At 67.8% G+C, this 170,623-nt stretch carries 148 protein-coding genes; 55 read left to right on the plus strand and 93 right to left on the minus strand.

Going from position 1 to position 170,623, the window contains the following annotated elements:
- Positions 1-199: 199 nt before the first annotated feature.
- Together VSR71_RS23420 and VSR71_RS23425 are read left to right on the plus strand one after the other, a co-directional pair.
- Positions 200-1,795, plus strand: coding sequence for a 3'-5' exonuclease family protein (locus VSR71_RS23420; protein ID WP_342916190.1), 1,596 nt, complete (start codon positions 200-202; stop codon positions 1,793-1,795).
- A gap of 120 nt (positions 1,796-1,915) precedes the next feature.
- A complete protein-coding gene (locus tag VSR71_RS23425; protein WP_342916191.1) occupies positions 1,916-2,356 on the plus strand; it encodes a hypothetical protein in 441 nt (146 codons plus the stop codon).
- A gap of 95 nt (positions 2,357-2,451) precedes the next feature.
- Here the strand turns inward: VSR71_RS23425 and VSR71_RS23430 are convergent, their stop codons facing one another.
- Positions 2,452-3,423, minus strand: coding sequence for a pyridoxamine 5'-phosphate oxidase family protein (locus tag VSR71_RS23430; protein WP_342916192.1), 972 nt, complete (start codon positions 3,421-3,423; stop codon positions 2,452-2,454).
- Positions 3,424-3,480: 57 nt separating this feature from the next.
- Entirely contained in the window at positions 3,481-4,140 is a 660-nt protein-coding gene (locus VSR71_RS23435) for a glutathione S-transferase (RefSeq protein WP_342916193.1), read from the minus strand.
- Positions 4,141-4,250: 110 nt separating this feature from the next.
- Here VSR71_RS23435 and VSR71_RS23440 point away from each other — a divergent pair, with 110 nt between their 5' ends.
- The 3 genes from VSR71_RS23440 to VSR71_RS23450 all read left to right on the plus strand — a co-directional run bounded on the left by VSR71_RS23440 (position 4,251) and on the right by VSR71_RS23450 (position 6,879).
- Positions 4,251-5,141, plus strand: coding sequence for a LysR family transcriptional regulator (locus VSR71_RS23440; protein ID WP_342916194.1), 891 nt, complete (start codon positions 4,251-4,253; stop codon positions 5,139-5,141).
- Positions 5,142-5,394: 253 nt separating this feature from the next.
- On the plus strand, positions 5,395-6,081 hold the full coding sequence (locus VSR71_RS23445) for a helix-turn-helix domain-containing protein (RefSeq protein ID WP_342916195.1): 687 nt from the start codon (positions 5,395-5,397) through the stop codon (positions 6,079-6,081).
- 123 nt (positions 6,082-6,204) lie between these two features.
- Positions 6,205-6,879, plus strand: coding sequence for a histidine phosphatase family protein (locus tag VSR71_RS23450; protein ID WP_342916196.1), 675 nt, complete (start codon positions 6,205-6,207; stop codon positions 6,877-6,879).
- Between the two features lie 166 nt (positions 6,880-7,045).
- Here VSR71_RS23450 and VSR71_RS23455 read toward each other — a convergent pair whose 3' ends face one another.
- From VSR71_RS23455 to VSR71_RS23465, 3 genes are all read right to left on the minus strand, one after another.
- Positions 7,046-8,221, minus strand: coding sequence for an acetyl-CoA C-acetyltransferase (locus VSR71_RS23455; protein ID WP_342916197.1), 1,176 nt, complete (start codon positions 8,219-8,221; stop codon positions 7,046-7,048).
- A gap of 156 nt (positions 8,222-8,377) precedes the next feature.
- The gene (locus VSR71_RS23460; protein ID WP_342916198.1) at positions 8,378-8,839 is read right to left on the minus strand and encodes a PaaI family thioesterase; all 462 of its coding nucleotides are present in this window, start codon (positions 8,837-8,839) and stop codon (positions 8,378-8,380) included.
- A 4-nt stretch (positions 8,840-8,843) separates the two neighbouring features.
- Positions 8,844-9,815 carry a nitronate monooxygenase family protein gene (locus tag VSR71_RS23465; RefSeq protein ID WP_342916199.1) on the minus strand — a complete coding sequence of 324 codons (972 nt, stop codon included), beginning with the start codon at positions 9,813-9,815 and terminating at the stop codon, positions 8,844-8,846.
- Positions 9,816-10,007: 192 nt separating this feature from the next.
- On the opposite strand from VSR71_RS23465, the gene VSR71_RS23470 reads away from it, so the two are divergent.
- Entirely contained in the window at positions 10,008-10,883 is an 876-nt protein-coding gene (locus tag VSR71_RS23470; protein ID WP_342916200.1) for a crotonase/enoyl-CoA hydratase family protein, read from the plus strand.
- A gap of 42 nt (positions 10,884-10,925) precedes the next feature.
- A complete protein-coding gene (locus VSR71_RS23475; protein ID WP_342916201.1) occupies positions 10,926-11,597 on the plus strand; it encodes a nitroreductase in 672 nt (223 codons plus the stop codon).
- A 63-nt stretch (positions 11,598-11,660) separates the two neighbouring features.
- On the opposite strand, the gene VSR71_RS23480 is transcribed toward VSR71_RS23475, so the two are convergent.
- Together VSR71_RS23480 and VSR71_RS23485 are read right to left on the minus strand one after the other, a co-directional pair.
- The gene (locus VSR71_RS23480) at positions 11,661-14,441 is read right to left on the minus strand and encodes a LuxR C-terminal-related transcriptional regulator (RefSeq protein ID WP_342916202.1); all 2,781 of its coding nucleotides are present in this window, start codon (positions 14,439-14,441) and stop codon (positions 11,661-11,663) included.
- A 249-nt stretch (positions 14,442-14,690) separates the two neighbouring features.
- On the minus strand, positions 14,691-16,238 hold the full coding sequence (locus tag VSR71_RS23485) for an AMP-binding protein (RefSeq protein ID WP_342916203.1): 1,548 nt from the start codon (positions 16,236-16,238) through the stop codon (positions 14,691-14,693).
- A 267-nt stretch (positions 16,239-16,505) separates the two neighbouring features.
- On the opposite strand from VSR71_RS23485, the gene VSR71_RS23490 reads away from it, so the two are divergent.
- Both VSR71_RS23490 and VSR71_RS23495 read left to right on the plus strand, forming a co-directional pair.
- On the plus strand, positions 16,506-17,651 hold the full coding sequence (locus tag VSR71_RS23490; protein ID WP_342916204.1) for an acyl-CoA dehydrogenase family protein: 1,146 nt from the start codon (positions 16,506-16,508) through the stop codon (positions 17,649-17,651).
- A gap of 38 nt (positions 17,652-17,689) precedes the next feature.
- On the plus strand, positions 17,690-18,925 hold the full coding sequence (locus tag VSR71_RS23495) for an acyl-CoA dehydrogenase family protein (protein ID WP_342916205.1): 1,236 nt from the start codon (positions 17,690-17,692) through the stop codon (positions 18,923-18,925).
- A gap of 413 nt (positions 18,926-19,338) precedes the next feature.
- On the opposite strand, the gene VSR71_RS23500 is transcribed toward VSR71_RS23495, so the two are convergent.
- From VSR71_RS23500 to VSR71_RS23520, 5 genes are all read right to left on the minus strand, one after another.
- Positions 19,339-19,632 (minus strand): hypothetical protein, encoded by a 294-nt coding sequence (locus tag VSR71_RS23500; RefSeq protein WP_342916206.1) that lies wholly within the window; start codon positions 19,630-19,632, stop codon positions 19,339-19,341.
- A gap of 35 nt (positions 19,633-19,667) precedes the next feature.
- A complete protein-coding gene (locus VSR71_RS23505; RefSeq protein WP_342916207.1) occupies positions 19,668-20,633 on the minus strand; it encodes a tripartite tricarboxylate transporter substrate-binding protein in 966 nt (321 codons plus the stop codon).
- A gap of 64 nt (positions 20,634-20,697) precedes the next feature.
- Positions 20,698-22,038: a glutathione-disulfide reductase gene (gorA, locus tag VSR71_RS23510; protein ID WP_342916208.1), complete on the minus strand. Its 1,341-nt coding sequence runs from the start codon at positions 22,036-22,038 to the stop codon at positions 20,698-20,700.
- Positions 22,039-22,055: 17 nt separating this feature from the next.
- Entirely contained in the window at positions 22,056-23,321 is a 1,266-nt protein-coding gene (locus VSR71_RS23515) for a CoA transferase (RefSeq protein ID WP_342916209.1), read from the minus strand.
- A gap of 31 nt (positions 23,322-23,352) precedes the next feature.
- Positions 23,353-24,054: a glutathione S-transferase N-terminal domain-containing protein gene (locus tag VSR71_RS23520; RefSeq protein ID WP_342916210.1), complete on the minus strand. Its 702-nt coding sequence runs from the start codon at positions 24,052-24,054 to the stop codon at positions 23,353-23,355.
- A 134-nt stretch (positions 24,055-24,188) separates the two neighbouring features.
- On the opposite strand from VSR71_RS23520, the gene VSR71_RS23525 reads away from it, so the two are divergent.
- The gene (locus VSR71_RS23525; RefSeq protein ID WP_342916211.1) at positions 24,189-25,139 is read left to right on the plus strand and encodes a LysR substrate-binding domain-containing protein; all 951 of its coding nucleotides are present in this window, start codon (positions 24,189-24,191) and stop codon (positions 25,137-25,139) included.
- 100 nt (positions 25,140-25,239) lie between these two features.
- A complete protein-coding gene (locus VSR71_RS23530; protein WP_342916212.1) occupies positions 25,240-26,475 on the plus strand; it encodes a CoA transferase in 1,236 nt (411 codons plus the stop codon).
- Between the two features lie 330 nt (positions 26,476-26,805).
- Here VSR71_RS23530 and VSR71_RS23535 read toward each other — a convergent pair whose 3' ends face one another.
- Both VSR71_RS23535 and VSR71_RS23540 read right to left on the minus strand, forming a co-directional pair.
- Positions 26,806-27,405, minus strand: a complete 600-nt coding sequence (locus VSR71_RS23535; protein WP_209759580.1) for a 2-hydroxychromene-2-carboxylate isomerase — start codon at positions 27,403-27,405, stop codon at positions 26,806-26,808.
- Between the two features lie 115 nt (positions 27,406-27,520).
- Positions 27,521-28,084 (minus strand): nuclear transport factor 2 family protein, encoded by a 564-nt coding sequence (locus tag VSR71_RS23540; protein WP_342916213.1) that lies wholly within the window; start codon positions 28,082-28,084, stop codon positions 27,521-27,523.
- Between the two features lie 113 nt (positions 28,085-28,197).
- Here VSR71_RS23540 and VSR71_RS23545 point away from each other — a divergent pair, with 113 nt between their 5' ends.
- Positions 28,198-28,740: a MarR family winged helix-turn-helix transcriptional regulator gene (locus VSR71_RS23545; RefSeq protein ID WP_029047235.1), complete on the plus strand. Its 543-nt coding sequence runs from the start codon at positions 28,198-28,200 to the stop codon at positions 28,738-28,740.
- A 24-nt stretch (positions 28,741-28,764) separates the two neighbouring features.
- Here VSR71_RS23545 and VSR71_RS23550 read toward each other — a convergent pair whose 3' ends face one another.
- Positions 28,765-29,988 (minus strand): IscS subfamily cysteine desulfurase, encoded by a 1,224-nt coding sequence (locus VSR71_RS23550; RefSeq protein WP_342916214.1) that lies wholly within the window; start codon positions 29,986-29,988, stop codon positions 28,765-28,767.
- Positions 29,989-30,374: 386 nt separating this feature from the next.
- On the opposite strand from VSR71_RS23550, the gene VSR71_RS23555 reads away from it, so the two are divergent.
- The 12 genes from VSR71_RS23555 to VSR71_RS23610 all read left to right on the plus strand — a co-directional run bounded on the left by VSR71_RS23555 (position 30,375) and on the right by VSR71_RS23610 (position 42,141).
- Entirely contained in the window at positions 30,375-30,914 is a 540-nt protein-coding gene (locus VSR71_RS23555; protein ID WP_342916215.1) for a flavin reductase family protein, read from the plus strand.
- A gap of 36 nt (positions 30,915-30,950) precedes the next feature.
- Complete coding sequence (locus VSR71_RS23560; protein ID WP_342916216.1) at positions 30,951-32,435, plus strand: 4-hydroxyphenylacetate 3-hydroxylase family protein; 1,485 nt, start codon at positions 30,951-30,953, stop codon at positions 32,433-32,435.
- Positions 32,436-32,482: 47 nt separating this feature from the next.
- Positions 32,483-32,863: a cupin gene (locus tag VSR71_RS23565; RefSeq protein ID WP_342916217.1), complete on the plus strand. Its 381-nt coding sequence runs from the start codon at positions 32,483-32,485 to the stop codon at positions 32,861-32,863.
- Between the two features lie 2 nt (positions 32,864-32,865).
- A complete protein-coding gene (locus tag VSR71_RS23570) occupies positions 32,866-34,209 on the plus strand; it encodes an amidase (RefSeq protein WP_342916218.1) in 1,344 nt (447 codons plus the stop codon).
- Positions 34,210-34,259: 50 nt separating this feature from the next.
- Positions 34,260-35,486: an ABC transporter substrate-binding protein gene (locus tag VSR71_RS23575; RefSeq protein ID WP_342916219.1), complete on the plus strand. Its 1,227-nt coding sequence runs from the start codon at positions 34,260-34,262 to the stop codon at positions 35,484-35,486.
- A 69-nt stretch (positions 35,487-35,555) separates the two neighbouring features.
- Positions 35,556-36,245, plus strand: a complete 690-nt coding sequence (locus VSR71_RS23580; RefSeq protein WP_342916220.1) for a DUF2848 domain-containing protein — start codon at positions 35,556-35,558, stop codon at positions 36,243-36,245.
- A 67-nt stretch (positions 36,246-36,312) separates the two neighbouring features.
- Positions 36,313-37,089 (plus strand): ABC transporter ATP-binding protein, encoded by a 777-nt coding sequence (locus tag VSR71_RS23585; protein ID WP_342916221.1) that lies wholly within the window; start codon positions 36,313-36,315, stop codon positions 37,087-37,089.
- A 16-nt stretch (positions 37,090-37,105) separates the two neighbouring features.
- On the plus strand, positions 37,106-37,825 hold the full coding sequence (locus VSR71_RS23590; RefSeq protein ID WP_342913476.1) for an ABC transporter ATP-binding protein: 720 nt from the start codon (positions 37,106-37,108) through the stop codon (positions 37,823-37,825).
- Between the two features lie 18 nt (positions 37,826-37,843).
- Positions 37,844-38,728 (plus strand): branched-chain amino acid ABC transporter permease, encoded by an 885-nt coding sequence (locus tag VSR71_RS23595; RefSeq protein ID WP_342916222.1) that lies wholly within the window; start codon positions 37,844-37,846, stop codon positions 38,726-38,728.
- Complete coding sequence (locus VSR71_RS23600) at positions 38,728-39,744, plus strand: branched-chain amino acid ABC transporter permease (RefSeq protein WP_342916223.1); 1,017 nt, start codon at positions 38,728-38,730, stop codon at positions 39,742-39,744. The genes VSR71_RS23595 and VSR71_RS23600 overlap by 1 nt, the downstream gene beginning before the upstream one ends.
- 151 nt (positions 39,745-39,895) lie before the next feature.
- Positions 39,896-41,032 carry an FAD-dependent monooxygenase gene (locus tag VSR71_RS23605; RefSeq protein ID WP_342916224.1) on the plus strand — a complete coding sequence of 379 codons (1,137 nt, stop codon included), beginning with the start codon at positions 39,896-39,898 and terminating at the stop codon, positions 41,030-41,032.
- A gap of 266 nt (positions 41,033-41,298) precedes the next feature.
- Positions 41,299-42,141 (plus strand): IclR family transcriptional regulator, encoded by an 843-nt coding sequence (locus VSR71_RS23610; RefSeq protein WP_342916225.1) that lies wholly within the window; start codon positions 41,299-41,301, stop codon positions 42,139-42,141.
- A gap of 84 nt (positions 42,142-42,225) precedes the next feature.
- Here the strand turns inward: VSR71_RS23610 and VSR71_RS23615 are convergent, their stop codons facing one another.
- The 7 genes from VSR71_RS23615 to VSR71_RS23645 form a co-directional block, all read right to left on the minus strand.
- Positions 42,226-43,233 (minus strand): tripartite tricarboxylate transporter substrate binding protein, encoded by a 1,008-nt coding sequence (locus tag VSR71_RS23615; protein ID WP_342916226.1) that lies wholly within the window; start codon positions 43,231-43,233, stop codon positions 42,226-42,228.
- Positions 43,234-43,241: 8 nt separating this feature from the next.
- Positions 43,242-44,069, minus strand: coding sequence for an IclR family transcriptional regulator (locus tag VSR71_RS23620; protein ID WP_342916227.1), 828 nt, complete (start codon positions 44,067-44,069; stop codon positions 43,242-43,244).
- A gap of 608 nt (positions 44,070-44,677) precedes the next feature.
- Positions 44,678-45,412, minus strand: coding sequence for a CoxG family protein (locus tag VSR71_RS23625; protein ID WP_342916228.1), 735 nt, complete (start codon positions 45,410-45,412; stop codon positions 44,678-44,680).
- The gene (locus tag VSR71_RS23630) at positions 45,402-45,878 is read right to left on the minus strand and encodes a (2Fe-2S)-binding protein (protein WP_342916229.1); all 477 of its coding nucleotides are present in this window, start codon (positions 45,876-45,878) and stop codon (positions 45,402-45,404) included. Before VSR71_RS23630 ends, VSR71_RS23625 begins: the two co-directional genes overlap by 11 nt.
- Before the next feature lie 9 nt (positions 45,879-45,887).
- Positions 45,888-46,754 (minus strand): xanthine dehydrogenase family protein subunit M, encoded by an 867-nt coding sequence (locus VSR71_RS23635; RefSeq protein WP_342916230.1) that lies wholly within the window; start codon positions 46,752-46,754, stop codon positions 45,888-45,890.
- Positions 46,747-49,068 carry a xanthine dehydrogenase family protein molybdopterin-binding subunit gene (locus tag VSR71_RS23640; protein WP_342916231.1) on the minus strand — a complete coding sequence of 774 codons (2,322 nt, stop codon included), beginning with the start codon at positions 49,066-49,068 and terminating at the stop codon, positions 46,747-46,749. Before VSR71_RS23640 ends, VSR71_RS23635 begins: the two co-directional genes overlap by 8 nt.
- Positions 49,069-49,131: 63 nt before the next feature.
- Complete coding sequence (locus VSR71_RS23645; RefSeq protein ID WP_342916325.1) at positions 49,132-50,076, minus strand: tripartite tricarboxylate transporter substrate binding protein; 945 nt, start codon at positions 50,074-50,076, stop codon at positions 49,132-49,134.
- 369 nt (positions 50,077-50,445) lie between these two features.
- Between VSR71_RS23645 and VSR71_RS23650 the strand changes: the two genes are divergently transcribed.
- Positions 50,446-50,961, plus strand: a complete 516-nt coding sequence (locus VSR71_RS23650) for a MarR family winged helix-turn-helix transcriptional regulator (RefSeq protein WP_342916232.1) — start codon at positions 50,446-50,448, stop codon at positions 50,959-50,961.
- A 43-nt stretch (positions 50,962-51,004) separates the two neighbouring features.
- On the opposite strand, the gene VSR71_RS23655 is transcribed toward VSR71_RS23650, so the two are convergent.
- Positions 51,005-51,904, minus strand: a complete 900-nt coding sequence (locus tag VSR71_RS23655) for a LysR family transcriptional regulator (RefSeq protein ID WP_342916233.1) — start codon at positions 51,902-51,904, stop codon at positions 51,005-51,007.
- Positions 51,905-52,008: 104 nt separating this feature from the next.
- Here VSR71_RS23655 and VSR71_RS23660 point away from each other — a divergent pair, with 104 nt between their 5' ends.
- A complete protein-coding gene (locus VSR71_RS23660) occupies positions 52,009-53,181 on the plus strand; it encodes a TauD/TfdA family dioxygenase (protein WP_342916234.1) in 1,173 nt (390 codons plus the stop codon).
- 60 nt (positions 53,182-53,241) lie between these two features.
- A complete protein-coding gene (locus VSR71_RS23665; protein ID WP_342916235.1) occupies positions 53,242-54,195 on the plus strand; it encodes a tripartite tricarboxylate transporter substrate binding protein in 954 nt (317 codons plus the stop codon).
- 69 nt (positions 54,196-54,264) lie between these two features.
- On the opposite strand, the gene VSR71_RS23670 is transcribed toward VSR71_RS23665, so the two are convergent.
- The 13 genes from VSR71_RS23670 to VSR71_RS23730 form a co-directional block, all read right to left on the minus strand.
- Positions 54,265-55,686 (minus strand): MFS transporter, encoded by a 1,422-nt coding sequence (locus VSR71_RS23670; protein WP_428979456.1) that lies wholly within the window; start codon positions 55,684-55,686, stop codon positions 54,265-54,267.
- A gap of 237 nt (positions 55,687-55,923) precedes the next feature.
- Positions 55,924-56,880 (minus strand): PDR/VanB family oxidoreductase, encoded by a 957-nt coding sequence (locus VSR71_RS23675; protein ID WP_342916236.1) that lies wholly within the window; start codon positions 56,878-56,880, stop codon positions 55,924-55,926.
- 29 nt (positions 56,881-56,909) lie between these two features.
- Entirely contained in the window at positions 56,910-57,884 is a 975-nt protein-coding gene (locus VSR71_RS23680; protein ID WP_342916237.1) for a VOC family protein, read from the minus strand.
- A gap of 23 nt (positions 57,885-57,907) precedes the next feature.
- Complete coding sequence (locus VSR71_RS23685; RefSeq protein WP_342916238.1) at positions 57,908-59,386, minus strand: aldehyde dehydrogenase; 1,479 nt, start codon at positions 59,384-59,386, stop codon at positions 57,908-57,910.
- A 237-nt stretch (positions 59,387-59,623) separates the two neighbouring features.
- Positions 59,624-60,424, minus strand: a complete 801-nt coding sequence (locus VSR71_RS23690) for an aspartate dehydrogenase (protein ID WP_135703655.1) — start codon at positions 60,422-60,424, stop codon at positions 59,624-59,626.
- Positions 60,425-60,436: 12 nt separating this feature from the next.
- A complete protein-coding gene (locus tag VSR71_RS23695; RefSeq protein ID WP_342916239.1) occupies positions 60,437-62,146 on the minus strand; it encodes a thiamine pyrophosphate-binding protein in 1,710 nt (569 codons plus the stop codon).
- On the minus strand, positions 62,139-62,942 hold the full coding sequence (locus VSR71_RS23700) for an SDR family oxidoreductase (protein ID WP_342916240.1): 804 nt from the start codon (positions 62,940-62,942) through the stop codon (positions 62,139-62,141). The genes VSR71_RS23695 and VSR71_RS23700 overlap by 8 nt, the downstream gene beginning before the upstream one ends.
- A gap of 5 nt (positions 62,943-62,947) precedes the next feature.
- Complete coding sequence (locus VSR71_RS23705; protein WP_342916241.1) at positions 62,948-63,799, minus strand: IclR family transcriptional regulator; 852 nt, start codon at positions 63,797-63,799, stop codon at positions 62,948-62,950.
- A 31-nt stretch (positions 63,800-63,830) separates the two neighbouring features.
- Positions 63,831-64,367 carry a cupin domain-containing protein gene (locus VSR71_RS23710; protein ID WP_342916242.1) on the minus strand — a complete coding sequence of 179 codons (537 nt, stop codon included), beginning with the start codon at positions 64,365-64,367 and terminating at the stop codon, positions 63,831-63,833.
- Between the two features lie 44 nt (positions 64,368-64,411).
- The gene (locus tag VSR71_RS23715) at positions 64,412-65,185 is read right to left on the minus strand and encodes an SDR family oxidoreductase (protein WP_342916243.1); all 774 of its coding nucleotides are present in this window, start codon (positions 65,183-65,185) and stop codon (positions 64,412-64,414) included.
- A complete protein-coding gene (locus VSR71_RS23720) occupies positions 65,178-66,248 on the minus strand; it encodes an aromatic ring-hydroxylating dioxygenase subunit alpha (protein WP_342916244.1) in 1,071 nt (356 codons plus the stop codon). The genes VSR71_RS23715 and VSR71_RS23720 overlap by 8 nt, the downstream gene beginning before the upstream one ends.
- Positions 66,249-66,304: 56 nt before the next feature.
- Positions 66,305-66,610: a recombinase-like helix-turn-helix domain-containing protein gene (locus VSR71_RS23725; RefSeq protein WP_428979454.1), complete on the minus strand. Its 306-nt coding sequence runs from the start codon at positions 66,608-66,610 to the stop codon at positions 66,305-66,307.
- Between the two features lie 242 nt (positions 66,611-66,852).
- Positions 66,853-67,746, minus strand: coding sequence for an alpha/beta hydrolase (locus tag VSR71_RS23730; RefSeq protein WP_342916246.1), 894 nt, complete (start codon positions 67,744-67,746; stop codon positions 66,853-66,855).
- Positions 67,747-68,326: 580 nt separating this feature from the next.
- On the opposite strand from VSR71_RS23730, the gene VSR71_RS23735 reads away from it, so the two are divergent.
- Both VSR71_RS23735 and VSR71_RS23740 read left to right on the plus strand, forming a co-directional pair.
- A complete protein-coding gene (locus VSR71_RS23735; protein ID WP_342916247.1) occupies positions 68,327-69,421 on the plus strand; it encodes a porin in 1,095 nt (364 codons plus the stop codon).
- A 116-nt stretch (positions 69,422-69,537) separates the two neighbouring features.
- Positions 69,538-70,524, plus strand: coding sequence for a tripartite tricarboxylate transporter substrate binding protein (locus VSR71_RS23740; RefSeq protein WP_342916248.1), 987 nt, complete (start codon positions 69,538-69,540; stop codon positions 70,522-70,524).
- Between the two features lie 64 nt (positions 70,525-70,588).
- On the opposite strand, the gene VSR71_RS23745 is transcribed toward VSR71_RS23740, so the two are convergent.
- A complete protein-coding gene (locus tag VSR71_RS23745) occupies positions 70,589-72,172 on the minus strand; it encodes a fatty acid--CoA ligase (RefSeq protein ID WP_342916249.1) in 1,584 nt (527 codons plus the stop codon).
- Between the two features lie 38 nt (positions 72,173-72,210).
- Positions 72,211-72,993: an SDR family NAD(P)-dependent oxidoreductase gene (locus tag VSR71_RS23750; RefSeq protein WP_342916250.1), complete on the minus strand. Its 783-nt coding sequence runs from the start codon at positions 72,991-72,993 to the stop codon at positions 72,211-72,213.
- A 334-nt stretch (positions 72,994-73,327) separates the two neighbouring features.
- Here VSR71_RS23750 and VSR71_RS23755 point away from each other — a divergent pair, with 334 nt between their 5' ends.
- The 4 genes from VSR71_RS23755 (at position 73,328) to VSR71_RS23770 (ending at position 79,713) form a co-directional block, all read left to right on the plus strand.
- Positions 73,328-75,667, plus strand: a complete 2,340-nt coding sequence (locus tag VSR71_RS23755) for a mechanosensitive ion channel family protein (protein WP_342916251.1) — start codon at positions 73,328-73,330, stop codon at positions 75,665-75,667.
- Between the two features lie 460 nt (positions 75,668-76,127).
- Entirely contained in the window at positions 76,128-77,315 is a 1,188-nt protein-coding gene (locus VSR71_RS23760; protein ID WP_342916252.1) for a helix-turn-helix transcriptional regulator, read from the plus strand.
- Between the two features lie 203 nt (positions 77,316-77,518).
- On the plus strand, positions 77,519-78,679 hold the full coding sequence (locus VSR71_RS23765) for an acyl-CoA dehydrogenase family protein (RefSeq protein WP_342916327.1): 1,161 nt from the start codon (positions 77,519-77,521) through the stop codon (positions 78,677-78,679).
- A 47-nt stretch (positions 78,680-78,726) separates the two neighbouring features.
- Positions 78,727-79,713, plus strand: a complete 987-nt coding sequence (locus VSR71_RS23770; RefSeq protein WP_342916253.1) for an acyl-CoA dehydrogenase — start codon at positions 78,727-78,729, stop codon at positions 79,711-79,713.
- A gap of 92 nt (positions 79,714-79,805) precedes the next feature.
- Here the strand turns inward: VSR71_RS23770 and VSR71_RS23775 are convergent, their stop codons facing one another.
- The 8 genes from VSR71_RS23775 to VSR71_RS23810 form a co-directional block, all read right to left on the minus strand.
- Positions 79,806-81,350 (minus strand): SpoVR family protein, encoded by a 1,545-nt coding sequence (locus tag VSR71_RS23775; RefSeq protein ID WP_209759503.1) that lies wholly within the window; start codon positions 81,348-81,350, stop codon positions 79,806-79,808.
- Between the two features lie 130 nt (positions 81,351-81,480).
- Positions 81,481-82,743: a YeaH/YhbH family protein gene (locus VSR71_RS23780; RefSeq protein WP_209759502.1), complete on the minus strand. Its 1,263-nt coding sequence runs from the start codon at positions 82,741-82,743 to the stop codon at positions 81,481-81,483.
- Positions 82,744-82,780: 37 nt separating this feature from the next.
- Positions 82,781-84,703 (minus strand): PrkA family serine protein kinase, encoded by a 1,923-nt coding sequence (locus VSR71_RS23785; RefSeq protein WP_342916254.1) that lies wholly within the window; start codon positions 84,701-84,703, stop codon positions 82,781-82,783.
- A gap of 455 nt (positions 84,704-85,158) precedes the next feature.
- Entirely contained in the window at positions 85,159-86,346 is a 1,188-nt protein-coding gene (locus VSR71_RS23790) for an acyl-CoA dehydrogenase family protein (RefSeq protein WP_342916255.1), read from the minus strand.
- A 128-nt stretch (positions 86,347-86,474) separates the two neighbouring features.
- Complete coding sequence (locus VSR71_RS23795) at positions 86,475-87,254, minus strand: enoyl-CoA hydratase/isomerase family protein (RefSeq protein ID WP_342916256.1); 780 nt, start codon at positions 87,252-87,254, stop codon at positions 86,475-86,477.
- Positions 87,255-87,322: 68 nt separating this feature from the next.
- The gene (locus VSR71_RS23800) at positions 87,323-88,306 is read right to left on the minus strand and encodes a tripartite tricarboxylate transporter substrate binding protein (protein ID WP_342916257.1); all 984 of its coding nucleotides are present in this window, start codon (positions 88,304-88,306) and stop codon (positions 87,323-87,325) included.
- Positions 88,307-88,342: 36 nt separating this feature from the next.
- Positions 88,343-90,055 carry a long-chain fatty acid--CoA ligase gene (locus VSR71_RS23805; RefSeq protein ID WP_342916258.1) on the minus strand — a complete coding sequence of 571 codons (1,713 nt, stop codon included), beginning with the start codon at positions 90,053-90,055 and terminating at the stop codon, positions 88,343-88,345.
- A gap of 38 nt (positions 90,056-90,093) precedes the next feature.
- The gene (locus VSR71_RS23810) at positions 90,094-91,107 is read right to left on the minus strand and encodes a tripartite tricarboxylate transporter substrate binding protein (RefSeq protein ID WP_342916259.1); all 1,014 of its coding nucleotides are present in this window, start codon (positions 91,105-91,107) and stop codon (positions 90,094-90,096) included.
- Positions 91,108-91,386: 279 nt separating this feature from the next.
- On the opposite strand from VSR71_RS23810, the gene VSR71_RS23815 reads away from it, so the two are divergent.
- The gene (locus VSR71_RS23815) at positions 91,387-92,574 is read left to right on the plus strand and encodes an AraC family transcriptional regulator (RefSeq protein ID WP_342916260.1); all 1,188 of its coding nucleotides are present in this window, start codon (positions 91,387-91,389) and stop codon (positions 92,572-92,574) included.
- Between the two features lie 6 nt (positions 92,575-92,580).
- On the opposite strand, the gene VSR71_RS23820 is transcribed toward VSR71_RS23815, so the two are convergent.
- The 3 genes from VSR71_RS23820 to VSR71_RS23830 all read right to left on the minus strand — a co-directional run bounded on the left by VSR71_RS23820 (position 92,581) and on the right by VSR71_RS23830 (position 95,044).
- Positions 92,581-92,787: a DUF6494 family protein gene (locus VSR71_RS23820; RefSeq protein WP_342916261.1), complete on the minus strand. Its 207-nt coding sequence runs from the start codon at positions 92,785-92,787 to the stop codon at positions 92,581-92,583.
- Between the two features lie 90 nt (positions 92,788-92,877).
- Positions 92,878-94,128 carry a CaiB/BaiF CoA-transferase family protein gene (locus tag VSR71_RS23825; protein ID WP_342916262.1) on the minus strand — a complete coding sequence of 417 codons (1,251 nt, stop codon included), beginning with the start codon at positions 94,126-94,128 and terminating at the stop codon, positions 92,878-92,880.
- Between the two features lies 1 nt (position 94,129).
- On the minus strand, positions 94,130-95,044 hold the full coding sequence (locus VSR71_RS23830; protein WP_063241982.1) for an SDR family NAD(P)-dependent oxidoreductase: 915 nt from the start codon (positions 95,042-95,044) through the stop codon (positions 94,130-94,132).
- A 294-nt stretch (positions 95,045-95,338) separates the two neighbouring features.
- Here VSR71_RS23830 and VSR71_RS23835 point away from each other — a divergent pair, with 294 nt between their 5' ends.
- Positions 95,339-96,241 carry a LysR substrate-binding domain-containing protein gene (locus VSR71_RS23835; protein ID WP_342916263.1) on the plus strand — a complete coding sequence of 301 codons (903 nt, stop codon included), beginning with the start codon at positions 95,339-95,341 and terminating at the stop codon, positions 96,239-96,241.
- 22 nt (positions 96,242-96,263) lie between these two features.
- On the opposite strand, the gene VSR71_RS23840 is transcribed toward VSR71_RS23835, so the two are convergent.
- Both VSR71_RS23840 and VSR71_RS23845 read right to left on the minus strand, forming a co-directional pair.
- Positions 96,264-96,773, minus strand: a complete 510-nt coding sequence (locus VSR71_RS23840) for a DUF2628 domain-containing protein (protein WP_342916264.1) — start codon at positions 96,771-96,773, stop codon at positions 96,264-96,266.
- Between the two features lie 154 nt (positions 96,774-96,927).
- Positions 96,928-97,395, minus strand: coding sequence for an MgtC/SapB family protein (locus VSR71_RS23845; protein ID WP_342916265.1), 468 nt, complete (start codon positions 97,393-97,395; stop codon positions 96,928-96,930).
- Between the two features lie 499 nt (positions 97,396-97,894).
- On the opposite strand from VSR71_RS23845, the gene VSR71_RS23850 reads away from it, so the two are divergent.
- The 5 genes from VSR71_RS23850 to VSR71_RS23870 all read left to right on the plus strand — a co-directional run bounded on the left by VSR71_RS23850 (position 97,895) and on the right by VSR71_RS23870 (position 103,490).
- Positions 97,895-99,064 (plus strand): acyl-CoA dehydrogenase family protein, encoded by a 1,170-nt coding sequence (locus VSR71_RS23850; protein WP_342916266.1) that lies wholly within the window; start codon positions 97,895-97,897, stop codon positions 99,062-99,064.
- A gap of 10 nt (positions 99,065-99,074) precedes the next feature.
- The gene (locus VSR71_RS23855) at positions 99,075-100,274 is read left to right on the plus strand and encodes a CaiB/BaiF CoA-transferase family protein (RefSeq protein WP_342916267.1); all 1,200 of its coding nucleotides are present in this window, start codon (positions 99,075-99,077) and stop codon (positions 100,272-100,274) included.
- A gap of 81 nt (positions 100,275-100,355) precedes the next feature.
- A complete protein-coding gene (locus tag VSR71_RS23860; protein ID WP_342916268.1) occupies positions 100,356-101,750 on the plus strand; it encodes an MmgE/PrpD family protein in 1,395 nt (464 codons plus the stop codon).
- Between the two features lie 10 nt (positions 101,751-101,760).
- A complete protein-coding gene (locus VSR71_RS23865) occupies positions 101,761-102,585 on the plus strand; it encodes a CoA ester lyase (protein WP_342916269.1) in 825 nt (274 codons plus the stop codon).
- 38 nt (positions 102,586-102,623) lie between these two features.
- Complete coding sequence (locus VSR71_RS23870; RefSeq protein ID WP_342916270.1) at positions 102,624-103,490, plus strand: FAS1-like dehydratase domain-containing protein; 867 nt, start codon at positions 102,624-102,626, stop codon at positions 103,488-103,490.
- A gap of 151 nt (positions 103,491-103,641) precedes the next feature.
- On the opposite strand, the gene VSR71_RS23875 is transcribed toward VSR71_RS23870, so the two are convergent.
- From VSR71_RS23875 to VSR71_RS23885, 3 genes are all read right to left on the minus strand, one after another.
- Positions 103,642-103,992: a hypothetical protein gene (locus VSR71_RS23875; RefSeq protein WP_342916271.1), complete on the minus strand. Its 351-nt coding sequence runs from the start codon at positions 103,990-103,992 to the stop codon at positions 103,642-103,644.
- A gap of 1,145 nt (positions 103,993-105,137) precedes the next feature.
- The gene (locus VSR71_RS23880; protein WP_342916272.1) at positions 105,138-106,109 is read right to left on the minus strand and encodes a tripartite tricarboxylate transporter substrate binding protein; all 972 of its coding nucleotides are present in this window, start codon (positions 106,107-106,109) and stop codon (positions 105,138-105,140) included.
- An 81-nt stretch (positions 106,110-106,190) separates the two neighbouring features.
- Positions 106,191-107,711: a class I adenylate-forming enzyme family protein gene (locus VSR71_RS23885; protein ID WP_342916273.1), complete on the minus strand. Its 1,521-nt coding sequence runs from the start codon at positions 107,709-107,711 to the stop codon at positions 106,191-106,193.
- Between the two features lie 316 nt (positions 107,712-108,027).
- Between VSR71_RS23885 and VSR71_RS23890 the strand changes: the two genes are divergently transcribed.
- The 5 genes from VSR71_RS23890 (at position 108,028) to VSR71_RS23910 (ending at position 115,029) form a co-directional block, all read left to right on the plus strand.
- Positions 108,028-109,221 (plus strand): acyl-CoA dehydrogenase family protein, encoded by a 1,194-nt coding sequence (locus VSR71_RS23890; RefSeq protein ID WP_342916274.1) that lies wholly within the window; start codon positions 108,028-108,030, stop codon positions 109,219-109,221.
- Between the two features lie 13 nt (positions 109,222-109,234).
- On the plus strand, positions 109,235-110,362 hold the full coding sequence (locus VSR71_RS23895) for an acyl-CoA dehydrogenase (protein WP_342916275.1): 1,128 nt from the start codon (positions 109,235-109,237) through the stop codon (positions 110,360-110,362).
- A gap of 556 nt (positions 110,363-110,918) precedes the next feature.
- Positions 110,919-111,092, plus strand: a complete 174-nt coding sequence (locus VSR71_RS23900) for a hypothetical protein (protein ID WP_342916276.1) — start codon at positions 110,919-110,921, stop codon at positions 111,090-111,092.
- A 49-nt stretch (positions 111,093-111,141) separates the two neighbouring features.
- Positions 111,142-113,376: a phosphocholine-specific phospholipase C gene (locus VSR71_RS23905; RefSeq protein WP_342916277.1), complete on the plus strand. Its 2,235-nt coding sequence runs from the start codon at positions 111,142-111,144 to the stop codon at positions 113,374-113,376.
- A 273-nt stretch (positions 113,377-113,649) separates the two neighbouring features.
- Positions 113,650-115,029 (plus strand): DUF1329 domain-containing protein, encoded by a 1,380-nt coding sequence (locus VSR71_RS23910; protein WP_342916278.1) that lies wholly within the window; start codon positions 113,650-113,652, stop codon positions 115,027-115,029.
- 412 nt (positions 115,030-115,441) lie between these two features.
- Here the strand turns inward: VSR71_RS23910 and VSR71_RS23915 are convergent, their stop codons facing one another.
- The 22 genes from VSR71_RS23915 to VSR71_RS24020 form a co-directional block, all read right to left on the minus strand.
- Positions 115,442-116,233 (minus strand): SDR family oxidoreductase, encoded by a 792-nt coding sequence (locus tag VSR71_RS23915; protein WP_342916279.1) that lies wholly within the window; start codon positions 116,231-116,233, stop codon positions 115,442-115,444.
- A gap of 2 nt (positions 116,234-116,235) precedes the next feature.
- Positions 116,236-117,330: a Rieske 2Fe-2S domain-containing protein gene (locus VSR71_RS23920; protein WP_342916280.1), complete on the minus strand. Its 1,095-nt coding sequence runs from the start codon at positions 117,328-117,330 to the stop codon at positions 116,236-116,238.
- A 71-nt stretch (positions 117,331-117,401) separates the two neighbouring features.
- The gene (locus VSR71_RS23925; RefSeq protein WP_342916281.1) at positions 117,402-118,643 is read right to left on the minus strand and encodes an NADH:flavin oxidoreductase; all 1,242 of its coding nucleotides are present in this window, start codon (positions 118,641-118,643) and stop codon (positions 117,402-117,404) included.
- A 28-nt stretch (positions 118,644-118,671) separates the two neighbouring features.
- A complete protein-coding gene (locus VSR71_RS23930) occupies positions 118,672-121,104 on the minus strand; it encodes an efflux RND transporter permease subunit (protein WP_342916282.1) in 2,433 nt (810 codons plus the stop codon).
- Between the two features lie 63 nt (positions 121,105-121,167).
- Positions 121,168-122,130, minus strand: coding sequence for a WD40/YVTN/BNR-like repeat-containing protein (locus VSR71_RS23935; RefSeq protein ID WP_342916283.1), 963 nt, complete (start codon positions 122,128-122,130; stop codon positions 121,168-121,170).
- Between the two features lie 234 nt (positions 122,131-122,364).
- Positions 122,365-123,570 (minus strand): acetyl-CoA C-acyltransferase, encoded by a 1,206-nt coding sequence (locus VSR71_RS23940; protein ID WP_342916284.1) that lies wholly within the window; start codon positions 123,568-123,570, stop codon positions 122,365-122,367.
- 16 nt (positions 123,571-123,586) lie between these two features.
- The gene (locus VSR71_RS23945; protein ID WP_342916285.1) at positions 123,587-124,042 is read right to left on the minus strand and encodes a MaoC family dehydratase; all 456 of its coding nucleotides are present in this window, start codon (positions 124,040-124,042) and stop codon (positions 123,587-123,589) included.
- A gap of 283 nt (positions 124,043-124,325) precedes the next feature.
- Positions 124,326-125,138 carry an SDR family oxidoreductase gene (locus VSR71_RS23950; protein WP_342916286.1) on the minus strand — a complete coding sequence of 271 codons (813 nt, stop codon included), beginning with the start codon at positions 125,136-125,138 and terminating at the stop codon, positions 124,326-124,328.
- Positions 125,135-126,355, minus strand: a complete 1,221-nt coding sequence (locus VSR71_RS23955) for an acyl-CoA dehydrogenase family protein (protein ID WP_342916287.1) — start codon at positions 126,353-126,355, stop codon at positions 125,135-125,137. The genes VSR71_RS23950 and VSR71_RS23955 overlap by 4 nt, the downstream gene beginning before the upstream one ends.
- A complete protein-coding gene (locus VSR71_RS23960) occupies positions 126,352-127,539 on the minus strand; it encodes an acyl-CoA dehydrogenase family protein (RefSeq protein WP_342916288.1) in 1,188 nt (395 codons plus the stop codon). The genes VSR71_RS23955 and VSR71_RS23960 overlap by 4 nt, the downstream gene beginning before the upstream one ends.
- Positions 127,540-127,550: 11 nt before the next feature.
- A complete protein-coding gene (locus VSR71_RS23965; protein ID WP_342916289.1) occupies positions 127,551-128,426 on the minus strand; it encodes an SDR family oxidoreductase in 876 nt (291 codons plus the stop codon).
- A 10-nt stretch (positions 128,427-128,436) separates the two neighbouring features.
- The gene (locus VSR71_RS23970) at positions 128,437-129,588 is read right to left on the minus strand and encodes an acetyl-CoA C-acetyltransferase (RefSeq protein ID WP_342916290.1); all 1,152 of its coding nucleotides are present in this window, start codon (positions 129,586-129,588) and stop codon (positions 128,437-128,439) included.
- 20 nt (positions 129,589-129,608) lie between these two features.
- Positions 129,609-130,682: an acyl-CoA dehydrogenase family protein gene (locus VSR71_RS23975; protein ID WP_342916291.1), complete on the minus strand. Its 1,074-nt coding sequence runs from the start codon at positions 130,680-130,682 to the stop codon at positions 129,609-129,611.
- Positions 130,683-130,702: 20 nt separating this feature from the next.
- Positions 130,703-131,869, minus strand: a complete 1,167-nt coding sequence (locus VSR71_RS23980; RefSeq protein WP_342916292.1) for an acyl-CoA dehydrogenase family protein — start codon at positions 131,867-131,869, stop codon at positions 130,703-130,705.
- Entirely contained in the window at positions 131,859-132,662 is an 804-nt protein-coding gene (locus VSR71_RS23985) for an enoyl-CoA hydratase family protein (protein ID WP_342916293.1), read from the minus strand. The genes VSR71_RS23980 and VSR71_RS23985 overlap by 11 nt, the downstream gene beginning before the upstream one ends.
- A 192-nt stretch (positions 132,663-132,854) precedes the next feature.
- Positions 132,855-133,934, minus strand: coding sequence for a nitronate monooxygenase (locus VSR71_RS23990; protein ID WP_342916294.1), 1,080 nt, complete (start codon positions 133,932-133,934; stop codon positions 132,855-132,857).
- Complete coding sequence (locus tag VSR71_RS23995) at positions 133,931-134,821, minus strand: enoyl-CoA hydratase (protein WP_342916295.1); 891 nt, start codon at positions 134,819-134,821, stop codon at positions 133,931-133,933. Before VSR71_RS23995 ends, VSR71_RS23990 begins: the two co-directional genes overlap by 4 nt.
- Before the next feature lie 17 nt (positions 134,822-134,838).
- Positions 134,839-135,639 (minus strand): ketoacid CoA transferase, encoded by an 801-nt coding sequence (locus tag VSR71_RS24000; RefSeq protein WP_342916296.1) that lies wholly within the window; start codon positions 135,637-135,639, stop codon positions 134,839-134,841.
- 47 nt (positions 135,640-135,686) lie between these two features.
- The gene (locus VSR71_RS24005; RefSeq protein WP_342916297.1) at positions 135,687-136,577 is read right to left on the minus strand and encodes a CoA transferase subunit A; all 891 of its coding nucleotides are present in this window, start codon (positions 136,575-136,577) and stop codon (positions 135,687-135,689) included.
- Between the two features lie 5 nt (positions 136,578-136,582).
- Positions 136,583-137,479: a VOC family protein gene (locus tag VSR71_RS24010; RefSeq protein ID WP_342916298.1), complete on the minus strand. Its 897-nt coding sequence runs from the start codon at positions 137,477-137,479 to the stop codon at positions 136,583-136,585.
- A 105-nt stretch (positions 137,480-137,584) separates the two neighbouring features.
- The gene (locus VSR71_RS24015; protein ID WP_342916299.1) at positions 137,585-138,301 is read right to left on the minus strand and encodes an EthD domain-containing protein; all 717 of its coding nucleotides are present in this window, start codon (positions 138,299-138,301) and stop codon (positions 137,585-137,587) included.
- 173 nt (positions 138,302-138,474) lie between these two features.
- Positions 138,475-139,662, minus strand: a complete 1,188-nt coding sequence (locus tag VSR71_RS24020; RefSeq protein ID WP_342916300.1) for a helix-turn-helix transcriptional regulator — start codon at positions 139,660-139,662, stop codon at positions 138,475-138,477.
- Between the two features lie 211 nt (positions 139,663-139,873).
- Here VSR71_RS24020 and VSR71_RS24025 point away from each other — a divergent pair, with 211 nt between their 5' ends.
- Together VSR71_RS24025 and VSR71_RS24030 are read left to right on the plus strand one after the other, a co-directional pair.
- Positions 139,874-140,704, plus strand: a complete 831-nt coding sequence (locus tag VSR71_RS24025; RefSeq protein WP_342916301.1) for an SDR family NAD(P)-dependent oxidoreductase — start codon at positions 139,874-139,876, stop codon at positions 140,702-140,704.
- Between the two features lie 43 nt (positions 140,705-140,747).
- Complete coding sequence (locus VSR71_RS24030; protein ID WP_342916302.1) at positions 140,748-141,647, plus strand: NAD-dependent epimerase/dehydratase family protein; 900 nt, start codon at positions 140,748-140,750, stop codon at positions 141,645-141,647.
- A 52-nt stretch (positions 141,648-141,699) separates the two neighbouring features.
- On the opposite strand, the gene VSR71_RS24035 is transcribed toward VSR71_RS24030, so the two are convergent.
- The 3 genes from VSR71_RS24035 to VSR71_RS24045 are packed head-to-tail and all read right to left on the minus strand — an operon-like array spanning position 141,700 to position 143,757.
- On the minus strand, positions 141,700-142,458 hold the full coding sequence (locus tag VSR71_RS24035; RefSeq protein ID WP_342916303.1) for an SDR family oxidoreductase: 759 nt from the start codon (positions 142,456-142,458) through the stop codon (positions 141,700-141,702).
- Positions 142,459-142,483: 25 nt separating this feature from the next.
- Positions 142,484-143,341 carry an SDR family NAD(P)-dependent oxidoreductase gene (locus VSR71_RS24040; protein ID WP_342916304.1) on the minus strand — a complete coding sequence of 286 codons (858 nt, stop codon included), beginning with the start codon at positions 143,339-143,341 and terminating at the stop codon, positions 142,484-142,486.
- Entirely contained in the window at positions 143,338-143,757 is a 420-nt protein-coding gene (locus VSR71_RS24045; protein ID WP_342916305.1) for a nuclear transport factor 2 family protein, read from the minus strand. The genes VSR71_RS24040 and VSR71_RS24045 overlap by 4 nt, the downstream gene beginning before the upstream one ends.
- 235 nt (positions 143,758-143,992) lie before the next feature.
- On the opposite strand from VSR71_RS24045, the gene VSR71_RS24050 reads away from it, so the two are divergent.
- Positions 143,993-144,859, plus strand: coding sequence for an SDR family NAD(P)-dependent oxidoreductase (locus VSR71_RS24050; RefSeq protein ID WP_342916306.1), 867 nt, complete (start codon positions 143,993-143,995; stop codon positions 144,857-144,859).
- A gap of 599 nt (positions 144,860-145,458) precedes the next feature.
- On the opposite strand, the gene VSR71_RS24055 is transcribed toward VSR71_RS24050, so the two are convergent.
- The 9 genes from VSR71_RS24055 to VSR71_RS24095 form a co-directional block, all read right to left on the minus strand.
- A complete protein-coding gene (locus VSR71_RS24055; protein ID WP_342916307.1) occupies positions 145,459-145,905 on the minus strand; it encodes a nuclear transport factor 2 family protein in 447 nt (148 codons plus the stop codon).
- 16 nt (positions 145,906-145,921) lie between these two features.
- Positions 145,922-147,571: a FadD3 family acyl-CoA ligase gene (locus tag VSR71_RS24060; protein WP_342916308.1), complete on the minus strand. Its 1,650-nt coding sequence runs from the start codon at positions 147,569-147,571 to the stop codon at positions 145,922-145,924.
- Position 147,572: 1 nt separating this feature from the next.
- Positions 147,573-148,625 (minus strand): ferredoxin--NADP reductase, encoded by a 1,053-nt coding sequence (locus VSR71_RS24065; RefSeq protein WP_342916309.1) that lies wholly within the window; start codon positions 148,623-148,625, stop codon positions 147,573-147,575.
- Positions 148,626-148,652: 27 nt separating this feature from the next.
- Positions 148,653-149,417 carry an SDR family oxidoreductase gene (locus VSR71_RS24070; RefSeq protein WP_342916310.1) on the minus strand — a complete coding sequence of 255 codons (765 nt, stop codon included), beginning with the start codon at positions 149,415-149,417 and terminating at the stop codon, positions 148,653-148,655.
- On the minus strand, positions 149,401-151,101 hold the full coding sequence (locus VSR71_RS24075; protein WP_342916311.1) for an FAD-binding protein: 1,701 nt from the start codon (positions 151,099-151,101) through the stop codon (positions 149,401-149,403). The genes VSR71_RS24070 and VSR71_RS24075 overlap by 17 nt, the downstream gene beginning before the upstream one ends.
- Positions 151,102-151,129: 28 nt before the next feature.
- A complete protein-coding gene (locus VSR71_RS24080; protein WP_342916312.1) occupies positions 151,130-151,654 on the minus strand; it encodes a flavin reductase family protein in 525 nt (174 codons plus the stop codon).
- The gene (locus VSR71_RS24085) at positions 151,651-153,411 is read right to left on the minus strand and encodes an FAD-dependent oxidoreductase (RefSeq protein WP_342916313.1); all 1,761 of its coding nucleotides are present in this window, start codon (positions 153,409-153,411) and stop codon (positions 151,651-151,653) included. The genes VSR71_RS24080 and VSR71_RS24085 overlap by 4 nt, the downstream gene beginning before the upstream one ends.
- Before the next feature lie 27 nt (positions 153,412-153,438).
- Positions 153,439-154,632, minus strand: coding sequence for a flavin-dependent monooxygenase (locus VSR71_RS24090; RefSeq protein ID WP_342916314.1), 1,194 nt, complete (start codon positions 154,630-154,632; stop codon positions 153,439-153,441).
- A gap of 377 nt (positions 154,633-155,009) precedes the next feature.
- Positions 155,010-156,161, minus strand: coding sequence for an LLM class flavin-dependent oxidoreductase (locus VSR71_RS24095; protein ID WP_342916315.1), 1,152 nt, complete (start codon positions 156,159-156,161; stop codon positions 155,010-155,012).
- A gap of 216 nt (positions 156,162-156,377) precedes the next feature.
- Between VSR71_RS24095 and VSR71_RS24100 the strand changes: the two genes are divergently transcribed.
- A complete protein-coding gene (locus tag VSR71_RS24100; RefSeq protein WP_209775380.1) occupies positions 156,378-156,722 on the plus strand; it encodes a VOC family protein in 345 nt (114 codons plus the stop codon).
- Between the two features lie 9 nt (positions 156,723-156,731).
- Here VSR71_RS24100 and VSR71_RS24105 read toward each other — a convergent pair whose 3' ends face one another.
- Complete coding sequence (locus VSR71_RS24105) at positions 156,732-157,919, minus strand: helix-turn-helix transcriptional regulator (RefSeq protein ID WP_342916316.1); 1,188 nt, start codon at positions 157,917-157,919, stop codon at positions 156,732-156,734.
- Between the two features lie 440 nt (positions 157,920-158,359).
- On the opposite strand from VSR71_RS24105, the gene VSR71_RS24110 reads away from it, so the two are divergent.
- From VSR71_RS24110 to VSR71_RS24120, 3 genes are all read left to right on the plus strand, one after another.
- Entirely contained in the window at positions 158,360-159,169 is an 810-nt protein-coding gene (locus tag VSR71_RS24110; protein WP_342916317.1) for an SDR family NAD(P)-dependent oxidoreductase, read from the plus strand.
- Positions 159,170-159,231: 62 nt separating this feature from the next.
- Positions 159,232-160,188 (plus strand): alpha/beta hydrolase, encoded by a 957-nt coding sequence (locus VSR71_RS24115; protein ID WP_342916318.1) that lies wholly within the window; start codon positions 159,232-159,234, stop codon positions 160,186-160,188.
- Positions 160,185-161,297, plus strand: coding sequence for a 3,4-dihydroxy-2-butanone-4-phosphate synthase (locus VSR71_RS24120; protein WP_342916319.1), 1,113 nt, complete (start codon positions 160,185-160,187; stop codon positions 161,295-161,297). Before VSR71_RS24115 ends, VSR71_RS24120 begins: the two co-directional genes overlap by 4 nt.
- Here VSR71_RS24120 and VSR71_RS24125 read toward each other — a convergent pair.
- From VSR71_RS24125 to VSR71_RS24140, 4 genes are read right to left on the minus strand one after another with little or no spacing between them, the layout of a single operon-like run.
- A complete protein-coding gene (locus tag VSR71_RS24125) occupies positions 161,272-162,258 on the minus strand; it encodes an acetyltransferase (RefSeq protein ID WP_342916320.1) in 987 nt (328 codons plus the stop codon). The two genes, VSR71_RS24120 and VSR71_RS24125, sit on opposite strands and share 26 nt — an antisense overlap.
- 39 nt (positions 162,259-162,297) lie before the next feature.
- The gene (locus tag VSR71_RS24130; protein ID WP_342916321.1) at positions 162,298-163,089 is read right to left on the minus strand and encodes an SDR family oxidoreductase; all 792 of its coding nucleotides are present in this window, start codon (positions 163,087-163,089) and stop codon (positions 162,298-162,300) included.
- Positions 163,090-163,143: 54 nt separating this feature from the next.
- A complete protein-coding gene (locus tag VSR71_RS24135) occupies positions 163,144-164,322 on the minus strand; it encodes a sulfotransferase (protein WP_342916322.1) in 1,179 nt (392 codons plus the stop codon).
- Positions 164,319-165,452 carry a DUF1214 domain-containing protein gene (locus tag VSR71_RS24140; RefSeq protein ID WP_342916323.1) on the minus strand — a complete coding sequence of 378 codons (1,134 nt, stop codon included), beginning with the start codon at positions 165,450-165,452 and terminating at the stop codon, positions 164,319-164,321. The genes VSR71_RS24135 and VSR71_RS24140 overlap by 4 nt, the downstream gene beginning before the upstream one ends.
- A gap of 167 nt (positions 165,453-165,619) precedes the next feature.
- Here VSR71_RS24140 and cysD point away from each other — a divergent pair, with 167 nt between their 5' ends.
- The 3 genes from cysD (at position 165,620) to VSR71_RS24155 (ending at position 169,917) form a co-directional block, all read left to right on the plus strand.
- Complete coding sequence (gene cysD / locus VSR71_RS24145) at positions 165,620-166,570, plus strand: sulfate adenylyltransferase subunit CysD (protein ID WP_342916328.1); 951 nt, start codon at positions 165,620-165,622, stop codon at positions 166,568-166,570.
- Complete coding sequence (gene cysN / locus VSR71_RS24150) at positions 166,570-168,525, plus strand: sulfate adenylyltransferase subunit CysN (RefSeq protein ID WP_342916324.1); 1,956 nt, start codon at positions 166,570-166,572, stop codon at positions 168,523-168,525. The genes cysD and cysN overlap by 1 nt, the downstream gene beginning before the upstream one ends.
- A gap of 252 nt (positions 168,526-168,777) precedes the next feature.
- Positions 168,778-169,917: a helix-turn-helix transcriptional regulator gene (locus VSR71_RS24155; protein ID WP_428979455.1), complete on the plus strand. Its 1,140-nt coding sequence runs from the start codon at positions 168,778-168,780 to the stop codon at positions 169,915-169,917.
- Positions 169,918-170,623 lie beyond the last annotated feature (706 nt).

Here is a 170,623-nt window from a genome sequence, read left to right on the forward strand (position 1 = left end):
GCAATCTTTTTTTGCTGCGGTCAGCGCTGCAAACCTCGCCGCGCCAACCTCCCGGTCGACCCCGCAACCCTTGCTGCGTCTGCCTTGCAGCGCCGCGTTGTGTTGCGAGGGGGCGAATATTAAGGGACGCCGAGGTGCTTGGCAAGGGGTTTCTGAAAACTTCTTCGTGCCGCCATCGCCGGGCACTTAAAATCGGCTGATGCCGGATATGCCCACTTACCTGCCGTCGCGCATGCCCGCGGACGGCAAGCACTTTGCAGACGCCCTCGCGCTCGCCGAGGCGCTGTCGCGCCCGATCGTCTTTGTCGACCTCGAAACCACCGGGGCCGATGCCCAGCGTGACCGGATCACCGAGATCGGCGTCGTCGAGGTCGGCCCGGACGGGATTACCGAATGGGACACGCTGCTGGACCCCGGCCTGGGGATCCCGCCGTTTATCCAGCGCATGACCGGCATCTCTGACGAGATGGTGCGCGGCCAGCCGACGTTCGAGTCACTCGCCGAAACGCTTGCCGAGCGCCTGCAGGGCCGTCTTTTCGTGGCCCATAACGCACGCTTCGATTATGGCTTCCTGAAGAACGCGTTCCGGCGCGCCGGCGTCACCTTCCGTGCGGATGTGCTGTGCACGGTACGCCTGTCGCGCTCACTCTACCCGTCGGTGGAACGCCATGGCCTCGACGCGCTGATCGCGCGCTTTGGCCTGACGCCCAAGGGCCGGCACCGCGCCCTGGCCGATGCCGAACTGCTATGGCAGTTCTGGCAGAAGATCCACGACACCTATTCGGTCGAGCTGGTCGAGGCTGCGGTGCGCTCCCTGGTGCGCCGCGCCAGCCTGCCTGCCGGACTGGACGAAACCGCGCTGGAAGACGTGCCTGCCGCCCCCGGTGTCTATATCTTCTATGGCGACGACGACGTCCCGCTGTACGTAGGCAAGAGCGTGCATCTGCGCCAGCGCATCGGCGCCCATTTCTCGGGCGACTACCGCTATGGCAAGGATATGCGGCTGGCGCGGCTGGTGCGCCGGGTCGAGTGGCGCGAGACCGGCGGCGAGACCGGCGCGCTGCTGCTCGAGGCCAGGCTGGTCAAGACGATGCAGCCGGTCCACAACCAGCTGCTGCGCAGCAACGCCCGGCTCTACGCATGGGAGCTGCCGCCGCAATTGCCGGTGCCGCTCCTGCGCACCAGCCGCGACACTGATTTCTGCCGGCATCGCGATCTGTTCGGCGCCTTTGGCAGCCGCGGTGCGGCCGAGGCGCGCTTGCGCGGGCTGGCCGAGGAACACGGGCTGTGCATGGCCACGCTGTCGCTGGAAAAGACCACGCGGCGGGGCAACCCCTGCTTCGCGCGGCAGGTCCACCGCTGCGCCGGCGCCTGTGTCGGCGCCGAGCCATCCGCCGCGCACCGCGCCCGCCTGGCCACCGCACTGGCGCCGCTGGCGCTGGTGCCATGGCCGTTTGACGGTCCGGTGGCATGGCGCGAGGAGCATGCCGGACGCACGTGGTGGCATGTCGCCAACGACTGGTGCTATCTGGGCTGCTCGCCCACGCTGGACGAGGCGCGCGCGCTGGCCGTGGCCCCGGCGCACTTCGACCTGGACACCTACCATATCCTGGCCCCGCGCATGGCGCAGTGGATGCCGGAAACGGTCCCGCTGCCGGTGGCGAGCCTGTTCAAACTGACCCCGCCGGCGATACCGCAGGATGTGGTACGGCCGCTGCGTGCCGCAGCGGGGACCGCCCCACGCAGGCCAACCCGCGTGGCCGGTCAGCAAGCCCTGGATCTGTTCGGCGACTGAACCGCGCCGCCGGCTGCGGGCTGTGTGTGGTGGCGCGCAGACCGTGCTTGTGGCCGGGCGCGCCATTCCGTTAGTCTCGACGGACCGCCCTTGCCGCCGGGCGAGCGATGCGGAGTCTCCATGCCTGCCAAACTGTCCCGTCCTGCCGAAACGGCCCGCGGCGCCGCGCGGGTGCGCGCGTGCCTGGCCATCCTCTGGGCCGGGGCCTTCACCGGCGCGTGTGCCGGCCTGGGCGGCAGCGCCATGCAGGACATCTTCGACTCCTGGAAGAACGTCCCTGTCGAGGAGGCCAAGCGCCAGTGGGGACCGCCGCAGGCGGTTCAGGCGATGCCATCCGGCACCGCCTATGTTTGGAACGAGACCATCCCGGCAGCGCGCGCGCCAGGCAGCGGCCCCCGCGATGCCGGCATGGAGCGCACGCCGATGCCGGGCCATTGCCAGCGCAAGCTGATCGCGGGCCCGGACGGCATCGTCATCGGCGGCGAATGGAGCGGCGATGCCTGCTGCATCAGCACGCTGGTCGGCCACTGTGCGGCATTGAAGTACCGGGGACGCGGCTGACCGGCGGCACGGCGCCTTGAGGTACCGCATGACGAGCGGAACCGAGTCCGCCATCACCTGCGCCTGCCCACCCGTCGCAGAATGGAACGCACTGCTCAGGCCGCCGGCCAGGCGCCGGTGGCAGCCAGCACCGGCGAGTATTCGCGCAACTGCCAGCGCATCGGCAGCACCGACGGGCGCCGCACCACCCGCTCGACATGCAGCCGCACCAGCCGCTCCGCCCCGGCGAACGCTGCCAGCTCGGCGCCGTCCCAGATCACTTCGGCATGCCCACCGACATGGAGCAGCGCCCCTTCGGCGAAATCGGGCACCACCAGCCCCGCGCGCGGGTTCTCCAGCAAGTTGCCGACGGTATTGAAGAAGTTATTGCCGTTGAAATCCGGGAAGGTGAGCGCGCCATCGCCGTCCACACGGATAAAGCCCGGCTTGCCGCCGCGGTGCGACACATCGACGCCGCCGGTGTGCTCGCCCTCCTCCGGCGAGGCCGCATGGCTGGTTGCGATGAACAGCGTGTCGGCCGCGCGCAGCGATGCTGCCGCATCGTCATCCAGCGCCGTGCCATGCCATGCCGGCATGAAAGTCCCCGGTTGCGCCGCGGTGCCTTCGCGCAGCTGGATATAGCGCGGGCAGTTGCCGAAGCTCTGCTCGACTTCGACCGTGAACCCGCGCTGGTCGCGCGCGACGATGAGGCCGTTCATCCGGTTACGACGGCGCGTGGCGAGTTCGATGCCAAGCAACCCGACGCGCGCACCGTGCTCCAGGGACTGTTCAAGCGGATCGCCAGGCAGCGGCAAGGCGTCGATGCGCAAGTGCGTGGCATCGGGGCTGTATGCAAACCCGGGCGCGCCGGCAAGCACCGATGCCCACGGAAAACCACCGGCGTCGACCGCGCCAACCAGCAGGAATGGCAGCTGCGCAAAGAACTGCCGATGCTGTTCTGGCATTTCGCCGCGGATCACGCGCGCGCCGGCCGCAGCCATGCGCTCGCGCTTGCCGGCGCGCTCCTGCGCGGCCAGTTCCCCGGCGTGGAAAGGCAGGCCGGCATGCGGCCAGACGGGCAGTTCCATGATGGACTCCTTGGCAGATGCAGCGGGCGCTCGCGCGGCGGCGCTGGGTTATCCGGCTCAGGCAGCCCGGCCGGGCCGGGATACGATCATCGGCACGAAGCCCGGCAGCGCCTCGATGCGTCGCAGCCAAGCGTTCAGTGCGGGATACGGCGCCAAGGGCACGTTGCCTTCTTCGGCGCGGGCAATATAGCTGTAGGCGGCGACGTCGGCGAGCGTGGCATGGCTGGCTGCCAGGAACGGCTGCTCGGCCAGCAGGGATTCCATCAGCACGAACAGCCGCTGCGCGCGGGCGATGGCGTCGTCCAGCGGCACCGGCCGCCCGAACAGCACGCCCAGGCGCGCCGCGGCGGGACCGAAGGCGATTTCGCCGGCGGCCACCGACAGCCAGCGCTGCACGCGCGCGGCTCCGACCGGGTCGCGCGGCAGCCAGCGGCCATCGTCGTAGCGCGTGGCCAGGTAGACCAGGATCGCGTTGGAATCGCCAATCACCACGCCGTTGTCGTCCAGCACCGGCACTTGTCCGAAGGGATTGAGCCGCAGGAACGGCTCGCGGTGCTGCTCGCCACCGCGCAGGTCGACGTCGACCAGCCGGTACGGCAGCGCCAGCAGCGACAGGAACAGCTCGGCGCGATGGGCATGGCCCGACAGTGGCGACCGGTAAAGGACGAGCGGGACGAGCGGAACGCGGGGCTCGGCGGGATGGCTGGCGGCTTGCATGACACACTCCTCGGTGGTTGGGATAGAGGGATTCTGGACGCGGAAGGCGGTGCAATAAATGGGGCGCCTGGTATTTGACTACTCCGAAAATCGGAGTAGTGTGTGGCGCCATGGACAAGCTTCGAGCCATGCAGACTTTCGTACGGATCGTGGACGCGGGCAGCCTGACGGCCGCCGCGGCGACGCTGCACACCTCGCTGCCCGCGGTGGTGCGCACGCTGGCCGCGCTCGAGTCCGAGCTGCAGGTGCGGCTGCTCAACCGCACCACGCGGCGCTTGTCGCTCACCGGCGAGGGGCGCAGCTACCTCGACAGTTGCCGGCGCATTCTCGCCACCATCGATGAAGTCGAAGCCGGCCTGACCGCCAGCCATGTCGAGCCCAGCGGCCAGCTCACGCTGACCGCGCCGGTGCTGTTCGGGCAGATGTATATCGCGCCGGCGGTCACGCGCTTCGTGCAGCGCTATCCGCGCGTGCGCTGCCGCATGGAATTCACCGACCGCGTTGTAAACCTGCTGGAAGAAGAACTCGACGTGGGCGTACGCATCGGCCCGCTGGCGGATTCGACGCTGGTGGCGCAGCCGGTCGGCCATATCCGGCGCGTGGTGGTGGCCACCCCGGCCTACCTGCGCAAGCATGGCACGCCGCGCCACCCCGACGACCTGGCGCGCGCCAACTGCGTGCGTTTCACCGGCAACGCCGCGCACTGGTGGACGTTCCAGGAAAACGGCAAGCCGTTCCAGGTGCAGGTGACGGGCAACCTCGAGTTCAACCAGACCGCGCCAGCCGTTGCCGCTTGCGCGGAAGGCGCCGGCTTCGGCAATTTCCTCTCGTACCAGGTGGCGCAACTGGTGCAGGCGCGCACGCTGCGCATTGTGCTGGAGCCGTTCGAGCAGCCTGCCTGGCCGCTGTCGCTGATCTATCCGCATGCGCGCCTGCTGCCGGCGCGCACGCGCGCCTTTATCGACTGGATGCGGGACGACCTTGGCCCGCGTTTCCGCTGAGACAGCGCTCGCGAGAGCCAGAACCGAAACGCCGCCGCTTCGTTCACATACAGTCTCGGCATGGTATTCGGCTCGCTCTGATACTGCCTGCAAGGGCATCCACCACGCGGAGCAACGAGCATGCGTAGCTTGCGCGCAAGTGTGGCCACCCACCCGTTCGCAGCGACCGGCCACCCGACAAAAGCCTTGACGCCGCGCGGCGCGCACCGGTATTTTTCAAAAGCGAATCCGAATTCGAATACGGAAAATCCCTATGCCAGCGACATCATCCGGCCTTTCGGCCACCTCTTCCTTCCCCCGTATCGATACGCCTTCGATCCTGCAGCCGCCGCGCCAGCGGCGCGCGCGCGAAACCGAGCAGGCCCTGCTCGGCGCAGGCCGCGAACTGCTGGCGAAGCGCGATTTCGCCGCGGTTTCGGTGGCCCAGATAGCCGCTGCGTGCCAGGTGTCGGTAGGCGCCTTCTACGGCCGCTTCCGCGACAAGATGGCTTTTTTCGAGGCGTTGCGCGCGCTGGTGATGGAAGAAACCTCGGCATCGATCGAACGCTACCTCGCGCAGGAGCGCTGGGAAGACGTGCCGACCTCCGTGCTGCTCGACAAGGCCGCGCGCTTCATGGTGCTGGGCACGCAGGCCAATCGCGGCGTGATGCGCGCATCGCTGCGGCATGCCTCGACGAAGCCGGAAGAGTGGGCGCCCCACCGCCAGAATGGGGAAGCGATCGTCGAGCGGATGGTGCAGTTGCTGGTGCCGCGCCTGTCGCTGCCCGCGGAGATCGCCGAGCTGCGTGTGCGCTTTGCCATGCAAGCGGTCTTCAGCGTGCTGGTCAATGCGCTGCTGAACGATTCCGGGCCGCTGCATCTCGACGATGAACGGATGATTGCCGAACTGAGCCGCATGATGGCGGGGTACCTCGGCGTCACCGACACCAGCCAGGCCTGAATTCACGCGGTAATGCAGCGCGCCCATGGCCGCTATGAATTCGGCGGTGCTTGCTTGGCGGCGGCGCACGCCCTCTTTAGAATGCGTCCACGCTGACTGCATCTAAGCCCACTGATACCGCACATGGCCACGCTTTTCCTCGTCCGTCACGGACAAGCCTCGTTTGGCGCCGCCAACTACGATTGCCTGTCGGAGACAGGCCGCCAGCAGGCGCGCTGGCTGGGCGAATACTTCAGCGAGCGCGGCTTGCGCTTCGCGCGCGTGGCAGCTGGCAACCTGGTGCGGCAGCAGGACACCGCGCGCGAGATCCTGGCCGCGATGGGCCAGCCGCAAGCGGAAATTGCCACGCATCCTGGCCTGAACGAATATGACGGCGAGGCGCTGTACCGTTGCCACACCGGCGGCGCCGACCATCGCGCGCACCAGAACGGCGACTACAACGACTACTGGCGCACTTTCCGTGCCGCGTACCATGCCTGGACCCAGGATGGCCTGGCCGACATGACGGAAAGCTGGGCCGATTTCGGCGCGCGCATTGCCGGCGCGCTGACGCAAGCCTGCGAAGGCACCACGCGTGAAGACGCCATCCTTGTAGTCAGTTCGGGCGGCGCCATCGGCCGCGCCACGGCGGACCTGCTCGGCGCTCCCGCGGCAACTGCCATCGAAATGAACCTGCAGTTCCGCAATACCGCGTTCTGCGAGATCATCGTCGGACGTGGCGTGCAGCGTTTGCTGAGCTTCAACAATATCCCGCACCTGGATCGGCCGGAACGCCGCGACGCCCTGACCTTTGCCTGACGGCCGATACACAGGCGCGCCAGGCCCAGCAACGACAAACCCGCCTGACGGCGGGTTTTTTCGTTGGCGCGGAACGCGGCAGCAATCGATCCGGCAACCGGCACGGGCACTTTGACATGCCCGCGCCGCCGGTCCTTCTCCCTTTACTACCTTTTACTACCCTTTACTACAGACGTTCGACGATGGTGACGTTGGCGAGCCCGCCGCCTTCGCACATGGTCTGCAGACCGTAGCGCTTGCCGTGCGAATGCAGCGCATGCACCAGCGTCGTCATCAGCTTGGCGCCCGATCCGCCCAGCGGGTGGCCCAGCGCGATCGCGCCGCCATGCACGTTGAGGCGCTCCGGATCGGCGCCGGTTGCCTGCAGCCAGGCCAGCGGCACCGGCGCAAAGGCTTCATTGACTTCGAACAGGTCGATGTCGTTGATGCTCAGGCCGGCCTTCTTCAGCGCGTGCATGGTGGCCGGCAGCGGCGCTTCGAGCATCACCACCGGGTCGTGGCCGATCACGGTCATATGGTGCACGCGCGCCAGCGGCTTGACGCCGAGCTTCTTCAGGCCGGCCTCGTTGACCACCAGCAGGCCGGCGGCGCCGTCGCAGATCTGGCTCGACGAGGCCGCGGTCACGCGCCCGCGTTCGGCGATCAGCTTGACCGCGCCGATGCTCTCCAGCGTGGCGTCATAGCGGATGCCTTCGTCGGAGGTATGCATTTCGCCGTTGGCACCCTCCGCGGTGCGCACTTCGACCGGCACGATCTCGGCGTTGAAGCGGCCCGCCTTGGTCGCTGCCGCCGCGCGCTGGTGGCTGAGCAGCGCATAGGCATCGAGCTGTTCGCGCGACAGGTTGTACTTGCGCGCGATCATCTCGGCGCCGGTGAACTGGCTGAACTGCACGCCGGGATAACGTGCCTCGACGCCCGGGCTCTTGGGCACGCCGAAGCCGTTCTTGGCCGGCAACTGCGACGACAGGCCCATCGGCACGCGCGTCATGCTTTCCACGCCGGCCGCGATCACGATATCCATCGCGCCCGACATCACTGCCTGCGCGGCGAAGTGCAGCGCCTGCTGCGACGAACCGCACTGGCGGTCGACCGAGGTGCCCGGCACGCTTTCAGGCAGCCGCGAAGCGAGGATGGCGTTGCGTGCCACGTTGCCGGCCTGCTCGCCGACCTGGCTGACGCAGCCCATGATGACGTCTTCGACCAGCGCGGGATCGGCGCCGGTGCGCTCGACCAGCGCATCGAGCACCTGCGCGGCGAGGTCGGCCGGATGCCAGCCCGACAGCTTGCCGCCCTTGCGCCCGCCGGCGGTCCGTGCCGCGGCGACGATGTATGCCTCTGCCATGTGATCTCCTTGTTCGGTGCCAGCCGCCCCGCGGCCGGCCAGTGCTTGATGCGGGGTGCCGGCGACTGCCGGCAGGGTTGGACCGTATTGTTGTCCCGGGCCAGCCGGCCAGCGTCGTCGGAAGCGACGAAGTTAGCCGGCCGCCTCAGTGCGGTGTCAGATGCGCGGGCCGAGCACCGCGAAGATCGCGGTGGCGCGCAGCAGGCAGCGCTCGCCGCTGACCAGCCGGCAGGTGCCGTAGCGCAGCCGCGAGCCGAGCTTGTCGAACTCCACGCGTGCCTCGACCCAGTCGCCCAGGCGCGCGGAATCCAGGTAGTCCAGGCTCAGGTTGACGGTGACCGCGCTCTTTTCGCGCCCGGTCTCCAGCGACATCATCATGCCGATGGCGGTATCGGCCAGCGTCGCCAGCATGCCGCCGTGCGGGATGCCGAGGTTGTTGAGATGGCTCTCGTCGATGCGCACCGCCAGCGTGCGGCGTGCCCGGTCCAGGTAGAGCTGGCCGAAGTTGGCCATGTAGCCGCCCAGCTGCCGCAGCGGCACGAAGCCTTCCGGCACGGCCGCGCCATCGGTGCCGTCGGCCGCCTGCGGCATCGCCGTCTCGATCCCTGCTTCGGCCATGGCGTCAGCCGAAGTAGCGCGAGGCCGAGCCAACGTGCTCGCGGCATTCGCGGACCATGCGCGCCAGCAGTTCCTCGCAGCTCGGCACGTCGTCGATCAGGCCCACGCACTGGCCGGCGCTGATGATGCCGCCATCGGTCTCGCCCGCCTTCAGCGCGGCCTTGCCGCGCACGCCGGCAACCAGGTGCTTGACGTCCTCGAACTGTGCGCCGCCGGGGCGGCGTTCGATGCTCACGACTTCATCCGACACGGCGTTCTTCAGCACCCGTGCGGTGTTGTGCAGCGTGCGGAAGATCAGGTTGGTGTCGCGCTCGCTGGCCTGCACCAGCGCCTGCTTGACGTTGTCGTGGATCGGCGCTTCCTGGGTGGCGCAGAAGCGCGTGCCCATGTTCACGCCCTCGGCGCCCAGCACCAGCGCCGCGGCCATGCCGCGGCCGTCGGCGATGCCGCCCGAGGCGATCACCGGCACCGACAGCTTGCGCGCAGCCAGCGGGATCAGCACCATGCCCGGGACATCGTCCTCGCCCGGGTGGCCTGCGCACTCGAAGCCGTCGATCGACACCGCGTCGACGCCCAGGCGCTCGGCCGACAGCGCATGGCGGATCGCCACGCATTTGTGGATCACCTTCATGCCGGCAGCCTTGGCGCGGGCGATGTGTTCCTTCGGGTTGTTGCCGGCAGTCTCCAGCACCTTGACGCCGTTCTCGATGATGACGTCGAGGTAGCGTGCGTACGGCGGCGGGTTGATCGAAGGCAGCAGCGTCAGGTTCACGCCGAATGGCTTGTCGGTCATATCGCGGCAGCGGCGGATTTCCTCGCCCAGCGCCTCGGGGGTCGGCTGCGTCAGCGCGGTAAGGATGCCCAGCCCGCCGGCATTGGAGACGGCCGCGGCCATTTCCGCGTAGCCGACCCATTGCATGCCGCCCTGGATGATGGGGTAGCGGATGCCAAGCAGTTCGGTGATTCGAGTCTTCATAATTGTCCTTGGTGCTGTCAGCTAGCGGGCCTCGGCGGCGTTCGGGCCAGTCTACGGCGCGGGCCCGCGCCATGCTTCGTCGGAAGCGACGATTGCGGGCGGCGCATTCTGCACTAGTGTTGGCTGTCCCCGCGCCGTTCCGGCCCTTTGCCGCCCGGCCCGCAGCACCCCCTTCCCTCTGCAGGAGTCGCCATGACGCAAGCCACGCCTTCGTTCGAAACCCTGCGCTACGCCGTTGAAGACGGTGTCGCCACCATCACGCTGCATCGACCGGACCAGCTCAACGCGTTCACCGCGCAGATGATGCAGGACCTGATCGCCGCCTTCGACGTCACCGATGCCGACGACAACGTCCGCGCGGTGATCGTCACCGGCGCGGGCCGCGCCTTCTGCGCCGGCGCCGACCTGTCCGGCGGCAGCTCGACCTTCGATTTCGAGAAGCGCTACGGCGCCAGCCCCGACACCGCGCACCGCGATGGCGGCGGCCGCGTATCGCTGCGCATTTTCCGCAGCCTCAAGCCGGTGATTGGCGCGGTCAACGGCGCCGCCGTCGGCGTGGGCGTGACCATGCAGCTGCCGATGGATATCCGGCTGGCGTCGACCGACGCCAGGTTCGGCTTCGTGTTCGCGCGCCGCGGCATTACGCCCGAGGCTGCATCGTCGTGGTTCCTGTCGCGCGTGGTCGGCGTTTCCACGGCGCTGGAATGGTGCTATACCGGCCGTGTATTCTCGGCGCAGGAGGCGCATGAGCGCGGACTGGTGCGCTCGCTGCACGCGCCCGAGGACCTGCTGCCGGCGGCGCGGGCGATCGCATGCGAAATCGCCGACAACGCCGCCCCGGTCTCGGTCGCGATCTCGCGCCAGCTGATCTGGCGCATGGCCGGCGCCAGCCACCCGATGGAGGCGCACAAGCTCGACAGCCGGGCGATCCAGTCGCGCGGGCGCTCCGCCGACGTCAAGGAAGGCGTCAGCGCATTCCTGGAAAAGCGCCCGGCCGCATTCCCCGACACCGTCTCGCACGACCTGCCGGATTTCTTCGACTGGCGCGGCGAGCCGCCGTTCGCCTGACGCGCCTGAACCCGGCGCCCCACCGTACCTTCCGGAGTCAGCATGAAAGTCAGCCAAGCCGTCGCCAGCCGCAAGTCCGTCCGCGGCTTCCTGGACAAGCCCGTGCCGGCCGACACGATCCGCCGCGTGCTCGATGCCGCGGCGCGCGCGCCGTCGGGCGGCAACCTGCAGCCATGGCATATCCACGTGATCGGCGGCGAGGCGCTGGAGCGCCTGCGCGGCATCATGCGCGAGCGCATCGCGCACACGCCCAAGGGCGAAGAGCGCGAGTACAACGTCTACCCACCCGAGCTGGTTGCGCCCTACCGCGACCGCCGCTTCGAGGTGGGTGAGGCGCTCTACCACTACCTTGGCATCCCGCGCGAGGACAAGGCGCGGCGGCTGGCGCAGTTCGCCAGCAACTTCACCTTCTTCGGCGCGCCGCTGGCGCTGTTCTGCACCGTGGACCGGCGCATGGGCCCGCCGCAGTGGTCGGACCTGGGCATGTACCTGCAGACCGTGATGCTGCTGCTGCGCGAGGAAGGACTCGACAGCTGCGCGCAGGAATGCTGGGCGATGTATCCGGAGACCATCGGCAGCTTCCTGCAGCTGCCGGCCGAGCGCATGCTGTTCACTGGCATGGCGATCGGCTACGAGGATCCCGAGGCGCCGGCCAACCGGTTGCGCGCAGCGCGCGCGCCGCTGACGGAGTTCGCCGAATTCATCGGCATCTGAGCCGGCACCTGAGCCGGCATCCGGGTCCAGCCGCCGCGCGCAGCTACGCTGGCGGCGGCCGGCTCAGAGCAGGCCCAGCTGCCGTGCGATCGCCACCGCCTGGGTGCGGTTGCTGGCGTGCAGCTTGGCGCTGATATTGCGCAGGTGCGTGCGCACCGTGGTCTCGGACACGAACAGGCGCTCGGCCATGGCGACATTGGAAAAGCCTTCGGCCAGCAATTGCAGCACCTTCTGCTCCTTGGGCGTCAGCGGCTCCACCAGTGCCGGCGGCGCGGGACGGCCGGCCGCGCCGCCAGGCGCTGCGCCGGCCTGCTGGCCACATGCCTGCAGCAGCTTTTCCACGTAGGCGGATGGCAGGCTGGCGCCCTGGCGGGCGCAGGCGTCGGCCACCAGCCGGCGCACGTCGTCGCCTTCGTCGGCAAAGATCCGCACGAAGCCCTCGGCCGCCCCGAAGCGCAACGCCTCGCCCATCACCACCAGCGCATGCGCGCCGTCGCCGCTACGCTGGCACGCCTGAGCCAGCAGGATGCGCAGCTTGAGCGCGCGGCGCATCAGCTGGTTGCTGGTGGCGGCCACAAGTTCGCGCTCGATCGCGTCGCGCACCTGCGCACCGGGGCGGGCATGCACGTCCAGCCGCAGCCTTCCGACAAAAATGTCCTCGACGTCGCTGGCAAACGAGCTGACGCCCGGACGGGTGCGCCACAGCGCGGGGTCGGCGGCGCGCTCGATGGCTTCCTGCGCGGCGTGCGCATTGCCCTGGCGCAGCGCCAGCCGCGCGCGCTCGAGCATCGCCGCCATCACCAGCCGGGTCAGGCCGCGGTGGTGGCCGAGCGCCTCCAGCTGCGCCAGCCATTCATGGGCCTGGTCAGTCTCGCCACGCTCGAAGGCGATGCGGGCCAGCACGGTATGGCCGGTAATGATCTGGTCCGGCAGGCCGAGGTCGCGCGACAGCGGCAGATACACGTTGAGCAGCCGGCTGGCGCGTTCGGTATCGCCACTCTCGTACAGGCCTTCGGCCAGCAGGATGCCGGCCATGGCATTGCCGTTGGTCGGGCCGAAGCGGTTCGGCAGCATGGTGCGCGCGGCGATGCGAAAGCGCGCCAACGCCTGCTGCAGCCGTCCCTGGCGCAGGTCGATCAGGCCTTCGACCGATTCGGAGAAGATCTTGTTGAAGTTGCTGTCCGAGCCGCGCACCGCCTGGCGCGCAATCTGCAGCAGCCGGCGCGCCTCGGGATAGTCGCCCATGACGGCGGCCAGCCGCGCCATCGACGTGCCCAGGATCGCGTCCGGGAAGGCGTAGCCCATCGGCAGCGGCGGCACCTCGTTGCGGGCAAAGGCGCGCGCGTCGTCGAAGCGGTCCATCATGTTGAGCAGAACGTGACGCAGCGCGCGGATATGCGCGAGCAGGTCGCCGGCCGCGCCCTCGGTCGGGATCGCCTGCAGCAGCGCGATCGCGTCGGCCGGGCCGCGCGTGAACGACACCGCCCACGCGTGCGCGATCTGCAGCTTGGGCCAGCGGGCCAGCTCTTCCGCCGGTATCGCCTCCAGCCAGCGCGTCAGCAGCCGCATGCGGCCCTGCCCCAGCAGGTCATCGACGGCGCTGTCCAGCAATTCCAGCGCATGGCCCAGCGCGCCGGCCGCGAGGGCGTGCTCGATGGCGGGCACCGGGCGTCCCTGCGATTCATACCAGCGCGAGGCAGCCAGGTGCAATGACGGCACGGCCTCGGGCATCGACTGCGCCAGCTGGCCGCGCAGGAAGCCGGAAAACAGGCTGTGATAGCGATACCACTGCCCCGCTGCCGCGCCGGTGCCACGTTCGCCGTAGCGCTCGCTTTCCAGCGGCAGCAGGAACAGGTTGGCGCGCTCCAGCCAGGCCAGGATCTCGTCGCTGCTGCCGGCGCCGCCCGCGGATGGCAGGGTGGCCTGGCAGACCGCGTCGCACAGCGGGCCGCAGAGCTGGTCCAGGATCGAGGTCCGCAACAGGAAGTCCCGCACCGCGTCGGGCAGGTGCAGGAAGACGTCTTCGACCAGGTAGTCGGCAATCGCCGCGTTGGAGCCGGAAAAGCCGGCGATGAAGCCCTCGGGCTGGCTGCGCCGCTCCATTGCCACCGAGGCCAGCCACAGTGCCGTGGCCCAGCCTTCGGTGCGCCGGTGCAGCGCGCTGATCGCGGACGGCTGCAGCTTTAGCCCGCGCGCCTGGCGCAGGAAGGATTCGGTCTCGCTGGCGCTGAAGCGCAGTTGCGCCGGCTCGATTTCGAGCAGTTCGCCGCGCGCGCGCAGCCGGCCCAGGCCGCTCTCCGGCACCCAGCGCGTGCCGATCACGACACGGCAGCCCGGTGGCAGGCTTTCGACCATCTGCCACACCAGGCCGCTGACGACGGCATTCTGGATCGATTCGAAATCGTCGAGGAACAGCGTGAAGGCGCCGCTGTGGCTGGCCAGCCGGTCGATCAGCGCGAGCGCCTGCTCGCCGGGATCCTGCATCAGCCCCGAGCGGGGCGGCTGTGCCGAGGCGCCGAGCGCCAGCGCGATGGCGGCCTCGACCGAGGCCAGGAAGCGGGTGGCATCGTTGTCGGAGCGGTCAAGGGTGAGCCAGGCGGTGCGCCCGCCGGCGGCTTCCAGGCGCGCTCGGCACTGGAGCATGGCGGTGGTCTTGCCAAAGCCCGCGGGCGCGCGCACCAGCACGAGCTTGACGAAGTCCGCGGCGCACACGGCGTCGCAGATCGACGCGCGCTCGACCTGGAACGGCGTCAGCAGCGGCGGACGCAGCTTGGCGGCGAGCGCCGCGGTCCCGGCGCCGGTGGCAGACGGCATGCGCCGCCCAGTCTCCTCGATACTTGCCATTGGCGTTTTGTCGTCTTCCGCGCCGCACCGCCCTTGCGGCATGCGAAGGGCAATGCGAAGCGATGCGCCCGCCAGCGCAGCAGCGCGGACGGGCGTGACTGTGATGGAACTTGGAATTATGGCGTAAACACGCGCGGCCGCGCGCCGCCGAGGGTTCCGGGTCTCTTCAGGCGGCCTTCCGGCTGGATTAAGGGCCCCGGACCGTGCCGCCGCTGCGCGCGCCGGGCGCCAGCCAGATGCCGGTGCCGCTCACACCAGCTTGTTGCCGTGTCCGGTCCAATAGCGGTCGCGCAGCAGCCGCTTGAGCAGCTTGCCGGTCGGCAGGCGCGGCAGTTCGGATTCGAAATCGACCGAGCGCGGGCACTTGATGGTGGACAGGTTGGCGCGGCAGAACGCGATCAGCTCCGCCGCCAGTTCCGGCCCGGCCTGCGCCATGTCGGCCGGCTGCACCACGGCCTTGACCTCTTCGCCGAAATCCTCGTTGGGTACGCCGATCACCGCCACGTCAAGCACCTTGGGGTGCGTCATCAGCAGGTTCTCCGCCTCCTGCGGATAGATGTTGACCCCGCCGGAGATGATCATGTTGGCCTTGCGGTCGGTCAGGAACAGGTAGCCGTCGGCATCGGCATAGCCGACATCGCCGATGGTGCTCCAGTCCGGATGCCGGGGATGGCGCGATTCCGCGGTCTTGGCCGGGTCGTTGTGGTATTCGAAGGCGCGGCCTTCGGCGAAATAGATCGTGCCGGGTTCGCCCGGCGGCTGCAGTTCGCCGTCGGGGCCGCAGATGCGCAGCATGCCGACCATGGCCCGGCCCACGGTGCCCTTGCGCTGCAGCCATTCCTGCGTGCTGACGACGGTCACGCCGTTGCCTTCGGTGCCGGCGTAGTACTCCCAGATCACCGGCCCCCACCACGCGATCATCGCCTCCTTGACCTGCACGGGGCACGGCGCCGCGGCATGGATCGCCACGCGCAACGACGACATGTCATAGGCCAGGCGCTGCGCCTCTGGCAGCTTGAGCATGCGCGAGAACATCGTCGGCACCAGCTGCGTATGCGTGATGCGGTGCTGCTGCACCAGCTGGAGGTATTGCTCGGCGTCGAAATGCTCCATCACCACCGCGGTGCCGCCCAGCGCCTGCACCGACATGTTGTAGCGCAGCGGCGCGGCATGGTACAGCGGCGCCGGCGACAGGTAGCGGGTGTCGGCATCGAAGCCATAGAGCCGCTGGCACAGGCTGGTCAGCGTGGTGGGATCCTCGATCCGCGGGCTGCCCGGCGGCGCGTACACGCCCTTGGGCCGGCCCGTGGTGCCGGACGAGTAAAGCATGTCGCCGCCGGTCACTTCATCCGCAATGCGCGTCGTGGGGCAGCTTGCCAACGCCGGCTCATAAGTGTCGTAGCCGGGCACCGTGCCGTCGAGCATCAGGCGGCGCTTCAGCGCCGGCGTCTGCGCCACCAGCGTGGCCGCGATCTCCGCCTGGGCGTGCGTGGTCACCAGCACCTGCGCGGCGCTGTCGTTGACGATATAGGCGGCGTCGGCCGCGTTCAGCCGGGTGCTCAGGCAGATATAGACGATGCCGCTGCGTTGCGCGCCCCAGCACAGCTCGAACATGCGCGGATGGTTTTCCAGCATGAAGGCCACGCGGTCGCCCGGGCGCAGGCCCAGCGCGCGGAACAGGTGTGCTACCTGGTTCGAGCGCTCGTCCAGCTCGCGGTACGTGACGACTGCGCCGCTGCTGCCCATGATGACGGCCGGCTTCTCTGGCGTGCGCTGCGCGTGGATGGACGGATGCATGACGTTGAGCTCCTCGACAGGGGTTCGCTGGATTGCGACGGGTGATCCCGCATTCTGTGAACGACCCGCCGGTTCAACCATCGTCGGAAGCGACGAAGCGCCGCGTCGGCATTTTGATGCGGCGCCGCATGAAACGGAGAAGCGCGGGCCCCTGTGGCCCCCGCTCACCTTCGTCCGATGCGACGATGCGCCGTCCTGCGGCGTGCCCGGATCATGCTCGCGCAGGCTATCGCAGCCACGCCATCCCCCATTCCCGAAGGAGCCGAGGTGGATTTCAAGTTCAGCGAAGAACAATCGATGCTGCGCGACACGCTCGCGCGTTACCTGGCCGACCACTACGATTTTGAAGCACGCCGCGCCGCGGTCCAGTCCGCAGCGGGCTGGCGGCCAGATTGCTGGCGTGCGTTCGCGCGCGACCTCGGCATCCTGGGCGCGGGCTTCAGCGAGGCGCACGGCGGGCTGGGCGGCGGCGCTGCCGAGCACATGATCGTGATGGAGCAGTTCGGCCGCCACCTGGTGCTCGAGCCATATCTTGGCACCGTGGTGCTGGCCGGCGGCGCGCTGGCGCAAGGCAGCCCGGAGCTGGCGGCGCAGTGGCTGCCCGCCATCATCGGCGGCGAGGCCACCGCCGCGTGGGCGCATGCCGAGCCCGCCAGCCGTTATTGCCGGCATGACGTGCAGGCCAGCGCCACGCGCGCGGGCAACGGCTACAAGCTGAGCGGCCACAAGCACGCAGTGGTGGGTGCGCCGTTCGCCTCGCACCTGGTGGTCAGCGCCCGCACCGCAGGAGCGCGCCGCGACCGCGACGGCATCAGCCTGTTCTGGATCGCCCGCGACACGCCCGGCGTGACCCTGCGCGAATATCCCACCTTCGACGGCCAGCGCGCGGCCGAGGTGCTGCTCGACAACGTACAGGTAGCGGCCAGCCAGCGCATCGGCGCCGAAGGCGATGCCTTCGCGCTGATCGAGCAGCTGTGCGACCACGCCATGGTCGCGCTGGCCGCGGAAGCCAACGGCGCGATGGCGCGCATGCTGGCCGACACCATCGACTACGCGCGCCAGCGCAAGCAGTTCGGCGTGCCGATCGGCACGTTCCAGGTGCTGCAGCACCGCATGGCCGATATGTATATGCAGCTGGAGCAATCCGTGGCACTGACGCAGGTCGCGGCGAAGCAGGCCGCCGGCGCACCGGCGGCTTTCGCGCAGGCGGCGTGCGCGGCCAAGGTCCAGGCCGGCCAGGCCGGGGCCTTCGTCGGCCAGGGCGCAGTGCAGATCCACGGCGGCATGGGCGTCACGGAGGAACTGGCGGTGGGCCACTACTTCAAGCGGGTCACGGCGATCGACCTGCAGTTCGGCTCGGCCGAGCACCACCTGCGCCGCTACGCCGACCTGCTCTATCCCGCCGCGGCCTGAACCGCCAATCCCTGAGACCACGCCAGCGAGGCCCGTCGATGAATCTCGATTTCTCCCCGCAAGACCTGCAGTTCCGTGAAGACGTGCGCGCCTGGATCGCCCAGGCATATGACGACGAATTGCGCGCGATGATGGCGCAGTCCAAGAACGGCTATCTTGACAAGGCCGGCCAGGTGCGCTGGCAGAAGGCGCTGCATGCGCGCGGCTGGGCCGCGCCCAACTGGCCGCAGGAATACGGCGGCCCGGGCTGGACGCCGGCGCAGCGCTTTATCTTCCAGTCCGAGCTGGCCGCGGCCGGCTGCCCGCCCGTGTCGCCGATGGGACTGAAGATGGTGGCGCCGGTGATCATGAAATACGGCACGCCCGCGCAGAAGGCGCGCTTCCTGCCGCCGATCCTGGCCTCGGACGTGTGGTGGTGCCAGGGCTACTCCGAGCCCAATTCCGGCTCCGACCTCGCGTCATTGCAGCTACGCGCCGATCCCGGTACCGACAGCGACGGCGAGCACTACATCCTGAACGGCTCCAAGATCTGGACCACGCATGCGCAGTGGGCCGACTGGATGTTCTGCCTGGTTCGCACCAGCCGCGAGTCGAAGCGGCAGGAAGGCATCTCGTTCCTGCTGCTCGACATGCATACGCCCGGCATCACGGTGTCGCCGCTGCCGACGCTGGACGGCCCGGCGGCCGGACAGCAGGAAGTGAACCAGGTCTTCTTCGAGAACGTGCGCGTGCCGGCGGAGAACCGCATCGGCGACGAAGGCAAGGGCTGGACCTACGCCAAGTACCTGCTGGAGTTCGAGCGTGGCGGCACCTACAGCCCGATGCTGCGCAAGCAGCTGGCCAAGGTGGCACAGATCGCCGCGGAGCAGAGCGCCGACGATGGCGGGCGGCTGCTCGACGACCCCGCTTTCCGGCGCAAGCTCGCCGCGCTGCACGTGCGCACCGCCGCGCTGGAGGCGGTGGAGCTGCGCGTGTTCTCGGGCGTGGAATCGGGCACGTCGATCGGGGCGGCGTCCAGCATGCTGAAGCTCACCGGCACGGAGACGTTGCAGGCGGTCAGCGAGCTGGCGGTCGAGGCCGCCGGTCCCGCGGCACTGCCGTTCGTGCAGGACACCTGGGCCGGGATCCAGGGCCGCGAGGCCGCGCCGCGCGTGGGGCCCGACTATGCGGCCGTGCTGGCCCCGCGCTATTTCAACTACCGCAAGGCGTCGATCTACGGCGGATCGAACGAGATCCAGCGCAATATCATCGCCAAGCTGGTGCTGGGGCTTTGAGGTCGATGGTTGCTAGAGGGAGAATCGCCTGACAGCCTCTCCCCCTCGCGCGCAGCGATGCCGCACCGCCCAGATCGCACCCACTAGTGTGCATTGCCCCGCCGTCCGTACGGTTGTCGTGCACCGCTCGAGCACGGCATCGTCGGGAAACATTGAGAGTTCGGCACCGCAACCTAAAGTCACAGTAATTTCCAGGGCTGAACCCACTGCAATGGCCTGCCTCAGCCGCGCCGCGAGGCGACGCTCGATGCCGGATTCCTCCGTCTTCGAAGCGTTGCCCTCATCAACACCAAGTTGCCTCAGCATGGCCCGAATTCGGTGAAGCAGTTCGGCCGACGTGCATATCATGACAGTACGTCTCGACTTGAGGTCTGCGTCAGTCCTGCCATCCCCTGGCAAGCGCGCTGCCCAGATCATTCCCGCGATGCTTCACGAAGGCGCTTTTCGACGTCCGCCAGAATCCCGGTGGACACCTCGCGCACCTCCTGCTCTCTGCCTGGCGGGATCCAGGTCGACTCGACTTCAGCAAAAGTTCCCCGGCACTCGCGCCCTCCCTGACCATCTGAAACATGCTGCGCGACGGCAGCCGAGATCGCCTTCGCCGCCGTCGCGCCTTTGAACATCATAAGCGCCGCTGCCTCCATGGCGATCCGCCGGATAACGTCACTGTGCATGGCCGGTTCCATATGCCAGGTATCGTTGCCCATGATCGTTCTCAAGTCACCATGATGGCTGACGGCGTCTAGTCGATAAACGCGTTGGCCTGCCTGATGACCGGCATCCACCTTCCTATCTCGCTTCGCAACTGCAGTGACAGTGCTTCAGGCGTAGCGCGGTCAGGTGTTACAGGGATAGCACCAAGCTTCAGCATCCCTTCCCGGAAGGCCGGATCACTGACGGCATCCTGCAACGCCTTCACCAGCTTCGCGGCTACTGGCTTGGGCGTGCCCCTGGGCGCGTAGACGCCATGCCACACTGTCACTTCAAACTCCCCCAACCCTTGTTCGCGCAGGGTCGGCAGCTTTGGCAGTGCAGCCAGCCTCGACGACGTCGTGCTTCCGTAGGCTTTGACACGGCCGCTGTTGATCGGTTGGAGCGTGGTCGTCACCTGATCACACAACAGGTCGACCTGTCCTCCCTGAACATCGACCATGGCCGGCGCAGCCCCCTTATACGGAACGCTCGTCATTGCCGAATGGAGTTGGCTCATGAGCATCAGCCCGCAGAGGTGTGACGCTGTGCCGATTCCCGCGTTGGCGAGATTGATCTTCTTCTGATTGGCCGAGATGTAAGCCCGCAACTCTCGGAACCCGGAAGGTGCGAGAGTCGGACGCGCAACCAGGGTCATCGGGACATCAGCAACGAGCCCGATGTATTCGAAATCCTTCGTCGGATCAAACCGAAGCGTTTTTGTCAGCGCCGGCAGGGTGGCCATGCCGATGTTATGAATCAAGAGCGTATACCCATTGGGTTCGGCCCTCAGAACGGCCTCCGACCCCACAATCCCGCCCGTACTCGCACGGTTCTCCACGACAACGGATTGCCCCAGCGATCGCCCCATCGCGGCACTCAGGTGACGAGCCACAACGTCTGTCGGACCACCCGGTGAGAACGGCACCACCAATGTCAGTGGCCGGGAAGGGAATGATTCCCCGAACGAAGAACTGCATACCAGCCAACCGATGACAAATGCTGCAACGAACCTCATACCCTGTCTCCTTGCGTCATGCTCTTTGTGTGATGACTACTCTTTCTTCTCCGCTCCATGATCTTCAGTCATGGTTTCTCATGGTGACGAACTCCTCGGCGACGCTGGGATGAAGTGCGACGGTCCGGTCGAACTCACGCTTCGTGATCCCCCGCTGTAGCGAGATCGCGCCCATCTGAATGATTTCCGCTGCATCACGCCCCAGCATTTGCAGCCCCACGACACGGTCACTCCGCTTGTCAACGACGAGCTTCATCATGACGCGCTCACGACTCCTTGCCAGCGAAGCCCGCATCGGCCGGAAGTTCGTGCGGTAGACCGTGATGTCGGGAAGCGTCGCGCGTGCCTGGTGCTCGGTCATCCCGACACTGGCAATCTCTGGTGTGGAGAACACTGCCGTCGGCGTCAACCCGAAGTCGGGCGGACAAGACTGAGACGCCCCGAAGAGCGACTCGGCGAGCCACTGTCCTTGCCGTATCGCCACCGGGGTCAGGTTCAATTGCCCGATCGCATCGCCGATGGCATAGACACCCTCCATCGACGTTGCATATCGACCATTCACAACGATGGCGCCAGTCTGGTCCAGCGCAAGCGCCCCACCTGCTGCCATCGAATTCGGCGAGCGGCCTGTCGCATTCAGGACAAGCTCACAATCGAAGCCGTTCCCGGCGTGGTCCGCCACGCGATAGCCCCTGGGCAAGGCTTCGATGGAACGAACCGAGGTATTCAATCGAAGCTGGATGCCTTGCTCGAGGTATGCGGCGGCGACGCCGTGCTGCAGATCCGCATCGAATCCGCGCAGAACCGCCGGGCCCCGGTGCAGTAGCGTGACATCGGTCCCCAGCCCCTTGAAAATGCCGGCAAATTCGAGCGCGATATAGCCACCGCCAACGATCACGACGCGAGCCGGCAGATGCGGCAGTCCGAAGACCTCGTCGGAGGTGATGCAATGCTCCGCACCGGGAATGCCAAGAGGCGAAGGCATCGCGCCGGTGGCCACGACGATGTTGTCAGCCCACACCGTTCGGCCAGATGCGAGCCGCACCCGACCACTGCCCTCCACCGAGGCGCTCTCGTCAAAAATCGTGACCTGGGCGCTGTCCAGGCCCGTCCGATACAGATGCTCGAGCCGGCCAACTTCCTCGGCGATACCATCACGAAGCACACTCCAGTCATGGCCTTTGGCCTCAAGGTTCCATCCAAAGCCGACCGCATCGGATGCCTCCGCGCGGTAGCGGCTCGCGGTGACCAGGAGCTTCTTCGGCACACAACCGCGAATCACGCAGGTGCCGCCTACTCGCGACTGTTCCGCGACCGCAACCCGCGCGCCGAGTGCGGCAGCCGTACGTGCCGCCCTCACACCGCCAGAGCCTGCGCCAATGACAAACAGATCGAAGGTTTCCATGCTGTTGTCCACGGCGCTCATCGCGCGACACCCGCTTTTTCCGGCGCCGCCGCCTCCGGCTCGAGCAGCCTGTCTCGCACCAGCACGCCTTCGGCATACAACGCGTCGATCTCGCCATCGTCAAGCCCGGCGAATGTCTTCAGGACTTGCTCGTTGTGTTCGCCCAGCAGGTCAGCTCTCAAAGAGGATGGATACTTCCATGCGGAGAATCTCGCTGGCGGCCCCGGGATCTGGAATTCGCCGACGTAGGGGTCGCGCACCGTACGTACGGCGCCGCGTTCCTGCAGATGGGGATGGTTCATGGCCTCCCGCAGGGTGAGAACCGGCGCGCACGGAATCCGCTGCCGCTCAAGTGCATCGATGGCGGCGTCTCTGGACGGGAATGTACAAAGCCACGACTCCAGGATCTCCTTGAGCTGCGCGTTGTTGGCACGGCGCAGCGCCGCGGTGGCAAAGCGCGGGTCGGTCAACAGGTCATCGCGTCCCAGGGCCGACACAACCTGCTCCCATTGGTGCGGAAGTGTAGCCAGCGTGAGGTAGGTACCGTCCCCGCAACGGAAGATGCCAGTCGGTCCACCGTCGGGGTGCTGCGAGCCGGTGCGCGCTGGTTCATAGCCCTTGCGAAGGCTGACGCGCGGAATGGCTACCTCATGCATGTTGAAGTAGGTATCCAGCAGCGAAGTCTCGATGTACTGCCCTTCCCCTGTGCGCTCCCGATGCAACAGCGCGAAGCCAACCGCCATGGCGGCAGCGACCCCGGTTGATGCGTCCCCGATTGCCATGGTGATCAGGGCAGGACTGCCATCAGCCTCGCCGATAAGGTCCGTCACGCCGGCGTACGCTTGTGCGACGTAGTCGTATCCCGGCTTGTTCGCCAGAACGCCTTTCTGCCCCGCAAGCGAAATGGAGCACATGACCAGCCGCGGATTGATCTTCCTCAGCACGTCGTAGCCAAGACCGAAACGATCCATCACGCCAGGCGAGAAGTTCTCGACGAGCACGTCAAACCGCGTGATCATCTTGAGAACAAGCTCGCGCGCCTTGCTGGCCTTAAGATTCAGCGCGAGGCTCTTCTTTGAATGGTTGTGCTGAACAAAGTAGGTGCTTTGGGAGCAACGCTTATGCTCCGGCTTCTGGCTGCGCAAGCCGCCAACGCGGGTGCGGTCGCCGAATGGAGCGAGCTCGAGCTTGATGACCTCCGCACCCATTTCCGCAAGAATGCGTGTGCAGGTCGGCCCGGCAACGATCTGGGTGATGTCCAGCACGCGGAAGCCGGTGAGCATTGGGGTCCTGGTTTGCGACACTGTGCTTCTCCTATCGCGTGGCGAACTGATTCCTGCCAAAGAGGTTTTCCCACCGGTCGCCGCTCGGACTGGCACCTGTCTTGTCGACCTTCTCGGCGAGCACGGCGATACCGCGTTGCACGGCGGGACGTGCGCGTACCGCTGAGTACCAGCGCTGAAGGTGGGGGAAGTCCGCAAGGTCCTGGCCTTGCCATTTGTGGGCACGCAGCCACGGATAGGTGGCCATGTCGGCAATCGAGTAATCGCCCGCCAAGTATTCGGAATCAGCGAGGCGACGGTCGATCACCGTGTACAGACGACGTGCTTCGCCTGTATAGCGATCGATCGCGTAGTCGATCTTCTCCGGCGCGTACTTGCGGAAATGATGGGCCTGCCCAAGCATCGGTCCCACGCCCCCCATCTGGAACATCAGCCACTGCAGGACCTCGTACCGACTGCGGGTGTCCTGCGGCATGAACTGGTGGCCGCTTTTCTCCGCCAGGTACATCATGATGGCACCCGACTCGAACATCGCAATGGGCTGTCCGTCTGGGCCCTCATGATCGACAATGGCGGGTATCTTGTTGTTTGGGCTGATCGCCAGGAACTCCGGCGCGAACTGCTGCCCCTTGCCGATGTGCACCGGTATGACGTTGTAGGGCATCCCCAGCTCTTCGAGGAGAATGGAGGCCTTGTAGCCGTTTGGCGTACTCCAGAAGTAGAGATCGATCATCTCGGTGAAGTGGCTCGTTATTGATGGAGCCATCTTAGAAATGCCACGATCGTTGCGCCAATACTGTGTCCCGCTTGGGGCATGTCAAAAACTTATGGCTACCGCAGGCCGGCCGACGCGCCATACAATGAACCATGGAATTCCGACAACTCAAGTACTTCGTACGAATCGTTGAGCTGGGAAGCGTGTCGCGCGCGGCCGCCGATCTGTACACCGCTCAGCCGGCGCTCAGCCAGCAAATCGCCAAGCTCGAGGACGAGCTCAAGGTGAAGTTGCTGGCCAGAAGCGCACGAGGCGTGGTAGCGACAGAGGCGGGAGAAGTGTTCTATCGCCACGCGCGAGCCATGCTGCGGCAGGCGGAGTTGATGAAGAACGATGTCCAGCATGCTGGCGAGCATCCACAGGGAACCGTATCAGTCGGGCTGCCGACCAGCGCAGCGACGATACTTGCGCCCAGGCTTCTCGCTGCAGCAGCCAGGCAATACCCGGATATCCAGCTCCAGATCACGGAGAGCCTCAGTGGGCACCTCCAGGAACTGGTGGTGAACGGACGGATCGAGATGAGCCTGTTGTTTGAGCGTGTGGATGGAGCCGGTGCGGTACGCGAGAGCAGGCTCGGGGCTCATCTTGAGGTCAGTCCCCTGTTGACCGAGCGCCTGTTTCTTCTTTCGTCCCGACAAGCGGATGGAGCGGCACCTGAAGAGATCTCCATTGCGGAAGCGGCAAAGCGGCCACTGATCCTTCCCGGGCGATCCAACATCACGCGACAAATTATCGACGAGGCGTTCGAAGCCGCCGGGCAAAGGCCGGTCGTACTGGCAGAGCTCGATTCCCTCGCGACGATTCGCGCTGTCGTCGCAAGCGGCGTCGGCTCGACGATACTGTCGCCTTCGATCCCGGGAGGCACCGAGGGTTTCGCCGTCCAGCGAATCGCGGGGGCTGCGCTGCAGCGGCGCCTTTCGCTTTGCACCTTCGACATCATGCCGCTGAGCTCCGCCGCGCGCCGGATCATGGAACTGATTCGCGAAACCGCTCTGGCGCTGGTCGCCGAAGGCGCATGGCCCGGCGCCTCGAAGATCGGTTAGTCATACGGAATCGCAATACCGTCACCTCAAAGTCCTATTGGCCGGTTGTACTGTCGCGTGTCTAGACTTCGCATACGTCTAAACAGGCAAACGGCAACCCATGACAAAACGGATTCTTGACGGCGTCAAGATACTTGACCTCACCCGGTTCTTCTCCGGCCCTCAATGCACGCTGTTCCTCGCCGGGCTGGGTGCCGAAGTCATCAAGATCGACGATCCGGACGGAGGCGATCCGACCGCATTCTCACCGCCGTTTGCCGGCCCGCAGGGCGTCTCGTTCGAAAGGCGCTCCCAGCAGGACATGGGCATCGCGTACCTGAAGCGGGCGCGCGCGAAGAAGTCCACCACCCTTAACCTGAAGAGCGCGGACGGCAAGGAACTCTTCCTGCGAATGGTCAGGCACGCCGATGTCGTGGTGGAGAATTTCAGCGCGGGCGTCGCCGATCGACTTGGCATTGGCTATGACGTGCTGCGCGAAGCTAATCCATCCATTGTCTACTGCTCCCTGACCGGATACGGCTCCACGGGCCCCGCACGGAACCTCAAGGCCTATGATCTGATGGTCCAGGCGGCCGCCGGCTTGATGAGCATCACGGGTCAACCAGGCGCCGCACCCACGAAGGCGGGCTCGCCCCTTTCGGATGCGATTGCCGGCCTGTTCGCCGCGTTCGGGATCGTCGCGGCATTGAGCTATCGCCAGCGTACCGGTCATGGACAGTCGGTGGATGTTTCCATGACCGACTGCCTGCTGTCCTTGATCCTCGACGAGCCGCTGGATTGCTATCGCGAACTGGGCCTCTCCTTCCAGCAGGGCAACCGGATCATGCGCTTTTCTCCCTTCAACGCGTACAAGAGCGCGGATGGCTGGGTGACGATCGGCACCGCCAGCAATGATGACTGGTGCACGCTGCTGGACGTCATGGGACGCTCCGATCTCAAGCATGACCCCGACATCATGTCCGTCGCATGGCGCTTGTCGAACAACGCGACCGTTGACGAGATCGTTTCGAAATGGACGTCGGCGCTGCCCACTTCGGAAATCGAGCGGCACATGCGGTCCGCCAGGATTCCGTGCAGTCCGGTACGAACGATTGATGACGTCCTGGCCTGGGATCAGATCGTTTCGCGGAACATGGCTGTATCGCTGTGGAACCCCCTCGCGAACGCGACGATGAATGTCAAGGCTGCGTCATTCCCCTTGCGATTTGGCGGCGCTGACGCCGGTTATGACACGCCAGCGCCCGTACCGGGGGCACACACCGAAGAGATCCTGCGGGAATTGGCCGGCGTGGATGCCGCCGAGTTCCGACGGCTGCGGGAACGCAGAATCATATGAGTTCCACCAGGGCGGCGCTTCAGCTTGCTGCCCTTATCCCCCACGCCTGCTACGAGGCGCGGCGCGCGCCGATCGCATGTCAGTGGCGACTCGGCATGAAGACTCGGCAATGAAGCATTGGAAAATGCATGGCCGAAGCGTGGCCGGAGATTAAAACGATGGTTTGCCTGCGCACGGTACCTTTGCGATGCGTCGCAACCGGTGCGCGGAGGTAACATTCAGCCCCACCGGAGCCTTAAGCGGCGGCTCAGGGGCAAGACAAGGGTGCTCGCGAGAACGGCCTGCACAGCGGTGGCAGCCAAACCGATGCGCAGGCCGTCGTGCAGTCGTCTACGCGGCGCGCGCAAGTTCCTCTTCCATGAAATCGAGACGATCCTTCCCCCAGAACATCTCGTCGCCCACATACATCATGGGTACCCCAAAGACCCCCCGCTCTACCGCCGCGTCCGTGCTTTGCGCGAGCTCGGCACCGATTTCATCGCTCGCGGCGACCTCTTCGAACCAGGCAAAGTCGACGCCAAGCGCCTCGACGATCGGTCGCAAGCCCGCATAGTCGACGATGCTGGCATCGCCGCGCTCCCAGTATGCTTCCATCACCCGCTCGACAAATTCCAACTCCAGGCCTTTGCGTCGCATCGCAAGCGAGCCGCGCAGAACCCGGCTGGACTTGATCGGGAACTGCCGGGGAATCTGGAAAGGAACATTGTATTTCTCGGCCCAGCGCATCAGATCCCGCTTGCGGTACCGGAGCTTGGACTTCGGTTCCTTCATCAGTTCGTATTCGTTGTTCCGGAAGACATAGCCCAGATTGTAGGGATGCAGAACGAGTTCTGCATTGTGGCGCTCAAGGATCGGCTTGATCAGCTTGATGGCGAAGTAGGTGTTAGTGCTGCCGACATCCCAGTACAGGTCCACGCGCTTCTTTTCCATTTCGGCTCCAGTTGAATGAAACTGTGTTGAGTCTATGGAGGCGAGAATGGTCTGGCTAATATGGAATGGCGATTCGGGTATATCGGAAAACGATCGACCTTGGCCAAGCCTCGCTTTAGACAAATTCCTCCATGAACGCCAGCCTGGCATCAGCCGATGCCTGCGCTTGAACCGCCACCTGCAGCGTCTGCGACGGCAGCCATGGATACGGCAGCGCAGCCTGCAGGGCAGCCAGCATGGCCGCGCCGGCATCCGGCACCACGTCCATCCGCGCGATATGGATGTGCAGGCTGCCGATGCGGTACGTCCCATCCGGCTGCCGGGCAAAGCCCCAGCGGTAAACGCCCTTCCCCGCGCGCAAGGTGTGCGCCGCGGTCTCGCGCATCAGCACCAGCCACGGGACCGTCAGCGTGGTGCCATCCGCCGCGGGCGACAGGTCGCCGACGTAGTAGGTCCGGCAGCGATCGAAAGTCTTGGCGAAGTCAGTCACCAGCGTCGCCGCGATCGCCGCGGCGCCTTCCGTCTGTGCCGGAAAGCTGATGGTGTCGGTGTCGATCGAGAAGGTCAGCATGGCATCCGGCGCGAATGCCTCGTGGATCAGAGCGGGCCGGTTATTGTCCTTGGCCTCGACATAGCGGGCCAGCAGCGCTTGGGCTTCGGGTAGGGGAATCGCATTCATACGGGCAACGCGTTGGCGTAAAAAGTTGGGCCGGACAGCACCTGAGGCCGCGCGGCGAGTTTGGTAGAATTTGGCACAAAGCTTGCATTACAAGCTAATCAAACAATCCGCCGATGGCTACGACTCCTGCAAACAAGACCCTGACAATCACGCATCCGGCTTGCCTGATCGATGGCTCGGACCGCGAGTTCCGGCACCTCGTCAACGGCCTGCTGCCGTTCGCCGCGCGGCTGCTGTCGGTGCGCGACGGCTTTGGCAACCTGGTCGGGCTGACCGGCGTGCAATATTCGCTGATCCGCTCGATCGCCCACCTGTCACAGCAAGGCGAGGTGACGGTGAACCAGCTTGCCGACCACCTGCACCTGAGCGGGCCGTTCATCACCATCGAGACCGGCAAGCTGAAGAAGCTCGGCCTGATCGACAAGAAGGCGCATCCCGACGACAAGCGCAAGATGCGTCTGACCATCACCACGGCGGGCAGCAAGCTGCTCAATGAACTGCTGCCGGTGCAGCAGCAGATCAACGACGTGCTGTTCGACGGCGTCACCCGCACCGAATTCAAGGTGCTGTGCTCGGTGGTCGACCGCCTCGTCGCCAACGGCGACCGTGCCGCGCTCGACCTGGAGCACCTGCAGGCGCGCCGCCTGAAAGGCTAGCGGCACGCCGCCGTCAAGGCACAGTCAATGCGAGGCCCATTGCACGGTGCCGACATCGATGCCCTCCTGGTGCATCTCCCATAGCGGGCTGAGCTCGCGCAGCCGCGATACCGTGGCGCTGACCTGCCGGATGACTTCGTCCACTTCGGCCTCGGTGGTGTAGCGGCCCAGCGTAAAGCGGATCGAGCTGTGCGCCAGCTCGTCGCTGCGGCCCAGCGCGCGCAATACGAACGACGGTTCCAGCGACGCCGAAGTACAGGCCGATCCCGAAGACACCGCCACGTCCTTGATGCCCATGATCAGCGACTCGCCCTCGACGTAGTTGAAGCTGATGTTCAGGTTGTGCGGGATGCGGTGTTCGAGGCTGCCGTTGACGTAGACCTCGTCCAGCCGCGACAGGCCCGCCAGCAGCCGATCGCGCAGCGCGCCGACACGGCGTCCCTCCTCTTCCAGTTCCAGCCGCGCCAGCCGGAAGGCTTCACCCATGCCCACGATCTGGTGCGTCGGCAGCGTGCCGGAACGCATGCCGCGCTCGTGGCCGCCGCCATGGATCTGCGCCTCCAGCCGGATGCGCGGCTTGCGGCGTACGTACAGCGCGCCGATCCCCTTCGGCCCGTAGACCTTGTGCGCGGTCACGGTCAGCAGGTCGATCTTCAGCGCCACCAGGTCGATCGGGATCTTGCCCGCGGCCTGCACCGCGTCGCAGTGGAACACGATGCCCGCCGCGCGGCAGACCTCACCGATCTGCGCGACCGGCTGGATCACGCCGATCTCGTTGTTGACCATCATCACCGACACCAGGATGGTGTCCGGCCGCAGCGTCGCGCGCAGCACATCCAGATCGATCAGGCCGTCGGGTCCCACATCGAGATACGTCACGTCGAAGCCTTGCCGCTCCAGTTCGCGGCAGGTATCGAGCACGGCCTTGTGCTCGGTTTTTACCGTGATGATGTGATTGCCCTTGCCGCGATAGAAATGCGCCGCGCCCTTGATCGCGAGGTTGTTTCCTTCGGTCGCGCCGGAGGTCCAGACAATCTCGCGCGGGTCGGCATTGAGCAGCGCCGCAACGTGCGCGCGCGCCGTTTCCACGGCCGCTTCCGCCTGCCAGCCATAGCTGTGGCTGCGCGATGCCGGGTTGCCGAACTGCTGGTGCAGGAACGGCACCATCTTGTCGACGACGCGGAGATCCACCGGCGTCGTCGCACTGTAGTCCATGTAGATGGGGAGTTTCTCTTGCTCGAATTTCATGGGGCGCATTCCTGGCTGCGGAGAGTGTACGACCGGGGGTAACGCGAACCCGCTGGTCAGGGAAAGTGCGGCCGAGTCTAGCATCGGGCAGCGCACCGACGCGCAGGCGCCATGCTGGCGATAGGGTTGCTTCGCGCTGTCGCCAGCCTCTTCGCAATCTCCCGCCGCATTCCCTCCACCTCCCGCAAACCGTTGTGCCACAAGGCTTACCGGCATTCACGCGGCGGCGCCGCGAACGTGCAAAACCTGCCGCCTAGGGTTTCCACCAACTTGAATACCGCAGTTTGTTAGCATTCAATGAAACCTAATTTACAAAGCTAATTAAACAAACAAATCAACAGACTGCGGCGACCGGACCGGTTGCCCAAACATGCGTAGGAGTCGTGATGGCTGAGTCATCTGTCGATCGGGGCGTCGTACTGGACGCCGACGCGCAGCGCCGTTTCCGCAACGCGCTGGCCATGTTCGCAACCGGCGTCGCCGTGATCACCGCGCCGCGTGCCGGAGAGGTCCCGGTCGGCATCACGGTGGCGTCGTTCAACTCGGTATCGCTGGATCCGCCCCTGGTGCTGTTCTCGGTCGATCGCCGCTGCCTGAGCCTGGCCGACCTGCGCAGCGCGCCGCGCTATGCGGTCAACGTGCTGGCCGAGGCGCAGCAGGACATCTCGAACCGCTTCGCCCGCGCCAACTCGGGCAAGTGGGACGGCATCGACTTCGGCGCCACGGGTGAATGCGGAGGCAGCCATGTGCTGCTGCCGGACACGCTGGCGACCTTCGAATGCGAGCCCTACGCGATGCATGACGGCGGCGACCACGTGATTTTTATCGGCCGCGTGGTCCGTCACCAGGCCCGCCACGACGGCCGGCCGCTGATCTTCTTTGGCGGCAGATACCGGGCGCTGGAAGACAGCCCTGCCGCCGCCTGAATCCAACAACACAAGCAGTCAGTACAGGAGAACGACATGATCAAGACCGGCACCCAGCACATCGCCATGCTGCGCGATGGGCGCGAAGTGTACCTCGATGGCAAGCGCGTCACCGACGTCACGGTGCATCCCGCCTTCCGTAACTCGATCCGCAGCTACGCCAATCTCTACGACTTCCAGGCGCATCCCGAGAACGCCGACAGGATGACTTTCCAGCCTGACGGCAGCGACCGGCGCGTCAGCCGCATCTGGCAGCTTCCCACCAGCTACAACGAACTGGTCGAGCGCCGCGAGATGCTGGAGGCCTGGACCGCGCTGCACTACGGCTTCATGGGCCGCTCGCCCGACCATGTCGCGTCGTGCATCTCCGGCATGTACATGGGCATCGACGTGCTCGAGCAGGCCGACCCGGCACGCGCCGGCGCCTTGCGCGACTACTACCGCTACGCCCGCGACAACGACCTGTTCCTCACCTATGTGATCGTCAACCCGCAGGCCAACCAGGCCAAGGCGGCGCACGAGCAGGAAGACAAGTACCTGGCGGTGGGCATCGTCGACCAGGACGCTGAAGGCATTACCGTGCGCGGCGCCAAGATGCTCGCCACCAGCGGCATCATGGCCAACGAGGTCTTCTGCAGCTGCATCCAGCCGCTGCGCGAGGGCGACGAGATGTATGCGCTGTCCTTCGCGGTGCCGATGAACAGCAAGGGCCTGAAGGTGATGTCGCGCAAGTCGTACGAAGCCAGCGCCACCTCGGTCTTCGACAACCCGCTGGCAAGCCGCTTCGACGAGAACGATGCGGTGCTCTACTTCGACGACGTCAAGGTGCCCTGGGACCGGATCTTCGTCGCGGGCGACGTCGCCATGTGCGCGAAGCAGTTCCATGCCACGCCGGCGCACGTCTACCAGAACTACCAGTGCCAGGTGCGGCTGATGGTCAAGCTTCGCTTCCTGGTCGGCCTGGCGCATCGCATTACCGAGATCAACGGCACCGCCGGCTTCCCGCAGGTCAAGGAACTGCTGGGCCAGCTCGCCGCCGAGGCGGGCATGGTCGAGGCGTGGGTCTACGGCATGGAAGCCAAGGGCCAGGTCAACCAGAACGGCTACTTCATCCCCGACCGCGGCATGCTGTACGGCTCGCAGGTGGTGACGCAGCAGCTCTACGCCAAGGTCCTCAATACGCTGCGCGAGCTGGCCGGCGGCGGCATGATCATGCTGCCCTCCAGCATCGAGGATTTCGCCAACCCCACGCTGGCCGACATCATCGCCAAGACGCAGAAGTCGCCGGTCTGCAGCCCGGAAGAGCGCGTCAAGTTCTTCAAGCTTGCCTGGGACGCGGTCGGCTCCGAGTTCGCCTCGCGCCACAACCAGTACGAGATGTTCTACGCCGGCGCCACCTTCGTCACCAAGGGCCATGCCTACCGCACCTATGACTGGAAACGCGCGTCTGGCCTGGTCGACAACATGCTCGGCAGCTATTCCCTGCAGGACGAACTGGCCCGGCTGCCGCAGGCCGCCTGAGCGCGGCACGACCCGTCCCCATCCTTGCCTCGATAACGGAGATCAGCATGGCAATCAACAAACTTCACGACGAGTTCCATACCCTGGACCTCTCCTCCGGCTGGGAAGTGCCGGAAGGCTACCCCACCGGCATCCAGCAGAAGATCCTGTCCGGCGCGCTCGACGAAAGCGGCCGCCGCGGCAGCCGGACCCGCCTGCTGCGCTTCGATGCGGGCATCTTCACCAAGGCGCCGTTCGTCCACGAGTACTGGGAGGAGGTGTACCTGCTCAGCGGCGACCTGACCGTTGGCAACAATGCCAACGGCGACGGCGGCGAAGCCTTCGAGCCCAACACCTACGCCTGCCGCCCGCCCGGCGCCTTCCACGGCCCGTTCCGCTCCAACGGCGGCTGCATGCTGCTGGAAATCCACTACTACGACCCGGCCTGATCATGGAAGCCACCGTAGCCGCCGCCAAGCGCCAGCTCGCCGACGGCAGCGCCAATGCGCTGTCCCTGCTGGCCTCGTGTGTCGAACGCATCTGCAATCCCGGCGGCGAAGGCGCGCGCGTCTTCCCGCACGGCGTCAGCATGGCCGCGCGCAAGCAGGCGCAGGCCAGCGACATGCTGCGCGAACAGGGCGTGGCCGGTGCCCTGGCTGGGGTGCCGGTGTCGGTGAAGGACCTTTTCGACGTGCAGGGCGATGTCACCCGCGCCGGCGCGAAGGTGCTGCCCGAGCGCGCCGCCAGCGCCGATGCCCCTGCCATTGCCCGCCTGCGCGCCGCGGGCGCCGTCTTTGTCGGGCGGACCAACATGACCGAGTTTGCCTATTCCGGCGTTGGCATCAACCCGCACTACGGCACGCCGCGCAACCCGTTCGACCGGCAGGCCGGGCGCATCCCGGGCGGCTCGTCGTCGGGCGCGGCGGTCTCGGTAAGCGACGGCATGGCGCTCGCCGCGATCGGTTCGGACACCGGCGGCTCGTGCCGTATCCCGGCGGCGCTGTGCGGCATCGTCGGCTTCAAGCCCACCGCGAGCCGGGTGCCGCTGCAGGGCGCCGTGCCGCTGTCGCCCAGCTACGACTCGGTCGGCTGCCTCGCCAATACCGTCGCGTGCTGCGCCGCGGTCGACGCGGTGATGGCCGGCGAAGCGCCGCCCGCGGCGCCGGCCAGCCTCGCCGGCCTGCGCCTGGCCGTTCCCGGCGGGATGGTGCTGGACGGGATCGACTATGTGGTCGCGCAGGCGTTCAGCGACGCCTTGCGCCGGCTTTCCGCCGCCGGCGCGCTGCTGCACGACGTGGACTTCGACACCTGGGGCCAGCTTGGCGAACTCGGTCACGGCGGCGGGCTGGTGGCCGCCGAGGCCAGCGCCTGGCACGGCAAGCTGATGGCGGCACACGCCGACCGCTACGACCCGCGCGTACTGTCGCGCATCCGGCTGGCCGACGGGCAGCTCGCGGCCGACTACCTGCGCATGCGCGACCGCCGTGCCGCGCTGTGCCGGCAGGCGGATGCCGAACTGGCGGGCTTCGATGCCGTGGTGCTGCCGACCGTGCCCATACTGGCGCCGCGCATCACCGACCTCGACGACGACGACGCCTTCTTCACCACCAACCGGCTGCTGCTGCGCAATCCGGCCATCGCCAACATGCTCGACCTGTGCGCGCTGTCGGTCCCTTGCCATCGCCCGGGTGAAGCGCCGGTGGGCCTGATGCTGTTCGGCCGGCACGGCGCCGACCGCAGGCTGCTGGCGATCGGCATGGCCGTGGAAGCGGCGCTGCGGCAGCTCCACAGGTAAGCGCAGCCTGAGCAGTACCAACTATTCCTACAAAGACCCAAGGAGACAACATGCCTGATATCCGTATCGGCGCGGCCGCGCTCGCCTGCGCCAGCCTCATCTCGGGAGCCGCCGTGGCGGCCGACCCCGCCCCAATCAGCGATGGCGTCGTCAAGATCGGCGTGCTCACCGACATGTCGTCCATCTTCTCCGACATCGGCGGCAAGGGCTCGGTGATCGCCGCGCAGATGGCTGTCGACGACTTTGGCGGCAAGGTGCTCGGCGCGCCCGTGCAGGTGGTCAGCGCTGACCACCAGAACAAGACCGATGTGGCCGCCACGCTGGCGCGCGGCTGGTTCGACAACCAGAAGGTCGATGTCATCCAGGATGCGCTGCCGTCGTCGGTGGCGCTGGCCGTGTCCAACCTGGGCAAGCTCAAGCACAAGATCGTCATCGCCAGCGGCGCCGGCACCACGCGGCTCAGCAACGAGGACTGCTCGCCCTACACCATCCAGTACTCGTACGACACCTACGCCTTCGCCGCCAACACGGTCAAGGCGCTGACCCGCCGCGGCGACAACAGCTGGTACTTCCTGACCGTCGACTACGCCCTGGGCGCGTCGCTGGAGAAGGACGGCACCGAGGCGCTGTCGAGCGTCGGCGGCACGCTCAAGGGCAAGGCAAAGCACCCGATCAATTCCGCCGACCTGTCGTCGTACCTGCTGCAGGGGCAGGCGTCCGGCGCCCGCGTGATCGGGCTGGCCAATGCCGGCGCCGATACCGTCAACGCGATCAAGACCGCGGCCGACTTCGGCATCAACGGCAGCGGCAAGCAGCGGCTGGCGGGCCTGCACATGTTTATCAGCGACATCCACAGCCTCGGACTGCAGGCCGCGCAAGGCATGACGCTGACGACTTCGTTCTACTGGGACCGCGACGACGCCACGCGCGCGTGGTCGCAGCGCTTCTTCACCAAGACCGGCAAGATGCCGACACTGGTCCATGCTGGCGTGTATTCGTCGACCATGCACTACCTGAAGGCGATCCAGGCCGCGCGTACCGACGACAGCGACGCGGTGCTCGCCAAAATGCGCGCCACGCCGGTCAACGATTTCTTCGCGGCCAACGGCACCATCCGCGCCGACGGCCTGATGGTGCACGACATGTACCTGGTGGAGGTCAAGCGGCCGCAGGAATCGAAGCGCCCGTGGGACTACTACAAGATCAAGAGCGTGATCCCGGCCAGCGAAGCGTTCCGCCCGCTCAGCGCCAGCGCCTGCCCGCTGGTCAGGAAGTAAGCCAGCCCGTCAATGCGACCGGCGCGCTGCCGCCGGCCATCCCCTCCCCCGCACAGAGAGCCCCCGAACATGAAGACCCTTACCTTTGATATCGACAGCCGCCAGGGCAAGTCGCAACGCGCCGTCGCCATCCGCCAACTGGTGGTGGCGGGATGGACCGGCCGCGACGTCGAGGCCATGGAAACCCATATCCGCGAACTGGAAGAGCTCGGCGTGAAGCGGCCGCCCTACACGCCAGTGTTCTATCGCGTTGCCGCCGAACGGCTGGGCGCCGCACCGGAGATTCAGGTCAGCGGCGAGGCCAGCAGCGGCGAAGCCGAATTCCTGCTCGTCAACGACGGCGGCGAGATCCTGGTTGGCATCGCCTCGGACCACACCGACCGCGAGGCCGAGACCTATGGCATCACCGTATCCAAGCAGATGTGCGAGAAGCCCTGCGCGCCGACGCTGTGGAAGCTGGCTGAAGTGCAAGGCCATTGGGACCAGCTGGTGCTGCGCTCGTACGCCACCATCGATGGCGAGCGCGTGCTGTACCAGCAAGGCGCGGTGACGGCGATGCGCTCGCCAGCCGACCTGCTCGACCGCTTTGCCGGGCATGGCGGCAGCTTCGGCGAAGGCTCGGCGATGCTGTGCGGCACGCTGCCGGCCATTGGCGGCATCCGTCCGGCGCAGCGTTTCGAGATCGAGCTGGAAGACCCGGTGCTGGGCCGCACGCTGCGCCACGCGTATGCGATCGCGACGCTGCCGGTGGAGGGTTGAGCATGTCGCGCCATCCATCTCGCCGCCAGCAACGTGGCGTGGCGGCCAACGACAAGGAGGCACGGCCATGCCGCATGACGACCTGATCCTCGCGACCCGCAACCTCGGCAAGTCATTCCGCGGCTTTACCGCGGTCAACGGCGTCAACCTGCAAGTCCGGCGCGGCTCGATCCATGCATTGATCGGCCCCAACGGCGCAGGCAAGACCACTTGCTTCAACCTGCTCACCAAGTTCCTGGAGCCGACCACCGGCACCATCGTATTCAACGGCATCGACATCACCTGCGAAATGCCCGCGCAGATCGCGCGCCGCGGCGTGATCCGTTCGTTCCAGATCTCGGCGGTGTTCCCGCACCTGACGGTGATGGAGAACGTGCGCATCGGGCTGCAGCGACAGCTCGGCACCGCTTACCAGTTCTGGCGCAGCGAGCGCTCCCTGAATGTGCTCAACGACCGCGCCATGGAGCTGCTCGAGCAGGTGGGGCTGACCGAGTTCGCGCAGACGCTGACGGTGAACCTGCCGTACGGGCGCAAGCGCGCGCTGGAGATCGCCACCACGCTGGCGATGGAGCCTGAATTGATGCTGCTCGACGAGCCCACGCAGGGCATGGGCCACGAGGACGTGGACCGCGTCACGCAGCTGATCAAGAAGGTCTCCGCCGGCCGCACCATCCTGATGGTCGAGCACAACATGAGCGTGGTCTCGTCGATCGCCGACAAGATCACCGTGCTGCAGCGTGGCGCGATCCTGGCCGAGGGGCCTTACGCCGAAGTGTCGAAGGACCCGCGCGTGATGGAGGCCTACATGGGCACGGCCGAAGCCGAGCTGCAGGGCGCGCACTGAAGCGGGGGACGATACGATGAGCACGAACAACACTCCCGCACTCGAAATCAAGGGCCTGCAGGCCTGGTACGGCGAATCGCACATCCTGCACGGCGTCGACCTCACCGTGAACCGCGGCGAAGTGGTGACGCTGCTGGGCCGCAACGGCGCCGGGCGCACCACCACGCTGCGCGCGATCATGGGCCTGACCGGCGCGCGCAAGGGCTCGATCAAGGTCAACGGCAACGAGACCATCGGCCTGCCGACGCACAAGATCGCGCACTACGGCATCGGCTACTGCCCCGAAGAGCGCGCGATCTTCTCCAGCCTGTCATGCGAGGAAAACCTGCTGCTGCCGCCGCAGCTCAAGGGTACGGATTCCGGCATGAGCGAGGCCGAGATCTACGACATGTTCCCCAACCTGAAGGAGCGCCGCCAGAGCCAGGGCACGCGCCTGTCGGGCGGCGAGCAGCAGATGCTGGCGGTGGCGCGCATCCTGCGCACCGGCGCCAACCTGCTGCTGCTCGACGAAATCTCGGAAGGGCTGGCGCCGGTGATCGTGCAGGCGCTGGCGCGCATGATCCGGATGCTCAAGCAGAAGGGGTACACGGTGGTGATGGTGGAGCAGAACTTCCGCTTCGCCGCGCCGCTGGCCGACCGCTTCTACGTGATGGAGCACGGCAGCATTGTCGAACGCTTCGATGCCGGCGAACTGCAGGCAAAGATGCCGGTGCTGCATGAACTGCTGGGCGTATGAGTCTGACGAGGAGCACCCATGAACCTGTTTGAAATTTCCCTGCCCGCGCTGCTGTCGCAACTGCTGCTGGGGCTCGTCAATGGCGCCTTCTACGCCATGCTGAGCCTGGGCCTGGCCGTGATCTTCGGCCTGCTCAACGTCATCAACTTTGCCCACGGCGCGCTGTTCATGCTGGGCGCGGTGCTGGCCTGGGCCGGCATGTCGTACGCCGGCCTGAGCTACTGGGCGATGCTGGCACTGGCGCCGCTGGCGGTGGCCGGCGTCGGCGTGGCAATCGAGAAGACCATGCTGCGCTGGATCTACAAGCTCGACCATATCTACGGCCTGTTGCTGACGCTGGGCATCACGCTGGTGATCGAAGGCGTGTTCCGTTCGGTCTACGGCGTTTCCGGCCTGCCCTACGCCCCGCCCGAAGCGCTGCAAGGCGCGTCGGACCTTGGCTTCATGCGGTTGCCGAATTACCGCGTGTGGGTGGTGGCGGCGTCGCTGGTGGCCTGCCTGTCGACCTGGTACGTGATCGAGAAGACCAGGCTGGGCGCCTACCTCCGTGCCGGCACCGAGAACCCGAAGGTGGTCGAGGCATTCGGCGTCAACGTGCCGCGGATGGTGACGCTGACCTACGGCTTCGGCGTCGCGCTGGCGGGCTTCGCCGGCGTGCTGGCGGCGCCGGTGATGCAGGTGTCGCCGCTGATGGGGCAGAACCTGATCATCGTCGTGTTCGCGGTGGTGGTGATCGGCGGCATGGGTTCGATCCTCGGCGCGATCCTGACTGGCCTGGGGCTGGGCGTGATCGAGGGGCTGGCCAAGGTGGTCTACCCCGAGGCGTCGTCGACGGTGGTATTCGTGGTCATGGTGGTCGTGCTGCTGCTGCGCCCGGCCGGACTGTTTGGAAAGGAGAGGTGATGAACGGATCGACTATCGCTACCCTCGGGCTGCAGCCTGCACAGGCCGCGCGCCGCCTGCCGCGGCGCGCTCTCTACGGCGCGCTGCTGGCTTGCCTGCTGGCCGCGCCGCTGGCCGGCGCCTATCCGGTATTCGTGCTCAAGGTGCTGTGCTTCGCGCTGTTTGCCTGCGCGTTCAACCTGCTGATCGGCTATGCCGGCCTGCTGTCGTTCGGCCATGCGGCGTTCTTCGGCGGTGCCGGCTACGCGGCCGGCCATGCCATGAAGGTCTGGGGCGTGACGCCCGAGATCGGACTGATCCTGGGCACGGCCACCGGCGCGCTGATCGGCTACGTGGTCGGCTCGCTGGCGATCCGCCGCCAGGGCATCTACTTCTCGATGATCACGCTGGCGCTGGCGCAGATGCTGTTCTTCATCTGCCTGCAGGCGCCGTTCACCGGTGGCGAGGACGGGCTGCAGGGCATCCCGCGCGGCAAGCTGTTCGGCGTGCTGCCGCTGTCGGACGACCTGACGCTGTACTACGTGGCGCTGGCGATCGTGGTGGCGGCGTTCGCGCTGATCGTGCGCACGGTGCACTCGCCGTTTGGCCAGATCCTGAAGGCGATCAAGGAGAACGAGCCGCGCGCGATTTCGCTGGGCTATGACGTCGACCGCTTCAAGCTGGCGGCCTTCGTGCTGTCGGCGGCGCTGGCGGGGCTGGCGGGTTCGATCAAGGCGCTGGTGCTGGGCTTCGAGACCCTCAGCGACGTGCACTGGTCGATGTCGGGACTGGTGATCCTGATGACGCTGGTCGGCGGCCTGGGCACCTTGTCGGGCCCGATCGTCGGCGCCTTCGTGATCGTGGCGCTGGAGAACAAGCTCGGCGATATCGGCAGCGTGCTGGCCTCCGCCACCGGGATCCAGTGGTTCAACGGGCTGGGGGAATCGGTGTCGATGGTGACCGGCGTCATCTTTGTCGTCTGCGTACTGGCCTTCCGCAAAGGCATGGTCGGGAGCTTCGGCCGACAGCCGGATTAGGCACTTGTTACCAAGCGTTAACCCTTGGTTGACGCTCCAGCCCACGCGCGCATAGACTTTTTATGAACATATAGTTCATTTATGAACATAACAGGTCAGCGCGCGCCCCACCGGTTCCGGAACGCCTCGCTGGCGTTACCGGAACGGCAACATGACTTTGAAGATCGGCATCAACGGCGCCGGCATCGGCGGCCTGGCCGCGGCCATCGCGCTGCGCAAGCTCGGCCTCGACGCGGTGGTTTATGAGCAGGCGCCGCGCTTTGCCCGCGTCGGGGCGGACATCAACCTGACGCCCAACGCGGTGCGCGCGCTGGACGGCCTGGGCGTCGGCGGCGCCCTGCGCGAGACCGCGGCGCGGCCTTCGCACCGGATCAGCCGCACATGGGATACCGGCGCGGAAACCTCGCGCCTGCCGATGCAGGAAGACGCCGAGCGCCGCTACGGCGCCCCGCAGCTCACCATGCATCGCGCCGACCTGATGACCGCGCTCGAGGCCGCGGTGCCCGCTGCGAACGTGCGCCTGGACCACAAGGCCGTGGCAATCGCGCCGGACGCCGACGGCGCCACGCTGCGCTTTGCCAATGGCACGGAAGAACGCGTCGACGTGCTGGTCGGCGCCGACGGCATCCACTCCACGGTGCGCACCGCGCTGCTCGGCCAGGAAAGCCCGATCTTTACCGGCGTGGTCGCGTACCGCGCCGTGGTGCCCGCCGAAAAGCTGGCCGGCGTGCCAAACCTTGGCGCCTTCACCAAGTGGTGGGGTCCGGATGCCGCCACGCAGATCGTCACCTTCCCGCTCAATCGCGGCCGCGACATCTTTATCTTTGCCACCGTGGCGCAGGAAACATGGCGGCACGAGTCGTGGACCACGCCGGGCCGCGTGGAGGACTTGCGCAGCGCTTATGCCGGCTTCCATCCGGAGGCGCGCGCACTGCTCGATGCCTGCGACGAGGTGCTGATTTCCGCGCTGTACGTGCGCGACCCGCTGCCGCAGTGGTCGCGCGGCCCGGTCACGCTGCTGGGCGATGCCTGCCATCCGATGATGCCGTTCATGGCGCAGGGCGCCGGCATGGCGATCGAGGATGGCGTGGTGCTGGCGCGCTGCCTGGCCGATGCGGCGAAGGATGGCGCTGCCGCCGTGCCCGCGGCGCTGGCCCGCTACCAGGCCGCGCGCCACGAGCGCACCAGCCGCATCCAGATCGGCTCGCGCAGCAATGCGTGGCTCAAGGAAGGCGGCAATGCCGACTGGGTGTACGATTACGACGCCTGGAACGTGGCGCTGGGGTGAACGTACGCTGGCGGTTTGCTCCCCTCTCCCGCACGCGGGAGAGGGGCCGGGGGTGAGGGCAGGCGGTGGCATACCGACGCGGTTTACTTCGTGGACGCTCCGGCCCTCACCCCCACCCCTCTCCCACTGCGCGGGAGAGGGGAGCGTTTGCCAAGGATGATGGCAAATGGCAACGCCTTCGCAGACCGACGGCCCTCGCGATTGGATTATTGCCACCAGCCTGACGGCCGCGCGCGCGGCCGTCTTCCGCTAACAGTAAAACCTGAATGCCCAAGTCCCGCCCGCCGACCGACCTCGACCCAGACGACAGCGCCGAAACCGAAGACGCCCGCGAAGCCCAGCTGGTCTCGCCGGTGATCCGCGGCCTGCGCCTGCTGCGCTATATCGCCGAAGGCGGCTCCACCGCCAACCTGAGCGAGGTCGGACGCCGCATCGACGTGAACCGCGTCACCGTGATGCGGCTGCTGGACACGCTCGAGCACGAAGGCATGGTCGAACGGCTGCCGCATGGCGGCCACCAGGTCGGCTTCAATTTCCTCAAGCTCGCGTCGCGCGTGCTGGCATCGAACGACCTGACCAGCCTGGCCGCGCGCGTGCTGGCAAGGCTGAGCGGCTCGCTGCAGCTGTCCGCATACCTGGTGGTGCGCGACGGCGGCCATGCGCTCTACCTGCTGCGCCACATGCCGGCGGCCACGCTGGTCAGCAATATCCAGGTCGGCAGCCGCGTGCCGGCGCATCTGACCACGCCTGGCCGCATGCTGATTGCCGGCCTGCCGCCGGAAACACTGAGGGAGTTGCTGGGCCCGGACCCGCTGCCGACCGTGACCGGGCAGAGCCCGGCCACCCATGCCCGCCTGGCCGATATCCTTGCCGCCGACCGAGAGCGCGACTGCGCCTGGAGTTTTTCGGCCTACGAACTCGGGATCGATTCGTGCGCGGCACCGGTGCGCGGCGCCGATGGCGAAGTCGTCGCCGCGCTCAGCGTGGCGGGACCGCAGCAGTGTTTCGAGCAGGACGGCACGCTGCGCGAACGCGTGCAGAAGGAAGTCAAGGCGGCGGCGCGCGACCTGTCGGCGCTGCTGGGTTACCGTCCTGAGCGCCAGCGCTGAGTCCCAACGGCTCGCGCCGATCGCCACCGTTTGCTGCCATCTGCCCCCGCCATCTGCCCCCGCCGTCTGCCCCCGCCGTTGCCCCTATTCCGCGGTAATCCCGTACTCGCGGATCACCTTTGCCCACGACGCGGTTTCCTGCCGGATGCGCGCGTCGAGCACCTGCGGCGTGCTGCCGGCCGGTTCCATGCCCTGGCGCTGCAGTTCCGCGCGCACAGCCGGCGTAGCCAGCAAGGCGCGCACGTCGGCGCTCAGCGCATCCGCCGCCGCCGGCGGCGTGGCCTTGGGCACCAGCAGCGCATACCAGGAACTGACATCGATGCCGGGCACGCCCTGCTCCGCCAGCGACGGCACGCCCGGTGCCGCCGGCGAGCGTTTAGCCTGCGTCACGGCCAGCGCGCGCAGCTGGCCCGACTGGATGAAGGGCGCCAGCGTCGGCCAGGTGCCGAACAACATAGGTACTTGCCCGCCGACCACGTCGTTGAGCGCCTGCGTGGTGCCCTTGTACGGCACGTGCAGCAGCGCAATGCCGGCCTTGTGGCGGAACAGCTCGCCCGCCAGGTGCAGCCCGCTGCCGACGCCGGGACTGGCGTAGCCCAGCGGCTTGCCGCTCTTGTCGGCCTGCTGCGCCAGCTTGACCAGCTCCTGCACGCTGTTCGCCTTGACCGACGGATGCACCGCCAGCACGTTGGGCGAGCCCGCCAGCAGCGACACCGCGCGGAAATCGCGTTCGACGTTGTACGTCAGGGCCGGCATCAGCGTGGGATTGATGGTGAGGTTTCCGGCCGGCGCCACCAGCAGCGTGCAGCCGTCGCCAGGCGCGCGCCGCACGGTGTCGATGCCGATATTGCCGTTGGCGCCAGGCTTGTTGTCGACCACGAAGGGCGTGCCGCGCTTCTGCTGCAGGCCGTGCGCGAGCGTGCGCGCCAGCTGGTCGGCCGGGCCGCCGGCGGGAAACGGCACCACGATGCGCACGCTGGCGCAGCTGGCCGCCTGCGCTGCGGGCCACGGCATGGCCGCCGCCACGACGATTGCCGCGCGCAGCCATTGGCGCCGGCGCGCAGAATTCTTCGGTTGCCCGGATTGCTGCATGTTGCTGCCTATACAAACGGTTTCGGCATGACCGGACGGTAGTCGAGCAGGCGCGACAGCTCGGCCGCGGCCTGGCGGACTTTCTCGACCATGCCGTCCAGCTGGTCGGGTTCGATGCGCGCGGCGGGGATGGTTGCACCGAGCGCCGCCACCACCTTGCCGGTGCGGTCGCGCACCGGCGCCGCGATGGTAGAGATGCTGGCCTCGAAGAAGCCCTCATGCAGCACGTAGCCACGCTCGCGGTCGCGCTGGACCATTTCGTACAACTCCTTGACCGTGCGCGGGGTGCTCTCCGAATACACTTCGAGCCGCTCTTCCGGGTACAGCGCCCGCAGTTCTTCCAGCGTCAGGTCCTCCAGCAGCACCCGGCCCAGCACGGTTGCATGCGCCGGCAGCCGCGTGCCGACGTTGACCGTGCTGGCGAACGGCCGCGCCGCCACCGACTTGGCCACGTACACGATCGAGCGCCCGTCGCGCACCACCAGGTTGCACGGGTAGTGGATCTCGTCGCGCAGCCGGTCGAGCAGCGGACGGCCCAGCTCGGTCAGTTCCAGCGAGGCCCGGTAGTCAAACCCCAGCCGCAGCACCGCCATGCCCAGGCGGAATTCGCGCCCGCCATCGGTGCGCTCGACAAATCCCATCATTTCAAGCGTGGCCAGCAGCCGGAACACGGTCGAGCGCGGCACCTTCAGGCGGCGCGCCAGGTCGGCGGCGGACAGGGTGCGCTCGCGGCTGCTGAACTCGCCCAGCAGCCGCAGGCCGCGCTCCAGGCCGGGCACGATGTACTTGTCCTGGCCGCTGTCCTTGTCGTCCTCTTGCGGCGTATCGGTGGTCATGGTCTGTCTCTGCAGGTTTCGGTCTTGGCGTAACGCACTCATATATCACGCCTGAAGGCGATAGGGTAACCGTTCTGCGGACGAAGCCTTTCTTTGGGGGCCGGGCTTGTGGGCTTGACTAGCGACACTTCGTTGAGGCGCCGGCCCTCACCCCCGGCCCCTCTCCCGCAAGCGGGAGAGGGGAGCAAACAGGCGGGCCCGGACGGCTGTTGGGTTCACCAGCGATAGCGCCAAGCGAGCGCAGCGACGCGTTCCGTGCCCGAGCCCATGACCTGAGATGCTGCCGGCGCGCAGCGCAGCCGTAGGCGTTCCTGCCACGCCGCCAGCAGCAGGGGCCACCCACAGCTCTGGGCTAGTTCAAACATCACGTCAATCCCGAGCCACGGTAGCGCACCAAGGCGTCAGGCAGCCCCGCTCTGCAACGAAGCCAAGCCCCGTACGAAAACCCCGGCACACTACGATAAGAGTGGCCGCCCGCAGGGCAGTAAACGCGCTTTTTGGTGACTTTTTGTCACGGACAAAAAGTTACCCGCCCTTCAGGGCGGAACCGGGCGTCTCAAATATCTACCAGATGCCAAGCCGAAGCACCCAGCAACCCCAAAACAACCTCACCGCAAATACTCCCTCAACCAAGCCGCACACTGCTCCCCCTGCGCCGCAGGCCACCGCACCACGATCGTCTCGTCGCGACGCCGCAACTCCACGCAAATATCGCTCAGCGGCCCACGCGCCGCATCGCCACGCCCGAGCAGCCGCGCGAACAGGCCGGGCGCAGCCGGCGGCGGCAGCACCACATGGCCATTGACGGCAGGCGCGGCGCAGAGTGGCGGGTGCATAGGCGCGGACTGCTGCAGCTTGGCTACCGCATGCGGTTGTGATTGAGCTTGCCCTTGCCCCTGCGGCGACAACCGCCCCAACAGGTTGGCACCAAACTCATCCCACATCCGATCCGCCTTGGTCTTCATCACGCTCAGCCCGAACGTGCCGAGCCGCCCCAATACATCCACCTGCACTTTGATGCGAAGCTGCGTCGAGCCATCCTCCTGCCCGGTCAGGAAGATCTCGCTCGACTGGCGCAGCGAACTCGCCACCGATGCGTCCTCGCCGGTTCCCTCGGTGCGCAGGTAATGCGGCGCGCGGGTCTCCACGATCTTCGTATGCAGACGGAAGCGCGCGTTGATGAAGGCGATCTTCACCGCCATATGCGCGATGTACTCGACATCGCTGAGCACCTCGATCGATTCCATGCCGGGCACGCAGGCGCCCATCACGTTGGGGTCGAGCAGCAGCTCCCACACGCGCGCCGGCGGCGCCGCGGTCACAAGGGTCTTTTCAATTTCCACGCATTTTCTCCGCGGCGGACAGCACGGATTCGACGATGCCGACATAGCCGGTGCAGCGGCACAGGTTGCCGTTCAGGCCGTGGCGGACCTCGTCTTCCGTCAGGTTGGGATTGTTGGCAAGCAGCGCGCACGACGCCATCAGGATGCCGGGCGTGCAATAGCCGCACTGCAGCCCGCCGTTGTCCATGAAGCACTGCTGCAGCGGATGCAGCTGGCCATCGGCGGCCAGCCCTTCCACCGTCATCACATGGCGCCCGCGCGCCTGCACGGCAAGCATCAGGCAGGACTTGACCACCTCGCCGTCGACCAGCACGGAGCAGGCGCCGCAGATGCCGGTCTCGCAGCCGCGCTTGGTGCCGGTCAGGTTGAGGTCGTCGCGCAGCAGGTCGGAGAGCAGGCGCCGGGCCGGCACTTCCACCTGTTGTTCCTCACCGTTGACGGTGAGCTCGATACTGACTTTGTTCATGGCGATTCCTTACTCTGAAGCCACGCCGAACAGCCCGGCAATGGTGCGGCGCGCAACCACGCGCACCATCTCGCGGCGGTACGTGTCCGAGCCGCGCATGTCCGAGACCGCGTTGATGTCCGCGGCGACGATGGCGGCCGCCTCGGCGGCCAGCTCAGCCGTTACGGCCTTGCCCGCGAGCAAGGCTTCGGCGCGGCGCAGGCGCGCCGGGATCGGCGTCGACGCGCCCACTGCCAGCCGGGCCTCCACGCAGAATGCGCCTTCGCGGCGCACCGCCAGCGCCACGCTGGCCAGCGGCCGGTGCTCGGCGGCAGTGCGCAGGAAGCGCGCATAGCGGCCGTCGGCGCCCGCGCCCGGCGCGGGCAGGCGGATCTCCGTAAGCACCTCGTCGGGCGCCAGCGCGGTAACGTAGTAGTCGACCAGGAAGTCTTCGATGGCGATCACGCGCTCGCCGCCGCTGCCGCTGACCACAATCTGTGCTCCCAGCGCCATCAGGCAGCCGGGCGGATCGGTAGCCGGATCGGCGTAGCAGATGTTGCCGCCGATGGTGCCCTGGTTGCGCACCTGCGGGTTGGCCACGCGCGCGGCCATGCTGGCCAGCATCGGGTAGTGCGCCTGCACCAGCGGCGAACGGGCCACTTCGGCATGCAGCGTCAGCGCGCCGATGCGCAGGCCTTCGCGCGCATCGAAGCTGATACCGCGCAGCGTTTCCAGCCGCCCCAGCGATACCAGGTGACTGGGTGTCAGCATGCGCTGCCGCATGCCGAGCATCAGCGCGGTGCCGCCGGCAAGGACGCGGCAGCTGTCGCCAAGGTCGGCCAGCATGCGGCTGGCTTCGGCCACCGTCGCGGGCTCCAGGAATTCGAAATCACGCATGGGCGGCCTCCGCATTCTTGTGCTCGCTCTGCTGCTGCAATGCGCGCAAACCCGCCAGCACCTTCTCCGGCGTGATCGGCAGCGACTGGATGCGCACGCCCACGGCATCGAACACGGCATTGGCGATCGCGGCCGCGCCCGGCAGGATCGCCGTCTCGCTGGCACCCTTGGCGCCGTACGGCCCGTTGGGATCGTTCGATTCGACCACGTCGGTGCGCAGCATCGGCACGGCATCGGCGGTCGGCATGGTGTAGTCGGCGAAGTTGCCGTTCATCAGACGGCCTTCCTCGTAGTGCAGGTTTTCGTACAGCGTCCAGCCGATCGCCTGCACTGTGGCGCCGTGGGTCTGGCCATGCACCTCGAGCGGGTTGATGGCCTTGCCGCAGTCGTCGGCGACAAAGCTGTCGATCACGGTGACCTGGCCGGTGCAGGTGTCGACTTCCACCTCGACCGCCTGCGCCGCAAACGAGTGCGACGGCGCGACGTTGCCGTAGTAGTCGGCGTCGTGCATCACGGTGGGCGCGTCATAGGTGGCACGCACATGGATGCCTTCGCCGCCGTGGCGGAAGATGTGCAGGCGCGCGATCTCGGCCAGCGTGGCGGACTTGTCAGGCTGCCCGGATGCAACGATGCGGCCATCGGCAATCGTCAGGCGCTCGGCCGCGACGCCGAGCTTTTCCGCCGCCAGCGCCAGCAGCTTGTGCCGCGCCTCGCGCGCGGCGCGCAGCGCCGCGTTGCCGGCAATGATGGTCACGCGCGACGCCAGCGATCCCAGGCAGAACGGCGCGGTGTCGGTGTCGGGCACCATCACGGTTACATGCGACAGCGGGATGCCCAGCTCCTGCGCGCAGATCTGGCTGAGCATGGTGTTGGCGCCCTGCCCCATGTCGCATTCGCTCGTCTGCAGCATCACGCGGCCGTCTTCGTTGACCTTGAGCAGGATGGTCGAGCCGTCCCAGTTGCCCAGCGTGCGATTGCCGCTGACGTGCATCGCCGCGGCGATGCCAACGCCGCGCCGGCGCGTGCCGGTCCCGCGCGCAGCGGAGTCCCGGGTGAAGCGCTTCTGGTCCCAGCCGATCGCCTTGCGCGTCATTTCCAGGCACTCGAGCATGCCAGTGCTGCTGATCTTCCAGCCATGCACGCTGGTCGCACCGGCGGGAATCGCATTGCGCTTGTGGACTTCAATCGGGTCGATACCGAGCATCCCGGCGAGCACGGTCAGATGGCAGTTCAGCGGAAACTGCATCTGCTGCCCGCCGAAACCGCGGAACGCACCGCGCGGCGGATTGTTGGTATAGGCCATCACCGCGTGCGAGCGCACGTTCTGCACCTGGTGCATGTTGTCGCTGCGCATGGCGGTGACGTGCATCACGTCGCCGGCGAGGCCGGAATACGCGCCGCATTCGGCGGTGATGCGCACATCCTTGGCCACGATCATGCCGTCTGCGGACAGGCCCATACGCAACCACACCGTCATCGGCACGCTGGCGCGCGCGCCCTGGAAGTCCTCCAGCCGGTTGTTGACGAGCCGCACCGGCCGGTCCAGCTTGCTCGCCAGGAACGCACAGATCAGGCTGTTGTTCTCCTCGACGATCTTGGCGCCAAAGCCACCGCCGGTGGTGGCCTGCACCACGCGGATGGTCGACACCGGCCGCTCCAGCGCCTCGGCCAGCCGCATGCGCGCCAGGAACACCGACTGGGTCGAGGCCCACAGCGTCAGCCGGCCATTGCCGTCCTGCGCGGCGACCGAGGCCATCGGCTCGAGGTAGCCCGGGTACTGCGAATGCATTTCGTAGGTGGCCTCATACACGACGGCGGCTCCGGCGAAGCCCGCTTCCGCGTCGCCACGCTCGATCCGCATTTCGTGGCCGATATTGCGCGTGCCGGCGTGCAGTTCCGGCGCGCCCTCGCCCAGCGCAGCCGCCGGCGTCAGCAATGCCGGCAGCGCTTCGTACTCGACGCGGATCAGGTCCAGCGCATCGCGCGCCACCTCGTCGCTGACGGCCACCACGGCCGCCACTTCCTCGCCCACGTGGCGCACCACGCCGCAGGCCAGGATGCGCTGCTCCTTGCGGTGCGGTCCCCAGTTGCGGGCGGGCACGTCGTACCCGGTCACCACCAGCTTCACGCCGGGCAACGCGCGCGCCGCCGAGGTGTCGATGCCCACGATGCGCGCATGCGGGTGCGGGCTGCGCAGTACCTTGGCGTGCAGCATGCCGGGCAGCTTGATGTCGCCGGCATACTGCGCGCGCCCCATGACCTTTTCCCGCGCGGTCACTTGCGCCGTGGACGTTCCCACGATGGCCTTGCTCATGCCGGCCTCCTGCGTGTCGTGTTGCAAATAGCGTGTTGCATGAATGCGATGCGCTGGCCGCCCTCATTCAGCGGTGATGCCGAGGTCGCGGATCACCTTGCCCAGGCGCTCGTAGTCGCCCGCGTTGACCTTGTCGAGCGCCGCCGGCGCCCCGCCCACCGGGCTGGCGCCGAAGGTGGCCATCTTCTCGGCCACGTCCGGCAGGCGGATGACTTCATTGAGCTGCTGGTTCAGCACCTTGACCACTTCGGGCGGCGTGCCCCTGGGCGCCATCACGCCGTGCCAGGCGCCGACCACCACGTCCTTGTAGCCAAGCTCGGCCAGCGTCGGCACGTTGGGCAGCAGCGGCGAGCGCTTCGCGTCCGTGATCGCCAGCGGGATCAGCCGGCCGGTGTTGATGTACTGCGCCACCGGCCCCAGCGTGACGTAGGCGAAGTTCACATGCCCCGCCACCACGTCGTTGACCGCGGGTGCCACGCCCTTGTACGGCACGTGCTGGATCTTCACGCCGGCGGCGCGGTTCAGCATTTCGCCGGCGATATGCATCGGCGACCCGGCACCCGGGCTGCCGTAGGTAAAGGTCTTGCCCGCCCTGGCCGCCGCGATCATCTCCGGCACGGTCTTGACGCCCGCGGCCGGGTTGGCCACCAGCAGCACCGCCTGCACCGCGGTCTGGATCACCGGCGTGAATCCGTGCAGCGGGTCGTAGCTGGCGGCGGGCGCCAGTTTGAGCACCATCGGCGCAAGCGTGAACGGGTTCGGCGTGTAGAGCAGCGTGTAGCCGTCGGCCGGCGCGCGACTGACAAAGCTGGCGCCGACCACCCCGCCGGCGCCGGGGCGGTTCTCGACGATCACCGGCTGCTTGAGGCGCGCGGACAGCTTGTCGGCATACAGCCGCGCCATGGCGTCGGTATCGCCGCCGGGCGGATAGGCCACGACCATGGTCACGGTCTTTGCCGGATAGGCCGCGGCCACCGCGCTGCCCGCGACAAGCGCGAGCGCGGCCATGGCAGTGGCGGCAAGGAAGAGGCGGCGGGGGCGATCATGTCTCATCAACAGCTCCTGTGGGGTGCATTCGCGGCGTTGGAGTGGGCTGTTGTGCACACCGCGAAAAACAGGGTTGGCTTGGCGTTACAACGCTGGCGGTTGTTTTATTGGTAAAACGCGTGTTCGCATCAGGAACACACCTACTGTATGCGGCCGATATTGACAACTCAACTTACTGAAATTACCAATTGACTTTTGTTACCTTATTAGTGATTTTTCCTGGTGGCAATGACGAGACATTAGCGCCGGACACGCTACCGGCTGTGAGACAATCTGGCCCGCCCACCGGCACGGACCCAGTCCGGCCGGCACACCAGACAAGAGGACCGCATGCCCCGTGACGCCGCGCCCGCCCAGGGCCAGCCCGCGCCAGACCTGACCGCCAGCCCCTGGACCGACCTCGACGAGGCCGGCAGTGGCCTGACCGTCGACAATTTCCTGACCACCATGCTGAGCCAGCTGGTGACCGCGCTGCGCAGCACGGTCACCAAGCCCTACGCCGAGCAATTCGGCCTGACCGTGCCGGAGTGGCGCATCCTGGCACTGCTGGCGCATGCGAAAGAACTGCCCTTCTCCGAGCTGGTCACGCAATCGACGTCGGACAAGGCGCTGGTCAGCCGCACGCTGCGGCTGCTGGAAGACCGCGGGCTGGTCCGGCTGACTTCGGCCGGCAACACCCCGCGCAAGAAGCTGATCTGCGCTATCACCGAAGCCGGAGCGACGCTGCACGACCAGGTGATGCCGCTGGCACGCAAGGGCCAGGCGGAAGTCATCCGGATGCTGTCGCCGGCAGAACGTGAGGCGGTTTATCAGGGGCTGCGCAAGCTGCTGCGCGCGCAGGCCTGAGCGGAAAAGAACGGAAAGAAACGGAAAAGGAGACCGGCCCGCCTCAGTGCCGCCCGGCCACCTGCTGGCGCTGGTAGGCCGCCAGCGTCAGCCGCATCGCCTCTCGCACCGCCGCCACCGAGCGGTTATCGTCATCGCCCTTGCGCGTCACCATTGACATGGTCAGCACCGGCGCTCCGCGGCCCAGCCGCACCAGGCGCACGGGGTAGTTCTGCACCAGTGTCGGATCGGGGCCCTGCAGGATCGACACCCCCAGCCCCCCGCTGACCATCGCCACGATGGCCGGCGCACTGTCGAATTCCAGCGTGCCGCGGATTTCGGACACGTGCGCATGCACGTATTGCGCCGCCATGGCGCCTGACACGGTATTGCGGTCGTAGCGAATCCAGTCGTACAGGCGGAACAGCGAGGCCACGTTTGTCTCGGTCGCGCCAGGCGGCGCGATCAACACCAGTTCGCGCCGCAACATCGGCGCCCAGCGCAGCCGTGCCGAACCTCCCGTTGCAGGCTGCGCCACCAGCGCGGCATCGATATCCCCGGCCTTGACCGATGCGGTGAGCGTGCTGCTGCGCCCGCGCACCAGGCGCAGCTCGAGCCGGGGATGCCGTTCGCGCACATGGCGAACGATGCCGGGCAACACAATCGGCTGCAGCGACTCGATCACCCCGAGCCGCACCACCCCCTCTACCGTCAGGCCGCTCCCGGCCCGCAACGCCTCCAGGTTCTGCAGCGCCTGGCGCATGGTGTCCGCCACCTCATGCGCAAGCTGGTTCGGCCGCGCCTGCAGCCCGGAGCGGTCGAACAGCGGCTTGCCCAGGTATTGCTCGAGCTGCTTCATCTGCATGCTGACGGCGCTGGGCGTGATGTTGGCCTGGCGCGCCGCGCCGGCGAACGTGCCGGTTTCCAGCACGCCTTCAAGCGTATGGAAGGTCTCGATCTTCATCAAAAACCCTTATGAAGTAACTCAAATAAGTTCGCTTTTCTAATGATAGGGCACCTCGCTAGACTGGCTCGCCATGTCACGCACAACACGGAGGAGACCCCAGCATGCCAGCCATCGCCGCATCCCGACGCCCCCTGCCCTGGACCGCCCGGCAAGCCCGCGAGGACCGCTCGTGGGTCCTGCCCATGAACGAGACCGAGATCCAGGGCATGCGCGATGCACTCAATCACGCCAGGACGCTGGACAAGCCGCTGCTCGACATGGTCCAGGCCGACTTCCCGCTGAACGCGGCGGCGCGCGGCGTGCTCGATCGCGCCATCGCCATTACGCAGGGCGGCTGGGGCATGTGCCTGGTCAAGGGCTTTCCGGTGGACGTGTGGACCGAGGAAGAATCGCGGCTGGCCTACTGGGGCATGAGCCTGTACATGGGCGTGGGCCGCACGCAGAACCGCGCCAGCCAGTTCATGAACGATGTGCGCAACGAAGGCGGCGAATACAAGGTCAAGGGTGGCCGCGGCTACAACACCAACGCCGGGCTGGACTTCCACCAGGACTCATGCGACGTGGTCGGGCTGCTGTGCCGCCGCACCGCCAAGGCTGGCGGCAGCAGCAAGGTGATCAGCTCGCTCGCGCTGCATGATGAAGTGCAGCGCCGGCGCCCGGACCTGATCCCGGTGCTCAAGACGCCCTTCTTCCACAGCTACCAGGGTACGCAGGATCCTGTGCAGCCGCCGTTCTACCGCTGCCCGATCTTCGGCAGCCATCCGGAGTACTTCTCCGCGCGCGCCAACCGCAAGAACACCGATGCCGCGCAGCGCGACTTTGCCGAGGTGCCGCGCCTGACCCCGGCGCAGATCGAAGCGCTGGACCTGCTCGACGAACTGATGCCGAGCGACCAGCTGTGCTTCACCATGGAACTGGAACAAGGCGACATGCAGCTGCTGAACAACTACGTCACGCTGCATTCGCGCACGCCGTTCGAAGACTACGAAGATCCGGACCGCAAGCGCCACCTGTTCCGCCTGTGGCTGGCCGTGCCAGGCTCGCAGCCGTTGCCCGACGACTGGAAGGAGTACTTCGGCGACGTGCGCGCGGGTGCGGTGCGCGGCGGCGTGCGCGGCAGCGCCATCACGCAGGCCTTTCTCGACTACGAGGAACGCCAGGCGGCCGCTCTCGGCATGCTGTTCGAACCCTGGCGTCCGCTGGTGCGACAGGAAGACATGACCCGCATCCTGGCCGGACATACGGCCAGCCAGTCCGAGACGGCTGCCGCATAAGCGCCGCCGCCGGCGATCCCCCCATCGCCAGGACCATAACGAGAGAAACGGAGACAAACCATGCAACGACGCGAATTCCTCGCGCTGCTGGCAGCCGGCACGTTGCTGCCGGCCGGCCTGCGTGCCGCGCCTGCGGTCACCAGGGTGCTGGTCGGCGCGACGCCGGGCGGCGGCACCGACCTGGTGGCCCGCGCGCTGGCCGCCGAACTGGAGCAACGCCTCAGGCAATCCTTCATCGTCGAGAACCGCGGCGGTGCGGCTGGCAATATCGCCGCGACCGCCGTGGCCAAGGCCGATCCCGATGGCAGCACGCTGCTGCTCAGCTACACCAGCCACGCGATCAATCCCGCGCTGTTCGAGAAGAAGCCGTTCGATCCGCTCAAGGACTTCACGCCAGTGTCGCTGATCGCCAGCTCGCCGCTGCTGCTGGTGTCGCGGCCGGACCTGGGCGCGAACAACGTGCGCGAACTGATCGCGCTGGCCAAGTCCCGGCCCGGCAAGCTCAGCCTTGCCGTGGCCGGCATCGGCAGCGCCAACCACCTGGCCGGCGAAATGCTCAAGCATGAGGCCGGTATCGATCTTGTCAGCGTGCCTTACAAGGGCGCGGCACCGGCCGTGGCCGACGTGGTTGCCGGCCAGGCGGACCTGCTGCTGGGCAACGTCGCCACGGTGCAGCCGCTGTTGCTGGCCGGCAAGGTCAGGGGACTGGGTGTGAGCAGCCCGAAGCGGCTGGCCGCGTTTCCGGATGTAGCGCCGATCGCCGACGTGGTTGCCGGATTCGACTACAGCTCGTGGTACGGGCTGCTCGGCCCCGCCGGCATGCCGGCCGACGTGGTGGCGCACCTGGAGAAAGCGGTGCGGGCCGCGGTGGCATCGCCGGCGATGCGCAAGCGGCTGAGCGGCGAGGGCCTGGTGCCAGTGGGCAATGACGCCGCGCAGTTCAGGCAGTTCCTTCAGGGCGAGATCGCCCGCTGGGCGAAGGTCGTAGCCGTCACCGGCACGCGCATGAGCTGAAGCAAAGAAAAAAGGCCGCCCCGGATCCGGGCGCGGCCTTCAAAATGAACGGGACGAGCACGCGCCCGTTCAGACCTCCAGTTCCTCCAGCACCTGGCCCTTGGTCTCGATGCCGAAGAAGTGAACGGTGAGCGCCGCCAGTGCGGGGACCACGGCCAGCGCGAAGAACGCCACATTGAGCGTGCCGTTGCCGATGGTGCCGGCGATCAGCGTCGGCGCGAAGATCGCGGCCAGCTTCAGCCAGGCGCCACCGAGCCCGCAGCCCATGGCGCGCACGCTGGTCGGGTACAGCTCGGGCGTATAGACGTACGCGGTGATGAAGCCGCTGGCCAGGAAGCCCATCGCCAGCGCGCAGAAGGTCGCCACCACGTACACCGACGACGCGTGGAACACGCCGGCCAGCACCAGCGACAGCGCGCACAGCAGGAACGACACGTTGATCACCGGCTTGCGGCCGACCTTGTCGACGATCATCGCGCACACCAGCGAGCCGACCACGCCCAGCACCGAAGCGCCCGCGGCCAGGTTCAGCGCCAGTTGCAGCGGCGCGTGGTAGACGGTCTTGTAGACCGTGGGCAGCCACGTCGACAGGCCGTACTGGATAAAGCCGCAGGTCGCCCACAGCATCCACACCGCGATGGTGCGGCCCAGATAGGCCTTGCTGACGAGGTCGCGCACGCGGCGGCGCGGGTGCTGGGTCATGCGGTCGTAGGCGCTGGCGTTCTGCGGCGGCGGCAGCGGGCCCCTGGCGCGCGCCTCGAAGGCGCGCAGCGCGGCGTCGGCTTCTTCCAGGCGGCCCTTCTCGGCCAGCCAGCGCGGCGATTCGGGAATCACGCGCTTCAGGATGAAGAACAGCACCAGCGGCACGCCGCCGATGAAGTACATCACCTCCCAGCCGTAGTGCGGCACCAGCCAGGCACCGACGCCGTTGGACACCATCAGGCCGATCGGGAACACCACCTCGTACAGCAGCACGAAGCGCCCGCGACCGTGCGCGCGCGTGACTTCGTTGATATAGGTGGCGGCGACCGGCAGTTCGCCGCCGAGGCCCAGGCCCTGCACGATGCGCAGGAACAAGAAGATCTCGAACGACGGCGCCAGGCCGCAGGCAATGCTCATCAGGCCGATGATGCCCGCGCTCCAGCCGATCGAGCGCAACCGCCCGAAGCGCTCGGCCAGCCCCGGGAACAGCAGCGCCCCGACCAGCTGGCCGACCGACGGCGCCGCGATCAGGACGCCGATCTGCACCGGCGTCAGCGACCACTGCGCGATCAGCAGCGGCAGCGTGGCGGCAATAGCGATGACGTCGAAGCCGTCGAAGAAGGTGGCCAGGCCGATCAGCAGCCGGGCGCGGATATGCATGGCGTTGCCCGGCATCCGTTCGATGCGGGCGACGATGTTGCCGCGCGTGACCGCGCCGCCGCGGGCGGTGGCCGCGGCGCTCTGGCCGGCACTGTCGGCCGTGGTCACGATACCTGCGGTGGCGGCCACCGGTGCGCCGGGGGACGCTGCGTCTTGTCTCTGGGTGAACACGGTACTTCTCGGTTGATTCTGGGGACGGCCCGCTTGCGGGAGGTTTGCTCCCCTCTCCCGCTTGCGGGAGAGGGGCCGGGGGTGAGGGGCGGCGGCTCTAACGGCGTGGTGCCTTGCCAAACCACCCCTCACCCTGCCCTCTCCCCATGAGGGGAGAGGGGAACACCGTCGGTGTTCAGTGAGTGTGCGGCAGGATTACAAATCCAGCACCAGCTTGCTGCCCTTGCACCCCGACACGCACACCATCATGGTCTTGTTGCTGGCGCGCTCGCTGTTGCTCAGCACGCTGTCGCGGTGGTCGGGGCAGCCTTCCAGCACGGAGGTCTCGCACGAGCCGCACACGCCTTCGCGGCAGCTGTACTCGACTTCCACGCCGGAATCGAGCAGCGCATCGAGCAGCGACTTGCCCGACGGTACCTTGACCAGAGAGCCGGTGCGCGACAGCTGCACCACGTATTCGCCTTCCTGCACCGCCTCGGTCGACGGGTCGGCGGCAAAGCGCTCGATATGGACGTTGGGGTAGGCATGCGCCTCGCACGCGGCCTCGAACGCATTCAGCATCGGGCCGGGGCCGCAGCAGTAGAAGTGCGTCTGCACGTCCTGACCGCCCAGCATGGCCTTCAGGTCCGGCGGCGCGCCCGCTTCGTCGTCGAAATGGAAGCGCACCGCGTCGCCGTAGGCCGACAGCGTTTCGACGAACGCCGCCTCGGCGCGCGAACGCGCGCAGTAGACCAGCGTGAACGACTTCCCCAGCTCCGCCAGCCGGCGCGCCATGCAGACGATCGGCGTGACGCCGATGCCGCCGGCCACCAGCACGGTGTGCGCGGCGCTCTCGTCCAGCTCGAAGTTGTTGCGCGGCGCGCCCACCGTCAGCGTGGCACCCACGCGCAGCTGCTCGTGCACGTAGCGCGAGCCGCCGCGACTGCCGCGGTCCAGCAGCACGCCCACGGTGTAGCGGTTGCGCGCTTCCGGCGCGCCGCACAGCGAGTAGCTGCGCACCAGGCCGTTGCCCAGGTGCAGGTCGATATGGGCGCCCGGGCTGTACTCGGGCAGGGTCTTCCCTTCGGGATCTTGCAGTTCGATGCTGACCACGCCGCGCGCTTCGTAGCGCATGGCCTGGACGCGCAGGGTCAGGGACTGGTGGGCACTCATTGCTGCTTCCTTCTGTTGCGCTTCTCTGCTTACCGCTTCTCGGTCAGGAACTTGCCTGCCGGGCCGCCCGCGTTCTTCTGGCGGCGCGTATTGCCGTCGATGCCGCCCTCGATCGCCCATTCGGCGAACATGGTCGGGCCCGGCTCGAAGGCGCGCGGCTCCCAGTGTTCGTCGAGCTGGTCTTCATCGGCGTAGTACTCGATCAGGCCGCCGGCGGGGTTCTTGAAGTACCAGAAGTAAGCCGAAGAAATCGGATGCCGGCCCGGGCCAAGCTGCGTGTCCCAGCCCTTGCGCGAGACGTGCATGCCGCCGCCGAACACTTCATGGATATCGCGCACGGTGAAGGCGACATGGTTCAGGCCGCTCTTCGGTTCCGGCAGCTGCAGCAGGAACAGGTCGTGGTGGCCGCCGTCCGCCGTGCAGCGCAGGAACGCGCCGCGGTCCGGGTAGCGATCAGACGGCACGAAGCCGAACTTCTCCACATAGAACCGCTCGGTGGCCTTGACGTCCTTCACGAAGAACACCACGTGGCCGACTTCGATCGGCGTGGCGTGGTCGTAGATCGGGCTGCGCTGGTTCAGGCGCGGCTTGTCGTTCCACGTATTCATCAGCGCGCATTCGACCTGCACGTCATGCTTGCGCGTGACCTGGAAACGCACGGCCAGGCCGTTCGGATCGGTGCAGCCAATGCGCAGCGTGCCGCCTTCGCCTTGCCTGATGAAGCCCGGCGCATCGGCGATCGCGTCGGCCAGGTGATCGAGCGATGCCTGCGATTCGACACCCCACACCACTTCGCGCAGCGTCGGGCCAGCCTCGATCGCGGGCGGCAGCGAAGGATCGCCGATGCGGCGCACCAGCACGCGGCAGCCGTTCAGCGTTTCGAAGTCCAGGCCTTGCGCGTCGTCGCGCTTGATGGCCAGGCCCCAGTCCGAGAAAAAGCCACGGCAGGCGTCAAAGTCATCCGCGCCGTAGACGATCTCGTCGATTCCCAATACCTTGATCATTGCTTCTCTCCAGCCTGCCGGGTTCAGTGGTTGGCCCACGGCAGCGGTTGTTCGTTCAGGCCCCAGTACACGCTCTTCTGCTCCATGTACTGCAGGATGCCCAGCCGTCCCTTCTCGCGGCCCAGGCCGCTGTCGCGCCAGCCGCCGAACGGCGTCGCGATCGAGAACTGCTTGTAGGTGTTGATCCACACGTTGCCCGCCTGCACTGCACGTGCCACGCGCCACGCGCGCTTGTAGTCGCGCGTCCAGATGCCGGCAGCCAGCGCGTAGACGCTGTCGTTGGCCTGCTCGATCAGGTCGTCCTCGTCGTCGAACGGGATCGCCACCAGCACCGGGCCGAAGATCTCTTCCTGGCAGATGCGGGCGTTGTTGTCCAGGCCCTCGATGATGGTGGGCGTGTAGAAGTAGCCGTTGGGCAAACCGGCCACATCGGGGCGCACGCCGCCGGTGCGCAGTTGCCCGCCTTCATGCACGCCGGTCGCGACGTAGGATTCGATGCTGTCGCGGTGGCGATCGGTGATCAGCGGACCCATCTGGGTGCGTTCGTCGGCGGGATCGCCAACGCGCAGGTGCGCGGCACCGGCGGCGAGGCGGTCGATAAAGGCCTCGTACTGCGAACGCGCGACGAACAGGCGCGAGCCGGCGATGCACGACTCGCCCGACGAGCTGAAGATGCCGTACAGCACGCCGTTGACCGCGTGGTCGAGGTCGGCGTCGTCGAACACCATGGTCGGCGACTTGCCGCCCAGCTCCAGCGACACCGGCATCATCTTGTCGGCGGCGATATGCGCGATGTGCTTGCCGGTGGTGGTGCCGCCGGTGAACGACACGCGGCGCACCAGCGGATGCTTCGTGATGGCGTCACCGATCACCGAGCCCTTGCCGGGCAGCACGCTGATCAGGCCCTTGGGCACGCCGGCTTCTTCGCAGATGCGCGCCAGTTCCAGCGCCATCAGCGGCGTGACTTCGGCGGGCTTGACCACCACGGCGTTGCCGGCGGCCAGCGCGGGTGCCATCTTCTGCGCCTCGCTGGCGATCGGCGAGTTCCACGGCGTGATCGCCGCGACCACGCCCATCGGCTCGTAGACGCTCATGGTCAGGCAGTCGCCGCGCTGCGGCGTGATGGTTTCTTCCAGCGTTTCGCAAGCGGCGGCAAAGAACTGGAAGGTGCCGGCAGCGCTGGCCACCAGCGCGCGCGTCTCGCTGATGGGCTTGCCGTTGTCCAGGCGCTGGCGCTGGGCCAGCGGTTCGGCTTGCGCGCGGATCAGTTGGGCCACGCGGTACAGCACGGCGGCGCGCTCGTGCGGTTTGCGCTGAGCCCAGCCGCTGGTGAGAAAGGCGTGGTGGGCGCCCTGCACTGCCTCTTCCACGTCAGCCAGGCTCGCGGCGTTCAGTTCGGCGACGACTTCGCCGGTGGCCGGGTAGCGCGTGCCGTAGCGGTCGCCGGTGCCGAGGCGCCATTCGCCGGCGATGCAGATGGGGAGTACTTCTTGTGGGTTCATGTCGTTGCCTGCTATGTCTGTCGTTGCCTGGGCCCTGCTGCGGTCTCTTGCTGCGACGGCGTTGTCAAATGCTGCTGCGTAACTCCCCTCTCCCGCTTGCGGGAGAGGGGTGGGGGTGAGGGCTGGCGCTTCTCACGGAGTGCAGCGCCTCGTCCTTGGCACACACCGGCCCTCACCCCCGGCCCCTCTCCCGCTCGCGGGAGAGGGGAGCAAACCGGCAGCATGGATTGGCGCCTTTCAAATCGATACCGCGTGCGCCCGGTTCCCCAGCGCCCGCACCACACTGAACACCGTCAGCGCCGACGTCTTCGGATTCGCCGCCAGCGGCTTGCCGCGCATCGTCAGCTCAAACCCGCCGAACGCGCCACGCGCTTCCACGTGATGCACGTTTTCCACCGCATGCGGATCGGCCAGCAGCTTCACCGCGGTGCGGTCCAGCCCGAGGCCGGCCAGCGACACCGTAGCGGCGACGTTGGCGTTCTTCGGGTACAGGCGCGCGGCATCGCGCGCGGTGCCTTCGAAGATCACCGTCGCCTCGGTCAGCGCATCCAGGTCGAACAGCTTCTCGGCCGGGGTGCCAGCCCACGCACGCGCCGGCTTGCGGCCGGTGTAGATGACTTCGTCCAGTCCGCCGACGCGGGCCGCGGCCAGCGCGTCGATCGCGCCGATCGCGCCGGACAGCAGCTGCACCTGCGTGCCGCCGCGGCGCGCCGCCGCTTCCAGACGCTCGGCCATGCCGGGCTCGGACAGCGCGCCCACCGACACCACCATGCACGGGATGCCGCGTTCCAGCGCCGGCACGATGTGCTCTTCCAGCGCATGGTGGCCGGCGCACTCGACCAGCAGGTCGGGGCGCTGGTCGTCGAGGTGCGTGGCCACGCGGGCGCTCGGCGCCAGCGCGGAGAGCGCGCCGCGGGCCTCGTCCATCGCGCTCTCGGGCACGATCACCACGTCGAAGGCGACGTCGGGATCGCTCTTGAGCAGCTCAAGCACGCCACGGCCGATCGCACCGCACCCAATCATGGACACATGCAGCATTTCTGGTCTCCCTCAGGCGCTGACGGTGGCCTGTTCCGAAGCCGGGGTTTCCTTGTTCACCGGCGGGCCGGCAAACACGGTCTTGAAGCTGCCGATCGACAGCATGTCGATTTCCAGCAGGAACGGGCCGGGCTCGACCGTGGCCTGCTCCAGCGCGGCGCCGACATCGGCCAGACTGCTGACGCGGGTGTGGCGCAGCGACAGCGACTTGGCCAGCGCGGCGTAGTCGGGCGTATGCAGGTCCACATAGTGGCGGCGGCCGCCGTACTGCGCGTCCTGGATGTTCTTGATCACGCCGTAGCCCTTGTCGTTCATCAGCACGATGACCATGTCGGCACGTTCCTGCACCGCGGTGGCCAGTTCACCCAGGTTCAGGATGAAGCCACCGTCGCCGGCCAGCGTGAAGGTCTTCTTGCCCGACGCAGTGGCTGCCGCGCCGATCGCGGCGCCGATGCCCATCGCCAGGCCCTGGCCGATGCCGCCGCCCAGCGCATGCACGCCGGCGCGCGAGTCGAAGATGCGCAGTTCGCGGTTGCCCCAGGTGCTGTTCGACACGGTCACATCGCGCACCCAGTTGAAGTTGCGGCCCACCGCGCCTTGCAGTGCCTGCACCAGCGCCGAGTACGGGCCGAGGCCGTCGACCAGGCCGTTGACGGCGACATCGTGCGCGCGGCGCAGGTCGGCGGCGAAGGCCGGGTCGACCTTCAGGCGCCCTTCCAGGCGGTCCGCCAGCGCGTCCAGCGCCAGCGCAGCGTCGCCGCTGACAAAGTAGTCGCTCAGGTAGCAGCGGCCTTCGGCGGCGGGATCGGCGTCGATACGCAGCAGCGGGCGCGGCAGCTTCAGTTCGTACTTCAGCGTTTCGTTGCCGCGCAGGCGCGAACCCACCACCAGCATCGCGTCGCAGGTCTGGTAGAAGGCCTCGACCGGCTTGTGCAGGTTGTAGGCGCCCAGCGAGCGCGGATCGTCTTCCGCCACGATGCCGCGGCCTTGCGTGCTGGTGACCACGCCGAAGCCCAGGTCGAGCAGGCGCTGCACCTGCTTGCTGGCGTGGCGCGCACCGCCGCCCAGCCACAGCAGCGGGCGCCGGGCGTTGACCAGGCGCTCGGCCAGCGCGTCCAGCGCGTGCGCCGACGGCACGTGCTGCGGCACCGGCAACGGCTGCAGGTCCACCGGCAGGTCGATCAGCGCGGCCTGGATGTCGATGGGGATCTCCACGCTGACCGGGCCGGTCGGCGCCGTCAGCGCGGTCTGCACCGCCAGCTTGATGGTGCTGAGCGCGGTATCGGCGCTGCGGATGCGGAAGGCGGCCTTCGACACGGCCTTGAGCATGGTGAGCTGGTCCGGCGCTTCGTGGATGTAGGCCAGGCTCTGATCCAGGTAAGGCGTCTCGATCTGGCCGGTGATGTGGAGCATCGGCGTGCCGGCGGTCAGCGCTTCGACCATGGCGCCGGCGGCGTTGCCCGCGGCGGTGCCGGTGCTGGTCAGGCACACGCCCAGGCCGCCGGTGGTGCGGGCATAGGCGTCGGCCATGTTGGTGCCGCCCGCTTCGCCGCGTGCCGGCACGAAGCGGATCTTGCCGCGCTCGCCCATGGCGTCGAGGATCGGCATGTTGTGGATCGAGATCACGCCGAACGCGGCCTTGACCCCGCACTGCTCGAGAAACGCCGTGATGGCGCAGCCGACGGTAACCTGCTGTGGTTCGTACTGGTGTTGATTAGGCATGACGGGAGTGTCCTCCGGAGATATCGATATGGCTGCCCGTGGTGTACGAAGACAACGGCGAGGCAAGGAACAGGATGGCGCGGGCTGCCTCGACAGGCAGGCCCAGGCGTCCAAGGGGAATATGTTTCTGCTGGGCCAGGCGCGCGGTCCACGCGGCCCAGTCCAGGTGGCGGTCTTCTTCTGGGCGCGCCTCGAAGCGGCGGCGCCACTGGCCCGACTCGACCAGCCCGATCAGGATGCCGTTGACGCGGACACCCCTGGGCGCGAATTCGGTGGCCATCGAGCGCACCAGGTTGAGCACGCCGGCGCGCGCGGCCGAAGTCGCCACCATGTGCGGCTCGGGCTGCTGCGCCAGCAGTGAGTTGACGCAGACGATGGCGCCCTGGCCCGACTTCTCCAGCTGCGGCAGGAAAGCGCGCGTCGGGTGGATCACCGAGAAGAACTTGAGCTGCAGTTCGTCCATCCAGGCCGCGTCTTCGGTATTGGCGAAGGTGGACACGCGGCCCTGGCCGGCGTTGTTGACCAGCATGTCGACGTTGCCCAGCGTGGCCTGCACGGCGGCGGCGAAGGCAGCGACCTGTTCCGGCTTGAGCACGTCGCAGGTGGCGACATAAAGCCGGCATCCGGGGAATTTCTCGCGCAGCTGCGCTTCGGCGCTGCGCAGGCGGGCTTCGTCGCGGCCGCACATGGCGACGGCGGCGCCCGCTTCGAGCAGCAGCTCGACGGTCGCCAGCCCGATGCCGGAGGACCCGCCGGTAACGACGGCAACCTTGCCGCCGAGTTCAATCATGGACATTGTCCTCACTCCCGATACAGATTCACCACCTTGCCGGCGCTGTGCAGCGACGGCCGGTAGTCGAGCAGGCGCGACAGCTCGCCCGCGTTGTTCCTCACCTTCTCCACCATCGCGTCCAGCTGTTCCGGATCGATATGCGCGGCGGGGATGGTGGCGCCCAGCGCCGCCACCACCTTGCCGGTGCGGTCGCGCACCGGCGCGGCGATGGTCGAGATGCTCGATTCGAAGAAGCCTTCCTGCAGCACGTAGCCGCGCTCGCGATCGCGCTGCACGATGGCAAAGAGCGCATCGACCGTGCGCGGCGTGCTGTCGGAGAACACTTCCAGCTGCGCCTCCGGATACAGCGCGCGCAGTTCCGCCAGCGACAGGTCTTCCAGCAGCACCCGGCCCAGCACGGTGGCATGCGCCGGCAAACGCGTGCCGACGTTGACCGAACTGGCGAAGGGTCGCGGCGACACCGCCTTGGCCACATACACGATCGAACGCCCGTCGCGCACCACCAGGTTGGTCGGATAGCCGATCTCGTCGCGCAGCCGCTCCAGCAGCGGGCGGCCCAGCTCGGTCAGCTCCAGCGACGCCAGGTACTCGAACCCGAGCCGCAGCACCGCCATGCCCAGCCGGAAATCGCGGCCACCATCGGCACGCTCGACAAAGCCCAGCATTTCCAGCGTGGCCAGCAGGCGGAACACGGTGGAGCGCGGCACCTTCAGGCGGCGCGCCAGTTCCGCGGCCGACATGGTGCGGTCCTTGCTGCTGAATTCGCCGAGCAAGCGCAGCCCTCGCTCCAGGCCCGGGACGATGTACTTGTCCGGGGTCTCGTTGGCGGCCGGCGTGGTCGGGATGGCGTTGGTGTTCATGGTCAGTGCGTGCGGACGGGCCGATGGCGCATCAGCGCTTGATCTTCGTCAGCGGGTGCTCGGGCGGGTACGTCGGCGTGATCGGCTTCCTGGCGCCGAGCATTACGCACATCAGCGCGTCTTCCTCGCCGATGTTGATTTCCTCGCGATACACGCCCGGCGGCACCGAAACCAGGTCGCGGTCGGTCAGGATGGTCTCGAAGCGCTCGCCGTCCTTTTCCAGGATCAGCTTGATCTTGCCGCGCAGGATGAAGAACACCTCTTCCACGTCGGTGTGGATATGCGACGGGCCTTCATGGCCGGCCGGGATGATCATCGTCGAGAAGGTGAAGTGCTCCGAGGGCACGGTGTTGGTGTCCGCGGCCACGCCGGTGCCGCCGGTACCCAGGTAGCGCATCTGCGCGCGGCGGTACTTGGGGTCGTAGTCGGCCTGGAACTTCAGCGCGTCCCAGTCGTACTTGCGCGTGGAGAAGCGCGCCACGCGGCTTTCCATCCACTGGTCGAACGAGGCGCCGTCCGGCTGGTCCCAGGAACGCTTGATGTTTTGCTGTTGGGAAAGATCGCTCATTTGGATTCCTTCTGCTTGATGTGGCTTTCAGTGGATCGGATGGATCAGTGCATGACAAAGCCGCCGTTGACCGCCAGCGTCTGGCCGGTCACGAAACGGGCGAGGTCGGACAGTGCGAACAGCACCGCGCCGCAGACGTCATCGGGCAACTGCTCGCGCGAGATCGCGCGCTGCTCGCGGTAGAGGTCATGGCGATGCTGGGGCACGTATTCGGTGGCTTCCACCAGCGTCAGGCCCGGGGCCACCGCGTTGACGGTGATCTGGTCGCGGCCCAGCTCGCGGGCCAGCGAACGGGTCATGCCGATGATGGCGCTCTTGCTGGCCACGTAGGCGAGCAGGTTGGGCGCGCCCCACAGCGGCGTATCCGAGGCCAGGTTCACCACCGCGCCACGGCCGCTGGCGCGCAGCGCCGGCAGGCAGGCGGCGGTCATCAGCCAGGTGCCGCGCACGTTGACGTTCATCACGCGGTCCCAGGTGGCGATGTCGATGGCGCTGGCGTCGCGGCCGCCCGAATCGGTCACGGCGGCGTTGTTGACCAGGCCGTCGAGGCCGCCCAGGGCCTTCACCGCCGCGTCGGCACAGGCCTGTACCGACGCGGGGTCCGACAGGTCTAGCGTGACCGGCACCACGTTCAGTCCGGCGGCCCGCAGCGTGTCAGCTTCCTGCTGCAGGCGCTCGGCCAGGATGTCGGCCATCGCCACGCTGGCGCCGGCTTCGGCCAGCGACTTGACGAAGGCCAGGCCCAGGCCGCGCGCGGCGCCGGTGACCAGCACCTTGCGGCCGGCCAGCAGCGTGTCGTTCTTGATGGCCTCAGGCATGGCTGGCGGCTCCCGAGCTTTGCGCCGGCTTCAGCATGGCCACCGGCTCGTCGGCGACTTCCTGCTCGGCGCGGCGCTTCAGCAGGCGGCGCACGCGCGTGATGCCGGCATCGTGCTGGTACAGCATCTCGTGGTCGCGCGCGTTGGGCGCCATCATTTCCAGCACCACGCGGTCCTGCTCCAGCACGTCCCAGTGCAGTTGCTCCAGGCGGTTGCGATACAGGAAGCGCCACACGTCGCGCTCCCAGCCCTGCACGTGGCGGGTGCGCCAGAAGAACACCATGCAGTGGTCTTCATCCACCGGGGTGGCCATGCCGACGATGCCGAACGGGCCGCCGGGGCCGACCTTGGCGCGGTACGGGATCGCCAGGCGCAGCCACAGCGTGCCGGTCTCGCCAAACTCGACCCAGTCGAAGTTGACGCCGCGCTGGCCGGTCTTCTCGAACACCAGGCCGTGCTCGGTCTCGCGGATCTGCATCACTGCCGACTTTTCGCCCGCAGCCATCGAGTGCGATACCGCGTGCAGGTAGGCGCCGTGCATCGGGTCCATCACGTTGTCGATGGCGTAGCGGTAATTGCAGTCCCAGTGCGCCACGCACAGGAAGTTGCTGTGTTCTTCGCTGATCAGCTCTTCCGGCAGGCGCAGTTCGTCGGGGCTGCCTTCGCCTTGCGGCGCCTGGTCGCCGAACCACAGGAAGATCGCGCCGGCCTTTTCCTGCACCGGGTAGCTGCGCACGCAGGTGCGGCCTTCCAGCGGACAGCTTTCCACCGCCGGCACGCTCTTGACCTGGCCGTCGCCGCCCACTTCCACGCCGTGGTACCAGCAGGCGACGCGGTCGCCCAGGTTCCAGCCCATCGACAGGCGCGCGCCGCGGTGCGGGCAGCGGTCTTCCAGCGCGTGGACCTGGCCAGCGCCGTCGCGCCACAGCACGATGTTCTGGCTCAGGCGGGTGATGCCGATCGGGGCGTGGGACACCGCCCACGAGGCGGCGACCGGGTACCAGTAGTTGCGCAGGCCGGTGTTCAGGCGGGCTTCGGCGCGGGCTTGCTTGTTCGATTCCATGTTGTTCTCGCTATGCGTGCGATTCGGGCGCGGTTCAGACGCGGTGATGGCGCGGTTCAGGCGCCCAGGCGGCGCATTTCGGAGAGGAAGCGCTCTTCGGTCCAGGGCTGGCCATCGACGCCCAGGAAGCCGGCGGCGTTGAATGCGCGCACGATGTCCTGCGGGTTCTGCGCACCGCCTTCGAAGGCGGCTTCCAGCGCGTCGCCCAGCGCGTTCTCGTAGGCGGTCGCGACGGCAGCACGGGTCTGCCAGACGATGTTGGCGACCTTGCCGGGTTGCTCGATATGGCCCTTGCCTGCGACGTTGTTCGGCGCCGGACGCTCCCAGGGCACCAGGTTCGGGTTGTACGAGAGGCTTTCCATTGCGCTTTGCTCCATGTCTTGCAGCTTGGGGGACCGTGTTCCGACGCCGTCCGGAAGCGACCTGCTTTTGCGTCCGTCGTGTTTTACTAATGAAACACTGGTTTAGATATTGAACACAGGTACGACTATAGACAACACAACCGTAAAAATTGACTGGGGTAAACCCGCGAAGTCGGATCAGGCGGCGCAAGCGGCGCGCCCGCGGAGCGGCGCCGCGCGGCTGGCGGCGCCCGGAAGGAGGGTCAGGCGTCGCCGTGCGACAGTTGGGGCAGCGCCAAGCGGATCAGCCGCGCGGTCGCGGCGGCCTGCTCGATATAGCAGGCATGGCCGGCGTCAGGGATCAGCGCCAGCGGCAGGTTGAAGCGTTCGGCCAGCGTGCCGCAGGCCAGCGGCGTGGTCACCACGTCGTGGCTGCCGCAGGCGATGCGCGTGGGCAGCGACGACGGCCGGCGCGACAGGTAACGGTCGATGTCGTCGCCGCACAGCATCGCCACGGCCTGGCGGTAGCCGTCGGGATTGAGCCGCTGCATGTTCCAGCGCACCCACGACTGCGCGCCGGCATCGGCCTGTTCGCTCAGCAATCTGGCCGGTCCGCGTTGGGCCAGCCCTTCCACCCCAAGCGTGTCCAGTGCCGCCAGCCGCTGCTGCGCCACCTGCCGGGCCTGCGCCTCTTTGCCCGCCCCGCCGTAGCCCTGGGCCACGCTCAGCAGCAGCAGCCGGGCCGGCAGGTTGCGCGCGGCAGCGACATAGGCCGCGGCCATCAGCGCACCCAGCGAATGGCCAACGATCAGTGCCGGCTGGATTCCCAGCGCCTGCAGCAAGCCGTCGAGCCGCAGCGCGTAATCCGATGCCAGCGGACGTTCCTGCGCCAGCGGCGTCGAGTTGCCGTAGCCCGGCGCGTCCCAGGCGATCACGCGCGCCTGCGCGGCCAGCAGGCTGGCGCACGGCAGCCATGAGGCGGCGCCGGAACTGATGCCATGCAGCAGCACGATGGCCGGCCCGCTGGTCCCGCCGCTGCGATAGGCCACCTGCGCGCCGCGGTCGACCGTCACCGCGCGTTCCGCAAACCCGCTGCTCAGGGCCTCCAGTAGCTGCCGATCCGGCTGCGGGGAAATGGGGGGCTGATTTTGTTCCATATATAAAACTCAGGTTTACGAATAAAACTTTTAGAGCATAGGCGTGCGCATCAGGAAACGGGATGAGGGTAAACGATAGGCGCATTTGACCCCGAAAGCGCCGGCGCGCCGCACTGGTGCATGCGTCTGCGTGCGCCAGTGCCAGGCCCTGTCACATGAAATCGGGCGCAGCGCCTTTGCCGGCGCGGCAAGGCCCGTTGGACGGCCGGGCCTCCGTCAACGCGTTTCGCCCCATGCCGATGCACCGCCCGCGGGCACGCCACCTCCTTTACGGGTGCAGCCGGCGCCTGTCCGGCGCGTCGCCGCCCTGCCGCACTAGGGATAACCCTCCTCACAACTTTTGGAAACTCGCGGCTATATTTTGCTCAACGTTTCTTATGTTGTTTGCCGTTCCATATATAAAACATAAAAGCGGCTATGGCAGCATTTTTGCTAGACATCGCGGCCTGGACAGCCCAAGCGGGCCCACACGAGGAGAACAGCCTGCCAACCACGAGCCTGCCCTGAAACGCGGCCGCCATCGCAGCGGCCCGGACCACAAAGACGATTACAAGACGGAAAAACGGAAGGAAACCGGTAGATGAAACTTGCACGAACCGCCGCGGCACTGCTTGCGGCTTCCCCCCTGCTGGCCTCGGCCCAGTCGTCGGTGACGCTGTACGGCGTCATCGACAGCGGTGTCGAGTACGTGAGCAATGTCGGCGCCAACGGCGACAGCCTGGTGCGCATGCCCAACAACACCGCCACGGTGCCGTCGCGCTGGGGCATCCGCGGCACGGAAGACCTGGGCGGCGGGCTGAAGGGCCTGTTCGTGCTGGAATCGGGCTTTTCGCCGGACACGGGCAACGCCAACCAGGGCGGCCGCCTGTTCGGGCGCCAGGCGCTGGTCGGGCTGAGCAACCAGTATGGCCAGCTGTCGTTCGGCCGCCAGTACACGATGCTGTTCTGGGCCATCCTCGACAGCGATATCCTCGGGCCGAACGTGTACGGCTCGGGCTCGCTCGACAGCTACCTGCCCAACACGCGCGCCGACAACGCGGTCGCGTACAAGGCCAACTTCAATGGCTTGGTGGTTGGCGCCACCTACAGCTTCGGCCGCGACGCGGTCAACGCCGGCCCCAGCCCGGCCGGCACCAACTGCGCCGGCGAGAACCCCGCCGACAAGAAGGCCTGCCGCGAGTGGTCGGCCATGATCGGCTATGACAGCAAGACGTGGGGCCTGATCGCGGCCTACGATTCGCAGCGCGGCGGCCCCGGCGCCTTCGGCGGCCTGACCAACAGCAACCTGACCGACGATCGCCTGTCGCTGGGCGGCTACATGCTGCTGAAGAACACCAAGCTCGGCGCCGGCTGGATCCGCCGCGACAACGAAGGCAGCCCCACCCCGGTCAGCGACCTGTACTACGCGGGCGTGTCCTACGACATCACCCCGGCAATCAACCTCGCCGGGCAGGTCTACTTCCTGAACTACCACGGCAGCGACAACCAGGCGATGCTTTACGCGGCGCGCGCGACATACAGTTTCAGCAAGCGCACCTCGGTCTATGCCACCGCGGGCTATATCAATAACGACGGCCAGCTCGCCATGTCGGTGAGCGGTGGTTCGCCCGGCTCCAACCCCCGGCCTGGCGCGAACCAGTGGGGCTCGATGCTGGGCATCAAGCACATTTTCTGAGTCGGTCGAGTTGGCCACCACGCCCCGGCGCGGCTCGCCGGGCTCCGCCAGCCGCTTCACCGCCATGTTGGCCCCGGCCCCCGCCGGGCGCCGAGTTTTACCGAGGTCTGAACATCATGAAGTCTGCACGCCGCAAAGTCCTGGCCACGCTGGCCGCCGCCGCCTCCGTGCTCTGCACCGGCACCGCCCTGGCGCAGGGCGCGTACCCGAGCAAACCCATCACCATCGTCGTCGCCTATCCGGCCGGCGGCGATGTCGACGTCCTGGCCCGCATGTTCGCGGAAAAGCTGGCACCGCGGCTGAAGCAGTCGGTGGTGGTGGAAAACCGCACCGGCGCCGCCGGCACCATCGGCAGCGCCTATGTCGCGCGCGCCAACCCGGACGGCTACACGCTGCTGCTCGCGCCCAACACGGTCGCCATCGCTCCGCTGGTGCTGAAGGCCGGCACCGGCGCCACCTACGACGTGCAGCATGACTTCACGCCGATCTCGCAGATCGGCACGCAGTCTCTGTTCGTGGTGGTCAACAAGGGCACCGGCATCACCAAGGTCAGCGACCTGGTGGCACGCGCCAAGTCAGGCAAGGTGGAAACCTATGCCACGCCGGGCAACGGCTCGCCGATGCACATCATGGGCGAACTGTTCAACAAGTCCGCCGGCATCAAGATCAGCCAGGTGCCGTACCGCGGCCTGGCGCCCGCCATTGTCGACGTGATCGGCGGGCAGGTGCCGGTGACCTACGTCACCTACGGCGCAGTGGCGCAGTACGTGGGCAACGGCAGCCTGGTGCCGCTGGCGGTGGCGGACCTGAAGCGCTCGCCGTTCGCGCCCGGCGTGCCGACGCTGGCGGAGCTGGGCTACAAGGATGTCGAGATCGGTGCCTGGCAGGCGCTGCTCGGTCCGAAGAACATGCCCGCCGACGTGGTGCGCACGCTCAACTCGCACATCAATGAAATCCTGAAGATGCCCGACGTGGTGTCGCGCATGGCCACCATCGCGGTCACGCCGGCGGGCGGCGAGCCGGCCGCGCTGTCGAAGCTGATCGCCGCGGATACCACGCGCTATACGAAGATCGTGAAGGAGTTCGGCATCCAGGCCGACTGATAGCCCGGGAAAGAGGCGTCTGGATGCTCCCTCTCCCGCATGCGGGAGAGGGAGCAAACCGGACTCAGTTCACCTGCCGGTTCATCCCCTCCCAGAACGGCTCGCGCAGCTTGCGCCGCAGCAGCTTGCCCGACGGATTGCGCGGCAGCGCGTCGACGAACTCGATGCTCTTCGGCACCTTGAAGCCGGCCAGCCGCTGGCGCGTCCACGCAATGATGCCGTCGCGATCGGGCGACTGTCCCGGCTTCAGCACGACGATGGCCTTGACCGCCTCGCCCCACTTCTCGTCCGGCACGCCGATCACCGCCACGTCGGCCACTTGCGGGTGGCCGTAGATCGCGCTCTCGACCTCGGCCGGATAGACGTTCTCGCCGCCGCTGATGATCATGTCCTTGACGCGGTCGTGGATGTACAGGTAGCCCTGCGCATCCAGGTAGCCCGCGTCGCCGGTGCGCAGCCAGCCGTCCGCGTCGATGGTGCGCGCGGTCTCCTCGGGCTGCTTCCAGTAGCCGGCCATGTTGTGCTGCGAGCGCACCACGATCTCGCCGACCTCGTCCGGACCCAGCGCGCGCCCTTCATAGTCGACCACCTTGATTTCCACGCCCGGCAGCGGCTTGCCCGCGGCACGCATGCGCGGCACCTCTTCGGTGGTGTGGTCCTCCGGCGGCAGGGCGACGATGGTGCCGGTGGTCTCGGTCATGCCGTACTGCTGCACGAAGCCGCAGCCGAACACCTCGATGCCCTCGCGCAGCAGCGCCGCCGGAATCGGCGCGGCGCCGTACAGCAGGTACTTCAGCCGCGAGTAGTCCACATGGCGCGCGCGCGGGTCGCGCAGCACGATCTGCATGGCCGCCGGCACCATGAACAGCTTGCTGACGCGCTCGTGCTCGATGAAATCCAGCACCGCGCGCGGATCGAATTCGCGCGCGACCACGCCCTTGGCGCCAGAGAGGAGATTGCGCAGTCCCCAGCCCGAGCCGCCGATATGCGCCACGGGCATCGCCACCAGCGAGATATCATCGGCGGTCCAGTGCGACCAGGGGATGCCTTCGCGCTCGCTAACCTCGGTGCCGATGGTCAGGTTGCGGTGCGTCAGCATGGCGCCCTTGGGCCGCCCTGTGGTGCCCGACGTGTACAACTGCAGCACCACGTCATGCGGCGCCGGCCGGTGTGCCGGCGGCGTGGCCGGCTGCGCGTCGCGCCAGTCGGTGTAGCAAGGTGCATCGCCGCCGTCGGCGCACGGCTCCATCAGCACCACCTTGCGCACCATCGGCAGTGCCGGCAGCAGCGACCTTGCCATCGCCGCCGATTCCGGCCCGACGAACAGCACCACCGCGTCGCAATGGCCGACGATGAACTCGATCTCCGGCGGCGCCAGGCGCCAGCTGGCCGGCGTGGTGACGACGCCGGCCTTGGCCGCGCCGAGCAGCAGCTCGAAGTAGTGGTCGCTGTTCTTGCCGATATAGGCAATGCGGTCGCCGGCGTGGAGATCCTCGGCCAGCAGCGCCTGCGCGACCCGGTCGGTATTGCGCTCGAAGTCGGCGTAGGTGGTCTGGCGGCCCTCGAACGCATACGCCACCGCGTCGGGCCGCAGCCCGGCGAAATGGCGCACGGCATCGGGCAGCGTGCTCAGGTAGCTGAAATCCATGCGCGTCTCCGTGTTGATTGGATCCAGGCGGCTTCGCCTCAGCGCGGCGCCATCCGGATGGCGCCGTCCAGCCGCACGGATTCGCCGTTGAAATAGCCGTTGCGGCACATCTCGATGGCCAGCGAGGCGAACTCTTCCGGCTGGCCCAGGCGCTTGGGGAACGGCACCGAAGCGGCCAGCGCGGCCTTGACGTTCTCGGCCGCGCCCTGCAGCAGCGGCGTATTGAAGATGCCCGGCAGGATGGTATTGACGCGGATGCCCTCGCCCGCCAGGTCGCGCGCGATCGGCAGCGTCATGCCGACCACGCCGGCCTTGGACGCCGTGTACGCGGCCTGCCCCATCTGGCCGTCCTGCGCCGCCACCGATGCGGTGTTGATGATCACGCCGCGCTCGCCGCCCGCGGTGTCCAGCGTCAGCATGCCGGCCGCCGAGCGCGCGATGCAGCGGAAGGTGCCGATCAGGTTGATCTGGATGATGCGCTCGAAGGCGTCGGACGGAAAATGCTTGATCTGGTCCGGCGCTTCCTTGGAACGCGATGCGGTCTTGATGGCATTGCCCGTGCCGGCGCAGTTGACCAGGATGCGCTCCTGGCCGATGGCGGCGCGCGCCTTGGCGAAGCCGGCCTCGACCTCGGCCTCGGAAGTCACGTTGACCTGGCAGAACACACCGCCCAGCTCGCGCGCCAGCGCTTCGCCCTTCTCGGCGTTGAGGTCGAACAGCGCCACGCGCACGCCGTGCGCCGCCAGCGCGCGCGCAGTTGCCGCGCCCAGGCCCGAAGCGCCGCCCGTGACCACTGCCGATACCGATGCATTGAGTTCCATGCCGTCTTTCCTTTGTGTCTTGTGTCTGCCCGGACGGGCCACCGGCACCGGTGCGCGCGCCCGAGATCTGGGAGTGGCCGGCGGGTGCCGAAATGCCCACGCCGGAGTGGGTTCGAGATTCGTGGATCGGCGCAAGCCACGCATCGTCCGAAGCGACGAATGGCCCGGGCGTGGGTCCGGGCGTGGGTCCGGGCGCGGGTCCGGGGTGGGCCCGGCGTGCCGGATGCCGCTGTACGGCACCCGACACCGCCGATGCGCTACAGTGGCGCGATCGACGGTCATTCCCGCGCCCCCGCCGGCAGCGTCACGCCGGGCCGGGCGCGGACATCCAGCCATGCGCAAACCCGATCGCAACGTTCCTTCCCGATCGATGTGGCCACGCCGGCTCACGCCAGGTGCCAGCCTGGCCATGCATGCCGCGCTGCTGGCGCTCGCCCTGCTGTGGTGTGCGCTGCCGGCGCCGGCCACGGCAGCAGGATCGCTTGCCACGCTGCTGGCACCAGCCAAGCCCGCGCCCGCAAGCGCTCCGGCGGCCCCGGCCAGCGTGCCGCTGGCGCAGTCGCTCGACCAGGTGATCGCCACGCTGCAGGACGACCACGAACGGCGCGCGCTGGTCGGGCAGCTGCAGGCCTTGCGGCGCGGCCTGGACGCTTCCGGCGCGGTGCCGGCGCCGGCGTCCGCCGCCGCGGCCGGCGCTTCGGCACCCGGGCTGATCGGCGCCGTGGCCGAGGTGCTCGACGAAGTCGACACGCACCTGCGCAAGGACCGCGGGCCGTGGCAATACTGGGGCTGGCGCTCGCGCTTCGCCGGCGAGGAATGGCGCGCCGCGCTGACCCATCACGGCACCCGCTCGGGGCTGGACTCGCTGCGCGAATTCGCGCTGGTGCTGGCGGTGTGGGCGGCGAGCGGATGGGGCCTGTGGGAGATCGGCCACCGCATCCGGCGCCGGCGCGCGCCGCCGCGGCCGCGCACCGAGCGCGCCAGGCTGCCCGAGGTACCGTCCTGGGTGGATGTCGGCATCTTCATGCTGCGCCATATCGGGCCCTGGGTGATCGCCTTCGGCATCACGCTGCTGATGGCGACGCGCACCTTCGCGCATTCGCCGGCCGCCGTGGCCGCGGTGCTGGTCGCCTACGCCATCGTGGCGGGTGCCATCGCCGCCGCGGTGTGCCAGGTCATCTTCGTCCTGTTCCGTACCGCGCACCGACAGCTTGCGGTCCGGCAGCTGCTGGCGCGCTCGCCGTGGCTGCTGTTCGCCACCGGCGCACTGGCGGCCCTGGGCGACAGCGCCACCGACGGCCGCGTCGTCGCGGTGATCGGCGCCAACCTCGCCGCGCTGGTGTCGACCACGGCCAATATCGCCGCGGCAGTCGGCATCGGCGTGTTCGCCCTTTGCTTCCGGCGCCAGATCGGCCAGCTGATCAGCCAGCGGCCGCTGGCCTTCCGCCAGTCGCACCCGGCCCTGACCGACCTGCTGCGGCTGATCGGCCAGGCCTGGCACCTGCCGGTGCTGGCCGTGGTGGTCGCCTCGGTGATCGGCACGCTGCTCGCCGCCGGCCATGCCGATGTGCTCCTGCGCCGCGCCGTGGCCTCGGTCGCGCTGTTCGTCGCGGCACTGCTGCTGACGATGGTCGCCCGGCGCTCGCCCAAGGCAACGGCGCGGCCGCCACGCTTCCGCGACCGCCAGCGCTCGGCCTACGTGCAGCGCTTCGCACGCTTCGCCATGGCGCTGCTGCGGGTGCTGATCTGGGTGGCATTCCTTGCCATGGTGCTGCGCGTCTGGGGCACGTCGCTGATGCGGCTGGCGCAATCTTCCGCAGCGGGCCGCCATATCACCGAGACCGTGTTCAGCGTGACCAGCACCGTGCTGCTGGCCTGGCTGGTCTGGCTGCTGATCGACACCGCCATCACGCAGACGCTGTCGCCCGCCCATGGACGCGGCGCGCAGCCCAGCCTGCGCGCCAAGACCATCCTGCCGCTGGTGCGCAATGCCTCGTTCATCGGGCTGCTGCTGATCGCGGTGATTGCCGTGCTGGCCAACCTGGGCGTCAACGTGACACCGTTGCTGGCCGGCGCGGGGGTGGTAGGGCTTGCGATCGGCTTCGGGGCGCAGAGCCTGGTGCAGGACCTGATCACGGGACTGTTCATTGTGGTCGAGGACTCCATCGCCATCGGCGACTCGATCGAGCTGCCCGACCATTCCGGCGTGGTCGAAGGCATGACCATCCGCACGGTCAAGCTGCGCGACGGACGCGGCGCGCTGCATACGCTGCCGTACAGCCAGATCAAGGCGGTCAAGAACCTGTCGCGCGGCTATGGCTATGCCGTGTTCAGCATCGGCATCAGCTACGACAGCGACCTCGACCGCGCACTCGAGCTGATACGCACCACCGGCACGGAAATCGCGCGCGATTTCCGCTACTCGCGCAACCTGATGTCCGGGCTGGACATCCTCGGCCTGGACCGCTTCGACCCGAGCGGGCCGGTCGTGATGGCACAGTTCAAGACCCGGCCGCTGACGCAGGCGGAAATCACCCGCGCGTTCAATGCACGCCTGAAGCGCAACTTCGATGCCCACGGCATCCGCATGGCATCGCCCAGCCTGACGATCCAGGTCGATGGCAAAGGACTGCAAGTGGGGGGCGACGAGCAAGCGAAGCCGGCGGCGCCATAGCGCGTGGTTCGTCTGACCTGCCGTTCGCAGAAACGGGTACGGCAACCGATTTTCCGGGATGGCGCAAGGGTCTTTGTGTCCTAAACATTTTGGACACGTGTGGTGTGTGTGAAACGCCCGGCACTGAAAAATTTGACGTTCTCGTCACGCGCATTACCATCACGCCCGGCAAGCCGGCTAGTGCGAACACCACGCATGCGCTGCAAAGCAGCAATTGAGGCGACCGCAGCTCAGCGCTACGTCGGCAATCAGTGTTTTCCCTCCCGGCACGGAGGGATAAAACAAACAACATTGTTTGGCATGATTGTCTGACCGCAGCGCGCCGGACAAGCATGGCGGACAGCTGCGATAGCCGTATCGGCGCATGTACAGAACGCCAGAGCGGCACCGATAACACAAAAGAAGTGGCCACTTGCCGTGGCACAAGCAGGAGGCGTTTGCCGCCGGGGGGAATGTGAACATGGGCGAACACCCGACTACGGACGAGGATTTCCATCGTCTGGTCGACTCGATCTACGAGTCGGCGCTGGACGTGGCGGCAATGCCGGCGGCACTCGACCTTTTTTCCCGGTACACCTCCACCGGCAGTCCGCGTTACCTGATCTGGGACAAGCTCGCCGGCCATGCACGCCTGGGCGTCACGCCCCACGGCTGCTTCACCAGCGGCGCCAGCGTTGCCGACTGGCTGCCAAGTCCGCTCGACCTGCCCTACGTCGGCGCCTGCTGCGTGCCAGCCGACAGCAGCCCCGCCTGCGCGCCGCTGCATGCAGCCTCGCACGATGGCGCCGTGGCCGAGAGTCCAGTCGCCACGCTGGCGTGCAGCGGCCTCGAACATGGCATCCGCCTGGTCGAGAACGCCGAAGTCTGCGTGCTGATGAGCGGCACCAGCGCGGGCAGCATCAGCGCCGGCCAGCGCGAGCGGCGCCTGGCCCACGTCATGCCGCATTGGGTGCGCGCCGCGCGCATGCAGCAGCGCAACTTCGAACTGAGCGGGCTGGCCAGCCTTGGCCTGGCCGGGCTCGATACCCTGGATTTCGGCGTGATGGTGCTGCAGGCCGACCTGCGCGTGCGCTACGCCAACAGCTGGGCCGAGGCGCTGGTGCAGGCCGACAGCAACCTGACGCTGCAGGATGGCGTGCTGCGCGCCCACAGCGACACGCTGCAGGCAGTTCTGCGCAAGCTGCTCGACGGCGCGGTGCGCGGCCGCGGCGCCGAAGCCGCATCGGGCTCCTGGATGCACATCACCTCCGGCGGGCAGCCGGTGCCGATCATCGTGACGCCGCTGGTCTCGCGCCAGCCGGTGGAAGGCCCCTGGCAATTGCCGGCCGCGATGATGCTGTTCGGCAATTCGGAATCGCGCTCGGTGCTCGATGCGGGCGTGCTGACCTCGCTGTTCGGGCTGTCGCGCAAGGAAAGCATCATTGCCATCCGGCTCGCCGCCGGCGAGACGCTGAATGAAATCGCCGAACGCGAGTTCCTGTCGCCGCATACGGTGCGCGTGCATATCCGCGATACGCTGCGCAAGACCGGCACGCACCGCCAGTCCGAGCTGGTGCGCCTGCTGCACCTGCTGCCGGGCGTCAATCTCGACCGTGCCGGCGTGACCACGGCGGCCCGGCCGCGTGCGCCGCGAGCGGGAACGGCCTGAAGCCCTGCCAGCGGTGCCAGGGGCGACCCGGCCCGCGGCACCTCCCACCTCCATATCGAATCGGTATCGCTTTCCAATAAATCGATATTGGACTGGCGCTCGACGCGTGAACTACGCTGTGGCCCACCCTGAGCCATCCGGAATGCAAGGCAGCAGCCGCCGCGCTCCGCAGGGCTCGCGTGCCACAGCTACCGGACTTCACCGTGACCGCCTTGCTTTCCACCTTCGACCTGACGCCCCTGCCGCCGCACGCGCTCGCGTTCCGCGCCGAGGTACGCGCCTTTCTTGACGAGCACCTGCCCGCCCTGCCGCCGGAAATCCGCGCGCGCTCGTGGATGGGGTTCGATGCGGCGTTCAGCCGCGCGCTGGCGGGGCGCGGCTGGGTCGGCATCACGCTGCCGGCGCAATACGGCGGCGCCGGCCTCGATCCTTATTCGCGCTTCGTGCTGGTGGAGGAGTTGCTGGCCCGCGGCGCGCCGGTGTCGGCGCACTGGATCGCCGACCGCCAGAGCGGACCGCTGATCCTGCGCTACGGCAGCGACGCGCAGAAAGCGCGCTACCTGCCCGCGATCTGCCGCGGCGAAGCGTTCTTCTGCATCGGCATGAGCGAGCCCAACTCCGGCTCCGACCTCGCCAGCGTGACGACCCGTGCCGTGCGCCAGCCGGATGGCACGTGGCGCCTGAGCGGCCGCAAGATCTGGACGACCAACGCCGACCGCTGCCACTTCATGATCGCGCTGGTGCGCACCTCGGGCACGCCGCAGGACCGCCAGGCGGGCCTGTCGCAGTTCATCGTCGACCTGCATGCGCCCGGCGTCTCGGTGCGGCCGATCCACGACCTGGCCGGCGACGCGCACTTCTCCGAGGTCACGTTCGACGATGTCGCGCTGGCCCCGGATGCGCTGGTCGGGCAGGAAGGCAGCGGATGGGAGCAGGTCAATGCCGAACTCGCATTCGAACGCAGCGGCCCCGAGCGGCTGTACTCCAGCGTGGTGCTGCTCGACACCTGGCTCGATGCCATGCGCCGCCTGCCGGCGGCACGGCGCGACACGGTGACCGCGGGCCGCCTCGCCGGGCACCTGGCGGTGCTGCGCGCGATGTCGCTGGCGGTGACCGCGCGCCTGGCGGCAGGTGAAAGCCCGGTGGTCGAAGCCGCGCTGGTCAAGGACCTGGGCACGACCTTCGAACAATCGATCCCGGCGCTGGTGGAAGCGGCGCTGGGCGACGAACCGGCACTCGCCGCCGACGGCGCGCTGTACCGCACGCTGGCCTACGTCACGCAGATCGCCCCGTCGTATTCGCTGCGCGGCGGCACGCGCGAAATCCTGCGCGGCATGATCGCGCGCGGTCTGGGCCTGCGCTGAAGCGCTGCCGCACCGTCCCGACGCCCTGCACCCCGACGAGACCCCTCATGCATAACGCTTACTCCGACGCCCTCGACGCGCTGCTGCGCGATTGCTGCACGCCCGCCACGGTCCGCGCGCTGGAACGGCAGGCCGATCCCAGTCCTCTGTGGCAAACGCTGCGCGACAGCGGCTTTGCCGACTGCCTGCTGCCCGAGGCCGCCGGCGGCGCCGCGCTGCCCCTGCCTGAACTGGCGCCGGTGCTGTTCGTTACCGGCCGGCATGTTCTGCCGCTGCCGCTGGCGCAAACCATCTTCGCCCGCGCCTTGCTGCACGCGCATGGCATCGCCCTGCCCGACGGACCCATCGCGCTGGCGGGATTCGACGACGGCGCGCCCGCAGCGCTCGTCGCCGATGCGCTTCATGCCCGGTGGTTCCTGGTGCAGGACGGCGAGCGTTGCCTGCTGCTGCCGGCGGCCGACACTCGCGCCGAGCCCACCGGCGCGCACGCCGACCTGACCCTGCGGCTGCCGCGCCCGGATGCGGCCACGCCGGCCGCGTTCCGGCTGGCGCCCGGCACGCTGCGCTCCCTTGGCGCCTGCGTGCACGCGGTCCAGCTGGCCGGGGCGCTGTCGCGGGTGCTCGACCTGACGCTGCAGTACGCCAACGACCGCCAGCAGTTCGGCCGCGCCATCGGCAAGTTCCAGGCGATCCAGCACCAGGTCAGCGAGATGGCCGAGCACGTGGCGGCAGCGCGCGTGGCGGCGCAGCTGGCCTGCGACAGCACCACCGGGCAGCCCGACCGCCTGCGCGCCGCGATCGGCAAGCTGCGCGCCAGCGATGCCGTCACGCCGGTGGCGGCAATCGCCCATGCGGTGCACGGCGCAATCGGGATCACCGAGGAATACGACCTGCAGCTCTATACGCGCCGGCTGCATGCCTGGCGCGTGGCGGACGGGTCCGAGCGCTGGTGGAGCCGCGTGCTGGGCGAGGCGGTGTACGCCGACACGGACAGCCGTGCGGTCGAACTGGTGCGCGCATGGTGCGAAGGCTAGCGCGAATGCAAGCGCGCGCCGCCTGAGGCTTCAGGCAACGCGCGTCACAAGCAGGATCAGGCGGGGGATCAGGCGAACAGGCGAACAGGCGATCAGGCGGCCAGGCTCAGGCCGCCATGCGGCTTGCGATGCCGGCGCTCCGGCTTGCACTCGTACTTGAGTTCGGTGCGCCCGTCTTCATAGGCCACTTCCAGCCGCACGGTAAAGCCCCACAGCCGCGTTACGTGCCGCACCACTTCGTCGAAGTTGTGCGCCAGCGGCCGGCGGTCATTCTGCAGGTGGCGCAGCGTCAGCGAACGGTCGCCGCCGATATCGACATTGGTGACCTGGATATTGGGCTCCATGGTCGACAGGTCATACTGCGCCGCCATCAGCTGGCGGATCGCGCGATAGCCCTCGTCGTCGTGGATGGCGGTGACGCGCAGCTTGCCCTCGCGGTCGTCGTCGAGCACCGAGAACAGCTTCAGCTCGCGGATCACGCGCGGCGACAGGAACTGCAGCAGGAAGCTCTCGTCCTTGAAGTTGCGCATCGCAAAGTCCAGCGTCGTGCGCCAGTCGCTGCCCGCGATCTCCGGCGCCCAGCGGTAGTCCTCGTCGGTCGGGTTCTCGCACATGCGGCGCAGGTCCTGGAAGATCAGGAAGCCGACCGTGTATGGGTTCATCCCGCTGTAATACGGGCTGTGGTACGGCGGCTGGTAAATCACGTTGGTGTGGGCTTGCAGCAGCTCCATCATGAAGGCGTCGTTGACCAGCTTTTCTTCGTAGAGCTGGTGGATGATGGTGTAGTGCCAGAACGTTGCCCACCCTTCGTTCATCACCTTGGTCTGGCGCTGCGGATAGAAGTACTGCGCGATCTTGCGCACGATGCGCACGATCTCGCGCTGCCACGGCGCCAGCTTGGGCGCGTTCTTCTCGATGAAGTACAGCAAGTTCTCCTGCGGCTCCGGCGGGAACGTCATTTCCGGCGTCTCCTCGTCGGCCGTCAGCGCATGCGGGCGATGCTTGGGCAACGTGCGCCACAGGTCATTGACCTGCATCTGCAGGTAGTTCTCGCGATCGGCCTGGCGCGCCTTCTCCTCGGTGATGGAGAGCTTCTTGGGCCGCTTGTAGCGGTCCACGCCGTAGTTCTGCAAGGCATGGCAGGAGTCGAGCAGCAGTTCCACTTCCTGTTCGCCGTAGCGCTGCTCGCACTCGGCCACGTAGTTCTTGGCGAACAGCAGGTAATCGACGATCGCGTCCGCGTTGGTCCAGGTGCGGAACAGGTAGTTGCCCTTGAAGAAGGAGTTGTGGCCGTAGCAGGCATGCGCGATCGTCAGCGCCTGCATCGGCATGGTGTTCTCCTCCATCAGGTAGGCGATGCAGGGATTGGAGTTGATGACGATCTCGTAGGCCAGGCCCATGTGGCCACGCTGGTAACTGCGCTCCGACGCCAGGAAGTGCTTGCCGTAGGACCAGTGGTTGTAGCCCACCGGCAGGCCCGCCGACGCGTAGGCGTCCAGCATCTGCTCGGCCGTGATGATCTCGATCTGGTTGGGATAGGTATCCAGCCCGAATTCGCCGGCGATGCGGGCGATCTCGCGGTCATACCGGTTGACCAGCTCGAAGGTCCATTCCGAACCCGTGGACAGATAAGCCATCTTCGCCCCTTGTTGCGGGCAAGGCCTCCGGCCGCGCAGGCGCGCACTGGCGCGCCGCGTGTCCGCGTTCCCTTGCCACCAGACTTCACTGCGGCCTTGCACTGCCGGTTGCCCCGGCAGCAGGCCCCAACTAAGCCGCCCGCTTCTGGAACAGGTCGTGCAGCACCGGGTAGATCTCGTCCGCGCCGATGATGCGCTGCATCGCAAAGTGCTCGAACTGGTTCTTCACCGTCAGATACTCTTCCCAGAGGTTCTGCGGTTCCTCGGACGCCACTTCCACGTATGCGTAGTACTGCACCAGCGGCAGGATCGACTCGCGCAGCAGGCGTCCGCACAGCTCGGAATCGCCCGCCCAGTTGTCGCCGTCGGAGGCCTGCGCGCAGTAGATGTTCCACTGGCTTGGCGGATAACGGTCATGGACCACTTCCACCATCAGCTTCAGCGCACTCGATACCACGGTACCACCGGACTCGCGCGAGTGGAAGAAGTCTTCCTCTTCGACTTCCTTGGCCACCGTGTGATGCCGGATGAACACCACGTCGATACGCTCGTAGTTGCGCTTCAGGAACAGGTACAGCAGCATGAAGAAGCGCTTGGCCAGGTCCTTGCGGCTCTCGTCCATCGAGCCGGACACGTCCATCAGGCAGAACATCACCGCCTGGGCCTGCGGGCGCTTCTTGAGCACGCGGTTGTTGTAGCGCAGGTCGAGCTTCTCGATAAAGGGCACGCGGTCGATGCAGGCGCGCAGGTGCCGCATCTTCTCCATCAGTTCGAGCGTGCCTTCGGCGTAGGGGCCGTCCTTGTCCAGCGCTTCGGCATACTCCAGCTCTAGGTCGCGCAGGCGCTTCTGGTAAGGGCTGGACAAGGCGATGCGCCGCCCGATCGAGCTGCGCATGGTGCGCAGGATCGACAGGTTGGACGGTGTGCCGTCGATGGAATAGCCGGCGCGCACCTTGCGCACTTCGGCGATCTTGGCAAGGTGGCGCTTGGCCAGGTCCGGCAGCGCCATGTCCTCGAAGAAGAAATTCAGGAAATCCTCGCGCGACAGCGTGAAGACGAAATCGTCCTCGCCTTCGCCGCTGTCGCTGGCCCGCGAACCACTCCCGCCACCGCCCTGCTGCTGGCGGTCGAAGGAATCACCCTTGACGAACTTCTTGTTGCCAGGGTGAATCCACTCGCGCCGGCCGCCCGGGCCGTGGTGGAAGATCGGTTCGGTGATGTCCTTGACCGGAATGGACACCTGGCCGCTCTGCTCGATGTCCATGATCTTCCGGCCGGACACCGCCTTTGCCACCGCCTGCCGAATCTGTTCGCGGTAGCGCTTGATGAAGCGTTGCTGGTTGACGGCACTCTTGTTGCCGCCGTTCTCGCGCCGATCGATGACCGTAGCCATATGTTGCCCTCGTTGAGAGACTGTTTCCGCGGCGCCGTTACGATGATTTTCTTACGCGCAGATACCACTCCACCAGAAGTCTCACTTGCTTGGGCGTGTACCCCTTCTCGACCATGCGGTTGACGAAGTTCTCGTGCTTGTCCTGGTCTTCGCGAGAAGACTTGGCGTTGAACGAGATCACCGGCAGCAGGTCCTCCGTGGTGGAGAACATGCGCTTCTCGATCACCATCCGCAGCTTTTCATAGCTGGTCCAGACCGGGTTCTTGCCGCTGTTGTTGGCCCGCGCCCGCAGCACGAAGTTGACGATCTCGTTGCGGAAGTCCTTCGGGTTCGAGATACCCGCCGGCTTTTCCACTTTCTCCAGTTCGTCGTTCAGCGCGTTGCGGTCGAGGATTTCGCCGGTGTTGGGATCGCGGTACTCCTGGTCCTGGATCCACAGGTCGGCAAACACGACATAGCGGTCGAAGATGTTCTGGCCATATTCGGAGTACGACTCCAGGTACGCGGTCTGGATCTCCTTGCCGATAAACTCCACGAACGGCGTGGTCAGGTATTCCTTGATGTGCGCCAGCAGCTTGGCTTCCTGCTCCGGCGGAAACTGCTCGCGCTCGATCTGCTGCTCGAGCACATACAGCAGGTGCACCGGGTTGGCCGCCACTTCGGTATTGTCGAAGTTGAAGACCTTGGACAGGACCTTGAACGCAAAGCGCGTCGACAGCCCGTTCATGCCCTCGTCGATGCCGGCGTAATCGCGGTACTCCTGGTACGACTTCGCCTTCGGGTCCACGTCCTTCAGGCTTTCGCCGTCATAGACGCGCATCTTCGAGAAGACGTTTGAGTTCTCGGGCTCCTTGATGCGGGTGAGCACCGCGAACTGCGCCATCATCTTCAGCGTGTTCGGCGCGCACGGCGCAGCCGACAGCGAACTGCAGCGCAGCAGCTTGTCATAGATCTTGACCTCGTCGGACACACGCAGCACGTACGGCACCTTGACGATATAGATACGGTCCAGGAATGCCTCGTTGTTCTTGTCCGACTTGAAGGTCGTCCACTCCGCCTCGTTCGAGTGCGCCAGGATGATGCCGTCGAACGGGATCGCGCCGAAGCCTTCCGTGCCCTTGTAGTTGCCTTCCTGGGTCGCGGTCAGCAGCGGGTGCAGCACCTTGATCGGCGCCTTGAACATTTCGACGAACTCGAGCAGGCCGCGGTTGGCCAGGCACAGGCCGCCGGAATACGAGTACGCATCCGGATCGTCCTGCGGGAAGTCCTCGAGCTTGCGGATATCCACCTTGCCCACCAGCGACGAGATGTCCTGGTTGTTCTCGTCGCCCGGCTCGGTCTTCGAGATCGCGATCTGCGACAGCACCGACGGGCGCAGCTTCACCACCTTGAACCTGGTAATGTCGCCGTTGAACTCGTGCAGGCGCTTGACTGCCCATGGCGAGGCAATCGTGTTCAGGTAGCGGATCGGGATGCCGTAGTCCTCTTCCAGGATCTTGCCGTCTTCTTCCGGCGCGAACAGACCCAGGGGCGACTCGTGGATCGGCGAACCTTTCAGCGCGTAGATGGGAATCTGTTCCATCAACGCCTTGAGCTTCTCCGCGAGCGAGGACTTGCCGCCGCCGGGAGGCCCGAGCAGATACAGGATCTGCTTGCGTTCTTCCAGGCCCTGCGCGGCGTGCTTGAAGAACGAGACGATCTGCTCGATCGTGTCCTCCATGCCGTAGAAATCGCGGAAGGCCGGATAGATACGGATGACCTTGTTGAAGAACAGCCGGGACAGCCTCGGATCGTGGTGGGTATCCACCAGTTCAGGCTGGCCGATCGCGGCGAGCATGCGTTCGGCAGCGGTCGCGTAGGCAGTCGGATCCTTCTTGCAGATCTCCAGGTATTCCTGGATGCTGTATTCCTCTTCCTTGCGGGCTTCGAAGCGCGTAGCGTAATGGCCGAAAATGTCCATACCTCACTCCCGTCAGAGTTCACATCCGAGGCGAAGGTAGTTCTACCCTTCAAGACTTCGCAAGTTCCGCGGTTCGCCACCCCGGCTTGACGACCGGTGAATGTTGCGAAGACTTTACTTCATCATAGTCAAATAACGGCGATGGTGGAGTCCGAGTTGACGAATCTTGCATCGACGCAACGCTTGATTCCACGCTGCATATCGCCTGATTCCGATGGTGGCGCTGTCAGCTTTTGGCTGATATTTCCACTCGGTGCCGCACCCCGCGCGCGACGGGCCATTGACCATGCTTGTGACAAACCTTACACCTTTCCGCAGAACCGTGCACAGCCGGTTTTGTAACCGGAAACACAAAAGCCGGCACAGATGCCGGCCTTTGTGTTGGTTCCAGAATCAGCTCAGACGCGCATCAGCATACGCAGAGTGCTGATAGCAGTAGGCACTGCGCGCAGCCATCAGAGCGTGCGTGCCACCAGCTCTTTCATGATTTCGTTGGAGCCGCCGTAGATCTTGCCCACGCGTGCGTTGGCGTACATGCGCGCGATCGGATATTCCAGCATGTAGCCGTAGCCGCCGTGAAACTGCAGGCACTCGTCGATGATCTCGCAATTCTTTTGCGTGCACCACCACTTGGCCATCGCGGCGGTCGCGGCATCCAGCGTACCCGCCATCAGGCGCATCATGCAGTCGTCGACGAAGGTGGACGCGATGGTCGCCTCGGTCTTGCACTCGGCCAGGCGGAAGCGTGTGTTCTGCAGGTCGGCCAGCGCCTGCCCGAAGACCTTGCGCTCGCGCACGTATTCGGTGGTGAGCTCGATCGCGCGATGCATCGATGCGGTCGCGCCCAGCGCGATGATCATCCGCTCCTGCGGCAGCTGCTGCATCAGTTGGTAAAAACCCTGCCCTTCCTGCTCGCCGAGCAAGTTCTCGCACGGCACCAGCACGTCGTCGAAGAACAGCTCGGCGGTGTCCTGGCCCTTCTGTCCGATCTTCTCGAGGATGCGGCCGCGACGGAAGCCCTCGAGCTCGCGCGTCTCGATCATGATCAGCGAGACGCCGCGCGAGCCGGCTTCCGGATCGGTCTTGGCGACCAGGCAAACCAGGTCGGCGTGGTAACCGTTCGTAATAAAAGTCTTTGCACCGTTTATGCGATAGCAGTCTCCGTTTGCGGTCTTTTCGCGCACCGCGCGGGTGCGTACCGATTTGAGATCCGAACCGGCGCCGGGTTCCGACATGGCGATGGCCGCGACCATCTCGCCGCTGGCCATCTGCGGCAGCCATTTTTTCTTCTGCGCTTCGGTGCCGTAGTTGAGCAGGTAATGTGCCACGATGCCGCTGTGCACGTTGTTGCCCAGGCTGGTGAAGATGGCGCGCGCCATCTCGCGCGTGATCACGGCTTCATGCGCAAAGTTGCCGCCGCCGCCGCCGTACTCTTCCGGGATGCTGGCGCACAGGAGGCCGGCCTGGCCGGCGCGGCGCCACACGTCGCGGTCGATGTAGCCCTGCTCGGCCCAGCGCGCTTCGTTTGGTGCCAGCTCGCGCTCGATAAAGCGGCGTACGGTGTCCTGGAACATCTCCAGGTCTTCGGTCATCCAGGGAGTCTGGCGTGCGGCGGGCGCCGCATGTTGATGTTGGGTTGCCATGGTGTGCAGATACGAGGGTGAACGGGTGATAGACAGAGGCAAGCGACGTCCGGCGCGGCCTGCCTGTATACGTAAACGGGGGGTCAAACGGTGAGTCGCCATGCTGCATGGCAGCATGGCGACGGCGCTCAGTCAGGCCAGCGGTAGCGCAGCGGCTGCTTGGCCATAAAGCGGTCGGCGGCCTCGCGGCGGTAGCCGGTGGAAAAGGCAATGCCCTGTCCGTCCGCTTCCATCGCCAGCATGGTGTGCAGGTCCTGGTTGAGCGACGCGTTCAGCGCCTGCTTGGTCAGGCCCACCGCAACCGGCGAGGCCTCGGTGAAGGCGCGCGCCAGCGCCTGCGCGCGAACGGCCAGGCTTTCCTCCGGCACGATTTCCATGACGATGCCAAGGTCTTGCGCGGCCTCGGCATCGAGTTCGCGCATCGAGAACATCAGCGCCTTGGCACGTTGCAGGCCAATCATCCGCGGCAGGGTGTAGAAAACGCCACAGTCGGGGATCAGCCCCATGCGCAGGAACGGCAGCCCGAAGCGCGCCCGCGGCGTGGCCAGGATGATGTCGGCGGTCAGCGCCAGGCTGAAGCCGGCACCGTAGGCCGCCCCGTTGACCGCGGCAATGACCGGCACGTCGAGCTGGATCAGGTCTTCCAGCCAGCCGTGCGCCTGCTGCAGCCGGCGGCGGCCCTGCGGCGCGTCGATCTCTACCTGCATCGAGCTGATGTCGCCGCCCGAGCAGAAATCGGTGCCGGCGCCGGTCAGGATCATCGCGCGCACGCTCTCGTCGGCACGCACCTGGCGGATGGCTTCGCCGATTTCGCCGCGCATCGGGATCGACAGCGCGTTCTTGCGCTCGGGATAGTTCAGGGTCAGGGTGGCGATGCCGTCTTCGATGGCAAAGCGGATGGTTTCCATGGATGGGCTCCGGTATCGGTGGCGTGGCTGCGGTGGCGTGGCTGCGGTGCCGTGGCTGGCGATGGCGCTCAGTCGAGCTGGATGTTGGCGTCGCGCACGATCCGGGCCCACTTGGGCATGTCGTTGCTGACCACCTCGGCCAGTTCCTGCGGGGTCGAGCCGACCGGCTGCAGGCCCATGCCGGCCAGCTTCTGCGAGACCTCGGGCAGCTTCACGATACGCGCGGTCTCGGCCGCCAGCCTGGCGGTCACGTCCCTGGGCGCGCCGCCGGGAAGGAACAGCCCGAACCAGCCGTTGGGCTCGAAGCCCTTCAAGCCCAGCTCGCCGAAGGTCGGCACATTGGGCAGCGCCTTGTAGCGCTGGCTGCCGGTGATGCCGAGGATCCTGAACTTGTTGCTGCCCAGATAGGGATTGGCCGAAGTCACGTCGACGAAGGCCGAATCCACCTGCCCGCCGAGCACGTCGCTCATCAGCGGCGCGGCGCCCTTGTACGGGATATGGGCCAGGTCGATGCCGGCCTGCTGGCGCAGCAGCTCGCCATGCAGATGCGACGAGGTGCCGTTGCCGTAGGAGCCGTAGCTGAGCTTGCCGGCCTTGGCCAGCGCCAGGAACTCGCGCATGTTGCTGGCCGGCACGCGGTTGGGCACGACGAACAGGTCCGATGACTTGGCGATCAGCGACACGGGCGTGAAGTCTTTTGCCACGTCGTACGGCATGCGCTTGTACAGGCTGGGCGACTGGATCATCGCGGTGATCGCCAGCAGCAGCGTGTAGCCGTCGGCCGGCGCCTTGGCGACGGTGTCATTGCCGAGCATGCCGCTGGCACCGGGCTTGTTCTCCACCACCACCGGCTGGCCCAGGATCTCGGCCAGGCGCTGGCCGACCAGGCGGCCGACGGTATCGGTGCCGCCACCGGCCGGATACGGCACGATCAGGCGGATCGGCTTGCTCGGATACGGCTGCTGAGCGAAGGCCTGGCCGGTGGTGCCAAGGATGGCCGCGCCGGCCAGGGTGCCGGCCTGCGCCAGCCAGTTGCGTCTGCTTTGCTGCATGCTGTGTCTCTCTCTGTTCTGTGTTTCGCCGCGCGCTCAGGCGCGCGGGGCCTCGGCCTGCATCTCGCGCTCCTGCAGGGCGCGCCACTGGATCTTGCCGGTACCCGACTTGGGCAGCGCCTCGACGAACTCGACGATGCGCGGCACCTTGTAGGCCGCCAGCCGCTCACGGCACCAGGCCATGATGCGTTCGGGATCGGCCTCGACGGTGCCGCGCGCCTCTGGGCGCAGCGCGATCACGGCCTTGACGGTCTCGCCGCGGCGCTCGTCGCGCGCGGCGATCACGCAGGCCTCGTGGATGGCCGGATGGCCATACAGCAGGTTCTCCACCTCGGCCGGCCAGACCTTGAAGCCGGAGGCGTTGATCATGCGCTTGAGGCGGTCGCGCATGAAGAAGTAGCCCTCTTCGTCCATGAAGCCCAGGTCGCCGGTACGCAGGAAGCGCTTGCCGTCGAGCTCGACGAACGAGGCCTCGTTGGCTTCGGGGTTGCGCCAGTAGCCCTGCATCACCTGGCCGCCATGCGCGACGATCTCGCCGGTCTGGCCTTGCGGCAGCTCTGCCAGCGTCTGCGGATCGATCACGCGCGCATCGACGCCGAAGGTGGCGATGCCCAGGCATTCGCGCTTGGGCTTGTGGCGCGGGTTGGACAGCAGGAACGATGCGGTCTCGGTCATGCCGTAGGCTTCGACGTAAGGCAGGCCGAAGCGCTCCTGCAGCATGTTGGCGACCGCGTCGGGCATGGCGGCGCCGCCGCCGCCGAGGAAGGCCAGGCTCGACAGGTCGCGCTGCGCGATGCCGGGTTGCGAGAAAAAGTCCACCATCATCGCCGGCGGCGCGCCCCATACCGAGGCGCGGTAGCGCTCGATCAGGTCGGCGGCCAGCGCCCGGTCCCAGCGCGGCATCAGCACCACGGTGGCGCCGAGGTAGATCGGCGAATTCATGCAGTTCTGCATGCCCAGCAGGTGGAACATCGGCGCCACCGCCAGCACCACCGATTCGGGCGTGCTGCTGCGCCAGATCTGCGAGCCGACCGCGGCGGTCATCATCGTGCCGTGCGTATGCATGCAGCCCTTGGGATTGCCGGTGGTGCCCGAGGTGTAGGCCAGCATGCACAGCGTGTCGAAGCCGGCCTGGTGCGGCAGCGGGCGGTGCCCGGCCGCGCTGGCGGCATCCCACGCCACCGGCATCGCGCCGGATGGCGCCGCCTGCGGCGCCGGCGCGGGCTCGCGCAGCCATGCCGGCACCGGCAGGCCGCCGTCGTCGCGCAGCATGCCGGCGTAGTCGTGCACGATCACGTGGCGCAGGGCCGGGCCGTGCAGCGGCGACAGGCACTGGTACAGCTCGCTGCCGGCAAAGGCCGCGACCGCGCCGCTGTCGGAAACCACGTGCGCCAGCTCGGCCTCCAGCCACATCGGGTTGGCCGGCACCACCACGCCTTCGGCGCGCAGGATTGCGTAGTAGGCGATGATGAACTGCGGGCAGTTCTGGCTGAACAGCAGCACGCGGTCGCCGGGCTGGATGCCGCAGGCCTGCTGCAGGTAGCCGGCCATGCGCTCGATCTCGTCCTGCAGTTGCGCGTACGAGATCGCGGTGCCGAAGTACTGGATCGCGGCTTTGTCCGGATAGCGGCGCGCGGCGGCCTCGACGTTGTAATACAGGCTGGTGCGCGGCGTATGCAGCGTGGCGGGCAAGCCCGGCGGCCAGGCTTGGGAACGGAACGGCAGGTTGGTACTTGTAGCAGGCTTCATTTGCAGCACGTCAGCGGTTCAAATCAAAAAATGGGAAATCAGTCCAGCCGGATGTTGTTGACGCGGATCACCTTGCCCCAGCGGGCGTAGTCGGTCTGCACGGTCTGCGCAAAGGCGTCGGGCGTGCTGCCGGTCAGCACGATGCCCATTTCACCCATGCGCTTGCGCAGCTCGGGCTGGGCCAGCACGCGGTTGACCTCGGCGGCGTACTTGTCGACCACCGCGCGCGGCGTCGCCGCCGGCAGGAACAGGCCGAACCAGCCCTGGCCGTCCATGCCGGCCACGCCGGCTTCGCGGAAGGTCGGCACGTCCGGCAGCTGCGGCGAGCGCGCCGCGCCGGTCACGGCAAGCGCGCGCAGGCGGCCCGAGGCGTTGTGCGGCTTGGCGCCCATCACGGAAATGATGGCGGCCGGCACCTGGCCGCCGAGCAGGTCGTTCAGCTCAGGCGCCTCGCCCTTGTACGAGACGTGCACCATGTCGAGCTTGGCCGACTCCTTGAAGATTTCGCCGTACAGGTGGCCGCTCGAGCCGGTGCCATAGGAGCCGTAGGAAAACTGCTTCGGCTTGGCGCGGACCAGCTCGATGAATTCCTTGATGTTGTTGGCGGGCACGGCGCTGTGCACGGCAAAGACCAGGTTGGTGGTGCCAAGCTCCGACACCGGCACGAAATCCTTGACCGGGTCGAACGGCGGCTTGGCGTAGAGGCTGGGCGCCTGCACCAGCGTGGTAATCGTCAGCAGCGCGGTATGGCCGTCGGCCTCGGCGCGGGCCACCGCTTCGGAACCGATCATGCTGCTGGCGCCGGGGCGGTTCTCCACCACCACCGGGCGCTTCCAGGCCTTGCCCAGGCCATCCGCCACCGCGCGCCCCAGCACGTCGGTGGCGCCGCCGGCCGGATACGGCACCACCAGCCGCACAGTCTTGTTCGGGAAGGCTGCCTCGGCCCAGGCCGTGCCCGTGGTCAGCAATCCCGCGCTTGCCGCCGCCAGCAACCCTGCCCCGAAGCGCATCAATGCATTGCGAAGCTGCACATCACGACGATTTGCCTGCATCTGTTGGTCTCCTTTGGTTTTTTCCGGAGCGAGTGGGGCGCCTGGCCCCGGCTCACCCGGTCCTGGCCGCGCTGGCGGGCCGGTTCTCTTGTATTAGCCGGAGAGTGCGCGATGCTGCGGTGCGTGGACAATGACCAGACGGGCCAAAATGATTGGCCGAATCGTTCAGGCAAAAGGCAGGCTTTGGCAAATCCCGATTGTGCGGTGCGGCCGGCGCTTGCTAAGGTGGCGCAAAGACCGGAAATGTCCGCGCCGGCGCGCCACGTGACGAGGAGACCCATGCACACCGCTGTCCTGCCATCGCTGCGCCCGCCAGTACCGCGCAAGCTGCACATCGCCGGCGCCCGGACGCAGGGTCCGGCGCCCGGCAGTGCCACGCGCCTGCCCGGCGCGGCACAAGCCAGGGAAGCCATGGCAGCCTCGGCTGCCCAGGCCCCGGCACGCCACACGGTCGCGATCCAGCACGTGCACCGCATCCTTCAGGGTGCGCGCCGCCTCGGCCACGATGTCGACGCATTGCTGCGCCGCGCCGGCGTTTCGCCGGCGCTGCTGGCCTCGCCGAGCGCGCGCGTGACACAGGGTCAGTACGCGGCGCTGATCCGCACGCTGCGCCGCGTCATGCGCGACGAGCTGTGGGGGCTGCTGGACCGTCCGGTCCCGCCCGGCACGTTTGCTCAGGCGGCGCGCGCCATGATCCATTGCGCCACGCTGGAAGATGCGATCCACGCCGCAATGCGCCTGTACCGGCTGCATCTCGATGCCTTCACGCCGCGCCTGCATGTCAGCGCCGATGGCAGGATCGCCTCGATCCGGCTGCAACGGCGCGCACCGACCTCCGCATGCCGCAGCTTCGCGGAATCGACCTTTGTGTTCCAGGGCTATGCGCTGGTGAGCTGGCTGGTGGCGCAGCATATCCCGCTGCTGCGCGTCGACCTGGCCAACGAACGCCCGCAAGGCGGCAACGACACCGAACGCGTGTTCAAGACCGCCGTGCACTACGGCCAGCCGGTCACGGCGCTGCATTTCGATGCCGCCTGCCTGCGCCTGCCGGTGATGCAGGACGGCGACAGCCTGCCCGCCTTCCTGCAGGAAGCGCCGCGCAACCTGCTGATCCGCTACCGCGACAGCTGCTGCCTGGCCGAACGCATTCGCCAGCACCTGCGCTCGCACCTGAACGACGAACTGCCATCACTGGAGCAGATGGCGCAGATGCTGCGCCTGACGCCACAGACGCTGCGCCGCCGGCTGCGCGACGAGGGCCGCGGCTACCAGAGCATCAAGGACAACCTGCGCCGCGATGTCGCCATCGGCATGCTGGAGCACCCCGGCACGACGCTGCAGGAAGTGGCCCTGCGCCTGGGCTTCTCGGAGCCGAGCACCTTCCATCGCGCGTTCAAGAAGTGGACCGGCGTGGCCCCGGGCGAGTACCGGTTGCGGGGGCTGCGCGGCGAGCTGGAGCCGGCCTGAACCGCGCTATTCGAGCTGGATCTCGCCGTCGAATTTCGCCTTGAGCTTTGCCGCCGGCAGTTCCAGGGTCATCGTCACCGGAAAGCGTCCGGTGGCGGCGATGGTGCCGTCGGCAATGGCCTGGGCAATCGCCTGCTCGATCTCGCGCTGGGAACTGACGCCGACGACCTTGAGGAACTTGCGGATGCTGAGGTTGAAGGTTTCCTCATTCATGTGCTGTCTCCGGAAGCCGGGCGCGCGGCGCGCCCTGGAAACAGCCTAGGCGATGCGGGGACTTTGTGCAGGCGCCCCGGGACCTGTGCTTCAGATGACGCCCTGCTCCCGCAGCGCGGCAATGCGTGCGGCGGACAAACCCAGCACGCCTTCCAGCACACGCTCGGTATGCTGTCCCAGCCGCGGCGGCGGCGCATCGTACTGCACCGGCGTCGCCGACAGCCGCAACGGGCTCTTGACGGTCGGGCAAAGGCTGCCGTCGGCGCGCACCAGGTCGACCTGCAGCTCGCGGTGCCGCACCTGCGGGTCTTCCAGCACCTGCCCGTAGTCATTGATCGGCCCGCACGGGATGCCCTGCGCTTCCAGCGCCTGGACCCAGTGGGCGGTCTCGCGCGTGCGCATGTGCGCCTCCAGCATCGGCACCAGCGTCTCGCGGTGGACGATGCGGCCGGGACCGGTGGCAAAGCGCTCGTCAGCGGCCAGGTCGGCGCGTTCGATACCACGGCAGTAAGCCTGCCACTGCCCGTCGTTGCCCGCCGCCACGATCATGTAGCCGTCGGCGGTGGCGAACACATGGTAGGGCACCATGTTGGCGTGCGCGTTGCCAAAGCGCGGCATGGCCTTGCCGGTCACGCGCTGGGCGATGATCGGCGTGGCACCGACCGCCACCACCGCATCAAGCAGCGCCATGTCGATATGCTGGCCCTCGCCGGTGCGCTCGGCATGGCGCAGCGCGGCCAGCACCGCCACCGTGGCATACATGCCGGTCAGCATGTCGACCACCGCGACGCCGACCTTCTGCGGCCCGCCGCCGGGCAGGTCGTCGCGCTCGCCGGTGACGCTCATCAGGCCGCCGAGGCCCTGGAAAATGAAGTCGTAGCCGGGCTTGTGCGCGCTCGGCCCGGTCTGGCCGTAGCCCGTGATCGAGCAATAGACGATGGCCGGGTTGACCGCCTTCAGGCTTTCATAGTCCAGCCCGTAGCGCTTCAGGTCGCCGACCTTGTAGTTCTCCAGCACGATCTGCGACTTCGCGGCCAGTTCGCGCACGATCTGCTGCCCTTCCGGGCTGGCGATATCCAGCGTCACCGACTGCTTGCCGCGGTTGGCACCGGCAAAGTAGGTGGCGTCGCGCGACGGCTTGCCGTTCGCGTCGGGCAGCCAGGGCGGCCCCCACGAACGGGTGTCGTCGCCGGCGCCGGGGCGCTCCACCTTGATGACCTCGGCCCCCAGGTCGGCCAGGTTCTGCGCGCACCACGGTCCCGCCAGGATGCGCGACAGGTCGAGCACCCGCACGCCCTCGAGGGCGCCGCGGGTACCGGGCAGGGATTGCGCCCCCGCCATCTCAGATCGGGTCCCAGCCGATCACGTCGGGCGAGCGCTCCAGCTTGAAGAAGCTGTTGCGCATCGCCGGCATGGCGATCTCGGCCACGCTTTCCGGGGTCCAGCCTTCGCTCATGTGCACCGAGCGCACCGGGCGCGGCTGGCTCATCAGCATGATCTCGTTGGCGCGCACCGCAAAGATCTGGGCGTTGACTTCGGACGCGGCGTCGCTGGCCAGGTACACCGCCACCGGGGCGATCTTGCCGGCTTCCATCTTCTGCAGCTTGGCGACGCGCGCCTTTTCTTCCGGCGTTTCAGCGGGGATCGAGCTGGTCATGCGGCTCCACGCGAACGGCGCGATGCAGTTCGAGCGCACGTTGAAGCGCTGCATGTCCAACGCGATCGACTTCGACAGCGCGGCGATGCCCAGCTTGGCCGCCGAGTAATTGGCCTGGCCCAGGTTGCCGATCAGGCCCGAGGTCGAGGTCATGTGCACGTAGGCACCGCTCTCCTGGTCCTTGAAGTAATTGGCCGCGGCGCGGCTGACGAAGAAGGTGCCATGCAGGTGCACGTCGATCACCGAGCGCCACTCTTCCTCGTTCATCTTGAAGAACATGCGGTCGCGCAGGTTGCCCGCGTTGTTGACCACCGCGTCGATGCGGCCGAAATTGTCCAGCGCGCACTGCACGATGGCGTTGGCGCCGTTCCAGGTCGAGACGCTGTCCGTGTTGGCCACGGCCTCGCCGCCGGCGGCGCGGATTTCTTCCACCACGCGCTGCGCAGGGCCGGTGTCGCCGCCCTCGCCCGTCATCGACACGCCCAGGTCATTGACCACCACCTTGGCCCCGGCGGCGGCCATCGCCAGCGCGATGCCGCGTCCGATCCCGCCACCCGCGCCCGTCACCAGCGCAACCTTGCCTGCCATCAATCCGCTCATTGCCTTGCTCCTCTCGAATCCTCTGAAATCCTGTCGTCCGGTCACCGCTGCCATCGGCAGGGCGATCACGGTGCGTACGGCGAAACCGGGGTATGTGGCGCGATGATCGTCCGGAATCGCCGTTCACATGCCGGTCCGGTCCGAATTCCGGTGCGATTATCGGCACCCCGCCTGTCGGGCGGCGCCCGAGTGCTGTCATTCCGGATGTCATTGCCGCGTGGGATACGATAAATTGGCACCCGCGTCTTTGGAATTCACGAATCATAAAAGTGGCCTTTGGCCTGACGGAAGCCCATGCATTACGACCTGACCGATCTGCGCCTTTTCCTGAACGTCGGCGAGACGGAAAACCTGACCCGCGCCGCCGAGCGCAGCTTCCTGTCGCTGCCGGCGGCCAGCACCCGGATCAAGCAGCTGGAAGAGGCGTTCCAGACACAATTGCTGATCCGCCAGGTCAAAGGCGTGCGCCTTACCCCGGCGGGCGACGCACTGCTGCGCCACGCGCGCGAGGTCTTCCGCGAGCTGGAGTGCCTGCATTCCGACCTGCGACCCTATGCCAAGGGCGTCAAGGGCCGCGTGCGGCTGCTGGCCAATACCACCGCCACCAACTCCTTCCTGGCCACGGGCGTGTCGCGCTTCCTGACCGAGAACCCGGACGTGGACATCGAGCTGGAAGAGCACCTGTCGCAGGAAATCGTGTCGGCCATCAGCGCGGGCGCGGCCGACCTCGGCATCGTGGCCGGTGAAGTCGCGACCCAGGATCTGGACGTGATGCACCTGTGCAGCGACGAGCTGATCGTGATCGCGCCGGTGAACCACCCGCTCCCGGCGTTCAAGCGGCTGCATTTCGCCGACCTGCTCGACACCTGCCGCTTCGTCGGGCTCAACCAGTTCAGCGCGATCCAGTCGTTCCTGGACCGCATCGCCAGCGGCATGGGCAAGCGCATCAGCCTGCGCATCCAGGTCGGCAGCTTCGACGCGGTCTGCCGCATGGTCGAAGCCGGCGCCGGCATCGCCATCGTGCCCAACAGCTGCGCGCGGCGCTACGCCAGCCGCAAGGTGCTGCGCTTTATCCAGCTGGAAGACGAATGGGCCAAGCGCGAGCTGCGCCTGGTGCGGCGCCCCGGGCGCGAGCTGCCCCAGTTCGCCGAGACCCTGATCCAGTACCTGGTCGACGCGTCGCGCGAGCCGGTGTAACGGTCGGTGTAAGGGCCCCGCGCTAGCCGGCCAACAGCCCCGTGGAATGCGCCACCAGCCCGGCCAGCGGGCGCAGCGAGACCAACATCACCGCCAGCAGCAGCCCCATGGCGAATACGCCCGGCCAGCTGGTGCGGCCGCAGCGCGCCAGCGAATCGTGGACCAGCTCCGGCGACCAGTGGTACTCGCGCAGGCGCCGGATGGTGGAGTCGGCTTGCCAGCGGTACAGCTGGTTGCCATACATGCCCAGCAGCAGCGCCAGCGCATAAAGCAGCGGACGGGACAGCGCCAGCGGCATGTCGACGCGGAACAGCGCGTGCAGTACCGGCTCCGTGCAGACGATCAGGGCATAGACGCCCACTTGCCAGTACATGCGCCGGTAGGCCATCCAGAACGGGCCCAACAGGCACGCCGCCCAGTTCCACGACATGCCGCCGCGCGCCTCGGCCAGGGCCCAGCGGCCGCTGTAATACGCGTAGCGCGGGCCCACGAAAGCGGCCAGCGCCGCTTCGTCACGGATCGATGATTTCATGCCACCCTCCCTGCCTGCCACCTGCCCCGTCATCTCGGAGCAGTGTCCGCACAGCATAGGCCGGCGCGCGCCGGCACTGCGTGCGCTGGCGCGCATTGGAAGGAGACTGGCGCGAGCCGGGGGGATAAAGGCTCGCAAATTGTGACCCGCAGCGCTATTTCAGGCGCAGCAGGATCTGCAGGATGATCAGCGTGAAGACCGTGGCGATCACCGCCGTGGTGTCGCGCCCGAGACCGGCCGCCACGCCGATTGCCGCCACCATCCAGATGCTGGCTGCCGTGGTCAGGCCCTTGATGTCGGCTTCGCTGTTGTGTTTCAGGATCGCACCCGCGCCCAGGAAGCCGATCCCGGCGGTCAGCCCCTGCAGCACGCGGCTGATGTCCGCCAGCGGCACCCCCGCCTGCAGCGGCACCAGCACGAACAGCGCCGAACCCAGCGCCACCAGCATATGGGTGCGCAGCCCGGCGGCCTTGCCCGAGGCCTCCCGCTCATAGCCGATCAGCCCGCCCAGCACCACCGCCACGGTCAGCCGCACCAGGATGCGGGTGGCTTCGCCGGCGTCAGGCACATCGCTGAATTCGGCGCGGATCGCGCTGTAGACTTCCGACCAGACCCCGTCCATCGCTCGCCTCCACGTGCTTGGGTGCAGATCTGAGCGTAGCACGCGCCGCAAGCCGCTGGCGCTGGCCGTACACCGATGCGGCGGCGCCTTACCGGTCCATGCGGCGGCGTCCTACACGGCAAGCGGAACCTCCCCGACAGTCCCGCTGCGGACCCGACCCTATATTGGAATCACCGCGACTAGTTCAAAACAGGAGCTACACCATGCCCTACATCCTCGCCTGGCTACTTGGTGTCCCGGCCTTTGTCCTCATCCTGATCTGGCTGTTCGTACACTGACACCAACCCGCGGGGCCGCGCCCTGCCCTTGAACGCCCTTTGTACCCCTGAGACGCCCGGCACAGCCGGGCGTCCTGCGTTGCCCAACCCGCTGCGCAACCAGGTGCATAGGGCGCCGCAAGCGCTTCCGGCGGCCCTAAGCCGCTCTTTCGCAAATCCGAATTTCGGCTGGCGGAGGGGTCGGGAATAATGGCCCCATTCGATATAGACGGGGCCTCCCCATGCTTGCAGAACAGGATCCGGAACTGCTGTATCCCGAAATCCGCGAGGCCGTGCGCGACCTGTGCGCCGGCTTCGATTCGGCATACTGGCAGCGCGTGGAAGAGCAGGAAGCCTTTCCCGAGCGCTTCGTGCAGGCGCTGACCCAGGCCGGCTGGCTGTCGGCCCTGATTCCCGAGACCTATGGCGGCTCGGGCCTGTCGCTGACCGCGGCCTCGGTCATCATGGAAGAAATCAACCGCAGCGGCGGCAATTCCGGCGCCTGCCACGGCCAGATGTACGTGATGGGCTGCCTGCTGCGCCACGGCTCCGAGGAACAGAAGCAGCGCTGGCTGCCCGGCATCGCCTCGGGCGAGCTGCGCATGCAGTCGATGGCCGTCACCGAGCCCACCACCGGCACCGACACCACCAAGCTGAAGACCACCGCGGTGCGCCAGGGCGACAAGTACATCGTCAATGGCCAGAAGGTATGGATTTCGCGCGTGCAGCACTCCGACCTGATGCTGCTGCTGGCGCGCACCACGCCGCTGGACCAGGTCAAGCGCAAGTCCGAGGGGCTGTCGGTGTTCGTGGTCGACCTGCGCGATGCCATCGGCAAGGGCCTGACGGTCAAGCCGATCCGCAACATGGTCAACCACGAGACCAACGAGCTGTTCTTCGACAACCTCGAAGTGCCGGCCGCGAACCTGATCGGCGAGGAAGGCAAGGGCCTGAAATACATCCTCGACGGGCTCAACGCCGAGCGCATCCTGATCGCCGCCGAGTGCGTGGGCGACGGCTACTGGTTCGTCGAGCGCGCCAGCAACTATGCGCGCGACCGCATCGTGTTCGACCGCCCGATCGGCCAGAACCAGGCCGTGCAGTTCCCGATCGCGCGCTCGTTTATCAACGTCGAAGCCGCCAGCATGATGCGCTACAAGGCCGCGCGCCTGTTCGACGCCGGCAGGCCGTGCGGCAAGGAAGCCAATATCGCCAAGCTGCTGGCCGCCGATGCTTCCTGGGAAGCGGCCAACGTCTGCCTGCAGACGCACGGCGGCTTCGGCTTTGCCGCCGAATACGACATCGAGCGCAAGTTCCGCGAAACGCGCCTGTACCAGGTCGCGCCGATCTCCACCAACCTGATCCTGTCCTACGTGGCCGAGCACGTGCTCGAACTGCCGCGTTCGTTCTGAGGCTTTTTGCATGTCCCCAAATCACTCCAAGGGCATCCGCCCGCTCGACGGCATCCGCGTGGTTTCGCTGGAGCATGCGGTTGCGGCTCCCTTCGCCACTCGCCAGCTTGCCGACCTTGGTGCCCGCGTCATCAAGATCGAGCGTCCCGGCGTGGGCGACTTCGCGCGCGGCTATGACCAGTCCGTGCACGGCCAGGCCTCGTACTTTGTGTGGCTCAACCGGGGCAAGGAAAGCCTGACCCTGGATCTGAAGGATCAAGAGGCGCAGGCCATCCTGCACCGGCTGCTGGCTGATGCCGATGTGCTGGTGCAGAACCTCGCCCCCGGCGCCGCCGCGCGCATGGGCCTGGACTTCGACAGCCTGCACGGCAAGTACGACAAGCTCATCGTCTGCGACATCTCGGGCTATGGCGACTCCGGTCCCTATCGCGACAAGAAGGCCTACGACCTGCTGATCCAGGCCGCCGCCGGCCTGGTGGGCCTTACCGGCGGCCCGAACGAGCCGTCGCGCGCCGGCGTTTCGATCGCCGATATCTCGGCCGGCATGTACGCCTACAGCGGCATCCTTTCGGCGCTGCTGCAGCGTGGCCGCACCGGCAAGGGCCTGCGCGTGCAGGTGACCATGCTCGAGGCGATGGCCGAGTGGATGAACCAGGTTCTCTACTTTGGCCACTACGGCGGCAAGCCGCCGGCGCGCTTCGGTGCTTCACATCCGACCATCGCCCCGTATGGCGTGCATCGCACCGGCAATGGCAGCGTGATCTTCAGCGTGCAGAACGAACGCGAGTTCGCCAATTTCTGCGAGATCGTGCTCGGCAACCGGGAACTGGCGCAGGACGAACGCTTCTCCAGCAATACGGCCCGCGTGCGCAATCGCCCCGAACTCACCGCCATCATCGAAGCGCGCTTCGCGTCGATGACGGTGGCGCAGGCCGAGGCCCTGCTGGACGAGGCGCAGATCGCCAATGCCCCGATGAACGACATCGAGGGCGTATGGAACCATCCGCAGCTGCAGGCACGCCAGCGCTGGCGCGAAGTGGCCACCCCGGGCGGGCCGATCGGCGCGCTGCTGCCGCCCGCCAACCTGTCGGGCGTGGAGCCTGTCATGGGCGACGTACCGGCACTGGGCGCGCACAGCCGGCAGATCCTGGCCGAGCTCGGCTATGCCGACGGCGACATCGCCGCGCTGGCCGACAAGCAGACCATCTGAACACACGACGCCCGGCCATCTCGCACAGAGCGCCGGGCTTTTTTCCATTTCCACGAAACTCATTTCCGCATCGGAGCCTGCATGAGCCAAGCCGCAGACACCAACTACCCGACCCGCCAGCTGTGCCAGTTCCTGGCCGACTTCAAGCTCGCGGACGTGCCCGCACCCGTGATCGAGCGCACCAAGGACCTGTTCCTTGACTGGATCGCCTCGGCCATCGCCGGCAAGGATGCCCCGGCCGTACGCCGCCTGCAGGAATTCGCAGCGGCCATGGGCCCCGCGCAGGCAGAAGGCAAGAACAGCGCCGAAGTTCTGGTCGACCGCCGCCGTACCTCGCCCTATTTCGCCGCGCTGATCAACGGCGCGTCGTCGCACGTGGTCGAGCAGGACGACGTGCACAGCGGCTCGGTGCTGCACCCGGCCGCGGTGGTGTTCCCGGCCGTGGTCGCCGCGGCGCAGGCCGAAGGCAAGACCGGCGCCGAGGTGCTGCTGGCGTCGATCGCCGGCTATGAGGCCGGCATCCGCATCGGCGAGTTCATGGGCCGCTCGCACTACACCGTGTTCCACACCACCGGCACCGTCGGCACGCTCGCCGCCGCTGCCGCCGTCGCCAAGCTCTACAACCTGGATGCCGAAGGCATCAACCAGGCGCTGGGCTCGGCCGGCACGCAGGCCGCAGGCCTGTGGGAGTTCCTGCGCGACGCCGCCGATTCCAAGCAGCTGCACACCGCCAAGGCCGCGGCCGACGGCCTGCAATCGGCGTGGCTGGCGCGCGCGGGCTTCACCGGTGCGAAGCAGATCCTGGAGGGCAAGCAAGGCATGGCCGCCGGCATGTCGAGCGACGCCAATCCCGCCGCGCTGACCGACGGCCTCGGCACCCGCTGGGCCACCGCCGAGACCTCGTTCAAGTTCTTCGCCTCGTGCCGCCACACGCACCCGGCCGCCGACGCGCTCAAGGTGCTGATGCAGCGCGAAGGCATCGGCGCGGACCAGATCGCCAGCGTCACCACCCATGTGCACCAGGGCGCGATCGACGTACTCGGCCCGGTGGTCAACCCGGCCACCATCCACCAGGCCAAGTTCTCGATGGGCACGGTGCTGGGGCTGGTCGCCGTGCATGGCCACGCCGGCCTGGCGGAATTCGAGCAGCACGCGCTGCCCGACGCGAAAGTCGTCGACTTCCGCGGCAAGGTCACGATGGAACTCGACCCGGAGATCAACGCCGCCTACCCGCGCCAGTGGATCGGCCGCGTCACGGTGAAGACCACCGACGGCCGCACGCTGGCCGCACGCGTGGACGTGCCTAAGGGCGACCCGGACAACACCCTGTCGCGCCCCGAGCTGGAAGCCAAGGCGCTGCAGCTGGGCGCTTTCCGCAACGGTGCCAGCGAGGCCGAGATGCGCGCCATCATCGCGCGCGTGTGGGCACTGGAGCAGGCGCCCAACGTCAACGACTGGCTGCCCGCCGCACGCTGAGGAACGCTGCATGACCACTGCCGTCACTTACCTGTTCGTTCCCGGCGACCGGCCGGAGCGTTTCGACAAGGCCGCCGCCGCGGGACCCGACGTGATGATCCTCGACCTCGAGGACGCCGTGCATCCCGACGCCAAGCCCGCCGCGCGCGAAGCCATTGGCGCCTGGCTGGCGGGCCAGCCCGCCGCGCGCGCCATGGTCCGCATCAACGACAGCGCCTCGCCTGCATTTGCCGCGGACCTGGCCTGGCTGCGTTCGCTGCCGGCCGGCACCGCGCTGGCCGGGCTGATGGTGCCCAAGGCCGAAGACGCCGCCGCGCTAGCGCAGATTGCGCAGGCGTTGCACGCCATCAACCCGCAGGGGGAGCTGGTCGCCATCATCGAAACTGCACTCGGCCTGCACCAGGTCGACACGGTGGCCACGGCCAGCGGCGTCGCGCGGCTGGCGTTCGGCTCGCTCGACTATGCGGTCGACCTGGGCTGCAGCCACACCCGCGACGCGCTGGCGTTTGCGCGCGCACGCATCGTGCTGGCTTCACGCGTGGCCGGGTTGCCGCCGCCGGTGGACGGCGTCACCACCGCGCTGAAGGATGAAGCCGTGCTGGCGGGCGACGTCGCCTACGCCCGCGAACTCGGCTTTGCCGGCAAGCTGTGCATTCATCCGGCGCAGCTTGGCGCGGTGCACGCCGGCTTCCTGCCCAGCGCAGAACAGCTGGACTGGGCCCGCCGCGTGCTCGACGCCACCGCCAGCGGCAGCCATGCCGTGCAGGTCGATGGCAAGATGGTCGACCGGCCCGTGATCGAGCAGGCCAAACGCCTGCTGGCGCTGGCGCAATAGCGCCCCGCCTTTCCTGTCCAACCCGAACCCGCAAGCCCATGACTGACGCCACTTCCGAACTCGAACGCCTGCGCGGCTGGATCGGCCGCAGCGAATCGCGCACCGAAACGCTGTCGCCCGAACCGGTGATCGGCCTGGCCGCCACCTTCGACCTCGACCCCGAGGCCATCGCCGCGGGCCCCCTGCCGCCGCTGTGGCACTGGCTGTATTTCCTGCCGCGCGCCCAGCAGCGCGACATCGGCCGCGACGGCCACCCGCACCTCGGCGGCTTCATGCCGCCTGTGCCGCTGCCGCGGCGCATGTGGGCCGGCAGCGAGCTGACCTTCAGCCATCCGCTGCATATCGGCGATACCGTCACGCGTACTTCCACCATCGCGGACGTGCAGTACAAGACCGGCCGCAGCGGCGAACTGTGGTTCGTCGCGGTCGACCATGAACTGACGGTGAACGGCAAGACCGCGATCAACGAGCGCCACGACATTGTCTACCGCGCCATGCCGGACCCGTCCAAGCCCCAGCCGCCGCGCCCGCGCCTGGAACACACCGCGCAATGGCAGCGCACGCTGCAGGCCGAGCCGGTCATGCTGTTCCGCTATTCGGCGCTGACCTTCAACGGCCACCGCATCCACTACGACCGCAGCTATACCCGCGATGTCGAAGGCTATCCCGGGCTGGTGGTGCATGGCCCGATGCAGGCCATGCTGATGCTGGACCTGGTGGCACGCGAGGCTCCGCAGGCGCGCGTCAGGCGCTTCGGCTTTCGCGGCCTGGCGCCGCTGTTTGACCAGGACACCATCATCGTTGGCGGCGCGGCCGATCCGGCGCAGGCTGGCCGGTTGGTGCTTTGGACGGGCGATGATGCCGGCGGGCAGGCGATGCAGGGGTGGGCGGAAGTGGAAGCTTAAGAGCCTGAAACCTTATCCGCACCGCAGGTTTGCTCCCCTCTCCCGCTGGCGGGAGAGGGGCAGGGGGTGAGGGCAGGCGGTGGCATACCGCAGGCCTTACTTCGCCAGACACGCCCGCCCTCACCCAAACTCAGCGCCCAACCTCAATTGGTTACCCGACCATGGCGCCCTCAATTCCCTCTGCGACTTGTTCTACCCTGTCGGCCAGCAATCCAAGGGAGGTCCGGCAGAGTTCTCGCAAGGCATCCAGCGTAGTCGCCTGCAAGGCTACGCTTCCTTCTTCCTGTGCGTCGCAATCGCTGTGCGTCACCAATGTCAGTACGCAGGCCGCGCCTCGCACAATCGCATCGGCTTGATCCAGCAGATTCAATAACAAGAGTTGCCGGGGGACAGGTAGCGCGTCCTCACGCGCTGCGCGTCGGGTTTCGGGACTGAAACGCGAAAGGGAATCATCTAGTCGAGGCGGGATGAAGGCGTCGGGTTCGATGGTGGACTGGTGCATTGTTGACCTCCGTAACGTAGAAGTGGAGGCCCGCCACTCATTCTCACGTGAGGTGGCGGGCCAAACGACGGGGGTGAGAAAACCGGACGTTACCCGGCCCAGCCGAAGCTGGCCCCGCCCGGCCCGCCGTAAAGTGAAGGCGCACACAAGCGCAACGGACTCGAAAATTGCCGCTTATGCGACGGTCCGCTGTAACGTGAACCGGGTTCTCACACCCGACTCCTGTTGATCAGGAGCCCAGCCAGTCTAGAGAACCCTGCCGTTCACAATCAAGGCGCAGATTGTGAAGGATTGATACGCTAAGTCAAGCGCAAATGCTGGCGATGTCTGGATGGCATTTAATGAGGTTCTTGGCGGATTTGGGGTGCTGGTGAGATGTTGTCGCTGGTTGAACCGCCTGGTTCCGCCCTCCTGGGCGGGTCACTTTTTGGCCGAGCGCCAAAAAGTAACCAAAAAGCGCGTCGCCTGAGCGGCTGGCTATCAATTTGGTGGCGTGGGTGGTTCAGGCGGTGGTGATTTCCGTTTGGCTTGAGTGCCCGTTCGAACCTGCTAACGCCAGGTGATTCAGGGCCTGTGCCTGGCGTTAACCGGTTATTGAACGATCCCCATGCCGGGCGTAGGCCGCCTGCTAAAAGCCTCATCGGTGGGACGCCTTCGGCTGCGCTACGCGCGGGCCCTAACGTGGCAGCGCGGCCGAGCTCGCCCTGGCCATTGCCGTCGCCGCCCAGCGAGCGAAGCGATGCGGGTTCGCGCCAGGGCACCTCACCCGCGAGACTGAGCCGCGCGCAGCGCAGCCGTAGGCGATGATGCGATACCGCAGGCAGCAGGCGGCCTACACCCGTCCTGGGGATTGTTCAAAGGTGGGTATTCGTCAGGCACCCACACTCACTCACTTGGCGTAGCAGGCTGGAATCGCGACCACGTCTCGCTGAGACCAAAATCGCCAATATGACCAGAAGCGCCAAATTGGCTCAGCCAGCCGCAGCGACGCGCTTTTTGGTTACTTTTTGGCGCTCGGCCAAAAAGTGACCCGCCCAGGAGGGCGGAACCAGGCGGTTCAAAGGCCGATAACATCAAATCAAAGGCGCCATGCACGGGCACAGCGAAAAGACGCCGAGCCAAACCGTAGCGCCCCCAAGATCCCCTCAATCCGCCTGAATCCCCGCCTTCTTCACCACCCCGCCCCACAACGCCAGCTCCCGCTGGATCCGATCCCCCAGCTGCTTAGGCGTGCTGACATTGACGTCATACCCACCCGCCGCCATGCGCTGCCGATAAGCCGGGTCATCGCCGATGGCCTTCTGCGCCTTGACCAGCTTGTCGACCACATCGGCCGGCAGCTTCTGCGGTCCGACCAGTGCGTACCAGCCGGTCAGGTCATAGTCCTTCTGGCCTGACTCGATCATGGTCGGCACCGTAGGCAGCGCGGGATTGCGCGTCTTCGACGTAACCGCCAGCGCGCGCACCTTGCCGCCATTGATATGGCCGATGGCGGTGCCGGTGATATCAAACATGAAGGTCACCTTGCCGCTCATCACATCCGCCATCGCCGGCGAATTGCCCTTGTACGGCACGTGCAGCATCTTCACGCCATTCATCTGCGCCAGCAGTTCCGCCGACAGGTGGTTCGACGCGCCCACGCCGGCCGAGCCGAACGAGACGTCCTGCGGATGCTTGCGCGCGTAGTCGACCAGTTCGCCGACGGTCTTGGCCGGGAAATCCTTGTTCACCAGCAGCACGTTGGTGTAGTCGGTGATCAGGCCGATGTAGCTGAAGTCCTTGACCGGGTTGAAGTTGACCGAACGCTGGATCAGCGGGGTCATGGTCATGGTGGGGCTGGCGACGAAGTACAGCGTGTAGCCGTCCGGCGTTGCCTTGGCGGTCATGTCGGCGGCAATGGCGCCGCTGGCGCCGGCGCGGTTATCCACCACCACCGGCTGCTTGAGCACGCGGCCCAGCTGCTCGGCGTAGATGCGCGCGGCGGTGTCGACCGGGCCGCCGGGGGCATAGCCCACCAGCAGCTTGACCGGCCGCGACGGGTAGGCGTCCGTCGCCCAGGCCGCGCCCTGCAGCAGCAAGGTCGTGGTCAGTGCCGCCAGTGTGGTCCAGGTTTTCATTGTTGTCTCCTCCAGATAGGGCTGAAATGCCCGGGCCGGCGTGTCGCGCCGGCCCGCGGTTAAGGGATTCGGGGATTCGGCTCAGTCCAGCAGCGCGCGCAGCGGCTGCTTGAGCAGCTTGCCGCTGGCAGTCGTGGGAATGACGTCGACGGTGCGGATTTCCGCCGGGCGCTTGTACGGGGCCAGGCTTTCGCGCAGGTAGGCGTCGAGCGCCTTGGGATCGATGCTCGCGCCTTCCTGCGTCTCAATAAACGCGACCACTTCCTCGTTGCCATCGCTGGCGGGGCGCCCCACCACCGCCGACTGGCGCACGCCGGGGAAGGCGTTGATCACCGACTCGACTTCGATCGGGTAGACGTTGAAGCCCGAGCGGATGATCAGGTCCTTGGAACGGCCAGAGATAAACAGCGCGCCATCGGCGTCCAGGTAGCCCAGGTCGCCGGTATTGAGCCAGCCGCCAGGCAGCAGCGCCTCGGCGGTCTGCTCCGGGTTGCGGTAGTAGCCGAGCATCACGCCCGGGCCGCGCACGCGGATCTGGCCGCGCTCGCCTGCGGGAAGCGGCGTGCCGGCATCGTCGGAGATCTCGATCTCGACGCCTTCGACGATATGCCCGGCCGAGCAGTCGGCGCGCGGCGCGTCCATGCGCGTGATGAAGAGCGAGCCGGCGTACTCGGTGATGCCGTAGCCGTGGTGCAGCGGCTGGCCGAACAGCGTCTCGACGTCGCGCTTGAGTGTGGGATCGAGCGGTGCGCCGCCGGTGTACAGGTAGCGCAGGCGCGGATACTTGCCCGGGCCTGCGCCGTGTTGCGCCGCCACCGCCAGGATGCGCGTAAACATGGTCGGCACGCCCTGCAGGATGGTGACGCCGGGCGCCTCCAGCGCCTCGAACACGTCGTTGCCGTCGAAGCGCGGGCGCATGAACAGGCTGGCGCCGGCGTAGAGCGTCGCCATCAGCACGGTGGCGATGCCGAAGATATGCGACATCGGCAGTGCCCCGTAGGCCACGTCCGCCTGCCCCATGTCGCGCGAGGTGGCGGAGATGCGGGCAAAGTGCGTCAGGCCGGCGTGCGGCACCATCACGCCCTTGGGCGCGCCGGTAGTGCCCGAGGTATAGATCAGCGTAGCGACCTGGCGCGCCTGTTCGCCGGCCACGCGTTCCGGAGCGCCGGCTGCGCGCACCGCCAGCATGCCGTCGGCAAAGACGGGGCAAGCGCTGGACTGCGCGCCGAGCCGCGCGCCATGCGCGGCGGCCACGTCGGACACATGACCGGTGAACAGCACCAGCGCCGGCCGGGCGTGGTCGCGGATATTGTCGATCTCGCGCGCGGACAGGCGCGCGTTGACCTGGATCGGCCAGGCATGCAGCAGGCTGCTGGCGAACAGCGTCACCACCATCTCGTTGCAGTTCTCGCCGACCACCATGACCCGGTCGCCCTCGCCCACGCCCTGCGCCGCCAGCCAGTCGCGCGCCGCTTCGATGCGCTGCCACAGTTCGCCATAGCTGATCACGGCGCCGCTCTCGAACAGGCAAGGCGCGGAGGGCGTCTGCGCGGCCCAGTGACGAGGGATATCGTGGATGTATTCGGGGCGGAAGGAAGACATGCGGCTGGGCTCGTTCGGGATGCGTCTGGAGTAGCGATGCTTGCCGGCGGCACATGCGCCGGGATGCACACGGACGCACTTGAGCAGGCCGCGCCAGTTTGCGCCAAGGCTGCCCGCCGCGGTATTTGGAATTGGCTAAGGCCGTGTTCGTCCACGCCGCCACCACCCGGCTCAGGTGGTTCCGCCGGCACGAAGGGCGACTTTATGATTGAAAAAGCAATGAAGGACGCCCGCGCCCTACAATCGGCCGGCACACCTAGGGCTGCAACCGGTTGCTTGCCGCAACGGGCCGCCCGCGTAACGAGGGGACATTCAGATGGATTTGCGTTTCACCGCCGAGGAACAGGCCTTCCGCGAGGAAGTCCGCGCTTTCGTGCAGGCCAGCCTGCCGGAAGACATCCGCAACAAGGTGCTCAACCACCAGCGCGTCGAGAAGGACGACTACGTGCGCTGGCACCGCATCCTGCAGGCACACGGCTGGGGCGCTCCCACCTGGCCCAAACAATGGGGCGGCACCGGCTGGACCGCGCTGCAGCGCCTGATCTTTGAAATCGAGACCTTCCGCGCCGGTGCGCCGCGCCTGCTGCCGTTCGGCCTGACCATGATCGGCCCGGTGCTGATGAAATACGCCAGCCCCGAGATGCAGCAGCGCTTCCTGCCGCGCATCCCGGGCGTGGAAGACTTCTGGTGCCAGGGCTACTCCGAGCCAGGCTCCGGTTCCGACCTGGCCTCGCTGAAGACCCGCGCCGTGCGAAAGGGCGACAAGTACATCGTCAACGGCCAGAAGACCTGGACCACGATGGCCCACTTCGCCGACTGGATCTTCTGCCTGGTGCGCACCGATCCCGATGCCAAGGCGCAGGAAGGCATCTCCATGCTGCTGATCGACATGAAGTCGCCCGGCGTGACGGTGCGCCCGATCAAGACGCTCGACGGCGGCCACGACGTCAACGAGACCTGGTTCGAAGATGTCGAAGTGCCGGTCGGGAACCTGGTCGGCGAAGAAAACCGCGCCTGGACCTACGCCAAATACCTGCTCGGCCACGAGCGCACCGGCATTGCCGGCATCGGCCACTGCCACCGCGAGCTGCGCCAGCTCAAGCACTACGCCAGCCAGGCCACCGACGGCGCCGGCCGCCCGCTGATCGAAGACGTGCGCATGCGCGACAAGATCGCGCGCGTCGAGATGGACATCATGGCGCTGGAAATGCTGCTGCTGCGCGTCGCCACGCAGGCCGCCGGCACGCCCGGACCGGAAGCGTCGATCGTCAAGATCCGCGGCTCGGAGGTGCAGCAGGATCTCGGCATGCTGATGATGGAAGTGGCCGGCCCCAACGCCTGGCCGTATTCGCCGGACTGGCTGGAGCCGGGCGCGACACAGCCGGTGTCGGGCCCCGAGTGGGCCGCCCCCGCCGCCTCCACCTACTACGACATGCGCAAGACCTCGATCTACGGCGGCGCGACCGAAGTGCAGAAGAACATCATCTCCAAGATGATCCTGGGTTTCTGAAGGGATAGCTGACATGGACTTCACCTACAGCGAAGAGCAACAGATGCTGGCAGACAGCCTGCGTCGCTTCATCGATACCGAATACACCTTCGAGGCCCGCCGCAAGAGCGCGCGCCAGGGCGAAAGCCTGGACCGCGGCGTGTGGAACAAGCTCGCCGAAATGGGCGTGCTGGGCCTGACCGTGCCGGCGGATTTCGGCGGCTTCGGCGAAGGCCCGGCCAGCCAGCTGGTGGTGCAGCGAGAGCTGGGCCGCGGCCTGGTGCTGGAGCCGGTCACGCCCAGCGGCGTGATGGCCGCCGCCACCCTCAATGCCTACGGCAGCGACGCGCAGAAGCAGGAATGGCTGCCGGCGATCGCCTCGGGCGAACGCATCGTCACGCTGGCCTACCTGGAGCCGACCACGCGCTACCGACCGGAATCGGCCCGCGCCAGCGCCGAGCGCAGCGGCGACGGCTACGTGATCAGCGGCACCAAGAGCGTGGTCTGGCACGGCGCAGCCGCCGACGCCTACCTGCTGACCGCACGCGTGGCCGGCAGTAACGAGATCGCACTGTTCCTGGTGCCGCGCGACAGCAAGGGCCTGGGCGTGACCGCCTATCCCACCATCGACGGCCTGCGCGCCGCCGACCTGTCGCTGCAGGACGTCGCGGTGCCGGCCAGCGCGCTGGTGGGCCAGGCCGCCGACGGCCTGGCGGCGCTGGGCGTCGGCCTGGAGCACGGCATCGCCGCGCTGTGCGCCGAAGGCGCGGGCGCCATGGAAAAGCTGATCCAGATCACCGGCGAGTACCTGGGCACGCGCCAGCAGTTCGGCAAGCCGCTGGCCAGCTTCCAGGCACTGCAGCACCGCATGGCCGACATGCTGGTGCAGAAGGAACTGGCGCTGTCGATGGCGTACGTGGCGGCGCAGGCGCTGGACGAAACCGATCCTGCCGCGCGCCGCCGCATGCTGTCGGCCGCCAAGGTGACGGTTGCGCGCGCCGGGCGCTTTGTCGGCCAGCAGGCGGTGCAGCTGCACGGCGGCATGGGCATGACCGACGAGCTGTCCGTGGGCGACTACTTCAAGCGCCTCACCATGCTGGACCAGCTGCTGGGCGACAGCGACTACCACCTGCAGCGCTTCGGCGAAGTGATGGAAGCCTGATCCCGGTTGCGGCCACTGGCCGCAATCGTGCGCGTGGCCGGGCATCTGCCCGGCCACGCGTCGTTTTATCGCAGTGCAAGGCTACTCGAATCCTGCCCCGGCCAGGTGACATTCAGACAAAGCGCCTCCCGTCGCCACAGCGTGGCGTCCAGGGGGCCGCAAGCCGCCTCAGGTCCGACTCCGAAAGACCGGAGCCGCGTACTACGACGACCGCCGCGACAAAAACTACAGCGTGACTGACGGTATGGGGCCGCTGTCCGCGGCATGGCGTGCCGCCACCCATCTTTCCGCGACGATCACACCCAGCCAGTTCACTACCGTGACCGTGGACGGCTTCAAGACGAGGCCTGTCCCTCCCCCCCACAGCGTGCAGATCCGGCTGGACGCGTAAGCCCCTGTTCGCCTCTTCCCGCCATGCCGGGACAGGCGACCCCATTCTCTTGAGCGCAATGCTTCTGCGGAACCGGCGGGCCAGTGCACGACGCGTCACGAGCATGTCATCGCCACCGCTTAGCCTTGCGGCCTGCCGATCCTGCGAACCGAACCATCAATACCCATGGAAGAAGCCAACCTGAAACCTGGCCTTGTGGCCGCGTGCATCGCAGCGCTGCTGTTGAGCGCCTGCGGCGGAAGCGACGACGAGAAGGCTTTGCAGCCGCCAGCCGCAACCCAGCCGGGCGCCTCGACGCCCGCGGCCCCTGCGGCGCCCGACAAACGCTGCGCGCCCTGACCGCGGCTGGCATAGCCCGCCCCAATCAACATCCTCCCAGCACAACGACATGATCTCCCGCCGCAAGTTTCTGCAGGCGAGCACCGGCGCGGCCTTTTCCGCCGCGGCGCTGGCCGCCTTTCCTCCGAGCATCCGCCGTGCGCTGGCCATCCCGGCAAACAATGCCACCGGCACCATCATGGATGTCCGGCACGTGGTCATCCTGATGCAGGAAAACCGCTCATTCGACCACTACTTCGGCACGCTGGCAGGCGTGCGCGGATTTGGCGACCGCCTCACGATTCCACTGCCGAACGGTCGCAACGTCTGGCAACAGGCGCGTGCCAACGGCAGCATCGTGACGCCCTACCATCTGAACGGCAGCGCCAACAACGCACAGCGCACGGCCGGCACGCCACACGCGTGGGCCGACAGCCAGGCCGCCTGGGACCACGGCCGGATGTCACGCTGGCCCGTTGCGAAGACCGATACGTCGATGGGGTACTTCAAGGAACAGGAAATCCCGTTCCAGTTCGCGCTCGCAAAGGCGTTCACGCTGTGCGACGCCTACCATTGCGCGATGCACACGGGCACCGACGCGAACCGCTCGTTCCACATCACCGGCACCAACGGCGTGATTCCGCAGAACGTGGCGTTCGTCAACAACGAGTGGGATGCGATCAACGGCGTCGCCGCCGATGCCAACACCGGCTACACGTGGAAGACCTACGCCGAGCGCCTGGAAGAAGCCGGCATCAGCTGGATCAGCTACCAGAACATGCCCGACGAATGGGGCGACAATATGCTGGGTGCCTTCCAGAGTTTCCGCCGTGCCAACCTGAACTCGGGCTTCCCGGTCTCCAGCGGCGGTGCGCCGCAATCGCCGTACACGAACACGGGCCAGGCGCTGCCGTACCACGCCTACGATGCAGCCACGGACAACGCCGCCAATCCGCTCTACAAGGGCGTGGCCAACACGTTGCCGGGCACGCAGCCCGACCAGTACCTTGACGCCTTCCGGCGCGACATCGCTAACGGCACGCTGCCCCACGTTTCATGGATCAACGCGCCGTCGATCTATTGCGAGCATCCGGGACCTTCGTCGCCGGTGCAGGGCGCCTGGTTCCTGCAGGAAGTGCTGGACGCATTGACCAGCAACCCGGACGTGTGGAGCAAGACGGTGTTGCTGGTCAACTTCGACGAGAACGACGGCTACTTCGACCACGTCCCCTCGCCTTCAGCCCCGTCGCGCCATCCGGACAGCTCGCTGGCCGGCAAGACCACGCTGCCCGACGCCGACCTCGCCGCCGAGTACTACACGCAGCAACCGCCGGCCGGCAGCGCAGGCCAGCCGGCGCGCGACGGCCGCGTCTTCGGTCCGGGTCCGCGCGTGCCGATGTTCGTGATCTCGCCGTGGAGCCGGGGCGGCTGGATCAACTCGCAGGTGTTCGACCACACTTCCGTGCTGCGCTTCCTTGAGGCGCGCTTCGGCGTGCAGGAGCCCAATATCAGCCCGTTCCGCCGCGCGGTCTGCGGTGACCTGACGACGGCATTCAACTTCCAGACACCGAACACCGAGGCGCTGCCCACACTGGCCGGGCGTGGCACCCGTACGTCCGCCGACCAGCTGCGCACTGCCCAGCAGGCGCTGCCTGCCGTGCCGGTACCGACGACCGCGCAGTTGCCACAGCAGGACACCGGTTCGCGCCCGTCGCGCGCCCTGCCCTACGAGCTGCACACCAGTGCGCGCGGCAACGTCAACGGCACCGTGCAGTTGCTGTTCGCGAATTCGGGAAAGCAGGCCGCCGTCTTCCACGTCTACGACCGCAACGACCTGGACAGCGTGCCGCGCCGTTACATGGTCGAGGCCGGCAAGACCTTGTCCGATACCTGGACCACCTCGTCGGCCGATGCCGGCCAGTACGATCTCTGGGTACTCGGCCCGAACGGCTACCACCGGCATTTCAGGGGAGACACGAAGGTACTCGACGCCGCGCGTGCCAATCCGGAGATCCGCGTCTGCTACGAAGTCGCCAACGGTGTCGTGTACGTCGACCTGATCAACATGGGCAATGCGCCGTGCACGTTCCGCGTCATGCCGCTGGCCTACCGCACGGACGGGCCGTGGGAAGCCACGGTGCCGCCAGGCGGCACGCAGACCCTGCATTGGGCGCTGAAGGATAGCGGCAACTGGTATGACTTCGCGGTGACCAGCAGCACCGATGCCATGTTCTACCGGCGCTTTGCGGGCCGTGTGGAAACCGGAAGCCACTCGGTGACCGACCCGGCGATGGGGATACTCTGACCTGCGCCGTGCAATGCCGCGGCCCATGGCGCGCGCCATGGGCTGCTTGCATGCTGCCGGCCTGATTGCCCCGCTCCTGCGGCGCGTACGCCGCGCCCAAGCACTCCCGCAAGTCCCGGAGCCCCGGCACACCCGCGCCACGCGGGCGGAAGCTCCGAGGCGCCTAGGGAAATCCACTAGTCCGTTCCAACGATTCCCCTCCCGCGCACCATCACTACGCTGTCTCCACAGGCACAGGCGCCGCCGGCCATCCCATCAAGGAGCGAGACTGCAATGACATCCACTACACATCGACTGCTGCGCGGCAGCCTGCTGGTGACCAGCATGGCCCTGGCCGCGGCATCGTGGGCGAAGGTCACCCCCGAAGACCTCAAGCAGCTTGACGGCAACCTGACGCCGATGGGCGCGGAGCGGGCCGCCAGCAAGGACGGCGATGTGCCCGCATGGGCTGGAAAATGGCTGGGTACGCCGCCCAACGTCAAATACCAGCGCGGCGAGCGGTATCCGGATCCGTATGCGGACGAGAAGCCGCTGTTCGTCATCACCGCGCAGAACATGGCGCAGTACGCCGAACGCCTGACCGATGGCCAGAAGGCACTGTTCAAGAAGTACCCCGATACCTTCAAGATGCCGGTGTACCCGAGCCATCGCGATTTCCGCTACGAGGACACGGTCTACAAGGATATCCGCACCTTCGCCACCACCGTCAAGATGACGGGCGATGCCAACGGCCTGAAGGACGCCGGACCGCAGGTGCCCTACCCGATTCCGAAGACGGCCATGGAACTGCTGTGGAACCAGCGCTTCTCCTCAGCCGTAGGCACCGAGAAGGCGCAGTACGACCAGGCCGTGGTCTATCCGAATAGCTCGATCGCGTGGGGACGGGTCTCATACAGCATCCTGTCGCCGCGCAATAACGGCAAGTTCGACCCGAACAACGCACTCAACGAGCGCTCATTCTTCCGCACGGCGACCGACCTGCCGCTGCGTGACCGTGGCCAGGTGATCGTGGGTTATGCCGTGTGGGACCAGGAAGGCTCGGACACCAACCGCACCTGGATCTACAACCCGGGCACGCGGCGCGTGCGACAGGCGCCGGAATTCGGCTTCGACCAGCCGCAGGGCCCCGGCGGCTTCCGCACCGTCGATGACGATCGTCTCTTCAACGGCTCCGGCGAACGCTACAACTGGAAGATCGTTGGCAAGAAGGAGATCTATGTCCCGTACCACAACTACAAGCTGCTGAGCACATCGATCAAGTACAAGGACCTGCTGACCAACGGCCACGCCAGCCCTGACGTCATGCGCTACGAGCTGCATCGCGTATGGATCCTGGAAGCAACGCTCAAGTCCGGCTTCCGTCACCAGTATGCGAAGCGCGTGCTGCATCTCGACGAAGACACCTGGCAAGCCCTCGCCGCAGACAACTACGATGGGCGCGGCCAGCTGTGGCGCACCAATCTGCAGGCCTCGGTCTACGCCTACGATGCGCGTCGCTATCATCCGACCGCGGTGTTCTACCATGACCTGATTTCCGGCGCTTACTTTGCGGACCGACTGACCAACGAAGGCCCGATGTTCCAGCTGAACAACAGCCCCGAGTTCACCGAAGCGTTCTTCTCCCCGGACGCCGCGCGCGGATCCGGTACCTGACCACATCGCATGATCCGGCCGGGCGAGTCTTCGCCCGGCCGTGCCGCCTCTCCTTCCTGCCTCCTTCCCCTCCTCCCCCTCCTCATTTCTCTACCTCGTCAGGCACGCAGGCACGCGCGCCTTGCCGTGACGGCGGCCGCCGGCGTAGCCATGCGCCATGAACACGAACACTACCCTCACTCGCAGCGCGTATCGGCGGGCGCCGATGCAGGCACGGATTGCCAACCGCTCGCTGGCGAATTTCCGCGAGGCCGTGGCTCTGCCGGAGAAATCGGGAATACTGCGATGGATATGCGGGAAGGCGTGGGAGATCGAGAGAGCGTATGCGGTAGCCGACACCTACCGCATACGCTTCCCTCCCCCGCAGGCGGGGAGGGAGAGCAAGCCAGCGGCATTTGTCGACGCCGCCGCTTCAGAACATCAGCGGCCGCTGCGCGGCATCGAGCCCGCCATCGATAAACACCACATTCCCGTGCATATAGGCCGCCTGCGGCCCACACAGGAATGCGATCAACCCGGCCACCTCCTCCGGCTGCGCACGGCGGCCCAGCGGCGGCAGGAAATCGCGGATGGCATCGCCATAGCGCGGGTCCTTCAACCCCGCCTGCAGCAGCGGGGTTTCCACCGCCCCCGGCGCCACCACGTTGAGCCGCACGCCGGCCTGTCCCCAGGCCGCGGCACGTTGCCGCGCGGCCGCCGTCACCGCGTGCTTGGAACTGGCATAGGCGATATAGCCAGCCTGGTCGCGCGTCGCTTCCGCCGCAGCAGCAGCTTCCACAATGGCGCGCACGCCGGCCTCATCGCCGGCGAGGTAGGCATCGCGCAAAGGGCTGCCCTCCCAGGACTGCAGCGTGGCCGAATTGGAAGACACCACCACGGCGCACGGGTCCTCACCGTGGCGCAGCGCGTCTAACAAGCCGTCCAGCAGCGCCACCACGCCGAAGTAGTTGACCGACGCCACCAGCGCCGCGGGATCGACATGCGGGCCCAGGCCGGCGCAGCAGATCAGCTGGTCGATGCGGCCGCCCGAGTGCGACAGCACGGCATCGATCGCCGCGGCGCGGCCTTGATCGGTAGACAGATCGGCAAGGATGTCCGCGTCGCGCAGGTCGACGCCGATGACCCGGCAGCCGTCGGCCAGCATGCGCGCGCGCACCGCCGCGCCCATGCCGGAGGCGGCGCCGGTAATGACCGCGGTCCTCATGGTCAGCCCTCGAACACATGCCGCAGCACCGGCGGCTCGATTTTGCCCGGGTTCAGCTCGAACACGCGCCGCGCCACGCTGGTTGGCCGCACCTGCTCGATATCGGTATAGAACTGCTGGTACCAGTCGCGCATCTGGTAGATCGGCCCGTCGCCCTCGCACAGCAGCGGATTGTCGATGCGGATCTTGCTGTCCCAGATCGCCACGTCCTCGTAGAAGGCCTGGCGCGCCTGGTCCACGTAGGCTTGCGCCATGGCGCGGTTCTGCTCGTCGCTCAGCCCCGGGATCCTCTTCACCAGCACGCCGTAGCGCAGCACGAAGCTGTTCAGGTCGATCGGCACATGGCAGTTGAGCAGCACGGAGTGGATCTCCTGGTCGCCCATGCGGCCGCTCATGTCGGTGATGTGGTAGGCCGGACCAAAGTACGTGGACAACGCCGTCAGTTGCGCATCGCCCGACAGCCTGGCGCTGCGCCCGATCATCAGCTGCGTGGCCTTGTGGTCTTCGAACAGGTTGGCGAAGTAGTCGACCGGCGCGCCGTGGACGGTGCCGAAGTGCGCCATGTCGGAGATGTTGTCGACCAGTTCCCGGCAGTTGGTGCGGATCACCATCTCGTCCATGGCCCATTCCGACCACTCCGGCGAGAAGCACGCCTCGATACGCGGAATCGCCACCTCCGGCGGCGCTTCGCGGCCCTCGGGGTCGTGCCAGATAAACAGCAGCCGGTTCTGCTCGCAGGTCTGCCACGCGCCGACACGCGCCTTGGGCGGCACGCGCTTGCAGTAGGGGATCGACTTGCAGCCGCCGTCGCCGCCCCATTGCCAGCCGTGGAACGGGCATACCAGGTTGTCGCCCTGCACGGTGCCGGTGCTGAGGTCCGCGCCCATGTGCGGGCAGAAGCCATCGATCACGCGGATGGCGCCGGTCGAGTCGGCGAACGCGGCCAGGCGCCGGCCGAAGATGTCCAGTGTGTGCGGCTTGCCGTCGCGGTAGGCGTCGGCCAGGCCGAGGCAGTGCCAGCCGCGCGCGTAGCGGGCCTCGGGCGGGCGTGATTCGATCTTGTAGCCGCTGATGCCGCTGATGCCGGTTTGGCTCATGGTGTCTCCTTGAAATCCCGTGGGAACTTCAAGATAAGAGCCTCCGGCCCCTGCCTCATCGTCCCATCGGACTACTGCAGCGCGACCAGGCGCGTCAGCGCCGGATCGTTGCCCGGGCCATGCACGCAGCTGACGCCGGCGGGATCGTAGATCCTGGCCACGCAGCCATTGCAGCTGTCGCAGGCCGAGCGCCGCACCGCGCCGCTGCGCCAGTTGGCCACCAGCGCGGGGTCGTGGATCAGCGCGCGTGCCAGCGCGACGCAGTCGAATCCTTCCGCCATCAGCTGCGCCACGTTGTCGAGCGACTTGACGCCGCCGACGTAAGCCAGCGGCATGCGCACCGCCTGCCGCACCACGCGCGACGCCTCGAGGAAATACAGCTCACGGAAGGCCAGGTCGCGCGGCGTGCTGCGCTCGAGCATGGTGATGCCGAAGCGCGCCAGCGCGGTCGGCGCCGCGGCCTTCATCTGCGCCGTGGGCATCGGGCTGCCGAACAGCACCCATGGGCTTTCCACATTGCGGCCGCCGCTGAGCGTCAGCAGGTCGGCGCCTTCCGCCTCCAGCATGCGCGCGCTCACGGCGGAATCCGCGGGCTGGTTGCCGCCGGGCACGCCGTCGCTGACGCTGAGCTTGCAGCAGACGGCCATTCCGTTGCCGACGGCATCCTTGACCTGCCGCAGCACCGCGGCCGGGAAGCGGGTGCGGTTCTCGACGCTGCCGCCGAATGCGTCGCGCCGCCGGTTGCTCAGTGGCGACAGGAACTGGTTGAGCAGGTAGCCGTGGCCCATGTGGATCTCGACCGCGTCGAAGCCGGCTTCGCGCGCCAGCCGCGCAGCCGCGACAAACTGGCCGGCCACGCGCGCCATGTCCGCCTCGCGCATGGCGCGCTGGAAATACACGCCATGCATCATGCCGAAGGCATTGATGCCGGACGATGCGCTGCCCGGCGCACGGCTGCCGCCGTGGCGCATGGTGGTAAACGACCCCGCATGCGTGATCTGCAGGCAGGCCGCCGCGCCTGCGCGATGCACGGCGTCGGTCAGCACGCGCAGGTGCGGCACCTGCTCGGGCCGCATGCTGAGCTGGTGCGCGAAGGTCAGCCCGTCGTCGGCCACGGCGCAGTAGGCCACCGTGGTCATGCCCACGCCGCCGGCGGCGAGATCGCGATGGTGCCTGACCAGCGCCTGCGTCGGCAGGCCGTGCGGCGTCATGCCTTCATTGGCCCCCGCCTTGATGAAGCGGTTGCGCAGCGTGAGCGCCCCGAGGCGCAGCGGCGTGAATGCCGACGCTGCGGATGCCTGGCTATCGTGCATGCTGTCTCTCCGGTTTCATCCCTTGCGTTCAGGCCGCATCGGATTTGAGGGCATGCGCCGGCGGCGTCGTGTCGCCGCCTGCTGCAACGCCTGCCGCCACACGGGCGCGTTCCTCGTCTTCGACACCCAGCCACGCGGCCAGCGCCGGCAGCAGCGACACCGCGCCGAACAGGTTCACCAGGAACATGAAGGCCAGCAGGATCCCCATGTCGGCCTGGAACTTGAGCGCGGCAAAGGCCCAGGTGCCAACCCCGATGCACATCGTCAGCGCCGTGAACAGCGCCGCCGAGCCGCGCTGGCGCATCGCCTCGGCGAACGCTTGCGGCAATGCCTGCCCTTCCTCGCGGATCTGGTGCTGGATGCGCTCGTACAGGTAGATGCCGTAGTCCACGCCAACACCAACGCCCAGCGTGATGACCGGCAGCGTCGACACCTTCAGACCGATGCCGAGGCGCGCCATCAGCGCATTGCACAGCACCGACACCAGTGTCAGCGGCACGATGATGCACAGCACCGCGCGCCACGAGCGGAACGTCAGCAGGCACAGCAGCGTGATCGCGCCGAAGATCGCCAGCAGCATCGCCACCTCGGCTTCTTCCACGGCCTCGTTGGTGGCGGCCATCACCCCGATATTGCCGCCGGCAAGGCGGAAGGCCACGTTGGGCGTCTTGTCGGAGGCATTGAAGCGGCGGATCTCGCGGATGATGTGGGCAATGGTCGCGCCTTCATGGTTGGCGGTGTAGATCAGTACCTGGATCGCCTGGCAATTGGACGTGTTCATGCCGTTGTCCGGATCGTAGGCCTTGGCGCCCTGGCCCAGGCCTTCGCTGCTGCGCGGCAGCGCCTCCCAGCGGGGGTTGCCCTCGTTGTAGGCGCCGATCACCACCTTGGCCAGCGACGACACGCTCACCACCGACTGCACGCCCGACACACCGCGCATATGCATCTCGAAGCGCTCCACCGCGCTCATCACCGGGTAGTGCAGGCAGCCGTCGTCGAAGCCGGTCGGCTCCACCACCACGGTCAGCGCATCCGAGCCGATGTTGTACTGGCTCACGATGCTGGCGCTGTCGCGGTTGTAGCGCGAATCCGCGCGCAGCTCCGGAGCGCCGCTGCCGACATCGCCGATCTTCAGCCCACGCGACTCGATCGCGCCTGCGGCCAGCAGGGCCAGCGCGGCGACGAAGACGCCGAGTGCCGGCGCCGGACGCGCCAACGCGCCGAACTTCTGCCACAGCCCGCCGCCACCGTGCGCGCGCCGCGCCTGCGAGCGTGCCAGCGCCGACGGCTCCAGCCGCGTGTATGACAGCAGGATCGGCAGGAACACCTTGTTGGTCACGATCATCAGCAGCACGCCCAGGCAGGCGGTGATGCCAAGCTCGCGCACGATATCGATCTCGATGCGCATGATGACCATGAAGCCCAGCGCATTGGTCAGCAGCGCCACCGTGCCGGGGATGAACAGCTTGCGGAAGGCCGCGCTGGCGCTGTCGAGCGGGCTGTGCCCCTGCACCACCTCCTGCTTCCAGGCATTGGTCATCTGCACCGCGTGCGAGACCCCGATCGAGAAGATCAGGAACGGCACCAGGATCGACATCGGGTCGATGCCATAGCCCAGCAGCGGCAGCAGCCCCAGCAGCCAGCCCACCGGCAGCAGCGCCACCACCAGCGCCAGCACCGTGATGCGCAGCGAGCGCGTGTACAGCCACAGCAGCAGCGCCGTGACGGCAAACGCCAGCGCGAAGAAGCCCATCACGCCGGCGATGCCCTCCTCGACATCGCCCACCAGCTTGGCAAAGCCGACGATATTGATTTCGACGTCCTGGCCGCTGAATTGCGCGCGGATCTTCTCCAGCTGGCGCGCGACGGAGCCGTAGTCGATGGTCTTGCCGGTGGCCGGATCGGTCTCGCGCAGCTCCGCGCGGATCAGCGCGGACCTGAGGTCATTGCTGACCAGCCGCCCGATCTGCCCGGAGCGCGCCACGTTGCGCCGCACCTTGTCGAGTTCCGCCGGCGTGCCGGAGAAGCGCCCCGGCACCACCACGTCGCCGCGGAAGCCTGCCTCGGTCACCTCGGTGTAGCGCACGTTGGGCGTAAACAGCGAGAACACGCGCGAGCGGTCCACGCCCGGGATGAAGAACACTTCATCGGTGGCGTGGCGCAGCTTGTCCATGAAAGCGGCGTTGTAGATGTCGCCGTCTCCCTTCCAGCGCAGGCTCACCAGCACCGTATTGGCACCGGAAAAGGTGCTCGCGTACTTGGTGAACACCTGCATGTAAGGGTGCTGCAGCGGGATCATCTTGTTGAAGCCGGGATCGAGCCGCAGGCGCGTGGCCGAGAAGCCCAGTGCCACGGTCACGGCCAGGCACAGCAACAGCAGCAGGCGGCGCCGATGCATCAGCACGCCGGCGCAGGCATCGACGAAGCGGCCCAGGCGGCCGGAGGATTGGGGGCGGGTCATGATCGTTCTCGCGTTCGGTCAGGCGGGGGGCAGCCGGGATTCAGCAGGGGGTTCAGCCGGGATTCAGCGATTTGCGGCGAGCGTCGCGCCGGCAAGGCCGCCGCTGCCGCCCAGCGCCAGCGTGTCCTTGCCGGCAGGCACCAGCGCGGCCAGCGTCTGCGGGCTGCCGGCGGGCAACGGCGTGAAGCGGCGTCCGCCATCCGCGGACATCACCATCGTGCCGCCCTGCCCGGCCAGCACGATGCGGCCATCGGGCAACTCGGCGCCGCCAAAGAAAGAGGTTCGCAGGCCGGTCTCCGCGGCCTGCCAGGTAGTGCCGAAGTCCTCGCTGCGCAGCGCATTGCCGCGCATGCCGAAGGCCACCCAGGCGCCGTCGCGCAGCGGCAGCACGCCGTACAGCGAGCCTTCATACGGGGTCTTGACCAGCTCCCAGCGGGTGCCGCCGTCGGTCGAGCGCAGCACCAGTCCCGCTTCGCCGACCAGCATCAGGCGTCCCTGCCCGTCGCCGGCGATGGCGTTGAGATGGCGGTCCTGCATGGTCTTGTCGGCAGCCTCTTCCCAATGCCTGCCCTGGTCGCGCGAGACCAGGAAACGGCCAAAGCTGCCCACGGCGAACCACGGCCCGTTGCGCTGCGCCAGCGCACCCAGCAACGGGTCGGACGATTGCGCGTCGAAGGCGACCTGCTGCCAGTGCGTGCCGCCATCTTCCGTGCGCAGGATCAGGCCGCTGTGGCCCACCGCGATGCCATGGCGGCTGTCGGCGAAGGCCACCTGCGTCAGCGTGGCGCCCTGCGGCTTGTCCACGGCGGCCACGCGCCAGTCGCGGCCCTGGTCATCGCTGAACAGGATCTTGCCGCGCTCGCCCACGGCCACCATGCGTTCGCCGGCGCGGGCGATGCCATTGATCTGCAGGCCGTCCGGGCGCAGTGCGGTGGCCGGGAACGGCGGCAGCGGGCGCGGTGCAAAGGCCCAGACCGCGGTGGCCAGCACCGCCAGCGACATGGCGAGGCCGATCAGTCGTTTCATGATGTCTCCTCCGTGTGGAGTGGTGGCAGTCTGCCTCGTGGCGGGCCGTACTGCCGGGATTGCTCTCGGTAGCGAAGTGTTTGCTCCCCTCTCCCGCTTGCGGGAGAGGGGCCGTGGGTGAGGGCGGGCGTGTGGCAAGCACCGCAACGTCTCACTTTGTGGAGACTCCCGCCCTCACCCCCAACCCCTCTCCCACTGGCGTGGGAGAGGGGAGAAAGCTAGCGGCAATGTTTCCTACGGCAGGACGTCGAACAGCGCCGCCGCCCCCATGCCGCCACCAATGCACATCGTCACCACCGCCTGCTGCACACCGCGGCGCCGGCCTTCGATCAACGCGTGCGCAGTCATGCGCGCGCCCGACATGCCGAACGGATGCCCGACCGAGATCGCGCCGCCATTCACGTTCAGCCGTGCATCGGGGATACCCAGCTTCTGCTGGCAGTACAGCACCTGCGAGGCGAACGCCTCGTTCAGCTCCCACAGGCCAACGTCCGCCACCGTCATGCCGTAGCGCGCCAGCAGCTTCGGCACCGCGAACACGGGACCGATGCCCATCTCGTCCGGCGCGCATCCCGCCACCGCCATGCCGCGATAGCGCCCCAGCGGGCGCAGGCCGCGGCGGCGCGCCTCGTCCGCGCTCATCAGCAGCACCGCGGCGGCGCCGTCCGACAGCTGCGAGGCATTGCCGGCGGTGATGTGCTCGCCCTCGGCCACCGCCTGCCCGCCGCTCCAGACCGGCTTGAGCGCCGCCAGGCTCGCGGCCGTGGTATCGGGCCGGTTGCATTCGTCCTGCGCCAGCGTCACGGTCTCGTGCCCGGTCAGTGCGCCGGCCTTGTCGAACAGCGCGCGGCGCGTTTCCAGCGGCACGATCTCGTCGTCGAAGGCGCCGCGGCGCTGCGCCTCGGCAGTGCGCTGCTGGCTGCGCCAGGCATAAGCATCCTGCTCGGCGCGGCTGACGCCGTAGCGCCGCGCCACCACTTCGGCGGTCTCGATCATCGCCATGTAGGCGGCCGGCTGCCGCGCCAGCACCGCTTCGGACTGGGCGCGGTAGCCGTTCTTGTGCTTGTTTTGCGTCAGCGAGATCGATTCAACCCCGCCGGCGACGATGATGCCGGCCTCGCCGCACTGGATCGCGCGGGCGCCCGCGGCGATCGTCATCAGGCCCGAGCCGCACATGCGGTCCATGGTCATCCCGGGCACACTGTCCGGCAAGCCGGCCGCCACCGCGCACAGGCGGCCCAGGTTGTAGCCCTGGGTGCCCTGCTGCGCGGCCGCGCCGATCAGCACGTCGTCCACCTCTGCCGGGTCCACGCCCGCGCGCTCAACCACCGCGCGCACCACATGGCCGCCCAGCACCGGGGCTTCGGTATCGTTGAAGGCGCCGCGGAAGGCCTTGCCGATGGGGGTGCGCGCGACGGCGACAATGACTGCTTCATTCATGCTCGGTTCCCTGTTTTCAGAAGTAGTAGCGGCTGATCGTCTCGGCCACGCAGGCGGGCTTGGATTCACCCTCGATCTCCACCGTCATGCGCACCACCGACTGCACGCCGCCCGGCAGCGTTTCGGCCCGCACCAGTTCGCCCACGCCACGCACGCGCGCACCGACGCGCACCGGCGCGGGGAAGCGGACCTTGTCGCAGCCGTAGTTGACGCCGAACTTCATGCCTTCGACGGTGACCAGTTCCGGCAGGAACTGGTTGACCAGGGCCAGCGTCAGGTAGCCGTGGGCGATACAGGCGCCGTAGGGGCCTTGCGCGGCGCGTTCGGGGTCGACGTGCAGCCACTGGTGGTCGCCGGTGGCGTTGGCGAACTGGTTGACCTGGTCCTGGGTGATGCGGGTCCAGGGGCTGGCGCCGAGGGGTTGGCCGACGGCGGCGTGGATGTCTTCGGCGGAGCGAAAGATTCTTGGCATGTGTGGTTCCAGCATTGTTTCGAATACCAACGTGCTTCCCGGTATGACAGGTTCCAGGGCCTCGTGGCGACCGCACACCACCGCGACGAACGCAGCCAGCGCCCTGCGCGAAGGCTCCCCTCTCCCACAACGTGGGAGAGGGGTGGGGGTGAGGGCCGGAGCATCAACGAAGTCACGCGCGTCGCTATGGCCAACGCCCGCCCTCACCCCCGGCCCCTCTCCCGCAAGCGGGAGAGGGGAGCAAATCCTCGGCGGATCAACCGCGACCAGCCGTGAAAGACGTTCACGCCCGCTGGCTGCTCACCGGCAACACCTCCCCCGTCATATAAGATGCATAGTCGCTGGCCAGAAACACCATCACGTTGGCCACCTCCCACACCTCCGCCGCACGCCCGAACGCCTCGCGCTCGCTGAGCTGGCGCAGCAGATCCGACGGTGCCGACTTCTTCAGGAAGTCGTGCAGCGCGATGCTGGGCGCCACCGCATTGATGCGCACGCCAAACTCCGCGGCCTCCATCGCGCTGCAGCGCGTCAGCGCCATCACCCCGGCCTTGGCCGCGGCGTAGTGCGACTGCTCCTTCTGCGCCCGCCAGCCGAGCACCGACGCGTTGTTGACGATGGCGCCGCGCCGGCGCGCCTGCATGTGCGGCAGCATCGCGCGCGTCATGCGGAAGGTGCCGGTGAGGGAAATATCGATCACGCGCGACCACTCGGCATCGTCCATATCAACTAGGCGGCGCGAGCCGCCCAGGCCGGCGTTGTTGATCAGCACGTCGGTACCGCCAAGTGCTTCTTCGGCGGCGGCCACGAGTGCGCGTACCTGCGCTTCGTCGGACACATCGCACAGCTGGCCGTGGATGTCGCGCAGGCCGGTTTCCGCGCGCAGGCGTTCGACTGCCTCTTCCAGGCGCCTGGGATGGATGTCCGAAATCATCAGCGCGCGGCAGCCCTCCTCCGCGCAGCGGCGCGCGGCGGCAAAGCCGATGCCGGCGCCCGCTGCGGCGGTGATCAGGACGCTCTTGCCCGCGAGCAGCTGGTGCCCGGGCACATAGGCCGGCGCGGCGGGAAAATCGGCGATGTCGGTGTTCAGGGTCATGACTGTCCTCGGGCTTCGCGCGGCATGCCCAGCCCGCGTTCGGCGATGATGTTGAGCTGGATTTCGTTGGTGCCGGCGTAGATGGTGTCGGCGCGCGAGAACAGCGCCATCTGCTGCAGCCGCGTGCGGCGCACGTCGCCCCCCTCGCCCCCCTCGCCGGCATCGAGCACATTGGCCAGCGGGCCCAGCACGTCCAGCGCCAGCTGGCCCAGGTCGCGGTGCCAGTTGGACCAGTAGTACTTGTAGATCAGCGCCTCGCGCTGCAGCGCAGTGCCGCCGTCCTGCCCTGCCTGCGCCGCGCCCGCCAGCATGCGCAGCGCATTGGCGCGCATCACGCGCAGGCCCGCCCACGCGCGCGCGATGCGCTGGCGCACCAGCGCGTCGCGGCTGCTGCCGTTGTCGCGCGCGGCCTGCGCCACCCATTCCAGCTCATGCGTGAACTGCATCTGCTGGCCGAGCGTGGAGATGCCGCGCTCGAACCCGAGCAGCGCCATGGCGATGCGCCAGCCGTCGCCGGGCTCGCCCAGCACGTCGGCGGCCGCTGCGCGCGCGCCGTCGAAAAACACCTCGTTAAACTCCGCGCCGCCGCCCATCTGGCGGATCGGACGGATCTCGATGCCGGGCTGGTGCAGCGGCAGCATCAGGAAGATCAGGCCCTTGCTGCCGCGCGAGCCGGGCTCGCAGCGCGCCAGCACGAAGATCCAGTCGGAATCGTGCGCGAGCGAGGTCCATACCTTCTGGCCGCTGACCAGCCAGTCGCCGCTGGCGGCGTCGCGTACCGCGCGCGTGCGCACATTGGCCAGGTCCGAGCCGGCGCCGGGTTCCGAATACCCCTGGCACCAGAACGTGGTGCCGTTGCGGATGCCGGGCAGCAGGCGCGCCTTCTGGTCTTCGGTGCCGAACGCGATCAGGGTCGGGCCGATCAGGCCTTCGCCGATATGGCCCATGCGGCCCGGGCCGCCGGCGCGCGCGTATTCCTCGTGGAAGATCACCTGCTGCATCACCGGCAGCTCGCGCCCGCCATGCGCGCGCGGCCAGCCCAGCCCGGTCCAGCCGCCCTCGGCCAGGCGCCGCTCCCACGCCTTGCGCAGTTCGGGGAAGGCCTCTTCATCGCCGGGGCCGCCGCGGTGCTTCAGGCAGGCAAACTCGCCGCTCAGGTTGGCGGCCATCCATTGGGCCACCTCGGCGCGGAATGCCGACTCTTCATGCGCGCTCATGCTGTCCTCCAGGCTTGCGGGCCATGGTCCGCGAGATAGGCAAGCGCCGCGCCGGCGCCGCCCAGCCAGTGGCTGGCAGCCTGCGCGCGCTTGAAATAGAGCTGGGGGTCATACTCCCAGGTGAAGCCGATCCCGCCATGCAGCTGGATGGCCTCCTGCGCGCCGAAGCGCAGGGCATCGTCCGCGGCGACGGCAGCGGCGGCGATGTCAAGGCGAGCCTGGCCGGCATGCCCTGAATCCCATGCCTTCCACGCCTCCCACGCCTGCGCCGCGCCATACACCGCCGAGCGCGCGGCCTCGACCAGCACCATCATCTGCGCGCAGCGGTGCTTGACCGCCTGGAACGAAGCGATGGCGCGGCCGAACTGGATGCGTTCCGACGCATAGGCAACGGTCAGGTCCAGGCATTGCTGGGCCGCGCCGAGCTGCTCTGCCGCCAGCATCAGCTTGCCGTGCCACCAGGCACGGGCCATGCCCTGCGCCGCGTCGTCCCCGCGTGCCAGGCAGGCGCCTGCAGGAACGGACAGCCCGTCCAGCCGCAGCGACGCCAGCGGCCGCGTGCGATCGAGCGTGTCCAGCGGCGCCAGCATGAAGCGCGCGTCCTGCGCCAGCGCAGCGGGCTCCAGCAGGAACAGCGCGGGCGAGCCGCTCACATCACCCGCGAGCCGTGCCGGCACCAGCAAACAGTCGGCGCCGGCGGCATCCGCCACCTGGGCGGCGCTGCCGCGCAGCACGAAGCCGTCCGCGCATGCCTGCGCAGTGATCGAGACACCGTCGTAGTGCCAGCCGCCATCGTCCGGCAGCACTGCCGCGGCGCGGCACCCGCCGGCGGCCAGGCGTTCCAGCCACTGCGCACCGTGGCGGGCGCAGGCCTGCAGCCACGGCGCCGCCACGCAGGCGGTCGACCAGAACGGCACGCAGGCCAGGCGCTGGCCCAGTTGTTCCTGCAGCAGCGCCAGCCCCGGTGCGCCCAGGCCTGCGCCGCCCACCGCTTCGGGCAGCGCGATGCCGCACCAGCCAAGCTCGCCCGCGATCGCTTGCCACAGCGCGTCGTCGTGCGCCGGACCCGCCTCGGTCGCGCGCCGTACCGCCGCCGAATCACTGTGCGCGGCGAGGTAGTCGCGCGCGCTGTCGCGGACCATCTGGTGTTCGACGCCGAATCCGGCTGAATTGGTGAAGTCCATGGCCGTGCCGCTCAGCTGCCGTAGACCGGCTGGGGCGGCTGCGACTGCGCCAGCAGCCCGGCCACCGCGGCGCCCACTTCGGCCGGCTGCCAGCGCCCGCCCTTGTCGGCTTTCGGCCCGGTGCGCCAGCCATCGGCCAGCGACACCATGCCTCCTGCCGCCTCGAACATGCGCCCGTTGACCTGCACCGATTCCGCGCTGCCGAGCCACACCACCAGCGGCGCGACATTGGCCGGGTCGTAGTAGTCGAAGCCGCCTTCCGGCGCCTTCATCATGTCGGCGAACACCTGCTCGGTCATGCCGGTGCGCGCAGCGGGAGCCAGCGCATTGGCGGTGATGCCGTAGCGGCCCAGTTCGGCGGCCTGCACCAGCGTCAGTGCGGCAATGCCGGCCTTGGCGGCGGCGTAGTTGGACTGCCCGACCGAGCCCTGCAGGCCCGCGCCGGAGCTGGTGTTGATGATGCGCGCGTCGACAGCGCGGCCGGCCTTGGCGGCATCGCGCCAGCGCCTGGCCAGCAGGTTGGCCAGGCAGAAGTGGCCGCGCAGGTGCACGCGCATGACATCGTCCCAGTCCGCCTCGGTCAGGCTGACGAACATGCGGTCGCGGCAGATGCCGGCGTTGTTGACCAGCACATGCACCTCGCCGAAGGCCGCGACTGCGGCATCGACGATGCGCTGCGCGGTGGCCAGCTGCGTGATGTCGTCATCGCTGGCCAGGGCGCTGCCGCCGGCGGCGCGGATTTCCGCGCAAACCGCCTCGGCCGCCTCGCGCCGGATGTCGTTGACGACCACGTTGGCGCCCTCGGCGCCGAAGGCCAGCGCATAGGCGCGGCCCAGCCCGCCGCCGGCGCCGGTGATGATGACGGTGCGTGCGTCGCAAATGCCCATGATGGCCTCCTTACAGCCGTTCAATGATGGTGACGTTGGCCAGCCCGCCGCCCTCGCACATGGTCTGCAGGCCGTAGCGGCCGCCGCTGCGCTCCAGCTCGTGCAGCAGCGTGGTCATCAGGCGCGCGCCGGTGGCGCCGAGCGGATGGCCCAGCGCGATGGCGCCGCCGTTGGGGTTGGTGCGCTCGGGCGCGTAGCCGGTTTCGGCCAGCCATGCCATCGCCACCGAGGCGAAGGCCTCGTTGATCTCGACTACGTCGATATCGGCCAGGCGCAGGCCGCTGCGTTCCAGCGCGCGCTTCGTTGCCGGAATCGGCGCGGTCAGCATCCACAGCGGGTCGTCGCCCAGCACGCTCATATGCGCGATGCGCGCGCGCGGCTTGAGCTGGTAGCGCTTGAGCGCCTCTTCGGAGACGATCAGCAGCGCGGCGGCGGCGTCGGCGGTCTGGCTGGACACCGCCGCGGTCAGCGAGCTGCCCGGCATCAGCGGTTCCAGCGCGGCCATCTTGGCCAGCGTGGTATCGGGGCGCGGCGTTTCGTCCTGCTTCACGCCTTCGCACGGCACGATCTCGCGGGCGAAGCGGCCGCCCTCGATCGCCGCCGCGGCACGCTGGTGGCTCTCCAGCGCATAGGCTTCCATGGCCTCGCGCGACAGCTTCCAGTGCTCGGCAATGCGCTGCGCGGCGTGGAACTGCGACACCGGCGCATCGCCGAAGCGCGCCTGCCAGCCCTTGCTGCCCGAGAACGGGTCGGCAAAGCCCAGCGCCTGGCCGGCGAGCATGGCCGACGAGATCGGGATCTGCGTCATGGTCTGCACGCCGCCGGCGATCACCACGTCCTGCGTGCCGCTCATCACCGCCTGCGCGGCAAAGTGCACGGCCTGCTGCGACGAGCCGCACTGGCGGTCCACGGTCACGCCCGGCACCGTCAGCGGCAGGCCGGCGGCCAGCCACGCGCTGCGGGCGATATTGCCGGCCAGCGGGCCGATGGTGTCGACGCAGCCGAACACCACGTCGTCATAGTCTTCCGCGGGAATGCCGTTGCGGCGCACCAGCTCGGCCAGCACGAAGCCGCCCAGGTCGGCGCCGTGCACGTGCGACAGTCCGCCCTTGCGGCGCCCGGTGGGCGTGCGCAGGGCATCAACGATATAGGCGTCTTTCATGGTTTTTGATCTCCTTGGATTCAGGCAAACGTGGCGCCGGCGCCGAGGTCTTGCTCGCCGTCCAGGATGTGCGCGCCCAGGCGCGCCTTGTGGAAGGCCCGGTCGCCCCAGCTTCCCGCCAGGGCCCAGGCCCGCTTGGTGAAGATCTGCAGGTCCAGCTCCCAGGTGTAGCCCATCGCGCCATGCACCTGGATCGACTGCCGCGCAGCGGCCCACGCGCAGCGCGCGGCCGCGACGCGGGCATGCGAGACATGGAGCCCAACATGCGGCAGGCCATGCGCCAGCGCGGCCGCGGCGCGCAGCAGCACCGGCTTGGCGAACTCCAGCTGGATCGCCACGTCGGCCAGCAGGTGCTTGACCGCCTGGTAGGCGCCGATGGCCTTGCCGAACTGCTTGCGCTGCGCGCTGTAATCGATCGCCAGGTCCAGCATGCGTTGCGTCAGGCCCAGCTGCTGCGCGGCGACGCCGAGCGCGCCGCGGTTCAGCGCCATGTCCCACAGGCCGCTGCCGGCCGCCGCCGGAATCAGCTCGGTCTCGGCGCCCGGCGTCCACGCCAGCTCGAACAGCCGGCGCGACGGATCCAGCCCGGTGCGCGCCGCCAGCGTGGCCTGGTCCGGCCGCAGCAGGTGGACGGCGCCTTCGTGCGCGCACAGGATGGCGTCGGCAACATGGGCGTCGGCCACCAGCCGCTGCTGCGGATGCGCCACCGCCACGCGCGCATCGCCGGCGGCGATGCGCTCCAGCAGGGCGGCGCAGCGCTCGCGCGCCGCGGCATCCGGCGCCGCCGCGAGCGCATCGCGCAGCAGGCCGGCCGCCACCAGCGCGGTGTCGAGCAGCGGCTCCGGCAGCGCGAAATAGCCGCACGCCTGCGCCAGCGGGGCCCATTCGAGCTCACCCAGCCCGAGCCCGCCCTGCTCAACCGGCACCATCACGGCGGCCAGCCCCTGGTCGGCAAGCTGGCGCCACAGCGCGTCGGAGCGGCCGGTCTCGGTGCTCCACAGCTCGCGCGTCAGCTCGGGCGTCATCTCGGTCATCAGGAAGCGCCGGATCGCCTCGGCAAACTGTTCCTGCTCTTCGGTCAATGCGAAATCCATGGTGTAGTCCCCGGGTGCCGTCACGCGCGCGGCATGCCGAGCAGGCGCTCGGCGACGATGTTGCGCTGGATTTCGTTGGTGCCGGCGTAGATCGGCCCCGCCTGCGAGAACAGGAAGCCGTCCAGCCAGTGGCCGAGCGAACCCGGCGGCTGGCCCGCGGGCGCGACTTCGGCCGCCTGCCCCAGGATGGCCAGCGCGGTATCGTGCATATGAATGTCCAGCTCGGACCAGAACACCTTGTTCGTGCTCGACTCCGCGCCAATGTGGCCACCGCGGACCAGCCGGCTCGCGGTGGCATAGGTCGACAGCGTGTAGGCTTCGGCATCCATCCACGCGCGCAGCACCGCGTCGCGCAGCGAGGGGTCGCGGTCCGCCGCCTCGCGGTTGGCCTGGTACAGACGGACCAGCGCGCGCGCGGTTTCCTGGAAGCGCGCCGGCGAACGCAGCATCAGGCCGCGCTCGAAACCGGCGGTGGCCATCGCCACCTGCCAGCCGGCGCCTTCGGCCGCCAGGCGGTTCTCCACCGGCACGCGCACGTCGTCGAAGAAGATCTCGGCAAAGCCGGTCTGGCCGTTGAGCTGGCGGATCGGGCGCACGGTGATGCCCGGCGTATTCAGCGGCACCAGCACGAAGGTCAGCCCGTGGTGGCGCGTCGAGGCCGGGTCGGTGCGGAACAGCCCGAACAGCCAGTCCGCCCATACCGCGCGCGTCGACCAGATCTTCTGGCCGTTGATCACATAGTCATCGCCGTCGCGGATCGCGCTGCAGCGGATCGCGGCCATGTCGGAGCCGGCGTTCGGCTCGGACCAGCCCTGCGCCCAGATATGCTCGCCCGAGGCCATGCGCGGCAGAAAGCGCGCCTTCTGCGCCGCGGTGCCGAACTCCATCAAGGTAGGCCCGAGCAGGAAGATGCCGTTCTGGTTGACGCGCATCGGCGCGCCGGCGCGCCAGTACTCTTCCTCGAAGATCAGCCACTCGATCAGGTCGCAGCCGCGCCCGCCGAGTTCGGCCGGCCACGTGACCATGCTCCAGCGGCCCTGGTTGAGCGTGGCTTCCCAGGCGCGATGCTGGGCAAAGCCTGCCTCGGTGTCGAAGCTCGCCAGCGGCGTGCGCGGCACGTGCGCGGCCATCCATTCGCGCACCTCGGCGCGGAAGGCGCGCTGGGCGTCGGTGTATTCAAGCTGCATCGCGCGCCCCCTCGTTCCCTGTGCCGGGACCGGCGAAGCTGGCCTCGCGCCTTTCGACAAAGGCCGCGCGCGCCTCGCCGGAATCGGCGCTCATATAGGCCTGCAGCGTGAAGCCCTGCTCCCAGCGGTACTTGTCCTCCAGGTTGCCGTCTTCCACGCCGTTGAGCGCTTCCTTGGCGAGCTGCAGCATGGCCGGGCTCTTGGCGGCGATCTGGCGCGCCAGCGCCATGGCGGCATTGCGCAGCTCAGCGCGCGGCACCACGCGCTCGACCGCGCCGAGCCGGTACGCCTCGGCGGCTTCGATCATTTCGCCGGTGAAGTACATCGCCCGGACCTTCTGCACGCCGAACATGCGCTGCAGGTGCGCACCGCCGCCCATGGCGCCGCGATCGATCTCCGGCACGCCGAAGCGCGCGCACTCGGACGCGACGATGATGTCGGCGGCACCGCAGATGCCGATGCCACCGCCCAGCACGAAGCCGTGCACGGCCACGATGACCGGCTTGGGGTTGCGGTGCACGGCGCGGAAGGTCGCGTAGTTGCCGGCGTTGACTTCGACGATGCGCTCCGGGTGCGCGGACAGCTCCTTGATATCAACGCCCGCGCAGAAGCCGCGGCCTTCGCCGCGCAGCACGATCACGCGCACGGCGGGATCGGTGCCGAGGCGGTCGATGGCGGCGGCCAGCGCCTGCCAGCCGGCGTTGTCGAGCGCGTTGACGGGCGGATGGTCGATCACCAGCTCGGCAATGCCGTTGGCGGTGTCGATGCGGAAGGGTTGGTCCGTCGGTTGCATGGTTGATTTGCTTGTCATGTTGTTGATGCGTTGGTTCAGCCTTGACGGCTCGCTGCGCCGGAAGCGCCTGCCCTCACCCCCCGCCCCTCTCCCGCATGCGGGAGAGGGGAGCAAACCTGCAGTCCTGATTGATCCTGCTTGGGTTCTCCCTCTCCCGCTCGCGGGAGAGGGCCGGGGTGAGGGCCGGGCGCATCAACGAAGCGCAGCCTGCCGTGATGCCAGCGCCTGCAGTTGCGCTCGCGCCTGGACGACCATGCCTTCCACGATCTGCTCGCATGATTCGATAGCCCCGATCGCCGCCGCTGCCTGCCCGCTGGGCAGCACCCCTTCATCAGGACACCCTTCCACCATCGCGCGCTGGATCAGCACCGGCGCGTTGGCGGCCATCAAAGTCTGGGCGGCGCTGTAGTCCTGCTCGCGCATCGCGCGCCAGGCGGTCGCCAGCATCTGCGTGCTGCGCATGCCGGTGCGTGCCTGCCATTTGCGCGCGGCCGACAGCGCCAGCCAGGTGCGTCGCCACGGGCCGGCCTTCTCCAACTCCAGCAGCAGCGTGTTGTCGATCATCCGCTGCGGCAGCCCGTCGATGGCCAGCGACACCCGGATGTGGGCCGGGTCGCGCACCTTGACGTAGCGCTCCAGCGTCCGCGGCGGCACCGGCGATTCGGCCGACATCAGGAAGCGCGTGCCCATCGCTATGCCAGCCGCGCCGTACGCCAGGGCCGCGGCCAGCCCGCGGCCGTCGAAGAAGCCGCCCGCGGCCACCACCGGCACGCTGACGCTGTCCAGCACCTGCGGCAGCAGCAGCGTCGTCGGCGTGCCGCCGGTATGGCCGCCGCCCTCGCCGCCCTGCACGGTGACCACGTCCGCGCCCATCTCGACGGCCTTGGCCGCGTGCTTGGCGGCGCCCACCGTCGGCATGCAGACCACGCCAGCCGCCTTGAGCCGGCCGACCATCTTCGCGTCGGGGCCGCGCCCGTAGCTGACCGCGCGCAGCCGGTGGCGGATCGCCATCTCGATGACTTCGTCCGCGTTGGGCTGGAACATGTGGAAATTGATGCCGAAGGGCCGGTCGCTGAGCGCCTTCACGCGCAGGATCTCCTGCTCGACCTCGCCGGGCGGAATGGTCGCGCCGGCAAGAAAGCCGAATGCCCCGGCGTTGCCGCTGGCAGCGACCAGCTTCGCATCCGCCACCCAGCCCATCGCCGTCTGCACGATCGGGTAGCGGCAACCCAGCAGGTCGCACAGCACTGTGTGCAGGCTCGCGTTGCTCATGCCTTGCCCTCGCCGCCGGTGCGTTGCGACGCCGCCATCGCGCGCGCGTCGTAGCCGCCAAGCTTGTCGCCGCTGACCAGTTCGTTATGCGCGTGCGCGAAGTGGTGCCAGGCAAACACCGCATCCATCGCCGTGCGCTTGCCCTGCAGGTCCTCCACATGGTTGACCGCCTGCTTGGTCAGCGTCAGGCCCAGCCGCGGCATCTGCGCGACCTTGCTGGCCATGCCATAGACGGTGTCCTCCAGCGCGTCGCGCGGCACCACGCGGTTGACCATGCCCATGCGCTCGGCGCGTTCGGCGCCCATGCGCTCGCCCAGGAACAGGAACTCCTTGGCGATGCGCGGGTGCAGTTCGTAGGCATGCGCGAAGTACTCCACACCGGGAATGCCCATGCGCACCACCGGATCGGCAAAGAAGGCATCGTCCGACGCCACGATCAGGTCGCACACCCAGGCCAGCATCAGTCCGCCGGCAATGCAGGCGCCATGCACCATGGCGATGGTCGGCTTGGGCAGCTCGCGCCAGCGCCGGCACATGCCGAGATAGACCTCCTGCTCGCGCGCATAAAGGAACTCGCCGCCGGGCTTGTTGACGTGGTCGTACCAGAGCGAAGCGCGCTCGAACGACTCGTTGATATCGCGGCCCGGCGTGCCGATGTCGTGCCCGGCGGAGAAATGCTTGCCGGCGCCGCGCAGCACGATGACCTTGACCGCGTCGTCCGCGGCGGCGCGCCGGTAGGCTTCATCCAGCGCATACGTCATCTTCGAGTTCTGCGCGTTGTGGTAATCCGGCCGGTTCATGGTCACGGTGGCAATGCCGTCCGCGACCTGGTAGAGCACCTCGGCGTTGGGGCCCAGGCTGATGGGTTCGATAGCTGGCGTTGTCATGTCCGCGTGTTCCTGTCTCAAGCGCGTCCGGAAGGATTGCCACGCACGATCGTGGCGCGCAGGTTGTGCGGATCGAGCCGGGCGATCAGGCGCAGCTCTTCCGGCGTCGGCGGTGCCGTCTCCGGCAGGGCTTCTCCGGCCGTGTTCGCCAGCGCGAAGCCGGTCGCCACCTGCACCTGCCCGAAGCTCACGCCCGGATGCAGCGAGCGCACGCGGATGGCATGGTCGGGTCCGCCGAAATCCATCACGCACAGGTCGGTGACGATCACGCGCAGGTCGACAAAGCTGCGCATGCCTTCGATCTGGCGCGCAGGGTTGTAGCCGGCGCTGCAGACCATGTCGACTTCGCCGCCGACAAACGCGCGCGTGCTGTGCCCCGGCACGAAGAAGGAATTGGCATGGTGGATGCTGTTGCCCGGGAAACCGCGCGCGCCGAGCAGCTGCGTCTTGGGCTGCGCATGCGTGCCACCCAGGCAGGAGATATTGGCCTGACCGAAGCGGTCGATCTGCGTCGGCATCACCAGCGCATGGCGGCGCCCGCCCCAGAGGCAGTCGAACACGCGCGAATAGCCCATCCAGCCGCTGGCGCGAACCTTGAAGCCGGCCTCGCGCGGGCCCAGCGGCACCGGTGTCTCCACCAGGTAGGCCTCGCCGTCGGTCATCAGCAGCCCGGGGTTGTGTGCAAGCCGCGCCAGGCCGGCAGCGATGCGCGGGCCGGTGCCGATGCCGGTGGCCAGCACCTCGCCGTCGTCGCTCCAGGCGCGGGCGGCGGCGGCGATCATCAGCTCGGCGCGGGTGAATTCACAAGTGGCGCTCACGGTCGCTCCTTGGGTTGGCGGGTGGATTGGCGGGTGGATTGGCGAAATCAAAGTACCGGCAGCGGCAGATCGTGCACGTGGCCGAGGCCGCCGATGCGCTCCAGGTAGGCCGCCTCGCTGGCGCCCACCACCTCGTCGCGGTACGCACGGAATCCGTCCCCGGCCTCGGCGCTGGCGCAGTACGCCTTCAGCGCCGGCAGGTCCCAGCCATAGGCGGGTGCGCAGGAAGTGGGATGGGCACCGGCGGACGCGTGCACCACGCCCGTTACCAGCGAGCGTTCGAAGGGGTTGTTGCGGGCGTGCGCCAGGTCCTCTTCCTCGAGGCGCGGATGCAGCGTTTCGCAGCTCACATAGCAGCGCCGCGCGGCGCGGGCAAACCATTCATCGAAGAACGGATCGGGACCGTCGATGCGGGTGTTGCCCAGCACATCGCTCTCGTTCACATGCAGCAGCGCCGCGTCGAGCTCGATCGCCGGCATTGCCACCAGCACCTCGCCATCGGCGTAGGGCGAGCGCACGGTTTTCAGCTGCGGGTTCTTCGCCAGCACGTCGGTGCCCAGAGAAGCGCGCGTCGGCAGGAACGGCAGCCGCGCCGCGGCCGCGCGCAGGCCGAGCTGCAGCATGCCTTCGTCGAGCTCGGTCACCTCCAGCGTGCCGCGCTCGCGCGCCTGGCGGAAATAGGGCTCGAGCGGGATCACGTCGAGCGAGACGAAACCGAACACCAGACGGCGCACCTTGCCGGCGGCGCACAGCATGCCGACCTCGGGGCCGCCATAGGCGACCACGGTCAGGTCCTTCAGCGGCGAGCGCAGGATCTCGCGCACCAGCGCCATCGGTTTGCGGCGCGGGCCCCAGCCGCCGATGCCGATGGTCATGCCATCGGCGAGCCGGCCGACCACGTCGGCCGCGCTCATGGTCTTGTCGATTGTCTTGGTCATGGTGTTTAGCGGTATCCGATGCTGAAGTCGTGTCCCCACAGGCTGACACGCGTGGCTTCGTAGGCGGCGTGGTGGCCCCAGTCCACCACCAGGCCGCCGTGCCCGTATTCGAGGTCGAAGCCGGCGGGGGTCTTCATGTAGAAGGAAGTCATGCGGTCGTTGCAGTGCTGGCCCAGCGTGGCCGACAGCTTCACGCCGTGCTGCTGCACGCGGTCGAGCGCGCGGCCCACCTCCGCCATGTCAGGCACTTCGGCCATCACGTGGATGCAGCCGGCCTCGGACGGCATCTCGAAGATCGCCAGGCTGTGGTGGCGGCCGTTGCCGCAGTGCAGGAAGTGGATGCGCTTTTCCGGCTCGTCGGGATCGCTGGTAAAGCGCACGCGGAAGATGTCGGACAGGCCGAAGCCCATCACGTCGCGCAGGAAAGCGTAGGTCTCGTCGAATGCCGGCGCGGGCAGCACGGTATGGCCCGCGCCCATCGGATCGGTGATAAAGCGCGGCACGCCGACCGGCGAGACAAAGCGCAGGAAGTCCGAGCGCATGCCCCATGAAATCTCGTGGCGGTTGCCCGACGGATCGGTGAACCACGCCATGGCCTGCACGCGGCGTTGCGCCAGCTCCGCGGCGCTGGCGTGCACGACTTCGACATTGGCCTGCCGCAGCGTGTCGAGCGCGTGACGATAGGCCAGTTCGTCGGCCAGTTCCCATCCCGAAGCGAGGTAGCGGTCGCGCGCGCCCGGCACCACCAGGTAGCGGTAGTCGCGCTCGTCCATCTTCACGTAGAGCGCGCCGCCCGGGGCGCCGGAGCAGGCCATGCCCAGCACCTGCCCGGCATAGTGCCGCCATTGCTCCAGGTCGGTGGACTCGACCACGATGTAGCCAAGCGCACGGATATCCAACATGCCGGTCTCCTCTGTTCGTTGCCACTGCTGGCTGATGAGACCTATTCTTCCGTGCGCTGCCACCCGGCACATCGTCCAGTGGGACTAGCCGATCCGGGTCCGGACTCAGGCGGTGGCGGGACTGACGATGTACTGGCTGGTCGGCACCACGTCGATCCTGTCGAAGTCGATAAAGCGCTGGCAGCTTGCCATCATGGCCTGCAGGTTGCGCTGGAACTTCTCTTCATCGCCGACGGCGTCGAAAAACGCCTGCGGATCGGTCATTGCGGCGTCGGGGAAGCATTCCTCGACGATCGCGTCGTAAGGCGGCGCGGCGTAGGTGAGCGGCCGCACCACCACGTTCTGCACATAGAGGAAGTTGTCCTGGGTCTCGACCGCCACCTGCGTGTGGTGGTTGTGCCAGGTGTCCAGCCACGCCTGCGGCGTGAGCCGGGGCGGCCGCGTCAGGAAGGCCAGTTGCGCGAAGCCGGGGGTGCGCTCGCCCGGCGCCGCCGGGAAACGCGTATTGCGGATCGGCTGGGACTCCGTGACGAGGTAGCCCGCCATGCGGCCGACCGCTGCCTCGACCGCCTGGTCGAACGGCTGGCGCAGGCGGTCGACGGCGCTGTCCATCCAGACCGACACCAGCCCTTCCATCTGCGGGCGGGTGTTTACCTGGCGCAGCCCCGCGGCAGGCAGCACGGCGTCATCCGCCACGTTGACCTGCAATCCGCGCGCGCCCAGCGCCAGCAGCTTGTCCGCAAGCGTCGTGCGCAAACGGCGGGCGAACTCTGCCGGCTCGGTACGCGAATCGCGCCAGACGATATAGATGACTTTCTCCATGCTCCACGCTCCCTGGTACAGGTGCCGGCCGTGGCCGGACAGGTTGATGCGTGCGCGGAACCGCCATCCGGGTGCCGCGCCCGCTGGTCCTGTGCATGCTAGGCGCGTGGATGGGAACGCTCATCCTCCAACCGGACTAGGCGCGTGAACGGTGATGTACGGCGCGATGGCGCTCAGCCGAGCGTGACGACACTGCTCAGCAGCATGCGCACCAGCGTGGCCTGCCGCGTGACCCCGGTCTTGGAAAAGATCGAGCGCAGGTGGGCGCGTGCCGTGTTCTTGCTGGTGCCCAGGGCCTCGGCGGCTTCGTCGAGCGTCATGCCGTCGGCAAGCACCAGCGCCAGCGCGGTTTCGGCGGGGGTGAGGTCGAACAGCTTGCGCACGACCTCGTGCGAGGCGCGCGACTTGCGCTCGGGATCGCGGATAAAGACCGCGCAAGCGGGCCGATGCCGGTTCTCTTCCGACCATTCGCTGAGCGGAATGGTGCGGATCAGCACGCCGAGCTTGCCGCGCCCCGACGGGCGGGTGATCGACATGGCTTCCGCCAGCGCCGGCTCGCTGCCGTGGTGTCCCAGCTGCGCGCGGCGCAGCAGGTACTGGAACTTGCGGCTTTCCTGTGCGTAGGCGATCTCGAAGTTGTTCCCGTTGAGGCGGATGCCGTCGTTCTCCGCCAGGATCTCGTCGGCCTCCGGATTCTTCTTGAGGATCGTGCCGGCGGCGTCGAGGATCACCATGCCCACCAGCATGCGGTCGATCGCACCCGCATAGAGCGAGCGCTCGGATTCGACCACATCCAGCCGCGAATGCAGCCGGATCGCGCGCTTCAGGTGCGGCAGGATGGCGCCGCAGGTTGCCTTGCCCACCTCGGAGAAATCCTGCGCGTCGTCCTGGCGGCAGATGCGCAGGCGGCACTCGACACCATCCTCGGTACGGATGTCCGCGCCCAGCAGGTAGCGGATGCCGAGCGGCTGCAGGAACTGGCGGTAGATCTCGCTGCGGCACCAGTTGCCGGCGCCCAGCGCTTCGTCGACCGTGACCGCCCGGTCGGTGGGCAGGTTGATAAAGGGATCGATCGCGTAGTAGTAGCTGTTGTAGGAAGCCTCGGCCTCCAGCGAGGTGCCGTGCGCCGAAGCATGCACCGCCAGGCCGCTGCGGTCGCTGGCGGGCGAGCGCAGGATAAAGCTCACATAGCTGGCATCGAGCTGCTTGCGCAGCATTTCGAGCGCGTGGCCCCAGGGCACGGGTTCCATCGGCCCTTCATAGACCGCGGCCAGCAGCGCGCTGAACTGCGCGACGCCCAGGCCTGACTGCGCAAGCAAAGGCGACGCCATTTCCTGCGCCCCAACGGTCGCCATCAACATATTTTATCTCCTGATTCCACACCGCGTGTGTGCCTGCCGGCGCTCTGCGGCGCCTGGGGGCAGCGCAGATTATAGGGACGCTGCCTGCCCGTTGACGGCCAATACGCGGCCCTCGGTGTTTTCCCTGACCTGCAATCGGACGATGTTCGCCCCGCGCGCCGCGGATCAAATGCGCGCATCCCCGCAGTGCAACCGAAGGAGAGCAACCGAGATGGATTTCACCGACAAGACCGTGCTGGTCACCGGAGGCGGCGCCGGCATTGGGCTCGCCACCGCGCAGGCCTTTCTGGACCAGGGCGCGCGCGTGGCGATCATCGAGATCGACGCGCAGCGCGCCGACTATGCCAACGATTTGCTGGGCAGGGCCGGCGCCGACGTGCTGGTGGTGCAGGGAGACGCCGCCGACGCCAGCACCGTACGCGAACTGACCGCTCAGATCGAACAGAGGTTCGGGCGGCTCGACGTGCTGGTCAACAACGTCGGCGACTTCCTGCGCATCGCCAAGCCGTTCGAGCACTATACCGACGACGAGATCGCCAGCCTCTACGCCGCAAACCTCGGCCACGTCTTCACCGTGACGCGCGCCATGCTGCCACTGCTACGGCGCAGCGAGGCCGGCAGCATCGTCAGCGTGTCGTCGATCGAGGCCTTCCGCGGCATTCCGTACTGCAGCGTTTATGGCGCCTTCAAGGCCGCCATCACCGGCTTCACCCAGAGCCTGGCGCTGGAGCTGGCACCGGCGCGCATCCGCGTCAACCTGATCGCCCCCGAAACCACCGAAACCCCGCAGGTCCCGGTGTCGCAGATGGTTGCCGCGGAGCACCAGAGCCATATCCCGAGCTGGATCCCGCTGGGCCGCTTTGGCACACCACGGGACATCGCCGACGGCATCCTGTTCCTGGCCAGCCCGCGCGCTGCCTGGATCACCGGCACGGCCCTGCATGTCAACGGCGGCGCCCTGGCCGCCGCCGGCTGGTACCGCGACCCCAGGGGCGCGTGGACCAACATGCCGGTCATCGTCGGCAACGGCATGAACCTCTGATGGACGCGCCACGCGGCCACACCACCCAACCAAGGAGACAAGCATGAAGATACTGATCGTCGGCGGCAACGGCATGATCGGGGGCCACGCTGCCCTGCACCTGCGCAGCCGCGGGCACGAGGTCGCCATCGCGGGCCGCAACCGCCCCGCCCCAGGCACGCCGCTGGGCGGGCTGGACTTCCTGCGCTGCGACTACATCGCCAACGACCTGCCTGCGGCGCAGCTGGCTGCCTTCGATGCGCTGGTTTTCGCCGCCGGCAACGATGTGCGGCACGTCCCGCCTGGCGGCGACGAAGCGGCGCACTGGGAGCGCGCCAACGTCGAAGGCGTGCCGCACTTCTTCCGCGCAGCGCGCGATGCCGGCATCCGGGTTGCCGTGCATGTCGGCAGCTTCTATCCGCAGGCGGCGCCGCGGCTGGCCGAGGACAACGCCTATATCCGCTCGCGCAAGCTGGCCGACGAAGGCGTGCGGGCACTGGCCACGGACACCTTCCGCGTCAGCAGCGTCAACGCCCCGTTCGTCGTGGGCACGGTGCCGGGCCTGATTGTGCCGATGTTCAAGGCCTATACCGACTACGCCAGGGGCGGCTTTGCGCCGATGCCGGACTTCGCGCCGCCGGGCGGCGTCAATTTCATCTCGGCCATGTCGCTGTCGGAAGCGATCGAAGGTGCCTTGCTGCGCGGCGAGAACGGCAAGGCCTACCTCGTGGGCGACGAGAACCTGACCTTCCAGGACTACTTCGGCGCGTTCTTCCGCGATGCCGGCCGCCCGGTACCGCCGGTCATCGACCAGGAGCACCCCTTGCTGCCTGACTCCGCGATCTGCTTCGGCCGGGGCAACACGCTCTATTACGAGCCGGACGCGGCCGAGGCCGCCCTGCTCGGCTACCGCCGCCGTGACATCCTGCGCACGGTGAGCGAGATCGTGGCGCAGTACAGCTAGGGCGCAAAGACGGACCGCGGCGGCCCGCGCAAGCAGGCCGCCGCAGCCGGTCCTACAGACCCGAGATAAGCTGCGCGTTATCGATGCGCAATTCCGCGCCATTGATGAAGCGCGACGCGTCCGAAGCCAGGAACAGCACCAGGTTGGCCACGTCCTCCGGCTGGCACATGCGTGCCATCGGGTCCGTGCCGATGCCCAGCGCAACCGCGTCAAGGTTTGGCATCAGCGCCTGCGTCATCGGCGTCCAGATGCCGTCGGGATGGATCGAATTGCAGCGGATGCGGTAGCCGTTGCGCTTGCAGTGCACGGCCACGCTGCGCGCGAGCGCGGTCACGGCACCTTTCGCGCCGCTATACGCGCACATCATCGGCAGCCCGCCCAGCGCCGCCACCGACGACATCACCACGATCGAGCCGCCGGCCGGATTGCCCTTCATCGCCTGCACGCCGAACTTGCAGCCGAGGAAGTAGCCGTCGGCATTGACGCGCATGACCTGCCGCCAGGTGTCGAGCGAGGTTTCCTCGATCGATCCCGCCGGGCAGATGGCCGCGTTGTTGACCAGCACGTCGAGCCGCCCGAAGCGGTCCTGCGTGGCGGCCATGGCCTTGCGCCAGTCTTCTTCACTGGCGATATCGTGGCGTACGAACAATGCCGCATCGCCGATCTCGCGCGCGAGCGCCTGCCCGGCCTCCTCGTTGACGTCACTGAGCACCACGCGCGCGCCTTGCGCCGCCAGCAGCAGCGCATCGGCACGCCCTACCCCGCTGGCCGCGCCGGTGACCAGCGCGACCTTGCCCTTGACCTGATTCATCGTTGCTCTCCTTGGATGGTCCGTTTCAGGCGGCGTCGGGAATCCTGCCGGCCAGCACCGCGTGCAGCGCGGCTTCGCCATACACCGCCGCCACGGTTTCGTCGAGGATGGGATTGCCGCGCAGCTCGCTGCCGCCATCGACGGCGATGCTCTGCCCGGTGACCCAGCCCGATTCCGGCCCGGCCAGGTAGCGCACCGCGCTGGCGATGTCCTCCGGCTCGCCGGCGCGGCCCAGCGGCATCTGCGCGACGAACTTGTCGAGCATGGCCGGGTTGTCGAACATCGGCCCGGTCGCGCCGGAACGGGTCAGGCCGGGCCGCACCGCATTGACGCGAATGCCGCATCCGGCCAGTTCCTCCGCGGCGGCGCGCACGAATGCTTCCAGGCCCGCCTTGGCGGCGCAGTACGCCGACAGCCAGCGGCAGGTCATGCGTGCCGCGTTCGAAGAGATGCAGACAATGGCGCCGCCTTGCGGCGCCATCAGCGGCGAGGCGTGACGGATCGCCAGGAAGGCGCTGGCGATATTCAGTTCCAGCTCCGCCATCAGAGACGCCGTGTCATGCATCAGCATGGGACGGAAGCCACCGCCGCCGACAGTCGCCACCACGATATCGAGGCGGCGCTCCAGATCCCAGGCCTGCCGCAGCGCGGCCTGCACATCGGCCTCGCGGCAAGCGTCGCCGACGTTGATGGCAACCGTGCCGCCGGGCACTTGCGCAAGCAGGTCGCGCCGTGCCGCTTCCAGTGCTTCGCGGCGCCGGCCCATCAGCACCACCGCCGCGCCGTCGCGCAGCAGCGCCAGCGCGCTGGCCGCGCCGATGCCACCGGCGCCGCCGGTGACGAGGGCGGTCTTGCCTTCCAGTACGCGATTGGTCGTCATCATGCCTCCCGCAGCGGCAGATCCTGCGCCCAGTCCACCACCAGCTCGCGCGCTGCGATGCGCCACGTGCCCTGCAACCACTCGAAGCGGTCCTGATAGCGGATGCCCCAGTCCAGCTTGCGCTGCACGCCGTCCTGCTCATACAGGTGGTTGGCCACGCAATAGGTTTCGCCGGTCGCCGTATCGCCATGGATTTCCACCAGCTGCTGGTGCACATGGTGCTGCGTGGCGCGGTACTGGCCGAGCGCCGCCATGCCCTTGGCAATGGCTTGCGGGCCGTCCATGTGGAAGCCCGGCCCGCTCAGCCGCGCATCCGGCGTGAACAGCGCCGCGAGGGTTGAAAAATCGCGCCGGTCCACTGCCTGCGCATAGCGGCAGGTCAGCGCGTGGATGGCTTGCTTGGACTCCAGTTCGGACATGGCCAGGCTCACTCCTTGGTTAGGACCGGTGGCGACGCCAATGCGGCGCGCCGGTCGTTGGGATGGCAGACATCGTCAGTCCTGCCGCGCCTGGGGCCATCGTCCGCCTGGAGTAGCCGCCCGTGGTGCCGTTTAGTCCGAACGAAGGATGTACCGGGGCGACGCCCGCCCCAAGCTTCGACGAGCGCGGGCGCCCCCGACGGCGGCCCGCACTTCACTGACACAGGAGACAGACATGAAGCAGTCGGAACAGGCCATCGTCGCGGTCGTTACGGGCGGCTCTCGCGGCGCCGGCAAGGGCATCGCGCTGGCGCTCGGCGCGGCTGGCGCGACGGTGTATGTGACCGGGCGCACCGAGCGGGAAGGCAGCGCCCCGCTGCCCGGCACCATCCACGCCACGGCGCGCGAGATCGATGCGCTGGGCGGGCGCGGCATCGCGGTCGCGTGCGACCATCGCGACGATGCGCAGGTAGCGCGGCTGTTCGCGCAGGTGCGCGAGGAGGCGGGGCGGATCGATATCCTGGTCAACAACGCCACCTTCCTGCACGATGAGCTCATCGTGCCCGGGCCCTTCTGGCAGAAGCCGCTGGAGATGACCGGGATCCTGGACGTAGGCCTGCGCTCCGGCTACGTCGCCAGCTGGCACGCGGCGCCGATGATGGCGGCGCGCGGGCGCGGGCTGATCGTGTTTACATCGTCATTCGGCGCCAACTGCTATATGCATGGGCCGGCTTACGGGGCGCAGAAGGCCGGGATCGACAAGTTCGCGCATGACATGGCGGTGGACCTGCGGCCGCATGGCGTGGCGGCGGTCTCGGTGTGGATGGGGCCGTTGCGCACCGCGCGCACGCAGCGCGTGTGGGAACAGCATCCCGACAAGTACGCGTCGTTCGCGCCCGTGGCGGAGACCCCGGAATTTACCGGGAAAGTCATTGAAGCGCTGTATCGCGATCCCGGGCTGATGGAGAAATCTGGCCAGGTGCTGATCGCGGCGGAGGCGGCGCTGGAGTATGGGATTGTCGATGCGGAGGGCGTGCAGCCGCCGTCGTACCGGGAAGTGCTTGGTGGCCCGCCGGCGGTGCATCCGGCGATTGTGGAGTAAGGCAATCGGGCTAGCCACCGCCTCACGCATACGCTCCCCTCTCCCGCGCAGTGGGAGAGGGGTGGGGGTGAGGGCCGGAGCATCCACGAAGTGACATCGCGTCGTGCTTGCCATGCGTCTGCCCTCTCCCCCGGCCCCTCTCCCGCAAGCGGGAGAGGGGAGCAAACAAGCGCGGTTTTATCCGTCCTGCGACAACCCCGTCGCAAACTCGGTCGACCGGATCAACCGCCACCCCACGCATACGCTCCCCTTTCCCGCGTAGTGGGAGAGGGGTGGGGGTGAGGGCCGGAGCATCCACGAAGTGACACCGTATCGTGCTTGCCACACGCCTGCCCTCACCCCCGGCCCCTCTCCCGCAAGCGGGAGAGGGGAGCAGACAAGCGCGGTTTTATCCGTCCTGCGACAACCCCGTCGTAAACTCGGTCGACCGGATCAACCGCCACCCCACGCATACGCTCCCCTCTCCCGCGTAGTGGGAGAGGGGTGGGGGTGAGGGCGGGAGCATCCACGAAGTGACATCGCGTCGTGCTTGCCATGCGCCTGCCCTCACCCCCGGCCCCTCTCCCGCAAGTGGGAGAGGAGAGCAGACAAGCACGGTTCTATCCGCCCTGCGACAGCAACCCCGTCGTAAACACCGTCGACCGGATCAACCACGCCCCGTCGACCCGCACATACTCGTCCGCATAGCGCCCGGTCAGGAACGTCCGCGAACCATTGGCATCGTCCAGCGCCAGGTACGCCAGCTCCCAGCTACCCTGCGCCGACTCCTCATCCAGCACCTGGATATCCGCCTGCCCCGCAAAATGCATCTCGCGCAGCGTAGGCCGGCAAGCCAGCTCCGCAAAACACTGCACCAGCGCATCACGCCCAGGAAAGCTGCCGATGCGGTCATAGTGGATATGCGCGTTGTCCGGCACGAAGCAGGCCCGCATGGCTTCAGGATCCTTGTCGTCGCACGCCCGCAGGTAGCGCAGCTTGAGCGCACGGATCGCATCGGCGGCTTCCAGGCGCGCAAGGCGGTCGGCGATGTCGGCAATATCGGTCATGTTCGATCCCCGTTGGTCAGGCTTCACGCAGCTGGTACTTCAGCACCTTGCCCGCCGCGCTGACGGGCAGCGACGCCACGAACTGCACGTCGCGCGGCACCTTGTAGTTGGCCATCTGCCGGCGCGCCCAGGCGATCAGGGTTTCCGCATCCAGCCGTGCGCCATGGCGCAGCACCACGTAGGCGCGCCCGACCTCGCCCAGCCGCTCGTGCGGCATGCCCACTACCGCCACCTGGGCCACGGCGGGATGCGCGGTCAGCAGCTTCTCGACCTCCGCCGGGTAGCAGTTGAATCCGCCGACGATAAACATGTCCTTGATGCGGTCCGTAATGCGCAGGTAGCCGCGCGCATCGAGCGTGCCGACATCGCCGGTATGCAGCCAGCCGTCGGCGTCGATGGCTTCCGCCGTCGCATCGGCCAGGCCAAAGTAGCCTTGCATCACGTTGTAGCCGCGCACCAATACCTCGCCCGGCTCGCCGGTCGCGGCCGGCTGCCCCTGCGCATCGACGCAGCGCAGCTCGACCCCCGGCATGGCGCGGCCCGAGGTGCCGGCCACCGTTTCGGCATCGTCGCCGGCGCGGGTCAGCGTGGCAAAGCCGCACGACTCAGTCAGGCCATAGCCGGTGATCACGGTGTCGAAGCCCAGCTCATCGCGCATGCGTTCGATCAGCACCGGCGCGATGGCCGAGGCGCCGGTCACCGCAATCCGCAGCGACGACAGGTCGAACTCGCGCAGCCGTGGCGCGTTGAGCAGCGTCTGGTAGAGCGTCGGCGGCCCCGGCAGCACCGTGATGCGTTCGTTCTCCACGCGCGTCATCACGGCGTCGGCGTCGAACACCAGGTGCGGCAGCACCGTGGCCCCGCGCGACAGCGCGGCAAGCCATCCCGCCTTGTAGCCGAAGGTATGGAAGAAGGGATTGACGATCAGGTAGCGGTCCCCGGCGCGCACGCCCGTGATTGCGGCCCAGCCGTCGATGGCACGCAGGTTCTGCGCGTGCGCGGTCATCACGCCCTTGGGGCGCCCGGTGGTGCCCGAGGTGAACATGATGTCCATCGGCGTGTCGCCGCACACGCCGGCCTCGCGCTGCCCGAACGCCGCCATGTCCACCTGCTGCGCCAGCTCAAGGAAACCGTCCCACGCCAGCTCGCCGTCGGCCAGCGCCCTGCCCTGCCCGGGCCGCAGGATCACCAGCCGCTCCAGTGTGGCGGGGCGGTGCGGCGCCAGCATCTGCGGATAGCTTTCGCCGAGGAAGTCGTCGACGCAGAACAGCAGCCGCGCGCCGCTGTCGGCCAGCACGGCGCCGGCCTCGGCGCCCTTCATGCGCGTATTGAGCGGCACCAGCGCGGCGCCCACGCTGTGCGTGGCCAGCGCCGCGATGATCCACTCGGAGAAGTTCGGCGCCCATACCGCAACGCGGTCGCCCGGCTGCACGCCGAGCGCCATCAGCGCGCGGCCCGCCTGGGCCCGGCAGGCATCCAGCGCGGCGTAGCTCAGGCGCAGCCCGTCCTCCTGGATGGCGATGCGCTCGCCGTGGCGCAGCGCCGCGCCCCGCACCAGCTCGGGAATGGTCGCGGCGATATCCTCTTGGCTGGCGGTATCCTGGGCGCCCTGGGCGTCCTGGCCGGCCAGCACCGCAATGTCGTCGATGGTGTCAGATGGGGTCATGTCAGTCCGGGAACTTCAGGTGGAGTTCGTCGCTCGCGGGGCGCGCCTGGCAGGCCAGCGTCCAGCCCGCATCCAGGTCGGCGCGGTCGAGCACATGGTTTTCGCCGAGCGTCACGTCGCCCTGCGTCACCTGGCACATGCAGGCGCCGCACAGGCCCGCGCGGCAGGAATTCGGGGCGGCCACGCCGGCGCGCTGCAGCGCATCCAGCACGGTCTCGTCGGGCGCGACGTTGAGCTGGTGGCTTGCGCCGTCGAGCTGCACGGTCAGCGCCGCGCCGCGCATGGCTGCCGGTTCGGCCGGGACGGGCGCTGCAGGCGCTGCAGGTGGCTTGGCCGCCGGTACATCCGGCAGCGACACGAAGCGCTCCACATGCAGCTTGCCGCGCGGCACGCCCAGCTGCTGCAGCGCCGCCTGCGCCGCATCCATGAACGGACCCGGCCCGCAGACAAAGCACTCGGCCAGGCTCCACGGCCGCACCAGTTCCTCGATCTGGCGCTGCGTCGGCGGCCCCTGCACGCTGTCCAGCCAATGGATCACGCGTAGCCGGCCCGGGTGCCTGTTCGCCAGTTCGCCGAGCGCCTCGCGGAAGATGATGGAGCGCTCGTCGCGGTTGGCATAGACCAGCGTCACCGCGCCGCGCCCGTGGCGCAGCGCCGCCTTGGCGATCGACAGCACCGGGGTGATGCCGCTGCCGCCGGCCAGCAGCAGGAAATCGCCGTGCAGCGTAGGCGGGGTGAACACGCCGGCCGGCGGCATCACCTCGACCGTATCGCCCGCGCCAAGGTGGTCGCAGATCCAGTTGGAGACGCGCCCGCTTTGCACCCGCTTGATCGTCACGCGCAAGGCGTTGTCGACCTCGGGCGTGCTCGACAGCGAATAGCAGCGCTGCAGCGGCACGCCGTCGACGGGCACGCGCAGCGTCAGGAACTGGCCGGGACGGTAGGCAAAGGCATCGCGCAAGCCGTCGGGCAGCGCGAAGACCAGCGAATGCGCCTGCTCCGTTTCCGTGATGACTTCGGCGATCTGCAGCCGATGGAATTGCACTGGCGCCATGATTTCCTTCTCTCGCCGAGGGTGGCGTCAGGCCACGCCCATGATGGTCTGCGCGTTATCGATGCGCAGTTCCGTGCCGTTGATGAAGCGCGATTCGTCCGATGCCAGGAACAGCACCAGGTTGGCCACGTCGCGCGGATGGCACATGCGCTGCATCGGCTCGGCGCCGCCTACCTCCTCCGGCAGGGCCGCGGCGCCGCCCGGCAGGAAGGCAGCGGTCATCGGCGTGAGGATGCCGTCGGGATGGATCGAGTTGCAGCGGATGCGGTAGCCGCTCTGCTTGCAATGCCCTGCAACGGCGCGCGTCAGCGCCGCCACCGCGCCCTTGCTGGCGCTGTAGGCGCAGAACGCGCCCATGCCGCCCAGTGCGGCCACCGACGACATATTGACGATGCTGCCGCCACCCGCCTTCATCGCGGCCACGCCGTACTTGCAGCCGAGGAAGTAGCCGTCGGCGTTGATGCGCATCACGCGCTGCCATTGCTCCAGCGTGGCATCCTCGACCGATCCCAGCATCAGGATGGCGGCGTTGTTGACCAGCACGCTGGGCGCGCCGAAGCGCTGTTCGGTGCGCGCCATCACCTGCTGCCAGCCGGCTTCGCTGGCGATGTCGTGCGGCACGAACAGCGCGGTCTCGCCGATCTCTCGCGCCAGCGCGTGGCCCGCTTCCTCGTTGCGGTCGGTCAGCACCACGCGCGCGCCTTCGCGGGCCAGCAGCAGGGCGTCTTCCTTGCCGACGCCGCTGGCGGCCCCGGTGACGATCGCGATCTTGCCTTCAGTACGTCGGCTCATGGGAAATCTCCTCGTTGGTGTGCGCCTGCCGCTCGCCGGCAGGCTGTTGTGTCAGGTGGCGGCCGGCATTGCGCCCCGACCAGATGCAGTCGGCAAGCGACAGGCCGCTTACGTAATGGTTGGAGGCGATGCCCACCGCGGTCCGGCCCACGGCGTAGAGGCCCGCGATGGGCGCGCCATCGGCCGCTGCCAGCACCCGGCCGCTGGACTCTTCCACCGACAGCCCGCCGAGCGTGATCGCCGGACAGGGAAAGACGCGGGAGTTGGCCGAGATGTCGAGCGCGAGCCATGGCCCGGTTTCCAGCGAGGCGCACATCGGCGCGGACTTGCCGGCCGGGTCGGGAATCTCTCCGCGGGCAGCGGCGCTATAGGCGTCGATGGTGGCGCGCAGCGCGGCGCGCGGCATGCCCAGCTTGCCGGCCAGGGCCTCGATGCTCGACGCACGCGTGGCGCCGGCGAGCAACAGCATTGCCGCGGGCAAGGCCTGGAAAGCCCACAGGCGGCCGCCTAGGCATTCACGCAGCGCGGCGCGCGCCAGCGCGCGGTTCAGGATCAGCCAGGCGCGCCCGCCATGCCGTTCGCAGATGGCGTGGCCCAGTGTGGCCCCATAGGTTTCCTCGTTGCCGATGCGCGCGCCCTGCCCGTCGACCACGCAGCCGCGCCCCCAGTCGAACGGCGGATTGATAAAGCGCCAGGCCGACACGCGCTCCAGGTGCCGCGCGGCCGCACCCGCCGATTCGCCGAGCCGGATGCCGCTGCCATCGCACCCGGTCGCGCCGAGGCGCCAGTTCTGCAGGTACTTGCCGGCGTGGCGCGCCACCATGGCGCGGTTGAAGATAAAGCCGCCGGTGGCCAGCACGACTGCGCCGGTACGCACCGCCACCGGTTGCGCATGGCGCAGCTCGAGCTGCAGCAGCCGCTGGCGCAGCATGTCAGCGACGCCCGGCATGGCGTTGTGCAGGCGCTCGGCCAGCCGCGCCAGGCGGGCGTGGCGCTTCTGGTGGCGTCCCGGCGGCACCTGCCACAGCTCGATGCCGATGACCGCGCCGTCCTTGTCGAGGATCAACCGGCGCGCCGCGGTCTGGCGCATGACCGTGATTTCCGGCCGGGCTTCCACGGCGCCGCGCAGCACGCCGTACAGCGTGCGGCCGGACATGCCGGGGCCTTTCACGCGGTGCCCGCGCGGCGCGGGCGCTGCGTGCTGCGCGTACGCGGGCACGGCTTCATTGCCGGAGTAGTAGAGGTAATACGGCTGCGCCGGATACGACGTCTTGCGCGGCGGCACGGTGGCCGCAAAGCGCACGCCCACGCCTTCCAGCCAGGCCAGCATGTCGCGGCTGCGCTCGCAGAATGCTTGCAGCGTGGTCTCGCTGACGACGCCGCCCGTCTCCTGGCGCAGGTAATCCGCCATTGCCTGCGGCGTATCGGCGTAGCCGGCGGCGGCCTGGTAGGACGTGCCGCCGCCGGCATACACCACCCCGCCACTCTTGGCGCTGGCGCCGCCGCCTTCGAAGCGCTCGGCGACGATCACGCGCGCGCCGCCTTGCGCCGCTTCCAGCGCCGCGCAGGCACCTGCGGCGCCGAAGCCCACTACCACGGCATCACAGGCGGCCTGCCACGGATGCGCGTCGGGGTCATCGAGCCGCAGCGGTGCGTAGACCGGCGTGACGGAATCGGGGTGCATGCTGGCTTCTCCGGGGTTCAGGCGGAATTCAGGCGGAACACAGCGCGCGCAGCGGCGCGGAGGTCGTATAGGCGCCGTCGACATAGACCAGCGGCGACACCTCGCCCGCCAGCCGCACCTCGCGCAGCCGGCCGATGAAGACGGCGTGGGTGCCATAGTCAAAGCGGCCGTCCTGCCGGCAGACCAGGTTGGCCTGGGCGTTGCGCAGGCACGGCACGCCGAGCAGGTCGTCCTCCCACTCGCCGCTGGTGAAGCGTTCCTCGCCCTTGAGGCGGCCGCTGCAGTCGACCGCAATGTCGCGATGGTCGGCGGCCAGCAGGTTGATGCAGAAATCGGTGCCGGCATCGAGCGGCGGATAGATCGACGAATTGCGGTTGATGCAGATCAGCAGCGACGGCGGATCCGCCGACAGCGAATCGACCGCGGTCACCGACATCGAATAGCGGCGCTCGCCATCACGGCAGCTGATGACCGCCACCGAGCGCGCCATGCGGCGCATCGCCTTCAGCATGTCGTCGCGCAGCGTCGGGCTGGTTTCGGGATTGGCGCTCATAGGGCCTCCTGTGCGGTTTGAGCGTGGAGAGGGATCGGGGCGGCAGGCTGCCGCGCTTGCTGCGCGATCACGTCCGCAGCGATATAGCCGAAGGTCATCGCGGGCCCGAGCGTCGAGCCCGCGCCGGGATAGCTGGTGCCCATCATCGAGGCACTGGTGTTGCCGATGGCGAACAGCCCGGCGATGACGCTGCCGTCCTCGCGCAGCACGCGCGCGCTGGCGTCGGTCACCAGCCCGCCCTTGGTGCCGATATCGCCGGCATCGAGCCGCACGGCGTAGAACGGCGCCTTGCCGATCGGCGCCAGGCACGGGTTGGGGCGCACCGCCGGGTCGCTGTAGTAGGTATCGAACAGGTTGTCGCCCTTGCCGAATTCCTCGTCCACCCCGGTGGCGGCGTAGCGGTTCATGCGGGAAACACTGTCGGCGAGCCCGTCGGCGTCCACGCCGATCCGCTGCGCCAGCTGCGCCAGCGTGTCGGCGCGCACCAGGATGCCGGACAGGTGGGCCGGGATGCTGCGGTCCGGCATCACCGAGCCCGGCAGGATCGGCCCGCACGGGTACTTGTGACGGAAGGTGGCGTCGAACACCATCCACGCCGGCACGCTGCAGCCGGTCTGTTCGTGGTCGCGGTACATCGCCGGCACGAACTCGGAATACGGCGCGGCCTCGTTGACGAAGCGTCGGCCCTGCCCGTTCACCACCAGGCATCCCGGCATGGCGCGCTCGATGAACAGTGCGCGCTGCTTTTCCTCGCCCCGCACCTGCACGGTGGGCGCGCCCCATACATGCGACATCAGGGCGACGCCGGCGCCTGCTGCCTGCCCGGCGCGGATCGCGTCGCCGGTGTTGTTGGGCGGCGTCGCGCTCCAGTTGGCCTGCGTCGGCTGCGGCAGGTATTGCTCGCGCATGGCCTGGCTGCGCTCGAAGCCGCCGGCGGCCAGGATCACGCCATGCAGCGCGCGGATCTCCACCACCTGCCCGTCCTGCACGGCGCGCACACCGCGGACCGAACCGTCCTCGATGACAAGGTCCTGCAGCGCGGTGTCGAGCCACAGCGGGATCGCGCGGTCCATCATCGCGCGCCGCAGGCCACCGGCGAGGCTGTTGCCGAGCGTAAGGCGGCGGTCGCGCCGGGTCTTGCGGCGCCAGCCGAAGTCGAGCCAGTAGCGGGCGAACTGGCGCACCGCCAGGCCGAACCAGCCGGGCGAGCGGCACAGCAGCGCGTGCGCCTCGCCGGAGGTCACGGCCACGCGGCCGGCCACCAGCGTGCCGGGCGACGGCGGACGCAGCCGGTCGTATTCCTCGCGCAGGCGCGCGCCGTCGAACGGCATCGGGTCGAGCGCGCGGTAGCCGGGCATCGCGCCGGGCAGCTTCTGGAAGTAGTCGGCGTAGCGCGGCAGCGTGTAGTAATGCACGCCGGCCTGCTGCTCCAGGTATTGCAGCATGCGCGGCGCCTGCTCGAGATAGGCGCGGATCCGCCGCGGGTCGCCGTCTTCGCCGGTGCAGGCGAGTACATACTCGAGCGCCTTGGCGTAGTCGTCCTGCCCGCCTGCCGGTGCGATATGGTGGTTGAGCGGAATCCAGATGCCGCCGCCCGACACCGCCGAGGTGCCGCCGTACTGGCTGCTCTTCTCCAGCACCACCACCGACAGCCCCCGGTCGGCGGCGCGGCAGGCGGCCAGCATGCCGCCGGCGCCCGAGCCGACCACCACCACGTCAAACTCCCTGGCCTGCATGCGCGCTGTGCTCTGGGTCATGATGGGTTCCCTTGCCGGTGCGCGGCTTCAGATAAAGAAGTCAGTGTTGGCACGGCCCATCATCACGCCGCCCAGGTTCTGGCCGAAGCGGTCCAGGTTGTTGGCGTAGTGGGCGCGTGCCGCGTGCAGGTCAAGGAAGCGGCGCACCATCGGGTTGGTGCGGTAGATGCCGTTGCCGCCGGCATAGCGCAGCAGGCTGTTGGCAAGCTGCGCACAGCGCTCGGCCACCTGCGACGACTGGTAGCGGAAATGCAGGCGGCGCGGCGTCTGCACCTGGCCGCCTTCGCGCGCAACCGAGAGCAGCTCTTCGAAGTTGCGTTCGAGGATGGTCCGCATCTCGTCGACGGCCACCTGGGCATTGGCACAGGCCAGTTGCGCGCCACCGTCCTCCGCCGTCTTGCTGCCGCCGTTGCTGCTGACGCGGCCGTCGGCATAGGCGACGAAATCGTCGAGGGCGCCTTCCAGCGCGCCGATGCACGCGGTGCACACGGCACGCACGAAAATCTGCGCGAACGGCAGGCGGTACAGCGGTGTGTCGTTGACGGCAAGGCCCGGGCTGGTGCCCATGGCGCCATCGACTGCACGATGGGTGCGGTAGTCGGGGACGAACACGTCATCGACGACGATATCGTGGCTGCCGGTGGCGCGCAGGCCCAGCACGTCCCAGTTGCGCACGATCTTGTAGTCGGAGCGTGGCAGCAGGAAGGTGCGGTAGTCGTAGGCGCCGCCCGGCTCCGACGGAGGCACCAGGCCGCCGAGGAAGATCCAGTCGCACAGTTCGCTGCCGCTGGAGAACTTCCAGTGGCCGGAGAAGCGGTAGCCGCCTTCGACCGGCGTGACCTTGCCGACCGGCATGTAGGTCGAGGCGATCAGCGTGCCGGGGTCGTTGCCCCAGACTTCCTTCTGTGCGCGTTCGTCGAACAGGGCGAGCTGCCAGTTGTGCACGCCCACCACGCCGTAGACCCAGGCGGTGGACATGCAGCCTTTGGCCAGCGCCATCTGGATGCGGAAGAAGGTCTGCGGGTCGAGTTCATAGCCACCGTAGCGGCGCGGCTGCAGCACCTTGAAGAAGCCCGCGGCCTGCATCTCGGCAATGGTTGCGGCGGGAATGCGCGCTTCGGACTCTGCCTGCGCGGCGCGTTCCGCCAGCACGGGGATCATCTGCTCGGCGCGCGCAACCAGGCGTGCGGCCAGTTCCTTGGGGTTGTTGTCGTGAGGCACCGCGGTCTCCTTTTCGCTTTGTCTTGTGGCTGGCGTCGATGTTTGCATCGGGTGGGCGGGGTGCCATCGTCTGATGGGACTAGCTGGTTCGCTCGCGATTTGGCGAGCTTGCACTTCGTGGATCCGCCGGCCCTCTCCCCCCGGCCCCTCTCCCGCAAGCGGGAGAGGGGAGCAAACCGGCAGTGGCTTGAGCTACTGCAGGCGTTTCAACGTCCGCTTGTGTTCTCCCTCTCCCGCTTGCGGGAGAGGGCCGGGGTGAGGGCCAGCGTGTCTGACGAAGTCAGGCCTGTGGTATGCCACCGCCCGCCCTCACCCCCACCCCCTCTCCCGCACGCGGGAGAGGGGAGCAAACCGTCAGGCATCAAACGCTCTCGCGATCACGCCAGCGCGCGCAGCTTCATGCCCTGCTTGCGGAAATGCGGGATCACGTGCTCGCCGATATTGCGGATAGTCTCGAGCTGCGCCCATTGCGGCACCGTGCCCATCTGGCAGATAAACAGGATTTCATCGGCGCCGGCATCGATCAGGCGCTGCACGTAGCCGATGCAATCCTCCACCGTGCCGTAGGCGTGGTTCGGGTTCAGCATCATCATCGACGGATCGCTGAAGTCCACCGAAACCTTCTCGGAAGCGAACTTCGTATTGATGACAGCCTTGCCCTGCGCGTCCGTCGCGGTGACATGCTCGTCGTCCCACGCAGCCGGATCCGGGCGCTCGCCGCCGGCATACCAGTACGACAGCGACTCCATGAAATACCGCTGGCCCTTGATGCCGATCTTGCGCGCGGCCAGGCCGTCTTCCAGCACGATGGTCGGGCACAGCGCCGCCAGGTGCTGGTGCGGGCGGAAGCCCACCTGGTCCTCGGCCTTGCGGGTCTCCCACGCGGTGCGATAGATCTCGTTCTTCCTGGCCACATCCTCGGGGCCGCCGAAGCCGAGCACCAGTGCGCCCATGCCGCGCGCGCCGGCGCGCTGCAGCGTATCGGCATTGGTGCAGGCCAGGTACATCAGCGGATGCGGGTCCTGGCGCGGCTTGGGATGGATCGGGCGGCGCGGGATCTTGATGAACTCGCCGTCGTGCTCGATCTCGTCCTGCGTCATGATCTTCGGGATCAGGTACATCGACTCGTCGATCATCGGGTGCAGGCTGTTCAGGTCATAGCCGAACGTACCCGCTTCCTGCTGCGTGCCGCCCTTGCCCACGCCGAAGTGCACGCGGCCGCCGGACAGGATGTCGAGCGTGGCGATGCGCTCGGCCACCTTGACCGGATGGTTCATCGCCGGCGGCAGGCACACCACGCCGTGGCCGATGCCGATGCGCTGCGTGCGTCCGGCGACAAAGGCGAGGAATGTCTCCGGCGCGCTCATGTGCGCGTAGTTGGTCAGCGCGGTGTGCTCGACCGCCCAGACCACGTCGAAGCCCATGTCCTCGGCCAGCACCACCTGTTCCATGATTTCATCGAACACCTTGTGGTCGCCGGCGCGCGAGGCATCGACGGTCTGTGCTTCATAGATCAGCGAAAAACGCATTGCAGTCCCCTTCCCTGGCATTGATGGTTCAGGACCGCTGCCGGGACGCCGCCGGTTGCCGCGCCTCGGGCCGGAAGCGGCCTGTGTGAAACGCAGTGTGGGCGGCGCAAGGCGTTGCAACATCGTCTGATTGGATTATGAGCAGTGCATGGTCCATCCCTATCATGGGTCGCGGGCAACGATGCCCGCTGTTGACCTTCGAAAGGACCAGGACCCATGCAATCCAGACTGCTGCTTTATCCCGTCGCGGACATCGACACCGCGCTGCCGTTTTTCACGGAAGGACTCGGACTCGCGGTGAAGTTCCGCGACGGCGAACGCTATTGCGCGCTGGACGCGGGCGCGCTGACGCTGGCGCTGGTGGCCGGCGAGGAACGGCTGGTTGGCCAGCCCGCGCTCGCGTTCAAGGTGGATGAGGGGGAAGAGATCGCCGCGGCGATCGCGCGGCTGGTGGAGGCGGGGGCCAGCGTGACGCTGCCCGCGGCGCAGGGGCCGCACGAGACCCGCGCGGTACTGCAGACCCCGCAGGGCTTTGCGCTGGTGCTCAGCGCAAAGCCCTGAGGCCTTGCCTCAGCCCAGCGAGATCACGCTGCTCAGCAGCATGCGCACCAGCGTGGCCTGCCGGGTCACGCCGGTCTTGGAGAAGATCGCGCGCAGGTGCGCGCGTGCCGTGTTCTTGCTGATGCCCAGTTCGTCGGCGGCCTCGTCGAGCGTGAGGCCGTTGGCAAGCTGCAGCGCCAGCTGCGTTTCGGCCGGCGTCAAGTCGAACAGCTGGCGCACCACATCGTGCGAGGCCTGCGAGCGGCGCTCCGGATCGCGGATGAATACCACGCAGGCGGGGCGCTTGCGGTTGTCCTCCGACCACTCGCTGAGCGGGATGGTGCGGATCAGCACGCCCAGCCTGGCGCTGCCGGACGGACGCGTGATCGACATCGCCTCCATCACCGCCGGCGCGGTGCCGAGGTGCCCCATCATCGCCTGGCGCAGCAGGCGCTGGAACTTGCGGTTCTCCTGGCCGTATTCGACGTCCAGTCCGCCCTTGGCGATCCGGATGCCGTCCTTGGCGCCCAGGATTTCGTCGGCCGCGGCGTTGGTCTTGATGATGGCGCCGGTCTCGTCCAGGATCACCATGCCGACCAGCATGCGGTCGATGGCGCTGGCATAGACGGTGCGCTCCGACTCCACCACGTCGAGGCGCGAGTGCAGGTCCACCGCGCGCTTCAGGTGCGGCAGCAGCGCGGTGCACAGCGCCTTGTCCGCAGCCGAGAAATCGCGGCTCTCATGCTTGCGGCAGACACGGAAGCGGCATTCCACGCCGTCGTCGGTGCGCAGGTCGGCGCCCAGGATGTAGCGGATGCCGACGTCCTTGAGGAACTGCAGGTAGATCTCGCTCTGGCACCAGACGCCCGGCCCGAGATGCTCGTCGATGGTCACCACCCGGTCCGACGGCAGGCCGATGAAGGGATCGAGCGCGTAGTAGTAGTTGTTGTAGGAGGTCTCGCCCGGCAGGGTCGAACCGCCATGCTCCGAGGCATTGATCATGAGCCCGCGCCGGTCCGTGGCCGGCGAGCGCAGGATCAGCGTGACATAGTTGGCGTCGAGCTGCCTGCGGATCTGCTCCAGCGCCTTGCCCCACGGCACCTGTTCCATCGGTCCCTGGTAGATATTGCCCAGCAACGCGCTGAAGTCAGACAGCGACACCGTCGTCTGCGCGAACAGGTGCGCGGCTGCCTGGTTATGGCTCACCTCCATCAGCATTTCCTCTGTCTCCATTGTGGCGTGCGCAGCGCGCCGGACGTGCCGGGCGGCTGGCCTTCCTGCAGGCTCTGTGGCCCGTCATTTGTGCCCCGATTATAGGGACGGCGAAGGGGTCGCGGCTTGCCCCCTGCCTTCATGGTTTGCCCTAGTCCACGCCGGCATGGCACGCACGCCGGACTAGTCCCTAGGGACAGGCCCATCCTCACGCGCCGGCGGCGCAAACACATACTCCAAACAGACTAAGGACCAACCCATGGCCGCCAGTTCGCGGGCAAACCCCTAGACGCCATATCACGCCATGTGACGCCGTATGCGCCACGTGCCGCCGCCCTACCCAAACAGACGATGCCGCGCCGCCGCGCCGCCGCTACAAGTGAGCCATGGGCGGCGATCCCCGCGGCCCGTCATTCCCCCATTTTTTTCCACGGAGAACCACGACCATGGCGGCAAACCCGCGGCAGCAGGCCGCAGTGATCACCGGCGCGGGCAGCGGCATCGGCCGCGCGCTGGCCCATGCATTGGCGGCGCAGGGCTATGCGCTGGCACTGGCGGACATCGACGCCGACGCGCTGGAAGCGACGCGCGCGGCGCTCGCCGGCCAGGGTGCGATCTCGATTGCGATCCCTACCGACGTATCCGACTTGCGGCAGATGGAGCACCTGTGCGCGGAAGCCTTCCTGCGCCTGGGCCGTGTCGACCTGCTGGTCAACAACGCCGGCGTGCTGGCCACCGGCCGCTGCTGGGAGCTGGCGCCGGAGGTATTCGAGCGTGTGCTACGCATCAACCTGTGGAGCGTGCTGCACGCGCTGCGCTGCTTCGTGCCGCGCATGGCGGCGCAGGGTTCGGGCCATATCGTCAACGTGGCATCGATGGCCGGCCTCGCGGTCGGCCCCTGGCTAGCGCCCTACACGCTGTCAAAGCAGGGCGTGGTAGCGCTCAGCGAAGGACTGGCGCTGGAACTGCAGGCGGCCGGCCTGCCGATCCGGGTCTCGGTGGTCTGCCCCGGTCCGGTCGCCACCGGCATCGCCGCGGACCTGGATGGCGCCGGGCCGCAGGAGGTGAACCAGATGAACGGCGCGCTGCGCAGCGGCATTGCCGCCGGCATGACGCCGGACGAAGTCGCGCGCGTGATCCTCGATGGCGTCGCGGCCGGCCGCTTCTGGATCCTGCCGCACGAGCAGGCGGCGCACGCGGCGCTGGCGCGCGCGCAAGGCATTGTCGCGGGCAGCCAGCCGGCCTTCGCGCTCTGAACCCGCGCCCTGAACCCGCGCTCCGAACCTGAATGAATCCTCAACGGCAACCGGGAGACACCATGCCGCTCGACCCCCAGGCCCGCGCCATGCTTGATGCCATGGCCGCCATGCCCAGCCCCGACTTCTCCACGCTGCGCGCCGCCGACTACCGTGCCGCGCTGGCTGCCATGCCCGGATTCGCGCCCGGCGATGCCATCGCCGCGCAGCACGACCTGACCCTGGACGGTGCGGCCGGCCCGCTGCGGGCGCGCCTGTACCGGCCGGACGACAGCGCCGCGCTGCCGCTCGTGATCTATTTCCATGGCGGCGGCTTTGTGCTGTGCGGCCTCGATTCGCACGACAACATCTGCCGCAGCCTGGCGCGCCGCAGCGGCGCGCTGGTGCTGTCGGTCGACTACCGGCTCGCGCCGGAAGCGCGCTTCCCGGCCGCCGCGGACGACGCTGTCGCGGCGGTGCGATGGGCCGCCGCGCATGCGGCGCAGCTGGGCGCGGATCCGGCACGGATCGCCGTGGCGGGCGACAGCGCCGGCGGCAATCTCGCCGCCGTGGCTTGCCAGCAGTTGCGCGGCAGCGCCATCGCCCTGAGGCACCAGCTGCTGCTCTACCCCTACCTGGACTGCACCGATGCCGCGACCGGCAGCGCCAGCTACCGCGAATGCGCAACCGGCTACTTCCTGAGCGCGGCGGAACTGGACTGGTATCGCGCCCAGTACCTTGCCAATCCCGCCGATGGCGCAGACGTGCGTGCCAGCCCGCTGCGCCAGCGTGACCTGCATGGCCTGCCACCGGCCACCATCATCACCGCCGAGTTCGACCCGCTGCGCGACCAGGGCGAAGCCTACGGCGAAGCGCTGCAGCGCGCGGGCAACAGCGCCACCGTGCGCCGCTGGCCTGGGCAGTTCCACGGCTTCGCCAGCATGCAGGGCGTGATCGATGCGGCCAGCGACGCGCTGGATGCGGCCGCGGCGGCACTGCGGCAGGCCTTCGGCAACAACAACCGGCAGGAGGCAGCATGAACACGCCCCACGTCCTGCCGCCGATGGCCGACGTGCTCGCCGCACTGGCCGCCGGTGAGCGCGTGGTGGTGATCGAAGACGACACCGCCGAGGCCACCGGCAGCGTGCTGGTGGCCGCCGAACGCACCACCGAGGCCGACGTCAACTTCATGGCCGCCGAGGCGCGCGGCCTGGTCTGCCTGGCCATCACCGAGGCGCGCCGTGACCGGCTGCAGCTGCCGCCGATGGCCGCCAACCAGCGCCAGCGCGAGCGCTACACGGTGTCGATCGAAGCCGCCACCGGCGTCAGCACCGGCATTTCCGCCGCAGACCGGGCGCTGACGCTGCGCGTGGCGGCAGCTGCGCGCGCGCAGCCTTCCGACCTGGTCCAGCCCGGGCACATCTTTCCGGTGGTCGCGCAGGCCGACGGCGTGCTGCGCCGCGCCGGCTTTGCCGAGGCTTGCTCCGACCTGCCGCGGCTGGCCGGACGGGTCGCCGCCGGCGCCTACGCGATGCTGCTCGACGACGACGGCGACCTGCTGCGCGGCCCCGGCCTGCTGGCCTTTGCGCAACGCCACGGGATACCGGCGGTTTCGATCAGCGGGCTGATCCACCACCGGCTGCTGACCGAAGGCGCGCTGCGCCGCACCCACTCGACCGGGCTTGACACGCCGTTCGGGCGCTTCACCGTGCACGCCTACCACGATGCCCCTGCCGACGCGCTCCACCTGGCACTGGTGCTGGGCGAGCCCGATCCTTGCAAGCCGGTGCTGACGCGCGTGCAGGCGGTGGAGATGCAGCGCGACGTGCTGGCCTTCGGTACGCCGGCGCAATCCACCTGCCAGCCCGCCTGGAACCTGGAACGCTCGCTCGCCCGCATCGGCGCCGAAGGCTGCGGCGTGCTGGTGCTTCTGGACGAGCGCGAATCGCCGCAGCAGCGGCTGGCGCGGCTGGCCGCGCCGCCTGCCGCCGCGCCGGCGCCGGCCTTCGCGCAGCGCGCGCTGGGGGTCGGGGCGCAGATCCTGCGCGATGTGGGCGCGCACAAGCTGCGCCTGCTCAGCCATCCGGTGCCCTACCGCGCGGTCACCGGCTTCGACCTGGAGGTTACGGAGTTTGTCCCGCCGGGCTGAGGGGTGCGCCGAAGCAGTCGGCAAAGCTGCGCGTGAAGCGCTCCACCTCGGCGTCGGGCAGGTGGTTGATGCCGCCGGCCAGGCGCCGGCCGCCGCCGGTTTCGAAGGCGCGGCAGAAGTCGGCCGCGCCCGTCGCACTGTGCGGCGGCACCCGCACGCTGACCGAAAAGCCGCCGCCAGACCTGGGCGACAGCAGGCCGATCGCATCGCCGGGACGCCCGCGCACCAGCTCGTTGGCCAGCACACCGATCGCGCGCCGTGCCCATGGTGCGTCGGGCAGCACCAGCAGCGCGGCGCCGGGGACTTCATGCACGGGCGACAGGCGGCGTGCCTGTGCCATGTCGTCCTCGTACCCATCGCACAGCAGCGCATAGGCGTCGCATTGCGCCGCAAATTCCAGCGGATCTGCGAACGGCAGCATGTGCTGCGCCAGTGCGGCGGGATCGCAATGCAGGTCCGCCACGCACTCGCCATACGCGTTGTAGTTCAGGCAGGTGCCGAGCCGTTCCAGCAGCAGGGTTTCGCGAGCGTCCAGCCGCGCCTGCGCCGCCATTGTGCGCGCCACGTCGCCGAGGTTGTCGCCAAAGGCGGCGGTGATCGCCCAGCGCCGATGGCGCCCGTCGAGGTGGCGGTCGACCAGGATGCTGGTGCAGACCGCCGCGCTTTCGTCGATATGCGCGCGCAGCCCGGCATGCGACGGCAGGTCGCCGGCGTGGTGGTGGTCGAAGTAGTCCACCTGCGCACCGGCGGCAAGCAGCCGCAGCAGCCCGTCGCGATTCTGTTCGAGCGAGATGTCCAGCGCCGTCACGGTATCGCCGGCGCGGGCATCGATCCGCTCGAGCAGCCGGATATCGCGCTTGACGCCGGTGACCAGCGTCGCATCGCCCGGATACGCAAGGCGCAGTTGTTGCAAGGCGCACAGGCCGTCGGCATCGCCGTTGAAGGCAAAGTAGCGGGTCATGGCAATTGGCGGAATTGGCAATCGAGTCGGCACGTCGGATCAGGGCATGAAGTCGCCGCCGTTGGCATCCAGCGAGGCCCCGGTGATCGCACGGGCGTAGTCCGACACCAGGAACAGCGCCGCACGGGCGCAATCGTCGTCGGTCGGCATCCGGCCCAGCGCGATCTGCGCGGCCACCGGTGCGATGATAGCGTCCTCGGCGACCCCCTGTTCGGCCGCGGCGTGGCGTACATAGCCCTGCACCGGCGCGCCCCACATCCAGCCCATGAAGATGCTGTTGGCGCGGATGCCGTGCGGCCCCAGCTCGCGCGCCAGGTACTTGACCGCCACCGCCAGCGCGCCCTTGGACGCCGCGTAGCCCGATTCGCCGGGCATCGGCTTGCGCGTGGCCTGGGTGTTGATCATCACGATGGCGCCACCACCCTGCGGCTTCATCAGCGCGGCCACCTCCTGCGTCAGCGTCATGGTGCCGAAGACATTGGTGTCGAACACCTGGCGCCAGACATCGAGATCGGCGGCTTCCACCGGCTCGGGGAAATTGCCGTGCTGGAAGGCGCTGTTGACCAGCGCGTCGATACGGCCGAAGCGCCGCACGGTCTCGCTGGCCAGATGGCGGGACTGGGCGCGGTCGGTGATGTCGGTCACCACCTTCAGCACTTCGCAGTCGGCGCCCAGTTCATCGATGCGGGCCTGGGCCTCGTCCAGCTTCGCCGCGGTGCGCGCGGCAATGGCAACGGCGCGGGCGCCCTCGCGCGCGGCTTCGACCGCCAGCTTGATGCCCAGGCCCGGGCCGATGCCGGATACGATGACGATCTTGTCTTTCAGCAGCATGTGGTTGTCTCCTCGGTGTTGTCGGTGTTTTCGGTGTTTTCGGTGTTTTCGGTGTTAGTCGCGGCCCGGCACGTGCCGCGCGCGATAGCCGGCGAAATCGCGTTCCAGCTGTGCCTGGCTGAGGCCGAACTGTTCCGACGTATAGGCATGCGCCGCGCGCTGGTTGCGCGGATTGCTTTCCATCCATGCCCACATGCCGGCGCGCGCGGCCTCGGTCAGCGGCATGCCGGCGAAGCGATAGACCGCCTGCGCCACGCCGAAGGGATCGCGCACCGTGTCCTCGAAGCGCACATCGAGGAAGCGGTCGGCAGGCATGGCGTCGCGCACGGCCATGGCGTGTTCCGTGCCGCGCCGCATCTGTTCGCTCCATTGGCGGCCTACCGCAATCGGATCCGGCGCATCGGCGTACATCCTCCACAGCGTATGCGCCATGCTGGCCATCGACGGGATGGTCTGGACCGGATCGCGGTGGGTCAGCACCACCTGCGCGCCTGGGAACACCCGGAACAGGACCTCCAGCGTATGCAGGTGCTGCGGGGTCTTCAGCACCCAGCGCTGCGCCGGCGCCGCCGGTGTCTCGGCACGCTGGCGCTTCTGCCACTGCAGGAACTGCAGCATGGTCTTCAGGTAGGCGTAGACCTCCGTGCGATCCTGGCGCGCCAGCCAGCCGGTGTAGCCGGGCACGTTGGCGTAGGAATCCATTGCGCACAGGAATGAATGCTCCATCAGCATGAACTCCTCGTCGGCGGCCATCGCGTCGAGCGGATGGATGGCGAGGATGTCCGGGATGAAGCGGATCATCTGCGCGACTTCGTCGCGCGCCAGCGCAATGCGCCGGCTGGCGTCGCGCGCGTCCTCGCCGGGCAGCGGCGCGGGGTAGCGGGTTTCCCACCACGCCGCCGAGCAGAAGCGCGCGTCGGTGGCCAGCATGCGCTGCAGCAGCGTGGTGCCGGTGCGGGGCAGGCCGACGATGACCAGCGGGTCTTCCACGCGCTCCTGCAGGATCTCCGGATAGCGTCGGCAATAGTCCTGGATCACCAGCCGGTTCACCAGCTGGCCCTGCAGCTTGCCTTGCAGCAGCTGCGCGCCTTGCGGCGACAGGCTGGCCTCGCGTGCGAGCGAATCGGACAGCACCTCCAGCGCCTCGCGGTAGTTGCCCGGACCGAAGTCGGCCAGGCCGCCGGCCTGCTCGCTCGCCCGCTCAAGCAGGCCCTTTACGTTGATGGCATTCATGCGTTGTTCTCCCTGAGCTTTTCACTGAGCTCTTCACTGAGCGATGCAAGCTTGACCACGCGGGTGCGCGGATGCGCCGGCTGCGCCGCGCCCACCCAGCGCCAGCACATGGTGCCGTTGCGATGGCCGGCGGTTTCCAGCCAGTTGGGCAGGCCCGGATCGCGCGCACTGAGGACGACGGTGACGCCGCCACGGGCATCGAGCCGGGCGCCGTGCTTGTTGATGCAGATGTCGTGGTAGCGGTAGTCGAGCGACTCCATCCAGTAGTTGTTGATCTGGAAGTTCCAGAACTCGCAGTCCGGCACCCGGTCGACCTCGACCACCAGCGCCTCGTCATCCGCAAGCTGCCAGCAGGAGTGGTAGTAGAAGATGTTGGGATCGCCGCCCGCCGCCTGGCAAACGGCCTGGTCCGCGGGCGGCAGCGCGTTGACATGGCCGCCATAACCCTCGGCCCAATCGGCGAAGATGCGCGCGGTGCTTTCGACAAAGCCGGCGGCGCGCAGCAGGCCGCCGTGCAGGCGCTCGGCGCTCAGCGCGGGCGGCTTGCCGTCGCCGTCAACGCGCTCGATATGCAGTTCGGCCGGGGTCTCCGCCTTGCGGTCGAGGAAGGTCTGGCGCACCACCAGCGCATTGGTGGCCGGCTCCATGCGCACCCAGTTGCCCGCCTGCGGCCGTGCGCTGAGGACGATCTCGAAACTGCCGTCCGCCGCCACCGCCAGCTTGTTGCTGTCGATAAAGCCGGTCTGGACCATGCGCCCGTCCGTTTCGTAGCCACCCTTCTGCGTGCCGAAGCTGAGATACGCCACCGTGCCGCGCCGGCCGCGGATGCGGTACGCCGCATTGCCGTCCAGGCGTGCGTAGCGGTACAGGTTGTCCGGATTGTCCGCGCCGATCTTGGCGGTCTCGTGTGACGGCGAGAAGAAGCCGGGAAACGCCGGATCGGCGAATTCCACGTGCATTTCCAGCGCAATGCGCAGCAAGCGGCTCAGGTAGCGGAAGCCCTCGGCGCGCGTGAGCGCGTCCGTCGGCGCTTCCGGGCGCAGGATCTGCTGCCCGCTGCGCTTGAGCACTTCGCAAAACTCGGCCCAGGTCTGGCCGCTCAGCAATTGGTCTTCGGCGGAGGTCGCCATCTGCCTGCTCCCGTGGTTCGTCGGCGAAGCAACGATACCCAGTGCGGGGCAAGCGCTTCCTCGTCCGGGCGGACTAGGAATTGCATGCCGCCGCCCGCGATTTCTTAGTCCGCCCGGACGAAGTGGCGCGGGGCCCGGGCTCGCTACCTTGTGGCCATGCCGGATCCCTGCCCGGGGACCGGCGCAACCAAGAGGACCAAGAGGTCCAAGAGGAGAACCCGATGTTGACCCACCTGGAGCAACTGGAGGCGGAGAGCATCCACATCATGCGGGAGGTGGTGGCGGAATGCGAAAACCCCGTCATGCTCTATTCCATCGGCAAGGACAGCGCCGTGATGCTGCACCTTGCGATGAAGGCCTTCCATCCCGCGCGGCCGCCGTTTCCGCTGCTGCATGTCGATACCACGTGGAAATTCCGCGAGATGATCGCGTTCCGCGACCAGACCGCGGACCGGCTCGGCCTGGACCTGCGCGTGCATATCAACCCCGAAGGGCTGGAACGTAATATCAGCCCGCACGAGCACGGCTCGGCCGTCCACACCGACGTATGGAAAACGCAGGGCCTGAAGCAGGCGCTGGACCACTACGGCTTTGACGCCGCCTTCGGCGGCGCGCGCCGCGACGAGGAAAAGTCGCGCGCCAAGGAGCGCGTGTTCTCGGTGCGCACCGCCCAGCACCGCTGGGACCCGAAGATGCAGCGGCCCGAACTCTGGCGCCAGTACAACACGCGCAAGCGCAAGGGCGAAAGCCTGCGCGTGTTCCCGCTGTCGAACTGGACCGAGCTCGACATCTGGCAATACATCTACCTGAACGACATCCCGATCGTGCCGCTCTACTTCGCCAGGGAGCGCCCCGTGGTCGAGCGCGACGGCACGCTGATCATGGTCGACGACGAGCGCCTGCCGCTGCGCCCCGGCGAAACGCCGCAGATGCGCAAGGTCCGCTTCCGCACGCTCGGCTGCTACCCGCTCACCGGCGCGATCGAGAGCGAGGCCGACACGCTCGGCGGCATCATCCAGGAAATGCTGCTGGCGACCACGTCGGAGCGCCAGGGACGGCTGATCGACAGCGATTCGGCCGGTTCGATGGAGAAAAAGAAGCAGGAGGGATACTTCTGATGGAAACCCTGATCGACAACGCGCCGGGATCGGCGCCAGAAGCGGCAACAGCAGCGACAACAGCAGCGGCATCAAGCGCCGCGCAGGGCGATATCGCCCACTACCTGCGCGCGCAGCAAAGCAAGAGCCTGCTGCGCTTCATCACCTGCGGCAGCGTCGATGACGGCAAGAGCACGCTGATCGGCCGGCTGCTGTATGAGTCGAAGATGCTGTTCGAGGACCAGCTGGCGCAACTCGAAGCCGACTCGAAAAAGATGGGCACGCAGGGCGAGAACCTCGACTTCGCGCTGCTGGTGGACGGCCTGGCCGCCGAGCGCGAACAGGGCATCACCATCGACGTGGTCTACCGCTTCTTTGCCACCGACAAGCGCAAGTTCATCGTCGCCGACACGCCGGGGCACGAGCAATACACCCGCAACATGGTCACCGGCGCGTCCACCGCCGACCTGGCCATCCTGCTGGTGGATGCGCGCCGCGGCGTGCAGACGCAGACACGCCGGCACAGCTACCTGGTGTCCACGCTGGGCATCCGGCGCGTGGTGCTGGCGGTCAACAAGCTCGACATGGTGGACTACTCGCGCGAGGTATATACGCGCATTGAAACCGAGTATCGCGAATTCGCCAGCCAGATCGGGCTGACCGACATCACCTGCATTCCGATGTCCGCGCTGCGCGGGGACAACATCACCGCGCCCAGCGCCAACACGCCGTGGTACCAGGGCCCGACGCTGATGCAACACCTGGAGACCGTGCCGATCGACAGCGTACCCGTGCAGGACGAGTCGTTCCGGCTGCCGGTGCAGTGGGTCAACCGGCCCAACCTCGATTTCCGCGGCTTCGCCGGCACCGTCAGCGCGGGCGAAATCCGCCGCGGCGACCGGGTGCGCGCGCTGCCCTCAGGCCGGGAAAGCCGCGTGGACGCAATTATCGGCGCCAAGGGCGAATGCGAGCATGCCATACGTGGCCAGGCGGTGACGCTGACGCTGGCCGACGAGATCGACGTGAGCCGCGGCGACGTGCTGGCGTGCGCGGACGACCCGCCCGCGGTGGCAGACCAGTTCGAAGCCACGCTGGTGTGGATGAGCGAGGATGCGATGCTGCCCGGCCGCCCCTACCTGCTCAAGCTCGGCACGCGCACCGTGGGCGTGACGGTCGCGCAGCCGAAGTACAAGGTCAACGTCAACACGCTCGAACACCTGGCGGCGCGCACGCTGGAACTCAACGAGATCGGCGTATGCAACCTGCACCTGGACCGGCCGGTGGCGTTCGACCCCTATGCACGCAGCCGCGAGCTGGGCGGCTTCATCGTCATCGACCGCCTGACCAACAACACGGTCGGCGCCGGCATGCTGCACTTTGCGCTGCGCCGGGCTCAGAATGTCCACTGGCAGGCCATCGACGTGGACCGCCGCGCCCACGCCGCGCTCAAGCACCAGTCGCCGCGCATCGTCTGGTTCACCGGGCTGTCCGGCGCGGGCAAGTCCACCATCGCCAACCTGGTGGAAAAGCGTTTGCACGCACTCGGCCACCACACCTATCTGCTCGATGGCGACAACGTGCGCCACGGGCTGAACAAGGACCTGGGCTTCGCCGAAGCCGACCGCGTCGAGAACATCCGGCGCGTGGCGGAAGTGGCGAGGCTGATGCTCGATGCGGGGCTGATCGTGCTGGTGTCGTTTATCTCGCCGTTCCGCTCCGAGCGCGAGATGGCGCGCACGCTGACGGGCGATGGCGAATTCGTCGAGGTCTTCATCGATACGCCGCTGGCAGTGGCCGAGCAGCGCGATCCCAAGGGCCTGTACCGCAAGGCGCGGCGCGGCGAGCTGAAGAACTTCACCGGCATCGATTCGCCGTACGAGGCGCCCGAGCGGCCCGATCTGCGCATCGACACCACGGCCGACACGGCGGAGCAGGCGGCGGAGCGGATCGTGGCGTGGCTGCGGGATAGGCCTTAGGCTGAATGGACGATGAGGCGGTGGTGGGGGTGGGTACGATGCAAGCAGGAGCGAACGGCCGATTTGCGAGAGCATTGACGCTTGCCGACATCCGCCGCATACGCTCCCCTCTCCCGCGTAGTGGGAGAGGGGTGGGGGTGAGGGCCGGCGCTTCCACGAAGTGAGGCGCTGGCGTGCTTGCCATGCGCCCGCCCTCACCCCCGACCCCTCTCCCGCAAGCGGGAGAGGGGAGCAAACCGCCGGACTGCCATCATGCCGTCATCCCCCTTGCCGGCCGCCGAACTCAGCGCCCTGCTCGCCCAGCTCTACCAGGGCCCCACCGAAGCCGTGCCCTGGGCCGGCTTTCTGGAATCCGTGCGCCAGCGCCTCGACGCAGTCTTCGTCACACTGGTGCTGCGCCACCCCGCCACCGACCGCCCGGGCCTGATCGTCAATGCCTCCGCCTACGGCCCGCACCTGCCGGGCGAGCCCTCCTACAGCGAGCAGTATTACGCGCTGTGCCCCTTCCTCGAGCTGCATCCCGATCGTCTCTTCAGTGCCGACGAGCTGTTCGGTGAAGCCGGATGGCTGGCACACCCGTTCTATGCCCAATACCTGGCGCCGCTGAACCTGCGCTATATCCTCGCAGCCAATCTCGTCACCGCCGACGGCGTGGAATGCGCCCTGTTCATCAGCCGCGACCAGGCAGGCCAGGATTTCGGCGCCACCGAGAAGGCACTGCTGCAAAGCCTGCTGCCGCACCTGAAGCGCGCGGTCGACCTGCATGCCGCGCTGGACATGCTGCAATCCGAGCGCGCCCTGTACGCGGAAGCCGTGGACCGGCTGCTGGTCGGCACCATCATCCTTGACGAACACGGCAAGGCCATCCGCAGCAACGACGTCGCCAGGCGCCTGCTGCAGGCGCGCGACGGCCTCTACCTGTCGGACGGCATGCTGCACGCGCACTGTCCGGTGGAAAACCGCCGCTTCCGCAAGATCCTCGAAGACGCCGCGCAGGCCCACGCCCTGGCCGCGTCGCGCAGCGAAGTCACGCTGCTCGGCCGCCCCGCGGCCGCCACGCCGCTGAGCGTGCTGGTGCGGCCCATTCCCCTCAGCTATCGCACCGAAGACAAGGCCCGCCGCCCCGCGGTCGCGGTCTTCATCCGGGACCCGGCCGGGTCTCCGCGGAATACGCATGCCAGCCTGCGCAAGCTGTTCCACCTGACGCCGACAGAGATCGAGCTGGCCTTGCTGATGGTCGATGGGCTGACGCTGGATGAAGCGGCCGTCAGGCTCGGCGTGAAGAAGAACACGGTACGCGCGCATTTGCGCGGGATCTTTGCCAAGACCGGGGCAACGCGGCAGGCGGTGTTGGTGAAGATGTTGTTGTCGAGTGTGATGGGGATGGGGTGAATCGATTCTTCTGCATCTGTCGGCGCGGGACTTCGTGGGAGCGCCGGCCCTCTCGCCCGGCCCGGTCTGTTTTTGGTGTTTTGTTTGGTGTTCTACTGCTGTTGCAGCTGGTGACATGCTGTCGGCCGTTGAAGCTGTGTTATCGCCGTTGATGACATGCTGTCGGCCTTTGAAGCGCCTGGTTCCGCCCTCCTGGGCGGGTCACTTTTTGTCCGAGCGACAAAAAGTAACCAAAAAGCGCGTCGCCTGAGCGGCTGGCTATCAAGTTGACGGTGTGGGTGGTTCGGGCGGTGGTGATTTCCGTTCGATGTGGCTGGTGGTTCGAACCTGCTAACGCCAGGTGAGTTTGGGATAGTGGCTGCGTCGACCCACTATTGAACGATCCCCATGCAGGGCGTAGGCCACCTGCTGCCGGCGTCAACGCAGGAACGCCTTCGGCTGCGCTGCGCGCCGGCAGTATCGGGGATTCAGGGCTCGGGCATGGTGTGCGTCGCTGCGCTCGCACAGCGCCGTCGTGAAAGACGCCGGGCCCGAAGCCGGGCGAGGACGTCGGCGGCAAGCCTGCCTTTAGGGCCGGCGCGGGGCCTGTCAGTTTTTTTGTGTGCAGGGCAGTTAAAGGCTCACCATCTTTTCGACTGCTGAGCCAGCATTATCTCAACGATGTGGATGAGTGAAGCGTTCCTCATAGAGGATCGCAAACTGGTTC

Source organism: Cupriavidus oxalaticus, assembly GCF_038900635.1.
Classification (GTDB): domain Bacteria; phylum Pseudomonadota; class Gammaproteobacteria; order Burkholderiales; family Burkholderiaceae; genus Cupriavidus; species Cupriavidus oxalaticus_B.

Bases quoted from the DNA above. Each gene is read 5' to 3' on its own strand.
- VSR71_RS23420 (WP_342916190.1), top strand. From the start codon at position 200: ATGCCGGATATGCCCACTTACCTGCCGTCGCGCATGCCCGCGGACGGC.
- VSR71_RS23425 (WP_342916191.1), top strand. From the start codon at position 1,916: ATGCCTGCCAAACTGTCCCGTCCTGCCGAAACGGCCCGCGGCGCCGCG.
- VSR71_RS23430 (WP_342916192.1), bottom strand. From the start codon at position 3,423: ATGGAACTGCCCGTCTGGCCGCATGCCGGCCTGCCTTTCCACGCCGGG.
- VSR71_RS23435 (WP_342916193.1), bottom strand. From the start codon at position 4,140: ATGCAAGCCGCCAGCCATCCCGCCGAGCCCCGCGTTCCGCTCGTCCCG.
- VSR71_RS23440 (WP_342916194.1), top strand. From the start codon at position 4,251: ATGGACAAGCTTCGAGCCATGCAGACTTTCGTACGGATCGTGGACGCG.
- VSR71_RS23445 (WP_342916195.1), top strand. From the start codon at position 5,395: ATGCCAGCGACATCATCCGGCCTTTCGGCCACCTCTTCCTTCCCCCGT.
- VSR71_RS23450 (WP_342916196.1), top strand. From the start codon at position 6,205: ATGGCCACGCTTTTCCTCGTCCGTCACGGACAAGCCTCGTTTGGCGCC.
- VSR71_RS23455 (WP_342916197.1), bottom strand. From the start codon at position 8,221: ATGGCAGAGGCATACATCGTCGCCGCGGCACGGACCGCCGGCGGGCGC.
- VSR71_RS23460 (WP_342916198.1), bottom strand. From the start codon at position 8,839: ATGGCCGAAGCAGGGATCGAGACGGCGATGCCGCAGGCGGCCGACGGC.
- VSR71_RS23465 (WP_342916199.1), bottom strand. From the start codon at position 9,815: ATGAAGACTCGAATCACCGAACTGCTTGGCATCCGCTACCCCATCATC.
- VSR71_RS23470 (WP_342916200.1), top strand. From the start codon at position 10,008: ATGACGCAAGCCACGCCTTCGTTCGAAACCCTGCGCTACGCCGTTGAA.
- VSR71_RS23475 (WP_342916201.1), top strand. From the start codon at position 10,926: ATGAAAGTCAGCCAAGCCGTCGCCAGCCGCAAGTCCGTCCGCGGCTTC.
- VSR71_RS23480 (WP_342916202.1), bottom strand. From the start codon at position 14,441: ATGGCAAGTATCGAGGAGACTGGGCGGCGCATGCCGTCTGCCACCGGC.
- VSR71_RS23485 (WP_342916203.1), bottom strand. From the start codon at position 16,238: ATGCATCCGTCCATCCACGCGCAGCGCACGCCAGAGAAGCCGGCCGTC.
- VSR71_RS23495 (WP_342916205.1), top strand. From the start codon at position 17,690: ATGAATCTCGATTTCTCCCCGCAAGACCTGCAGTTCCGTGAAGACGTG.
- VSR71_RS23500 (WP_342916206.1), bottom strand. From the start codon at position 19,632: ATGGGCAACGATACCTGGCATATGGAACCGGCCATGCACAGTGACGTT.
- VSR71_RS23505 (WP_342916207.1), bottom strand. From the start codon at position 20,633: ATGAGGTTCGTTGCAGCATTTGTCATCGGTTGGCTGGTATGCAGTTCT.
- gorA (WP_342916208.1), bottom strand. From the start codon at position 22,038: ATGGAAACCTTCGATCTGTTTGTCATTGGCGCAGGCTCTGGCGGTGTG.
- VSR71_RS23515 (WP_342916209.1), bottom strand. From the start codon at position 23,321: ATGCTCACCGGCTTCCGCGTGCTGGACATCACCCAGATCGTTGCCGGG.
- VSR71_RS23520 (WP_342916210.1), bottom strand. From the start codon at position 24,054: ATGATCGATCTCTACTTCTGGAGTACGCCAAACGGCTACAAGGCCTCC.
- VSR71_RS23525 (WP_342916211.1), top strand. From the start codon at position 24,189: ATGGAATTCCGACAACTCAAGTACTTCGTACGAATCGTTGAGCTGGGA.
- VSR71_RS23530 (WP_342916212.1), top strand. From the start codon at position 25,240: ATGACAAAACGGATTCTTGACGGCGTCAAGATACTTGACCTCACCCGG.
- VSR71_RS23535 (WP_209759580.1), bottom strand. From the start codon at position 27,405: ATGGAAAAGAAGCGCGTGGACCTGTACTGGGATGTCGGCAGCACTAAC.
- VSR71_RS23540 (WP_342916213.1), bottom strand. From the start codon at position 28,084: ATGAATGCGATTCCCCTACCCGAAGCCCAAGCGCTGCTGGCCCGCTAT.
- VSR71_RS23545 (WP_029047235.1), top strand. From the start codon at position 28,198: ATGGCTACGACTCCTGCAAACAAGACCCTGACAATCACGCATCCGGCT.
- VSR71_RS23550 (WP_342916214.1), bottom strand. From the start codon at position 29,988: ATGAAATTCGAGCAAGAGAAACTCCCCATCTACATGGACTACAGTGCG.
- VSR71_RS23555 (WP_342916215.1), top strand. From the start codon at position 30,375: ATGGCTGAGTCATCTGTCGATCGGGGCGTCGTACTGGACGCCGACGCG.
- VSR71_RS23560 (WP_342916216.1), top strand. From the start codon at position 30,951: ATGATCAAGACCGGCACCCAGCACATCGCCATGCTGCGCGATGGGCGC.
- VSR71_RS23565 (WP_342916217.1), top strand. From the start codon at position 32,483: ATGGCAATCAACAAACTTCACGACGAGTTCCATACCCTGGACCTCTCC.
- VSR71_RS23570 (WP_342916218.1), top strand. From the start codon at position 32,866: ATGGAAGCCACCGTAGCCGCCGCCAAGCGCCAGCTCGCCGACGGCAGC.
- VSR71_RS23575 (WP_342916219.1), top strand. From the start codon at position 34,260: ATGCCTGATATCCGTATCGGCGCGGCCGCGCTCGCCTGCGCCAGCCTC.
- VSR71_RS23580 (WP_342916220.1), top strand. From the start codon at position 35,556: ATGAAGACCCTTACCTTTGATATCGACAGCCGCCAGGGCAAGTCGCAA.
- VSR71_RS23585 (WP_342916221.1), top strand. From the start codon at position 36,313: ATGCCGCATGACGACCTGATCCTCGCGACCCGCAACCTCGGCAAGTCA.
- VSR71_RS23590 (WP_342913476.1), top strand. From the start codon at position 37,106: ATGAGCACGAACAACACTCCCGCACTCGAAATCAAGGGCCTGCAGGCC.
- VSR71_RS23595 (WP_342916222.1), top strand. From the start codon at position 37,844: ATGAACCTGTTTGAAATTTCCCTGCCCGCGCTGCTGTCGCAACTGCTG.
- VSR71_RS23600 (WP_342916223.1), top strand. From the start codon at position 38,728: ATGAACGGATCGACTATCGCTACCCTCGGGCTGCAGCCTGCACAGGCC.
- VSR71_RS23605 (WP_342916224.1), top strand. From the start codon at position 39,896: ATGACTTTGAAGATCGGCATCAACGGCGCCGGCATCGGCGGCCTGGCC.
- VSR71_RS23610 (WP_342916225.1), top strand. From the start codon at position 41,299: ATGCCCAAGTCCCGCCCGCCGACCGACCTCGACCCAGACGACAGCGCC.
- VSR71_RS23615 (WP_342916226.1), bottom strand. From the start codon at position 43,233: ATGCAGCAATCCGGGCAACCGAAGAATTCTGCGCGCCGGCGCCAATGG.
- VSR71_RS23620 (WP_342916227.1), bottom strand. From the start codon at position 44,069: ATGACCACCGATACGCCGCAAGAGGACGACAAGGACAGCGGCCAGGAC.
- VSR71_RS23630 (WP_342916229.1), bottom strand. From the start codon at position 45,878: ATGAACAAAGTCAGTATCGAGCTCACCGTCAACGGTGAGGAACAACAG.
- VSR71_RS23635 (WP_342916230.1), bottom strand. From the start codon at position 46,754: ATGCGTGATTTCGAATTCCTGGAGCCCGCGACGGTGGCCGAAGCCAGC.
- VSR71_RS23640 (WP_342916231.1), bottom strand. From the start codon at position 49,068: ATGAGCAAGGCCATCGTGGGAACGTCCACGGCGCAAGTGACCGCGCGG.
- VSR71_RS23645 (WP_342916325.1), bottom strand. From the start codon at position 50,076: ATGGCCGCGCTCGCGCTTGTCGCGGGCAGCGCGGTGGCCGCGGCCTAT.
- VSR71_RS23650 (WP_342916232.1), top strand. From the start codon at position 50,446: ATGCCCCGTGACGCCGCGCCCGCCCAGGGCCAGCCCGCGCCAGACCTG.
- VSR71_RS23655 (WP_342916233.1), bottom strand. From the start codon at position 51,904: ATGAAGATCGAGACCTTCCATACGCTTGAAGGCGTGCTGGAAACCGGC.
- VSR71_RS23660 (WP_342916234.1), top strand. From the start codon at position 52,009: ATGCCAGCCATCGCCGCATCCCGACGCCCCCTGCCCTGGACCGCCCGG.
- VSR71_RS23665 (WP_342916235.1), top strand. From the start codon at position 53,242: ATGCAACGACGCGAATTCCTCGCGCTGCTGGCAGCCGGCACGTTGCTG.
- VSR71_RS23675 (WP_342916236.1), bottom strand. From the start codon at position 56,880: ATGAGTGCCCACCAGTCCCTGACCCTGCGCGTCCAGGCCATGCGCTAC.
- VSR71_RS23680 (WP_342916237.1), bottom strand. From the start codon at position 57,884: ATGATCAAGGTATTGGGAATCGACGAGATCGTCTACGGCGCGGATGAC.
- VSR71_RS23685 (WP_342916238.1), bottom strand. From the start codon at position 59,386: ATGAACCCACAAGAAGTACTCCCCATCTGCATCGCCGGCGAATGGCGC.
- VSR71_RS23690 (WP_135703655.1), bottom strand. From the start codon at position 60,424: ATGCTGCATGTGTCCATGATTGGGTGCGGTGCGATCGGCCGTGGCGTG.
- VSR71_RS23695 (WP_342916239.1), bottom strand. From the start codon at position 62,146: ATGCCTAATCAACACCAGTACGAACCACAGCAGGTTACCGTCGGCTGC.
- VSR71_RS23700 (WP_342916240.1), bottom strand. From the start codon at position 62,942: ATGTCCATGATTGAACTCGGCGGCAAGGTTGCCGTCGTTACCGGCGGG.
- VSR71_RS23705 (WP_342916241.1), bottom strand. From the start codon at position 63,799: ATGAACACCAACGCCATCCCGACCACGCCGGCCGCCAACGAGACCCCG.
- VSR71_RS23710 (WP_342916242.1), bottom strand. From the start codon at position 64,367: ATGAGCGATCTTTCCCAACAGCAAAACATCAAGCGTTCCTGGGACCAG.
- VSR71_RS23715 (WP_342916243.1), bottom strand. From the start codon at position 65,185: ATGCCTGAGGCCATCAAGAACGACACGCTGCTGGCCGGCCGCAAGGTG.
- VSR71_RS23720 (WP_342916244.1), bottom strand. From the start codon at position 66,248: ATGGAATCGAACAAGCAAGCCCGCGCCGAAGCCCGCCTGAACACCGGC.
- VSR71_RS23725 (WP_428979454.1), bottom strand. From the start codon at position 66,610: ATGGAAAGCCTCTCGTACAACCCGAACCTGGTGCCCTGGGAGCGTCCG.
- VSR71_RS23730 (WP_342916246.1), bottom strand. From the start codon at position 67,746: ATGGAACAAAATCAGCCCCCCATTTCCCCGCAGCCGGATCGGCAGCTA.
- VSR71_RS23735 (WP_342916247.1), top strand. From the start codon at position 68,327: ATGAAACTTGCACGAACCGCCGCGGCACTGCTTGCGGCTTCCCCCCTG.
- VSR71_RS23740 (WP_342916248.1), top strand. From the start codon at position 69,538: ATGAAGTCTGCACGCCGCAAAGTCCTGGCCACGCTGGCCGCCGCCGCC.
- VSR71_RS23745 (WP_342916249.1), bottom strand. From the start codon at position 72,172: ATGGATTTCAGCTACCTGAGCACGCTGCCCGATGCCGTGCGCCATTTC.
- VSR71_RS23750 (WP_342916250.1), bottom strand. From the start codon at position 72,993: ATGGAACTCAATGCATCGGTATCGGCAGTGGTCACGGGCGGCGCTTCG.
- VSR71_RS23755 (WP_342916251.1), top strand. From the start codon at position 73,328: ATGCGCAAACCCGATCGCAACGTTCCTTCCCGATCGATGTGGCCACGC.
- VSR71_RS23760 (WP_342916252.1), top strand. From the start codon at position 76,128: ATGGGCGAACACCCGACTACGGACGAGGATTTCCATCGTCTGGTCGAC.
- VSR71_RS23770 (WP_342916253.1), top strand. From the start codon at position 78,727: ATGCATAACGCTTACTCCGACGCCCTCGACGCGCTGCTGCGCGATTGC.
- VSR71_RS23775 (WP_209759503.1), bottom strand. From the start codon at position 81,350: ATGGCTTATCTGTCCACGGGTTCGGAATGGACCTTCGAGCTGGTCAAC.
- VSR71_RS23780 (WP_209759502.1), bottom strand. From the start codon at position 82,743: ATGGCTACGGTCATCGATCGGCGCGAGAACGGCGGCAACAAGAGTGCC.
- VSR71_RS23785 (WP_342916254.1), bottom strand. From the start codon at position 84,703: ATGGACATTTTCGGCCATTACGCTACGCGCTTCGAAGCCCGCAAGGAA.
- VSR71_RS23790 (WP_342916255.1), bottom strand. From the start codon at position 86,346: ATGGCAACCCAACATCAACATGCGGCGCCCGCCGCACGCCAGACTCCC.
- VSR71_RS23795 (WP_342916256.1), bottom strand. From the start codon at position 87,254: ATGGAAACCATCCGCTTTGCCATCGAAGACGGCATCGCCACCCTGACC.
- VSR71_RS23800 (WP_342916257.1), bottom strand. From the start codon at position 88,306: ATGCAGCAAAGCAGACGCAACTGGCTGGCGCAGGCCGGCACCCTGGCC.
- VSR71_RS23805 (WP_342916258.1), bottom strand. From the start codon at position 90,055: ATGAAGCCTGCTACAAGTACCAACCTGCCGTTCCGTTCCCAAGCCTGG.
- VSR71_RS23810 (WP_342916259.1), bottom strand. From the start codon at position 91,107: ATGCAGGCAAATCGTCGTGATGTGCAGCTTCGCAATGCATTGATGCGC.
- VSR71_RS23815 (WP_342916260.1), top strand. From the start codon at position 91,387: ATGCACACCGCTGTCCTGCCATCGCTGCGCCCGCCAGTACCGCGCAAG.
- VSR71_RS23820 (WP_342916261.1), bottom strand. From the start codon at position 92,787: ATGAATGAGGAAACCTTCAACCTCAGCATCCGCAAGTTCCTCAAGGTC.
- VSR71_RS23825 (WP_342916262.1), bottom strand. From the start codon at position 94,128: ATGGCGGGGGCGCAATCCCTGCCCGGTACCCGCGGCGCCCTCGAGGGC.
- VSR71_RS23830 (WP_063241982.1), bottom strand. From the start codon at position 95,044: ATGAGCGGATTGATGGCAGGCAAGGTTGCGCTGGTGACGGGCGCGGGT.
- VSR71_RS23835 (WP_342916263.1), top strand. From the start codon at position 95,339: ATGCATTACGACCTGACCGATCTGCGCCTTTTCCTGAACGTCGGCGAG.
- VSR71_RS23840 (WP_342916264.1), bottom strand. From the start codon at position 96,773: ATGAAATCATCGATCCGTGACGAAGCGGCGCTGGCCGCTTTCGTGGGC.
- VSR71_RS23845 (WP_342916265.1), bottom strand. From the start codon at position 97,395: ATGGACGGGGTCTGGTCGGAAGTCTACAGCGCGATCCGCGCCGAATTC.
- VSR71_RS23850 (WP_342916266.1), top strand. From the start codon at position 97,895: ATGCTTGCAGAACAGGATCCGGAACTGCTGTATCCCGAAATCCGCGAG.
- VSR71_RS23855 (WP_342916267.1), top strand. From the start codon at position 99,075: ATGTCCCCAAATCACTCCAAGGGCATCCGCCCGCTCGACGGCATCCGC.
- VSR71_RS23860 (WP_342916268.1), top strand. From the start codon at position 100,356: ATGAGCCAAGCCGCAGACACCAACTACCCGACCCGCCAGCTGTGCCAG.
- VSR71_RS23865 (WP_342916269.1), top strand. From the start codon at position 101,761: ATGACCACTGCCGTCACTTACCTGTTCGTTCCCGGCGACCGGCCGGAG.
- VSR71_RS23870 (WP_342916270.1), top strand. From the start codon at position 102,624: ATGACTGACGCCACTTCCGAACTCGAACGCCTGCGCGGCTGGATCGGC.
- VSR71_RS23875 (WP_342916271.1), bottom strand. From the start codon at position 103,992: ATGCACCAGTCCACCATCGAACCCGACGCCTTCATCCCGCCTCGACTA.
- VSR71_RS23880 (WP_342916272.1), bottom strand. From the start codon at position 106,109: ATGAAAACCTGGACCACACTGGCGGCACTGACCACGACCTTGCTGCTG.
- VSR71_RS23885 (WP_342916273.1), bottom strand. From the start codon at position 107,711: ATGTCTTCCTTCCGCCCCGAATACATCCACGATATCCCTCGTCACTGG.
- VSR71_RS23890 (WP_342916274.1), top strand. From the start codon at position 108,028: ATGGATTTGCGTTTCACCGCCGAGGAACAGGCCTTCCGCGAGGAAGTC.
- VSR71_RS23895 (WP_342916275.1), top strand. From the start codon at position 109,235: ATGGACTTCACCTACAGCGAAGAGCAACAGATGCTGGCAGACAGCCTG.
- VSR71_RS23900 (WP_342916276.1), top strand. From the start codon at position 110,919: ATGGAAGAAGCCAACCTGAAACCTGGCCTTGTGGCCGCGTGCATCGCA.
- VSR71_RS23905 (WP_342916277.1), top strand. From the start codon at position 111,142: ATGATCTCCCGCCGCAAGTTTCTGCAGGCGAGCACCGGCGCGGCCTTT.
- VSR71_RS23910 (WP_342916278.1), top strand. From the start codon at position 113,650: ATGACATCCACTACACATCGACTGCTGCGCGGCAGCCTGCTGGTGACC.
- VSR71_RS23915 (WP_342916279.1), bottom strand. From the start codon at position 116,233: ATGAGGACCGCGGTCATTACCGGCGCCGCCTCCGGCATGGGCGCGGCG.
- VSR71_RS23920 (WP_342916280.1), bottom strand. From the start codon at position 117,330: ATGAGCCAAACCGGCATCAGCGGCATCAGCGGCTACAAGATCGAATCA.
- VSR71_RS23925 (WP_342916281.1), bottom strand. From the start codon at position 118,643: ATGCACGATAGCCAGGCATCCGCAGCGTCGGCATTCACGCCGCTGCGC.
- VSR71_RS23930 (WP_342916282.1), bottom strand. From the start codon at position 121,104: ATGACCCGCCCCCAATCCTCCGGCCGCCTGGGCCGCTTCGTCGATGCC.
- VSR71_RS23935 (WP_342916283.1), bottom strand. From the start codon at position 122,130: ATGAAACGACTGATCGGCCTCGCCATGTCGCTGGCGGTGCTGGCCACC.
- VSR71_RS23940 (WP_342916284.1), bottom strand. From the start codon at position 123,570: ATGAATGAAGCAGTCATTGTCGCCGTCGCGCGCACCCCCATCGGCAAG.
- VSR71_RS23945 (WP_342916285.1), bottom strand. From the start codon at position 124,042: ATGCCAAGAATCTTTCGCTCCGCCGAAGACATCCACGCCGCCGTCGGC.
- VSR71_RS23950 (WP_342916286.1), bottom strand. From the start codon at position 125,138: ATGACCCTGAACACCGACATCGCCGATTTTCCCGCCGCGCCGGCCTAT.
- VSR71_RS23955 (WP_342916287.1), bottom strand. From the start codon at position 126,355: ATGAGCGCGCATGAAGAGTCGGCATTCCGCGCCGAGGTGGCCCAATGG.
- VSR71_RS23960 (WP_342916288.1), bottom strand. From the start codon at position 127,539: ATGGACTTCACCAATTCAGCCGGATTCGGCGTCGAACACCAGATGGTC.
- VSR71_RS23965 (WP_342916289.1), bottom strand. From the start codon at position 128,426: ATGGGCATTTGCGACGCACGCACCGTCATCATCACCGGCGCCGGCGGC.
- VSR71_RS23970 (WP_342916290.1), bottom strand. From the start codon at position 129,588: ATGAAAGACGCCTATATCGTTGATGCCCTGCGCACGCCCACCGGGCGC.
- VSR71_RS23975 (WP_342916291.1), bottom strand. From the start codon at position 130,682: ATGGATTTCGCATTGACCGAAGAGCAGGAACAGTTTGCCGAGGCGATC.
- VSR71_RS23980 (WP_342916292.1), bottom strand. From the start codon at position 131,869: ATGCAGCTTGAATACACCGACGCCCAGCGCGCCTTCCGCGCCGAGGTG.
- VSR71_RS23985 (WP_342916293.1), bottom strand. From the start codon at position 132,662: ATGCAACCGACGGACCAACCCTTCCGCATCGACACCGCCAACGGCATT.
- VSR71_RS23990 (WP_342916294.1), bottom strand. From the start codon at position 133,934: ATGAGCAACGCGAGCCTGCACACAGTGCTGTGCGACCTGCTGGGTTGC.
- VSR71_RS23995 (WP_342916295.1), bottom strand. From the start codon at position 134,821: ATGACAACGCCAGCTATCGAACCCATCAGCCTGGGCCCCAACGCCGAG.
- VSR71_RS24005 (WP_342916297.1), bottom strand. From the start codon at position 136,577: ATGACCAAGACAATCGACAAGACCATGAGCGCGGCCGACGTGGTCGGC.
- VSR71_RS24010 (WP_342916298.1), bottom strand. From the start codon at position 137,479: ATGTTGGATATCCGTGCGCTTGGCTACATCGTGGTCGAGTCCACCGAC.
- VSR71_RS24015 (WP_342916299.1), bottom strand. From the start codon at position 138,301: ATGGAGAAAGTCATCTATATCGTCTGGCGCGATTCGCGTACCGAGCCG.
- VSR71_RS24020 (WP_342916300.1), bottom strand. From the start codon at position 139,662: ATGTTGATGGCGACCGTTGGGGCGCAGGAAATGGCGTCGCCTTTGCTT.
- VSR71_RS24025 (WP_342916301.1), top strand. From the start codon at position 139,874: ATGGATTTCACCGACAAGACCGTGCTGGTCACCGGAGGCGGCGCCGGC.
- VSR71_RS24030 (WP_342916302.1), top strand. From the start codon at position 140,748: ATGAAGATACTGATCGTCGGCGGCAACGGCATGATCGGGGGCCACGCT.
- VSR71_RS24035 (WP_342916303.1), bottom strand. From the start codon at position 142,458: ATGAATCAGGTCAAGGGCAAGGTCGCGCTGGTCACCGGCGCGGCCAGC.
- VSR71_RS24040 (WP_342916304.1), bottom strand. From the start codon at position 143,341: ATGATGACGACCAATCGCGTACTGGAAGGCAAGACCGCCCTCGTCACC.
- VSR71_RS24045 (WP_342916305.1), bottom strand. From the start codon at position 143,757: ATGTCCGAACTGGAGTCCAAGCAAGCCATCCACGCGCTGACCTGCCGC.
- VSR71_RS24050 (WP_342916306.1), top strand. From the start codon at position 143,993: ATGAAGCAGTCGGAACAGGCCATCGTCGCGGTCGTTACGGGCGGCTCT.
- VSR71_RS24055 (WP_342916307.1), bottom strand. From the start codon at position 145,905: ATGACCGATATTGCCGACATCGCCGACCGCCTTGCGCGCCTGGAAGCC.
- VSR71_RS24060 (WP_342916308.1), bottom strand. From the start codon at position 147,571: ATGACCCCATCTGACACCATCGACGACATTGCGGTGCTGGCCGGCCAG.
- VSR71_RS24065 (WP_342916309.1), bottom strand. From the start codon at position 148,625: ATGGCGCCAGTGCAATTCCATCGGCTGCAGATCGCCGAAGTCATCACG.
- VSR71_RS24070 (WP_342916310.1), bottom strand. From the start codon at position 149,417: ATGAGCCGACGTACTGAAGGCAAGATCGCGATCGTCACCGGGGCCGCC.
- VSR71_RS24075 (WP_342916311.1), bottom strand. From the start codon at position 151,101: ATGCACCCCGATTCCGTCACGCCGGTCTACGCACCGCTGCGGCTCGAT.
- VSR71_RS24080 (WP_342916312.1), bottom strand. From the start codon at position 151,654: ATGAGCGCCAATCCCGAAACCAGCCCGACGCTGCGCGACGACATGCTG.
- VSR71_RS24085 (WP_342916313.1), bottom strand. From the start codon at position 153,411: ATGACCCAGAGCACAGCGCGCATGCAGGCCAGGGAGTTTGACGTGGTG.
- VSR71_RS24095 (WP_342916315.1), bottom strand. From the start codon at position 156,161: ATGCGTTTTTCGCTGATCTATGAAGCACAGACCGTCGATGCCTCGCGC.
- VSR71_RS24100 (WP_209775380.1), top strand. From the start codon at position 156,378: ATGCAATCCAGACTGCTGCTTTATCCCGTCGCGGACATCGACACCGCG.
- VSR71_RS24105 (WP_342916316.1), bottom strand. From the start codon at position 157,919: ATGCTGATGGAGGTGAGCCATAACCAGGCAGCCGCGCACCTGTTCGCG.
- VSR71_RS24110 (WP_342916317.1), top strand. From the start codon at position 158,360: ATGGCGGCAAACCCGCGGCAGCAGGCCGCAGTGATCACCGGCGCGGGC.
- VSR71_RS24115 (WP_342916318.1), top strand. From the start codon at position 159,232: ATGCCGCTCGACCCCCAGGCCCGCGCCATGCTTGATGCCATGGCCGCC.
- VSR71_RS24120 (WP_342916319.1), top strand. From the start codon at position 160,185: ATGAACACGCCCCACGTCCTGCCGCCGATGGCCGACGTGCTCGCCGCA.
- VSR71_RS24125 (WP_342916320.1), bottom strand. From the start codon at position 162,258: ATGACCCGCTACTTTGCCTTCAACGGCGATGCCGACGGCCTGTGCGCC.
- VSR71_RS24130 (WP_342916321.1), bottom strand. From the start codon at position 163,089: ATGCTGCTGAAAGACAAGATCGTCATCGTATCCGGCATCGGCCCGGGC.
- VSR71_RS24135 (WP_342916322.1), bottom strand. From the start codon at position 164,322: ATGAATGCCATCAACGTAAAGGGCCTGCTTGAGCGGGCGAGCGAGCAG.
- VSR71_RS24140 (WP_342916323.1), bottom strand. From the start codon at position 165,452: ATGGCGACCTCCGCCGAAGACCAATTGCTGAGCGGCCAGACCTGGGCC.
- cysN (WP_342916324.1), top strand. From the start codon at position 166,570: ATGGAAACCCTGATCGACAACGCGCCGGGATCGGCGCCAGAAGCGGCA.
- VSR71_RS24155 (WP_428979455.1), top strand. From the start codon at position 168,778: ATGCCGTCATCCCCCTTGCCGGCCGCCGAACTCAGCGCCCTGCTCGCC.